Origin of the sequence: Stappia stellulata, from assembly GCF_020176715.1 — a bacterium.
GTDB lineage: Bacteria > Pseudomonadota > Alphaproteobacteria > Rhizobiales > Stappiaceae > Stappia.
The window spans coordinates 1-192101 of sequence record NZ_JAIVMF010000008.1 but is presented as its reverse complement, the minus strand read 5'-3'; the positions used below and the strand labels follow the sequence as shown (position 1 = coordinate 192101).

At 66.8% G+C, this 192101-nt stretch carries 190 protein-coding genes and 2 tRNA genes; 91 read left to right on the top strand and 101 right to left on the bottom strand.

The annotated features are described in order from the left end of the window. Nucleotides 1-168 precede the first annotated feature (168 nt). The 3 genes from rpmF to LC092_RS12065 all read right to left on the bottom strand — a co-directional run bounded on the left by rpmF (nucleotide 169) and on the right by LC092_RS12065 (nucleotide 2172). On the bottom strand, nucleotides 169-354 hold the full coding sequence (gene rpmF, locus LC092_RS12075; RefSeq protein WP_224806778.1) for a 50S ribosomal protein L32: 186 nt from the start codon (nucleotides 352-354) through the stop codon (nucleotides 169-171). Nucleotides 355-514: 160 nt separating this feature from the next. After that, the gene (mtgA, locus tag LC092_RS12070) at nucleotides 515-1246 is read right to left on the bottom strand and encodes a monofunctional biosynthetic peptidoglycan transglycosylase (RefSeq protein ID WP_224806777.1); all 732 of its coding nucleotides are present in this window, start codon (nucleotides 1244-1246) and stop codon (nucleotides 515-517) included. Further along, complete coding sequence (locus LC092_RS12065; RefSeq protein ID WP_224806776.1) at nucleotides 1243-2172, bottom strand: hydrogen peroxide-inducible genes activator; 930 nt, start codon at nucleotides 2170-2172, stop codon at nucleotides 1243-1245. The genes mtgA and LC092_RS12065 overlap by 4 nt, the downstream gene beginning before the upstream one ends. A 249-nt stretch (nucleotides 2173-2421) precedes the next feature. Between LC092_RS12065 and LC092_RS12060 the strand changes: the two genes are divergently transcribed. The 4 genes from LC092_RS12060 (at nucleotide 2422) to LC092_RS12045 (ending at nucleotide 5294) form a co-directional block, all read left to right on the top strand. Then, the gene (locus LC092_RS12060) at nucleotides 2422-2973 is read left to right on the top strand and encodes a peroxiredoxin (protein ID WP_224806775.1); all 552 of its coding nucleotides are present in this window, start codon (nucleotides 2422-2424) and stop codon (nucleotides 2971-2973) included. A gap of 71 nt (nucleotides 2974-3044) precedes the next feature. Beyond that, nucleotides 3045-3572, top strand: coding sequence for a carboxymuconolactone decarboxylase family protein (locus tag LC092_RS12055; RefSeq protein WP_224806774.1), 528 nt, complete (start codon nucleotides 3045-3047; stop codon nucleotides 3570-3572). A gap of 120 nt (nucleotides 3573-3692) precedes the next feature. After that, complete coding sequence (locus LC092_RS12050; protein ID WP_224806773.1) at nucleotides 3693-4598, top strand: polyprenyl synthetase family protein; 906 nt, start codon at nucleotides 3693-3695, stop codon at nucleotides 4596-4598. An 18-nt stretch (nucleotides 4599-4616) separates the two neighbouring features. Next, entirely contained in the window at nucleotides 4617-5294 is a 678-nt protein-coding gene (locus LC092_RS12045; protein WP_224806772.1) for an AraC family transcriptional regulator, read from the top strand. Here LC092_RS12045 and LC092_RS12040 read toward each other — a convergent pair. The 5 genes from LC092_RS12040 to gloB form a co-directional block, all read right to left on the bottom strand. Then, on the bottom strand, nucleotides 5243-5641 hold the full coding sequence (locus LC092_RS12040) for a VOC family protein (RefSeq protein ID WP_224806771.1): 399 nt from the start codon (nucleotides 5639-5641) through the stop codon (nucleotides 5243-5245). The two genes, LC092_RS12045 and LC092_RS12040, sit on opposite strands and share 52 nt — an antisense overlap. Nucleotides 5642-5723: 82 nt before the next feature. Further along, entirely contained in the window at nucleotides 5724-6422 is a 699-nt protein-coding gene (locus LC092_RS12035) for a hypothetical protein (RefSeq protein WP_224806770.1), read from the bottom strand. A gap of 2 nt (nucleotides 6423-6424) precedes the next feature. Beyond that, a complete protein-coding gene (locus tag LC092_RS12030; RefSeq protein WP_224806769.1) occupies nucleotides 6425-7645 on the bottom strand; it encodes an argininosuccinate synthase in 1221 nt (406 codons plus the stop codon). 141 nt (nucleotides 7646-7786) lie between these two features. Then, entirely contained in the window at nucleotides 7787-8233 is a 447-nt protein-coding gene (locus LC092_RS12025) for a cupin domain-containing protein (protein ID WP_224806768.1), read from the bottom strand. A gap of 48 nt (nucleotides 8234-8281) precedes the next feature. After that, a complete protein-coding gene (gloB, locus tag LC092_RS12020) occupies nucleotides 8282-9073 on the bottom strand; it encodes a hydroxyacylglutathione hydrolase (protein WP_224806767.1) in 792 nt (263 codons plus the stop codon). Between the two features lie 219 nt (nucleotides 9074-9292). Here gloB and LC092_RS12015 point away from each other — a divergent pair, with 219 nt between their 5' ends. Beyond that, on the top strand, nucleotides 9293-10114 hold the full coding sequence (locus tag LC092_RS12015; protein ID WP_224806766.1) for a class I SAM-dependent methyltransferase: 822 nt from the start codon (nucleotides 9293-9295) through the stop codon (nucleotides 10112-10114). On the opposite strand, the gene metW is transcribed toward LC092_RS12015, so the two are convergent. Beyond that, nucleotides 10050-10664: a methionine biosynthesis protein MetW gene (gene metW, locus LC092_RS12010; RefSeq protein ID WP_224806765.1), complete on the bottom strand. Its 615-nt coding sequence runs from the start codon at nucleotides 10662-10664 to the stop codon at nucleotides 10050-10052. The two genes, LC092_RS12015 and metW, sit on opposite strands and share 65 nt — an antisense overlap. Beyond that, a complete protein-coding gene (metX, locus tag LC092_RS12005) occupies nucleotides 10661-11911 on the bottom strand; it encodes a homoserine O-acetyltransferase MetX (RefSeq protein ID WP_412103575.1) in 1251 nt (416 codons plus the stop codon). The genes metW and metX overlap by 4 nt, the downstream gene beginning before the upstream one ends. 280 nt (nucleotides 11912-12191) lie before the next feature. Here metX and hisC point away from each other — a divergent pair, with 280 nt between their 5' ends. Together hisC and LC092_RS11995 are read left to right on the top strand one after the other, a co-directional pair. Continuing rightward, nucleotides 12192-13295, top strand: coding sequence for a histidinol-phosphate transaminase (gene hisC, locus LC092_RS12000; protein ID WP_224806764.1), 1104 nt, complete (start codon nucleotides 12192-12194; stop codon nucleotides 13293-13295). A gap of 52 nt (nucleotides 13296-13347) precedes the next feature. Next, the gene (locus LC092_RS11995) at nucleotides 13348-14289 is read left to right on the top strand and encodes a prephenate/arogenate dehydrogenase family protein (protein WP_224806763.1); all 942 of its coding nucleotides are present in this window, start codon (nucleotides 13348-13350) and stop codon (nucleotides 14287-14289) included. A gap of 23 nt (nucleotides 14290-14312) precedes the next feature. Here LC092_RS11995 and folK read toward each other — a convergent pair whose 3' ends face one another. Then, a complete protein-coding gene (gene folK / locus LC092_RS11990; protein WP_224806762.1) occupies nucleotides 14313-14825 on the bottom strand; it encodes a 2-amino-4-hydroxy-6-hydroxymethyldihydropteridine diphosphokinase in 513 nt (170 codons plus the stop codon). After that, nucleotides 14822-15661 (bottom strand): dihydropteroate synthase, encoded by an 840-nt coding sequence (gene folP, locus LC092_RS11985; RefSeq protein ID WP_224806761.1) that lies wholly within the window; start codon nucleotides 15659-15661, stop codon nucleotides 14822-14824. Before folP ends, folK begins: the two co-directional genes overlap by 4 nt. A 388-nt stretch (nucleotides 15662-16049) precedes the next feature. On the opposite strand from folP, the gene LC092_RS11980 reads away from it, so the two are divergent. Beyond that, on the top strand, nucleotides 16050-17624 hold the full coding sequence (locus LC092_RS11980; protein WP_224806760.1) for an alkaline phosphatase D family protein: 1575 nt from the start codon (nucleotides 16050-16052) through the stop codon (nucleotides 17622-17624). A 45-nt stretch (nucleotides 17625-17669) separates the two neighbouring features. Here the strand turns inward: LC092_RS11980 and LC092_RS11975 are convergent, their stop codons facing one another. Beyond that, on the bottom strand, nucleotides 17670-18929 hold the full coding sequence (locus tag LC092_RS11975; RefSeq protein WP_224806759.1) for a multidrug effflux MFS transporter: 1260 nt from the start codon (nucleotides 18927-18929) through the stop codon (nucleotides 17670-17672). After that, nucleotides 18929-19384 carry a MarR family winged helix-turn-helix transcriptional regulator gene (locus tag LC092_RS11970; RefSeq protein WP_224806758.1) on the bottom strand — a complete coding sequence of 152 codons (456 nt, stop codon included), beginning with the start codon at nucleotides 19382-19384 and terminating at the stop codon, nucleotides 18929-18931. Before LC092_RS11970 ends, LC092_RS11975 begins: the two co-directional genes overlap by 1 nt. Nucleotides 19385-19554: 170 nt before the next feature. Here LC092_RS11970 and typA point away from each other — a divergent pair, with 170 nt between their 5' ends. Next, nucleotides 19555-21378, top strand: coding sequence for a translational GTPase TypA (typA, locus tag LC092_RS11965; RefSeq protein ID WP_224806757.1), 1824 nt, complete (start codon nucleotides 19555-19557; stop codon nucleotides 21376-21378). Nucleotides 21379-21406: 28 nt separating this feature from the next. Here typA and LC092_RS11960 read toward each other — a convergent pair whose 3' ends face one another. Together LC092_RS11960 and LC092_RS11955 are read right to left on the bottom strand one after the other, a co-directional pair. Continuing rightward, a complete protein-coding gene (locus LC092_RS11960; RefSeq protein WP_224806756.1) occupies nucleotides 21407-22834 on the bottom strand; it encodes an MFS transporter in 1428 nt (475 codons plus the stop codon). Then, complete coding sequence (locus tag LC092_RS11955; RefSeq protein ID WP_224806755.1) at nucleotides 22831-27627, bottom strand: NAD-glutamate dehydrogenase; 4797 nt, start codon at nucleotides 27625-27627, stop codon at nucleotides 22831-22833. Before LC092_RS11955 ends, LC092_RS11960 begins: the two co-directional genes overlap by 4 nt. A gap of 223 nt (nucleotides 27628-27850) precedes the next feature. Between LC092_RS11955 and LC092_RS11950 the strand changes: the two genes are divergently transcribed. The 3 genes from LC092_RS11950 (at nucleotide 27851) to leuD (ending at nucleotide 30165) form a co-directional block, all read left to right on the top strand. Next, on the top strand, nucleotides 27851-28423 hold the full coding sequence (locus tag LC092_RS11950; RefSeq protein ID WP_224806754.1) for a peroxidase-related enzyme: 573 nt from the start codon (nucleotides 27851-27853) through the stop codon (nucleotides 28421-28423). A gap of 132 nt (nucleotides 28424-28555) precedes the next feature. Continuing rightward, on the top strand, nucleotides 28556-29506 hold the full coding sequence (gene argC, locus LC092_RS11945; protein WP_224806753.1) for an N-acetyl-gamma-glutamyl-phosphate reductase: 951 nt from the start codon (nucleotides 28556-28558) through the stop codon (nucleotides 29504-29506). Nucleotides 29507-29559: 53 nt separating this feature from the next. Next, the gene (leuD, locus tag LC092_RS11940; protein WP_224806752.1) at nucleotides 29560-30165 is read left to right on the top strand and encodes a 3-isopropylmalate dehydratase small subunit; all 606 of its coding nucleotides are present in this window, start codon (nucleotides 29560-29562) and stop codon (nucleotides 30163-30165) included. A 61-nt stretch (nucleotides 30166-30226) separates the two neighbouring features. On the opposite strand, the gene LC092_RS11935 is transcribed toward leuD, so the two are convergent. Further along, nucleotides 30227-30742: a MarR family winged helix-turn-helix transcriptional regulator gene (locus LC092_RS11935; RefSeq protein WP_224806751.1), complete on the bottom strand. Its 516-nt coding sequence runs from the start codon at nucleotides 30740-30742 to the stop codon at nucleotides 30227-30229. Between the two features lie 143 nt (nucleotides 30743-30885). On the opposite strand from LC092_RS11935, the gene LC092_RS11930 reads away from it, so the two are divergent. Then, entirely contained in the window at nucleotides 30886-31308 is a 423-nt protein-coding gene (locus tag LC092_RS11930) for an organic hydroperoxide resistance protein (RefSeq protein ID WP_224806750.1), read from the top strand. An 8-nt stretch (nucleotides 31309-31316) separates the two neighbouring features. Here LC092_RS11930 and LC092_RS11925 read toward each other — a convergent pair whose 3' ends face one another. Beyond that, nucleotides 31317-31823, bottom strand: coding sequence for a cyclic nucleotide-binding domain-containing protein (locus LC092_RS11925; RefSeq protein WP_224806749.1), 507 nt, complete (start codon nucleotides 31821-31823; stop codon nucleotides 31317-31319). A gap of 119 nt (nucleotides 31824-31942) precedes the next feature. Next, entirely contained in the window at nucleotides 31943-32626 is a 684-nt protein-coding gene (locus LC092_RS11920) for a response regulator transcription factor (RefSeq protein ID WP_224806748.1), read from the bottom strand. Nucleotides 32627-32860: 234 nt separating this feature from the next. Between LC092_RS11920 and LC092_RS11915 the strand changes: the two genes are divergently transcribed. The 6 genes from LC092_RS11915 (at nucleotide 32861) to LC092_RS11890 (ending at nucleotide 38587) form a co-directional block, all read left to right on the top strand. Continuing rightward, on the top strand, nucleotides 32861-33361 hold the full coding sequence (locus tag LC092_RS11915) for a L,D-transpeptidase family protein (protein ID WP_318245923.1): 501 nt from the start codon (nucleotides 32861-32863) through the stop codon (nucleotides 33359-33361). 131 nt (nucleotides 33362-33492) lie between these two features. Further along, nucleotides 33493-34410, top strand: a complete 918-nt coding sequence (locus LC092_RS11910) for a pirin family protein (protein ID WP_224806747.1) — start codon at nucleotides 33493-33495, stop codon at nucleotides 34408-34410. Nucleotides 34411-34549: 139 nt separating this feature from the next. Continuing rightward, a complete protein-coding gene (gene dapF / locus LC092_RS11905) occupies nucleotides 34550-35458 on the top strand; it encodes a diaminopimelate epimerase (protein WP_224806746.1) in 909 nt (302 codons plus the stop codon). Next, nucleotides 35455-36741, top strand: coding sequence for a tRNA (N(6)-L-threonylcarbamoyladenosine(37)-C(2))-methylthiotransferase MtaB (gene mtaB, locus LC092_RS11900; RefSeq protein ID WP_224806745.1), 1287 nt, complete (start codon nucleotides 35455-35457; stop codon nucleotides 36739-36741). The genes dapF and mtaB overlap by 4 nt, the downstream gene beginning before the upstream one ends. Nucleotides 36742-36745: 4 nt before the next feature. After that, the gene (ftsY, locus tag LC092_RS11895) at nucleotides 36746-37942 is read left to right on the top strand and encodes a signal recognition particle-docking protein FtsY (protein ID WP_224806744.1); all 1197 of its coding nucleotides are present in this window, start codon (nucleotides 36746-36748) and stop codon (nucleotides 37940-37942) included. Nucleotides 37943-37948: 6 nt separating this feature from the next. Beyond that, nucleotides 37949-38587 carry a septation protein A gene (locus tag LC092_RS11890; protein WP_224806743.1) on the top strand — a complete coding sequence of 213 codons (639 nt, stop codon included), beginning with the start codon at nucleotides 37949-37951 and terminating at the stop codon, nucleotides 38585-38587. A gap of 31 nt (nucleotides 38588-38618) precedes the next feature. Here LC092_RS11890 and LC092_RS11885 read toward each other — a convergent pair whose 3' ends face one another. From LC092_RS11885 to LC092_RS11875, 3 genes are all read right to left on the bottom strand, one after another. Next, nucleotides 38619-38825, bottom strand: a complete 207-nt coding sequence (locus tag LC092_RS11885; protein WP_029057974.1) for a DUF1737 domain-containing protein — start codon at nucleotides 38823-38825, stop codon at nucleotides 38619-38621. 27 nt (nucleotides 38826-38852) lie between these two features. After that, entirely contained in the window at nucleotides 38853-39746 is an 894-nt protein-coding gene (locus LC092_RS11880) for an HpcH/HpaI aldolase/citrate lyase family protein (RefSeq protein ID WP_412103574.1), read from the bottom strand. Between the two features lie 76 nt (nucleotides 39747-39822). Then, on the bottom strand, nucleotides 39823-40761 hold the full coding sequence (locus LC092_RS11875; protein WP_224806742.1) for a DMT family transporter: 939 nt from the start codon (nucleotides 40759-40761) through the stop codon (nucleotides 39823-39825). A gap of 184 nt (nucleotides 40762-40945) precedes the next feature. Between LC092_RS11875 and LC092_RS11870 the strand changes: the two genes are divergently transcribed. Together LC092_RS11870 and LC092_RS11865 are read left to right on the top strand one after the other, a co-directional pair. After that, nucleotides 40946-42331 (top strand): HD-GYP domain-containing protein, encoded by a 1386-nt coding sequence (locus tag LC092_RS11870; protein WP_224806741.1) that lies wholly within the window; start codon nucleotides 40946-40948, stop codon nucleotides 42329-42331. A gap of 87 nt (nucleotides 42332-42418) precedes the next feature. After that, nucleotides 42419-42880: a GNAT family N-acetyltransferase gene (locus LC092_RS11865; protein ID WP_224806740.1), complete on the top strand. Its 462-nt coding sequence runs from the start codon at nucleotides 42419-42421 to the stop codon at nucleotides 42878-42880. A 49-nt stretch (nucleotides 42881-42929) separates the two neighbouring features. Here LC092_RS11865 and LC092_RS11860 read toward each other — a convergent pair whose 3' ends face one another. After that, on the bottom strand, nucleotides 42930-43970 hold the full coding sequence (locus tag LC092_RS11860) for a DUF2125 domain-containing protein (protein ID WP_224806739.1): 1041 nt from the start codon (nucleotides 43968-43970) through the stop codon (nucleotides 42930-42932). 173 nt (nucleotides 43971-44143) lie between these two features. Here LC092_RS11860 and LC092_RS11855 point away from each other — a divergent pair, with 173 nt between their 5' ends. Further along, nucleotides 44144-44686: a gamma-glutamylcyclotransferase gene (locus tag LC092_RS11855; RefSeq protein ID WP_224806738.1), complete on the top strand. Its 543-nt coding sequence runs from the start codon at nucleotides 44144-44146 to the stop codon at nucleotides 44684-44686. 23 nt (nucleotides 44687-44709) lie between these two features. Here LC092_RS11855 and LC092_RS11850 read toward each other — a convergent pair whose 3' ends face one another. From LC092_RS11850 to LC092_RS11835, 4 genes are all read right to left on the bottom strand, one after another. Continuing rightward, nucleotides 44710-45099, bottom strand: a complete 390-nt coding sequence (locus tag LC092_RS11850; RefSeq protein ID WP_224806737.1) for a hypothetical protein — start codon at nucleotides 45097-45099, stop codon at nucleotides 44710-44712. A gap of 74 nt (nucleotides 45100-45173) precedes the next feature. Next, nucleotides 45174-45959: a lysophospholipid acyltransferase family protein gene (locus LC092_RS11845; RefSeq protein WP_224806736.1), complete on the bottom strand. Its 786-nt coding sequence runs from the start codon at nucleotides 45957-45959 to the stop codon at nucleotides 45174-45176. 94 nt (nucleotides 45960-46053) lie between these two features. After that, nucleotides 46054-46737, bottom strand: a complete 684-nt coding sequence (locus LC092_RS11840; protein WP_224806735.1) for a YdcF family protein — start codon at nucleotides 46735-46737, stop codon at nucleotides 46054-46056. A gap of 166 nt (nucleotides 46738-46903) precedes the next feature. Further along, complete coding sequence (locus LC092_RS11835; RefSeq protein WP_224806734.1) at nucleotides 46904-47743, bottom strand: phosphatase PAP2 family protein; 840 nt, start codon at nucleotides 47741-47743, stop codon at nucleotides 46904-46906. A gap of 132 nt (nucleotides 47744-47875) precedes the next feature. On the opposite strand from LC092_RS11835, the gene LC092_RS11830 reads away from it, so the two are divergent. From LC092_RS11830 to LC092_RS11810, 5 genes are read left to right on the top strand one after another with little or no spacing between them, the layout of a single operon-like run. Next, entirely contained in the window at nucleotides 47876-48487 is a 612-nt protein-coding gene (locus tag LC092_RS11830; protein WP_224806733.1) for a 2-hydroxychromene-2-carboxylate isomerase, read from the top strand. Nucleotides 48488-48527: 40 nt separating this feature from the next. Next, nucleotides 48528-49172 (top strand): LysE family translocator, encoded by a 645-nt coding sequence (locus tag LC092_RS11825; RefSeq protein WP_224806732.1) that lies wholly within the window; start codon nucleotides 48528-48530, stop codon nucleotides 49170-49172. Between the two features lie 58 nt (nucleotides 49173-49230). Further along, nucleotides 49231-50556, top strand: a complete 1326-nt coding sequence (locus tag LC092_RS11820; protein ID WP_224806731.1) for an aspartate aminotransferase family protein — start codon at nucleotides 49231-49233, stop codon at nucleotides 50554-50556. Between the two features lie 14 nt (nucleotides 50557-50570). Continuing rightward, a complete protein-coding gene (locus LC092_RS11815; protein ID WP_224806730.1) occupies nucleotides 50571-51374 on the top strand; it encodes a hypothetical protein in 804 nt (267 codons plus the stop codon). Between the two features lie 35 nt (nucleotides 51375-51409). After that, on the top strand, nucleotides 51410-52849 hold the full coding sequence (locus LC092_RS11810) for a M48 family metalloprotease (protein WP_224806787.1): 1440 nt from the start codon (nucleotides 51410-51412) through the stop codon (nucleotides 52847-52849). An 18-nt stretch (nucleotides 52850-52867) separates the two neighbouring features. Here the strand turns inward: LC092_RS11810 and LC092_RS11805 are convergent, their stop codons facing one another. Beyond that, nucleotides 52868-53809 carry a glycosyltransferase family 2 protein gene (locus LC092_RS11805; RefSeq protein ID WP_224806729.1) on the bottom strand — a complete coding sequence of 314 codons (942 nt, stop codon included), beginning with the start codon at nucleotides 53807-53809 and terminating at the stop codon, nucleotides 52868-52870. 61 nt (nucleotides 53810-53870) lie between these two features. Beyond that, a complete protein-coding gene (locus LC092_RS11800; RefSeq protein WP_224806728.1) occupies nucleotides 53871-54908 on the bottom strand; it encodes an alpha-1,2-fucosyltransferase in 1038 nt (345 codons plus the stop codon). Between the two features lie 65 nt (nucleotides 54909-54973). Between LC092_RS11800 and LC092_RS11795 the strand changes: the two genes are divergently transcribed. Further along, entirely contained in the window at nucleotides 54974-56062 is a 1089-nt protein-coding gene (locus LC092_RS11795) for a YeeE/YedE family protein (RefSeq protein WP_224806727.1), read from the top strand. Between the two features lie 15 nt (nucleotides 56063-56077). On the opposite strand, the gene LC092_RS11790 is transcribed toward LC092_RS11795, so the two are convergent. From LC092_RS11790 to LC092_RS11780, 3 genes are all read right to left on the bottom strand, one after another. Beyond that, nucleotides 56078-56776 carry an SDR family oxidoreductase gene (locus LC092_RS11790; protein WP_224806726.1) on the bottom strand — a complete coding sequence of 233 codons (699 nt, stop codon included), beginning with the start codon at nucleotides 56774-56776 and terminating at the stop codon, nucleotides 56078-56080. 81 nt (nucleotides 56777-56857) lie between these two features. Next, on the bottom strand, nucleotides 56858-59023 hold the full coding sequence (locus LC092_RS11785) for a 3'-5' exonuclease (protein ID WP_224806725.1): 2166 nt from the start codon (nucleotides 59021-59023) through the stop codon (nucleotides 56858-56860). A 4-nt stretch (nucleotides 59024-59027) separates the two neighbouring features. Next, a complete protein-coding gene (locus LC092_RS11780) occupies nucleotides 59028-59414 on the bottom strand; it encodes a response regulator transcription factor (protein ID WP_224806724.1) in 387 nt (128 codons plus the stop codon). A gap of 172 nt (nucleotides 59415-59586) precedes the next feature. Here LC092_RS11780 and LC092_RS11775 point away from each other — a divergent pair, with 172 nt between their 5' ends. Further along, complete coding sequence (locus tag LC092_RS11775; protein ID WP_224806723.1) at nucleotides 59587-60003, top strand: hypothetical protein; 417 nt, start codon at nucleotides 59587-59589, stop codon at nucleotides 60001-60003. Between the two features lie 7 nt (nucleotides 60004-60010). Here LC092_RS11775 and LC092_RS11770 read toward each other — a convergent pair whose 3' ends face one another. After that, entirely contained in the window at nucleotides 60011-60505 is a 495-nt protein-coding gene (locus tag LC092_RS11770; protein WP_224806722.1) for a hypothetical protein, read from the bottom strand. 175 nt (nucleotides 60506-60680) lie between these two features. Between LC092_RS11770 and LC092_RS11765 the strand changes: the two genes are divergently transcribed. Both LC092_RS11765 and LC092_RS11760 read left to right on the top strand, forming a co-directional pair. Further along, nucleotides 60681-61322 carry a GNAT family N-acetyltransferase gene (locus LC092_RS11765; RefSeq protein WP_224806721.1) on the top strand — a complete coding sequence of 214 codons (642 nt, stop codon included), beginning with the start codon at nucleotides 60681-60683 and terminating at the stop codon, nucleotides 61320-61322. Continuing rightward, nucleotides 61309-62493 (top strand): MFS transporter, encoded by a 1185-nt coding sequence (locus LC092_RS11760; RefSeq protein ID WP_224806720.1) that lies wholly within the window; start codon nucleotides 61309-61311, stop codon nucleotides 62491-62493. The genes LC092_RS11765 and LC092_RS11760 overlap by 14 nt, the downstream gene beginning before the upstream one ends. 10 nt (nucleotides 62494-62503) lie before the next feature. Here LC092_RS11760 and ggt read toward each other — a convergent pair whose 3' ends face one another. Further along, nucleotides 62504-64264 carry a gamma-glutamyltransferase gene (ggt, locus tag LC092_RS11755; protein WP_224806719.1) on the bottom strand — a complete coding sequence of 587 codons (1761 nt, stop codon included), beginning with the start codon at nucleotides 64262-64264 and terminating at the stop codon, nucleotides 62504-62506. Between the two features lie 169 nt (nucleotides 64265-64433). Here ggt and LC092_RS11750 point away from each other — a divergent pair, with 169 nt between their 5' ends. Beyond that, a complete protein-coding gene (locus LC092_RS11750; protein ID WP_224806718.1) occupies nucleotides 64434-64721 on the top strand; it encodes a c-type cytochrome in 288 nt (95 codons plus the stop codon). Nucleotides 64722-64805: 84 nt separating this feature from the next. On the opposite strand, the gene LC092_RS11745 is transcribed toward LC092_RS11750, so the two are convergent. The 5 genes from LC092_RS11745 to LC092_RS11725 all read right to left on the bottom strand — a co-directional run bounded on the left by LC092_RS11745 (nucleotide 64806) and on the right by LC092_RS11725 (nucleotide 71094). Next, nucleotides 64806-65840: an aspartate-semialdehyde dehydrogenase gene (locus LC092_RS11745; protein WP_224806786.1), complete on the bottom strand. Its 1035-nt coding sequence runs from the start codon at nucleotides 65838-65840 to the stop codon at nucleotides 64806-64808. A 359-nt stretch (nucleotides 65841-66199) separates the two neighbouring features. Beyond that, complete coding sequence (locus tag LC092_RS11740; protein ID WP_224806717.1) at nucleotides 66200-67243, bottom strand: esterase-like activity of phytase family protein; 1044 nt, start codon at nucleotides 67241-67243, stop codon at nucleotides 66200-66202. Between the two features lie 3 nt (nucleotides 67244-67246). Next, nucleotides 67247-69142 carry a cobaltochelatase subunit CobT gene (cobT, locus tag LC092_RS11735; RefSeq protein ID WP_224806716.1) on the bottom strand — a complete coding sequence of 632 codons (1896 nt, stop codon included), beginning with the start codon at nucleotides 69140-69142 and terminating at the stop codon, nucleotides 67247-67249. A 13-nt stretch (nucleotides 69143-69155) separates the two neighbouring features. Further along, entirely contained in the window at nucleotides 69156-70142 is a 987-nt protein-coding gene (gene cobS, locus LC092_RS11730; RefSeq protein ID WP_224806715.1) for a cobaltochelatase subunit CobS, read from the bottom strand. 313 nt (nucleotides 70143-70455) lie between these two features. Further along, nucleotides 70456-71094, bottom strand: coding sequence for a DnaJ domain-containing protein (locus LC092_RS11725; protein ID WP_224806714.1), 639 nt, complete (start codon nucleotides 71092-71094; stop codon nucleotides 70456-70458). Nucleotides 71095-71287: 193 nt separating this feature from the next. Here LC092_RS11725 and LC092_RS11720 point away from each other — a divergent pair, with 193 nt between their 5' ends. Next, nucleotides 71288-71593 carry a BolA family protein gene (locus LC092_RS11720; protein ID WP_224806713.1) on the top strand — a complete coding sequence of 102 codons (306 nt, stop codon included), beginning with the start codon at nucleotides 71288-71290 and terminating at the stop codon, nucleotides 71591-71593. Between the two features lie 42 nt (nucleotides 71594-71635). Here LC092_RS11720 and LC092_RS11715 read toward each other — a convergent pair whose 3' ends face one another. Genes LC092_RS11715 through LC092_RS11705 form a run of 3 tightly spaced genes read right to left on the bottom strand, consistent with a single transcriptional unit; the run spans nucleotide 71636 to nucleotide 74782 of the window. Next, nucleotides 71636-72976, bottom strand: coding sequence for an HlyC/CorC family transporter (locus LC092_RS11715; RefSeq protein ID WP_224806712.1), 1341 nt, complete (start codon nucleotides 72974-72976; stop codon nucleotides 71636-71638). Then, nucleotides 72969-74153: a 3-dehydroquinate synthase gene (gene aroB / locus LC092_RS11710; RefSeq protein WP_224806711.1), complete on the bottom strand. Its 1185-nt coding sequence runs from the start codon at nucleotides 74151-74153 to the stop codon at nucleotides 72969-72971. Before aroB ends, LC092_RS11715 begins: the two co-directional genes overlap by 8 nt. Nucleotides 74154-74158: 5 nt before the next feature. Then, nucleotides 74159-74782 (bottom strand): shikimate kinase, encoded by a 624-nt coding sequence (locus tag LC092_RS11705; protein WP_412103572.1) that lies wholly within the window; start codon nucleotides 74780-74782, stop codon nucleotides 74159-74161. A gap of 196 nt (nucleotides 74783-74978) precedes the next feature. On the opposite strand from LC092_RS11705, the gene LC092_RS11700 reads away from it, so the two are divergent. Both LC092_RS11700 and xerD read left to right on the top strand, forming a co-directional pair. Then, nucleotides 74979-75122 (top strand): hypothetical protein, encoded by a 144-nt coding sequence (locus tag LC092_RS11700; protein WP_224806710.1) that lies wholly within the window; start codon nucleotides 74979-74981, stop codon nucleotides 75120-75122. A 37-nt stretch (nucleotides 75123-75159) separates the two neighbouring features. Beyond that, nucleotides 75160-76092: a site-specific tyrosine recombinase XerD gene (gene xerD, locus LC092_RS11695; protein WP_224806709.1), complete on the top strand. Its 933-nt coding sequence runs from the start codon at nucleotides 75160-75162 to the stop codon at nucleotides 76090-76092. Between the two features lie 10 nt (nucleotides 76093-76102). Here xerD and LC092_RS11690 read toward each other — a convergent pair whose 3' ends face one another. Then, nucleotides 76103-77155 carry a MaoC family dehydratase gene (locus LC092_RS11690; protein WP_224806708.1) on the bottom strand — a complete coding sequence of 351 codons (1053 nt, stop codon included), beginning with the start codon at nucleotides 77153-77155 and terminating at the stop codon, nucleotides 76103-76105. A 203-nt stretch (nucleotides 77156-77358) separates the two neighbouring features. Here LC092_RS11690 and LC092_RS11685 point away from each other — a divergent pair, with 203 nt between their 5' ends. The 3 genes from LC092_RS11685 to LC092_RS11675 all read left to right on the top strand — a co-directional run bounded on the left by LC092_RS11685 (nucleotide 77359) and on the right by LC092_RS11675 (nucleotide 79509). Continuing rightward, on the top strand, nucleotides 77359-78087 hold the full coding sequence (locus LC092_RS11685; protein ID WP_224806707.1) for a carbonic anhydrase: 729 nt from the start codon (nucleotides 77359-77361) through the stop codon (nucleotides 78085-78087). A 110-nt stretch (nucleotides 78088-78197) separates the two neighbouring features. Further along, nucleotides 78198-79184 (top strand): sodium-dependent bicarbonate transport family permease, encoded by a 987-nt coding sequence (locus LC092_RS11680; RefSeq protein WP_224806706.1) that lies wholly within the window; start codon nucleotides 78198-78200, stop codon nucleotides 79182-79184. A 13-nt stretch (nucleotides 79185-79197) separates the two neighbouring features. Beyond that, the gene (locus LC092_RS11675; RefSeq protein ID WP_224806705.1) at nucleotides 79198-79509 is read left to right on the top strand and encodes a DUF190 domain-containing protein; all 312 of its coding nucleotides are present in this window, start codon (nucleotides 79198-79200) and stop codon (nucleotides 79507-79509) included. Nucleotides 79510-79538: 29 nt separating this feature from the next. On the opposite strand, the gene LC092_RS11670 is transcribed toward LC092_RS11675, so the two are convergent. Genes LC092_RS11670 through LC092_RS11660 form a run of 3 tightly spaced genes read right to left on the bottom strand, consistent with a single transcriptional unit; the run spans nucleotide 79539 to nucleotide 85319 of the window. After that, the gene (locus tag LC092_RS11670) at nucleotides 79539-82910 is read right to left on the bottom strand and encodes an error-prone DNA polymerase (protein ID WP_224806704.1); all 3372 of its coding nucleotides are present in this window, start codon (nucleotides 82908-82910) and stop codon (nucleotides 79539-79541) included. Then, nucleotides 82907-84571 carry a Y-family DNA polymerase gene (locus LC092_RS11665; protein WP_224806703.1) on the bottom strand — a complete coding sequence of 555 codons (1665 nt, stop codon included), beginning with the start codon at nucleotides 84569-84571 and terminating at the stop codon, nucleotides 82907-82909. Before LC092_RS11665 ends, LC092_RS11670 begins: the two co-directional genes overlap by 4 nt. After that, the gene (locus LC092_RS11660; protein WP_224806702.1) at nucleotides 84456-85319 is read right to left on the bottom strand and encodes an ImuA family protein; all 864 of its coding nucleotides are present in this window, start codon (nucleotides 85317-85319) and stop codon (nucleotides 84456-84458) included. The genes LC092_RS11665 and LC092_RS11660 overlap by 116 nt, the downstream gene beginning before the upstream one ends. A gap of 218 nt (nucleotides 85320-85537) precedes the next feature. Here LC092_RS11660 and LC092_RS11655 point away from each other — a divergent pair, with 218 nt between their 5' ends. Together LC092_RS11655 and LC092_RS11650 are read left to right on the top strand one after the other, a co-directional pair. Continuing rightward, nucleotides 85538-86935 carry a lipopolysaccharide biosynthesis protein gene (locus tag LC092_RS11655; RefSeq protein ID WP_224806701.1) on the top strand — a complete coding sequence of 466 codons (1398 nt, stop codon included), beginning with the start codon at nucleotides 85538-85540 and terminating at the stop codon, nucleotides 86933-86935. A 292-nt stretch (nucleotides 86936-87227) separates the two neighbouring features. After that, nucleotides 87228-88361, top strand: coding sequence for a GNAT family N-acetyltransferase (locus LC092_RS11650; protein WP_224806784.1), 1134 nt, complete (start codon nucleotides 87228-87230; stop codon nucleotides 88359-88361). Nucleotides 88362-88422: 61 nt separating this feature from the next. On the opposite strand, the gene LC092_RS11645 is transcribed toward LC092_RS11650, so the two are convergent. From LC092_RS11645 to ccrA, 3 genes are all read right to left on the bottom strand, one after another. Further along, nucleotides 88423-90063 (bottom strand): AMP-binding protein, encoded by a 1641-nt coding sequence (locus LC092_RS11645; protein WP_224806700.1) that lies wholly within the window; start codon nucleotides 90061-90063, stop codon nucleotides 88423-88425. 82 nt (nucleotides 90064-90145) lie between these two features. Next, the gene (locus LC092_RS11640) at nucleotides 90146-90658 is read right to left on the bottom strand and encodes a CAP domain-containing protein (RefSeq protein ID WP_224806699.1); all 513 of its coding nucleotides are present in this window, start codon (nucleotides 90656-90658) and stop codon (nucleotides 90146-90148) included. Nucleotides 90659-90750: 92 nt separating this feature from the next. Continuing rightward, nucleotides 90751-92049 carry a crotonyl-CoA carboxylase/reductase gene (ccrA, locus tag LC092_RS11635; protein WP_224806698.1) on the bottom strand — a complete coding sequence of 433 codons (1299 nt, stop codon included), beginning with the start codon at nucleotides 92047-92049 and terminating at the stop codon, nucleotides 90751-90753. Between the two features lie 385 nt (nucleotides 92050-92434). On the opposite strand from ccrA, the gene LC092_RS11630 reads away from it, so the two are divergent. Next, the gene (locus LC092_RS11630) at nucleotides 92435-94462 is read left to right on the top strand and encodes a protein meaA (protein ID WP_224806697.1); all 2028 of its coding nucleotides are present in this window, start codon (nucleotides 92435-92437) and stop codon (nucleotides 94460-94462) included. Between the two features lie 9 nt (nucleotides 94463-94471). On the opposite strand, the gene LC092_RS11625 is transcribed toward LC092_RS11630, so the two are convergent. Together LC092_RS11625 and LC092_RS11620 are read right to left on the bottom strand one after the other, a co-directional pair. Then, nucleotides 94472-95173, bottom strand: a complete 702-nt coding sequence (locus LC092_RS11625) for an MOSC domain-containing protein (RefSeq protein WP_224806696.1) — start codon at nucleotides 95171-95173, stop codon at nucleotides 94472-94474. After that, nucleotides 95170-95709, bottom strand: a complete 540-nt coding sequence (locus LC092_RS11620; RefSeq protein ID WP_224806695.1) for a MarR family winged helix-turn-helix transcriptional regulator — start codon at nucleotides 95707-95709, stop codon at nucleotides 95170-95172. The genes LC092_RS11625 and LC092_RS11620 overlap by 4 nt, the downstream gene beginning before the upstream one ends. A 91-nt stretch (nucleotides 95710-95800) precedes the next feature. On the opposite strand from LC092_RS11620, the gene LC092_RS11615 reads away from it, so the two are divergent. Next, on the top strand, nucleotides 95801-96553 hold the full coding sequence (locus LC092_RS11615) for a hypothetical protein (protein WP_224806694.1): 753 nt from the start codon (nucleotides 95801-95803) through the stop codon (nucleotides 96551-96553). A gap of 93 nt (nucleotides 96554-96646) precedes the next feature. Here the strand turns inward: LC092_RS11615 and LC092_RS11610 are convergent, their stop codons facing one another. Both LC092_RS11610 and lysM read right to left on the bottom strand, forming a co-directional pair. Beyond that, entirely contained in the window at nucleotides 96647-97369 is a 723-nt protein-coding gene (locus LC092_RS11610; protein ID WP_224806693.1) for a GH25 family lysozyme, read from the bottom strand. A 187-nt stretch (nucleotides 97370-97556) separates the two neighbouring features. Next, nucleotides 97557-97994 carry a peptidoglycan-binding protein LysM gene (lysM, locus tag LC092_RS11605; RefSeq protein ID WP_224806692.1) on the bottom strand — a complete coding sequence of 146 codons (438 nt, stop codon included), beginning with the start codon at nucleotides 97992-97994 and terminating at the stop codon, nucleotides 97557-97559. A 235-nt stretch (nucleotides 97995-98229) separates the two neighbouring features. On the opposite strand from lysM, the gene LC092_RS11600 reads away from it, so the two are divergent. After that, on the top strand, nucleotides 98230-99033 hold the full coding sequence (locus LC092_RS11600) for an exodeoxyribonuclease III (protein WP_224806691.1): 804 nt from the start codon (nucleotides 98230-98232) through the stop codon (nucleotides 99031-99033). A gap of 13 nt (nucleotides 99034-99046) precedes the next feature. Here LC092_RS11600 and LC092_RS11595 read toward each other — a convergent pair whose 3' ends face one another. Further along, entirely contained in the window at nucleotides 99047-100021 is a 975-nt protein-coding gene (locus LC092_RS11595) for an NADPH:quinone oxidoreductase family protein (RefSeq protein WP_224806690.1), read from the bottom strand. Between the two features lie 167 nt (nucleotides 100022-100188). Between LC092_RS11595 and LC092_RS11590 the strand changes: the two genes are divergently transcribed. Next, complete coding sequence (locus LC092_RS11590) at nucleotides 100189-100737, top strand: RNA methyltransferase (RefSeq protein ID WP_224806689.1); 549 nt, start codon at nucleotides 100189-100191, stop codon at nucleotides 100735-100737. Nucleotides 100738-100746: 9 nt separating this feature from the next. Here the strand turns inward: LC092_RS11590 and holA are convergent, their stop codons facing one another. The 3 genes from holA to leuS are packed head-to-tail and all read right to left on the bottom strand — an operon-like array spanning nucleotide 100747 to nucleotide 104962. Beyond that, nucleotides 100747-101787 carry a DNA polymerase III subunit delta gene (holA, locus tag LC092_RS11585; RefSeq protein WP_224806688.1) on the bottom strand — a complete coding sequence of 347 codons (1041 nt, stop codon included), beginning with the start codon at nucleotides 101785-101787 and terminating at the stop codon, nucleotides 100747-100749. Nucleotides 101788-101793: 6 nt separating this feature from the next. Next, nucleotides 101794-102366, bottom strand: a complete 573-nt coding sequence (lptE, locus tag LC092_RS11580; protein ID WP_224806687.1) for an LPS assembly lipoprotein LptE — start codon at nucleotides 102364-102366, stop codon at nucleotides 101794-101796. Continuing rightward, the gene (leuS, locus tag LC092_RS11575; RefSeq protein WP_224806783.1) at nucleotides 102353-104962 is read right to left on the bottom strand and encodes a leucine--tRNA ligase; all 2610 of its coding nucleotides are present in this window, start codon (nucleotides 104960-104962) and stop codon (nucleotides 102353-102355) included. Before leuS ends, lptE begins: the two co-directional genes overlap by 14 nt. Before the next feature lie 204 nt (nucleotides 104963-105166). Here leuS and LC092_RS11570 point away from each other — a divergent pair, with 204 nt between their 5' ends. Then, entirely contained in the window at nucleotides 105167-105853 is a 687-nt protein-coding gene (locus LC092_RS11570) for a YggS family pyridoxal phosphate-dependent enzyme (RefSeq protein WP_224806686.1), read from the top strand. Nucleotides 105854-105877: 24 nt separating this feature from the next. On the opposite strand, the gene LC092_RS11565 is transcribed toward LC092_RS11570, so the two are convergent. Beyond that, the gene (locus LC092_RS11565; RefSeq protein WP_224806685.1) at nucleotides 105878-107320 is read right to left on the bottom strand and encodes a TrkH family potassium uptake protein; all 1443 of its coding nucleotides are present in this window, start codon (nucleotides 107318-107320) and stop codon (nucleotides 105878-105880) included. Between the two features lie 421 nt (nucleotides 107321-107741). On the opposite strand from LC092_RS11565, the gene ffh reads away from it, so the two are divergent. The 4 genes from ffh to rimM all read left to right on the top strand — a co-directional run bounded on the left by ffh (nucleotide 107742) and on the right by rimM (nucleotide 110659). Further along, nucleotides 107742-109289, top strand: a complete 1548-nt coding sequence (ffh, locus tag LC092_RS11560) for a signal recognition particle protein (RefSeq protein WP_224806684.1) — start codon at nucleotides 107742-107744, stop codon at nucleotides 109287-109289. Further along, nucleotides 109286-109603 (top strand): chorismate mutase, encoded by a 318-nt coding sequence (locus LC092_RS11555; protein WP_412103571.1) that lies wholly within the window; start codon nucleotides 109286-109288, stop codon nucleotides 109601-109603. Before ffh ends, LC092_RS11555 begins: the two co-directional genes overlap by 4 nt. 34 nt (nucleotides 109604-109637) lie before the next feature. After that, nucleotides 109638-110024 (top strand): 30S ribosomal protein S16, encoded by a 387-nt coding sequence (gene rpsP, locus LC092_RS11550; RefSeq protein ID WP_224806683.1) that lies wholly within the window; start codon nucleotides 109638-109640, stop codon nucleotides 110022-110024. An 89-nt stretch (nucleotides 110025-110113) separates the two neighbouring features. Next, nucleotides 110114-110659, top strand: coding sequence for a ribosome maturation factor RimM (gene rimM, locus LC092_RS11545; protein ID WP_318245922.1), 546 nt, complete (start codon nucleotides 110114-110116; stop codon nucleotides 110657-110659). On the opposite strand, the gene LC092_RS11540 is transcribed toward rimM, so the two are convergent. Further along, entirely contained in the window at nucleotides 110611-111120 is a 510-nt protein-coding gene (locus LC092_RS11540) for an antibiotic resistance protein VanZ (protein WP_224806682.1), read from the bottom strand. The two genes, rimM and LC092_RS11540, sit on opposite strands and share 49 nt — an antisense overlap. A 101-nt stretch (nucleotides 111121-111221) precedes the next feature. Between LC092_RS11540 and trmD the strand changes: the two genes are divergently transcribed. Continuing rightward, the gene (trmD, locus tag LC092_RS11535; RefSeq protein WP_224806681.1) at nucleotides 111222-111944 is read left to right on the top strand and encodes a tRNA (guanosine(37)-N1)-methyltransferase TrmD; all 723 of its coding nucleotides are present in this window, start codon (nucleotides 111222-111224) and stop codon (nucleotides 111942-111944) included. A 234-nt stretch (nucleotides 111945-112178) separates the two neighbouring features. After that, nucleotides 112179-112664, top strand: a complete 486-nt coding sequence (gene rplS / locus LC092_RS11530) for a 50S ribosomal protein L19 (RefSeq protein ID WP_224806680.1) — start codon at nucleotides 112179-112181, stop codon at nucleotides 112662-112664. 343 nt (nucleotides 112665-113007) lie between these two features. On the opposite strand, the gene LC092_RS11525 is transcribed toward rplS, so the two are convergent. Both LC092_RS11525 and ftsE read right to left on the bottom strand, forming a co-directional pair. After that, the gene (locus tag LC092_RS11525) at nucleotides 113008-113985 is read right to left on the bottom strand and encodes a cell division protein FtsX (RefSeq protein ID WP_224806679.1); all 978 of its coding nucleotides are present in this window, start codon (nucleotides 113983-113985) and stop codon (nucleotides 113008-113010) included. A gap of 100 nt (nucleotides 113986-114085) precedes the next feature. Continuing rightward, entirely contained in the window at nucleotides 114086-114745 is a 660-nt protein-coding gene (ftsE, locus tag LC092_RS11520) for a cell division ATP-binding protein FtsE (protein WP_029058027.1), read from the bottom strand. 218 nt (nucleotides 114746-114963) lie between these two features. Between ftsE and LC092_RS11515 the strand changes: the two genes are divergently transcribed. From LC092_RS11515 to LC092_RS11505, 3 genes are read left to right on the top strand one after another with little or no spacing between them, the layout of a single operon-like run. Further along, a complete protein-coding gene (locus LC092_RS11515) occupies nucleotides 114964-115983 on the top strand; it encodes a zinc-ribbon domain-containing protein (protein WP_224806678.1) in 1020 nt (339 codons plus the stop codon). Then, the gene (gene hpt / locus LC092_RS11510) at nucleotides 115980-116534 is read left to right on the top strand and encodes a hypoxanthine phosphoribosyltransferase (RefSeq protein WP_224806677.1); all 555 of its coding nucleotides are present in this window, start codon (nucleotides 115980-115982) and stop codon (nucleotides 116532-116534) included. Before LC092_RS11515 ends, hpt begins: the two co-directional genes overlap by 4 nt. 15 nt (nucleotides 116535-116549) lie before the next feature. Further along, nucleotides 116550-116951 (top strand): response regulator, encoded by a 402-nt coding sequence (locus LC092_RS11505; RefSeq protein WP_224806676.1) that lies wholly within the window; start codon nucleotides 116550-116552, stop codon nucleotides 116949-116951. 234 nt (nucleotides 116952-117185) lie between these two features. Here the strand turns inward: LC092_RS11505 and LC092_RS11500 are convergent, their stop codons facing one another. The 4 genes from LC092_RS11500 to argH all read right to left on the bottom strand — a co-directional run bounded on the left by LC092_RS11500 (nucleotide 117186) and on the right by argH (nucleotide 123012). Continuing rightward, complete coding sequence (locus LC092_RS11500; RefSeq protein WP_224806675.1) at nucleotides 117186-119747, bottom strand: TIGR02302 family protein; 2562 nt, start codon at nucleotides 119745-119747, stop codon at nucleotides 117186-117188. Between the two features lie 118 nt (nucleotides 119748-119865). Beyond that, on the bottom strand, nucleotides 119866-121140 hold the full coding sequence (lysA, locus tag LC092_RS11495) for a diaminopimelate decarboxylase (protein ID WP_224806674.1): 1275 nt from the start codon (nucleotides 121138-121140) through the stop codon (nucleotides 119866-119868). A gap of 121 nt (nucleotides 121141-121261) precedes the next feature. Further along, complete coding sequence (lptM, locus tag LC092_RS11490) at nucleotides 121262-121474, bottom strand: LPS translocon maturation chaperone LptM (RefSeq protein ID WP_224806673.1); 213 nt, start codon at nucleotides 121472-121474, stop codon at nucleotides 121262-121264. A gap of 137 nt (nucleotides 121475-121611) precedes the next feature. After that, entirely contained in the window at nucleotides 121612-123012 is a 1401-nt protein-coding gene (gene argH / locus LC092_RS11485) for an argininosuccinate lyase (RefSeq protein WP_224806672.1), read from the bottom strand. 43 nt (nucleotides 123013-123055) lie between these two features. Here argH and tlpA point away from each other — a divergent pair, with 43 nt between their 5' ends. After that, nucleotides 123056-123718 carry a thiol:disulfide interchange protein TlpA gene (gene tlpA, locus LC092_RS11480; RefSeq protein WP_224806671.1) on the top strand — a complete coding sequence of 221 codons (663 nt, stop codon included), beginning with the start codon at nucleotides 123056-123058 and terminating at the stop codon, nucleotides 123716-123718. Between the two features lie 7 nt (nucleotides 123719-123725). On the opposite strand, the gene LC092_RS11475 is transcribed toward tlpA, so the two are convergent. The 10 genes from LC092_RS11475 to LC092_RS11430 all read right to left on the bottom strand — a co-directional run bounded on the left by LC092_RS11475 (nucleotide 123726) and on the right by LC092_RS11430 (nucleotide 132312). Then, entirely contained in the window at nucleotides 123726-123926 is a 201-nt protein-coding gene (locus LC092_RS11475; protein WP_224806670.1) for a hypothetical protein, read from the bottom strand. Between the two features lie 78 nt (nucleotides 123927-124004). Continuing rightward, nucleotides 124005-125513 carry a class I adenylate-forming enzyme family protein gene (locus LC092_RS11470; protein WP_224806669.1) on the bottom strand — a complete coding sequence of 503 codons (1509 nt, stop codon included), beginning with the start codon at nucleotides 125511-125513 and terminating at the stop codon, nucleotides 124005-124007. A gap of 28 nt (nucleotides 125514-125541) precedes the next feature. Further along, nucleotides 125542-126423 (bottom strand): 3-hydroxybutyryl-CoA dehydrogenase, encoded by an 882-nt coding sequence (locus LC092_RS11465; protein WP_224806668.1) that lies wholly within the window; start codon nucleotides 126421-126423, stop codon nucleotides 125542-125544. Between the two features lie 237 nt (nucleotides 126424-126660). Then, entirely contained in the window at nucleotides 126661-127602 is a 942-nt protein-coding gene (locus LC092_RS11460) for an electron transfer flavoprotein subunit alpha/FixB family protein (protein ID WP_224806667.1), read from the bottom strand. A gap of 26 nt (nucleotides 127603-127628) precedes the next feature. Beyond that, nucleotides 127629-128378 carry an electron transfer flavoprotein subunit beta/FixA family protein gene (locus tag LC092_RS11455; RefSeq protein WP_224806666.1) on the bottom strand — a complete coding sequence of 250 codons (750 nt, stop codon included), beginning with the start codon at nucleotides 128376-128378 and terminating at the stop codon, nucleotides 127629-127631. Between the two features lie 210 nt (nucleotides 128379-128588). Further along, a complete protein-coding gene (locus LC092_RS11450) occupies nucleotides 128589-129281 on the bottom strand; it encodes a rhomboid family intramembrane serine protease (protein ID WP_224806665.1) in 693 nt (230 codons plus the stop codon). Between the two features lie 27 nt (nucleotides 129282-129308). Continuing rightward, nucleotides 129309-129884, bottom strand: coding sequence for a cob(I)yrinic acid a,c-diamide adenosyltransferase (locus tag LC092_RS11445; protein ID WP_224806664.1), 576 nt, complete (start codon nucleotides 129882-129884; stop codon nucleotides 129309-129311). Between the two features lie 42 nt (nucleotides 129885-129926). After that, nucleotides 129927-130124: a twin transmembrane helix small protein gene (locus LC092_RS11440; RefSeq protein WP_224806663.1), complete on the bottom strand. Its 198-nt coding sequence runs from the start codon at nucleotides 130122-130124 to the stop codon at nucleotides 129927-129929. A gap of 43 nt (nucleotides 130125-130167) precedes the next feature. Further along, entirely contained in the window at nucleotides 130168-131046 is an 879-nt protein-coding gene (locus LC092_RS11435; protein WP_224806662.1) for an SDR family oxidoreductase, read from the bottom strand. A gap of 27 nt (nucleotides 131047-131073) precedes the next feature. After that, nucleotides 131074-132312, bottom strand: coding sequence for a ubiquinone biosynthesis hydroxylase (locus LC092_RS11430; protein ID WP_224806661.1), 1239 nt, complete (start codon nucleotides 132310-132312; stop codon nucleotides 131074-131076). A 232-nt stretch (nucleotides 132313-132544) separates the two neighbouring features. On the opposite strand from LC092_RS11430, the gene tesB reads away from it, so the two are divergent. Further along, the gene (gene tesB, locus LC092_RS11425) at nucleotides 132545-133411 is read left to right on the top strand and encodes an acyl-CoA thioesterase II (protein ID WP_224806660.1); all 867 of its coding nucleotides are present in this window, start codon (nucleotides 132545-132547) and stop codon (nucleotides 133409-133411) included. 7 nt (nucleotides 133412-133418) lie between these two features. On the opposite strand, the gene LC092_RS11420 is transcribed toward tesB, so the two are convergent. Together LC092_RS11420 and LC092_RS11415 are read right to left on the bottom strand one after the other, a co-directional pair. Continuing rightward, nucleotides 133419-134651: a CobW family GTP-binding protein gene (locus LC092_RS11420; RefSeq protein WP_224806659.1), complete on the bottom strand. Its 1233-nt coding sequence runs from the start codon at nucleotides 134649-134651 to the stop codon at nucleotides 133419-133421. 112 nt (nucleotides 134652-134763) lie between these two features. Next, nucleotides 134764-136152 (bottom strand): D-alanyl-D-alanine carboxypeptidase family protein, encoded by a 1389-nt coding sequence (locus tag LC092_RS11415; RefSeq protein WP_224806658.1) that lies wholly within the window; start codon nucleotides 136150-136152, stop codon nucleotides 134764-134766. Nucleotides 136153-136510: 358 nt separating this feature from the next. On the opposite strand from LC092_RS11415, the gene LC092_RS11410 reads away from it, so the two are divergent. From LC092_RS11410 to acs, 12 genes are all read left to right on the top strand, one after another. Further along, a complete protein-coding gene (locus tag LC092_RS11410; RefSeq protein WP_224806657.1) occupies nucleotides 136511-137362 on the top strand; it encodes an urease accessory protein UreD in 852 nt (283 codons plus the stop codon). Nucleotides 137363-137423: 61 nt separating this feature from the next. Further along, nucleotides 137424-137726 (top strand): urease subunit gamma, encoded by a 303-nt coding sequence (locus LC092_RS11405; protein ID WP_224806656.1) that lies wholly within the window; start codon nucleotides 137424-137426, stop codon nucleotides 137724-137726. A gap of 10 nt (nucleotides 137727-137736) precedes the next feature. Then, complete coding sequence (locus tag LC092_RS11400; protein ID WP_224806655.1) at nucleotides 137737-138042, top strand: urease subunit beta; 306 nt, start codon at nucleotides 137737-137739, stop codon at nucleotides 138040-138042. Between the two features lie 5 nt (nucleotides 138043-138047). Further along, complete coding sequence (locus LC092_RS11395) at nucleotides 138048-138464, top strand: lysozyme inhibitor LprI family protein (protein ID WP_412103576.1); 417 nt, start codon at nucleotides 138048-138050, stop codon at nucleotides 138462-138464. Nucleotides 138465-138503: 39 nt separating this feature from the next. Further along, nucleotides 138504-140216 carry an urease subunit alpha gene (ureC, locus tag LC092_RS11390; RefSeq protein ID WP_224806653.1) on the top strand — a complete coding sequence of 571 codons (1713 nt, stop codon included), beginning with the start codon at nucleotides 138504-138506 and terminating at the stop codon, nucleotides 140214-140216. A 39-nt stretch (nucleotides 140217-140255) separates the two neighbouring features. Beyond that, a complete protein-coding gene (locus LC092_RS11385; protein WP_224806652.1) occupies nucleotides 140256-140864 on the top strand; it encodes a glutathione S-transferase family protein in 609 nt (202 codons plus the stop codon). Next, on the top strand, nucleotides 140861-141388 hold the full coding sequence (locus tag LC092_RS11380) for an urease accessory protein UreE (RefSeq protein WP_224806651.1): 528 nt from the start codon (nucleotides 140861-140863) through the stop codon (nucleotides 141386-141388). The genes LC092_RS11385 and LC092_RS11380 overlap by 4 nt, the downstream gene beginning before the upstream one ends. Continuing rightward, nucleotides 141378-142109 (top strand): urease accessory protein UreF, encoded by a 732-nt coding sequence (locus LC092_RS11375; protein ID WP_224806780.1) that lies wholly within the window; start codon nucleotides 141378-141380, stop codon nucleotides 142107-142109. The genes LC092_RS11380 and LC092_RS11375 overlap by 11 nt, the downstream gene beginning before the upstream one ends. Beyond that, nucleotides 142106-142543, top strand: a complete 438-nt coding sequence (locus tag LC092_RS11370; RefSeq protein WP_224806650.1) for a DUF3995 domain-containing protein — start codon at nucleotides 142106-142108, stop codon at nucleotides 142541-142543. Before LC092_RS11375 ends, LC092_RS11370 begins: the two co-directional genes overlap by 4 nt. Next, nucleotides 142544-143176 carry an urease accessory protein UreG gene (ureG, locus tag LC092_RS11365; RefSeq protein ID WP_224806649.1) on the top strand — a complete coding sequence of 211 codons (633 nt, stop codon included), beginning with the start codon at nucleotides 142544-142546 and terminating at the stop codon, nucleotides 143174-143176. Between the two features lie 394 nt (nucleotides 143177-143570). Then, the gene (locus tag LC092_RS11360) at nucleotides 143571-143990 is read left to right on the top strand and encodes a DUF1761 domain-containing protein (RefSeq protein WP_224806648.1); all 420 of its coding nucleotides are present in this window, start codon (nucleotides 143571-143573) and stop codon (nucleotides 143988-143990) included. A 170-nt stretch (nucleotides 143991-144160) separates the two neighbouring features. Then, a complete protein-coding gene (gene acs / locus LC092_RS11355) occupies nucleotides 144161-146101 on the top strand; it encodes an acetate--CoA ligase (RefSeq protein ID WP_224806647.1) in 1941 nt (646 codons plus the stop codon). 415 nt (nucleotides 146102-146516) lie between these two features. Here acs and LC092_RS11350 read toward each other — a convergent pair whose 3' ends face one another. From LC092_RS11350 to leuC, 3 genes are all read right to left on the bottom strand, one after another. Further along, complete coding sequence (locus tag LC092_RS11350; RefSeq protein ID WP_224806646.1) at nucleotides 146517-147902, bottom strand: TadE/TadG family type IV pilus assembly protein; 1386 nt, start codon at nucleotides 147900-147902, stop codon at nucleotides 146517-146519. Nucleotides 147903-148063: 161 nt separating this feature from the next. Continuing rightward, nucleotides 148064-148621: an HNH endonuclease gene (locus tag LC092_RS11345; RefSeq protein ID WP_224806645.1), complete on the bottom strand. Its 558-nt coding sequence runs from the start codon at nucleotides 148619-148621 to the stop codon at nucleotides 148064-148066. 143 nt (nucleotides 148622-148764) lie between these two features. Next, complete coding sequence (gene leuC / locus LC092_RS11340) at nucleotides 148765-150177, bottom strand: 3-isopropylmalate dehydratase large subunit (RefSeq protein ID WP_224806644.1); 1413 nt, start codon at nucleotides 150175-150177, stop codon at nucleotides 148765-148767. Between leuC and LC092_RS11335 the strand changes: the two genes are divergently transcribed. Then, on the top strand, nucleotides 150170-150418 hold the full coding sequence (locus LC092_RS11335) for a hypothetical protein (protein ID WP_224806643.1): 249 nt from the start codon (nucleotides 150170-150172) through the stop codon (nucleotides 150416-150418). The genes leuC and LC092_RS11335 overlap by 8 nt on opposite strands. Nucleotides 150419-150553: 135 nt before the next feature. Here LC092_RS11335 and LC092_RS11330 read toward each other — a convergent pair whose 3' ends face one another. The 8 genes from LC092_RS11330 to LC092_RS11295 all read right to left on the bottom strand — a co-directional run bounded on the left by LC092_RS11330 (nucleotide 150554) and on the right by LC092_RS11295 (nucleotide 159347). After that, nucleotides 150554-151618 (bottom strand): DUF2336 domain-containing protein, encoded by a 1065-nt coding sequence (locus LC092_RS11330; protein WP_224806642.1) that lies wholly within the window; start codon nucleotides 151616-151618, stop codon nucleotides 150554-150556. A gap of 134 nt (nucleotides 151619-151752) precedes the next feature. Next, nucleotides 151753-153045 (bottom strand): TRAP transporter large permease, encoded by a 1293-nt coding sequence (locus tag LC092_RS11325; protein ID WP_224806641.1) that lies wholly within the window; start codon nucleotides 153043-153045, stop codon nucleotides 151753-151755. Nucleotides 153046-153139: 94 nt separating this feature from the next. Beyond that, entirely contained in the window at nucleotides 153140-153640 is a 501-nt protein-coding gene (locus LC092_RS11320) for a TRAP transporter small permease (RefSeq protein WP_224806640.1), read from the bottom strand. Beyond that, nucleotides 153637-154665 (bottom strand): TRAP transporter substrate-binding protein, encoded by a 1029-nt coding sequence (locus LC092_RS11315; RefSeq protein WP_224806639.1) that lies wholly within the window; start codon nucleotides 154663-154665, stop codon nucleotides 153637-153639. The genes LC092_RS11320 and LC092_RS11315 overlap by 4 nt, the downstream gene beginning before the upstream one ends. Before the next feature lie 29 nt (nucleotides 154666-154694). Next, nucleotides 154695-156233 carry a class I adenylate-forming enzyme family protein gene (locus LC092_RS11310; protein ID WP_224806638.1) on the bottom strand — a complete coding sequence of 513 codons (1539 nt, stop codon included), beginning with the start codon at nucleotides 156231-156233 and terminating at the stop codon, nucleotides 154695-154697. After that, entirely contained in the window at nucleotides 156230-157501 is a 1272-nt protein-coding gene (locus LC092_RS11305) for an acyl-CoA dehydrogenase family protein (RefSeq protein WP_224806637.1), read from the bottom strand. The genes LC092_RS11310 and LC092_RS11305 overlap by 4 nt, the downstream gene beginning before the upstream one ends. A gap of 26 nt (nucleotides 157502-157527) precedes the next feature. Next, nucleotides 157528-158304 carry an alpha/beta fold hydrolase gene (locus LC092_RS11300; protein ID WP_224806636.1) on the bottom strand — a complete coding sequence of 259 codons (777 nt, stop codon included), beginning with the start codon at nucleotides 158302-158304 and terminating at the stop codon, nucleotides 157528-157530. Continuing rightward, nucleotides 158301-159347, bottom strand: a complete 1047-nt coding sequence (locus LC092_RS11295; protein ID WP_224806635.1) for a peptidase M29 — start codon at nucleotides 159345-159347, stop codon at nucleotides 158301-158303. Before LC092_RS11295 ends, LC092_RS11300 begins: the two co-directional genes overlap by 4 nt. Before the next feature lie 161 nt (nucleotides 159348-159508). Here LC092_RS11295 and LC092_RS11290 point away from each other — a divergent pair, with 161 nt between their 5' ends. From LC092_RS11290 to LC092_RS11265, 6 genes are all read left to right on the top strand, one after another. Continuing rightward, on the top strand, nucleotides 159509-160000 hold the full coding sequence (locus LC092_RS11290) for a flavin reductase family protein (RefSeq protein ID WP_224806634.1): 492 nt from the start codon (nucleotides 159509-159511) through the stop codon (nucleotides 159998-160000). After that, nucleotides 159997-160434 carry a MarR family winged helix-turn-helix transcriptional regulator gene (locus LC092_RS11285; RefSeq protein WP_224806633.1) on the top strand — a complete coding sequence of 146 codons (438 nt, stop codon included), beginning with the start codon at nucleotides 159997-159999 and terminating at the stop codon, nucleotides 160432-160434. The genes LC092_RS11290 and LC092_RS11285 overlap by 4 nt, the downstream gene beginning before the upstream one ends. A 344-nt stretch (nucleotides 160435-160778) precedes the next feature. Next, nucleotides 160779-161045, top strand: coding sequence for a DUF4212 domain-containing protein (locus LC092_RS11280; protein ID WP_224806632.1), 267 nt, complete (start codon nucleotides 160779-160781; stop codon nucleotides 161043-161045). Nucleotides 161046-161063: 18 nt separating this feature from the next. Continuing rightward, nucleotides 161064-162839 (top strand): sodium:solute symporter family protein, encoded by a 1776-nt coding sequence (locus tag LC092_RS11275; protein WP_224806631.1) that lies wholly within the window; start codon nucleotides 161064-161066, stop codon nucleotides 162837-162839. A 94-nt stretch (nucleotides 162840-162933) separates the two neighbouring features. Then, complete coding sequence (locus tag LC092_RS11270; RefSeq protein WP_224806630.1) at nucleotides 162934-164781, top strand: DUF294 nucleotidyltransferase-like domain-containing protein; 1848 nt, start codon at nucleotides 162934-162936, stop codon at nucleotides 164779-164781. Nucleotides 164782-164880: 99 nt separating this feature from the next. Continuing rightward, nucleotides 164881-165393 carry a hypothetical protein gene (locus tag LC092_RS11265; RefSeq protein ID WP_224806629.1) on the top strand — a complete coding sequence of 171 codons (513 nt, stop codon included), beginning with the start codon at nucleotides 164881-164883 and terminating at the stop codon, nucleotides 165391-165393. A gap of 14 nt (nucleotides 165394-165407) precedes the next feature. On the opposite strand, the gene LC092_RS11260 is transcribed toward LC092_RS11265, so the two are convergent. Further along, on the bottom strand, nucleotides 165408-165707 hold the full coding sequence (locus LC092_RS11260) for a hypothetical protein (RefSeq protein ID WP_224806628.1): 300 nt from the start codon (nucleotides 165705-165707) through the stop codon (nucleotides 165408-165410). A gap of 49 nt (nucleotides 165708-165756) precedes the next feature. On the opposite strand from LC092_RS11260, the gene LC092_RS11255 reads away from it, so the two are divergent. Together LC092_RS11255 and LC092_RS11250 are read left to right on the top strand one after the other, a co-directional pair. Further along, the gene (locus LC092_RS11255) at nucleotides 165757-165999 is read left to right on the top strand and encodes a helix-turn-helix transcriptional regulator (protein ID WP_318245921.1); all 243 of its coding nucleotides are present in this window, start codon (nucleotides 165757-165759) and stop codon (nucleotides 165997-165999) included. Nucleotides 166000-166042: 43 nt separating this feature from the next. Continuing rightward, nucleotides 166043-166960, top strand: coding sequence for a helix-turn-helix domain-containing protein (locus tag LC092_RS11250; RefSeq protein WP_224806627.1), 918 nt, complete (start codon nucleotides 166043-166045; stop codon nucleotides 166958-166960). A 5-nt stretch (nucleotides 166961-166965) separates the two neighbouring features. On the opposite strand, the gene LC092_RS11245 is transcribed toward LC092_RS11250, so the two are convergent. From LC092_RS11245 to hemC, 5 genes are all read right to left on the bottom strand, one after another. Beyond that, nucleotides 166966-167041: transfer RNA gene (locus LC092_RS11245), tRNA-Thr, on the bottom strand. Between the two features lie 419 nt (nucleotides 167042-167460). After that, nucleotides 167461-169332: a heme biosynthesis protein HemY gene (locus tag LC092_RS11240; protein WP_224806626.1), complete on the bottom strand. Its 1872-nt coding sequence runs from the start codon at nucleotides 169330-169332 to the stop codon at nucleotides 167461-167463. Nucleotides 169333-169423: 91 nt separating this feature from the next. Continuing rightward, nucleotides 169424-170725, bottom strand: a complete 1302-nt coding sequence (locus tag LC092_RS11235) for a COG4223 family protein (RefSeq protein ID WP_224806625.1) — start codon at nucleotides 170723-170725, stop codon at nucleotides 169424-169426. An 844-nt stretch (nucleotides 170726-171569) separates the two neighbouring features. After that, on the bottom strand, nucleotides 171570-172280 hold the full coding sequence (locus LC092_RS11230) for a uroporphyrinogen-III synthase (protein WP_224806624.1): 711 nt from the start codon (nucleotides 172278-172280) through the stop codon (nucleotides 171570-171572). 4 nt (nucleotides 172281-172284) lie between these two features. Then, the gene (gene hemC / locus LC092_RS11225; protein ID WP_224806623.1) at nucleotides 172285-173220 is read right to left on the bottom strand and encodes a hydroxymethylbilane synthase; all 936 of its coding nucleotides are present in this window, start codon (nucleotides 173218-173220) and stop codon (nucleotides 172285-172287) included. Between the two features lie 51 nt (nucleotides 173221-173271). On the opposite strand from hemC, the gene tsaD reads away from it, so the two are divergent. The 11 genes from tsaD to leuB all read left to right on the top strand — a co-directional run bounded on the left by tsaD (nucleotide 173272) and on the right by leuB (nucleotide 182643). Then, a complete protein-coding gene (tsaD, locus tag LC092_RS11220) occupies nucleotides 173272-174438 on the top strand; it encodes a tRNA (adenosine(37)-N6)-threonylcarbamoyltransferase complex transferase subunit TsaD (protein WP_224806622.1) in 1167 nt (388 codons plus the stop codon). After that, complete coding sequence (locus LC092_RS11215) at nucleotides 174435-174962, top strand: NUDIX hydrolase (protein WP_224806621.1); 528 nt, start codon at nucleotides 174435-174437, stop codon at nucleotides 174960-174962. Before tsaD ends, LC092_RS11215 begins: the two co-directional genes overlap by 4 nt. Continuing rightward, nucleotides 174959-175975: an NAD(P)H-dependent glycerol-3-phosphate dehydrogenase gene (locus tag LC092_RS11210; protein WP_224806620.1), complete on the top strand. Its 1017-nt coding sequence runs from the start codon at nucleotides 174959-174961 to the stop codon at nucleotides 175973-175975. The genes LC092_RS11215 and LC092_RS11210 overlap by 4 nt, the downstream gene beginning before the upstream one ends. A 97-nt stretch (nucleotides 175976-176072) precedes the next feature. Beyond that, nucleotides 176073-176360, top strand: coding sequence for a YciI family protein (locus tag LC092_RS11205; protein WP_224806619.1), 288 nt, complete (start codon nucleotides 176073-176075; stop codon nucleotides 176358-176360). A gap of 3 nt (nucleotides 176361-176363) precedes the next feature. Beyond that, complete coding sequence (locus LC092_RS11200) at nucleotides 176364-176801, top strand: EVE domain-containing protein (RefSeq protein ID WP_224806618.1); 438 nt, start codon at nucleotides 176364-176366, stop codon at nucleotides 176799-176801. After that, nucleotides 176798-177469: a class I SAM-dependent methyltransferase gene (locus LC092_RS11195; RefSeq protein WP_224806617.1), complete on the top strand. Its 672-nt coding sequence runs from the start codon at nucleotides 176798-176800 to the stop codon at nucleotides 177467-177469. The genes LC092_RS11200 and LC092_RS11195 overlap by 4 nt, the downstream gene beginning before the upstream one ends. A gap of 167 nt (nucleotides 177470-177636) precedes the next feature. Next, nucleotides 177637-178806 carry a M20 aminoacylase family protein gene (locus LC092_RS11190; protein ID WP_224806616.1) on the top strand — a complete coding sequence of 390 codons (1170 nt, stop codon included), beginning with the start codon at nucleotides 177637-177639 and terminating at the stop codon, nucleotides 178804-178806. Between the two features lie 65 nt (nucleotides 178807-178871). Beyond that, the gene (locus LC092_RS11185) at nucleotides 178872-179666 is read left to right on the top strand and encodes a helix-turn-helix domain-containing protein (protein ID WP_224806615.1); all 795 of its coding nucleotides are present in this window, start codon (nucleotides 178872-178874) and stop codon (nucleotides 179664-179666) included. Nucleotides 179667-179672: 6 nt separating this feature from the next. Beyond that, entirely contained in the window at nucleotides 179673-180452 is a 780-nt protein-coding gene (locus tag LC092_RS11180) for a sulfite exporter TauE/SafE family protein (RefSeq protein WP_224806614.1), read from the top strand. A gap of 34 nt (nucleotides 180453-180486) precedes the next feature. Continuing rightward, entirely contained in the window at nucleotides 180487-181425 is a 939-nt protein-coding gene (locus LC092_RS11175; RefSeq protein ID WP_224806613.1) for a threonine/serine dehydratase, read from the top strand. Between the two features lie 105 nt (nucleotides 181426-181530). Then, complete coding sequence (leuB, locus tag LC092_RS11170; RefSeq protein WP_224806612.1) at nucleotides 181531-182643, top strand: 3-isopropylmalate dehydrogenase; 1113 nt, start codon at nucleotides 181531-181533, stop codon at nucleotides 182641-182643. 1193 nt (nucleotides 182644-183836) lie between these two features. Here the strand turns inward: leuB and LC092_RS11165 are convergent. From LC092_RS11165 to LC092_RS11150, 4 genes are all read right to left on the bottom strand, one after another. Further along, nucleotides 183837-184046 (bottom strand): Trm112 family protein, encoded by a 210-nt coding sequence (locus LC092_RS11165; RefSeq protein WP_224806611.1) that lies wholly within the window; start codon nucleotides 184044-184046, stop codon nucleotides 183837-183839. Nucleotides 184047-184090: 44 nt separating this feature from the next. Beyond that, the gene (locus LC092_RS11160) at nucleotides 184091-184768 is read right to left on the bottom strand and encodes an LON peptidase substrate-binding domain-containing protein (protein ID WP_224806610.1); all 678 of its coding nucleotides are present in this window, start codon (nucleotides 184766-184768) and stop codon (nucleotides 184091-184093) included. Between the two features lie 99 nt (nucleotides 184769-184867). Continuing rightward, nucleotides 184868-185908 (bottom strand): thioredoxin, encoded by a 1041-nt coding sequence (gene trxA / locus LC092_RS11155; RefSeq protein ID WP_224806609.1) that lies wholly within the window; start codon nucleotides 185906-185908, stop codon nucleotides 184868-184870. A gap of 93 nt (nucleotides 185909-186001) precedes the next feature. After that, nucleotides 186002-186529 carry a prolyl-tRNA synthetase associated domain-containing protein gene (locus LC092_RS11150; protein WP_224806608.1) on the bottom strand — a complete coding sequence of 176 codons (528 nt, stop codon included), beginning with the start codon at nucleotides 186527-186529 and terminating at the stop codon, nucleotides 186002-186004. Nucleotides 186530-186816: 287 nt separating this feature from the next. Here LC092_RS11150 and LC092_RS11145 point away from each other — a divergent pair. Next, nucleotides 186817-186891, top strand: a tRNA-Gly gene (locus tag LC092_RS11145). A gap of 95 nt (nucleotides 186892-186986) precedes the next feature. Here the strand turns inward: LC092_RS11145 and LC092_RS11140 are convergent. Next, nucleotides 186987-187628 carry a DNA-3-methyladenine glycosylase family protein gene (locus LC092_RS11140; protein ID WP_224806607.1) on the bottom strand — a complete coding sequence of 214 codons (642 nt, stop codon included), beginning with the start codon at nucleotides 187626-187628 and terminating at the stop codon, nucleotides 186987-186989. A 104-nt stretch (nucleotides 187629-187732) separates the two neighbouring features. Between LC092_RS11140 and gluQRS the strand changes: the two genes are divergently transcribed. Further along, nucleotides 187733-188626 carry a tRNA glutamyl-Q(34) synthetase GluQRS gene (gene gluQRS / locus LC092_RS11135; protein ID WP_224806606.1) on the top strand — a complete coding sequence of 298 codons (894 nt, stop codon included), beginning with the start codon at nucleotides 187733-187735 and terminating at the stop codon, nucleotides 188624-188626. A 12-nt stretch (nucleotides 188627-188638) separates the two neighbouring features. On the opposite strand, the gene LC092_RS11130 is transcribed toward gluQRS, so the two are convergent. Beyond that, entirely contained in the window at nucleotides 188639-189592 is a 954-nt protein-coding gene (locus tag LC092_RS11130) for an AEC family transporter (protein WP_224806605.1), read from the bottom strand. 154 nt (nucleotides 189593-189746) lie between these two features. Between LC092_RS11130 and LC092_RS11125 the strand changes: the two genes are divergently transcribed. After that, nucleotides 189747-190919, top strand: coding sequence for an ATP-binding protein (locus LC092_RS11125; protein ID WP_224806604.1), 1173 nt, complete (start codon nucleotides 189747-189749; stop codon nucleotides 190917-190919). Nucleotides 190920-190954: 35 nt separating this feature from the next. Here the strand turns inward: LC092_RS11125 and LC092_RS11120 are convergent, their stop codons facing one another. Further along, nucleotides 190955-191842 carry a cation diffusion facilitator family transporter gene (locus tag LC092_RS11120; RefSeq protein ID WP_318245920.1) on the bottom strand — a complete coding sequence of 296 codons (888 nt, stop codon included), beginning with the start codon at nucleotides 191840-191842 and terminating at the stop codon, nucleotides 190955-190957. Nucleotides 191843-192101: the final 259 nt, after the last annotated feature.

Below are 192101 nucleotides of genomic sequence, written 5' to 3'. Positions count from 1 at the left end.
AAGCCCCAGCCTGAGGTGGCTGGACCAACCTAACCCTGAACAAAAACCGCTCAAAACCTCAGAACCAAAACTGAAAAAAACAAACCCGCCGAAATCGACGGGTTTGTCAGCAGTCTGAGCCGGCGCGAAAACGCCGGCTCTTTAACGCGTCAAAGCGGTCCGCTTCGATCAGGCGTCGTTCTTCGGCGCCAGGATCTGACGTCCCCGGTACATGCCGGTCTTGAGATCGACGTGATGCGGGCGGCGCAATTCGCCCGAATCCTTGTCCTCGACATAGGTCGGCTGCGCCAGGGCGTCCGCGGAGCGCCGTGCGCCGCGCTTCATGCGCGATGTTTTTCTCTTCGGAACGGCCATTCTTGTTCTCTCCGTCGTGCAATATCCAGCGAACCCGGACCGGGTCAGCCCGGGGCGTGGGTCCACACGGTGTGCAGGAATGGCGGGCTTATACAGAACCTTTGGCCGCTTTGCCAGCCCGAAACGGGAATTTTTTGACGAATTCGCATCCTCACGGCGCTCAAAATCCGGGCAGGCAGCCGAGATGCGGGCCGATATCGGCGGCCCGCGCCCGGTTCACCCGCGCCAGGCGCGCGTGTCCGGGACCGGGGCTCGCCGGATTGCGGGCAAGCGGCGCCGGCAAGGCCGTCGCAAGCCGGGACGCTTCCCGGCGCCCGAGCGCAAGCGCCGTCTTGCCGAACCAGGCCTGGGCGGCGGCCTCCGCGCCGAAGATCCCCTCACCCCATTCCGCGACATTGAGATAGATTTCGAGTATCCGCTTCTTGCTCAGCATCGCGTCGATGAGCAGCGCGAGCGGCAACTCCAGCGCCTTGCGCACATAGCTGCGGTCGGTCCACAGGAACAGGTTCTTGGCGACCTGCATCGTGATCGTCGAGGCGCCGCGCACGTCCTCGCCCTCGCCGAGCGCCTCGATCTGGCTGCCGAGCGCCTCCCAGTCGATGCCGTCGTGTTCGCAGAACTTCGCATCCTCCGAGGCGACGACGGAGCGGATCAGATGCGGCGAGATCGCCTCCAGCGGCACATAGCTGCGCTCGACCCACAGGAACCGCACGTAGCGATCAAGCATCAAGGTGCTCACCGGCGGCACCACCGCATAGATGACGATCAGCACCGGCGGCAGCAGGAGCACGACGGCAAGTCCCCAGAGCAGCCAGCGCCGGATCCGGCGCCAGAGCGAGCGCCGCTTGCCGCGCGCCGCGTCGCCACCCCCGGACCCGCGATCCCGCGTCATGCCGCAGCCTCTGCCGCATTGTCGCGACAGGCGAGCAGATAGCGGCGCAGGAAGGCCGCAAGCGCCCTGGCATCGGCGGCATGCACGGACCGCCGGCGCCAGACCACGCCGAGCTGACGCGTCGCGTCGGTGCCGGCAAGCGGCAGGATGGCGAGGCGCGTGCCGCGGGCAATGCCGGCGTCGGCCGCGATCTGGGGCACGAGCGTGATCCCGAGACCATTGTCGACCATCTGCACCAGGGTCGTCATCGACGAGGCGCGAATATCATCGGCTTCCGGCGGCGCCGCGCCGGCAAAGGCCTGCAGCACATGCTCGCGCAGGCAATGGCCGTCCTCAAGCAACAGCAAGGGCTCGTTGCGCAGGCGCAGCAGCTCGACCGGCTGCGTGCCCGCGGCAAGGGCGTGATCGCCCGGCAGGGCCAGCAGCAGCCGGTCGTCGCCGATCACCTCGCTGTCGCAGTCGCCGACGTTCTGGGGAAAGGCGATCAGCGCCGCATCGAGGCGCCCCTCGCGCAGGGAGGCCATCAGCGACGCCGTGAGATCCTCGCGCAGGTGCAGGCGCAGCTCCGGATGCGCCTTGCGCAGGCCCGGCAGGGCGCGCGGCAACAGAAACGGTGCGATGGAGGGAATGACCCCGAGCCGCAGGCGGCCGGACAGCGGCTGATGCGCGACCCGCGCATGGCCGACGAGATCCTCGGCATCGCGCAGGATCGAGATCGCACGGTCGAGCACGCTCTGCCCCGCCTCCGTCAGCGCCAGCCTGCGGCCGGAACGATCGATCAGATCCGCACCGAGACAGGCTTCGAACTGCCGGATGCCCGCCGACAGGGTCGATTGCGTGACATGGCAGGCCGCCGCCGCCCGGACAAAGCTGCGCTGCTCCGCGAGGGCGACGAAATACTGCATCTGACGAAGCGTCGGGAGCATCGGTCCATCCGGTTGGATACCCGCCGGCGGCATCCTGGCCGGACGGGAAGGCGACTTCGAAATTGACGTAAGGTCATGGACCGAAAACGGAAATTCCGATTGGAGAGATCGTTTTTATCGGTTTGACCGAACGGCGGTTGTTTGCATAACCGGTCTCATTGCACCGCACAACACGCGGTGTCTCCCCTCCTTCCCACCTGTCCGCGCCGTCGATCGCGACCGCGCGGCATTTCCCATCAGGAGACCCAGATGATCGGCATTGGCGACACCCTTCCCGAGTTCGAGATCGTCGGCGTGAAGCCCGGCTTCAACCATCATGAGGAAAACGGCGAAAGCGCATTCGAAACGCTGACCGAGAACAGCTTCGAAGGCAAGTGGAAGGTCATCTTCTTCTATCCCAAGGACTTCACCTTCGTCTGCCCGACCGAGATCGCGGAATTCGCCCGCCTTGCAGGCGATTTCGAGGACCGTGACTGCGTCGTGCTCGGCGGCTCCAGCGACAATGAGTTCTGCAAGCTCGCATGGCGTCGCGACCACCCGGATCTCGACAAGCTCGCGATCTGGTCCTTTGCCGACACCAACGGCTCGCTCATCGACGGTCTCGGCGTGCGCTCGCCGGACGGCGTCGCCTATCGCTACACCTTCATCGTCGACAACGAGAACACCATCCAGCACATCTATGCGACCAATCTCAACGTCGGCCGTAACCCGAAGGACACGCTGCGCGTTCTCGATGCCCTGCAGACGGACGAGCTGTGCCCGTGCAACCGCGAAGTCGGCGGCGACACGCTGGCCGCCTGAGCCGCGACACACATCCACCGGAGCGGCACTTGGTGCCGCTCCGGCCTTTCCTACGCTAGGGAGCGAACCTGATGTCGATTGATGCCCTCAAGGCTGCCGTGCCGGACTTCGCCAAGGACACGCGCCTGAACCTGTCGTCGCTGGCCAGCGACGAGACCTTCACCGACCAGCAGAAATACGGCCTGATGGTCGCCTGCGGCATTGCCAGCCGCAATCCGACGGTGCGCAAGGAACTGCTCGACGAGGCAGCAAAGCATCTCGCGCCGGAAGCCCTTGCCGCGGCCAAGGCGGCAGCAACGATCATGGCGCAGAACAATATCTACTATCGCTTCGTGCATCTCGCCTCCAACGCCCAGTACAAGACGATGCCGGCGAAACTTCGCATGAACGTCATCGGCAAGCCCGGCGTCGACAAGGCCGACTTCGAGCTGTGGTCGCTCGCCGTCTCCGCGATCAACGGCTGCGGCATGTGCATCGATGCCCATGAGGACGTGCTGCGCAAGGCCGGGATGTCGAGCGAGCAGATCCAGACCGCGATCCGCTATGCCGCGATCATCCAGTCGGCCGCGGTGGCGCTCGAGGCCGACCTCGCGGCGTGATGCCTCACCGGGACGCCGCCCCGGTTGACCTTTTCGCGGTTTCGCGACACTGAGGACCGGCGACACGAACGCGGGCGGCGCACCGATGCGCCGTCCGCGCCCCGACACGCGGAGGCTCTCTTGACCGTCGATCCCGCAGGCCGTCTGGCCGACAGCGCCACGCGCGTCGAAGCCGCCCTTGAGCAGGCGCTGGGCACCGCCCCCCTTGACGGCGAGACCGCCCGCCCGGAGCGGCTGACGGCCGCCATGCGCCATGCCTGCCTCGGTGGCGGCAAGCGGCTGCGTCCCGGCCTGCTGATCGCCGCCGGCCGCCTGTTCGGCCGCGACGACGAGGGACTTGTGCTGGCCGGCGCCGCGCTCGAATGCATCCACTGCTATTCGCTCGTTCACGACGACCTGCCCGCCATGGACGACGACGACATGCGCCGGGGCCGGCCGACGGTGCACAAGGCCTACGACGAGGCCACCGCCATTCTTGCCGGCGATGCGCTGCTGACGCTCGCATTCGATCTTGTCGCCGATCCTGCGGTGCATGCCTCCGCCGAGGTCCGCCTGACCGCCAGCCGGGAACTTGCCCGGGCCTCCGGTCTCGGCGGCATGGCCGGCGGCCAGATGCTGGATCTCGCCGCCGAACACCGCCCCACGTCCGAAAGCGACATTCGCCAGTTGCAGGCGATGAAGACCGGCGCGCTGATTCGCTATGCGGCGCGCACCGGCGCGCGGCTGGCCGGTGCCGACCCGGACGGGATCGCGGCGCTCACCCGCTTCGGCGAGATCGTCGGACTTGCGTTCCAGCTCGCCGACGACCTGCTGGATGTGGAAGGCGACAGTGCGGCGCTTGGCAAGGCGGCCGGCAAGGACGCGGACGCGGGAAAGGCGACGCTGGTCGCGCTGAAGGGCGTGGACTGGACCCGCGCCGAACTCGACCGCCAGATCGCCGAGGCGGAAAGCCTGCTGGCGCCCTACGGTACAGGTGCCGCAGACCTGTCGGCGCTTGCCCGCTTCGTCGCCAACCGCGACCGCTGAGCCGCACCGGGAGCCGGAATGTCGCCCCTCCTCGATGTCTGGCACCACACCGTCGCGCGGCCCTGCCGCGACCTCGTGCTCCCCGATGGCTGCCGCGACCTGATCATGGTCGAGGCTCCAGGCGCAAAGCCCTCCGGTTTCGTCAGCGAATTGCACAGCAGCCCCGTGCTGTCCACCGGCTTTGCCCCCGGCACAAGGCTGACCGGCTACCGCCTCGCGCCGGGCACGCGGATCGACGCGGCACGGCTGCTCGCACGCATCGCGGAAGCGGCGGAGGACCTCCTTTCCCCCGAACGCCTGATCGAGGAGCATTGCGCCCGCGCGCCCGCCACCGTGGAGGTTTTCGCCGCCATCGAGGCGCGACCGGACGCAACGACGGCGGAACTGGCACGCCGTCTGGCGGTGACGCCGCGCACCCTGCAAAGGCAGTTTCGCGACAATGCACTGCCCGCACCCGGCTTCTGGCTCGGCCTTGCGCGGGCACGGCGGGCCGCCCTGCGGCTTGGCGAGGCGGCGCCCCTGGCCGAAATCGCCGCTGATGCCGGCTATAGCGACCAGGCGCATATGACCCGCGCGTTCCGCCAGTGGTTCGGAACGACGCCGGCACGGCTCAAGCGCGATGCACCGCGCCTCGCCCTGCTCGCTCAGTCGGGACTGGCGGTGCCAGCGACCGGAGAGCAGATCTCCACGAGATAACCGTCGGGATCCGACACATAGGCCGTCGTCTGGCCCCAGTCCTCCTCGCGCAATTCCTGCAAGACCGACGCCCCGGCCGCGCGCGCCTGCTCAAGCGTGCCCGCGACGTCGTCGGTCTCCAGGGCAATCTCGAAGACCGGGCTCTTCGGCTCGGCGCGCGCCGGCGCCTTGCCAAGCTGCGTCATCAGGGCACGCGAGGAAAAGGCGAGCTTCGTCTCGCCGGTGACAAGCTCGCCGTAATCCCCGCTCTCGTGCAGGAAGCCGGTCTTCAGCCCGAAGGCGCGCTCGTAGAACGCCAGCGTGCGGGCGACATCCTCGACATAGAGGATCGTGTAGCGAAATTTCATGGTCAGTCTCCCGATGGTCGATGGTGCGTTCCTGTACCCGGCCCGGGCAGCGCCGGTCTTGAAGATTTGCGACAGGCGCGCCTCAAAAGGCACCCTTGAAAAAGGCCCGCATATGAAACGCCCCTTCCATCGCCCCTTGCGCATGGGCGCGCCCCACGGGGCAAGCCCGACGGGCAAGGCATCCGGTGTGACACGGAGCTTCGGGATTTTCCGAAAGATAGGCGAGACAGCGCGGCACGTCATAGCCACCGGGCCCGAGCGCCCCGGCAGGACAGGCCGACATGCACGGTCTGTCGGCACAGGATGGACAAGGCCCCTCACCTGGGAAGGGCGCAACCGCCTCCAGCCGCTCAGGCGACAGGAAGGCGGCCCTGAGAGCGAGCCACGGCCCGAAGCGCTCATGGGCCAGCAGGCCCATCGGCGAGGGCGAAACCCCGCCGACGCGCAAAGCCCAGCGCTGGAAGGGATGATAGGGCGGCCCGTCGAAGACGAAGACGGGGACCATGCCCGCGGCCTCGGCAATCGGCGTCAGCACCCGGCGCGTGTAGCGGTCGAGCGGATCGGGTGCGCCGTCACATGCCTCAGGGCTTTTGTCAAAGAGGGGAAAGAGTTCGTTCGACAGACTGCCGACCAGCCTCAGGCCGGCGGTCGGACCGCCCGGAGCGATATCGGGCACGGCGTCTTCGGCCTCCGGCGCGAAACCACCGAGGAGCCGGAACCCGGCGCGGTCGAGGGCGGCGCCGATACCGGCCGTCCGCTCCCCCTCCCGCGCCGGGGCCATCGTTACTTCGACCGGTCGCGCTTGGCGAGCGTGCGCAGGCGCAGGGCGTTCAGCCGGATGAAGCCGGCGGCGTCCTTCTGGTCGTAGGCGCCGTGGTCGTCCTCGAAGGTGACGAGTTCCTCGGAGTAGAGCGAATAGGGCGACTGGCGGCCGACGACGATTACATTGCCCTTGTAGAGCTTGAGGCGAACCTCCCCGGCGACCTTTTCCTGGCTCTTGTCGATGGCCGCCTGCAGCATGTCGCGCTCGGGCGAGAACCAGAAGCCGTTGTAGATCAGCTCCGCATAGCGCGGCATCAGCTCGTCCTTAAGGTGCGCGGCACCCCGGTCGAGCGTGATCGATTCCATCGCGCGGTGGGCGGCAAGCAGGATGGTGCCGCCCGGGGTCTCATAGACGCCGCGCGACTTCATGCCGACGAAGCGGTTCTCGACGAGGTCGATCCGGCCGATGCCGTTGTCGCGGCCATAGTCGTTGAGCTTGGCGAAAAGCGTCGCAGGCGACATCGCCTTGCCGTTCAGCGAGACCGCGTCGCCCTTTTCGAAGCCGATGGTAATCTCGGTGGCGACATCGGGCGCATCCATCGGCGAGACGGTGCGCTGATGCACGTATTCCGGCGCCTCTTCCCACGGATCCTCGAGCACTTTGCCCTCGGAGGAGGAGTGCAGCATGTTGGCATCGACCGAGAAGGGCGCCTCGCCGCGCTTGTCCTTCGGCACCGGAATCTGGTGCTTCTCGGCGAAGTCGATCAGGTCGGTGCGCGACTTGAAGGTCCAGTCGCGCCAGGGCGCGATCACCTTGATGTCGGGATCGAGCGCATAGGCGGCCAGCTCGAAGCGGACCTGGTCGTTGCCCTTGCCGGTGGCGCCATGGGCAATCGCATCGGCGCCGGTCTCATGGGCGATCTCGATCAGCCGCTTGGAGATCAGCGGACGCGCGATCGAGGTGCCGAGCAGATAGACGCCTTCGTAAACCGCATTGGCGCGGAACATCGGGAAGACGAAATCGCGGATGAACTCCTCGCGCAGGTCGTCGATGTGGATCTCCTTGATCCCCATCATCTCGGCCTTCTTGCGCGCCGGCTCCAGCTCCTCGCCCTGGCCGAGATCGGCGGTGAAGGTCACCACCTCGCAGCCGTATTCGGTCTGAAGCCATTTCAGGATGATCGAGGTGTCGAGACCGCCCGAATAGGCGAGCACCACCTTCTTGATATCTTTGTGTGCCATGAGATCCATTGTCCAGTCGCAGGAGTGCCGGACGCATCACGCATCCGGCGGAAAGCCGCCGCGCACTGTAACGGCCCGCGTGCGCAACGCAAGACGGGAAACCCCGTGCAAAAGGCCACACCCGGCATCGGCGGCGCCGCGTCAGCCGCGCGGCACCGGCCGCCAGTCCTTCGGTGCCATCTCGAAGCCGGAGAACTCGAAGCCGGGCGCCACGGTGCACCCCACCAGCGTCCAGCGGCCGAGGCTTTCCGCCGTCTGCCAGGCCCCGGCCGGCACCACGCCCTGCGGCCGCTGGTTCGCGGCGAGATCGACGCCGAGGTGGAGCGCACGCGCGTCATGGCCATTTTCGGAGATGGTCAGGGCCAGCGGACCGCCCGCGTACCAGTGCCACACCTCCACCGCATCCACCCGGTGCCACGCCGAAACGTCGCCGGCCTCAAGCAGATAATAGATCGCCGTCGACCGCGCCCGACCGGAGGCATCCGTCGCGGGATCCCGATAGGTCTCCCGGTAGTAACCGCCCTCGGGATGGGGCGCGAGGTCGAGGATGCGGATGACATCCCGGGCGGAGAGCGAAGGATCGAGCATCGAAAGTCCTTTGGCTGAAACCAGTGTCGACGGCGTGCGCCTGCCGGGTCAGAAACTGTCCTTGCGCCGGCGGATCTCGGCAAAGACCTCCGCGTCGCTCGCATCCATCATGCCGAGCGTCTTGCGGATGCCGGGATCGCCCGCGCGCAGGAAGGGGTTGGTGGCAAGCTCGTCTTCCATGGTGGTCGGCAGCGTCGGCTGGTTGCGCTCGCGCAGGCCCTCCACGGTCTTCGCCCGTTTCGCCAGCGCCGCATTGTCCGGGTCGACCGTCACCGCGAAACGCGCGTTCGCCAATGTGTACTCATGACCGCAGTAGATCCGCGTGTCACCCGGCAGCAGCCGCGCGAGCTTGTCCATCGAGGCCCACATCATCGCCATGTCGCCCTCGAACACCCGGCCGCAGCCGAGCGCGAACAGCGTGTCGCCGGTATGGGCGAAATGCGCCTCCGGCGCCCACCAGGAAATCTGGTCGAGCGTGTGCCCCGGTGTTCCCAGAGCCTGAAACGCAAGCCCGCCGGCGGTGATCGTGTCGCCGTCGGCGACGACGGCATCCATTTCCGCGATTTTGTCGCGCGACAGCGCCGGGCCGGTGACGCGCGCGCCGGTCGCGGCCTTCAGCGCGCCCAGTCCCTGGACATGGTCCCAGTGATGGTGGGTGATCAGTATATCGGTGAGCGTCCAGCCCGCGCGCTCCAGTTCCGCCAGATACGGCTCGGCGTCGGGCACGTCGAAGGCGATGGTGCCGCCCGTCGCGGGCACGTGGACCAGCACGCCGAAATTGTCGTCGAGGCAGGGAAACTGCCGGATCTCGACCTGTTTCGTCGCTTCGCTCATCGCCATCGTCTCCTGTCGTTTCGCTTCGCCCCGGCCACAACGCAGCCCGGTTTCCGGCACCCGCCATCGACCCGGGGCGCCGGCGCGCCCACCCTGCCCCGACCCGGCGCCGGGGACAAGGGGCGGGCGCGGGCAAGGTGCGACACGCGAGACGGTTGCATCGCGGCGCGGGGAAGGGTTCAATCGGCCTCCCAGCCCGCCACCGGGCCGTCGCTGCAGGTCTTCATGTATCTCGACGTCGTCCATCAGCGCACCTTTTACGACCTACCTCTGGGTCGGATGATGCGGGTGCTTGTCGGGGCGCGGATCCGCAGCTTCTGGCCGGAGCTGCGCGACCGACGCCTGATCGGCATCGGCTACGCCGGCCCCTATATGCGCCCCTATCTGGACGAGGCGGAACGCTGCGTCGCAGCCATGCCGGCGGCCCAGGGCGTCGTCGCCTGGCCGCGCGGCGGACGAAATTCGGCAACGCTGGTCGACGAGACCGAGCTGCCGTTCTTCGACAACAGTTTCGACAATGCGCTGGTCGTCCACGGTGTCGACCACAGCGGCGATCCCGACGCCATGCTGCGCGAGGTCTGGCGCGTGCTGGCGCCCGGCGGCCGCATGATCGTCGTGCTGCCGAACCGGCGCGGCCTGTGGGCACGTTCGGAAATCTCGCCCTTCGGCTACGGACGCCCGTTCTCGCGCAGCCAGATCGAGGCGCTGCTGCGCTCCTGCCAGTTCAACACGCTGGGCACGGGAGAGGCGCTGTTCCTGCCACCGACGAAATCGCGCATGCTCCTGCGAAGCGCGCGCGCCTGGGAGCGCGTCGGACAGCGCCTGTGGCCGGCCTTCGCGGGGCTCCTGCTCGTGGAGGCGGAAAAGCAGATCTACCGCGGCACGCCGGTCGGCAAGACCCGGCTGATCCGCTCGTTCCGGCCGACCTTCATTCCCGACGGCGCGGCGACGGGCCTGTCGCCCCCGCCCGCAGCCGCCGGTATCACCGCTTCAGCAGGAACAATGCCTGTTCGCCGATCAGGTTCCACACCCACCAGGGCGCCGTGAAGCCGACCGGCTCGCCACGGGCGTTGAGCGCCATCGCCTTGACCATATGCGCGTCCGTCTCCTCGCACATGGAGACGAAGTCGCGGATGGTGCAGAAGTGGATGTTGGGCGTGTCGTACCAGGAATAGGGCAGATAGTCGGTCACCGGCATGCGCCCGAGGAACATCAGCTGCAGCCGGTTGCGCCAGACCCCGAAGTTGGGGAAGGACACGATCACATTCGATCCGATGCGCAGCAACTGGTCCAGCACGACGCGCGGTGCACGCGTCGCCTGCAGGGTCTGGCTGAGGATGACGAAATCGAAGGCGTCGTCGGGATAATCCGCAAGATCGCTGTCGGCATCGCCCTGGACCACGGACAGCCCGCGCGCGACGCAGGCGTTGACGCCGGCCTGGGAGATCTCGATGCCGCGCCCGTCGACCTGTTTCTCGCGCACCAGAAGATCGAGCAACTCGCCGTCGCCGCAACCGATGTCGAGCACGCGGGAGCCAGGTTCCACCAGATCGGCGACCAGCCGGTGATCGCCGCGAACGCTGGTTTTTCCGCTCATGCCGCCCCCCCGTTCGGAGCCGCGATGCCGCGTGCGTGGGCCGCGCCGGTCAAGAAGCCAACCACGGTGCGGAACATTTCCGGCTCGTCCAGCAGGAAGGCATCATGGCCGCGGTCGCTCTCCACCTCGACGAAGGAGACATTGGCGGCAGCCGCATTGAGCGCGCGCACGATCGCCTTGCTCTCGGATGTCGGAAACAGCCAGTCGGAGGTGAAGGACATGACACAGAACCGGGTCGCGGAATGCAGGAAGGCGCGGGCCAGCGTGCCGCCGAAGTCGGCGCCGAGATCGAAATAGTCCATGGCGCGCGTGAGATAGAGATAGGCGTTCGGGTCGAACCGGTCGACAAAGGTCATCCCCTGGTGGCGCAGATAGCTCTCGATCTGGAAATCCGCGTCGAAGCCGAAGGTGACGGCGTCGCGGTCCTGCAGGTTGCGGCCGAACTTGCGGTGCAGCGCCGGATCCGAGAGATAGGTGATATGGGCGGCCATGCGCGCCACGGCGAGCCCCTTGGACGGACGCACGCCCTTTTCGAAATAGCGCCCGCCGCACCAGTTGGGATCGGCCATCACCGCCTGGCGCCCCACCTCGTGGAAGGCGATGTTCTGCGAGGAATGGCGCGCGGCGGTGGCGATCGGCAGCGCTGCGAACACGCGCTCGGGATAGCTCGACGCCCATTGCAGCACCTGCATGCCGCCCATGGACCCGCCGATGACCGCAAACAGCGTCTCGATCCCCAGATGGTCGAGCAGGATCGCCTGCGCGTGCACCATGTCCTTGATGGTAACGAGTGGCAGGTCGAGACCCCAGCGCTTGCCCGTGGCGGGATTGGTCGAGGCCGGCCCCGTGGTGCCGAGGCAGCCGCCCAGCACATTGGCGCAGATCACATAATAGAGATTGGTGTCCACCGGTCGGCCGGGGCCGACGAGCATCGACCACCAGCCGGGCTTGGAGGTGATCGGATTGCTGGAGGCGACATATTGGTCGCCCGTCAGCGCATGGCAGATCAGCACCGCATTGCTGCGCTCGGCGTTCAGCGTGCCATAGGTTTCATAGGCAATCTGCCAGGGATCGAGCAGCGCACCGGAATCGAGCCTGAGCGCGGTGTCGCCGCCAAAGGCGCGAACCTGGCTCGACGGCGCGTCCATCTCGCTCAAGGGGGCCGGCGACGCGCTGGCCTGCGTCCCGCCCGTCTCGCCCTTCGCCGCGCTGTTCGGCGCCGCCTCCGGTGAAGTCTCCTGCGTCATGGCAGACCGACCGTCCTTTTCATCGTCTGTGTGCAGGCATGCCGACCGCGCACCGCGTCGAGAGTGCCGCCGCGAGAGGCAGTTTCCGCCCCAATTCAGGGCTTCGAGACGTAGGAGCGCGCCTGCCCGAGGTCAATGATTTCTTTTGCCATCCCAAGGCACTCTGCCTATGACTATGCGCGCAAACGCGCCTTGTCGTCACCGTCGCGCCGTCCGTGCGCGCAGGATCCGACGGATGTGAGGCCGCAATATACACTTAATGCGTGAATCGGCGAAAAAAATGCAACCAGTCATCTCGCACCCGCAGCCCCGTCCCGGCATTCTGGACATTGCGCCCTATGTTCCCGGCCGCACGAAGTCGACCGGCGGCAGCAAGCTGCACAAGCTTTCGTCCAACGAGACGCCGCTTGGCGCCAGCCCCGAGGCCATCGAGGCCTTCAAGGCCCAGGCCGCGCATCTGGAGCTTTATCCCGACGGCGGCTCTTCGGCGCTGCGCGACGCGATCGCGGAGGTCTACGGGCTGAACGCCCAGCGCATCATCTGCGGCAACGGCTCCGACGAGATCCTGGAACTGGTCGCGCGCGCCTACATCGGGCCGGGCGACGAGGGCATTTTCACCGAGCATGGCTTCCTAGTCTACAAGATCGCCATTCTCGCCGCCGGCGGAACGCCGGTCATCGCGCCGGAAAAGGATCTCGCGACCGATGTGGACGCGATCCTGGCGCGCGTCACCGACCGCACCAAGGTGGTCTTCCTCGCCAATCCGAACAATCCGACCGGCACCTATATTCCCTTCGAGGAGATCCGGCGCCTGCATGCCGGTCTGCCGCCGCATGTGCTTCTGGTGCTCGATGCCGCCTATGCGGAATATGTGCGCCGCAACGACTACGAGGCCGGCATGGAGCTGGCCGCAACGGCCGAGAACGTGCTGATGACCCGCACCTTCTCCAAGATCTACGGCCTTGCCGCCCTGCGGCTCGGCTGGGCCTACGGCCCGGCGCATCTGATCGACGTGCTGAACCGCATCCGCGGTCCCTTCAACGTCTCCGCCGCCGCCCAGGCCGCCGGCATCGCCTCGGTGCGCGACCGCGCCTTCGTCGAGACGGCGGTTGCCCACAACGAGACCTGGCTTCCCTGGGTGACCTCGGAGCTGGAAGCGCTCGGCCTGACGGTGACACCCAGCGTCGGCAATTTCGTGCTGATCCACTTCCCCGACACGCCGGGCAAGACGGCGGCGGAGGCCGACGCCTATCTCAGCGACCGGGGATGCGTTCTCCGGTCAGTCGCAGCCTACGGCCTTCCCGATGCGCTGCGCATGTCGATTGGCACGGAAGAGGCGAACCGCGCGGTCATCGCGGAGCTCAAGGCCTTCCTCGCCGCCTGATCACGGCACGGGCGCCGCCGAGACGCGGCGCCCCCAAACCACAAGCAGTCTCATGTCCTTCACACCCTTTTCCCGCGTCGCCCTGATCGGCATCGGCCTGATCGGGTCCTCGCTCGCCCACGTCATCCGGCGCAACGGCCTTGCCTCGGAAATCGTCGTTTCCACCCGCTCGGAGCATACGCTTCGCCGCGCGGAGGAACTGGGCCTTGGCGACCGATATTGCCTCGACGCGGGCGAGGCGGTGACGGATGCGGATCTGGTGATCCTCTGCGTGCCCGTCGGCGCGAGCGAGGCTGTGGCAAAATGGATCGCGCCCGCGCTTGCGCCGGGCGCCATCGTCACCGACGTGGGATCGACCAAGGCGTCGGTTATCCGCCAGATGGCCCCGCATCTGCCCGGGACCGTGCATTTCATTCCCGGCCATCCGATCGCGGGAACCGAGGAATCCGGCCCGGATGCGGGGTTTGCGGAGCTCTTCCGCGACCGCTGGTGCATCCTGACGCCCCCGGACGACGCCGATGCGGATGCCGTCGCCCGGCTGACGGCCTTCTGGGAGGCCTGCGGCTCGACCGTCGAGACCATGGATGCCGACCACCACGACCTGGTGCTGGCCATCGTCTCGCATCTTCCGCATATCATCGCCTACAACATCGTCGGCACGGCGGACGATCTGGAAGCCGTGACAAAGTCGGAAGTGATCAAATACTCCGCCTCGGGCTTTCGCGACTTCACCCGGCTGGCGGCCTCCGATCCGACCATGTGGCGCGACGTGTGCCTGCACAACAAGGACGCGATCCTGGAGATGCTGGCGCGGTTTTCGGAGGATCTCGCGGCCCTGCAGCGCGCGGTGCGCTGGGGCGACGGCGATGCGCTGTTCGACCTCTTCACCCGCACGCGCAGCATCCGCCGCTCCATCGTCGAAGCGGGTCAGGACACCGACATTCCGAACTTCGGCCGCGATGCCGTGACCAAGAGCGCGCCCGGAAACGACTGACCGCCGGTCGCCGGCGCGCCGCCTCAGGCGTCGTCGAGCCGGCGGATCTCGTCCTGTCCCGGACAGCTCGCAAGCGCTTCGGCGGCCGTGCGGCCGTCGCCGATCGGCGCGTCGGGCCAGATCTCGGCCAGCGGCACCAGCACGAAGGCGCGTTCCGCCATGCGCGGATGCGGGATCGACAGCCCGTCTTCCTCGACCTTTTCCTCGCCGTAGACGAGCACGTCGATATCGATCAGCCGCGGCCCCCAGCGCACGTCGCGCACGCGCCCCAGCGCCCGCTCCACCGACAGGCAGAGGTCGAGCAGCGCCCGCGGAGACAGCGTCGTTTCCACCAGCGCGCAGGCATTGCGATAATCGTCCTGCGGCACCGGTCCCCAGGGGGGCGTGCGATAGTCGCTGGACCGCGCGACGACCCGCACCCGGCCGCTGTCGCTCAAGCCGGCGAGCGCCGCATCGAGATTGGCGCGCGTATCGCCGATGTTGGAGCCGAGCCCCAGCGCGGCACGCACCGGCTTCGACGTGGATGCGTCGCTCACGCCACGCCCTCTGCTGCAATTGCCCTGACGATGCGCGCGGCATCCGCATGGGGCTGGACATTGTGCACGCGGATCATGGCCGCTCCCTTCATCATGGCGACGGTGTGAATGGCCAGCGATCCATAGAGCCGGTCATCGGTATCGACGCTGAGCACCGCACCGATCAGGCGCTTGCGCGACGCGCCGACCATCAGCGGCCGACCGTGTTTGGCGAGCGTCTCGAGCCGGTTGAGGACGAGGTAATTCTGGTCAAGCGTCTTGCCGAAGCCGATGCCCGGATCGAGCATCTGCTTTTCCGGCGCGATCCCGGCCCGTTCGGCGATGTCCAGCGAGCGCTCGAAGAACCGGTCGATATCGTCGAGAATGTCGATCTCGGCATCGGCGGCGGTGCGGTTGTGCATCATGATCACCGCGGCGCCGGCCTCGGCGACGACATCGGCCATGCCGGGATCCTTCTGCAGGCCCCACACGTCGTTGACGATTACGGCTCCGGCGCGGCAGGCATCGCGCGCGATCGGCGCCTTGTAGGTGTCGATGGAGACAGGCGTGCCCATTGCCACGACCTCGGACAGCACCGGCGACAGCCGCCGCCACTCCTCTTCCGGCGGCACCGGCACGGCGCCGGGGCGAGTGCTCTCCGCGCCGATGTCGATCACGTCGGCACCGTGAGCGATCATCTTGCGGGCGTTGGCAAGCGCGTCCTCGCGGGCCAGAAAGCGCCCGCCGTCAGAAAAGGAATCCGGCGTGACATTGAGGATGCCCATCACCCGGGGCCGGTCGAGGGCAAGCCCACCGCCGGGAAAGGCGAGATGCGCGGGATCTTTCAGGGGTGTCATTTCTCGTCTTCCGCTCTCGGCATCCTCGTCGACACGATAGCGACGCCGCCTCCGCGCGCCGGACCGTTTTTCCTACCGCGACTGTGGGTCTTGCGCCGTGCGGGCTTGCGCGTCAAGGCCGCTTTGCGGGCAGCATCGTCACCAAACCGTATGCTGTTTGTCATCGGCATGAGAACGTAGTGTCAAGAAGCGATGCCATGGTGCCGGAAGGCCGGGCGGGCTTGGCGAACAATCAGCGGGAGAGGCCGCTCCTTCGCACAGGCCCGCATGCCGGCCTTCACCCTCCTGCGGCCATCCAGGGAGGTCCGGATCCGGATCTCGGTGGAACACGGCCGGTTTTCCTCGCTTCAGGTGCGTTTGACCACGCACTTACCCGGAGTTTGCGCTTATGACGTCCACCTTGTCACGCCGCCGTTTTCTCAAGTCGACCGCTGTCGGCGGAATGGCGGTCACCGCATCGCTCGCCATACCCGGATTGTCACGTGCGTCGTCGCGGCCGATCATCACCCACGGCCTGCAATCGGGCGATGTCGACACGCAGTCCGCGATGATCTGGGCCCGCACCGACCGGCCGTCGCGAATGCTGGTGGAGGTCGACACGACCGACAGCTTCGCCAATCCGCGCCGCCTGGCCGCCATCGACGCCCTTCCCGAAAGCGATTTCGCCGTCAAGCGGCTGCTCGAGGGCCTGCCGTCGGATCAGGAGATCTTCTACCGCGTCGCCTTCCAGGACCTCAATGACGTGAAGGCCGTGTCCGTACCCATGGTCGGACGCCTGCGCACGGCACCGGCCTCGCGCCGCGACATCCGCTTCGCCTGGTCGGGCGACACCGCCGGACAGGGCTGGGGCATCGACGAGGCCCGTGGCGGCATGAAGATCTATGCGACCATGCTGAAGCACCGCCCCGACTTCTTCCTGCATTCCGGCGACACGGTCTATTCCGACGGCCCGCTGAAGGAGAGCGTGGAACTGGCCGACGGCACGACGTGGAAGAACATCGTCACGCCGGAAAAATCCAAGGTCGCCGAGACGCTTAACGAATACCGCGGCCAGTGGAAGTACAACCTGCTCGACGCCAACCTGCGCGCCATGAACGCGGAAGTCCCGACCTTCTTCCAGTGGGACGACCACGAAGTCGTCAACAACTGGTCGGCGTCGAAGGACCTCACCGCCGACGACCGCTACACCGAGAAGAACGTCGCGCTGCTTGCCGCCCGCGCGGGCCGTGCCTTCCACGAAATGACGCCGATCCGCTACCAGCCGGCGGAACCCGGCCGCGTCTATCGCAAGATCGCCTATGGCCCGCTGCTCGACGTCTTCTTCCTCGATCTGCGCAGCTACCGCGGGCCGAATGGCGCGTCCATGGAAACCGAAATGAGCGATGCCTCGCGCGTCCTCGGCGCGGAACAGCTCGCCTGGCTGAAGCGCGAACTTGCCACCTCGCGCGCGACCTGGAAGGTGATTGCCTGCGACATGCCGATCGGCGTGATCGTCTGGGACGACTGGAAGGCGCAGGCGGGCGCGGAAGCGGTCGCGAACGGCGACGACGGCGCGCCGAAGGGCCGCGAGCTCGAATTCGCCGACCTTCTGCGGTTCATCCGCGCCGCCGACATCGACAACATCGTCTGGCTGACGGCGGACGTGCATTACACCGCCGCGCACCACTACAGCCCCGACCGCGCGCAGATCCAGGACTTCAAGCCGTTCTGGGAGTTCGTCTCCGGTCCGCTGCATGCCGGCACCTTCGGTCCGAACGCGCTCGACAAGACCTTCGGCCCGGACGTGAAATACGTGAAGGCCCCGGACGAAAGCCAGGGCGCGAACCTGCCGCCCTCCATGGGGCTTCAGTTCTTCGGTCTCGTCGACATTGATGGCGCCAGCGAACAGATGACCGTCCGCCTGATGGACGTCGCCGACCAGGAGCTCTATTCGGTGACGCTCGATCCCGTGCGCAAGGGATAATCAACCCCGCCGACCAAAGGCTCTCGCGCGACGCCGCGCGGGAGCCTATCCGGCGACCGCCCGCCGGCGGCGATTGTAGCGGCCAAGCCCGACGTAGGAGCCGACCGCAAGAAACAGCATCGTCGGCGGCACCACGGTCAAGCCGACAAGCGGATCGCCGAGACCGGCCGCGACCAGACTGCCCGCAAGGCCTGCACCGAACTGCATGAACCCCATCATGGACGAGGCCGATCCCGCAAGACGCGGGAAGCCCTGCAGCGCGGCGGTGGAGGCCGACGGCAGCGACATCGCCAGACTGAAAGCGAAAGCGCCTACCGGCAGCATCACCGTCAGGAACCGCGGCTCGGCAAGCGAAAGCAGCAGGATCATCGCGAGACCCGACAGCACCATGCAGCTCAGGCTGAAGGGCAACAACGCCTCCGCATCCATCCGCTTCAGCAACCGCGACGTGACGATGGCGCCGGTGATGAAGGAGCCGGACTGGATCATCATGCCGAAGCCGAATTGCGTCGGCGTCAGCCCGACCTGCTCGATCAGCACGAAGGGAAGGATGGTCGCAAGCGTGTAGATCGTGCCGATTCCGAGGCCGACGAGAAGGCTCGGCTGCAGGAAGCGCGGGTCGATCAGAAGCATGAGGTAGTTGCGCAGGAGCACGCCGGGCTTGAGGTTCGACGGATCGATATAGGCGTTGGTCTCGCGCAGGAAGACCAGGATGCCGAACACCAGCACCACGCCATAGATCAGCATCGCCCAGAAGATCTCGCGCCATCCGAACAGTTCGAGCGTGACGCCGCCGATGGAGGGCGCAAGCGCCGGGCCGATGGCGAGCATCATCGCAATGGCGTTCATGATGCGGGCCGAGGTCTGCCCGGTGAACTGGTCGCGCACGATCGCCCGCGACACCGCCACGCCGACAGAAGCGCCAATGCCCTGCATGGTACGCGCCACCAGCATCCACTCGATTGTCGGGGCGAAGGCCGCCATCATCGTCGAGGCGAGATAGAGCATCAGGAAGACAAGCGTCACGGACTTGCGGCCGAAGGCGTCCGTCAGCGGGCCGCAGACAAGCTGCGTCAGCGCGAAGCCGGTGAAATAGGCCGTGAGCGTCAGCTTCACCATCGACGAGGATGTGGAAAACACCTCGGCAAGCACCGGCATCGCCGGCGTGTAAAGCGCCATGGTGATGGGGCCGATGGCGACAAGAGCCGCGCCCAGGATGGCGGTGCGTCGCTCGCTCATTGGCGGAAGCGGCGTCTGCGTGGCGTGGTGGTCCGGCTTCAGGGTGCCGGCATCTGTCGTTGTCATCACGTCTCCGGGGGGCCGCAGTCGGCCAGATTTTCATGCATGCGTTCCAGCAGGTCGTAGACGGCATCGACATCGGCGGGCGAAAACCCCTCCACCGCCTCCATCCGCAGCCGGATCGCGACATCGTGGATGCGCTCCAGCACCGGCGTGGCGTTCGGATCAATTTCGATCAGCTTGGCCCGCCGGTCCTGAGGATCCGGCAAGCGGCGCAAAAGGCCGGCGGCCTCCAGCCGGTCGAGAAGCGCGCTGAGCGTCATCGGCTCCACGCCAAGGCGCTCGGCAAGCGCCGCCTGCCGCTGACCCGGATAGTGCTCGACATAGGCCAGCACCCGGGCCTCGGCCGCGGTGACGCCGGTATCGGCGGCGGCGAGCGCGCGCACGAAGCGCCGGCGCATCAGCCGCGCGATATCGGCGACCAGATAGCCGATCGGGCGAGGTGGGACGACCGAAGTCATAAGCACTCCATATTATATGCTTACCTTAGTAATTGGTCCGGTCCGAAGAAACTGTCAAGGCGACGTTGCGGTTTGCTGCATTGCAAGAAACCGCCCCCCGGTTTATAGAGGGGCGCGAAAATCCGCGGGTCCGAGGGGCCCGCGGTATCTTTTTTGGAGCACGACACCACATGAACCTGCGTAACATCGCCATCATTGCGCACGTCGATCATGGCAAGACGACGCTGATTGACGTGCTCTTGAAGCAATCCGGCTCCTTCCGCGACAACCAGAAGACGGAAGAGCGGATGATGGATTCCAACGATCTCGAGCGCGAGCGTGGCATCACCATTCTGGCCAAGGTCACCTCGCTGACCCATGGCGACACGCGCATCAACATCGTCGATACGCCGGGCCACGCCGACTTCGGCGGCGAGGTCGAGCGCATCCTGCACATGGTCGACGGCGTCGTCCTGCTGGTGGATGCGGCGGAAGGCCCCATGCCGCAGACCAAATTCGTGCTCGGCAAGGCGCTGAAGCTCGGCCTGCGCCCGATCGTTGCGATCAACAAGATCGACAAGCCGGACCAGCGCGCCGAAGAAGTGCTCGACGAGGTGTTCGACCTTTTCGCCGCCCTCGACGCCGACGAGAACCAGCTCGACTTCCCGGTGCTCTATGGCTCCGCCAAGCAGGGCTGGATGGCAACGGACCCTTCCGGTCCGATGGATTCCATGGATCCCCTGTTCGAACTCGTCGAACAGCACATTCCCGCTCCGAGCGCCGAAGAGGGCGCCTTCCGCATGCTGGCGACCACCGTGCAGCCGAACCCCTTCCTCGGGCGCATTCTGACCGGGCGCATCATCTCGGGCGAGGTCGTTCCGAACATGGCCGTCAAGGCGCTGTCGCGCGACGGCAAGACGGTCGAAACCGGCCGCATCTCGAAGGTTCTGGCGTTTCGCGGGCTTGAGCGCCAGCCGATCGACAAGGCGGTTGCCGGCGACATCATCTCCATCGCCGGCCTGTCCGAGGCAACCGTTTCCGACACGATCTGCGCGCCTGAGGTTTCCGAACCCGTTCCCGCGCAGCCGATCGATCCGCCGACCCTGTCGATGACCTTCTTCGTCAACGACGGCCCGCTTGCCGGCACCGAAGGCGACAAGGTGCAGTCGCGCGTCATCCGCAAGCGGCTGATGGACGAGGCGGAAGGCAACGTTGCGCTGCAGATCGAGGATTCGCCCGAGGCGGACGCCTTCATCGTCTCCGGGCGCGGCGAACTGCAGCTGGCGATCCTGATCGAGAACATGCGCCGCGAGGGCTTCGAGCTCTGCGTCGGCCGCCCGCGCGTCGTGTTCCAGACCGGCGAGAACGGCGAGCGCCTGGAGCCGATCGAGGAAGTGATCATCGACGTCGACGAGGAACACTCCGGCATCGTCGTGCAGAAGCTCTCCGAGCGCAAAGCCGACCTTCTGGAAATGCGCCCCTCCGGCAGCGGCCGCAGCCGGCTCGTCTTCCACGCCCCGACGCGCGGCCTGATCGGCTATCAGTCGGAGCTCCTGTCGGATACGCGCGGCACCGCGATCTTCAACCGCGTGTTCCACGCCTATGCCCCGTTCAAGGGCGAGATCCCGGGCCGTCACACCGGCGTCCTGATCTCCAACGGCGACGGCGAGGCGGTCGCCTATGCGCTGTTCAACCTGGAAGATCGCGGCCCGATGCTGATCGATCCGGGCGTCAAGGTCTATCGCGGCATGCTGGTCGGCGAGCACACCCGCGGCAACGACCTCGAGGTCAATGTTCTGAAGGGCAAACAGCTCTCCAACGTGCGTTCGTCGGGCAAGGACGAGGCGGTCCGCCTCACCACCCCGATCCGCCTGTCGCTGGAAGCCGCGCTCTCCTACATCACCGACGACGAACTGGTCGAGGTGACGCCGCAGAATATCCGTCTGCGCAAGGCGCTGCTCGATCCGCACGACCGCAAGCGCGCGGAACGCGCAGCCGTCAAGGCCGTCGGCTGATCCCGATCCCCCGCGCGGTCCGCTTCGTCTATTGAGCGGACCGCGGATCGCGGACCTTCAAAAGCAACCACAGTCCGAGCGAGAAGAACGCCAGGATCACCGCCATGCCGGCGGCCTGGCTCGCCGTTGCCGCCGTCACCAGGCCGACGGAGAGCGGCGCGAGGAAACTCGTCACCTTGCCCGAAAGCGCGAACAAGCCGAAATACTGGGTCACTCTTTCACGCGGCGCGAGATGGACGAGCAGCGTGCGCGATGCGGCCTGAAGCGGCCCGGCGACGGCGCCGAGCACGCCCCCCAGAACCAGAAACACCTGCTCCGGCAGTGTCGCGAACAGCCCGCCGCCAACGGCCGCCGGCGCGACGTCGATGACGAAGAACACCGTGTCCCGATCGACGGAGACAAGCCCCAGCCCGCACAGGATGAGCACCACGAGCGCGCCCGCGATCACCGGTCGCGGCCCGAGCCGGTCGTCGAGCCGCCCTCCGATCACCGCACCGAACGTGCCTGTGATGGTCAGCAGAATGCCGAATGTGCCGATCTCGACGCTCGACCAGTCGAGCACGCCGGCCGCATAAATGCCGCCGAAGGCGAAGAGCGCGACGAGCCCGTCCTTGTAGATCATGTTGGCCAGAAGGAACGTGAACACCTGACGATTGGCGCGGGCCATGCGCAGGGTACGTGCAAGGTCGGTCAGCCCCTCTCCGACGGCGGCGCCAAGCCCCACGGCACGGCGCGGCACATCCGGCACCAGCAGGAACAGCGGCAGTACGAAGACGAGATACCAGATCGCTGAGAAGGGGCCCGATGCCCGATCGCCTTCGCGAAGGACCGGATCGAGACCGAGGATCGGCTCGAACCCGAGAAGGGTCCGCCCGGTCTCCGGGTTGGCGGCCATCAGCCCCAGCGCAATGACGAGCGAGACGAGGCCGCCGGCATAGCCGGTCGCCCAGCCGCTTCCCGACAGGCGCCCGAGACGCTGGCGCGGCACGAGATCCGGCATCATCGCATTGGTGAAGACGGTGGCGAATTCGACGCCGAGCGTCGCGATGGCAAAGCCCACCAAAGCGATGGCGATGCCGCCCGGAGCCCCCGGCACCGCGAAATAGAGCAGACCGCAGCCGAAAACGAAGGGCACCGAGAAGGCCGCAATCCACGGCTTTCTCGCGCCCGTGCGATCGGCGATCGCGCCGAGCACCGGCGCAAGCACCGCGATCGCCAGTCCCGCCGCCGCCGTCGCATAACCCCACAACGCCTGACCTTCCGCCGGCGTTGCAGCCACTGCAGAGGCGAAATAGGGCGCAAAGACGAAGGTCGTCACCAGGGTGAAAAACGGCTGTGCCGCCCAGTCGAACAGGAGCCAAGCGGGCACCGCGCCGCGCCGGAGCGCAGGCAACGACCCGGAGCGGGGCTCCGGGTCGCCGGAAACGACAGGCGGCGGTGCGCCCGCGTCGCTCATTGCGCCAGTTCGGCGAGCAGGCTGGCTGCGACCGAGAACTTCGACACGGTGAGATCGCCTTCCATGATCTCGTTGGCGGCCCTTGCGGTGCGCACCACCCGTGCCTCGTTTTCCTCAAGCCAGGTTTCGAACCCGCCGGCGGCCAGCGCGTTGCGCGTCACGTCGCGATGGGCGCCGGCAAGCGTGGCGCGCGCCCGGTCAAGCGCGAGCCCGTCGTAATAGTCGAGGATCCGCAGCGCGCGCGCCTTGGCCTCCATTGCGCCCAGGCGGAAGTGTCCGGCCACCTTGAAGAAGACCTCCGCCACCTCCGGCAACGCCCGTGCGCTCTGTTCGGCGACCAGCACGATGTCCGGCACTTCCGCTTCCAGCGGCAGGCGCGCGATCCGCTGTGCGAGTTCCTCCGGCACACCGGCCTCGCCGAGGCGGGCCGCCTCTGCGGAGACTTCCGCACGCATCGCGTCCTGCACCACCTCCGCAAGCGACGGCGCCAGCGCCTCGATCCCGGAGCGGAACCGGACGACCTGCGCCTCCAGTCCGTTTGCGAAATCGACGTTGCGCAGGAACCAGACCGACTGCTCCAGAACCAGGTTCTGGACGGCCGCATAGAGCCGAAGCTGCAGGCCGCCATCCACCTGCGTGTCGAGGGCATCGATCTCGGTATTGAGCGCGGTCAGCCCGTAGGCGTCGCGCACGACCGCGAAGGCCTGTGCGATATGGGCCGGCTCCGCGCCGGTCTGGTCGGCGATGCGGGTCAGATAGGTCGGACCGCCCCGGTTGATCATCGAGTTGGCGAGCATTGTGGCGATGATCTCGCGCCGCAGCCGATGGCCCTCGACCTCCTGCGCATACCGCTCCTGCATCTGGACCGGGAAGTAGCGGAACAGCTCCCTGGCCAGATAGGCATCGTCGGGAACGGTGCTGTCGAGGAGCTTGTCGTAGAGCGTGAGCTTGGCATAGGCGAGCAGCACGCCGGTCTCCGCGCGGGTCAGCCCGGTTTCCGTCGCCTCCAGCTCGTCGAGCGCGACCTCGTCGGGCAGTTCCTCGACAGACCGGTCGAGCAGGCCGGCCTGTTCGAGCTGCCGCATCATCCGGCGCTGGTAGCCGAATTCCTCCATGCCCCGTGTTTCCGACAGGCTGATGGCGAGCGTCTGGAGATAGTTGTTGCGCAGCACGAGGGCCGCGACCTCCTCCGTCATCTCGGCAAGCAACACATTGCGGTCGGCGACCGTCAGCGTGTTGGCCCGCACGGCCGCGCCCAGCGCGATCTTGATGTTCACCTCCATGTCGGAGGAGTTCACCCCGGCGGAATTGTCGATCGCATCGGAGTTGCACCGCCCGCCGCGCCGGTTGAAGGCGATACGCGCGCGCTGGGTCATGCCGAGATTGGCGCCCTCGCCGATCACCTTGGCCCCGACGTCTCCGGCCGTGACGCGGATCGCGTCATTGGCGCGGTCGCCGACATCCGCATCGCTCTCGCCGGCGGCACGGATATAGGTGCCGATGCCGCCGAACCAGAGCAGGTCGACGTTCATCTTGAGGATCGCGTTGATCACTTCCTGCGGCGTCGCCTTGGATTTCGTGACGCCGAGAAGCTCCTGGATTTCCGGCGACAGCGCGATCGACTTCGACTGGCGCGAGAACACCCCGCCGCCCTTTGAAATCAGCGACGTGTCATAGTCCTGCCAGGACGAGCGGCCGAGATCGAAGACCCGCTTGCGCTCCTCCCAGGTGGTCGCCGGGTCGGGATCCGGGTCCAGGAAGATGTCGCGATGGTCGAAGGCCGCGACCAGGCGGATTGCCTTCGACAGCAGCATGCCGTTGCCGAAGACGTCGCCCGACATGTCGCCGACGCCGGCGACCGTGAAAGGCTCCGTCTGGATGTCCCGGTTCATTTCCCGGAAATGGCGCTTGACCGCCTCCCAGGCACCGCGCGCGGTGATCGCCATCTTCTTGTGGTCGTAGCCGGCCGAGCCTCCGGAAGCAAAGGCGTCGCCGAGCCAGAAGTTCCGGCTTTCGGAGATCGCATTGGCCGTATCGGAGAAGGTCGCCGTGCCCTTGTCTGCGGCAACCACGAGATAGGGGTCGTCATCGTCGTGGCGCACCACGCGTTCCGGCGGCCAGATGGTGTCGCCGCTCAGGTTGTCGGTGACGTCGAGCAGCGAGGAAATGAAGATCTTGTAGGCCTTGGTGCCTTCCGCGAAGACCTCGTCGCGGCTGCCGCCGACCGGCAGATGCTTCGGCACGAAGCCGCCCTTGGCGCCGACCGGCACGATCACCGCGTTCTTCACCTGCTGGGCCTTGACCAGGCCGAGCACCTCGGTGCGGAAGTCCTGGGCCCGGTCCGACCAGCGCAAGCCGCCGCGCGCCACCTTGCCGAACCGCAGATGCACGCCCTCCACCCGCGGGCTGTAGACGAAGATCTCGCGGAACGGCCGCGGCAGCGGCAGGTCCTCGATGCGCTGCGGATCGAGCTTGAAGGCGAAGGTCTGCTTCGGCAGACCATGGGCATCGATCTGGAAGAAGTTGGTGCGCAGCATCGCGTTGATGACATTGTCGAAGCGGCGCAGGATCCGGTCGTCGTCGAGACTGTCGACCTGTTCGAGGCTGTCGAGGAGATCGCGCTCCACGCGTTCCGCGCCCAGCGAGCGGTCCTCGCCGTTGGGATCGGGATCGAAGCGCAGATGGAACATTTCGACGAGCTTGCGCGCCACGTCCGAATAGCGGTTGAGCGTGCGCCACATGTAGTCTTCGGAATAGCGGATGCCGGCCTGGCGCAGATAGCGCGACAGGGCGCGCAGCATGGCGATGTCGCGCCAGCCGAGCCCGGCCGAAAGCACCAGCGCATTGTAGCCGTCGGATTCCGTGTCGCCGCGCCAGATCGCCATGAACAGTGCCTCGAGCCGGAGCTTGAGGTCGTCGGTCAGGTCGATCTCGCCGCCGCCGACAGGTTCGAGCGACAATTCGTGCAGATAGGCGAGCGGGCGCTCGTCCGGGGTCAGGCGATAGGTGCGCTCGTTGATGACCCGAAAGCCCATGTTCTCCAGGATCGGCACGCGCGCCGACAGCGGAATCGGGACGAGGTGGTGATAGACCTTCAACACCACCCGGTTCCGCGCATCCTGCGCCCGCCGGGTGAAGGTGAGCGCGGTATCGGCCTCGTCGCTCAGCTTCTCGATGATGCGGATGTCCTCAAGCGCCGTTTCGGCCGAATAGACCTCGCGGTAGCCCGCCTGGAAGGCGTCGGCGTACCGCTGCGCATGCTCCAGCGCCTTGTGACCGCCATAGGCGGCGCGCAAGGCGTCGCGCAGGTCGTCGGTCCAGGTCCGCACGATGCCGGCAACCGCCTGCTCCAGCGTCTCCTGACCCGGATCCGGGGTCTCGCCCTGGTCGCGGCCGACGATGAAATGCACCCGCGCCAGCGGGCCTTCCGGATAGGCGACGTACCAGGCCGACAGACGCCCGTCGAACACCTTGGCGAGATAGGCGCCGATCCGCAGGCGCACCTCGGTGGTGTAGCGGTCGCGCGGGACGTAGCACAGAATCGACACGAAGCGGTCGAAGCGGTCGCGACGCGCCAGCACGCGAATGCGCGGTCGTTCGTCGAGCTGCAGGATCGCGGTCGCGAATTCATACAGGAGCTGCGGGTCGATCTGAAACAGCTCGTCGCGCGGGTAGCTTTCCAGCACGTTGAGCAGCGCGCGGCCGGAATGGCTGTCGGGATCGTAGCCGGCGCGGCTCAGCACGCTGTCGATCTTGCGCCGGAGGAAGGGAATGTTCTTGGTGGAGAGCGTATAGGCGGTCGCGGTCAGGAGGCCGACCACGCGCAGTTCGCCGACGAGTTCACCGCCCTCGTCGAAGAGCTTCACCCCGACGTAATCCATATGCACCCGGCGGTGCACCCGGCTCTTTACATTCGCCTTGGAGATGATCAGCGGCTCCGGCTTCATCAGGAAGTCGCGGATTTCCGGCGTGATCACGACGAATTCGGAGCCGCGACGCAGCACGCGCACCTCCGGATCGGCCAGAAGCCCGAGCCCCGAGCCCTTCTTGTGCGACAGATCGCCCTTGGAGACGCCACCCTCGAAGTAATATTCGCGCATGCCGAGCAGCGTGAAATTGTCGGCCGCGATCCACTCCAGGAACTGGATCGCTTCCGCCAGTTCGTCGACCGGCACGGGCGGGGGGTTTTCCTTGTAGGTCGCAATCGCCGCCGCCAGGCGGTCGCGCATGGCGGACCAGTCGCGCACGGCGGCGCGCACGTCGGTCATCACCGCTTCGAGGCGCTCCGCCAGTTGCGTGCGCTCCTGCGCGGTATCGATCCGCGCGACGTGAATATGGATGAGGCTTTCACGGCGGCAGCCCTCGCCCCCGGCCTTTCCGGCGCCGGCATAGCGGACCAGCTCGCCGCTGTCGCTGCGTTCCACCGACAGGATCGGGTGCAGCACGAGGCGCACCTCGAAGCCGCTTGCCTGAAGCTCGCCCATGACCGAATCGACGAGGAACGGCATGTTGTCATTGAGGATTTCGACGATGGTCACATCGGCGGCCCGACTTTTGTCGCCGGACGACTCGGGATTGTAGATGTGAATCCGATGGGTTCCGAGCGGATGGGTCGCCATCTCTTCCCAGGCGACGCGCGCCACGGCGACAAGATCCGTGGCCGTATAGGCAACGACATCTTCCGCCGCGCCGCGCGCGAAGAGGTCCCGCGCAAACGCACCGACTTGCGGCTCGAGTTCCGCCACCACGGCGTCAATCAACGTGGCCTTCGCCTGATCTCGTACTTCGGGCATTGTTCCCCACCATCCGGCGCCGTCATCTGCATCGCCGGTGTTTCATGAATGTCATCGCAGACCGGGTTAAAGACCACGCAAGTGATTCGCCCCGCTGGCGCCCCCGGTCCAGCGCATGCTAGGCCGAGACTGCCGACGATGGAATGACTTCTCCAAAAGTCGAACGTAAAGTCGTGGACCGACCGCAGCCGGGCGCACGCAGCAGGGAGAAAAAGGCAAAACCATGAGCAATCACAAAAAGCCCGTCGCACTCGACTTGCCGCAGGAGACGCCGCTGTCCGGAGAAACCGAGGCCTATTTCGCGAAGTGCCAGGAAAAGCTCGGCCTCGTCCCCAATGTCCTGACCGCCTATTCCTTCAATCAGGACAAGTTCGACGCTTTCACCGCGATGTACAACGACCTGATGCTGGCAAACAGCGGGCTGAGCAAACTCGAACGCGAGATGATCGCCGTCGCCGTCTCTGCGGTAAACCGCTGCTTCTATTGCCTGACCGCCCATGGCGCGGCGGTGCGCCAGCTCTCCGGCGATCCGGAGCTCGGCGAATTGATGGTGATGAACTATCGCGTCGCCGATCTGAGCCCGCGCCAGCGCGCCATGCTCGATTTCGCCGTCAAGCTCACCAAACACCCGGCCGAGATCCTGGAAGCCGACCGCCAGGCACTGCGTGATGCGGGCTTCAGCGACCGCGACATCTGGGACATCGCCTCGGTGACCGCCTTCTTCAACATGTCGAACCGCGTCGCGGCGGCAACCGACATGCGCCCGAACCCGGAGTATCATGGCATGGCGCGCTGACGGACGGGCAGCACCGACGCAGCGGCGGGAAAGCCGGCGCGAATGCATGACAAACCGGCCGGCCGTGGTGTAGAACACGCTCCGCACGCAGGCGCACTCCGCGCCGCGGCAGAATTTTATTGGAGAAGGGCAATGGTCGCGAAAGTGTTCATCGACGGTGAAGCCGGCACGACGGGTCTGCAGATCCGCGAGCGGCTGTCGCGTCGCCGCGACCTGGAGCTGATCTCGATCCCGGCCGACAAGCGCAAGGACCTCTCCGCCCGCGCCGACTGCCTGAACGGCGCCGATATCGCGATCCTGTGCCTGCCGGACGACGCCGCGCGCGAGAGCGTGTCGCTGATCGACAACGACACCACGCGGGTGATCGACGCCTCGACGGCGTATCGCACCGCGGACGGCTGGGACTACGGCTTTGCGGAAATGACGAAGACGCAAGGTGCGGCGATTGCCGCGTCGAAGCGGGTGTCCAATCCCGGCTGCTATCCGCAGGGCGTGATCGCCTGCCTGCGGCCGCTGATCGAGGCCGGCCTGCTGCCGGCCGACTATCCCGTCACGATCAATGCGATCTCCGGCTATTCCGGCGGCGGACGCCAGATGATCGAGACCTATGAGGCGCCGGGGGCGAACAAGCCGCCGTATCTGCCCTACGGCCTCGGCTTTCGCCACAAGCACCTGCCGGAGCTGACGCATTATGCGACGCTCGCCTCGACGCCGATTTTCATTCCCTCGGTCGGGAATTACGCGCAAGGCATGGTCACGGCGGTGCCGCTCAGGCTCGAAGCCCTGACGAAGGTGCCGACCGGCGCCGAGCTGCACGCAGCGCTCGAGGCGCATTTTGCAAGCCTTGACGGCAGCTTCGTCGATGTCGCGCCGCTTGCCGACGTCGATCGCACGCCGGAACTCGACCCGGAAACCTTCAACGGCACCAATCGCATGCGCCTGCATGTCTTTGCCGACGACAGCCGCGCGCAAGCCGTGCTGATGGCCGTTTACGACAACCTGGGCAAGGGTGCCTCCGGCGCCGCCGTCCAGAACCTCAACCTGATGCTCGGTGTCGACGCGGCCACAAGCCTCGCAGCCTGATCATCGCCTGCACGCAGGTTCCCTTCTTTCGATCCCGAGGAGATCCCGGAAAAATGGAAAAATTCGACAAGCTGACGGGCGTCGCCGCGCCGCTGCCGATCATCAACATCGACACGGACATGATCATCCCCAAGCAGTTCCTCAAGACGATCAAGCGCACCGGGCTCGGCAGCGCGCTGTTTCACGAGATGCGCACCAATGACGACGGTTCGGAAAACCCGGATTTCGTGCTCAACCAGCCGGCCTACAAGGGCGCCAAGATCCTGGTCGCGGGCGACAATTTCGGCTGCGGATCGAGCCGCGAGCATGCTCCCTGGGCACTGCTCGACTACGGCATTCGGTGCGTGATCTCGACGAGCTTTGCCGACATTTTCTACAACAACTGCTTCAAGAACGGGATCCTGCCGATCGTCGTCACCGAGGACGAGCTGGAAAAGCTGATGGACGACGCCAAGCGCGGCGCCAATGCGACGCTGTCCATCGATCTGGAAGCCCAGGAAATCCGCGGCCCGGACGGCGGTGTCATCACCTTCGAGATCGACCCGTTCCGCAAGCATTGCATGATGAACGGCCTCGACGACATCGGCCTGACCATGGAAAAGGCGCCGGCGATCGACCGCTACGAGCAGGCCACCGCGGAAACGCGCCCCTGGGCCTGAGCCCGTCGCGCCCGGGGCAACCCGGCCCGCGGAGGCGGCAACCGCCTCCAACGTCAGATCCTCAAACGCCCGGCCCGGTGCCGGGCGTTTTTGCATCCGCCGGCGGATGCGCGGTCTCCGGCGCCCCGCCAAGGGCTGCGCGCAGCGCCTCGAGATCCGCCTTCAGCGCCTGAAGGTCGAGGCCCGACGCCTTGCAGACCTCGGCAATTTGCAGCGGCACATCGCGGGCCGGCTGCTTGAGCGCGGTGCCGGCCTGCGTCAACGTCACAAGCACCCGGCGCTCGTCATCGGGATCGCGCCGCCGCGCCACGAGACCGGCCGCCTCCATCCGCTTCAACAGCGGCGTCAGCGTGCCGGAATCCAGCAACAGACGCTCGCCAAGCCGCTTCACCGAGATCTCGCCCGTCTCCCACAGAACCATCAGGGCGAGGTATTGCGTATAGGTGAGGCCGAGCGGCGCCAGCACCCGGGCATAGACACGCCCGAGCGCGAGCGTGGTGGAATGCAGCGCGAAACACAGCTGTCGCGACAGCAGGAGATTGGCGTCCGGGTCTGGGTCAGCGGGGCTCAGGGGCATGACAAGTTGCTCTTCTTCGGAGTCTGTGGCTGTTCAATCGGGCAGGTCGCCCCATCTGTCAAGATTTGCAAAATTAAATTGCACACAATTTTATTGTCCGCTATTAAATCCCATTCGCGACATATCGCAAGGGAGTTTCAACAATGAGCGTTCTCTACACAGCACATGCGCAGGCCTCCGGCGGCCGCACCGGCACCGCGCACAGCGACGATGGCCGGCTCGAGGTCACCCTGTCCACGCCGAAGGAACTCGGCGGCGACGGCGGCAAGGGCACCAATCCCGAACAGCTCTTTGCCGCCGGCTATTCGGCCTGCTTTCTGGGCGCGATGAAATTCGTGGCGGGTCAGGAAAAGGTAAAGCTGCCCGAGGACCTCTCTGTTGCCGCCGACGTCGGCATCGGCCCGCGCGAGGATGGCGGCGGCTTCGGGATCGAGGTCGCGCTGACGATCACCGCACCGGGCATGGACAAGGCTCAGGCACAGACGATCGTCGACAAGGCACATGTGGTGTGCCCCTATTCGCACGCAACGCGGGGCAACATTCCGGTGACGCTTACCGTCGCCTGAGCGAAGACCTACTGCTGATCGTCGTCGCGCGCCTGGGCCGCGCGGCGGCGCTCGGCGCGAAACTCGGTGTTTTCGCGCTCGATCTGCTCCAGCACCGCACCGACCCGGGACAAGGCGCCGGACGTTGCCACGAAGGCGTTCGCCCGCGCCTCGAACAGACGGCGCGCGATGTCGGGAAATTCCTGCAGCATGCGCTTGAACAGCGCGCGGCGAATGCGGATCACCTCGGTCGCCCCATTCGCCACCGCCCGTGCCGGACGCCGCGTTTCCACGAGAAGCGCCGTTTCACCAAGCAGGCTTCCGGGACCGAAGGTGTCGAGCACGTCGTCGGAGCCGCCCTCGCCTTCGAGCGAGACAGACCCCGTAGCAATGACCAGACCGCCGTCGGCCCGCTCTCCGGAAATGAACAGCACCTCGCCATCGCGGTAATTCACGTTTTCCGCCGAAAACGCGAGCAGACGCAACTGCTCGTCCGGAAATTCGGAGAGCAGCGGCACCTGACGCAAAAGGTCCATATCCCGGGCGAGACTCATGCCAAGAGAATTACGCTGAAGGCTGCGGCCTGCACAAGGGCCGAATGTCGCTCGCCTGCCGCGCGCAGCCCGTCCTCACCGTCGAAACCGCGAAGGGCCTCTTACGGCACCAGCTTGTAGCCGCCCGCTTCGGTCACCAGAAGTTCCGCATTGGAAGGATCACGCTCGACCTTCTGGCGCAGCCGGTAGATATGGGTTTCCAGCGTATGGGTGGTGACGCCCGAATTGTATCCCCAGACCTGGGTCAGCAGCACATCGCGGGTGACCGGCTTCTCGCCGGCACGGTAGAGAAACTTCAGGATCGAGGTTTCCTTCTCCGTCAGCCGGATCTTGCCGCCGGATTCGTCGGTCATCAGCTTTTGCGCCGGGCGGAAGGAAAAGCGGCCGATCGCGAAAACCGCGTCTTCGCTCTGCTCGTGCTGGCGCAGATGGGCGCGCACCCGCGCGAGCAGCACCGCGAACTTGAACGGCTTGGCGACATAATCGTTGGCACCGGCTTCAAGCCCCAGGATCGTGTCGGAATCGGTGTCATGGCCGGTCAGCATGATGATCGGCGCCTTGAACCCCTTCTTGCGCAGGAGTTTCACCGCCTCGCGCCCGTCAATATCGGGCAGGCCGACATCCATCAGCAGCAGGTCGACATGCGCCCCTTCCGCGGCCGCAATCCCCTTGGCCGCCGTTTCCGCCTCGAGCGTTTCGAACTCTTCATAAAGCGAGAGCTGTTCGACCAGGGCCTCGCGCAGATCATTGTCGTCGTCGACAATCAGGATCTTGCGTGCGCTCATGGGCTGTCCTTCCGTCACAGGGTCTTGCGAAATCAAACCAATCTTCATTCACTTAAGCAAGTCCGCGCGATTTCGCGAGCCGCGATCGATCAAAAAGGGCGGCGTGGCCAACACATTTGGATCACGCCGGTTTGACCGGCAGGTGATGACGGGTCCACAAAGAGCGTCGAGACAACCAGCAAGCGGGCCCCGAACGTGTCGTCTTCCCCTCCTCCCCGCCGCCGCGACCTGACCGTGCAACGCCTGTCCGCCGAAGCGACGCGCGGACGCCTCGTCTCGGGATCGCTCGACGTGCCATGTGCCCTTGGGCGCGGCGGCATCACCCGCGACAAGCGCGAGGGCGACGGCGCCACGCCGGCCGGCCGGTTCGAGCTGCTGAGCGTCTACTACCGGCCGGACCGGGTGCAGCGCCCCCGCACCCGGCTCCCGGTCACGCCGCTTCGCCCGTGGATGGGCTGGTGCGACGACCCCGGTCATCCGCGCTACAACCGCCTCGTCCGGCGGCCTTTCGCCGCCTCGCATGAGGCGATGTGGCGCGACGACCCGCTCTACAACATCGTCGTGGTGCTCGACTGCAACCTCCGCCCAGCCGTTCCCGGACGCGGCAGCGCGATCTTCTTCCACCTGGCGCGCCCCGGCTACACGCCGACGGAAGGCTGCGTCGCCGTCAAGGAACGGGACATGCGCCTCTTGCTCGCAGGCTGTGGACCGGGATCGGCGATTTGCATCGATTGATGCGGCAGGCATGAACGGTGCGTCCAAAGGTTGGCCACTGGTTCCCCCGCCGTGAACGCCTATGTCTCGGTGAGGAAAAGACGTGCCGCGCTCCCGCTTCGCGCGCCCGCGGCCGAAGGAAAGGGACACCCATGTCGGTCAGACCCGTCACCCATGTTTCCGCCGCCCAGCCGACGCTGGAAGGCGCCGGCGTCAAGCTGCACCGGGCCTTCGGTTTCGGCGAGCCCACGGCGCATGACCCCTTCCTGCTGTTCGACGACTTCCGCAACGAACGCCCGCAGGACTATCAGGCCGGCTTTCCCTGGCACCCGCACCGCGGGATCGAGACGATCACCTATGTGCTTGCCGGAACCGTCGATCACGGCGACAGCCTCGGCAACCGGGGAACGCTGGGTGCCGGCGACATCCAGTGGATGACCGCCGGCAGCGGCATCATGCATCAGGAGATGCCGCATGGCGACGCGCGCGGACGCATGCACGGCTTCCAGCTCTGGGCGAACCTGCCCTCGGCGCTGAAGATGACCTCGCCGCGCTATCAGGACGTGCCCTCCAGCGAGATCGCCGAAATCATCGACGACGACGGCACAATCGTTCGGGTGATCTGCGGCGAGTTCTGGGGCAAGCGCGGCCCGGTCGACGGCATCGCCGCCGATCCCTGCTATCTCGACATCTCGGTTCCCGCCGGACGCACGAAACGCTTTCCGGTCGACACCTACCGCCAGGCCTTCGCCTATATCTTCGAAGGCTCGGGCACGTTCCGCGACGCCTCCGCGCCCTCTGGCATCCTGCTGGAGAAGGAAGTCGACGGCCGCGAGATCCATGTGCGCGACGAAAGCGGCGACCGCACGCTGGTGCGCTTCGGCACGGGCGACGAGGTGACCGTGACGGCCGGTGAACAGGGCATCCGCTTCCTGCTCGTCTCGGGCGCGCCGATCCGCGAGCCGGTCGCCTGGCACGGGCCGATCGTCATGAACACCCGGCAGGAACTGATCGAGGCGGTCAACGATCTGAAACGCGGCACCTTCATCCGCGAGGAAGCCCGGCGCTGAGCTGACCGGGTCGACCTGCAACACGGCGAGAGCGCGCGCGGCACTGGAACCGCGCGCGCTTTTCCGCCATATAGGCGCTGTATACGGTTTCGCGGACACATTCGGCGCGTGAGGCGCGCCACGACAGGCATCTTCGACGATGAACGCGCGCAGCATACCCTTTTTGAAGATGAACGGGCTCGGCAATGATTTTGTTGTCTGGGACGCCCGCGACGAACCCCTGCGCCTGCCGGTCGAGACGATCCGGACAATCGGCGACCGCGCGACCGGCATCGGCTTCGACCAGATGATCACCGTCGAGACGAGCCCCGCCGGGGCGGACGCCTTCATGCGCATCCACAATCGCGACGGCAGCGAGGTCGACGCCTGCGGCAACGCCACGCGCTGCGTCGGACGGCTGCTGATGGAAGAAAGCGGCCGCGACAGCGCGACCATCGAGACCAATGCCGGCCTTCTGATCGCCACCGCGACCGACGATCCGACACGGGTCAGCGTCGACATGGGCGTTCCGAGGTTTGCCTGGAACGAGATCCCTCTGGCGGAGGAATTCCACGACACCCGCGCCATCGAGCTTCAGGTCGGACCGATCGACGCGCCCGTGCTGCACACGCCGAGCGTGGTCAACGTCGGCAATCCGCATGCCGTGTTCTGGGTCGCGGACCTCGATGCATACGATCTGGAAGGCGTCGGGCCGCTGCTGGAAAACCACCCGATCTTTCCCGAGCGCGCCAATATTTCGCTCGCCCATGTGCTGTCGGACGACGCAATCGAGATCCGCGTCTGGGAACGCGGCGTCGGACTGACCCAGGCTTGCGGCACGGCGGCCTGCGCTGTCGCGGTTGCCGCCGCACGCGACCGGCGCACCGGCCGCAGCGTCACGGTGCATCTGCCGGGCGGGCCGCTTCATATCGAATGGCGGGCAAGCGACGACCACATCATCATGACCGGCGCGACCGAAATCGAATATGAAGGCGCCCTCGACATGTCCGACCTGAGCCACCGCAGGACCGCGCCCGGCGACCGCCCGCACCTGGAGGTGGTGTCGTGAGCGTCGATGTCGTGACTTTCGGCTGCCGGCTCAATTCCTACGAGTCGGAGGTGATGAAGCGCGAGGCGGAGGCCGCCGGCCTCTCCGACGCGATCCTGATCAACACCTGCGCGGTGACGGCGGAAGCCGTGCGCCAGGCACGCCAGTCGATCCGCAAGGCCAGGCGGGAAAACCCCAACGCGCGGATCATCGTCACCGGCTGCGCCGCGCAGACGGAAACCGAGACCTTCTCCACCATGGAGGAGGTCGATCTTGTGCTTGGCAATTCCGAAAAGCTGGAGCGCGCCTCCTACGGGCGCGTCGCGCAATTCGGCATCGACGACAGCGAGAAGGTCCGCGTCAACGAAATCATGAGCGTGCGCGAGACCGCCTCGCATCTGATCGACGGGCTGGAAGGGCGCGCCCGCGCCTTCGTCCAGGTCCAGAACGGCTGCGACCACCGCTGCACCTTCTGCATCATCCCCTTCGGGCGCGGCAACTCGCGCTCCGTGCCGATGGGCGCGGTGGTCGACCAGATCGCCCGCCTCGTCGACAACGGCCATCGCGAGATCGTGCTGACCGGCGTCGACATCACCAGCTACGGCGGCGATCTTCCCGGCACGCCGACGCTGGGGGACTTGTCGCAGAAGATCCTGAAGCATGTCCCCGGCCTCGACCGGCTGCGGCTTTCCTCCATCGATTCCATCGAGGCCGACCCGGCGCTGATGGAGCTGATCGCGCACGAGCCGCGGCTGATGCCGCATCTGCACCTGTCGCTGCAGTCCGGCGACGACATGATCCTCAAGCGCATGAAGCGGCGGCACCTGCGCGCCGACACCATCCGCTTCTGCCAGGAGGTGCGCGCGGCCCGTCCCGACGTCGTCTTCGGCGCCGACATCATCGCCGGCTTTCCGACCGAAACCGAGGCGATGTTTGAAAACACGCTCGCCATCGTCGACGACTGCGGGCTGACGCATCTGCATGTGTTTCCCTTTTCCGCCCGCCCGGGCACCCCGGCGGCGCGCATGCCACAGCTCGAACGCGCCGTCGTCAAGGAGCGCGCCGCCAGGCTGCGCCAGAAGGGCGAGATTGCACTCACCGCCCATCTTGAGGACGAGGTCGGCAAGACCCGCGAAATCCTCGTCGAACGAGAGGGGCTTGGCCGCAGCGCGCAGTTCACCCAGGTCGAGTTCCAGCAGACGGACGTGCCGGACGTGCAGGCCGGCGACCTTGTAACCTTGCGCATCAGCGGGCATACCGGGCGTCACCTTCTTGCGACCCCACTCGACACACAGGCAGCCTGATCGCATGAGCGAAGCAAAACGCGGCCTCTTCGGACGCCTGTTCGGCGCCAAAACCACGGATTCGCCACCGACCGAACCAGACGACGCCACGGCAGCGCCCGAGGCGACGCCTGCGGACACCCCGCTCGAAGAGGCCCCTGCGCCGGCAACGACGCCGGAGCCCGGGCCAGGGCCGGAAACGGCCGAGGCCGAAGCCCCGGCAGACGACACCGCTGCGACACCGGTCCCCGACATCGCACCGCCCGCGATGGCGCCGGCCGAAGCCGCCCCGGCGGAAAAGCCGAAGTCCTGGCTGGCGCGGCTGAAGGCCGGCCTGTCGCGCTCCTCCTCCTCGCTGACCGGCGGCATCACCGCGCTTTTCACCAAGCGCAAGCTCGACGCCGCCACCCTGGAGGAGCTGGAAGACCTGCTGATCCAGGCCGACCTCGGCGTCGACACGGCGATGGCCATCACCGAGCGGATCGGCGACGGGCGTTTCGACAAGGAGGTCAGCGCCGAGGAGGTCCGCCGGATCCTTGCCGAGGAAGTCGCCAAGGTTCTGGACCCGGTCGCAACGCCGCTGACGATTGACGCCAGCCAAGCGCCGCATGTCATCCTGGTGGTCGGCGTCAACGGCACCGGCAAGACGACGACCATCGGCAAGCTTGCCGCGAAGCTCCGGGCCGAGGGCAAATCCGTGATGCTCGCCGCCGGCGACACCTTCCGCGCCGCCGCCGTCGAGCAGCTCAAGATCTGGGGCGAGCGCACCGGCGCGCCGGTCGTCGCCCGCGATACGGGGGCGGATGCCGCCGGTCTGGTCTTCGACGCGATGCGCGAAGCCCGCGCGGCCGCCTGCGACGTGCTGCTGATCGACACGGCCGGACGCCTGCAGAACCGCGCGGAACTGATGGCGGAGCTGGAAAAGGTCGTCCGCGTCATCCGCAAGCACGATCCGTCGGCGCCGCACAGCGTGCTTTTGACGCTGGATGCGACAACCGGCCAGAATGCCATGAGCCAGGTCGAGATCTTCGGCCGGACGGCCGGGGTGACCGGACTGGTGATGACCAAGCTCGACGGCACCGCGCGCGGCGGCATCCTTGTCGCCATCGCCGCCAAGCACAAGCTGCCGGTGCATTTCATCGGCGTTGGCGAGGGCGTCGACGATCTGGAAGCCTTCCGCGCACAGGATTTCGCCGCAGCAATCGCCGGACAGGAGATCTGACAAGGCATGGAATTCGAACATCAGCCCAATGCTTCAGACCGCAAGGAACTGGCCCCCCTGCTCAAGCTTGCTCTCGAGCTCGGCCCGCTGGTGCTGTTCTTTTTCGCCAACGCGCGTGGCGAGGCGATTATCGAAGCGTTCCCGGTGCTGGCGTCGCTCGGCGATCCGATTTTCCTGGCAACCGCCGTCTTCATGGTGGCGATCACGATTTCCCTTGCCGTGTCCTACGCGCTGACGCGCCGTCTTCCGGTGATGCCGGTCGTCTCGGGGGTGGTGGTTCTGGTCTTCGGCGCCCTGACGCTGTGGCTGCACGACGAGCTCTTCATCAAGCTCAAGCCGACCATCGTCAACGCGCTGTTCGGCACCATCCTGCTCGGCGGCCTCGTCTTCGGCCGCTCGCTGCTCGGCTATGTCTTCGACAGCGTGTTCAAGATGGACGACGCGGGCTGGCGCAAGCTCACGTTCCGCTGGGGCGTGTTCTTCTTTTTCCTGGCAGCGCTCAACGAAGTCGTCTGGCGCAGCTTCTCGACCGATTTCTGGGTGTCGTTCAAGGTCTTCGGCGTCATGCCGATCACCATCGCCTTCACCCTGGCGCAGCTGCCGATGATCAACCGGCACACGCTGGAAGACGACGCCGACGCGTGAGCCGCGCCGGCCGTCTCAGGTCCGCGAACCGTCAGTAGTCCGACAGCTTCATATCGGGCGAATAGGTCATGCCGCCGACATCCTTGGTCACCGCCTGCCCGCAGACCACGATGCCCTTGCCCGCGTCATAGGTCATGCTCGGCGGACCGTGCAGGTCCCATCCGCTGTTGAGCGCGGCGGTCACCCGGTGGCAGAAGGCGCTTTCGTCGGGGCCGGTGAGGTAGCGATAGAGTTTCATGTCAAAATCCCGTTTTGGTTGAAGCTGTTACGACGTGCGGGCGGAAATCGCATCGAAGATCGCGACGAGGCGGGCGCCCATCTCCGCATGCAGGCGTTCGACCATGCGCCCCTCCACCTGGATCGCGCCCTTGTCGGCATTCTCTTCCTTTTCGAATTCCGCGATGATGCGGCGCGCCCAGTCGACCTCCGCCGGCGCGGGCGAGAAGGCCGTGTTGCAGGGATCGATCTGCTTGGGGTGGATCAGCGTCTTGCCGGTCATGCCCATCTCCGCGCCTTGCGCGCATTCGGCCTCAAAGCCTGCGGCATCATCGAGACCGTTAAAAACGCCGTCGACGATATCAATGCCATAGGCCCTGGCCGCCGCGACACAGGTCATCAGCCAAGGCAACATCGGCGCGCGACCAGGCACCAGACGGGCGCCGGTTTCCTTGGCAAGATCATTGGTGCCCATGACGAAACAGCCGAGCCGGGTCTCGGGGTTCGAAGCGGCCGAGGCGATCTCGCGCGCATTGAGCATGGCAAGCGGGGTTTCCATCATCGCCCAGATCTCGACGCGCGCGGGAACGCGCGCCCCGTTCAGGCGATGCGCGACCCGCTCCAGATCCGCCGAGGTGGAGACCTTGGGAACCAGAATGGCGTCGGGAGCGGCCGCAACCGCCATGGCAAGGTCATCCGCGCCCCAGGGCGTGCCGAGGCCGTTGATGCGGATCACCACCTCGCGATGCCCGTATCCGCCGGCGGCGACCGCATCGCGCACCTGGGCGCGTGCCGTCTCCTTGGCGTCGGGCGCAACCGCATCCTCCAGATCGAGGATCAACGCATCCACATCGAGCGTCTTCGCCTTTTCCAGCGCCCGGGCATTGGAGCCCGGCATGTAGAGAACACTGCGGCGGGGACGAATGGCGGTTTGCGTCATCATGGGTCGTGGCATCCTCTGTCGACATCGGTCCAGTCTTTCAGCCTCTGCGCCCGAACCGGTCGGGCGGCTGAAGCCTTCATTCCTCTACGCGCTCGCCTGCGGCCACGCCAGCCGTCTTTTCGGTGAAGCGCCCCAACAAAATGTCCTTGGCCGCGACGAAGGCTCCGACCGTAACCAGCACGCAGGCCACCGCCACCGTTGGCGTGAAACTGCCAAACCCGAAGGCGATCAGCAGCAGCGTGGACGAGACCGGCGCCGTATAGGCAAAAGCGCCGAGCACCTGGATATCGCCGCGCTTGACGCCAATGTCCCAGACGAAGAACGCAAGCCCGACCGGAAAGGCGGCAAGCCCGAGCACCGCGCCCCACTCGCCCGCGCCCTGCGGCCAGACGGTCGTCTCGAACCCCAGATGCGCGAAAACGGCCAGCAGGGATGTGCCGAGGCAAAACCCCGCGACCGCCTCCGTCGGAACACGCCCGAGCCGGCGCGACAGCACCGAATAGCCCGACCAGAACAGCGCGGAGGCCACCGCGGCGAGATAGCCAGGCGTGGCATCGCCGTCGAGCGCAAGCCCGTCGCCGCGCAGGATCAGGAGTGCTGCCCCGCCGAGGCCGAGCAACGTGCCGACGACATGCTGAAGCTTCAAGCGCTCGCCCGGCAGAAGCGCCGAGAACACCACGATCAACAGCGGCCAGGTGTAGTTGATCAGGTTGGCATCGACCGGCGGCGCGTTGCGGATCGCCGTGAAATAGAAGAAGTGGAACCCGAACAGCCCGAGGATCCCGAAGGCATAGACCCTCACCGGCTGACGCATCAGCACGAGACGACCGCGCAGCGCCAGCCAGGCCGTGGCGACAAGGCCGGCGAGGCCGAAACACAGGGCGTTGAGCAGGAACGGCGGCACCGACCCCGACGCCGCGCCGAATAGCCCGAGCGTCGACCACATCAAGACGGCAGTTCCGCCGATCATCGTGGCGCGCAGGCGCGTTTTAGGGCCGGGGGCTTCATCTGGCATGGTGGACGCGGGTCCGGTTTGGGGCGCGGAAGGAACGCGGGGCAGGCGCCACGATGCTAGCGCCTTGCGCGGCACCGTCAACCGGCGCCGATCGCGAGCGCCTCCGGTGAGACGACTTCTTAAGGGCTCGGCCGGTAAATTTGCCGAAAAGCCGGGATTTCATCAGGCCAGAGGAAGGGATGGCATGGTCCGCAGCCACTATGAGGACAGTCGGGCGCATGCGCCTTCGGCGAGCCTGAACCCCGCCGAACTGCTCGGCTCGCTCAGTTACGCGCTCGACATGACCGAGGGCCAGCCGGAAGGCCATTGCATCCGCTGCTGCTTCATCGGCACGGCCGTCGGCACCGAACTCGGGCTTGGCGAGGCGGAGCTGGCGGACCTCTACTACACGCTTCTGCTCAAGGACCTCGGCTGCAGCAGCAACGCCGCGCGGATACGCGATCTCTATCTGACCGACGACATCGCCTTCAAACATGATTTCAAGACCATCGACGGCTCGCTGAGCGCTGCCCTGCGCTTCGTGTTCAAGAAGACCGGCCTGAAATCCGGCCTGAGCGAGCGCATCCGCGCCCTGGTCCATGTGGTGCAGAACGGCGGCGAGATCGCCCGCGAACTGATCGAGACGCGCTGCCATCGCGGCGCCGACATTGCCGCCAAGATGCGCTTTTCCGAGGAGGTCCAGGCGGGCATCCGGGCCCTTGACGAACATTGGGACGGATCGGGGAAGCCGGAAGGGCTGACCGGCTCGGCCATTCCCGTTTCCGCCAATATCGCCCTGCTGGCGCAGGTCGCCGATGTCTTCTTTCAGGAGCACGGCGCCAAGGAAGCGGAAACGGAAATCGCAAACCGCGCCAGAAGCTGGTTCGCGCCCCGGCTGGTCGAGGCCTTCCTGGCGGTCTCGCGCCGTCCGGGCTTCTGGCACCGTCTGGCCGCCGGCGACCTGGCACGGGAGGTCTTTGCCAGGGCCCCGCAAGCGGCCCATGCGGTCGACGAGGACTACCTCGACGCGGTCGCGGAGGCCTTTTCCGACGTGGTCGACGCCAAGAGCCCCTATACCGCCGATCACTCCGACCGGGTCACCCTCTACACCGACCTGATCGCGGAGGAACTCGGGCTCTTGCAAGCGCACCGCCGCTGGCTACGCCGCGCCGCCCTGCTGCACGACCTTGGCAAACTCGGCGTCAGCAACCAGGTGCTCGACAAGCCGGGCAAGCTCGACGAGACCGAATGGGCCTCCATCCGCAGCCACTCCCGGCACAGCGAACGCATTCTCGAGCGCGTCTCCGCCTTCGCCGACATCGCGCCGGTCGCCGGCGCCCACCACGAGCGGCTGGACGGCAAGGGCTATCCCAACGGGCTGAAGGGTGCGGAAATCTGCCTGGAAGCGCGGATCCTCACCGTCGCCGATGTCTTCGACGCCCTGTCGGCGGAACGGCCCTATCGGGCCGCGATGCCGATCCCCCAGGCGCTGGCCATTCTCGACAAGGACACCGGCAGCGCCTTCGACGCCTCCTGCGTCGCGGCGCTCAAGGCCGGTCTCGCCCGCCTCGATGCGTCAATTGCCGCATGATCAGACAGTTGAAATAGCCGCGTTTTTAAGGGCAAGGTGGCCTCCCGGTCGATTTGTCCGGCGGACTGTCCTTTTTGCGGAGTTTTCATGAGCAAGATTACCATCAAATCGCTCGGCCCGGACGATGCGCACGCCCTCGCACCGCTGATCGCGGAATATGCGCAGGCGCTGAAGCGCGGCGCGCCCCGCCGGCCCGACCAGTTCTATGCCGAACGCATTCTCGGCGACCGCGCCGCCGAGGTGATCGGCGCGGAGGTCGATGGAAAGCTTGTCGGCTTCGCGATCTTCTTCGACCTCCCCGAGATCATCACCGGCCTTCGCTCCGGACAGCTCGACGAGATCTACGTGCACCCGGACGCGCGCAACAAGGGCGTTGCCCGGCGCATGATCGAGACGCTGGTCAGCGAAGGCGCCAAGCGGTCCTGGACCGAGCTGCGCTGGATCGTGCCGGGCAAGAACGCGCCGGCCGTCGCGCTCTACGACCGCATTGCCGAACCCGCCAACTGGAAGGGCTACGTGCTGCCGATCGACCGGACCGCGTCCGAATAGGCGCACGCCGACGGCGCGGCCGGCGCTTCACTTCAGGCCGGCGCGCTTGTCAAAACATCGGCGGAAGCGACGCGATCGGGATCAGCCCGACGCGGGCCACCCCCGCCTCGAACCGCAACGGCACCGTGACCGCCGGCGCTCCGTCGAGCGTCGTCGGCGCACCGAAGCCGATGACGGCACCCGCAAGCGATGTCGGGACGGACGACCCTTCCGGAAAGAAGGGGGCGAGCAGCGCGGGCAGCTTGTCGGCCCCCGACACCGTGAGCGGCAGCGTTCCGGCCAGCCGGCCCTTGGCATCGAGGAACAGCGTTCCCGTGGCGCGCAGGTTCACGCCGGAGGCACTGGCCCTCAGCTCGCTGACCCGCACGGCCTCGTCCTGGCGGAGCAGGGACATCCAGTCGCCGCGGCCGGCCAGCGCCGCCGCGCCGCCGGCAAGAGTGGCATCGGCCGAAATCTCGGCCGCCCCCTCCAGCGCCGGGACCGCAAGCCCGGCAAGGCGCAGCGCGAAATCGGCATCCTCCGGGACGGACGGGCTGCGGCGCGCATGGACGGTGGCACGCGACGCGGTGAGCGACACGGCGGCGTCCGCCGAAATCCCGGAAATCTTCGGTTCCTCGACAAAGAGATCGGCATCGCGCAAACCGGCCTCGACGAGCCGAGCGCTGGCACGGGCCGACGTCCAGTCGGCCGAGAGACGGTCGAACGGGTGCGGATCATCGAACCGCAGGGTTGCGGGTCCGTCCGCCTCCACGATCACATGGCGGGGATTATAGGCGAGCGCGATGACCCGCAGGCCGGCGAGGGCGCCGGCGCGCCCCTGTGCGTCACCGGCCTCGAAGGGCTGGCACTCGAGCTCGAAACGGAAGGGATAGCCGCCAAGCCGCTGCGCCCCGCAGACCAGCGCCCCTCCTTCGGTCTCCGCCACCTCATAGGTGTTGCGCAGAATGTCCACCGCCATGCCGCGCGCCACCGTCCAATAGGCGGACCACAGACCGATCACCAGCACGACAAGCGAGATCAGGATCCAGAAGCGGCGACGCGACCGCGGAGGCGAGGTTGGGGAAGGCGACGGGGCCGGCGTTTCGGTCATGGGATCCTCATTGGGGAAACAATGCCGCCTGAAAGCACGCTCTCATGTCCGTTTCAAGGCCCATGACGCCGCAGCCGCGCCCGATCATCCGCCGCACTGCGGATTTCCGGTGCGGCAACGGTTGCCAGCCGCGCCGGCCATTGCTACCTCCAGCCGGCAACAAGGAAAGCGCGATGGACGATCTTTGGGTGTTCGGCTACGGCTCGCTGATGTGGCGGCCGGGCTTTGTCTTTGAGGAAGCGGTTCCGGGCGTGCTGCACGGCGCGCACCGCTCGCTTTGCATCTACTCCTGGGTCCATCGCGGCACGCAGGACCGGCCCGGCCTCGTTCTCGGTCTCGACCGGGGCGGCGCCTGCCGCGGCATCGCCTTCCGCGTGGCCGCGCATCGGCGCGAGGAGGTGATCACCTATCTGCGCGCCCGCGAGCAGGCAACGCTGGTCTATCTGGAGGCCGAGCGCCGGGTGAGGCTCGCCGACGAGGCCCGGCGTCTGGTCCCGGCCGTGACCTATCTGGTCGACCGCACCCACGAGCAATACGCCGGCGTGCTGCCGCTCGAGCGCCAGGTCGACATCGTCAGGGGCGCCGTCGGGCAATCGGGCGCCAATCCCGACTACGTGCTGAACACGGTATCGCATCTCAGGGAGCTGAGCATTCACGACGCGGGTCTCGAAGCCTTGTGCGCGCGTCTTGAACAGACAGCGGCAACGACCGGCTGACCTCTCGCGGCGACAGACGCCGGTCAGCCTTCGCATTCCGGCTCGAACAGGCCGTCCAGATCGTCGAGCACGGTGCGGCGCTGCGCCGCGTCGCCGGCCAGAAGATGCACCAACGCCATGCGGCCGGAAAGGTCGCGACTGGCAAGGCGTGCGCCGCGCCGCTTGCCGTCGCGGTCGATTTCCCCGATCCAGGCCTTCTTCGGCCGTCCGCCGCGTCCGATGGTCGGCTCCAGAACGACAATCGCGCAAGGGTATTCGCCAAGGCGCTCAACCGGCACGGTCGAAAACAGGTAGCGCTTGCCGGATCGACCCAGCAGGTAGCGATACCGGTCCGTCAGCCCAAGCTCCGTCGCCGCTCGCGGGGCGTCCGCGCGCGATTTATCCAGAAACGATGGACTGGGACGCCTGATCATTCCTGATAAATAGAACGGAGCAAGAACGAATTCCAGACCCCGACGGCGAGAAAACGCGTTTTTGCGAGTGTCGGTCAGTCGAGGGACTTGCCCCGGGCCGCCCAGCGCGCCCGCACGCGGTCCAGAACGGGAAGCGCGCGCCCGCTGTGCGCGGCCTCAAGGATCAGCCGGTCGGAAGCGGTTTCGATCTCGTCCACCAGCTTCTTGTGGGCCGTTTCGAGCGGCTGTCCGGGCGCGATCACCGGCAGGAATTCGGCCACGACCGTGCCGGGATAGATCTTCCAGCCACGGCGCGGCCAGTAGACGCCCGAATTCAGCGCGACCGGCAACAGCGGGCAGGCCAGCGACTTGTAGAGATGGGAAACGCCGAATTTGTAGCGCGGCTCCTCGCCGGCGCCGCGCCGGGTTCCTTCCGGGAAGATCAGGATCTGGCGGCCTTCCGCGATCGCGGTTCGCGCGCTGTCGGTCAGCTTGGCGAGCGCGACGGAGCGCTTGCCGCGATCGACCGGAATCTGACGGAACTTCGCCGTATACCAGCCGAACAGCGGAATGTAGCGCAGCTCCCGCTTGAGCACATAGGTCGGCGAGCTGAACAGCGGCAGCAGGGCGAAGGTTTCCCAGGCCGACTGATGCTTGGCGGCGACGATGCAGCCGCCTTGCGGAATGTTCTCCAGTCCCCGGAACTCGACCTTGACGCCCGCGACCCAGCGCAGCAGCCAGAGACTGACCCGCGCCCACAACGGCACCACCGGCCAGCCCCACCGCGCCGGCAGCACAAAGACCGGCAGCGACAGGACCATCAGGAGCAGGGTCGACGTGTAAAACAGCGCCTGGAACACGAGGGAGCGGATAAGGATCATGACACGGATACCGTCTGGCAATGCGAAGTGCGCAAGGACAGCGTCCAGCGCCGCCTGACATGGAGAGCCCCGGCTCGGGCATCGTCCGGCGGGGTCATGGCGCGGGACTGCCCATGGCCGAGATCCGGACCCAGGCGAACATGTACTTCATGTATTCGCGCAAGAGAAGCAGCGACACCCCGGCATGGCGGAACCAGCTGTTGAGCTCCAGATCGGTCCCCTGCACCGCAACGGCGACGAGGGTCGTCTCCGGCATGACCGACCTCAGCTCCAGCAACGCCCGGGGCATGTGATAGGCGCTCGTTACCACGATCACGCTCGAAAACCCGTTGGAGCGGACCCATTTCGCCGTTTCGGCCGCGTTCTCCAGCGTGTTGTTGGCGTTGCGGTCGAGGTCGATGCAGCAGGCGAACAGCGCCAGATCGCTTTCCGTGCGGCGCACGATCTGCTTCGGTGTCGTCTCGGGATGCACGCCGGAAATCAACAGCCGCCCGGCCCGGCCCTCGTCGAGCAGGCTCAGCGCCTTCTTCACCCGTTCGCTCCCGCCGGTAAGCACGACGATGGCATCCGCGCTGGGCGATGCCGCCTCGGTGTATTGCGTCACCGCGCTGGCGAACCGCAGGAAACCTCCGGCCAGAAACCCGAAGCAGACAACGGCGAGGATCCCCGCGACGACGAGCGCGACCCGACGCCTTTTGCGCGCCGGCGACGAGGGCGCCGCCGCCAAAGCGGCATCGCCTTGTGCATCCTGCGGAGCGGCGGGGTCGGGCTGATCCATCGTACCAGGTCGTTTCATAGTCGCATTACAGTATCAGACTTTCCCGCCGCGTCCGGCCGTCGAAGCCCGAGACCGCCCCAAGGAGTATCCCGACGCGACGGTTTTCCACCACCAAGTTTCCACCCGCGCGCCGGAACCCGCCCGCCAGACCCCGCCCCAGCGATCCCTAGCGAAACATTGCGGCAAAGCGCCGACCGGCGATCAGGCTTCGTTGCCATGCGCCGGCACACGCACGGCGCAGGGCGACGGCGACAGCGGAAAACCCGCGCCGCAGCGCCGCTTCCGTGAGAAAGCCCGGCGGCGAGCGGTAGAACAGCTGATAAAGCCCCAGGATCACAAGCAGGGTAATGCCCCAGGACAGCAGCGTGTCGGAGAGAAAATGGCCTCCGAAGGCCACCCGATTGGCCGACAGCGCCAGGCAGAGCGGCAAAACGACGCAGAGGATGCCCATGCGCCAGCGCGGCGGGGCAAGAAACGCCAGCGTCACCAGCCACAGGCCCGAGGATGCCTCGCCGGAGACGAACGAACAGTTGCGCTCGCAGTAATCGGAGATGCGCCAGACCTCGACATAGGGCGCGTCGCCGCCGAAGAGATCGACCGCGTTCGGGCGCGGACGCCCCCAGTTGTTCTTGAAGACCGCGTTGACCACGACGCCGGGACCGAGCGCGAGCGTCGACAGCAGGAACAGCGGCGCGCGCAGGGACAGCCAGTCTGGCAGGCGCGGAACGGCCGCCGCCACGACCAGCACGCCGAGCGCGGCCACGGCCACCAGCTTGACGAGAAAGGGACCAAGTTCCCTGAGCCGCATGAACAGCGGATCCGACGCCGCCCAAAATCCCGCACCCGCGTCATAGAAGAGGCCGCTCGCGGCCTGGTCGACCTGCGGAAAGGCAAGAAAAAAAGCCGAGACCACGGCGATATAGACAATCGCGCCAATCACCAGCCGGCGAAACACGGCGGGCGAGACGAGGGGGAGGCTTGTGTCGGTCGGCGACGAGGCGGACATTGACGTTTCCGATTTCCCTGGCAAGGTTTCGCCCGGTTATACCTGTCGACTGGAGACTGTCCACCGGGCGTATTCCCGATCATCGGCCGATAGGGTTGCCCCGCGCGCGGTCCCGCACCCGGAAAGGTGAGCATGACCCGGCCCCGCCTCGATTTCTGGTACGAATTCGCCTCGACCTACAGCTATCTCACGGCCATGCGCATCGATGAAGCCGCCGCGCACCGCGGCGTCGCCGTGCGCTGGCGTCCCTTCCTTCTCGGTCCGCTCTTCGCGAAGGCCGGCTGGCCGACCTCGCCCTTCAATATCTATCCGGCCAAAGGGGCCTACATGTGGCGCGAGATGGAACGGCTGACGCGCGCCATGGAGCTGCCGCTGACCCGTCCGGACCCCTTCCCGGCAAACGGCCTGCTCGCCGCACGCGTGGCGCTGGCGATCGAGCGCGAGGAAGACCGGGCACGTTTTTCCCGCGCAGTCTATCTGGCGCAATTCGGCAGGGGCGAGCGGATCGACGCGCCCGAGACGCTGGCGGCCTGCCTGTCCGCCCTCGCCCTGCCGGCCGGCCCGCTTCTGGACAAGGCGAGGGCGGCCGACATCAAGGCAGCCCTTCGCGCCAATACGGAGACGGCGGAGCGGGCAGGGATCTTCGGCGCGCCGAGTTTCCTCTGCGCGGACGGGGAACTGTTCTGGGGCAACGACCGCCTTGAAAGCGCCATCGACCACGCCGCAAGCTGCGTGATAGTCTGAGCGCCGACGCGCATGAAACCGGCGCGTCCAGGAGTTTGAGATGGCTTTCTTGCCCGATCCCGCCACGATGGTCACCTTCACGCTGGCCTGTCTCGTTCTCGTGCTCACGCCGGGGCCGGACATGACGCTGTTTGTCGGCCGGTCGCTGTCGGAAGGTCGCGCGTCCGGCATGGCCTCGATGCTGGGCGCCCTCACCGGCAACGTGATCCACACGCTGCTGATCGCCTTCGGCCTCTCGGCGCTGATCGCCGCCTCGGCGCAGGCCTTCTTCGTCGTCAAGATCGCCGGTGCGGTCTATCTGTTGTGGCTTGCTGTCCAGAGCATCCGCCACGGATCGGCCCTGTCAGTCACCCCCGACAAGGCCGCCCGGCGCCGGCCGCTGTCGCGCGTCTTTGCAACCGGGGTTCTGGTCAACCTGCTCAATCCGAAGATCATCCTGTTCTTCCTGACGTTCCTGCCGCAATTCGTCGCCGCAAGCGATCCGGACGCGGCAGCCAAGATGCTGTTCCTCGGCCTCTATATGGTTCTCTTCTCCCTGCCGTTTTGCGCCGGCATGGTGCTGATGGCCGAGGGCTTTTCCAAATCCCTGCGCCGCTCGCCGCGCATCATGCGCGCCATCGACTGGCTTTTCGCCGGCATCATCGGCGGTTTCGCCATGAAGATCCTGCTGACCAGCCGGACCTGACGGCGCCTCCGTTCCAGCCCTTTCCCGCAACCAGAAAATCCTGCGAAATCAAAGCATCATGACCCATATCTTTCCGCGCCACACCGCCATGCGTCCGCCCCGCGCCGTTGCCGGCGACGGCTGCTACATCATCGACAGCACCGGAAAACGCTATCTCGACGCCTCCGGCGGCGCGGCCGTGTCCTGTCTCGGCCATTCCGACAGGACGGTGACGGAAGCGGTGAAGCGCCAGCTCGACACGCTCGCCTTCGCCCACACCGGCTTCTTCACCACCGATATTGCGGAAGATCTCGCGGATCTTCTGATCGAAAACGCACCGGAGGGACTGGACCGTGTCTATCTGGTCTCCGGTGGATCGGAGGCGACGGAGGCGGCGATCAAGCTTGCCCGCCAATACCACCTGGAACGCGGCGACGCGTCGCGCGCGCGCATCATCGCGCGGCGCCAGAGCTATCACGGCAACACGTTGGGCGCACTGTCGGCCGGCGGCAACATGTGGCGGCGCGAGCCCTTCAAGCCGCTTCTGGTCGACATGTCGCATATTGCGCCCTGCTACGCCTATCGCGGCCAGGCCGATGGCGAGAGCGAGGCCGACTACGGCCGCCGCGTCGCCGACGAGCTGGAAGCCGAGATCCTGCGGCTCGGCCCGGAAACGGTCGCCGCCTTCATTGCCGAGCCGGTCGTCGGCGCAACGCTTGGCGCGGTGCCCGCCGTCGAAGGCTATTTCAAGCGCATCCGCGAGATCTGCGACCGCCACGGCGTCCTGCTGATCCTCGACGAGGTCATGTGCGGCATGGGGCGGACCGGCCATCTCTTCGCCTGCGAGGCGGACGGCGTGTCGCCGGACATCCTGTGCATCGCCAAGGGCCTCGGCGCCGGCTACCAGCCGATCGGCGCGATGCTGTGCAGCGGCGAAATCTACCGCGCCATCGAGGAGGGCTCCGGCTTCTTCCAGCACGGCCATACCTATATCGGGCACCCGGCGGCGGCTGCGGCCGGTCATGCCGTCGTCTCGTCGCTGCTCGAGCGCGATCTCGTCACCCGCGCCCGCACGATGGGCGAGACGGTGAAATCCGCGCTGGTCGAGCGCTTCGGCCAGCACCCCCACGTCGGCGATATCCGGGGGCGCGGCATGTTCCTCGGGCTGGAGCTGGTCGAGGACCGCGAGACCAAGGCCCCCTTCGACCCGGCCCGCAAGCTTCATGCGGCGATCAAGAAGGCCGCCTTCGCGCGCGGTCTCGTCTGCTATCCGATGGGCGGCACGCTCGACGGGCGCTCCGGCGATCACGTGCTGCTGGCGCCGCCCTTCATCCTGGAAGACGCGCAGGTCGAGGAGCTCGTCGACAAGCTGTCCGGCGCCATATCGGACGCCCTTGCCCATTGAGCCGGCGACACCACATGGTGCAGCGCCGCAGTCCCGCCAAGATTTTGGCAAGACTGAAGGCGGCGTGCTGTGCCGCACCGTTCCTGGTCTCGGTTGCGCTGGCGGACCAGCCCCGGCCCACCTTGCCCGACGGCTGCCTGCCGGAGGCCGGCGCGGTCGGTCAGGCGCTTGAAGGAACGCTCCGGGCGGCGGAGCTGCGTACAAGGGACGGTGTCGTGTATCGCCAGATCGATCTTCATATGCCGGAGGAGGCGGCGCTGCCCGGGGACGGCGTGCGGCAAATGCGCTTCTGGGCGGTCAGCGAGAAGCCCGACCGCTGGCAGCGCCGGCGCGGGCATCTTGTCGATGCCGCGACCGGGGCCTGGACCGCGCGAGATCTCGTCGGCACGGGCATGGCAATCGTCGCCCCGGCGCTTGCGCGACCGGCCTGCTTTCCGGCACTCATGCAGGCGGAACGCGACGCCCGCGGCCGAGAGCTCGGCATCTGGAAAACGGAGCGGGTGCGGTCCGCCCATCGCCCGCGCGCCCTTGCAAGCCGGATCGGGCGGTACACGCTGGTCGCCGGTCGGGTGCTTTCGCTGGGCGAGACCCGCTCGACGCTCTATCTCAATTTCGGGCGCCGCTGGAGCCGCGACTTTACCGCAACCATCGCGATAAAAGAATTGGATGCATTCACGGCCGCCGGGGTTGACGCGAGGTCCCTTGAAGGGGCAGCTATTCGGGTGCGCGGAGTGCTCTTGCAGTCCGGCGGACCCCTCGTGGAGATCTCTCACCCCGCACAGATCGAGCGGCTCGAAACGGATGGCACGCGCCGGTGAACCTCTTTCCGTCCCTTGACGCCCTGAGCGGGCAGATGCGCCGCTGGCTCGCCGCCGGCGCGGCACTGCTGTTGCTGTCCGGCTGCCAGATCTCCGGATCCTCCCCGATCGAGATCGGAACACCGGCGCCGGGATCGCTGCGTCCGGGCCTCTCGGCCGACCTCGGCGCGCGCGAGCACCCGCGCGTGGTCGCCACCTATGGCGGCGTCTACGAGAACCGGGGCGCGGAACGGGCCGTCGCCCAGGTCGTGGGCCGGCTGGTGGAAGCCTCCGACGACCCGTCGCAGACCTATCGCATCACCATCCTGAACTCTCCGGCGGTCAATGCCTTCGCCCTTCCCGGCGGCTATCTCTATGTCACCCGCGGCCTGCTGGCGCTTGCCACCGACACCTCGGAAGTCGCCGCCGTGCTTGCCCATGAAATGGCCCATGTGACCGCCAGCCACGCGATCAAGCGCCAGGAGCGCGCCGAGGCAACCGAACTGGCCGGCCGCGTGCTCGGCAATGTGGTGCGCGACCCCGACCAGGCGCGCGCCGCGATCATGTCGTCGCAGCTTTCCTTCGCGCGCTTCTCGCAGATCCAGGAACTGGAGGCCGATGCGGTCGGCGTGCGCACCCTAGCGCGGGCGCGCTACGACCCCTTCGCCTCAGCGCGTTTCCTGACGTCGATGGGCAAATTCGCCGCCTATCAAAGCGCCCAGGGCGACCAGAGCAGCGCGCCGGATTTCCTGTCCTCGCATCCGACGACGCCGGAGCGGGTGCAGACGGCCGTGCGCGCGGCGCGCCAGGTCGGCGCCCCCGGTCTCGGCGAGCGCGACCGCGACGCCTATCTGACCAAGATCGACGGGATGCTCTATGGCGACGATCCGCTCGAGGGCTTCATTCGCGGGCGCTCGTTCCTGCACAAGTCGCTCGGCATCAGCTTCACCGTGCCCCAGGGCTTCGTGCTGGAAAACTCGCCGGAAGCGGTGCTTGCCAGCAATTCCGCCGGCACGGCACTGCGCTTCGACGGCGCGGACCTGACCGACTTCGCCTCGCTTTCCGCCTATATGACCAGCGGATGGATCAACGGTCTGGTGCGCGACAGCGTGCGCGAGGACACGATCAACGGACTTCCCGCCGTCACCGCCTCCGCCGTGACGGACGGCTGGTCGTTCCGCATTGCGGTCGTACGCATCGGGCGCACCGGATACCGCTTCATCTTTGCCTCGCGCTCCGGCGGCTCCGACTTCACCCGCGACTATCAGCAGACGGTGGAAAGCTTCCGCCAGCTTACGCCAACGGAACGCGCCCGGCTGCGCCCCTTGCGCATCAAGGTGATCCGCGCCGATGCCGGCGACACCCCGGAACGGCTCGCCGTCGGCATGAGTGGTGTGGAAGCCTCGCGCCGGCTGACGCTGTTCTCGATCCTCAACCAGACCCCGCCGGGCGAGGCCATCCCGGCGGGAACGCCGCTGAAGCTGGTGGTGGACTGAACGGCTCCGGAAGACGGCTCAGCCGCCATCGACCTTGCGATAGGGCTGCGCCTGATAGCCGGTGAGATAGGCCAGCGATCCGAGACCGGAAGCGATCTGCTTGGCCGCGTGAAACGCCTGGCGGCGTCCGCGCTCGGGCGAGACCACGAACACGAGACTGGCCGGAAGCTGGACGAAGATCCCGTTGAAGAGCCGGCCGAGGCCCTTGAAGAAGCTGCGCGACAGCGCCGCTCCGCGCCCCGAGCGCTTCTCGTGAAGACGCGAGATGTTTCCCGCCACCCGGAAGGTGCGGTGCAACTGCCAGCCGAGCCGCACCCGGTTGACCGGAACGAGCTCCTCCACCAGCGCCTCGGGCACCCAGACGATCTTTCCGCCGGCGTCATGCACCCGCGAGAAAAAATCCGTGTCGCTGCCGCCGGTAAAGCGCATCGAGCCATCGAAATGCAAACCGTATCCGTCGTCGCGGAACACCCTTGTATCGACCAGTGTGTTGTGGCCCTCCGCCTTTTTCAGGACGGTCCCGGTCGGGCGCTTGTTCACCTGCGGCGCGATCATCCAGGACGGCGTTTCGGGCGGATAGGTGTAGAGCACGCGGCCGTAGTGCACCTCCGCCGGATAGCGGCTCACCGCCTCGACCATGGTGGCCAGCCAGTCGGGATGCGCGACCTCGTCGTCGTCGATATAGAGCACGCGGTCATAGCCGTTTTCGGCGGCAAACACGCCGCAGCGGTCGCGGGCGAAGGGAATGCCCAGCTCCGGCTCGAGCACATAGTGGATGGTCCAGCCGGTTTGCGCGGCGACCTCGACGGTGATCGGTCGCGAGACCTCAATGTCGTGGTTCTCGACGACGACGATCTCGACCGCGACGCCATCCGGCACGCGTTGCTCGCAGACCGACATCAGGCAGCTGCGCAGCAGCTTCGGCCGTTCCCGTGTGCAGATCGCAACGCAAAGCTTCATCGTCATCTCCGGTCCCGCACCTCGGAAGCGTTAGAAAGGGCGCTTCCGCAGTAGCCGGTTCTCATAGCAGAATCCAGCCGCGCGGGAACATCTCGTCGACATAGGTGCGCCTGAGTTCCGCGCGCGCAAACCACTGGCGCGGCACGATCACCTGCCGCTCGGGATTGCGCCCGAGCCAGGCGCCCCACCAGCTGAAGCTGCTGTTTGCCGTGATGTGATGCGCGCACAGGCTCATCAGGCGCAGGTCCTGTTCGCGCGACTGGCCCTCGACCAGCGTGCGGTTCGGCCAGGCGGCGGTCAACTCCGCGGCCGCCGCGATATCGTCGGAAAACACCAGCCAGCGGGCATCGGGAACGATCCGCGCCATGAGCGCGGCGGCGGCCTCGTAATAGTCCGCTCCCAGCAACCCGTGGGTCGCCGCCGTCCGGGCATTGGCGGCATAATCACCGCGGCGCACATGCACCGACACGCTCGCCGGATGCCGCGCCGCCTCCAGCAGCTTGGGCGTCATCGTCGCGTCGACGCTCTGAAGCGCAAAGAGCGCCCGGATCTCGTCCGCGCAATCGGCGAAAAACTGCTCGGATTGGAAATAGCCGGCGACATAGGTGCCGGGCTCGACCGACCAGAAATCGTCGGCATGGCACATCGCCTGCTGGAAGAAGCTGTTGCCGGGCCAGAGCTTGTAGCGCTTCTTGCCCCGTGTCGCGCCGCGATCGCGCAGGCCGGCGAAGCGGGCCCGCAAGCCGGACATATCCGGACGCCAGATTTCCGGCGCGAGACCGAACAGGCCAAGGCCCAGCTCGGCATGGTCGAAATCCATCTCGAGCGGGTCGATCAGAAGCCGCGTGTCGAGCCGGCGCGCCAGCGCATGTCCAGCGGCATATTGGAACATCTGGTTGCCCAATCCGCCCCAGATGCGCATGCACACCGGCATCCGCCCCGCCGTGTCCTTCGTGGAACTCTCGTGTGTGTCCGTCGCCGTCACCGTGCCGGGCCCCTCGATCTGCGTCGCCTCGTCCCGCTCCTTGTTAGTCGCCCGCGCCGCGCGCGACAAGCACGAGGGCGCGCCGCCCGCTTGAGCGAGATCAAGGCGGTCCATGCGGTTTTGTCATTCATTGTTTCGAATATGCGGAGAGGCGAATTCTAGAGAGGGCTGGGCGCGCCATGGACCTGACCGGATTGTTCGATGTCTTCGGGGAGCCGGGAACCTCCGCGCTCGGGGGACTGGCGATCGGCATCGCCTTCGGCATTTTCGCACAGCGCAGCCGGTTCTGCCTGCGGGCCGCTGTCATCGAGTTCGCCCGCGGCAGCATCGGGATCAAGGTCGCCGTCTGGCTTGTCGCCTTCACCTCCGCCGTCCTCATCACCCAGGCAATGCTGCAGCTTGACCTGATCGACGTTTCCGAGGCCCGGCAGTTCGCCGCGCGCGGCTCGCTTTCCGGCGCGCTGATCGGCGGCGCGCTCTTCGGCATCGGCATGGTGCTCGCACGCGGCTGCGCAAGCCGCCTCCTCGTGCTCTCGGCCACCGGCAATCTGCGCGCTCTTCTCTCCGGGCTGATTTTCGCCGTCGCCGCCGAGGCCTCGATCCATGGCATCCTCTCGCCCTTGCGCGAGAAACTCGCCGGCCTGTGGACGGTGGGAGGACGCGACAATCTGGATCTGCTGCAGACGCTGGGCCTCGGAGCTGAGGCGGGGCTGGTGATCGGGCTCCTCTTCGTCTGCGGCGCGGTTTTCTTCGCGGTGCGCGCCGGTCTCGGCCCCTGGGGCTGGCTCGGCGCCGCCGGCGTCGGCGCCACCGTCGCCGCCGGCTGGTGGTTCACCTACCAGATGTCCATCCAGGCCTTCGAGCCGATGACCGTCAAAAGCATGACCTTCACCGGCCCCTCCGCCGATACGCTGATGAGCGTGCTCACTCTTCCCGGAACCAACATCGACTTCGACATCGGTCTGGTTCCCGGCGTCTTCATCGGCGCCGCCCTTGCCGCGCTTGTCGCGCGGGAGTGGACGTTGCAGGGGTTCGAGGGCGGCCGCTCGATGCGCCGCTACATGGCCGGCGCGGTGCTGATGGGCTTCGGCGGCATGCTCGCCGGCGGCTGCGCCGTCGGGGCCGGCGTCACCGGCGGCTCGATCTTCGCCCTGACGGCCTGGCTGACCCTTGCGGCGATGTGGGCGGCAGCCGGCCTCACCGACCTTGTCGTCGACCGCCTGCCGAACGCGCGGGCAACCCAGATGCAGGCGCCGCAGGCGTTTTGACGCGCACGCGCACGCTCACCACGGGTGATCCTCGCCCCGATAGGTGAGGAAGCGTCCGCTGTCGGCAAGCGTGAGATCCCGCGTCAGCCGGTAGATGCCCGCGGCACTCTCCTCGACCGAAATATCCGCCGCCCCGCCGCCCATGTCGGTGCGCACCCAGCCCGGATGCACCACGACAACACAGATGCCCTCGTCGGCAAGATCGAGGGCGAGCCCCTGCATCGCCTTGTTCACCGCCGCCTTGGACGAGCGATAGGCATAGCTGCCGCCGCGTGGGCGCGCCATCGAGCCCATCTGGCTGGAGATCGTCACGATGCGCGGATTTTTCGACAGGGCGAGATTGGACCGCAGGGCAAGCGCAAGCCGCATCGGACCCAGCGTATTGACGTTGACCTCGGCAAGCCAGCCGTCGAAATCGAGATCCTCAAGCGACTGATGCGCGCCCATGACGCCGGCGTTGTTGAGAAGCACATCGACCGGCCGCCCCGCCAGCACCTCCGCGAGCCGGGCGACCGCATCGCCGTCGCCGACATCGAGCGCATGAAGCTCAAGCCGCGTGCCATGGCGCGCCTGCAGCGCACGCAGGTCGCTCGCCGCGCCCGGGTCCCGGCAGGTGGCGATCACCTGCCAGTCGGGATCGTCGAGAAACCGGCGAACGGTCTCAAGCCCGATGCCGCGACTTGCGCCGGTGATCAAAAGGGTCGGCTGGCTCATCTGGACTTGTCTCCGCACGCTTCGAAGGCCCCATTCGCATCGCTGCGTCCGACCTTGTCAAGCCGGCGGAGCGGCGGCGCGTCAGTAGCCCGACTGGCGACGGCGCAGGGCGACCTGCCGATTGGAGACCTCTATCGCCTGCGCCAAAGTCTCAACGCCAAGCGGCACGAGCAGCTTTAAAAGCCGGCTTAAGACTTCGGCGGTGGCAAGCGCATCTCCCAGCGCCGTATGCCGGGTTTCAGGCGGAAGCGACACCTGAAAGCGCTCCGCAAGCGCATCCAGCGTGAGGCTTTCCTGCGTGCCGAAAACATGGGCAGCGAGAAGAACGGTGTCCAGCACCGGCTGATCGAAGCGCACGCCGGTCCGGTCGCCGTATTTCGCCAGGAAGGTCATGTCGAAGGCCGCGTTGTGGGCAACGAGCACACTGCCTTGCGCAAAGTCATGGAACGCGGGCAGGACGGTTTCGACGCCCGGCGCCTCCGCGACCATCTCGGCGGTGATCCCATGCACCCGGGTGGACGCGGCCGGGATCGACCGTCCCGGATTCACGAAAGAATTGAAGGTTTCCCCGCGCAGAACGCGGCCGTTGACGATACGCACGCCGGCCACCGACAGCATCTCGTCGCCGCGCGAGGGCTCCAGGCCCGTCGTCTCCGTATCGAAGACGACATAGGAGAGCGAGGCCAGCGGGGCGTCCTCGATGGCAATCGGCAGGGTCCGCGCGAAGAGATCGAAATCGTAGAATTCCGGGCGCTCCGAAACGGGAGAAAGCGCCGCGCCGGGACGGCGAAGCGCCTCCGGGGGCTTGGCGAGCGGCAGGCGGATCCGGGCGCGGCCGCCCGTGCTCGGGTCGCTCCACATCTCGGTCTTGTGCCGGCTAAGGACATCGCGTCCCGTGAGGGCCGTCGCCCCGCCGCCCTCCTCCAGCGGCTCGTCGAGCCAGCTGTCCAGCACCGATGCCGGCACCGGCGCGCCGGCGAAGACGATGTCGAGGCAGGCGCGCGCGCCCTCGTCCCTCAGCGACAGCGTCAGGCTGTCGAGCCTCGCATGCACGGCGATCCGGTTCACCATCCGGTCGGCCAGTTCGACGATCGACGCGCTGTCGCACAGGACCCAGCAGGCATCCCCCGCCGTCGCGACCTCAAGGTCGCGGCCTTCCGAGCGCCTCGCGGCGATACAATCCGTGAGCGTCGGCGAATAGACCTCCGCCATCGGCCAGGCGCCGGCAAGCAGATCGCCGGCCACCTGGTCGAGCCGGTCGAGCCGGCCGGCAAGCTCGCGGGTCTCGCCGCAGACGATCCCGTCGAAGCGAGCGCGGTCCTCCGGCGCCAGATCGACCCGCCGCAAGAGCACCTCGCAGGCGGCGGCGAGGGCTGCGATCCGCTGGCGCATGTCCCGGGTGACATCATGCAGCAACCGGTCGCGCCAGATCCCGGCGGCAAGTTCGTCGGTCACAGCGTCGAAGCTCGCGACATATCCGATCGGCGATGCGCCATCCGCATCGAGGATCAGCGTCATGCGCCCGCGCAGGCTGTCGCGCCCGTCGAGGGTCGCGGTAAGAAACGGCGTCGACAGGCCATCGGGATGCGCGACGTGGCGTCCGGAGCGGACCCGCCGCATCAGCCGTTCAAGCGTGTGGTGCAGCGGCTGGGCGCGAACCAGACCCGTCAGCTTGCGCTCCAGGCCGAGCCCTTTTCCCTGAACATCGTGATCGAGCAACGCCTGGGCATGGCGGTTGTAAAGCAGCACATTGTGATCCGGCGTGCAGATCACCACGCCCTGCCGCAGGTCCCGGAGCACGGCTTCCAGACGGCTTTTCTCCCGCTCCGCATCCGCGACCGCGCGCGACACCGATGCATCGGTGTCCCGCCGCGCCTCGGCAAGCGCCTGCGCCGCCTCCTGCATCGCCGGTGCGAGCAGCCCGAGATAGCGACCCGTCCCGGTCGCGACCACGGGCGCGGCATCGGCATGAACGCTGGCCCGCAACTGCGCCCCCAGGCGCATTAGCGGACGCGCGACATGATCGTCGAACTTGAGCCAGACCCAGAGCGCCAGGCCGCTGATCGCGAACGTCGAGACGAGGCCGGCGAGCACGATCCGGTCGAGCGCGATGCCGCCGGGTTCCGCCGAAAGGAACAGGAACGCCAGCGCTGCGCCGACCGTGGCCGAGCCGCCGAGCGCGATCAGCGCGAAAAAAAGAAAAACGCGCAGCCTGAGGCTCCAGTTTTCCACGCCCCGCCTAGCCATCGGCTCAGCCCCCTCCCGTGCGCAAAGGTGCAATCATGCCCTGGATCGCATCCAGCAGGTCGCCGCAGCAAAACGGCTTGCCGAGATAGGCGTCGGCGCCGAGCGCCAGCCCCTTTTCGGCATCGATATCGCGGCCGCAGTCGCTGGTCATCACCAGCGGCGTCGCGCGGGTCTGTGCGCGCGCGCGGATTTCCTGGCACAGGGCATGGCCGGTCGCATCGGGCAGGGCCGTGTCGAGCACGATCAGATCGGGCGTTTCGCGCGCCAGATGCGCCCGCGCGGCTCGCGCATCCGGCGCAAGCGCCACCTGAAACCCCGCGCCCGCGATCAGCTCGGCCCAAAGGCCGGCGAGCGTCGTCTCGTCCTCGATGATCAGCACCCGCGGTGTCACTGGCCTCTCCTCCCCGGCGCCATAGTGCCTGCTGGTTGCATGACGTTCCAGAACGCCGTTCGTCTATACGTGGCAGCCCGCAGGCGCACGACACGTCTTGCAGGCCATGACAAGGACGGCGCGGTCCTCTATGACGGCGCGAGACGACAAAGGCACAAGGACGATTTTCCCCATGATCGACCAGATCGCGCCGTTCCTCGGGACCTGGATCCTGGATCTCGACGAAAGCGAGTTCGACCAGAGCGACCTGCCGAAGGCAGGGCGCTGCACGATCGAGGAGGAATTCGGCCTGGTGTGCATTCGCATGACGCTGATCACGGCGGACGGCGAAACGCTGGAAGGCGAGATCACCGGGGTTCCGGGCGGCGCCGGGCAGCGCCTCACCGAAAGCGGCCTGGCCGACAGGCTATACCTGTTCTTCGAGGACGACCGGACCCTCACCTCCCAGGCCAAGCGGGGCGAGCAGGTGCTGATGACGGCACGGCGCCTGCTTTCCGAAGACGGCCGCAGCATGGAGATCGAACAGACGGTGGAAGTGCCGGGCGAAGGTCCGGTGGTGAACACCGGCATCTATCGCCGCGCCCACTAACGCGGGCTCAAAAGAGACCCGGCCAGCGCGCCAGCGCCAGCACGCCGAACCAGCAGACCAGCGAAATGAGACCGGCGGTTCGAAAGCGGGAAATCGTTCCGCGCGAATCGACCTGGTCGAGCAGGCGCCAGGCCGGCACGAGACGCAGGGCGAGCGCATTCACGCCGGCAAGCGCGATCAGCGCCATCTTGGCCTGAAACGCCGGGACGGCGACTATGGCGAAGGGCCGCTGCGACAAAAGCGCAAGCCCGCTGAGCACGGCGATGATGAGGCCCGCAAAGGCAACCGGCGACAACACCCGCCGGACGTCGCCGAGGGCCGCCGCCTTCCAGAAACCGAGCAGCCGGAGGTTCATCGGCACGAGCGCGCCGACCAGCAGCATCGCGCCGAACAGATGCAGCGTCACCGCCGCGCCTTGCGCGAAGGGCGAGGCGGCCAGCATCCGTGCCGCCGGCAGGGCGCTCAGCCATTCCAGAAAAGGCGCGATGATGTCTGTCGGCATGAAAGCTCCCGCGAGCACACGTCTGACCTCTCATAGACTGATTCCCGCGCCCGTGGCGAGGCGACCGCCACTCGCGTGCAAGGATTTCGCTTGCAACCTGCGGCAGGATGATTACCTCAGTATGGTTCAACAATCCCGCCCGCTTTCCTCCGTGACAGAAAGGACCGCAGCCCCGATGGACATCCTTCCCTTCGTGCCGGCCCGCCACGCGCGCGACGCGGTCGGGATCTATGTGCAGGCGCTGTTTCAGAAACTTCGGCCCTTTTTCGGCACGGCGGAACAAGCCATCGACTTTCTGGCGCCGCATCTGCGCTCCGACCGGGCGATCGTTGCGGTGGACGGGGGACGACTGCTCGGCGTCGCCGGCTTCAGGATGGACGGCACGGGTCTGTTCGAGCCCGGATGGTCCGACTTTCGCAGGTCCTACGGCTTCTTCGGCGCCGCAGTGCGCGTGGCGGGTCTCTCCCTTCTGGAGAAGCCGGAGGATGACAGGACGCTGGCGATGGATGGCATCGCCGTCACAGGCGCGGCACGTGGCCGGGGCGCCGGAACGGCGCTGCTGGCGGAGATCTGCCGGATCGCCCGGACCAGCGGACGGCACGCGGTGCGGCTCGACGTGATCGACACCAACCCCCGGGCGCGCGCGCTCTATGAGCGAAACGGCTTCGTGGCCGGAAAGGTCACGCAGCTTGGCCCGTTCTCGCGGCTGTTCGGATTTTCCACCGCAACCGCAATGGTGAAGCGACTGGCCCCGTGCGACCCCGGCCCCGTCGCGGCCAGTGAGATCCGGCACGAGGGGCAGAATGGCGCGGATTGAATCGGGCATCTCGGAAAATCTCGACCGTGGCGCGCTTGCCGTCGTCTTTCTCATGGTGGCGGTCTTCGGTCTGGCGCAGGGGCTCACCTACCCCTTGCTGTCGTTCATCCTGGAACGCCAGGGCACGCCGGCCTGGCTGATCGGCGCCAACGCAGCGACAATGGCCGTCGGCCTGATCGTCTCCGCCCCGCTGATCCCGGGCCTTGCCATTCGCTTCGGCGCGGCGCGTCTCGCCCTTGCCTGCGCGCTTGCGCTTGCGGTGCTCTTCGCGGTGATCGCGACCTGGCAGTCGCTCTCGGTCTGGTTTCCGGCCCGCTTCCTGCTCGGCGTGGCGATCAACGGCCTTTATATCTCGAGCGAGACCTGGGTGAACCAGATGGCGCCGGACCGCATTCGCGGACGGCTGCTCGGCTTCTATGCCACCTCGCTTGCCGGCGGTTTCGCGCTCGGCCCCGCGATCCTCGCGATAACGGGTACGCAGACCCTCACGCCCTTCCTGCTGTGCATCGGCGTGGCCTTCGTCTGCGCCGGCCTGATCTGGTCGATCCGCGAGCGCCTGCCGCGCTTTGCCTCAGGCGACAGCGGCTCGATCCGCCAGGTGGCGCCGCTGATCCCCTTCCTGCTCGCCGTGACCGGCATCGCGGCCGCCTTCGATCAGGCGATCCTGACGATGTTTCCCGTCTACGGCCTCAGCAACGGGTTGGACGAGCCGGCGATTGCAACGGCTCTGGCCGTGCTGATCGTCGGCAACATCCTGTTTCAGGTGCCCATCGGCACGCTGGCAGACCGCTGGGGCACCGGGCGCATGATGGCGCTTCTCTGCCTGCTCACCATCGCCGGCGCGGCCCTGCTGCCGCTCCTGATCACGCAGCCTGTCGCGCTGTGGGCGATGCTCTTCGTCTGGGGATCGGCCGCCTACGGCATTTATACCATCGCGCTGATGGAACTCGGCCGCCGCTTCACCGGCGCGATGCTGATCTCGGGCAACGCCGGTTTCGCGGTAATGTGGGGCGTCGGCGGCTTCGCCGGCCCGATGGCCTCGGGCATGGCGATCGACATCGCCGGGCCGCATGGCCTGCCGCTTCTTCTCGGCGCCGCCTATGTGGCGTTGCTCGTCGTGACCTTGTTGCGGCGGACACCGGCCCGCGCCGGAGCCCGCCTGACGTCGTGACCCCGGACGATCAGTGACCGGCGGCAAGCGCGCCCTGGCGCCGGGGATCAGCCGCGCCGGCAAGCCCGCCCTCGACCGCCATGATCGACTGCGTCGACCCCATCACAGGCTTCAGCGCGATGCTGTGGCCCTTTTCCGCCAGAAGCTTCAGCGTATCGGGCGAAAACCCCTCCTCGACCCGCAACTCATCGGGGAGCCACTGGTGATGCATGCGCGGCGCAGCACTCGCCTCAGCGATATTCATCCCGTGATCGACCACATTGAGGATGATCTGCAGGACCGTGGTGATGATCCGGCTGCCCCCCGGCGACCCCGTGGCCAGCACGAACTTTCCGTCGCGAAACACCAGCGTCGGGCTCATCGACGACAACGGCCGCTTGCGCGGAGCAACCGCATTGGCCTCTCCGCCGATCAGCCCGTAGGCGTTCGGCACGCCGGGTTTTGCCGAGAAATCGTCGAGCTCGTTGTTAAGCAGGATGCCCGTCCCTGTCGCCATCATGCCGACGCCATAGGAAAAGTTCAGCGTATAGGTGTTGGACACGGCATTGCCGGCGGCATCGACCACGGAAAAATGCGTCGTCTCGTTGCTCTCGTAGGACTGGGGACCACCGGGCGCGATCTCCGATGCAAGCGCCGCACGCTCGGGGTCGAAATCGGCCATGCGCTCCAGGGCATAGGCCTTCGATGTCAGCCCCTTGACCGGTACGTCGACGAAATCCGGATCGCCGAGAAATTTCGAACGGTCGGCATAGGCGCGCTTCATCGCTTCCGCCATGACATGCAGTGTCGCCGCCGAGCCCGCGCCCGAGTCCGACACCGCATGCGGCTCCAGCATGTTGAGGATTTCCACGATATGCACCCCGCCGGAGGAGGGCGGCGGCATCGAGGCGATCTCATATCCGCGATAGGTGCCGGTGACGGGCTCCCGCCAGATTGACCGATAGGCCTTCAGGTCCGCAACCGTCATCGACCCCCCGGCCTCCTGGACCCGCGCGGCAATCGCCTCGGCGACCGCCCCCTCGTAAAAGCCGGAAGGACCGGTCTCGGCGATCGCTTCCAGCGAGACGGCAAGCGCGGGCTGGCGCAGGAGGTCGCCCGGCTCAAAAAACCCGCCATCGGCCTTGTAGAAGACCGCCCTTGCATCCGGGTCCTTGGACAGGCGCGGGAACGAGCGCTTCAACGACTGCGAGAGGTCGTCGGAAACCGGAAAGCCGTTGCGGGCAAGCGCGATTGCCGGTGCCACCAGCTGCGCGAAGGAAAAGGTCCCGCTGCCGAAGCGCTCATGCGCCGCCGCAAGGCCCGCGACCGTGCCGGGCACGCCGACGGCAAGGCCGGAAAAGCGCGACTTCTTGCTGTCGGCATTGCCGTCGGCGTCGAGGAACATGTCCTGGAAGGCGCCGGCCGGCGCGGTCTCGCGGTAGTCGAGCGCCAAGGTCTCGCCGCTTTCGGCCATGTGAACCATCATGAAGCCGCCGCCGCCGAGGTTGCCGGCGCGCGGCAGGGTGACGGCAAGCGCAAAGCCCGTGGCGACCGCCGCATCGACCGCATTGCCGCCGGCCGCGAGGATGTCGCGCCCGACACCCGTGGCGATCGCCTCCTGGCTGGACACCATGCCCGAGCGCGCGATCACCGGATGAAACCGGTCGTCGCCCGAGAGGATGGGCGTCGCCGCCGGTTCGGCCGTCTGCGTCCATCCTGTTCCGGCGCCTGCGATCTGGCCGGCAATGGCCAGACCGAGGACCGCCAATGTCTTCACCATCCGAAAGGTCATCTCGAAACATCCTTCAACAAACCGAAATTGCACGTCACAGTCTGTTCCCGATCGCCGCCTGCCGCTACCCTTGTTTCTCGTCACCCGAACAGAAAGGCCCGTCATGACACTGCAGCGACGTTCACAGCGAGCCACCCTCCGGCGCCGTGCGATCATGGGGAGTGCCCTGATGGCGCTGTCGGCAGCGCTCCCGGCGTCGCCGGTCCGGGCCGGCGACGCGGCGGCCGGGCTGGAGATCGCCCGCACCTGGTGCGCCGCCTGCCATATCGTGGACGAGACCCAGCAAAGCGGGAGCGCGGCGGTGCCGACCTTCGCCGAAATCGCCGGCCGGCCGGATTTCGACGAAAAGACGCTCGGCGAATTCCTCGCCGACCCGCATCCCAAGATGCCGGACATGGCGCTGACGCGCGGCGAGATCGACAACCTCGGCGCCTATATCGCGCAGCTTGCGCCCTGACGCGTCACAAACGAAAACGGCCGGGCACAGGGCCCGGCCGTTGATCCTTGATGCCCGCGGGACGACCCGCAGCGATGAGACCGATCAGGCAGCCGCCTTCTTGGGCTGGATCAGGCCGCGATTGACCAAGAGCTCGGCGATCTGGACGGTGTTCAGCGCGGCGCCCTTGCGCAGGTTGTCGGCGACGACCCAAAGGTTCAGGCCGTTTTCCACCGTCGCGTCCTCGCGGATGCGGCTGACATAGGTCGCATCCTCGCCGGCGCTCTCATACGGGGTCATGTAGCCGCCGTCCTCGGTCTTGTCGATGACCAGCACGCCCGGCGCCTCGCGCAGGATATCGCGCGCCTCGTCGGCGCCAAGCGGCTTCTCGAACTCGATGTTGACGGATTCCGCGTGGCCGATGAACACCGGAACGCGCACCGCCGTGCAGGTGACCTTGATCGACGGATCGATCATCTTCTTGGTCTCGGCCAGCACCTTCCATTCTTCCTTGGTGTAGCCGTCTTCCATGAAGACATCGATATGCGGAATGACGTTGAAGGCGATCCGCTTGGTGAATTTTTCCGGCGTGATCGGGTCGTTCACGAAGACGGCGCGGGTCTGGTTGAACAGCTCGTCCATCGCGTCCTTGCCGCCGCCGGAGACCGACTGATAGGTCGAGACGACGATGCGCTTGATCCTGGCGGCGTCATGCAGCGGCTTCAGCGCCACGACCAGCTGTGCCGTCGAACAGTTCGGGTTGGCAATGATGTTCTTCTTGCGAAAGCCCTCGACCGCGTCGGCATTCACTTCCGGCACGATCAGCGGAACGTCGGAATCGTAGCGCCAGGCCGAGGAGTTATCGATGACGACGCAGCCCTGCGCCGCGATCTTCGGCGACCATTCCTTGGACACGGTGCCGCCGGCGGACATCAGGCAGATGTCGACGTCGGAGAAATCGAAATGATCGATCGCCTGGCACTTCAGGGTCTTGTCGCCGAAGGACACATCGACACCCTGCGAGCGACGCGACGCGACCGCGACGACTTCGCTGGCGGGAAAGCCGCGCTCCTCGAGAATGTCGAGCATTTCACGGCCCACGTTGCCGGTGGCTCCTACGACGGCGATCTTGTAAGACATTTTCTTCATGTTCCTTTGTTGCGGCTCCCCGGTCCGGGAATGCGCGCGACATGCGCGCATCCTCTCGGTCTCACGTCCCCCGGAGACCCCGGGAAGCGCGGGTCACGAGGGCCGTTAGACGGTCGTTTTGCGGGATGTCGTCGTGCGCGTGTCGCGCGGCATGCGAACCGTGAGCGTTCGAGCGGCATCCGCGCGCAACATCGCGGCCGCGACAGGTGTCGCGGAGCGGAGCGAGGCGGACATTGAGCAGCGGTCGAACATCGGATCCCGGCATTGAGCGGTTGCGCGAAGTGGCTTTTACATGACGTTCCCGCCCCGAAATGTCAAGCTGACGCGCAAATCCCGGAGGCCGCGGCGCCTCAGTCGAGACGAAACCGCAGCAGCAATGTGCGCTGAAGGATGGAGCGGTTGTCGTCCGATATCACGGTCAGGATCGTCGCGCCGTCGACCGCCTCATGCACCGCCAGACCTTCCATATTGTCGATCTGGTCCGTGTATCCGGCCTCAAGCAGCACCTCTCCGACCGCGCGCCGGCCGGGCCGGAGCTCGTCCGCGGAAAACAGCCGCAGCCGCATGCCGAGACCGTGGCGCAGCGTGAAGCGGCGTTCCAGCAGCAGCAGGTTGCCATCGGGAAGAAAGGCGGCGTCGGTCGCGTCATAGGCGTCCTGACGCGCGACGGTGAACTCGCCCGGCGTCGGACCGCCAATCAGAAAGCCCGGAAGATCGTCGGCAAAGGTCGCCCCGCGTTCGCCGACAACCACGAGGGTTCCGGCGAGCGGTCCCGAATTCGCCGCCGCGATCGCTTCCATCCCCTTGTTGTGCCGCAGCTTGCGGATACCGGCAGGCAAGGGAATATCGCGCCCGGAGGTACCAAGGTCTGGGGGAAAGGGATAGGCATAGATATGCGGGGTGCGTTCCGTCGAAACGAGCAGCTCCGCGCCGTCCGCGGTCCGGCGCAGGGTCAGCCCCTCGCTGTCGCCGCGCCCCGTATCGGCGAGCGGGCGGCCGTCCGGCCCGCGCATCGGCGCGACCCGCGCCTCCTCGACCGCAATCGGACGCCCCGACGGATCGCTGACGATGCGCGCCTGGAACCACAGGCCGTTGTCGGCCACCGCGAGAAGATCCCCGCCGTCGCCCGTCACGACAAGACCGGACAGCCCACCCATGTCGCGATTGCCCGACAGGAGCTCCAGTCCGCCGAGAAAGGTCAGCCGGTCCCCGGCGGTTTCATCGCCAGCACCGATGCGGAACCGCTCGATCCGCTTGCTTTGAACCGTGACCGGCGTGACGCCGGCCTGCGGGCGGGCGGAAGCCGCATCCGCATCAGGCAGCGCCAGGCCGGAGGCGAGCAGAAAGAACAGCGGAGCAAGGCACCGCAGCAGGCAGCGTCCCGCCGGCGCCATCGCCTAACGCACCCTGCGGCGGCGGCGGTCGCGACGCGAGCGCACCGCTTGCGTCTGATCGTCGAAGAGGTCGGCGAGCTGGTCGGTCATCGCGCCGGCAAGTTCCTCGGCATCGACGATGGTGACCGCGCGGCTGTAGTAGCGGGTGACATCGTGGCCAATGCCGATGGCGATCAGTTCGACCGGAGACCGGTTCTCGATCTCCGCGATGACATGGCGCAGGTGGCGCTCCAGATAATTGCCCGGATTGACCGACAGCGTGCAGTCGTCGACCGGCGCGCCATCGGAAATCATCATCAGGATCTTGCGCTGTTCGGGACGCCCGAGCAGGCGCTTGTGCGCCCAGTCGAGCGCCTCGCCGTCGATGTTTTCCTTCAAGAGGCCTTCGCGCATCATCAGGCCGAGATTGCGGCGCGCGCGCCGCCAGGGGGCATCGGCCGACTTGTAGATGATGTGGCGCAGGTCATTGAGCCGGCCGGGCTGGGCCGGCTTTCCGGCGGCGAGCCAGGCTTCGCGCGACTGCCCGCCCTTCCAGGCGCGCGTCGTGAAGCCGAGGATCTCGACCTTGACGCCGCAGCGCTCCAGCGTGCGCGCCAGAATATCGGCGCAGGTCGCCGCGACCGTGATCGGGCGGCCGCGCATGGAACCGGAATTGTCGAGCAGCAGCGTGACGACCGTGTCGCGGAAATTGGTGTCGCTTTCCTGCTTGAACGCGAGCGGCTGCATCGGATCGATGACGACGCGCATCAGCCGCGCGGTGTCGAGCAGCCCCTCCTCCAGATCGAAGCTCCACGACCGGTTCTGCTGGGCGAGCAGCTTGCGCTGCAGCCGGTTGGCGAGCCGGGCAACCGCGCCCTGCAGGTTGACGAGCTGCTTGTCGAGGTGACCGCGCAGCCGGTCGAGCTCCGCCGTGTCGCAGAGTTCCTCGGCCGGGATCGTCTCGTCGAACTTCTCGGTGAACACCTTGTAGTCGGAGGCCGGCGGCTGGTTGGAAAACGGCTGCTCGCGCCGCGGGCTTTCGCCGGGCTCTTCCGCCTGATCCGCGCCGTCTTCCTCGATCATGTCGTCGAGTTCGCCGTCGAGGCCCTCGGTCTCGCCGGTTTCGGTTTCCTCGCCGGAGAGCTCCATCTCCTGGGGGGCGCCCTCTTCCTCGCCGGCGTTTTCCTCGCCATCGGAGGAGGTCTCGCCGCGCTCGTCGCGTCCCTGGGCGTCGTCTTCCTCGCCGCCGTCGTCGTCATCGCCCTCCTGGCCGAGGTCTTCCTCCATCTCCAGCGAGGACAGCAGCTTGCGGACGTGTTTGGCGAAATCCTGCTGGCTCTCCAGCCGCTCTGCAAGCTCGTCGAGCGCCGCGCCCGCCTTGTCCTCGACCCAGTCCCGCCACTGCGAGATCATCGGCTCGGCGCTCTTCGGCGCCGCCCGTCCCGTCAGCCGTTCGCGCACCATATAGGCGATCGCCTCTTCCAGCGGCGCGTCGTCGCGGCTGCCGACATCGGCATAGGACGCCTTGCGGCACTTGTCCTCCAGCATCGCCTCCAGGTTGTCGGCGACGCCGGGCATCCGGTTGGCGCCCACCGCCTCGCAGCGGGCCTGCTCGACCGCGTCGTAGATCGCGCGCGCGGTCTCGCTTTGCGGCCCGAACTTGCGATGCAGCGCCGGATCGTGACAGGCGAGCTTGAGCGCCATCGCATCGCCGATGCCGCGCGCAATCGCGATTTCCGCCTCGCTCGGCCGGCGCGACGGCTCGGGAAGACGCGCCGTATGGCCGGAGAGCGACGGGCGGTCGGAGGAAAACAGCACCTCAAGCTCCGGATCGGCGGCGATCGCGCGCATGGTGTCGCCGATCGCGCGCTTCAGCGGTCCGGTGTCCGGCTGTTTCTGTTCTGACGGCGGATTGCGCATGAAACGACCCGGGTTAGCTCATCACCACATTGGCGGCGGATTCGGACAATTCCTCGCCGAAACAGCGCTGATAGAACTCGGCGACGAGCGTCTGTTCCATCTCGTCGCACTTGTTCAGGAAGGTGACGCGGAAGGCAAAGCCGACATCGTCGAAGATCTGCGCGTTTTCCGCCCAGGTGATCACCGTACGCGGGCTCATCACCGTGGAAAGATCGCCGTTGATGAAGGCGTTGCGCGTCATGTCGGCGAGCCGCACCATCCGCGAGACGATCTTGCGCCCCTCCTCGGTCTGGTAGTGCTTCGCCTTGGCGAGCACGATTTCCACCTCGTTGTCGTGCGGCAGATAGTTCAGCGTCGTGACGATCGACCAGCGGTCCATCTGGCCCTGGTTGATCTGCTGCGTGCCGTGATAGAGGCCGGAGGTGTCGCCGAGGCCGACGGTGTTGGCCGTGGCGAACAGGCGGAAGGCGGGGTGCGGGCGAATGACGCGGTTCTGGTCGAGCAGCGTCAGGCGGCCGGAGACCTCGAGCACGCGCTGGATGACGAACATCACGTCCGGACGCCCGGCGTCATATTCGTCGAACACCAGCGCGACATTGTTCTGCAGCGCCCAGGGCAGGATACCGTCCCGAAACTCGGTGATCTGCTGGCCGTCGCGCAGGACGATGGCGTCCTTGCCGACCAGATCGATGCGCGAGATGTGGCTGTCGAGGTTGACGCGCACGCAGGGCCAGTTGAGGCGGGCGGCGACCTGCTCGATATGGGTCGACTTGCCAGTGCCGTGGTAGCCCGTCACCATCACACGACGGTTGTGGGCGAAACCGGCGAGGATCGCCAACGTCGTCGGGCGGTCGAACAGATAGTCCGGATCGAGATCCGGCGTGTATTCATTCGGCTTGCTGTAGGCGGGAACCGTCAGGTCGCTGTCGATGCCGAACACGTCGCGCACGGAAACGGTCGTGTCGGGCAGGTTTTCGACGGGCTGCGTCATGTCAGTCATATATCCTCCGCTGGCCCGCGCAATCACGGGTGAGGGCATGTCGATGCGGATCCGCGAGGGTGCGGACGAAAGGCGGTCTGGACCCTAGAACAAAGTCCAACCGAGTGAAATCGGTTTGTCGCCCTGGCGGGCGACGTGCCCCGCGACCCGATGTCCCGCAAGACGGTACGGGCGGGACAGAGCGTCGCGAGCGGCCCAAAGCTTGCGGCAAGGGCCGGAGGCGAAGTCCTCACGGTCATAGCGCACTGGCGCGATCCTGCAAGGGAGCGACCCGGGCCGATTTGCTCCCCCGCCAACGTGCCGGGATGCCTGTCTAGCAGAAACCTGCCTTCTTGAGCAGGGAATAGGCGTTGATGATCTCGCGCAACCGCTCCTCCGACGAGCGGTCTCCGCCATTGGCGTCGGGATGGTGGCGCTTGACCAGGTTCTTGTAGCGGGTCTTGACCTCTGCTCCACGGGCGCTGTGCGGAAGCCCCAGCGTGTCGAAGGCGCGCGCCTCGAGCTGCTTCAGCTTCGGCGCGCGCGCACGCGCTTCCCCGCCGCGACCACGTCCGCGCATCCGGGCTTCGGCGCGTGCGCGCGCCGCCTGCCGTGGGTCAATATCCGACCAGGCGGTTCCCTCCGGCGCCGCCTTGGCATTGACGCCCATCTTCCAGGTCGGCCGGTGACCGGTCAGCGCGTCGCGCTGATAGGCGCGGGTCTCGTTGTCGTCCATCCCGGAAAAATAATTGTAGGACTTGTTGTAGAGCCGCACGTGGTCGAGGCAGAAATGATGATACTGCCCGTCGTTGTTGCGGCCCTTCGGCGCACGGTGGGTGCCGGCCTGATCGCATCCCTCCCACTCGCAGGCGCGATCGGCCACGAACTCCTCGGCCCTTGCGCGAGCGCGCGGGCGGTTCGGACTGATGCGTATGCGGTCGAAGATATCCGAGGTCACGGGTTGCTTGTCCATTCTCCGTCGAGATCACAGTCGAGCGACCGCAGCATGGTCACAGCAGGCGGCGCAACGGCGCGACAGCACGGTATCGCATCCGTCGAAACGACGTGTCGCAGATACCGGCGACGCGGCGATCTGCATAAATAGGGGGAGCCGCACCTGTTCGGCAAGATCTTGACGCGGGCGAAAATCCTGTCACATGAGTCGCATGACCATCAAATCCCATATCGAACAGCGTTTGAGCGACAACTTCGCCCCCGAGATCCTCGAGGTGATCGACGAATCCGAGAAGCACCGCGGCCACGGCGGCTGGCGGGAAGGCGGGGAAACCCACTTCCGCGTCCGGATCGTATCCGCCACATTCGAGGGTATGAACCGGGTCGCGCGGCACCGCGCGGTCAACGGCTGCCTGAAGGATGCGCTTGAGCAGGGCGTGCATGCGCTCGCCATCGAGGCGCGCGCCCCCGGCGAGGCGGACCCGCGCGGCGGCGGCCGGGCCACCGCGCCCGCCTGACGCGCGACGCATTCAACGCCGGACCGAGCCTGTCGTGCCGCCTTATCCCGGCTGCACGGTCGGCGCATGCGGAACCGGCCCGACCGCGGCGGTCTTCACCGTTCCAGCCGCCACCTTCGAAAGCGGCGTCATGCGCAGGCGGGTGATCCGGTTCTTCTCCCGTCGCAGCACGGTGAACCGGTAGTCGTGGAACGTGAAGGCCTGGCGCTCCTCCGGGATCATCCGCGCCTCGTGGATGACCAGACCCGCGATCGTCGTCGCCTCGTCGTCCGGCAGGCGCCAGTCGAACGCCCGATTGAGATCGCGGATCGGCACGCCGCCGTCGACGATGATCGAGCCGTCCGGCTGCGGACGCACGCCGGGCAGTTCGATATCGTGCTCGTCGGAAATCTCGCCGACGATCTCCTCCAGAATATCCTCCAGCGTCACCAGCCCCATGACCTCGCCGTATTCGTCGATGACGAGCGCGAAATGCGCCTTGCGCTTGAGGAAGGCGTTGAGCTGGTCCTGCAGGCTGGTCGTGTCAGGCACGAACCAGGGCGGCGACACCAGTTGCTCGACGTCGATCTGACCCACATCGCCCCCGGCCTTCGCCAGCGCGCGAAGCAGATCCTTGGCATGCAGCACGCCGATGTAATTGTCGGTCTCGCCGCGCCACAGCGGCAGGCGCGTGTGGGGGCTGTCGAGCGCGGCGGTAATCAGGGTCTGCGGATCGTCATCGGCGTTCAGCGCATTCATCTTGGTGCGATGAACCATCACGTCGGAGACTTCCAGGTCGGCCAGATCGAGCAGACCGCCAATGCGGTCGCGCTCGGCCTTTACAAGCCCACCTTCCAGGTGCTGCAGGTCGACGGTGCCGCGCAACTCCTCATGCGCCGACAGCACGTTGCGGTTTTCGGAGACATCGACGCCGAAGGTCTTGAGTATCGCCCGCACGATCACCTCGACGCCCATCACCACCGGCGCGAACAGGATGACCACCGGCCGCACGACCGGCGACACGGCAACGGCGAAGCGGTCCGGGTTGGAGATCGCCCATGTCTTTGGCAGGACCTCGGAGAAGATCAGCACCAGCATGGTCATCACCAGGGTCGCATAGACGACACCGGCATCGCCGAAGAAGCCGAGCAGCACGTTGGTGGCAAGCGCGGAGGCAAGAATGTTGACGAGATTGTTGCCCAGAAGCAGCGCGCCGATCAGGCGCTCGCGCGCGGAGATCAGCCGGCTGACCACGGCCGCGCGTTTCTCGCCGTTGCGCTCCATCTGCAGCATGCGCGCGCGCGACGCCGCCGTCAGCGCCGTCTCCGAGCCGGAGAAGAACCCGGACAGGGCAAGCAGCACAACGATTGCGATCACAGACAGCCAGAGACTTGCGTCACCCATGCATAACCTCGTCCGTGTTGAGTTCGGCTTCCAGAAACGCGCGCAGGACAGCCGGATCGACGCCGCGCTCGACGAAGGCCCGACCGATGCCGCGCGTCAGGATGAAGGTCAGCGCACCACGGCTCACCTTCTTGTCCTGCGCCATGATATCGAGAAATGTCCCGGCCGGCGGCATCTGACCGGGCACCTGCCGGATATGGGTGGGCAGGCCGACATCGGCAAGATGGCGCGCCGCACGCCTGGCGTCCTCGGGCGGGCACAGGCCAAGCCGGACGGAGAAATCGAAGGCGAGCCGCATGCCGATGGCAACGCCCTCGCCATGCACCAGCCGGGTGCCGTCATAGGCCACAACCGCCTCCAGCGCATGGCCGAAGGTATGGCCGAGGTTGAGGAGCGCGCGCGCGCCGCCCTCGCGTTCGTCCGCGGCAACGATCGCGGCCTTGGCCCGGCAGGACGCGGCAATCGCCTCAGCCCGTTCCGGCCCGCCGGCGAAGATCGCGGCGTGATTGGCCTCCAGCCAGTCGAAGAAGGCCGCATCGCCCAGAAGGCCGTATTTGACGACTTCGGCATAGCCTGCGCGAAACTCGCGCGCCGGCAGCGTGTCGAGCACATCCGTATCGGCGAGGACGAGTGCAGGCTGATGAAAGGCGCCGATCAGGTTCTTGCCCTGGCGCACGTTGATGCCGGTCTTGCCGCCGACGGAGCTGTCCACCTGGGCCAGCAGGCTTGTCGGGACCTGCACGAAGGGCATGCCCCGGCGCACGCTGGCCGCGACGTAGCCGGCAAGGTCCCCGACGACGCCGCCGCCCAGCGCGACAATGGCGTCGCCGCGCTCGAGCCGTGCTTCCAGCACCCGGTCGCAGACGGTCTCGAACACGTCGAACCGCTTGCTCGCCTCGCCGGGCGGCAGCAGGATCGCGGAATGTCCGATGCCGGCCGCATCCAGCGAGGCCTGCAAGGCCGACAGATGCAGCTCCGCCACGTTTTCGTCGCTGACGATGGCGACCCGTGCGCCTGGAAGAACCGCACCGATGTGCCGGCCGGCATCGGCGATCAATCCGCCGCCGATCAGGATGTCGTAGCTGCGGGATCCGAGATCGACGCCGACACGGGCGTTCTGCCGCTCGCTGGGCGGGTCGGACCGCTCGGGCGATGGCGCTCTTGGCGAATCGGACATTCCTGTCAGGCTCCTTGTTCGGACGGGCGAACGGTCGTTTCCGGCGCCGCTTCCAGTCCCAGATAGGTCTCGAGCGCCGATACCACATCGAGCACGACAGTCTCATGCGAGACGTCGCGAGACCACACCGTTACATCGGATTGTGCATAGACCGGATACCGCTCGTCCATGAGCCGGCGCATCACGCCTTCCGGATCGGGATCGTTGAGAAGCGGTCGCGTCGGCTTGCGGCGAACCCGGCTCATCACGACGGGCAGATCCGCCTTCAGCCAGACCGACAGGCCCGAGGCCGCGATCTCCGAGCGCGTCTCGGCATTCATGAAGGCACCGCCGCCGGTCGCCAGCACCTGGGCGCCGTTCTTGAGAAGCCGCGAGATCACCCGTTGCTCGCCGGCACGAAAATACGGCTCGCCATGCTGGGCGAAGATCTCGGCGATCGTCAGATTGGCCGCCGCCTCGATTTCGGTGTCGGCATCCACGAAGGGCAACCCCAGCGCATGGGCCAGCCGGCGTCCGACGCTGGACTTGCCGCATCCCATGATGCCGACCAGCACCAGGGGCCGTCCGTCGAGGGCGGCCACCAGACGGCGGGCTCGATCCGCTTCGACAAGCTTTTGCATCGCGGACATGTTAAGACCCACCCTCCCTCGCGTTTCCTTCGCTTTGCCCTTCCCGCCCCCGGGTCGTCAAGCCTTCCCGCGAAGAGGCTTGCCCTTTCCCGGCGCGGGCGATGCGCAAAACCCGCCGTTTTTCTTGCAAGCAGGCACCGGATTGGTCAAAACAGGAAAGATCTCTCCGTCGTTTTGACGAGTTCGCGGAGTTGGAATGCCCACTTTGACCCGTCTTCTGGTCGCGCTCGTGGTCCTTGCCGGGCTGGGCGCGGCGGCTGTCTATTCGCTCGGCACCTTCGTGGAGCCGTCGCCGCGCGAGATCACGGTCCGCCTCAGGGTCGACGGATTCGGACGCTAGACCACGAGACCGGAAAGACGAAAAAGGCGGACCCGTGATGGCCTCCGACGGCATCCTGATCGAGGGCTTTCTCGAGATGCTCTCCGCGGAACGCGGCGCAGCGCTCAACACGCTTGAAAACTACCGCCGCGACCTGGAAGGCTTCAGCGACTTCGTCGCCGCCATGGGCGGAACCCTGCAGACGGCGGACAAGGACGCCGTGACCGGCTATCTCCGCGACCTCGCCACCCGCGGCTTCGCGGCGAGCACCCAGGCCCGCCACCTGTCGGCATTGCGCCAGTTCTACCGGCACCTGTTTTCCGACGGCCTGCGCGGCGACGATCCGACCCGCAGCGTGTCCTCCCCCAAGACCCGCCCGTCCCTGCCCCGGGTCCTCAGCATCGAGGACGTCGACCGGCTGCTTGGCACAGCGCGCGACGAAGCGCTTGTCGGCGAGACAAGCCAGGCGGCGAGATTGCGCGCCTTGCGCCTGCATGCGTTGCTGGAGGTGCTCTACGCCACCGGCCTGCGCGTGTCGGAACTGGTGTCGCTTCCGCTCACCGCCGCACTGCGCGACGAGCGGCTGATCTCGGTGCGCGGCAAGGGCAACAAGGAGCGCGCCGTCCCGTTGAACGATGCCGCCCGCGACGCCATGCGCCGCCATGTGGAGGCGCGAAAGGCTGCCGGAGCGGACGCCGGATCCAGATGGCTATTCCCCTCCCACGGCGAAAGCGGCCATCTGACCCGCCAGGCCTTCGCTCGCGACCTCAAGGCGCTGGCCGTGCGGGCCGGGCTGGACACGCAGGCGCTTTCGCCGCACGTCCTGCGCCATGCCTTCGCCTCGCACCTGCTGCAGAACGGCGCGGACCTGCGCGTGGTCCAGCAGCTGCTCGGCCATGCCGACATTTCGACGACGCAGATCTACACCCATGTGCTCGACGCCCGCCTGAAGGCGCTTGTCGAGGCGCATCATCCGCTCGCCGGATCCTGAGTCATGAGGTCTAACGCGGAATCAGCACCCAGCAATCGAAGTCGAGAATGACGGACGGGTCGTATCGCCCCTCGGCATCGACCAGCGGGAAATCGGCGCAGGCCCGGTCCTTGGTCGCGATCATGCGAAGCCGCAGCGCGCCGACATCCTCGCGTCCCTCCAGCGTCGCCTTTTCGATCACCTCCGACCAGGCATGGACCGTGTCGCCCGCAAACAGCGGCGCCACGTGCCGGCCGGCATTGATGCCGGCGATATGGAAGGCGTTGCCCAGCCCGTTGAACGACAGCGAGCGGGCGAGCGAAATCACGTGCCCGCCATAGATCAGCCGCCGGCCGAACCTACCCTGGCCTTCCGAATGCTGGTTGAAATGCACCTTGGCGGTGTTCTGGTAAAGTCGGGTGGCGATCTGGTGCTCCGCTTCCTCCACCGTCATGCCGTCGACATGGTCGATGCGCTCGCCGACCGCATAGTCGTCGAAGCGGAACGGCGCGCCGGAGAGATCGAAATCCCAGGCGCCGACGTTGATCATCGGACAGGCATCGCCCAGCCCTTCCGGCGCGATCGCCTCGGGAAGCTCGGGCACCACCGGCTCCGGCGCGGGCGAGGCGGCGTCGCGCTTGCGCACCATTACCCAGCGCACATAGTCGAGCACTTCCGTGCCGTCCTGCTTGTAGCCGGTGGAACGGACATAGACGACGCCGGTCTTGCCGTTGGAGTTTTCCTTGACGCCAATGACTTCGGACACCGCCGACAACGTGTCGCCCGGATAGACCGGCGCCAGAAAGCGCCCGCCCGCATAGCCGAGGTTCGCCACCGCGTTGAGGGAAATATCCGGAACCGTCTTGCCGAAGACGATGTGAAACACGAGCAAATCGTCGACCGGCGCATGGGGATAGTGGATCGCGCGTGCGAAGGCGTCGGAGGACTGCACGGCGAAGCGCGATCCGTAAAGGGCGGTATAGAGCGCCACGTCACCGCTGGTGACCGTGCGCGGCGTTGCATGGCGCATCACCTGACCGACGCGAAAATCCTCGAAAAAATTGCCCGGATTGGTCTTGCTCACGGTTCATCCCTTCTGCATGTCGCACGTGTTCGGCCGGCCGGGGCATATGACAGCGCGGGCGGGCCGCTTGCAAGTCGGACCTATGACGGAGCGCCCGCCGCAGCGACCTCATACGCAATTTCGCGTACTGGCCCTGTCGCGGGGCAATGCCCTAGGGTTATTTGCTGCGCGCGGGCCGTTTCGCGCGAGCGCGAGGATCTGCCATGCCCTGGAGACGCACTGCTTCCGACCCCAAGCCGTTCTCGGATCTGCGTCCGAAAGGCGACGACACGGCGGCTTTCCCGCCGAGCCTCCTCGACGGCTACCGGAAATACCGCGAACGCTCCCACACACCGCATCGCCCCGATTACGAGCGGCTTGCCGTCTACGGCCAGGAGCCGCAGGTGATGGTGATCTCCTGCTGCGACAGCCGGGTCACGCCGGAAGGAATCTTCGGCGCCGGGCCGGGCGAGCTGTTCGTGGTGCGCAATGTCGCCAATCTCGTGCCGCCGCACGGCCCCGACGGCGACTACCATTCGACCAGCGCGGCGCTTGAATTCGCCGTTCAGGCGCTCAAGGTGCGCCACATCGTGGTGCTCGGCCATTGCCGCTGCGGCGGCGTGAAAGCCTTTCTCAACGGCGATGCAGGCCCGCTTTCGCCGGGCGATTTCATCGGCAAGTGGATGAGCCTGCTGGAACCGGCAGCCGAGTTCCGCTGCCTGCCCGCGGAACGGGCCGAGGACCCCCAGCTCGCGCTCGAATACGCCGGCGTGCGCCAGTCGCTCGCCAATCTGCGGACCTTCCCCTGCGTGCGCCTGCTCGAGGAGCGCGGCCGCCTGTCGCTTCACGGCGCCTGGTTCGATATCGGCTCCGGCGAGTTGCGGGTGCTGGACGCCGCCACCGGCCGGTTCGAGTTGTGCACCCACCGCCCGGGCATCCCGGCCAATCCGTGAAGGTCGCCTCCCGGACGCAATAATGTTGCGCAAGGCGCGTCACTCGACTAAACCGCCTGCCGATACGTAGGAATGCGGGCATTTTCGTTCGCGGACGCTCGGGGGCGCTTATGGGCGACACGCTGGCCATTGCCTTGACCAATCTGACGTCGCCGATGGTGCTGTTCTTCGCACTGGGGCTTGCCGCCGCACTCGCGCGTTCCGACCTGGCCCTGCCCGAGGCGGTCGCCAAGGCGCTGGCGCTCTATCTCATGCTTGCGATCGGCTTCAAGGGCGGCGTCGGCGTGGCGGCACATGGCGTCGACGCCAAGCTGATCGCCGCGCTTGCCGCCGGTGCGGTGCTCTCCGCGCTGATCCCGCTCGTAGCCTTCGGCATTCTTTCGCTCGTCTCGGATCTGCCGCGCGCCGACCGGGCGGCGGTCGCGGGCCACTATGGCTCCATCTCCATCGTCACGCTGGTCGCTGCCACCGAGACCATGAAATCGCTCGGCCTCGACTACGAAGGCTATCTGGTGGCGGTTGCCGCGGTGATGGAAACGCCGGCGATCCTGACCGCGCTGTGGCTGGCCGCGCGCGGGCGAAAGCGCGATGCCGCCCAGGAGGAAGAAAACGGCTCGCTGTTTCGCGAAATCGCCCTCAACGGCTCGATCGTCGTTCTGGTCGGCGCCTTCGCCATCGGCCTGATCACCGGCGAGAAGGGGCTTGCCGACATCGCCCCCTTCATCGTCGATCCGTTCAAGGGCATCCTCTGCCTGTTCCTGCTCGACATGGGCGTGATCGCCGGCCGCGGCTTGCGCGCCGGATACCGCAGCCTGACGCCTGCGGTGATCGTCTTCGGGCTGACCATGCCGCTGATCGGCGCGGTAATCGCCGCTCCTGCCGCCTGGGCCATCGGCCTGTCGGCTGGCGGCGCGGCACTGCTGTTGACGCTGGCGGCCTCCGCCTCCTACATCGCCGTACCGGCGGCGATGCGTGTCGCCCTGCCGGAGGCGCGCCCGGCGATCTATCTGACCCTGTCGCTCGGCGTGACCTTTCCGTTTAACCTGACCGTCGGCATTCCGCTTTACGCGGCGATCGGACAGTATCTGACCGGCTGAGGAGGGCGGCGCGATGCAGACCTATGCGAAGAAACGGCTCGAGATCATCGTCGAGGCGCCGATCCAAGAGCGCCTGACGGCCCTGCTCGACCGCCTCGCGGTCACCGGCTACACGGTGCTGCCGGCATTGGCCGGACGCGGACACAGCGGCGAATGGAGCCGGGAGGGTCTCGTCGGCGGTGCGGGGCGCATGATCGTCATCGTCTGCCTGCTCGATGCCGAGCGCGTCGACAGCGTTCTGGAAGCCGTGTTTTCGATGGTCTCGCGCCGCACCGGCATCGTCTCCATCTGCGACGTGCAGGTGGTGCGCCCGGAACACTTCTGAGGCGCAGCCCTCGATCCCTCCGTCGCGGTTCAGTGAAAATTCCGCCCCCTGGGCATCGCGGCCCTGACCTTGTCTCCGGCCCGATCCTGACGCGAGCGCGTGTGCACGTCGCGGGTCCGGGACAGTTCCGGCACCTCGCGCACAAGCTCGGCAAGCCCGCTGCCCGGCTGCAGCTTGTGCCGCTGGTCCGGCACCGGCCGCCTGACCTCGTCGGCACGGGCAAGGCCGGCATCCGCGATACTGTCGTCGGAGAGATCGGCCAGCATCGGCGTCGCATCCTCCAGCGTGTCGGCGATCAGATGCACCACGCCCTGGTCCGACTGCACCTTGCCGCGCACCCGCAAAAGCCGCGCGCCGAGAACGATGGCGCGATGGCGCTCGAACACCTTGGGCCAGACCACGATGTTGGCAACACCCGTCTCGTCTTCCAGCGTCATGAAGATCACCCCGCTTGCCGTGCCGGGCCGCTGCCGCACCAGAACGAGGCCGGCCACCTCGCGGCGCACCCCGTTGCGCGTGCGTGACAGCGCATCGCAGGGCACGATCGACAGCCGGTCGAGGCGCTTGCGCAGGAAGACGACCGGATGCGCCTTGAGGGACAGCGACAGGGCGCGGTAGTCCGCCACGACATGAGCGCCCGGCGGCATCGGCGGCAGATCCGCATCCGGTTCAAGGCGCAACTCGCCAAGGGCCGCCGTGTCGAACAGCGGCAACCGCGTCGGCTCGCCGCCCGCGTCCAGCCCCTGCGCCACCCAGAGCGCCGCCCGCCGGTCGAGCCCGATGGAGCGAAAGGCGTCGGCCTCCGCAAGCCGGGCGATGGCGCGTTTCGACAGGCCGGAGCGCAGCCAGAGATCGCGCACGGAATCGTAGCCCTCCCCCCGCCGCGCGATCAGCGTCTTCATGTCCTCCTCCCGCAAACCCTTGGCACTGCGCAGCCCGAGCCGCACCGCCCGCCGGCTCAGGACCGTGCCGCGCATCTCGGCGTGGCGCGGATGCAGCCGACCAGCCGCCGGCGCTCCCGCCTCCAGCGTCGCGTCCCAGTCGGAGAGGTTGATGTCGACATCGCGCACCTCCACGCCGTGTTCGCGCGCGTCGCGCACCAACTGCGCCGGCGCGTAGAAGCCGAGCGGCTGCGCATTTAGCATGCCGGCCAGGAACACGTCCGGATAGCGCGCCTTGAGCCAGGCGGAGGCATAGACAAGAAGCGCGAAACTCGCCGCATGGCTTTCGGGAAAGCCGTATTCGCCAAAACCCTCGATCTGGCGGAAACAGCGTTCGGCGAACTCCGCCTCATAGCCGCGCGCCACCATGCCGTCGATCATCTTGCGCTGGAAGGTGCCGATGGTGCCGACCCGGCGAAAGGTCGCCATCGCCCGCCGCAGCCGGTCGGCCTCGCCCGGCGAGAACCCGGCAGCGACGATGGCGATCCGCATCGCCTGTTCCTGGAACAGCGGCACGCCGAGCGTCTTGCCGAGCACCTCCTCCAGTTCCTTTTTCGGATAGACCACCTTCTCCAGCCGCTGCCGGCGGCGCAGATAGGGATGCACCATGTCGCCCTGGATCGGCCCGGGGCGCACGATCGCCACCTCGATCACCAGGTCGTAGAAATTGCGCGGCTTCAAACGCGGCAGCATCGTCATCTGCGCCCGGCTTTCCACCTGGAACACCCCGAGCGAATCCGCCCGGCAGAGCATGTCGTAGACCTCCGGTTCCTCGGGGGGAATGGAGGCCAGCGTTTCCGACCGGCCGTAGTCCTCGCGCAGCAGGTCGAGGCTCTTGCGGATCGCCGTCAGCATGCCGAGCGCCAGGATGTCGATCTTCAGCATGCCGAGCGATTCCAGATCGTCCTTGTCCCATTCGATGACGGTGCGCCCCTCCATGGCGGCGTTCTGGATCGGCACCACCGAATCGAGCCGCCCCCGGGTGATGACGAACCCGCCGACATGCTGGGAGAGATGACGCGGAAAGCCGATGATCTCGCGCGACAGCCGCGCCACCAGCGCGAGACGCGGGTCGGCGGGATCGAGCCCCGCCTCGCGCAGCATGCGCTGGTCGATCCCCTTGGACGACCAGCCCCAGATGGTGCCGGCAAGACGGTTGAGCGTGTCCTGCGACAGCCCGAAAACCTTGCCCACCTCGCGCACGGCCGAGCGGGTGCGATAGGTGATCACGGTGGCGGCCAGCCCCGCGCGCTCACGGCCGTATTTCTCGTAGATATACTGGATCACCTCCTCGCGCCGCTCGTGCTCGAAGTCGACGTCGATATCCGGCGGTTCGCGCCGCTCGGGCGAGATGAACCGCTCGAACAGCAAATCCCCGCGCGCCGGATCCACCTCGGTGATGCCGAGGCAGAAACACACGGCCGAATTGGCTGCCGAGCCGCGCCCCTGCGCCAGGATCCCGCGCGCACGCGCGAAGCGGACGATGTCCTGCACGGTGAGAAAATAGGGCGCATAGGCGAGCTCCTCGATCAGCGCGAGCTCGCCCCGGATCGTCGTCTCGACCCTGGGCGGAACGCCCTGCGGATAGCGGCGCTCCGCTCCCAGCCAGGTCAGCCGCTCCAGCTCCTGCTGCGGCGTGGCGCTCAGGCCGGTCGCCTCCTCCGGATACTCATAGGCGAGATCGTCGAGCGAAAACGTCAGGCTCTCCAGCACGGCGACGGTCTCGGCCAGCGCCTCGGGGGCCGCGCGAAAGACATGCGCCATCGCTTCCGCGCCTTTCAGGTGGCGCTCCGCATTGGCTTGCAGCCGGCGCCCCGCACTCTCCAGCGTCTCATGCAGGCGAATGCAGCTCAAAACGTCCTGCAAGGGCCGGCGTTCGGCGACGTGATAGAGCACGTCGTTGGTGGCAAGCAGCAAAACGCCGGCCTTGCGCGCGATCTCGGCGAGTCGCTCCAGCCGGCGACGGTCGTCCGCGCCATAGCCCAGCGCCACCGCCAGGCGGGGGCGGTCCGCAAAGACCTCGCGCAAACGGACAAGCAGCGCTTTCAGGCCGGCCTCTTCCTCGGGAGCCGGGATCGGGGCAAGCACCAGCCCCTCGCCCCAGGCGACGAGATCCTCCACGGTGAGGTGGCACTCTCCCTTCGGCGCGCGCCGGTTGCCGATGGTCAAAAGCCGCGTCAGCCGGCCGTAGGCCTGCCGGTCGCGCGGCCAGGCCAGGATATCCGGCGTGCCGTCGCAAAACGCCAGCCGGCAGCCGACCGCGAGCCGCAGGCCGACCTCCTTCGCCGCCATATGAGCGCGCACCACGCCGGCGAGCGAGTTGCGGTCGCAGATCCCCAGAGCCGCCAGCCCCAGTTCGCCGGCACGGCGCACCAGTTCCTCCGGATGCGACGCGCCGCGCAGGAAGGAGAAATTCGTCGCCGCGCAGAGTTCGGCATATGTCGGAGCAGGTCCGCTCATGCATATAGCCCCTGCAGGAACCAGCGCGGCGCGCGCAGTTCAACACCCGCATCCGCCTCATAAAAACCTTCCCGATAGAGCCAGAAACGCCGTCCCTCGCCATCCTCCACCCGGTAATAGTCGCGCGCCTGCGGCGGTTGCGGGCTCTGCCACCAGGGCGGCACCAGCCGTTCCGGCCCCTCGCAGGCGCGCACCTCATAAAGCGCCCGCCGCCAGCGGAAGCGAAGCGGCGGCCCCTCGGGCACCATCGCCACCGCCTCGACCGGTTCGGGCGGATCGATCAGCCGCAAGGGACGTAGCTGCGGCGTGTCGGGCGCAACCGGCGTCTCGGAGCACCAGACAAGCGCGGTCGTGTCGACGAGTGCTGCCGGCACCAGTTTCTGGCGCGCCTCCGGCAGATGGCTGTCGCACGGCAGGAACCGCGCGACGCGGGCGATGCCGAGGCGTGCGCCGAGACGGTCGATCAACGCATCAAGCGCTTCCGTCTGCTCGCCCGCTTGCGTGAAATCGGACTGAACCGCCTCGAAACGCTGCGCTTCCAGCACGCACAGGCGCACCAGATCGAAGCCGAAGCCCGCGTCGAAATCGTCGCCAAGGGCGGCGAGCCTTTCCGCGAACAGGCCGAGCACCCTTGCCGGCTCGCGCAAGGCACGGCTGGTCCCCACCGTCACGCGGTTGACCACGCCGTCGACCCGGAACAGCGCCAGTTCGAAGGCCCGCCCGCCCTCGCCGCGTCGCTCCAGATCGCGCGACAACCGCTCGGCCAACGCCAGGATCACGCCGCGCACATCCTCCTCGCGGGAGATCGGCTCGAAGAACCGCCGGTCCGCGGCCAAAAGCGGCACGGCCAGACGCGGCGAGATCGGCTCCGCCTCGTCGCCCCGCAGCCGGTCGATGCGGCGCACCAGCTCCCGTCCGAACCGGGAGGCGAGCGGTCCCCGCGGCCGGTCGACCACATCGGCGATCCGCGTCAGCCCGACACGGGCAAGCGCATCGACCGTGGCCTCCTCCAGCCGCAGGGCGGCGATCGGCAGGGCGACAAGCGCGTCACGCCAGGCGCCGGGTGCAATGCCTGCGCCCGCCGCCGCGCCGGCCAGGCCGTCCGGCTCGGGCGCATGCCGCGCCAGTGCCCAGGCCGCCGCTGGCGTATCGGCAACGGCCGCGCGCGCCGCAAAACCCTGATCGCCCAGCCGGCGCAGGCAATCGTCCATCAGCGCGCGCTCGCCGGCCGGAAGCCCGTCGTCCTGGGTCGCGCCGGCGCCGTCGCGGGCGAAGAGATGGGCACAGCCGGTGATGTCGAGCAACAGGCCGTCGTCGCTATCCAGCGCAACCAGCGGCGTATAGCGGTCGCACCAGTCGGCAAGCGCGGCCAGCAAGGCCGCTTCCTCGGCGGGCGCCTGCGCATCGCTCGCCAGACCCGGATGCCGGGCGCGGGCATCGGCCAGCGGTTCGCCCGCCAGGATCCCGAGCGCGCGGGCCGCCGCGTTCAGCGCCACGATGCGCTCCGTTCCCTTGCGGGTGGCGATCACCGCGCGCGGGAGGGCCTCAGCGCCGCGCGAACGCCACGACGCGCCCCGTTCCAGGCGCTCCAGCCGGTCCGTCGCCAGTTCGGGGAACCACAGGCTCACGATCCGCTGGCGCGGCGAAACTTCGCATCGCATGATCCCACTCCAGCTCCACGGTGCCGGGACGCCCGTCCCGATTGCGTTGCAGCTCCACCCGCCAGCCGGGCCGGCCAAGGGGGGCAAGTCGACGGTCCTCCCGTCCTCCACTCGGTCGCGCGGCGATGCGAAACCGCGTGACCGCGGCCGTCGGCGCCGCGCCGCCGGCATGCCGCAGCAAAAAGGCAGTCGCGCCGCCCGCTTCCGCGCGCAGCAAAAGCCGCCGCGATGCGGTAAGATCGAGCGCCCGGGGCGCGCCCCGCATCTCCGCGACGACCGCGCAGACCCCCTTCGCCTGAACCCCCTCCTCCACCGCCCACAGCATCTCCGCGACACAGCGCGCGCGCACTAGAACAACCCGCGCGGGATCGAGCCCGAAGCGCGCCAGCCCTTCCGCATTGGGAGACCCGGTCTCCCGTCCGCCATCGGGTTCCATGACCCAGAGCACCGCCCCAGTGCGCCGGGCTGCGAGACAGGACAGCAGCGCGGCGGCAAACCCGGTCAACGCGCCGCCGGACCGGCTTTCCGCGCTTGTCGCCTCATGCAGCGTGCCGCAAGGCATGCCGGCGGCGGCGAACAGCCCGTCGAAACCGGCAACGCCGGTGAGAAGGCGGGCCGGACCCTGCCCGTTTGCGGCGGAGGCAGGGTCCGGCTGGAGCTGCGCCTCGCTGGAGAGGCGTCCCTCGAGTGCCGCAATGCGGCTGCGCAGCTCGACGAGGCGCGTTCGGTCCGGATCGGGTCGGGGCACGGCAACCACTTTTGTTCCTGTTATGTTCTGATAGATTCCGAAACACGCGGTCAGAGTCAAGCGCCTCGTCATCGGCATACGGCCGAAGACGCCATGACCTCGCAGCAATCACATTCGCGTGATCGCCGGGCAATGCCGCCACAAGTTGTCGCGTGTAAGGAAAATTAAGCCTCAAGGTCCTATGCTGGCGCCAACCGATCGCGAAGGAGCCTGTTTCGTTGCGCCTCTCCCCATCCAAATGGGCCGAACGCATTCTGCCGACTTCCGCCTTCCTGCGCGTTGAACCTGCGCTGGTGCGGCTGGATGCGTTTTTCAACGGCGAACCGGACACCTCCCAGGCACAACGCATGGCGATGGTCGTGTTTCTCGTGCGCGTTCTCGGCGCAGCCCTTGCCTATGTCTCCCAGGTGATTCTCGCCCGCATGATGGGAAGCCACGAATACGGCATCTATGTCGTGGTGTGGACGCTCGTCGTGGTGCTTGGCATTTTCGCCCCCCTCGGCTTCTCGTCCTCCGTTCTGAGGCTCATTCCGGAATACCGGACCCTCGCCCGGCCGGACCGGCTGAACGCCTTGCTGCTGGGCAGCCGACTGGCCGGCGGGCTCTCGGCCACAGCAATCGCGCTCATCGGCATTCTTGCGGTGTGGCTGTTTCAGGACTGGATTACCTCCTACTACATCCTCCCGCTGTTCCTGGCCGCCGTCTGTCTGCCGCTCTACACGATCGGCAGCATCCAGGACGGGATCGCCCGCGCCTACGACTGGCCGTTGCTGGCGATGCTTCCGCCCTTCATCTGGCGCCCGATCGTGCTTCTCGGCGGGCTCGTGCTTGCCATTCGCCTTGGCGCGCCGGCAACCGCGGCAACCGCCTGTACCGTCGCCATTGTCGCAACCTGGTCGGTCACGCTCGCACAGATGCTGGTGCTTTCGCGTTCGCTGAAGGCCGACCCCCCGCGCCTGCCGCCGCGCGAAAACTGGACCTTCTCGATCTGGCTCAAAATCTCGCTGCCGATCCTGCTGGTCGAGGGCTTCTTCCAGCTCATCACCAGCGCCGACGTCATCCTCGTCAGCTTCTGGCGCCCGCCCGACGAGGTCGCGATCTATTTCGCCGCCTCCAAGACCCCGGCGCTGGCCCATTTCGTCTATTTCGCCGTGCGCTCCGCCACCGCGCACCGCTATTCGCGGCTGTTCCACAGCGGTGCCCATGCCGAACTGGCGGCCCTCGTCGGCGACACCGCGCGCTGGACCTTCTGGCCCACCCTGGCGCTGTCGCTGGTCCTCGTGCTGGTCGGCCCATTCCTGCTTTCCCTGTTCGGCCCCGGGTTCGAAAGCGGCTATCCGGTGATGCTGATCCTGCTGTTCGGCGTACTTGCCAGGGCCTCCGTCGGTCCCGTCGACGCGCTTCTCACGATGGCCGACCAGCAAAACCGCTGCGCCCTCGTCTATGCCCTGACATTCGCGCTGAACATCGCCTTGAACGTCACGCTGATCCCGATCTTCGGCATTCTGGGCGCCGCGATCGCAACCGCCATCGCGATGATGTTCGAGGCCACCGCCCTGTGTCACCAGGCCCGCACCCGACTGGGCCTCAATCCGTTCGTTCTGGCCAAGACATGAGGCTTGGGCACGCCCGAATCATAGAATGCACGACCCGAAATTAACCACCGCTTAAGGAAGTTCCCCGCTCAAACGCAGGTTGTGGCAAATTTTACAGGGATGATGTCGCGCGAGCGGATCCGCAGGAACCGGAGCCCGTGCCCGCGCGCTGGAAAGAGACCCTGCAATGGCGCTTGCGAGAGAACAGTTACCCCCTGCATTGTCGGTCCCGGCATCACGGGAGCCGCATCGCACAAACGGCGCAGGCAAACAGCGAACGGCTCCCGATCACGGGAGACCATGTGTGAGCGGCATGACGGCAGTCACCTTCAGCGCAGAGCAGGCCGGCGAGCACCGGGCAGCCTGGGAGGCGCTGGCGGATGCGGCGGTCGAGCCGAACCCGTTCTTCCGCCCCGATTTCCTGTTGCCCTATCTGCAGCACATGGAACGCCGCAAGGTCGCGATCTGCGCCGTCAGGAACAATCGGGACGGCACCTTCGTGGCCCTCGCGCCCGTGGCGCGCCGGCGGCTCGGCCTGCTGGTGCCCGGCGCGACCGTGCACGCCGGCGAATACGGCCCGCTCGGAACCCCGCTGATCGCCCCGGGCGCCGATTCACACACGCTCGCGCTCCTGCTCGACACAGCGGTTGCACACGCCGGCACCGGTCTTGTCGCCCTGCCCTATCAGCGCACCGACGGACCGGTCTACGACATGCTGCTCGATATCGGCGCGACCGGGTCCTGGCGGGTGGCCCGCGAAACGATCAGCCTGCGCGCCGGCCATGCGACCGGGCAGACGGGACAGGAGCAATACGGGCTTTTGGGCACCCGTCGGCGAAAAGAAATCGGCCGGCAACTGCGCCGGCTTTCCGAAACCGGCACCACGGCATTCGATAGCCTGAACGCAGCGGACGACGTCTGTGCGGCCTTCGAGAGCTTTCTGACGCTGGAGGCGCAGGGCTGGAAGGGACGACGCGGCACCGCGCTTACCTGCGATCCAGGGCGTCAGGCCTTCGCCCGCGCCTTTATCCGGGACATGGCGGAGACCGGACGCGTCAGGATCGACCAGCTCACCGTCGACGAGATCCCGGTCGCCATGATGATCATGCTGCGCGACGGCCACCGCGCTTGGTCCTGGAAGATCGCCTATGACGAAAAACTGTCCCGTTTCTCGCCGGGCGCCCAGGTCACGCGCTACACAATGCGTCAGGACTTGGAGGAACCCGAGCTTGCGGAGGCCGATTCCCTGGCCGTTCCCGATCATCCGATGATCACGCCGCTGTGGCGCGGCCAGGTGCCCTATACCACCGTCGTGCTGACGCGCGGAGGTTTCGCCGGCGCGCGGCTGTCATTGGCACAGGCCGATCACGCGGTGACACGCGGGCTTCGCATGCTCGCGAAATCCGCCTTGCGTCGGGCACGCGCCAACCGGGAAGACCCGGCCTGAAGCGGCGCCAGACATTTTCAACGCGATCGTCTTCAACGCGACCGTCCGTCCCTGCCGCCGCCTATTCCTCAAGCACGACGGCCGCTCCGGCATCGGCACGCAACAGCCGGCGCACGACCTTGCCCGTCGTCGTCATCGGCAAGGCATCGACAAAGGCGATTTCCCGCGGATATTCATGCGCGGACAACCGGGTGCGGACATGGGCGCGGATACTCTCTTCCAGCTCCGCGCTCGGTTTCACGTTGGGGCTCAACACCACGAAGGCCTTGACGATTTCCGTGCGCACCGGGTCGGGCTTTCCAACCGCCGCCGCCAGCGCCACCGCCGGATGCGACAGCAGGCAGTCCTCGATCTCGCCCGGACCGATCCGGTACCCCGAGGAGGTGATGATATCGTCCGTCCGCCCGACGAAATGCACATAGCCGTCAGCGTCGCGCTCGCCACGGTCGCCCGTCAGCATCCAGTCGCCGACGAATTTGGCCTCCGTCGCGGCGTCCTCGCCCCAGTAGCGCAGGAACATCACCGGATCCGGCCTGCGGATCGCGATCTGCCCCTGCGTGCCGAGTGCGCAGACCTCGCCATCGTCGTCGACCACCGCAACGTCATGGCCCGGCACCGGCTTGCCAATGGCGCCGGCGCGCGACACGCCGAGCGCACCGCAGGAGGCGAGCACGGCGTTGCATTCGGTCTGTCCGTAGAACTCGTTGACGGTGAGACGGAGGTCCTGGCGGGCCCAGTCGTAGGTCTCGCGCCCGAGCGCCTCGCCGGCCGATCCGATGCTGCGCAGCGCCAGGTCGTAGCGCGCACGCGGGCGGGAAACGGTGCGCAGCATCTTCAAAGCCGTCGGCGGAATGAAGGCGTTGCGCACGCGCTGATCGGCCAGAAGCTGGAACGCCCGTTCGGGATCGAATTTCTCGAAACGATGCGACACCACCGGAACGCCCAGCGCGAGCGCGGGCAGCAGCGCGTTCAGCAGGCCACCCGCCCAGGCCCAGTCCGCCGGCGTCCAGAACAGGTCGCCCGGCTGCGGCAGAAACTCATGCGCCATCTGGATGCCCGGCAGATGCCCGGCCAGCACCCTGTGGCCATGCAACGCCCCCTTGGGCGGGCCGGTGGTGCCGGAAGTGTAGATCATCATCGCCGGATCGTCGGGGCCGGTTGCCACAGGCACGAAGACGTCGCGCCCGCCGGCCAGCAGCGCCTCGAAGGACAGCACGTCGCCGGGCGTATCCTGGGTGGAGACCACAAGCCTCAGATCCGGAAGGGCCTCGCGGATCTCGGAGAGCTTTGCGATGCCGGACGCATCGGTGATTGCCGCCGAGGCACCGGAGTTCGCCAGCCGGTACTGAAGCGCATCGACACCGAAGAGATTGGCAAGCGGCACGACGATGGCGCCAAGCTTGTAGAGGGCGAGATGGGAGACCAGCGTCTGCGGCGACTGCGGCAGCAGCAGCGCAACGCGGGCGCCGCGTGAGACCCCTTTTTCCGCAAGCGCATTCGCCAGCCGGTTGGACAGGGCCGCGAGCCGGCCGTAGCTCCAGCGCGTTTCGGCACCGTCCTCGTCGAGATGGATGAGGGCCAGCCGGTCGGCTGCGCGCACCGCCCAGGCATCGCAGGTTTCCACCGCGATGTTGTAGCGGTCCGGGATCCGCCAGCGGAACCGCCGCAGCAGATCGTCATAGGAAGATGCGGGTTGCAGCATCGAAGCGACCTTCGTCGGTCAGGGAAGCGGGACACTAGTCCTCATTGCGCTGCAGCGCAACAATCCGCCGCCCTCGCGCGCATCACTGCGGCGGCGCGGCCAGCACCAGAGACCAGAACACCCGGTACTTGGAGCCGGGCGAATACGCCGTGGCGATGCCCATGCGCGTCGCGCGACCGTCCAGCATGACCGCATTGTGCTTCGGCGAATCGCGCCAGCCCGAAAACGCCTCCGCCAGCGTGCGATAACCGGCGCTCGCGTTTTCCACCGCATAGGTCTGGGTCTCGCCGGCAGCCGACAGGCGCGCCGCCAGCCTGTTTTGCGGATCGAGGGAGGCACGCACGTTGTTGGCCTGCGCCATGGCGTCCGCCTGCTGGCGCGCCGCGCGCATCAACTCCGGATCGATTGTGAGCCCGCCAAGCCCGTTGTTCTGGCGGTAGCTGGAGATCATCTGCTGCGCCGAGGCGGCGTCGACGACCGCATCGACCCGGGCCAGATCCTTGTAATAGGGCGGCACGGACTCACCTGCCGGCAGGCAGCCGGCAACAATGAGGGACGCAACGAAAACGACGAGGAGCCGGCTGAATGTCATCATGTCGCCCTCATACCGCGCCGGCACGACCGAGGCGAGCGAATTCGCCGGTGGCGCCACGCGGGGCGCCACCGGCAATCGTTTTTTGCGCAGGCTCAGTCCGAGCCGGCAGCCAGCACGTCATCCAGAGTGCGCAGGCCCGTCGTCGGCGCGTTGACCAGAACCGCCATATTGCCGGGCGCATGCTGGTTCTTCCACATCTTGGTGTGGGCGTTCGGGATCTCCTCCCAGGGGAAGACCTCGCTCATGCACGGATCGATGCGGCGATCCATCACCGCCTTGTTGGCTTCCGACGCCTGCTTGAGATGCGCGAAATGCGATCCCTGGATGCGCTTCTGACGCATCCAGACATAGCGCGCGTCGAAGGTCAGGTTGAAGCCGGTCGTACCGGCACAGAAAACCACCATGCCGCCGCGCTTGGCCACCAGACAGGAGACCGGAAACGTCGATTCGCCCGGATGCTCGAACACCATGTCGACATCGTTGCCCTTGCCGGTGATCTCCCAGATCGCCTTGCCGAAGCGCCGCGCTTCCTTGAGCCAGGTGTTGTACTCGGGCGAGTTGACGGTCGGCATCTGGCCCCAGCAATCGAAATCCTTGCGGTTGATCACGCCCTTGGCGCCAAGCGACAGCACGTAGTCGCGCTTGTCTTCATCCGAGATGATGCCGATCGCATTTGCGCCGGCGGCGGCCGCGAGCTGGATGCCGAAGACGCCGAGACCGCCCGACGCGCCCCACACGAGAACGTTCTGGCCCGGACGCAACTGGTGCGGCGCATGGCCGAACAGCATGCGGTAGGCGGTGGCGAGCGTCAGCGTGTAGCAGGCGCTTTCCTCCCAGGTCAGATGCTTCGGCCGCGGCATCAGCTGCTGCGACTGCACCCGGCAGAACTGCGAGAACGACCCGTCCGGGGTCTCATAGCCCCAGATCCGCTGCGTCGGCGAGAACATCGGGTCGCCGCCGTTGCACTCCTCGTCGTCGCCGTCGTCCTGATTGCAATGGATGACGACCTCGTCGCCGACCTTCCAGCGCTTCACCTTCGATCCGACCGCCCAGACAATGCCGGAGGCGTCGGAGCCCGCGATATGGAAGGGTTCGTCATGCACCTTGAACACCGAGATCGGCTCGCCGAGGGCGGCCCAGATCCCGTTGTAGTTGACGCCGGCCGCCATCACGAGAACGAGAACCTCGTTGCTGTCCAGTTCCCAGGTCGGCACGACCTCGAGCTTCATCGCCTCTTCCGGGGGACCGTGCCGTTCGGCGCGGATCGTCCAGGCGTACATGTTCTTGGGAACATGCCCGAGCGGCGGGATCTCGCCAATCTCGTAAAGGTCCTTCACCGGCCGGCTCTCCTCAGCCTCGAGGTTGTCGTTTGCTTGCGCAACGGTGCTCATGGTTGTCGTGTCCTCCCGTATTATGCATTTTTGCCGAAGCACGGCCACCGCCGCGCCACCGCGTGTCCCGACACACTTCCGGCGACCCCGGAGAGCCCCCGCCAAAGGCGCCTTTTGCTGCGGCGCGTCATTCAAAAACCCGTCCCGCGTGCCCTATCACGAAACTATCGTGCGAAAAAGGGGCGTCACGCTATTGGACTATTGCTTAATTTACCCGTTTGCCCAAGACTGTTTTTGCATTGCACATAGAATTTCTGCGCGCGCGCAGTGTTCCACGCGCGTGAGGCAGGCCATACGGACGCATTGCGACGGACGTATCGGAGATAAAACAGGAAGATGCCGGGCCGGTGCGAGCGGCCACCGGCGCGATTGCGAGGAGATGTCCATGAGCGAGCCGACACAGAGCCAGCCGACCACCAGCAACGCGGAGCGCAGGCAAGCCGTCCGGGACCGGCCATGGATCTTTCGCACCTACGCCGGGCATTCCACGGCGCGGGAGTCCAACAGGCTCTATCGCAGCAACCTCGCCAAGGGGCAGACCGGCCTGTCGGTCGCCTTCGATCTTCCCACGCAGACCGGCTACGACCCGGACCACGCGCTGTCGCGCGGCGAGGTCGGCAAGGTCGGCGTGCCGGTCGCCCATCTCGGCGACATGCGGGCGCTCTTCGACGAGATCCCGCTGGAGAAGATGAACACCTCCATGACGATCAACGCGACGGCGCCCTGGCTTCTGGCGCTTTATGTCGCCGCCGCCGATGAGCAGGGCGCCGACCGCGCGCTTCTGACCGGCACGACGCAGAACGACATCGTCAAGGAGTATCTGTCGCGCGGAACCTATGTGTTTCCGCCCGCGCCCTCGCTGCGGCTGACCCGCGACGTCATTGCCTGGACCTATGAGGCGATGCCGAAGTGGAACCCGATGAACGTCTGCTCCTATCACCTGCAGGAAGCCGGCGCGACGCCGGTGCAGGAGCTCTCCTTCGCACTCGCCACCGCCATCGCCATCCTCGACGAGGTCAGGGACAGCGGCGCGATCCCGCCGGCGGATTTTCCCAAGGCGGTCGGGCGCATTTCCTTCTTCGTCAACGCCGGCATGCGCTTCATCACCGAGATCTGCAAGATGCGCGCCTTCGCCGAACTGTGGGACGAGATCTGCCGCAGCCGCTACGGCGTGGAGGACGAGCGCTACCGCCGCTTCCGCTACGGCGTGCAGGTCAACTCGCTCGGTCTGACCGAGCAGCAGCCGGAGAACAACGTCTACCGCATCCTGATCGAGGCACTCGCCGTGGTGCTGTCGAAGAACGCCCGCGCCCGCGCCGTGCAGCTTCCCGCCTGGAACGAGGCGCTCGGCCTGCCGCGCCCCTTCGACCAGCAGTGGTCGCTCAGGATCCAGCAGATCCTCGCCTATGAAACCGACCTCCTGGAACATGCCGACATCTTCGACGGCTCGGAGGTGATCACCGAGAAGGTCGAGGCGCTCAAACAGGAGGCCCGCGCGGAGCTTGCCCGGATCGACGAGATGGGCGGCGCCATCGCGGCGGTGGAATCGAGCTACATGAAACAGGCGCTCGTCGCCTCCAACGCGGAGCGGCTCGCGGCGATTGAATCCGGCGATCAGGTCGTCGTCGGCGTCAACAAGTTCACCGAAAGCGAGCCCTCGCCGCTGGCGAGCGGGGAGGACGGCGGCATTCTCACCGTGCCGGAACATGTGGAAGCCGAAGCCATCGAGGCGCTGACGGCGTGGCGCGAGGCGCGCGACGATGCCGCCGTCGCACAGGCCATCGCAGCCCTGAAACAGGCCGCAAGCGAGGGCGGCAACATCATGGAACCGTCGATTGCCGCGGCCAAGGCCGGCGTCACCACCGGCGAATGGGGGGCGGCGCTGCGCGAGGTCTTCGGCGAGTACCGCGCGCCCACCGGCGTCGGCAAGGCGGCGCGGGCCGATGCCGACGATCTCGCCGACGTGCGCTCCGCCGTCGACACGGTGTCCGCGAAACTCGGGCGCCGGCTCAAGTTCCTGGTCGGCAAACCCGGTCTCGACGGACATTCCAACGGTGCGGAACAGATCGCCGTGCGCGCCCGTGACTGCGGCATGGAGGTCGTCTACGAGGGCATTCGCCTGACGCCGGCCCAGATCGTCAACGCCGCCCTGGAAGAAGACGTCCACGTCATCGGTCTGTCGATCCTCTCCGGCTCGCATCTGGCGCTGGTGCGCGACGTGATGGAGCGGCTGCGCAGCGAAGGCATCGACGACATTCCGCTCATCGTCGGCGGCATCATTCCGGACGAGGACGCGGCCCAGCTGAAAGCCATGGGCGTCGCCGCCGTCTACACGCCGAAAAACTTCCAGCTCACCGACATCATGCGGGAACTGGTGGAGATCGTCGGAACGCGGGCGGAGGCGGCCGCGTAATCCGGCCCGTCAGTCGGCGGTGCCGAGAAGCCGCGCCGAAGTGTCCTCGGCCGGCGCATTCGCGGAAATCTTCGCGAATGCCTGGCGCCAGCCGTCCGCGAGTTCCGGCAGGGCCGACAATTGCGCCGCCCGTGCCGGATCGATCCGCCTGGTGAGCCGCGCGCGCGTAACCTCAAGCACCGTCCATTGCGGGCAAGGCCGCTCGAGCAACTCGAACGGATCCCCAAGCGAGACAAGACCGGGCTCGAGCACCCGGTAATACCAGCCGGTGCGCCCCGTCTTCTGGAACGCCGCCGCCATGTCGTCGCGCCCGCGATGGGCATTCAGCTTCCAGCAGGGCTGGCGCCCCTGGGACACCTGCACCCGAGCGGTCCCGAGGCGAAACACGTCGCCGATGCAGATCTGCTCCTCCGTGACGCGCAGGGTCGAGAGGTTCTCGCCAAAGGCGGCAGGACGCGTTCCGCCGGGCAGATACCCCTCCGCAATCCAGGCCGCATAGTGATCGGCCGCATAGTGGTGCAGCGCCTTCTCCGCCCCGCCATGCACCGTGCGGTCGGCCTGCGCATCCACGAGAAGCCCCTCGAAGCCAATCTCGACAGGCCCCGCGACCGGCGTCTTGGCGATGGCCGACGCGGGACGCCCTTCCCAGCGGTCGGCAACGGCGCCGGCGAACAGGCCATCGACTGTTGTTTTGAAAGTGTCGGTGCTCATGCGGGCTCCTGCTCGTGACAGATGCGATGGGTTTCGTCTGGTTCCAGCGCCACGGACAGCAGCGCACAAAAGCCCCCCTCCTCCCTGGGCCGGAAGTGCAGGCAATTGCGGCAGATGCCGAACGGCTTGTTGCCGCCGGCCCGCACCGCGCGGCGAAGCAGGCCTTCAAGGTCGTTGGCGAGCGCCAGAAGATCCGGCTCGCCGATCCCGGCCAAGGCCTCGGCAAGCGGGCCGGTCCGGGCGGCCTCGCGCAGGCCCGCCTCGGTGACACGATAGGAAATCGACCGCTTGTCGGCGCTTGAGCGTTCTTCGACGAGATAGCCCTTGCGGGCCAGGCTCTTGAGCGTCTGGGAGACCGTTCCTCTCGTGCTGCCGAGGTAGTCCGCCACGACGGAGGGCGAGCGCGAGAAGCGGTTCGCCCGAACGAGATAGTCGAGGGCCGCGCGTTGGGCCGGATTGAGGTCGGCCTCCCAGTCGGCACCGGCATCGAGGCGCGACAGGCGGTTGATGAGGCTGCGGATCCGGTCGGTGGTCATAGGGCTTTTATATCGAGTCGAAATTATATTTGCAATAATATCGACTCGATACTATTCACGGAGGGTCGAAACACTCTCCGAGGACAGACCCATGATCAGACCTGCATTCATCGCGGCACTCGCGGCCCTGCTTCCCGCCACCCCGTCGCTGGCCGACACACTGCATGCGGCCGACAGGAAGGACGCTATCCAGGCGCGCGAAGGTGCGACCCCGGTCGCGGCCTTCGACATTCTGGCAGCACATGCGCATCGCAGCGGCCGCATCGTCACCTTCCACATGACCACGGCCGGAGCCGCCGGCTCGGTCACGCCCGAGCCGGCGGGCGCGCTTGGCGGTGCGCCGGTGCTGAGCTATGTCTGGCCGACATCGCTCGATCCGGCCGTCGTCGGCTTCGAGGCGAAAAGCGGCATTCTGGCGCTGGCGGCGACCAGCCATCCGGACTTCGACGACACGCCGCTGTTCGATGAAAACCGCGATGGCGATCCCGCCAACGACGGCGGCGACTGGCACAGTCACTGGGTCGTCCTGACGGCCGATGAAGGCTGCCCGGAAGGCGCGCTCGGCGTGCGCAACATTCCCGAGGGCGCAACGCCCAGGTTGCCGGCGACCTGGCCCGGCCTGCCGCTCTATATCGACAGCCCCGGCTTCACGCCGTTGTTCGACGGGCCGGAAATCTCGGTGAGCGTCGGCTTTGCCGATGAAACCGGCCTGCCGGAAACCGCTTACGACGGCGTCACCGCGGCCCTCAGGGTCAATGCCAGCGTGCATGCGCCGCTGTTGTGCGTGGAGGATGTCTTCGACGTCGCCTCCGGCGATCTCAGCCTGCCGGGACGGCTGAAGTAGAGACCGGTTCGGCCCCGAAAACAAAAACGGCGGACCCTCGGGCCCGCCGCCTTCATGCCGGGGCAGTCCAACGCCGGCGAAGCGGATCGCGCCTCAGTCTTCCAACTCGCCCTTCAGCCACTTGCGCCACTGCGAGCGCGTTCCGAAGAAGACGTTGCGGTCGACATTGCCCTCGACGCCGTCGACCCTGCCGGTCGCCGTATACTGCCAGAACACCCAGTCCTCGCGGTTCTCGTATTTGCGGTCGGGATGGCTTGCGACCGAGCGCAGCCAGAAATCGTATTTGTGCTTGGCGTCGACCAGGCGGTCGCGATGGAAGTCGACGGAGGAATAGATCACCGGGCGCTTGCCGTAATGCGCCTCGACCGCTTCCAGGAACTTGCGCATGTCGCGAATGACGACATCGCGCGGCGGACGGTCGCGACAGGTCTTGGAGTAGGCGTTCCACTCCATGTCGAGCACGGGCGGAAGTGCGTCCGGCTCGTTCGGCACATTCTCGATGAACCAGGCGATCTGGTCCTCGACCGGGCGGCAAAAGTAATAGAAGTGGTAAGCGCCGCGCGGCACGCCGGCGGCCTTGGCCGCATACCAGTTTTCCAAGAACTTCGGGTCGAGATAATCGCCGCCCTCGGTCGCCTTGATGAAGGCGAATTCGGTGCCGGCCCGCTTGACCCGGTTCCAGTCGATATCGCCCTGATAGCGGGCGACATCGATGCCGTGGATCGCGAAATCCTCCGGCGTCGGGTCCGGAAAATCGAACGCCGCGCAGGCGGCGAGGGACAGGGCACAAATCAGGGAAATCACGCGCGCAAGCATCGCTCTCTCTTCGGTCCACGAGAGCCGGGCATACGGGCACCGGCTCTTCCCCTCCAACCAGGGGCGACCGTATGGTGAAACCGTTAAGGAACGGCTTACCAGCCGGCAGGAGCGAAATTGCGGAGGACCGCGCTTTCGCGCGTGTCCTCACGCGATTGTGATTGCGAAACCCTCGCGACGGACCGCCTTATCCCTTCGCCGGAATGCGCAGCACCTGGCCGGGATAGATCTTGTCCGGGTCGGACAGCATCGGCTTGTTGGCCTCGAAGATCGCCATGTACTTCGAGCCGTCGCCATAGGCCTTGCTTGCCACCGCCCAGAGCGTGTCGCCCTTGGCGACCGTGTGGAACGTCGCCGGAGCGGCATCGTCCGCCACCGAGATTTCCTCTTCCACCTTGGCCACGCCGAGCACGTTTCCGGCCGCCAGAATGAGCTTCTCGCGCGCTTCCTGGGTGGGGGCAGCGCCGGCAATCTTCACCGTGTCGCCCGACACCTCGACCTTGACGTCGCCGTCGAGACCAAGGGCCGCCACTTCCTTCTCGATCGCCTCGGCGGCCGTTGCCTCCGGCTCGTCGCTGCCGAACAGCGACTTTCCAGCGTCCTTCACAAAATCGAAAAAGCCCATTTCAGTTCCCCTTCCGCAGCCGGCGGGTCATCCGCCGGACTATCCTCGCGTCGCGCCGCGCACGACAGACACGCAAGCAGTCCTTTATCGCGGCACGCGCCGGTGCCGGCAAGTCAATAGCACCGCCGCGATACGGCCACGCCGCCGCCCGCTTCGCGCTTGCATAGCCGCGCCCGGACTGGCATGTCGGCGGGGAACCCTTCGTCTCCACGACCCGCGCGCGAGCGTCTTCCTCATGACCGATCACCTGACCGTCGCCACCTGGAACATCAACTCGGTGCGCCTGCGCATGCCGATCGTGGAGAAGCTGATCCTGGACCACGGGCCGGACATCATCTGCCTGCAGGAAACCAAGTGTCCGGACGGCAATTTTCCCTTCGCCCCGCTGCGCAAGCTCGGCTACGAGCACATCGCCATCAACGGGCAGAAGGGCTACCACGGCGTCGCCACGATCTCGCGCCGGCCGTTCCTTGCGGAAGAAAAGATCGACTATTGCGCCAAGGGCGACAGCCGCCATGTCCGCGTCGATGTCGAGTTTGCCGGCTCGCGGGTCTCGCTGCACAATTTCTACGTCCCCGCCGGCGGCGACGAGCCGGATCCGGAGATCAACGACAAATTCGCGCACAAACTCGCCTTCCTCGACGAGATGGGCGAACGCTTCGCGTCGCTCCAGGGCGCGCAGATGGTCGTCGGCGATCTCAACATCGCGCCCTATGAGCACGATGTCTGGTCGCACAAGAAGCTCTTGAAGGTGGTCAGCCACACCCCGCAGGAATGCGATCTGCTGGAAGCGGTGCGCGCAGCTGGCGGCCTCACCGACGTCATGCGCAATTTCGTGCCGATGGAGGAAAAGCTCTACACCTGGTGGAGCTACCGCGCGAAGGACTGGTCGGCCGCCGACAAGGGCCGCCGTCTCGACCACGTGTGGACGTCGCCCGACGTCGCCGGCACGGCGACGCACATGGAGGTGCTGCGCGACGCACGCGGCTGGGACAAACCCTCCGATCACGCCCCCGTGCTGACCCGGCTTCAGGCCTGAGCCGCATCCGCTCTCACGGGCGGATGATCACCTTGCCCTGAACCTTGCGATCGGCCAGTTGCCGGAGCGCGGAGACCGTCTCGGCAAGCGGAAACACCCCGTGAATATGCGGGCGGATGCGGCCCTCGCCGATCCAGGCGAGCAATTGCGCCATATTGTCGCGATGCGCGTCGGGTTCGCGCACGATCGCCTCGCCCCAGAACACGCCGAGCACGTCGCAGCCCTTGAGAAGCACGAGATTGAGCGGCAGTTTCGGGATCTCGCCGGCGGCAAAGCCGATCACCAGATAGCGCCCGCGCCAGCCCGTCGCGCGCAGTGCGGCTTCCGTATAGGCGCCGCCGACCGGATCGTAGACCACGTCGACGCCGCAACCGTCGGTCAGCGCCTTCAGCCGCGTCTTGAGGTCTTCCTCAGCATAATTGATGAATTCGTCGGCACCATGGGCGCGGGCGAGCTCCAGCTTGTCCGCGCTCGAGGCGCAGGCGATCACCCGCGCGCCCATCGCCTTGGCGATCTCGACGGCAGCGAGCCCGACACCGCCCGACGCACCCAGAACGGCCACCGTCTCGCCCGCCTGCAGGTTCGCGCGATCGCGAAAGGCATGCAGCGTCGTGCCATAGGTGACGGTCAGGCCGGCCGCATCCTCTTCGCCAACCGCGTCGGGCAGCGCCACGAGATCGTCCTCGGTCGCAATGACCGCCTCGCGCACGGCGCCCCATTTGACGTAACCCATCACCCGGTCGCCCGGTTCGAACAGCTCGACGCCCTCGCCGACCGCCTTGACAGTTCCCGCGAACTCCGCGCCCGGCGAAAACGGGGGTTCGGGGCGAAACTGGTATTTGCCCTCGATGATCAGCGTGTCGAAGAAATTGAGCGCGGCGGCGGCAACCTGCACCAGAACCTCGCCCGGTCCGGGCACCGGTTCCGCGATCTCCGCGAGCACCAGATCCTCAGGCGGTCCGAGCCGCTCGCACACAACAGCCTTCATGTTCTCTCCCCACTTCTGCGCAAAGGATGCGTCTCGCGCATCTGCAGTCCCCGAAAGTCGCCTAGCATGGGCGCACTCTCGTTAAAAGATACAAGACCCCGGATGCTTGCCTTCGCGGGTTCCGGCAGGTATGCCCGGGCACCGGTTTCAATCCACAGGCAGGTCACATGCGCGGTTACTTCGCCGTCGGCGCGGAAGGCATTTCCAAGCCGATGAACCTTGGCAATCTCATGCGCTCGGCGCATGCCTTCGGCGCGAATTTCTTCTTCACCGTCGACGCAGACAAGAAGATTCGCAAGGCACCTCCCTCCGACACGTCAAAGAGCACGGGCCACCTGCCGCTGTTTCACTGGGACAGCATGGACGATATCGACCTGCCGCAGGGGTGTCAGCTTGTCGGCGTCGAGCTCACCGACGAGTCCATCGACCTGCCAAGCTTCATGCATCCGCTCCAGGCCGCCTACATCCTGGGCCCGGAACGCGGCTCGCTATCGCCCGAGATGCAGGCGCGCTGTTCGCACCTGATCAAGATCCCGACGAAATTCTGCCTGAACATCGCGGTCGCCGGTGCCATCGTTCTCTACGACCGCCACCGCGTCCACGGCCACTATGCCGACCGGCCGCTGACCGCCGGCGGCCCGAAGACGCCCCGCGCCGCCCACAAGCATGGCGGCCCGATCATGCGCACCGACCGGAAGGTTCCGGGCTGGGAGTAAGGGCGCCGTTCAGCGCCGCGCCCGGACCCTTGCAACGCGCGCCAGGGTCAGCAGGACGTCGCTGACGAGGGCGGTCGCGAGCGTTTGCGACTTGCGCGCATCCGCCACGGCGCGGGCGAGCCGTTCGCCCGCCTTGCCGAGATCCGCCTGCGACCAGATCGAAATCTGCCGCTGGACAGCGGACTTGCGCTTGAAAAAGACGGGCGGCCGGATCTGGTCCACCGCGCGCGCCGCCGGCAACCCGCGGTCGACATCGGCACGCGCGCGCGACAGGGTCTGGAAATGGCGGAGCGCCATCCCGGCGATCACATCGGCGCGCTGGCCGGTCGCCTCCAGACGCTCCAGACCATGGTCGAGCGTGGCGAGATCGCCGAGCGCTGCCGCGTCGATCAGCACGTCGACGGCAAAGGCCGAGGCATCGCCGATCACCGCCTCCACGTCGGCGGTCTCCACCCGGCCGCGTCCATGGGCATAGAGGCACAATTTGCGTACCTCGCCGCGGCTTGCCAGACGATCGGCGCCAAGCAAGCTCATCAATGCCTGACGGGCCTCGCGGGAGATCGTCAGCGCCGCCTCGCGCAGTTCCGTATCGATCACCCGTTCGAGATCGCGTTCCGCATCCGCATAGCAGGCGATGGCGACGGCGGTCTTGTCGCTTTCGATCTTGCGCCGGAGACCGACGCCCTTTTTCAGATCACCCGCCTCGATCACCACGAAGGCGTTGGCCGGGTCGATCTGCCCGAGCAACGGTTCGACGGCGGCGGCAATGTTCTTGCCCGCCCCGTCGCGCACCCAGACGACGCGGCGTCCGCCGAACATGGAAATCGTCATCGCCTCGTCGATCAGGCGCGCGGGATCGGAGACAATATCGGCGGCATCGAGCTTGACGAGGGAAAAGGGATCGTCGACGCCGCCGGAGGCATGCGTGACCAGCGCCTGCGCGCGTTCCGACACCAGCCCGACATCCGGGCCGAAGACCAGAACCAGCGGCACGGTGTCCGGCGGCCTTGCGATGAAGCGGTCGATGTCGCCGGCCTTGAGCGCGACCATCGCCGGTCAGCCGCGCGTTGCGAAGAAGCTGGCAAGCCGCGTCTGGATATCCCGCGCAACGGTCTTTGCCGCACGGTCTTCCGCGTCGCGCTCGGCGCGCAGGTTGGCGAACCGCTGGCTGGAGAAGTCGAAGGACGCCGTGCCGAAGGCACGCCCGGTCTCGAGCGTGCGGCCGGTCGCAATGTCGCTGAGCACATAGGTCGCATTCACCGTCACCGTATAGGCGGACGGAACGTCGGCGAGCCGCTCGACACCGACCTCGTTGAGCGGCCGGTCGATCAGGATCTTCAGCCGATAGCTCGATTCAGGAGCCTCGCGGCCGCGGCGGAAGCCGAAGATCAACTCGTTGCGCAGCACCTGGCCGACCCGGTCGAGATCGCGGCTCGACGCCGTCTGCACGGGATCGATATCGATGCGGGCCAGCTCCTCGCTGAGGGCGGGAGACCCGCCCGGCATACCCACCGTGCCGTAGAGCGGACGCACCTGGCACCCGGCCGCGAACAGGGTGGCGCCAAGGGCCAGCGCAAGCGCGGCGCGGCGGGTCGGGCTTGCGCCCCTCAAGCGATCAGACGACGACATTCACGATCCTCTGCGGCACGACGATGATCTTGCGCGCCGGCTTGCCGTCAAGCGCCTTCAGCACCGCCTCGAGCTGCAGCGTAGCCGCTTCGACCTCCTCTTTGGAAGCCTCTCTTGAGATCGTGAGATCCGCACGCTTCTTGCCGTTGACCTGCACGGGAAGCGTCACCGTCGCCTCGACGAGCAGCTCTTCCTCGATGTCCGGCCACGGCGTGGTTGCCAGCAGTTCGGCGTGGCCGAAGACGCTCCAGCATTCCTCCGCCAGATGCGGCGCCATCGGCGCCATCATCTGCACCAGATAGCTGGCCGCCTCGCGGATCGCGAAGCGCATGTCATTGGTCTCATAGCCCGCCTGATAGGCCTTGCTCAGCGTGTTGACGAGCTCGTAGAGCCGGGCGACGGCCCGGTTGAAGGACAGCGCCTCGATGTCGGCGGACACCGCCGCGCAGGTCTTGTGCGTGGCGCGGCGCAGCGCGGTCGCCGCCTCGCCGACCTCGGCCGGACGCACCCGGGCGGGCACATTCTCGACGATGTCGTTCACCAGACGCCAGACGCGCTGCATGAAGCGCCAGGAGCCTTGCACGCCGGCTTCCGTCCACTGGACGTCGCGCTCGGGCGGGCTGTCCGACAGCATGAACCAGCGCGCGGTATCCGCGCCGTAGGTCTCGATGATGTCGGTCGGGTCGACGGTGTTCTTCTTCGACTTCGACATCTTCTCAATCGAGCCGATGGTGACCGCGCCGCCGCCGTCGATCAGGACGGCGCGCCGCGCGTCGCCTTCGCCCTCGATGCGCACGTCGCCAGGCGCAACCCAGGCGCCGTCGGCGGTGCGATAGGTCTCATGCGTGACCATGCCCTGCGTGAAGAGGCCCTTGAACGGCTCCTTGACGTTCAGGTGGCCGGTCTCGCACATCGCCCGGGCAAAGAAGCGCGAATAGAGAAGATGCAGGATCGCATGCTCGATGCCGCCGATATACTGGTCGACCGGCAGCCAGGCGTTGGCCGCGTCCGGGTCCGTCGGCGTCTCCGCCTTCGGATCGGCGAAACGGGCGAAATACCAGGACGAGTCCACGAAGGTGTCCATCGTGTCGGTCTCGCGCCGCGCCGGCCCCGCGCAGGACGGGCACTCCACATGCCGCCAGGTCGGGTGGCGGTCGAGCGGATTGCCCGGCTTGTCGAAGTCGATGTCCTCGGGCAGCTCGACCGGCAGGTCCTTGACCGGAACCGGCACCACGCCGCAATCGTCGCAATGGATGACCGGGATCGGGCAGCCCCAGTAGCGCTGGCGCGAGATGCCCCAGTCGCGCAGGCGATAGTTCACCTGACGTTCGGCCTGCGAAATGCCGCCGACGGTCTGCAGTTCCAGCTTCACCGAAACCGCGTGCTTGGCCTCGTCGATGCCCAGACCGTTGAGGAAATCGGAATTGTAGATCGTGCCCTCGTCGGTGAAGGCTTCCGTGGTGATCTCGAAGGTCTCCGGGTCGGCACCGAACGGCAACACCACCGGCTTGACCGGAAGGCGGTACTTGCGCGCGAAATCGAGGTCGCGCTGGTCGTGCGCGGGACAGGCGAAGATCGCCCCCGTGCCGTAGTCCATCAGGATGAAGTTGGCGATATAGACCGGCAGCGTCACATCCGGATCGAGCGGATGCTTCACGCTGAGGCCCGTGTCGATGCCGATCTTTTCCGCCGTCTCGATCGCTTCCGCCGAGGTGCCGATGTGATGGCACTCGTCGATGAATTCCGCGATCTTGGGATTGTCAGCGGCCAGCGTCTGCGAAATCGGATGATCGGGCGACAGGCCCATGAACGATGCGCCGTAAAGCGTATCGGGACGGGTGGTGAAGATCTCCAGCGTCGTATCGCCCGTCGGCGCCGGCTCGGTGAATTCGAAGCGCACGCGCAGGCCTTCCGAGCGGCCGATCCAGTTCTTCTGCATCAGCCGGACCTTTTCCGGCCAGCGGTCGAGCGTCTCGATCGACGTCAGCAGGTCTTCCGACCAGTCGGAGATCTTGAAGAACCACTGGGTCAGCTCGCGCTGTTCGACCAGCGCACCGGAGCGCCAGCCGCGTCCGTCGATCACCTGCTCGTTGGCGAGCACGGTCATGTCGACCGGATCCCAGTTGACCTTGGAATTCTTGCGGTAGGCGAGGCCCGCCTTCAGGAAATCCAGGAATAGGCGCTGCTGCTGGGTGTAATACTCCACATCGCAGGTTGCGAACTCGCGCGCCCAGTCGAGCGACAGACCCATGATCTGGAGCTGGCCCCGCATCGTCTCGATGTTCTGGTAGGTCCAGTCGCGCGGATGCACCTTGTTCTGCATCGCCGCGTTTTCGGCAGGCATGCCGAAGGCGTCCCAGCCCATCGGATGCAGGACGTTGAACCCCTTCGCCCGCTTGTAGCGCGCCACAACGTCGCCCATGGCGTAGTTGCGCACATGGCCCATGTGGATGCGGCCTGACGGATAGGGGAACATCTCAAGGACATAATACTTGGGACGCGGGTCGTCGTTCACCGTCGCGAACACCTGCGTCTCGTCCCAGACCCTTTGCCAGCGGCTTTCCGCATCGCGGGCGTTATAGCGCTCGGTCGCCATGATCTTGAATGTGTATCCCGTGGCTGTGATGAAATCGCTTGGCGCGACAGTCACCAGAAATCGGGCGTGGGGTCAACCTGCATCGCACCGCCCGCCGCCCTTGCAATCGCCGCCGCAAGACGGCATGTCCCTCCGGCGGGACGGCGCTCTGCTGCGCCTGCCGCAGCGAAACCATGACCGGATCAACCAACGACGGGAGCGATCATGTCCGCCTCTTCCAACAAGGATGCAACCGCGCGGCTGGCAGAGGTGCGGGCCGCGATCGCCACCGCCGAGCGCGAGGCCGGACGCACCGACAACGGCTGCCGCCTCATCGCTGTGTCCAAGACCTTCGACGCCGATGCGATCCGCCCTGTCCTGGAAAGCGGCCAGCGCATCTTCGGCGAAAACCGCGTCCAGGAAGCCCAGGGCAAATGGCCGGAGCTGCGCGCCGACTATGATGACGTCGAGCTGCATCTGATCGGCCCGCTGCAGTCAAACAAGGCGCGCGATGCGGTCGCGCTCTTCGACGTCATCCACACGGTGGACCGCGAGAAGATCGCCCGTGCCCTGAAGGCGGAATGCGAGGCCCAGGGGCGGGCCTTGCGCTTCTTCATTCAGGTCAACACCGGCGAGGAACCGCAAAAGGCCGGGATCGCGCCGCAGGAGGCCGATGCCTTCATCGCGTTGTGCCGCGACGACCTCAAGCTCGATGTCGCCGGCCTGATGTGCATTCCCCCGGTGGAGGACATGCCCGGACCGCATTTCGCGCTGCTGCAGAAGATCGCCGCCCGCAACGGCCTGTCGGAGCTTTCGATGGGCATGTCGGCGGATTTCGAGACGGCCATCCGCTTCGGCGCGACCTATGTGCGGGTCGGCTCGGCGATTTTCGGCACCCGCGACACCCACTGACGCCGCGACGGAGCGCTGGCGCAGTCAGCGCTCCTGCCAGAAGTCCGGGGTCAGGATGATGATGCCGGACACGATCTCCAGCCGACCGAGGATCATCTGGAAGGCGAGCAGCCATTTCACCACATCCGGCAGAGACTGGAATGTGCCCGACGGGCCGATGGTCGATCCGACGCCCGGCCCCACATTCGCCAGCGCCGTGATCGAGGCGCTGAGCGCGGTTTCCACATCGAGACCGGCCGCGGCATAAAAAAGCGCGAAGAGCGCGAAGGTCACCACATAGAGCAGGGCGAAGATCAGCACGCCCTCGATCACGTTCGGGCTGAGGCGCTTGCCGGCGAAATAGGGCTCGGCGATCCGGTGCGGACGGCACATGCCGCTCACCAGCGAGCGGATCAGATGGATCAGAACCAGCATGCGGAATGCCTTGAACCCGCCGGAGGTCGAGCCGCTGCAGCCGCCCAGAAACGTCACCAGGAAGAACAGCGCCGTGGCGAAGGCGCCCCATTGCAGATAGTCGCTGGCCGCATATCCGGTCGTGGTGATGATCGACACCACGTGGAAGACGGAGAGGGTCAACTCGCGAAACGGCGTGTCGGTCGCGCCCAGATGCAGGACGACAAAGGCGGCCAGGCTCGCCGCCGCCGCCAGTCCGACGAAAAACACCACCTGCTCGTGGTCGCGGAAATCGCGCCACTCCACCACCCGGATCATGAACAGGAAGGGAAAGCCGGACAAAAGCATGAAGACGATCGCGATCCAGAAGATCGCCAGGTTGTCGAATTGCCCCATCGACTGGTCGGAGGTGGAAAATCCGCCGGATGAAACCGTGGTCAGCGCGTGGTTGAGCGCCTGGAACCCGGTCATTCCGGCGATGCGGTAGAGCACCATGCAGGTGACCGTCAGCCCACCGTAAAGCAGCAGCAGGCGGATCAGGAACGGCTCGATGCGGCCATAGGGCTTGGAGGAGGTTTCCGACGATTCGATCGCGAACAGCTGCGAGCCACCGACCCGCAGGCCCGGCAACAGCCAGATCCCGAGCACGACGATGCCGATCCCGCCGACCCATTGCAGCAGAGAGCGCCAGAGCAGGATCCCGGGCGGCAGGTGATCGAGACCGGTGAGCACGGTGGCGCCCGTCGTGGTCAGCCCGGAGGCGGCCTCGAACACGGCATCGGTGAGCGAGAGGTCGAGGCCGCTGAGGTAGAGCGGGAGCGCCCCGGCAAGGCTGAAGGCCAGCCATGCGCCATTGACCAGCACCAGCGTTTCGCGAATGCCGAGCCGGTGATCCTTCTCAAGGAAGGCGAGGGTCGCGACACTGCCAAAACAGCCGACGATCAGGGCCGACACGGCGAACCCGACCCAGTCCGGATTGCCGACCATGAGATCGGCGGCGGCCGGCACCAGCATGAAAAGCGAGAGGAGAACCATCAGCCGCCCGACAGGCAGCGCAACCGCACGGTAATCCATACAAGAGGACCCTCGACATTTCGGATGCGCGCCACGAGGCGTTCTGGCCCGGTTCGCACGGCCGCGTCGCGAGACCCCTACTCCCATTCGACCGGGTCCCGCAATCGAAAGATTGCGCAAGACGAGCGGGTCGCGGAGCGCAAAATGAACCCTTTTTCTTGACTCTTCGGGCGTTATCGGGCACCAGCTTGCCAACTCCGCAAGAGTGACGAAATTTCAGGCAACCGACCGGGACCCGCGAAGGTCTAAAGAGATCCCGGAGGTCAACACCCGACAGCGCGATGCGCCCTCGGGTGGCGCGACGCTTTGCATGGCGCGCATCGGCCTTTGAGTTTGTCGCCTTGTGGATCTCGACGCCGGCATCCGGGACACCGACAGGTCCCGCATCCGGCGAAAACGGCAACCCCGGAAGGGCCGAAGCATGTTCGAAAGTCTGTCCGATCGCCTGAGTGGCATCCTCGACAAGCTGACGCGACGCGGCGCGCTGTCGGAGGCTGACGTCGGCGAGGCGCTGCGCGAGGTCCGCCGCGCGCTGATCGAGGCCGACGTGGCGCTTCCGGTGGTGAAGTCCTTCACCGACAAGGTGCGCAACCGCGCCGTCGGCCAGGAAGTCCTCAAGTCGGTGACGCCCGGCCAGCAGGTCGTCAAGATCGTCCATGACCAGCTCGTCGAGATGCTGGGCTCCCAGGCCGAGCCGATCGACCTCAACGCGCCGGCGCCGGTCGCGATCATGATGGTCGGCCTGCAGGGCTCGGGCAAGACGACCTCCACCGCCAAGATCGCCCTGCGCCTGACCCGCGACGACAAGCGCAAGGTCCTGATGGCCTCGCTCGACACCCGCCGTCCGGCCGCGCAGGAACAGCTCAAGGTTCTCGGCGAACAGAACGGCATCGACACGCTGCCGATCATCGCCGGCCAGTCGCCGGTGCAGATCGCCTCGCGCGCCGCAACCGCGGCAAAGCTCGGCGGCTACGACGTGGTGCTGCTCGACACCGCCGGCCGCACCCATATCGACGAACCGCTGATGGCGGAGATGGCCGAGATCAAGGCGGCGACCGATCCGCACGAGATCCTGCTTGTCGCCGACTCGCTGACCGGTCAGGACGCGGTCAACCTCGGCCAGTCCTTCAACGAACGCGTCGGCATCACCGGCATCGTGCTGACCCGCATGGACGGCGACGGCCGCGGCGGCGCGGCGCTTTCCATGCGCGCGGTGACGGGCAAGCCGGTCAAGCTGATCGGCACGGGCGAGAAGGCCGACGCGCTGGAGGAGTTCCACCCCTCGCGCATCGCCGACCGGATCCTCGGCATGGGCGACATCGTCTCGCTCGTCGAGAAGGCCTCGCGCGAACTCGACCAGGAACAGACGGCCAAGATGGCCGCGAAGATGCAAAAGGGCACCTTCGACCTGGAAGACCTCGGCGAACAGCTCAAGCAGATGGAAAAGCTCGGCGGCATGTCCGGCATCATGGGCATGATGCCCGGTGTCGGAAAGCTGAAGAAGCAGATCGGCGAAGCCAATCTCGACGACAAGGTGATCAAGCGCCAGGTCGCCATCATCCAGTCGATGACGCCGCAGGAACGGCGCAAGCCCGACCTGCTCAAGGCCAGCCGCAAGAAGCGCATTGCCGCCGGTTCGGGTGTCGATGTCGCCGCCGTCAACAAGCTTTTGAAGATGCACCGCCAGATGGCGGACATGATGAAGCAGATGGGCAAGGGCAAGGGCGGCCTGTTCTCCAAGATGATGGGCGGCATGGGGCTGCCCGGCGGCGGCATGCCGTCGATGGACCCCAAGGAGCTGGAAAAGCTCGCCAAGTCCGGCCAGATGCCGGGACAGATGCCCGGTGGCGGCCTTCCGCCCGGCATGCCGGGTCTTCCCGGCGGCATGGGCGGTCTCGGGGGCCTGGGCGGACCGAAGCTGCCGGGTCTCGGCGGCATGCCCGGCATGGGGCGGGGAAAGAAGAAATGACGAACAGCGCAGAAGACATTCTGGGCCCGTCCTCGGAGACGATGGAAGAGCTGGCGCGGCTGCGCGGCTCCATCGACAACATCGACGCGGCACTGATCCACATGCTCGCGGAACGCTTCAAATGCACCCAGAAGGTCGGCGTTTTGAAAGCGACACACAATCTTCCGCCCGCCGATCCGGCGCGCGAGGACCGGCAGATCGCGCGGCTGCGATCCCTTGCCAGGGACGCCAATCTCGATCCCGATTTCGCGGAAACCTTCCTGAACTTCATCGTCAAGGAAGTCATCCGCCACCACGAAGCCATTCGCGGCTGATGCCGCGAACACCAATCAAACAGGAGATACCCCGATGGCTTTGAAAATTCGTCTCGCCCGTGGCGGCGCCAAGAAGCGTCCGTTCTACCGCATCGTGATCGCCGACGTGCGTTCGCCGCGCGACGGCCGCTTCCTGGAGAAGGTCGGCAGCTACGATCCGATGCTGCCGAAGGACAATGAGAACCGCGTCACCCTCGACGCCGAGCGCATCCAGCATTGGCTGAGCCACGGCGCGAAGCCGACCGACCGCGTGCACCGCTTCCTGGATGCCGCCGGCCTGCTGAAGCGCGATGCGCGCAACAACCCGAAGAAGGCCGAGCCGGGCCAGAAGGCCAAGGAGCGCGTCGAGGCGCGCAAGCAGGCCGCCGAGGATGCAGCCGCTGCGGCTGCCGCCGAGACCGAAGAAGCCGCCGCCGAGTAATCGACGGGACGTCGAAGGCCCGCGCCGCGCCCGGCGGCGCCGCGCGGGCCTTTTTGTTTGCCCCAGCCGTTTGAAGGAGCCGCACGGTCTTGGCCGAGGAACGTATCTTGATGGCCCGCATCGGTGCCGCCCATGGCATTCGCGGCGAGGTCCGGGTCAAGCCCTTCGGCGACGACCCGCTGTCCTTCACCGACTACGGACCGCTGGAGACGGCGGACGGAAAACGCCGGCTGACGGTCTCCGCCGCGCGCGTGCAAAAGAACATGGTGATCACCCGCTTCGAGGGGATCGACGACCGCAACGCCGCCGAAGCCCTCAACGGGCTCGACCTCTACATCCCGAGAGATGCCCTGCCGGAGTTGGACGAGGACGACGACTTCTATCACGCCGACCTTCTCGGCCTGCGCGCCCTGTCTGCGGATGGCGAAGCGCTTGGAAAAGTGGTCGCCGTGCCGGATTTCGGCGCCGGCACATTGCTTGAAATCCGCCCGGACATCGGGGCGTCCTTCTTCGTTCCCTTCACCCGCGATGCCGTCCCGGAGGTCGACCTGGCCGAAGGGCGGGTAACGATCGTGCGTCCGCCCGATTACGAGGACGAGGACGGAGACCGGGGCGAGGACGGCGAAGACGCCTGAACCGGCAACGCCGCCGTCTCGGGCAGATCGACCTCCAGGACGGGGTCCCTTGTCCGGTCCGCGAGAGCCGCCCTGGTTTCGGAGCGGATCAGGACAACAATCGCGACAACGAGCGCGACGCCGACGCTGTTGGCGGCAATATCGAGCAGCGAGGCATGATGATGCGGGGTCATGGCCTGAACGCCCTCGCCGGCGATCCCCATCAGCATCGCCGCGCCGGCCGAAAGCCGCAGCCGGCAGCAGAAAAATGCGTGGATCGACAGCGTGAGCAGGGCGAAGAAGACGAGATGCTGGACCTTGTCCCAGGGATGGTCGAGACCGGTGTTGAACACCAGGCCGACGATCACGCCATAGGCGATCAACACGCACAGGGGCAGCACCCGTCCGAGCGAAAGGTCGATATAGTCGCGCTCGGCATGACGCCGGACCCAGCGCGGCAGGAGAATGCTGATACTTGGCATGCAGACCTCGCGAGAATTGACGCGAGTCTAGACCGCCAATCTTTAACCAAGCGTTCCCGCCCGAAAGGGCAGGGGAACGCAAACCCGGAGCCGGCGAGCGGATGAGCTTCAACGCAACCGTCCTGACACTCTATCCGGAGATGTTTCCCGGCCCGCTCGGCGCCTCGCTCGCCGGCAAGGCGCTGTCGCGCGGCGACTGGAGCCTGAACGCCCGCCAGATCCGCGACCATGCGACCGACAAGCATCGCTCCGTCGACGACACGCCGGCCGGCGGCGGCGCGGGAATGGTGTTGCGGCCCGACATTCTGGCGCAGGCCATCGATGCCGCCTCCCCGGCGGACGACCCGCGCCCGCGCCTGCTGATGAGCCCGCGCGGTCGCCCGCTCGACCAGGCCCGGGTGCGCGACCTTGCCGCCGGACCGGGTGCGGTCATCGTCTGCGGCCGCTTCGAGGGCGTCGACCAGCGCGTGATCGACAGCCGCGGCCTTCAGGAGGTCTCCATCGGCGACTACATCCTGTCCGGCGGCGAAATTGCCGCCATGGTCCTGCTCGACGCCGTGGTGCGCCTCCTTCCCGGCGTCATGGGAAACGCGGAAAGCGGCGCGACGGAGAGTTTCGAGACCGGCCTGCTGGAACACCCGCATTACACGCGACCGCGCGAGTTCGAGGGCCTGCCGATCCCCGAGGTCCTCACTTCCGGCGACCACGCCCGCATCGAGGCCTGGCGTCAGGCCGAGGCGGAGCGGCTGACCCGCGACCGCCGGCCCGATCTCTGGGAGGCCCATTGCGCCGCAAACAGCGCGAATGCGGCAAAAAACACATGACAAACCGGCCCTCATGCGCTAGGAACCGGCCCACTCGGGTGTCGTTTCGGTGCCGCGTGCGGATTTTGGCGTGCATGATTGCCATCTCTGCGCATCGGTGACCGGGCAACGATCAACCCAAATCCATTCCATCGCCGGACACAGCGTCCGGTTTGGCCAAAACGCGGTGAATTCGCCCCGGCGTCTGGAACGCTTGAGGACGCTCTGACCGAGCAAGACCCAAAAGGCAGTGCCATGAACATCATCGAGGAAATCAACGCCGAGGAAATGACAAGGATCGAAGCCGTCCGCACGCTTCCGACCTTCTCCGCAGGCGACACCATCCGCGTCAACGTGCGCGTGACGGAAGGAACCCGCACCCGTACCCAGGCCTATGAAGGCGTGTGCATCGCCCGCTCCGGCGGCGGCATCAACGAGAACTTCACGGTGCGCAAGATTTCCTACGGTGAAGGCGTGGAGCGTGTGTTCCCGGTGTTCTCGCCGATGCTCGAGGGTGTCGAAGTCATCCGTCGCGGCAAGGTGCGTCGCGCCAAGCTCTATTACCTGCGCGGCCTGCGCGGCAAGTCGGCCCGTATCGTCGAGGCGACCAACACCCGTGCCCGTCGCCTGAACGACGAGACCAAGGCAGAGCTGGCCGCCGTGAAGTCGGCGAAGGAAGCCGAGCGCGCCGCGGCCCAGGCAGCCGCAGCCGCAGCAGCCGCCGAGACCGCCTCGGAATAAGGCGCTGGCGCCCCGGCGCAAGACACCCTGCTAAAACACGAAAAGCGGCCCCCGGGCCGCTTCAGACCGCTGACAAAGGGTGTGACTGCTCTCCAACGTCATACCGGGCAAGCGGAAGCGCGACCCGGTATCGGAGAGCCAAAAACCTGTCCGTTTTATGGAGTTGCCAGCCGCAAGGCCCTGCCTCTCCGATCCCGGATCGCAGCGAACGCCGCGTCCGGGAGGACGCCTACTCGAGGCTTTGTCATCATCCTCAAGCGGCCCCCGGGCCGCTTTTTTTGTAGCCGGATCTGGATGTCCGGTTCGAAAACCCGTTTCGCCAGCTCCACGGTCGCGCCGACGGTCAGTCGATGCGGCGCAGATGCGCCCGCACCGCCACCCGCGAGGTCGCCGCCGTCAGGATCGTCACCAGGAAGATGATGGCCAGCACGCCGAGATAGCCGGCCGCACCCACCGACACGCCGCCGAAGAGAACCATCGCCTGTTCCATCGCGGCAAAGCCCGTGTTCCCGTCCGCAAACAAACCGAGCACGACAAACACCGCCGACGCGCTCAGGCCCCCGGCCAGTCCGCCCTTGAGCCCGAGCAGGAGAAAATGCCGCTGGAACTCGCGGGCGACGAAACTGTCCTCCGCGCCGACGAAATGCAGCACTTCGACCACATCCTTGTTGCCCGCCATGGCCGCGCGCGTGGCAAAGACCACCGACAGCACCATGGAGGCGAGCACCAGCGCGAGGATCGCCAGTCCGGCGAGCACGACGGCATTGGCCATGGAGGCGAGACGCCCGGTCCACAGCGAATGATCGTCGACGCTCGCGCCGTTCACCCCGTCGGAGATGCCGACCCGCAGGCCGGTCAGGTCGAAGCGCGTGCCGTCCTCGATTTCCACCTGGATGAGCCGGGGAACGGGCAGCGTGTCCAGATCGAGCCCGGTTCCGAGCCACGGCTGCAGCAACTCGCGCGTCTGCGCGTCGGAAAGCGCCCGCACCGCGCCAACGCCCGGCCGTGCCTCGGCGATGGAAATCGCCTTTTCGATCTCGCGCAGCATGTCCACCCCCTGGGCCGGGCGGATCTGGATCGTCACCTCGCGCAAGAGGTCGTTCGACCAGGCATTGGCCGCATCGTGAATGACCGTGACCATGCCGATCGTCAGGCAGGCGAGAAAGCTCATGATGGCGACGACCAGCGTCAGCGCCCGCCCGGCAACCGCCTGCGGCGGCACGATGGGCGCGGAGGGGCGCAACTGCGCGTCCGGATCCGCCCGGCGCGGCTTGGGGGGTTTCTTGGCGGGACGCTTGAGGCGCGGCAGCCGCGGCGCCATCGATTTTCCGGCGGACGCAGGACGTTGACCGGGACGCGGAGCCGCACCCGGGCGTCGCTCTGCCTGTCCCGCGGACGGCGTGTCGGGCGTGTTCGGATCGTCAGTCATGGATTTGCAACCGTCCGTCGGCCAGTTCCATCCGCCGCGCATGCACCTGATCCATCAGCGCGAGATCGTGGGTGGCGATCACCACGGAGGTGCCCAGCCGGTTCAGCTCGATGAACAGCCGCAGCAAACGCCGTGCAAGTGGCGGGTCGACGTTGCCCGTCGGCTCGTCGGCCAGGAGCAGTTCCGGACGGGTGATCAGCGCGCGTGCAATCGCCGCGCGCTGCTTTTCCCCGCCCGACAGCACCGGCGGCAGCACATGCATGCGCTCGCCAAGGCCCACCCATTTCAGCAGCTCGACCACATCCGAACGATACTGGCCCTCCTCCTGCCCGGCCACCCGCAACGGCAACGCGACATTCTCGTAGGTGGTCAGATGCTGCAGCAGGCGAAAGTCCTGGAACACGATGCCGATGCGCCGGCGCAGGGCCGGGATCTGGCTTTTCTGCAGCGCGGATGTGTCCTTTCCGAACGCGCGAACCAGGCCGCGCGTCGGGGTGAGCGACAGGAACAGCAGGCGCATCAAAGAAGTCTTGCCCGCCCCCGACGGGCCGGTCAGGAACTGGAAGGACTGCGGCTTTATCTCAAAGGTCAGGTCACGCAGCACCTCCGGCCCCATGCCGTAGCGCAGCCCAACATTTTCGAATCGGATCACGGCATCCTCATTTTCGCTCGATTGCGGCGACCCTACGCCTCGCTCATTAACGCTTCATTAACGATATGGGGGCGTGATGGGCTTTCGGCGAGCCGTTCATCGGTCGCAATGCGTCCGGCGTTTGCCCGGTGTTTACGCTCCGCAGGTGAGACTGCGTCGGACAGGCCGTGAATGAACGCGGCGCCACCCGATCGGTCAAGACGAGGCCTCTTCCGGAAATGAAGATCACCTGCCCGGACTGTTCGACATCTTATGAGGTCAGCGCCGCAGCGCTCGGGCCAGGCGGACGCAGCGTGAAATGCGCGCGCTGCGGCACCCGCTGGCATGCTGATGGCGCGGACCCCGACACGGTGTCCGTGGAAACGGATCTTCCCGCCGATGCCGATGCGCAGGCCGATGCCGACACGGCTGCCGGCAAAATGGACGACGACACGAACGCGGATCCCGCCGACGACTGGGCCGCGGCCCTTTCCGGCGCGGACGAAACGTCTGGCGACGACGACATCTCCGGCAACGACGACGCCACCGGAGAGCCGGACGGCGACGGGTCGGCGGACGAGTCCGACAACGCCTTCACGGACACATTCGACGACGACGAGCTGGATGAGGCGGACACATTCGCCGAGCCGGTGCCCGTCGCCTCTGCCGACGGCGAGCTCCCGCCCCCGGCCCAGCCGGTCGACATCGAGACCCTGGCGAAAAAACCGAAGATCCAGGTCAAGATGAAGCCGCCCGAACCGGTGGTGCGGCGCGTTGCCGGCGCCGTCCTCAAGCGCGCCCGGCGGGTGAAGCCGAGACGGGTGGTCGGCGCCATGGTTTTCCTGGCTGCAATCGCGGTCTGCGGCCTGGCGGTCGGTCTGCGCAACCCGATCGTGGCGCGCATGCCCGACCTTGCCGGGCTTTTCTCGCTCGCCGGCTTTGATGTCAATCTGCGCGGGCTGGAGTTCCGGGACCTCAGAACCTTTCGCGAGCTGGAAAACGGGACGATCGTGCTCGTCATCGAGGGCACGATCGAGAATGTGGACCGCAAGCCCACGTTTGTCCCGGCCGTTCGTTTCGCATTGCGAAGCGAGGATGCGCAGGAGATATATGCCTGGGTGATGGAGCCCCGTCTGCGCCGCCTCGACGCGGGGAACGCCACCCGATTTCGCACCCGCCTGTCCTCTCCCCCGGAGTTGGCCGCGGATATCCAGGTACGCTTCGTCGAGCGCGGACAGCAACAGGCCAGACTTCAATGACCGACACTCCCGACATCCGCACGCTTTACGACGCCGACGAGATTGCCGCGCGGGTCGATGCGATCGCGGGCGAAATCGCCGCCTCGCGCCCGACCCACCTGCTGGTTGTGGCCGTTCTCAAGGGCAGCTTCATGTTCGCCGCCGACCTTGTGCGCGCGATGCACAAGGCCGGACTGCAGCCGGAAATGGAGTTCATTCATCTGTCGAGTTACGGCGCCGGAACCGAGTCAAGGGAAATCCGCGTTTTGCGCGATGTGGAGAGCGATGTGGCCGGTCGGGATGTGATTCTCGTGGATGACATACTGGAAAGTGGCCGAACCCTCTCCTTCGCCCGGGACCGACTCACCGAGCGGGGAGCAAGATCGGTTCACATCGCCGCGCTGCTCGACAAACCGATGCGCCGCAAATCCGCCATTTCTGCGGATTATGTCGGATTCGAGTGTCCGGACCGATTCGTTGTCGGCTACGGGATGGATATGGGCCACAAATGGCGCCAGCTCCCGTACATCGGATATGTGGTTCAGGATGGTGCGGCAACCGCGGGTGGTTGAGAACGGGAGAGGGACATGGCCCATATTCTAGTTGCCGAGGACGACGAGGCGGTTCGCAGCTTCGTCAAGCGGGCACTCGAGCTGGACGGCCATAGCGTGGTCGCCGAGGAAGATGGCGCGGCCGCAGCCGAGACGCTCGCCCGCGAAAAGGGCGGGTTCGACCTGATCCTGTCGGACATCAAGATGCCGGTCATGGACGGCATCGCCTTCGCGCTGGTCGCCGCGCGCGATCACCCGGAAATCCCGATCCTGCTCATGACAGGCTTCGCCGATCAGCGCGAACGCGCCAACGGATTGGACGCCCTGATCCACGATGTGGTGACCAAGCCGTTCTCGCTTGCGGATATCCGCAGGGCCGTGGTCGACGCGCTGAATGGCATCTCCCGCGAAGACACCAGCCTGCGTCGCTACGCCTAAGGCTTCTTTCGCAGTAGCAGACCAGACGACAGCAGACCGGAACGCCGCACCCGCTCGCGGGCTGTGCGGCCGGCCGCGGAGCTCGCCTCCATGGCAAGGCCTGCCCGCTTCCGCGCCGGTCTCAACAGCGTCGGTCTCGACGGGGACAGTCTCCATGGTGGGGATGCGAAGCGCGGCGCGTGCGTCGCACCGCCGCGCGCCAGAGGGATCGGGGCCGGTCGATAGCGCCGCCGATCAATACCGCCGCAGCAGACGCTCCAGATAATCGAGCTCGATCATCGGCCGGCCCGGCTCGGAAAAGCGCTTGCGCAGCTCTTCCAGAATGCGCCGGGCGCGCTGCACGTCGATCTCGTCGGGGACGCGAACGCGCTCGCCGAAATCCGGGCCTTCGCTGCGGCGCGGACGCCCGAGCGGGTCCTCGTCCTGCGGATTGCCCTGCCGCCCCGCCATGCCGGGTCCCTGACCCTGGCCGAGCATCTGTTCCGCCAGCCCCTGCGCACCCTGGCGCAGCGCATCCAGCGCATTGCCCTGCTGGCCGAGCGCCTGTCCCGATTCGCCCTCGCCCAAACTGTCGCGGGCATTGCCCATTTCCTCGCCCGCCCGGCCCAGTTCGCCGTTCTGCGGCATGCCGTTCTCGGCCATCTGGTCGAGAAGCTGCTGCAACCGCTCCCCCAGTTCGCCCTGCCCCTGCTGCAGCTGCCGCAGCGCTTCGGCAAGCTGTTCGGGCGTCATCTGCCCCTGCTGGCCCTGTTGCCCTTGCTGGCCGGGGCGTTGCTCACCGGCGCCATTTTGCTGCTGCTGGTCGAACCGGTGGGTCTGATCCATCAGTTCCTGCTGGCGCTGGATCATCTGGCCGAGCTCGTTCAGCGCCTCCATCATTTCCTGCGTCATGCCGTCCTGCATCATTTGCGGACGCCCGGCCTGCATGTTCTCCATCATGCGCTGCATTTCGGCGAGTAGCTCGCGCGCGGCATCTCGGGAACCGGTCCTGGCCAGTTCCTCGATGCGCGACAGCATCTCGTCGAGATCCTGCGGACGCATCGACTGCATGTTCGGATCCATCGGCTGCATCGCCTGCGGATTCTGCCGCATCTGTTCGGCGAGCGCCTGGAAATACTCGTTCATCGCCTCGCGCAATTCCTGGGTCAGGCGCGCGATCTCCTCATCGGAGGCGCCTTCTTCCAGCGCGCGGCGCAAGGCTTCCTGTGCATCGCGCAGGGCCCGCTCCGCCAGCGACAGGTCGCCGTCCTCGATGGTCAGCGCCAGATCCCAGAGCAGGTCGACCACCTCGCGGAGCTCCTCGTCCGTCGTGGCGGCGATCAGCCGCGTGCGGGCGAAATCCATGCCGAGATAGGTCTTGGCATCGTCGATGAATTTCTCCGGCGCGAGCATCAGCGCATCGAAGGCATCGACGACACGCAATTGTGCATTCGCGTCAAGCGCCAGATCGCGGCGCTGTTCGACGATTGCCCGCGCCAGCGGCTTGGAAAACCGGCGTTGCGGCAGCGTGAAGCGATGCGGCGTCGAATAGCCGGCCTGTCCGGCGTGGTCGCGGGCAGAGAGGACAAGGTCCACCTCCGAACCGGCCCAGGGATGGCTGGTCAGGTCGCGGATCGTCTCGGCCGCGCCGCTCTTGCGCTCGCCGCCGGCCAGCGACAGCGGAAACTCCGGTGCTGCCACCAGCGGCCGGGTCTCCCGCCCGCTGTCGAGGCCGCGCACGCGCACCGGCCGGATTTCGGCGGCGGCCGAGACAAGGCCATGATCGTCGTCGGCGAGATAGCTGAGCTTCAGCGCGCCGCTGAACTGTTCCTGCGGATCGTCGAGAAGGCGGATCGTCGGCGCGGCATCCGGCTCGATGGCGATCCGCCAGGCAGTCACCAGCTCGCCGCCATTGCGGATCTCCAGATCGGCGGAGGCCTCCAGCACCTGACGCAGGTTCACCGCGCTCGCGGCCCCACCCGCGGCCCCGGTCTCGGGCGCCGGCTCGAGCGGCGCGGGCCCCTCCGCGCCGACCAGCCGCACGTCGAGATCGGAGACGCCTTGCGCCCGCACGATCAGCTCACTGCCCTCCGGCACGCTGATCGGCTGGTCCGCATCGCGCAGATCGGCGGAGGCACCGGTGAGAAACACCGGCGCGCGTCCCGTATAGACCGGCGGCGTCACCCAGGCATCGATGCGCAGCGGTTCCGCCGGCGCGGCACCGGCCTGCGGCGCCATCGGCACCAGCCGCTGCCAATGCGCTCCGTTCGCCGTGAAGAAGCCGACCACCAGCAGCATCGCCGCCAGCGCGCGCAGCGCGTAAGGGTCCCGGCGAAAGGCTTCCGGACGGGGCGCGCCGGCCTTCAGCGCCGCAAGGGCCGCCCGCGCCCGGCGCTGGTGCAGCGCCCACATCGCGCGGGTTTGCGGCGTTTCGCCGCCGTCAAACAGCCGGTCGTCAAGAGCGGTGAGGGGGCGGTGGGAAAAGCCGGAAACGCGCTCGACGCGCGCCAGCGCCTCCGCCCGCCCGGGCCACCTGACGGCAACCAGCGGCCGCGCGACCCAAAGGACGACCGCCAGAAAACCGAGGGCTGCGAGAACGGAAAGCCAACCGGGAAGAAGCGTCCATACCCCGAGCCAGGACAGGCCCACATAAAGCGCCAAGACGATGAGGACGCCCTGCAGCGTCGGCCAGACGCGCTCCCACCACAGCGCGGCGGAGGCCTGCAGCAGCGCACGCTCCAGCCGCCCGGATGTCTCCGGCAGGCCCGCGCGGGGGGCGACGTCGTCGTTCAAGTCCGGCGGTAAAGCTTCGCTCAAGTGCCCTGCCTCCACGGCCCGATCAACCCGGCCAGAAATCCCCCGAACTCAGCCCGACACCTAAGGGTGGGGCGTTTTGCTCCGCTTGGCAAGGGACCGACGCGAGCGCGGGGCGAGATCAGGGCTTTGCCAGCCACTCCGGCAGCACGTCGAGCGCCAGCATGTCCTCATAGGTCGGACGCGGCCGCACCACGGCAAAGCGGTCGCCGTCGACCAGAACCTCGGGGATCAGCAGCCGGCTGTTGTAGGTGCAGGCCTGCACCGCGCCATAGGCGCCGGCCGACAGGACGGCGAGGAGATCCCCGGCCGCGACCTGCTCCATCTCCCGGTCGTGGGCGAGATAGTCGCCGGTTTCGCACACCGGCCCGACGATATCGGCGCGCATGCGCGGGTGTTCGGGATCATGACGCACCACCGGCTTGATGGCGTGATAGGCGTCATAGAGCGTCGGCCGGATCAGGTCGTTCATCGCCGCATCGACGATCACGAAGGCCTTGTTGGCCCCCTCCTTGACGTAGATCACCTCGGTGACAAGGATGCCGGCATTGCCGGCGATCATCCGGCCGGGTTCGAAAATCACCTTGCAATCAAGATGTTCCACATGCTTGCGCACCACCTGCGCATAGGCATCGGGATGCGGCGGCGGTTCGTTGTTGTCGTGATAGGGAATGCCAAGCCCGCCGCCCAGGTCGACATGGTCGATGACATGACCGGCTCCGCGAAGATCCGCGATCAGCCCGCCGAGGCGCGAGAAGGCGGCATCGAACGGTTCCAGTTCGGTGATCTGCGAGCCGATGTGCATGTCGATGCCCGACACCTGGATGCCGGGAAGCTCGGCCGCCTGCGCATAGACCGCGCCGGCCCGCCCCCAGGGAATGCCGAACTTGTTTTCCGCCTTGCCGGTCGCAATCTTGGCATGGGTGCGCGCATCGACATCCGGATTGATCCGCATCGACACGCGAGCGGTCTTGCCCTTCTCGCTTGCGACCCGCGAAAGCTGCACAAGTTCCGGCTCGCTTTCAACGTTGAAGCACAGGATGTCCTCGTCCAGCGCCAGCGCCTGTTCCCGCTCGGTCTTGCCGACGCCGGAGAACATGATGCGGTCGGCCGGAACGCCGGCGGCGCGCGCGCGGCGCAATTCGCCCTCCGAGACCACGTCCATGCCGGCCCCCAGCCGTGCCAGCGTGGTCAGCACCGCCTGGTTGGAATTGGCCTTCATCGCGTAGCACACAAGCGTCGGAATGCCGGCGAAGGCATCCCGGAAAACCTGATAGTGGCGGGTCAGCGTCGCCGTCGAATAGCAATAGAACGGTGTTCCCACCCGGGCCGCGATCTCCTCCAGCGGCACGTCTTCGGCATGCAGCCGGTCATTCACATAGTCGAAGTGATGCACGGGTCGTTGTCCTGCCTGTGATCTGCGCGCCGTGGCCGGTTTGTTGGCCGGCTCTGCGGGTCAGCTTGTTGGGAATGCCGGTCCTGAGGCACTGCGCGGCGCGCGCCGGCCCGGTGCCCCGTCAGATGATGGAGTCGAGTATAAAGCGTCGGTCGTCGCGGTCGGACGGCTGGACGGCTTGCGGTTGACCGATGACGCCGCCCGGCATCGCCGGGTCGGCGCTTGCCGGCGTATCGAGCGCGCCGCGTCGGCCGCAGCCGGCCAATGTCAGCGCCAGAACGGCCACGATCAGCACGCCGCCCTTCACCGAGCCGAAGACCCTACCCCTGCCCATGATCCGCTGCACTCCCGTCTCGCCGCGCGGCGTTCGCGCGCTGTCCTGCCTGCGTTTCCTCGCATGCGGCGCGGCGCCCCGCAACCCTTTCGCGTTGCCGGATGCCGCACCGATGAAGAAACGCATGGGCCCGTTCGTCAGGCGCGCGTGCGCGCCTCGCGTTCCAGTGTCTTCAGCCAGCGCCGCGCCTGCTTGCGCACGTTGGCCGGCGCCGTTCCGCCGTAGCTGGTGCGCGAGCGCACCGACTTGTCGACGGTCAGCACGGAGAAGAGATCGGCGGTGATGCGCGGTTCGATGGCCTGCAGGTCGGCGAGCGGGATCTTGTGCAGCGCCACGCCGCGCTCCACGCCAAGCGCCACGATCCGCCCCGTGACATGATGGGCGTCGCGGAACGGCATGCCGAGGACGCGCACGAGCCAGTCGGCAAGATCCGTCGCGGTCGAATAGCCGGAGCCGGCCGCCTGTTTCATCGCCTTGGTGTTGGGCTGCAGGTCGGCGACCATGCCGGTCATCGCGGCAAGCGCCAGCGACAGGCTGGGCAGACCGTCGAAAGCCTGTTCCTTGTCTTCCTGCATGTCCTTGGAATAGGCGAGCGGCAGGCCCTTCATCATCACGAGAAGGGCGGTGAGCGACCCGTAGATCCGGCCCGTCTTGGCGCGTACCAGCTCGGCCGCGTCCGGGTTCTTCTTCTGCGGCATGATCGAGGACCCGGTCGAGAACTTGTCCGACAGGGTGACGAAACCGAACTGCGCGGAACACCAGATCACGATCTCTTCGGCGAGGCGCGACAGGTGCATCGAGCAGATCGAGGCCGCACCGAGCGCCTCGATGATGAAATCGCGGTCGGACACCGCATCGAGCGAATTCGCCGTCGGACGGTCGAAGCCGAGGCTCTTCGCCGTCATCTCCCGGTCGATCGGAAAGGAGGTTCCGGCAAGGGCGGCGGAGCCGAGCGGGCATTCGTTCATGCGCGCGCGCGCATCGCGCATTCGGCTGCGGTCACGGGAAAACATCTCGACATAGGCCAGAAGATGATGGCCGAAGGTCACCGGCTGGGCCGACTGCAAATGCGTGAAACCCGGCATAACGTCGCCGGCGTGCTCCAGCGCGCGCTCCGCCAGCCCCTGGATCAGGGCGGTCAGCTGGGCGTCGAGCGTGTCCAGCGTGTCGCGGACCCACATGCGGAAATCGGTCGCGACCTGGTCGTTGCGCGAGCGCGCCGTGTGCAGGCGTCCGGCCGTCGGCCCGATCAGCTCTGCGAGCCGCGCCTCGATGTTCATGTGAATGTCTTCCAGCGAGCGCTGGAAGGTGAAGGCGCCGGACTCGATTTCTGACCGGATCGTGTCTAGACCGTGAGCGATCTTCTCAGCATCGTCGGCGGCGACAATTTCGCGCGCCGCCAGCATGCGGACATGAGCCTTCGAACCCTCTATATCCTGGGAGTAGAGCTTGCGATCGTAATCGATGGAGGCGTTGATCTCCTCCATGATGGCGTCCGGGCCTTCCGCGAACCGGCCTCCCCACATGCGATTGCTCATGAACTTGCCCTTCTGGCGCCCTTGACGGACGGATAATGGATAGATGACCAACGGACCTAAGACCCGACGACCCCGCCCGATCGTCTTCGCTGCTGTCGCAGCTCTCGTTCTTCTGGCGGGACTGGCGGCGGTATACGTGATCGGCGGGCCAGATGGCAACCGACAGCAGGCCGGGACCTGCACCGGCGCCCTGCAACTGGCCGAGGCCGTTGCCCCGAAGGCAACCGGCGAGGTCGCCGCGTTCCTGCCGGCCAGCAAGCCGCTGTCGCTCGCCGACCTCGCCTTCAAGGACGACACGGGCGCCGATCTGACGATCGGCGATTTCGCCGGCCGCACGGTGCTTTTGAACCTATGGGCGACATGGTGCGCGCCCTGCCGCAAGGAAATGCCGGCGCTCGACGAACTGCAGGCCGAGCTCGGCAGCGAGGCTTTCGAGGTGGTGACGGTGAGCGTGGATCGCGGGTCGGATGAAAAGCCGAAGGCCTTCCTGAAGGACATCGGCGTGTCGCGACTCGCGTTTTATGCCGATCCGACGATGCAGATCTTCCAGACCGCGCGCTCGCGCGGGCGGGCCCCCGGCCTGCCGTCCACCATGCTGATCGACAGGAACGGATGCGAGATCGGCACGCTGATGGGTCCGGCGGAATGGGCAAGCGAAGACGCCAAGGCGCTCATCCGGGCAGCCCTTGGCGAAAGCGGAACCTGAGGGAAGATCAGACGGAGACGTCGAGCCGCGCGCCCATGCCGCCCGCAGGCGGGGCCTTGGCGGCGGCGGCGGCCATTTCGGCGTTTTGTTCCAGCACGGCGACAAGCCCGGCTTCCGCGCTCGCGTTCTGCTTGAGGAACGTGGCGGCAAGCGTGGTCTGCATCTGGGCCTGTGAGGCGGCAACCATGGCGCCGGCAACGCTGGACATGAAACACTCCTGAGGCGTGATCCCCATGCCTAGCCCGGCAGGCGTTAAGCTTGGGTTAAGCCTGTCGCATTCTCGCACCTACCCGCGCGAAGGCGTGCCGGACTTCAGGTCCTTGCGCCGGAGCTTCCCCGACGGCGTCCGCGGCAGGCTCTCGACGAAGCGATAAGCCTTCGGTCGCTTGTATTCCGCCAGATGCCGCGCGGCATGACCGGCGAGGGCCGTTTCGTCGGCCCGCGCGCCCTCGCTCAGGATGACGAAGGCAGTGATCAGGCTGACGCCCGAGGAGGCTTCCACATCGGTCACAGCGACATCCTGGACATCGGGATGGGTGAGCAGGGCGTGTTCCACTTCCTGCGGCGCCACCCGGTAGCCGAAGGCATTCATCACGTCGTCGGTCCGCCCGCCGTACCAGACGTAGCCCTCCTCATCGATGGAGGCGCGGTCGCCGGTCAGGAACCAGTCCCCGCGAAACGCCGCTGCCGTGTCTTCCGGCCGCTCCCAGTAGCGCAGCATCAGCCCCGAATCGCCGCGATGAACGCCCAAAAGCCCGGTTTCCCCGGCCGGCAACGGGGTCGTGTCCGCGCTGTCGGGATCGAGGATCGCGATCCGCCGCCCGGGCTGCGCCCGCCCCGGACTGCCCGGCCGCGTCGGCGTCTCCGGGCCGCTGGAGACATAGGTGGAGATCTCGCTCATGCCGAGCGCCTCATAGAGCGGCCGCCCGGTCGCCGCGCACCACTCGGCATGCAGATCCGGGGCGAGCGCCTCGCCCGCCGTCAGCCCGTGGCGCAGCGCCGGAAAGCTGTCCGGCCGGACCTCGCCATATTTCAGGATGCGCCGATAGAGGCTCGGCACGGCGGCGAACAACGTCGCTCCGCTCGCCTCGATCAGTTCCGGCCAGACCTGCGGATCGCGCGGACCGTCATAGACCAGACTGGTCGCGCCGTTGGCCCAGGGGTCCATCAGCCCGACCCCGAGCGTATAGGTCCAGTTGAAGGCACCCGCATGCAGCAGCCGGTCGTGCGGGCCGAGGCCGGTCCAGCCGCGGGCCATCGGCGCGCGTCCGCGCGCGGAGCGCTGCGCGTGCAAAACGCCCTTTGCCCGTCCGCTGGTGCCGGAGGTATAGACCAAAAAAGCCGGCGCATCCTCGTCGAGATCGACAAACGGAGCCGGCACGGCCTGCTTCAGCGCCCGGAGAACGTCCGGTCCCAGCAACCGTGCTGGCCCCGGATCGGACGGCAGCGTCGTGTGGCCGTCATGCAGGACAAGCGCCGCCCCGCTATCGGCGAGAAGCGCGTCGCACTCGCCGGCGGTCAGCATCGCCGAGGTCGGCACCGGCACGAGGCCGGCGCCGATCGCACCGAAGAACATCAAGGGAAAATCACTGGAATGGCCGAGCCGCAGCAGAACGCGCGCACCGGGCTCAAGACCGAGTGCGCCAAGACCGCCGGCCACCGCGTGAACGGCGGCGCTCAGATCGCCATAGGTCCAGCGCTCCTGCACGACGGCCCCGGGGCCGAGAACCAGAAGCGCCTCGCGCGCGGGATCCGGATCCGCCTGCGTGAGGCAATACTGCGCGAGATTGGCCATGACGGACGCGGGCTCCGTCCCGTCCGCGTCAGCGCGTCGGGACCGGGGTCTCGCCGCGGTAGTCGTAGAAGCCGCGCTGGGTCTTGCGCCCGAGCCATCCGGCCTCGACGTATTTCACCAGCAGCGGGCAGGGACGATACTTGCTGTCGGCCAGCCCCTCGTAGAGCACCTGCATGATCGACAGGCAGGTGTCGAGACCGATGAAATCGGCGAGCTGCAGCGGCCCCATCGGATGGTTCGCGCCAAGCTTCATCGCCGTATCGATCGCCTCGACGGACCCGACGCCCTCATAGAGCGTGTAGATCGCCTCGTTGATCATCGGCAGCAGGATGCGGTTGACCATGAAGGCCGGGAAGTCTTCGGCGACCGCGATGGTCTTGCCGAGCTTCCGGGTGAACACCTTGGACGCTTCGAAGGTCTCGTCTTCGGTCGCGATGCCACGCACCAGCTCGACCAGCTCCATCAGCGGGACCGGATTCATGAAGTGAATGCCGATGAAGCGCTCGGGGCGGTCGGTCGTTGCGGCCAGCCGGGTAATGGAGATCGACGAGGTGTTGGTGGCGAGGATCGCCTCGGGCTTCAAGAGCGGACAGAGCTGCGCGAAGATCTTGCGCTTGATCTGCTCGTTCTCGACGGCCGATTCAATCACCAGATCGACATCGGCGAGTTCGTCCATGCTTTCGGCCGGTTTCAGCCGGTCAAGCGCCGCCGTGCGTTCGTCCTCGGTGATCAGGCCCTTGGCGACCTGGCGCGCCATGTTGCCGTTGATCGATGCAAGGCCCGACTGGACCCGGTCGACGGAAATATCGTTGAGCCACACATCGAACCCGGCCACGGCGCAGACATGCGCGATGCCGTTGCCCATCTGGCCCGCGCCGATCACACCGACCTTCTTGATCTCGACCACCATTTTTCGTTCCGATTTGGGTTCAGCGCGACTGTTCGCGCTCTTGGAAAACTGAGGGGCTATTCATCGCAACTTCCCGCCCCGACCGCAAGAACCCCCCTCCGTTTTTCGCACATGGTGCGGGCGGTCATCGGGCCTTGCAACACCCGTCCGTCCGGCGGCTCAACGAAAAGAGCCCGCCGGACGGGCGGGCTCTTGCGTGTCTCACTGCCGTCCGACGCCGTTGGCCGAACGGGAAGCTCACTTCTTGGCGGCTTCCACGGCGGCCTTGAACTCCGGCAGCACCTCGAACAGGTCGGCGACCAGACCGTAGTCTGCAACCTGGAAGATCGGCGCTTCCTCGTCCTTGTTGATCGCCACGATCACCTTGGAATCCTTCATGCCGGCCAGATGCTGGATGGCGCCGGAAATGCCGCAGGCGATGTAGAGATCAGGCGCAACGACCTTGCCGGTCTGCCCGACCTGCCAGTCGTTCGGCGCATAGCCGGCATCGACGGCGGCACGCGAGGCGCCGACAGCCGCGCCCAGCGCGTCGGCGACCGGGAGCATGACCTCCTCGAACTTCTCCTTGGAGCCGAGCGCGCGGCCGCCGGAGATGATCACCTTTGCAGAGGCAAGTTCCGGACGGTCGGACTTCGACAGCTCCTGGCCGACGAAGCTGGACAGCTCCGAGCTCGTCGCGGCCACGTCCTCGATCGGCGCCGATCCGCCTTCCTCGGCGGCCGCGAAGCTCGCGGTGCGCACCGTGACGACCTTCTTGGCATCGTTCGACTTCACGGTCTGAAGCGCGTTGCCGGCATAGATCGGGCGCTCGAAGGTCGAGGCGTCGATCACGTCGGTCACGTCGGAGAGCTGCATCACGTCGAGCAGCGCTGCGACGCGCGGCAGGATGTTCTTGCCGTTCGCGGTCGCCGGCGCGACGATCGCGTCGTAATCCCCGGCGAGCGACATGACCAGGTCGGCCATCGGCTCGGCAAGCTGTTCGGCCAGGCCGTCGCCGTCGGCGACAAGCACCTTGGCGGCACCGGAAATCTTCGCGGCCGCTTCCGCGGCGGCGCGGCAATCCTTGCCCGCCACCAGCACATGGACGTCGCCGCCCAGGGCAAGGGCCGCGGTCATCGCCTTATGCGTGGCTTCGTTGAGAGCGCTGTTGCTGTGCTCGGCAACAAGAAGTGTGGTCATGGTCCTGTTCTCCCTGTCGTGAGCGCTCAGATGACGCCGGCTTCGGATTTGAGCTTCTCGACCAGTTCGGCGACGCTGCCGACCTTGACGCCTGCCTCGCGGGCGGGCGGCTCCGTGGTCTTGAGAACCTCGAGGCGCGGCGCGATATCGACGCCGCAGTCTTCCGGGGTCTTCTCCGCGATCGGCTTCTTCTTCGCCTTCATGATGTTGGGAAGCGAGGCGTAGCGCGGCTCGTTGAGGCGCAGGTCCGTGGTCACCACGGCCGGCATCGTCAGCTTGATCGTCTGCAGGCCGCCATCGACCTCGCGGGTCACATCGACCGTGCCCTCGCCGAGATCGACGTTGGAGGCGAAGGTACCCTGCGACCAGCCAAGCAGGGCCGCCAGCATCTGACCCGTCTGATTGCAGTCGTCGTCGATCGCCTGCTTGCCGAGGATGACGAGGCCGGGTGCCTCCTCATCGACGATGGCCTTGAGGATCTTGGCGACAGCGAGCGGCTCGGTCGTCTGGTCGGTCTTGACCAGGATGCCGCGATCTGCGCCCATGGCCAGTCCCGTGCGCAGGGTTTCCTGCGCCTGCTGCGGACCGACCGACACGACGATGATCTCCTCCGCCTTGCCGGCCTCGCGCAGGCGAATCGCCTCTTCGACGGCGATCTCGTCGAAGGGGTTCATCGACATCTTGACGTTGGCCAGGTCGACGCCCGACCCGTCCGCCTTCACCCGCACTTTGACGTTGTAGTCAATCACCCGCTTGACGGGGACAAGGATCTTCATGGGGTTTTCAACCTCCCGCTAGCGCGGCTGCCTGCAAGCCGCCGGTCTTGTGCCGAAGTCAGATGCCGTTAGGGCAGCTTCATCGGCTGAATTCTGCCATTTGGACTGTCGGGCGGCGACCGTACTGACGCGCCACCGCACTGTCAACGCTGCGCAGGCCGCCCGGCTGTCGCGAAACCCGCGGCTCGGCGCGGCGCCGCAGAATCCTGCCTACAGTCCGCGGTCGAAAAGCACGACGCCGGGACGCCGCATGACCACGATCAGCGCGGCACCCGCAGCCGCCCCGGCGACATGCGCCCACCAGGCGACCTGCTCGTCGCCGCCGCCGAAAGCCATCATCAGCTGAAATCCGATCCAGGCCAGCAGGACCCATGCGGCGGGCAGGCGCAGCGGCACCCGCCCGAAGGCCAGCACCCAGACATTGACCTTCGGATGCAGCACCAGATAGGCGCCGATCACCCCGGCGACGGCCCCGGACGCACCGATCAGCGGCGCGACCGAGTTCGGGTCGATCACCGCATGGGCCAAACCGGCTGCGGCCGCGCACAGGAGATAGAAAACGAAATAGCGGAAATGCCCCAGCGCATCCTCGACGTTGTCGCCGAACACCCAGAGGAACAGCATGTTGCCGCCGAGATGCATCCAGTCGCCGTGCAGGAAGGCATAGGTGACCAGCGAAGCGCCCTCGGGCAGCACGGCCAGTTCGGGCGCGAGATCGCGAATGTCGAAGAGCACCGCCGGCACCAGCCCGTAGGAGAGGCTTGCCGCTTGCGCCATCGGACCGGAAAGCCCGCCACCCTGCACGATCACGAAGACCGCCACATTCGCCAGGATCAGGCCCCATGTGACATATTGCCGCTGCACGTGCCGCAGGGGGTTGGTGTCATGCAGCGGAATGAACATCGCGTCTCTCCCTGCCCGCGCCGGGGGCTAGCGGTTCTTGCCGGGCACCCACAACACGTCCTGCGCGCCCTTGTCGTTCGCCCAGCGCGAGGCCACGAAAAAGAAATCCGACAGGCGATTCATATACACCATCGCGTTCCGGTTGACCGTTTCCGCTTCGGCAAGCGCCGTCATCAGCCGTTCCGCGCGCCGCGACACCGTGCGCGCCATGTGCAGATGCGCCGCCGCCGCCGATCCGCCTGGCAGCACGAAGGAGCGCAAGGGCTCGAGATCGGCGTTCAGCCGGTCAATCTCCGTCTCGATGGCGGTGACCTGCGCTTCGGTGATCCTGAGCGGCGGATAGGCCGGCGGCTCCTCCGTCTCCGGGGTTGCAAGGTCGGCGCCGAGGTCGAAGAGGTCGTTCTGGATCCGTCCGAGCACGGCATCGAGCTGCGGATGGGCGTCTGCCGTCACCTGGCGCACGAGCCCGAGCACAGCATTGGTCTCGTCGACGGTTCCATAGGCCTCCACCCTGAGATCGTGCTTGGGCCGACGCTCGCCGGACGCCAGCGCCGTCGTCCCGGCGTCGCCGGTCTTCGTGTAGATCTTGTTGAGGACAACCATGGCCGCTCCCTTGCAGGTTGGATGTTGGCCACCCCGTGGGGATCACGGCGTGGATGTTGTCAGATAGAGCAGGGCCATGACGATGACCACGGCCAGGAACTGCAGCCCGACCCGCCAGCGCATCAAGGTCTGCGAGCGCGACGACGAGCCGCCGCGCATCATGTTCCACAAGCCCATCATCAGGACCACGGCAACCGCTCCCACAGCCACCGGGATGAGCATCCGCAGCACGTCCGTCATCTTGAAATCCTTCTGTCCCGGCGGGTTTTGCCCGGCCGGTCTGTCATTCTTCTGAGCGCGCCGCGCGGGTCAGCACCCGGTCGAGCGCGCGTGTCGGCAGGAGCCGTTTCGCCACCGCCATTGCGACCGTGGGCACGGTGATCCAGTATCTCGCCTTCGGTCGCGGCGCCTCCACCGCATGGACCACCTGTTTCACGACGGCGCGCGCCGGAAGCTTGAACAGCGACTTTTCGCCTGCCTGCATGCGCGCGACCCGCTTTTCATAGGCCTCGCGATGCACCGAGGCGGCGATGCCGTCCTGTCCGATGATCCTGAGGAAGTTCTCCAGCGCGTTTTCGGTGAAGCGCGTGGCGATCGGCCCCGGCTCGATCAGCGATACATGGATCCCGCTGCCTCCAAGTTCCAGCCGCAATGTGTCGCTGTAGCCCTCGAGCGCGAATTTCGACGCATTATAGGCCCCGCGATAGGGCATGCCGATGAAGCCCAGAATGGAGGAACACTGCACGATGCGGCCCGCGCCTTGGCGGCGCATGGCCGGCAGCACCGCCCGCGTGAGCGTGTGCCAGCCGAGGAAATTCGCCTCGAACAACTGGCGCAACGCCGCCGTCGGCATGTCCTCCAGCGCGCCGGGGATCGCATAGGCGCCATTGTTGAACAGCGCGTCGAGCCGCCCGCCCGTGCGCTCCAGCACGGCGGCCGCCGCCTCTTCGATGCTTGCCGCATCCTCATAGTCCAGCAGAAGGCTCTCGAAACCGGCGGCCCGCAGCCGCTCGACGTCCTCGGCGCGCCGCGCCGTGGCAAACACCCGCCAGTCGCGCCCGCGCAGGGTGCGCGCCGCGGCCGCGCCGATCCCCGACGAGCAGCCCGTGATCAGGATAATGCGCTGCGGCCGGTCCTGTTCGGCTGCCTTTTGCCCGGGCATCGATACGGTGTTCCTCTCCGTCGCGCCTCAGATCGGTTCCCCGGCCAGCAGGCGTGGGGCCGACCCTTCCAGCCCTGCCGCCTGACGGATGAAGAACCGTTTCAGCGAAGGCAGCCGGTCGACCAGTCCCAGCCCGATATCCCGTACCGCGCGCACTCCATCCATATCGTTGGAAAACAGGCGGTTCAAGACATCGGTCGCCACGCCCATCTGGAACGTGTCGAACCGGCGCCAGCGTTCGTAGCGCTCCAGCACGTCGAGCGCCCCGATATCCTGACCGAGCCGGCGCGCCTCGACGAGCACCTCCGCAAGGGCCGCGACATCCTTGAAGCCGAGGTTGAGACCCTGTCCGGCGATCGGATGAATGCCGTGCGCCGCATCCCCGGCAAGCGCGAAGCGCGGCTTGACGAAGCCGCGCGCCAGCGTCAGTCCCAGCGGATAGGCGTTGCGCGGACCGTCGAGATCGATCTTGCCGAGGTGATGGCCGAACCGCCGTTCCAGCTCCAGTTCGAAGGTGAAATCGTCACCCTTCACCAGCCGGTCCGCTTCCGCCCGCCGCTCCGACCACACCAGCGAGGAGCGGTTGCCGGTCAGCGGCAGGATGGCGAAAGGCCCGGAGGGCAGGAAATGCTCTTCCGCCCGCCCGTTGTGCGGCCGCTCGTGGCGAATGGTGGTGACAATGCCCGACTGGTCGTAGTCCCATTTCACCGTCTGGATGCCCGCCAGATCGCGAAGCCGCGAGCGCACGCCGTCGGCGGCGACCAAGAGCCGCGCGCGACGCGTCTTCCCTGATCCCAGGGCAATCGCTACATCCGCTTCACCGACGGAAAAATCGCTCACGCTTTCCGGCGCAATCAGCTCGACGCCCAGCGCCTCGGCCCGGTTTGCCAGGGCCGCGACCATCTTTCCGTTCGGTACCATATGGGCGAAGGGCTCGCCGGGTTCGACCTCGCCGTCGAAGGTCAGGAACACCGGCCGCACGGCATCGCGAAGCTTGCTGTCGGTGACGATCATCTCCGTCATCGGCTGCGCATGCGGCGCGATGTCCTGCCAGACACCGAGTTGGTCGAGCATCCGGCTCGCCGCAGCCGCGATCGCGGACGCGCGCGGGTCGCCGGCCATCGCTTCGCGCGGCCGCATGTCGACAACGGCGACAGACAGCGCCGGGTCGGCCTGTTTCAGCGCAACGCCGAGCGAGAGGCCGACATATCCGCCGCCGCCGACCAGAACGTCGAGCACGGGATCGGCATCGGGCTTGCGGGTCATGATGATCGGTCCTCTTCCTGCGGCGCGGCGCGGCCGCACCCGTTCCATTTATCGGCGACGACGCGCCGCAACGCCAGTCTTGCGCCCCGGTCGGGCCCGGAACCGGCACACCGGGGGTGCCCTTGGGACAGCCTTGACTTTTGCCCCCTGCAAATCACACGGTCACGGAAACAACTCCCCGGACCGGTGTCCCAAACGCCTGCCACAGATCCTGCGAAAAGGTAATTCCCGCATGCGCTCAGCCGTCGACGACCTTCTCTCGATACTCGATTTGGAGCCGCTGGAACACAATCTCTTCCGCGGCATGAGCCCGCAGGTCGGATGGCAGCGGGTTTTCGGCGGCCAGGTCATCGGCCAGTCGCTGGTTGCCGCCTCGCGCACGGTACCGGAGGAGCGCGGCGTCCATTCGCTGCACGCCTATTTCCTGCGTCCCGGCGACCCGGCGGTGCCGATCATCTACGAGGTCGACAGGATCCGCGACGGCGGCAGCTTCACCACCCGCCGCGTCGTGGCGATCCAGCACGGTCACGCGATCTTTTCCATGTCCGCCTCCTTCCAGAAGCACGAGGAGGGACTGGAACACCAGATGACCATGCCCGAGGTCACCGCGCCGGAGGAGCTGCCGAGCGAGGCGGAGCTGAAGGAGAAATTCCTGGCGCATGCGCCGGAGCCGGTGCGCCGCTACTGGGAGCGCGACCGGCCGATCGAGCTTCGCCCCGTCGACTTGACCCATTATTTCAGCCGCAAGAAGCTGACGCCGGCGCAAAACGTCTGGGTCCGGGCGAGCGCCTCGCTCCCCGACGATCCACGCATCCACTCCTGCGTGCTGGCCTATGCCTCCGACATGACGCTGCTCGACACCGCGCTCTTCGCCCATGGCACCAGCGTGTTCGATCCCAAGCTCCAGATCGCGAGCCTCGACCACGCGATGTGGTTTCACCGCCCCTTCCGCGCCGACGAGTGGCTGCTTTACTCGGAAGACAGTCCGTCCGCCTCCGGCGGGCGCGGCTTCACGCGCGGCGCGCTTTACGACCGGGCCGGCCACCTGGTGGCGTCGGTCGCGCAGGAAGGACTGATCCGCATGCGCAAGGCGCCCTGACGCCGGCTCAGGAGAACCGGCCGCTGAAGCCGGTGATCGCCAGCGGATTGTCGGACATGGCGACCTTGTCCGGCGTATCAGCCGAAACGCCGCCGGTAAAGGCGTCGAACATGCGCTGGACGAAGCCCTCCGGCAGGTCGCGAGTGATGAAGACCAGCCGCGTGCGGTGGTCCTCGTCCGGCCATTTCGGCAGGGTCGCCGGCGGGTGAAACACATGCTGCACCCCGTGCAGCACCACCGGCCGGTCCGGATCCTCGGCAAGCTTCACGATGCCCTTCATGCGCAAGAGCTTCGGCCCGTGGGCGGAGCGCAAAAGGTCGAGGAACATGTCCAGCGCACCGGCGGAAATCGCCTTGTCGCTGGTCAGCGAAAACGCCCGGATCCCGTCGCCATGCCGGTTCACGTCATGCGCATGCCCATGGTGGTCATGCCCATGGTCGTGGTCGTGGTCGTGGTCGTGATTGTGCCCGTGGTCATGGTGATGGTCGTGGTCGTGGTCGTGATGCGCGTGATCGCCGCCATAGGCCTCCGCGTTGAGCCAGCGCGCCACGTCGGCGGTCTTGGTGGCCGGATCGTAGAGCCCGGTCCCGATCAGATGCGCCGCGGCCGCCTCGCCCTCGGCAGCGATGAGGACCGGAGCGGCCGGATTGAGCGCCGCGATCCGCCGGCGCAAGGGCGAGGCCGGATCGAGGGCGACGGCACCGTCGTCCAGGTCGGTCTTGGTCAACACGATGCGGTCGGCGACGGCGATCTGTTTCACCGCCTCTTCCTGGGTTTCGAGCGTTCCCAGCCCGTTGACCGCATCGACCAGCGTCACCACGCCGTCGAGCTGATAGCGCATCACCAGATAGGGATGCTGCATCACCGTGTGCAGCACGGGCGCGGGATCGGCGAGCCCCGTGGTCTCGATCACGACGCGCGACAGGCGCTCGGTGTGACCGTTGTCGAGCCGGCGCAGCAGGTTTTCCAGCGTCGTCACCAGATCGCCGCGAATGGTGCAGCACAGGCACCCGGACGACAGTTCGATGATGCCTTCCTCCCCGCCTTCGACGAAGAGATGGTCGAGCCCGACCTCGCCGAACTCGTTGATGATCACCGCCGCATCCGACAGCGCCGGATCGACCAGCAGCCGGTTGAGCAGCGTCGTCTTGCCGGCGCCCAGGAAGCCGGTGATGACGGTCAGCGGGATCGGCGGCTTGGGGCCGCGCGCGGGCTTTTGCGCAGACGTGGTTTCGCTCACGAGGACCCTCTATCGAAAACTGGCGGGATGATAACGGCGACGACCGTCCGGGCAAAGCGACATGCCCGATCGCACGTCCCCGGTCAATCGCCGACGTGGAGCCTGTGCCCCGCTAGGGGCGGGGGTTTTGCGGCGGGATCGGCGCGATCAGCAGCGGCTCGCCGCGGAAGATCGCGCCCGGTTTCGCCGGCTGTTGCGCCACCGGCGCCGCCACGGCCGGCACGCTCGCCAGACCTGCGGCCGCCGCAAGCGGCTTGGCGACCGGCTTCGGCGTTCCGGGCACCGGGACCGGTGTGCCATCGACCACCTGCGGCGCGATCGCGGCACTCGGCGCGGACGTGGAGACGGGAACCGCTTGATAGTCGCGCAGGCGCGGACCGATCACCGTATCCATCACCTTGGCCCAGTCGGTCTTGCCGTCGGCACGCAGGGGGACCGTCAGCGATCCGACCTGCCCGCTCGGAGCGGGCGCTGCGACGATGCTGCGACGAATGCCGCCGCTGTTCAGATCGCCACGCGCGAAGGACAGGATGGAGGAGGAGCGGGTCTTCTTGGCGAAGGCCGCCATCAGCTCTTCGGCTTCCGGCCGGCTGTTGCGCTTGCAGTAGCCATCGGCCGGCGGCTTGCCGGCGACGCCGGTAAGCTGGTCGACCGACCGGCCGCCACGCGCCTTGAAACCGTCGTCGATCAGCACCCGTGCCTTGGCCGCGCGCTCCACGCCGGAGGCAGCACCCAGAATGACCGCCATCACCGTGCGCCCGCCGCGGGTCGCGGACACCACCACATTCAGGCCGGAATTGCAGATATAGCCGGTCTTCATGCCGTTGGCGCCCTGAACGCGAAGCAGGAACTCCCGGTTGGCCGAGCGCAACGCCTTCTTGCCGACGCGAATGCCGACAAGGTTGAAATAGGAGCGATACTCCGGGAACTCGCGCCAGACCGCGCGCGCCAGGACCGCAAGGTCGCGGGCCGACGATACCTGCCGGTTGTCCGGCAGGCCGTGCGGATTGACGAAGCGCGTGGCGCTCATGCCGAGCCGGCGGGCTTCGGCGTTCATCATCTGGATGAAAGCGGGCTCCGAGCCGCCGATCGATTCCGCGACCGCGACGGCGACATCATTCGCCGACTTCACGATCAGCATCTTCAGCGCGCTTTCCAGCGAGATCCGCGTGCCCGGCTTGAAGCCCATTTTGCTGGGCGGTTCGGCATGGGCATTCGCGCTGATCGTCACCGCCGACTGCGGCGTCGCCCGCCCGTCGCGGATCGCCTTGAAGGTGAGATAGGCGGTCATCAGCTTGGTGATGGAGGCGGGGTACCACTGGCGCAGCGCCTGCTTCTGGTCGAGCACCGCGCCGCTCTCCATGTCGACGACGATCCAGGCGCCGATGTCGGCGCGCGCCGGAGCCGCGGGAAGCGCAAGCATCGCAAGCCCCGCCCACAAGGCGAATGACCGCACCGGCCGAACCGGCGCGAGCAGCGCAGCAACAACTGATCGAAACATGTCGTGCCTTCCGTCTTCGATAGGCCGTCGACCCTCCAGGGCGGTATCTAACCGAACGCGCCGCCCAAATGCAAAGACCACATGCCTTGGCCCGCCATGCACCCCGCCGAAATCGACCTCAAACAGGGCAATTGCCCAAAATTACGGCAATCGGGAGGCATGCGCCGCGCTCACGGCCCCGAACTTGCCGCATCGAGCGGATCGCCCCGCACCGGGATCATGCCTGCTCGAGGCCCTCGCCGCCGCGCGCGATCCGATTGGCCCCTGTCTTGCTTCGCTTCCGGAAAACGGCAGCGGGATGGCACGCCATGTGTTCTGCCCGACACCGCAGGTTCCCAGGACGACGGACACCCCATCGATGACGATTGACCCCGCCTTTTCCGCCCCCGCACCCTCCCTCGGCCTGCAACGGGTCACCGGCCGGGCCCGGGTGCGGTTCGAGCGGGCGGGCGAGACGGTGCGGCTGCGCGATCTCGACCAGAGCGGCTCGGCCAAGGTGCGCCTCCCCAAGGTCCACGGCGAGGCTCCCGTGGCGGTGTTTCTCAACACAGCAGGCGGCCTCACCGGCGGCGACCGGCTGGAGTATGAGGCGCAAGCCGGCGAAGACGCCCACGCCGTGATCACGACACAGGCGGCTGAGCGCATCTATCGCAGCCAGGAGGGCCCGGCCGATGTCCAGGGCGCGATCCGGGTGGATGCCGGCGGCCTGGTCGAATGGCTGCCGCAGGAAACGATCCTTTTCGACGAGGCGGCCCTGACCCGCGCGCTCACCGTCGATCTTGAGGGAAACGCCCGCCTTCTGGCGGTTGAAAGCGTCGTGCTCGGCCGCGAGGCCATGGGCGAGGATGTCCACGCCGTCTCCTTCCGCGACCGCTGGCGCATCCGCCGCAACGGGCAGCTGGTCTTCGCCGACGAGACCCGCATCAGCGGCGATGCGACGGATATCCTGTCCGGCTCGGCGACGGCGGCGGGCGGCCGCGCCTTCGCAACGCTGGTGGACTGCCGCGAGGATGCGGAAGGCGACATCGACGCGGCCAGGACCGCGGTCGGCGACATTCGCCGCGACGGCCTCAGCGCCGGCGTCAGCGCGCGCAGCGGCTTGCTCATCTTCCGCCTTGTCGCCGAAAACGGACAGATCCTGCGGGCCGGGCTGATGGGGTTGCTGGAGGCCTGGCGGGGCGCGCGGCTGCCGCGCACATGGTATTGCTAGACAGTGCAGGACACGCCGTTTCGCCGGCTTCACGACAGGACAAGGGTTTGGGGACCGCCACATGAAACTGACACCGCGGGAAAAGGACAAGCTGCTGGTGGCGATGGCCGCCGAGGTGGCGCGCAAGCGGCTGCAACGGGGCGTCAAGCTCAACCACCCCGAGGCCATCGCCCTGATCACCGACTTCGTCGTCGAGGGCGCGCGCGACGGGCGCAGCGTCGCGGAGATGATGAGCGCCGGCGCCTCGGTGCTGACGCGCGACCAGGTGATGGAGGGCGTCGCCGAGATGATCCACGACGTCCAGGTCGAGGCGACCTTTCCCGACGGCACCAAGCTCGTCACCGTCCACCAACCGATCCGCTGAGGGCGCCGCCATGATCCCCGGAGAAATCTTCCCCGCCGACGGCGAGATCGAGCTGAACGCCGGACGGCCCACGCTTGAAATCGACGTCGCCAACACCGGCGACCGGCCGGTGCAGGTCGGCTCGCACTATCATTTCGCCGAGACCAATCCGGCGCTTGCCTTCGACCGGGCGGCCGCGCGCGGGTTGCGCCTCGATATTCCGGCGGGAACCGCCATCCGCTTCGAGCCGGGCCAGACGCGCTCCGTCACGCTCATTCCCTTCGTCGGAGACCGGACGGTCTACGGCTTCAACGCCAGGGTGATGGGGCCGCTATGACACGCATGATCCGCCGGATTTCCCATGCCGTTTGCCTGCTCGCGCTCCTCGCTCCCGTCAGCGGACTGGCGCAGGACGTGGATTGCTCCGATCCCGTCACGCAGATGGAAATGACCTATTGCGCGGAACAGGACTGGCAGGCGGCGGACGCGGAGCTGAACGCCGCCTATGGCCGGGCGATGGCGGCAATGAAACAGATGGACGCGGATCTTGCCGACAGTCCGGCGCTTGCCGGCGCGGCAAAGGCCCTGCGCGACGCCCAGCGCGCCTGGATCCCCTACCGCGACGCCGCCTGTGCCGCCTATGGCTTCCAGGCCCGTGGCGGGTCGATGGAACCCATGCTGATCTACCAGTGCCGCGCCGATCTCACCGGTCAACGCACCCGCGAACTCGATGATCTGGCGAGCGGGCTCGGCAACTGAGCCTTGCCCTGACCCGCGCCGCACCGTCTGGAGACCCCGATGCCCTATAAATTGTCGCGCGCCGCCTATGCCGACATGTTCGGCCCCACAACCGGCGACAGGATCCGCCTTGCCGACACCGACCTGATCATCGAGGTGGAGAAGGATTTCACCGTCTATGGCGACGAGGTGAAATTCGGCGGCGGCAAGGTGATCCGGGACGGCATGGGCCAGTCGCAGCGCACCCGCGCGCAAGGCGCGGTCGACACGGTGATCACCAATGCGCTGATCGTCGATCACACCGGCATCTACAAGGCCGACATCGGGCTGAAGGACGGCCGCATCGCCGCCATCGGCAAGGCCGGCAACCCGGACGTCCAGCCGGGCGTGGACATCGTCATCGGACCGGGCACGGAGGCGATCGCCGCCGAAGGCAAGATCGTCACCGCCGGCGCGCTCGACGTGCACATCCACTTCATCTGCCCGCAGCAGATCGAGGAAGCGCTCACCTCCGGCGTCACCACCATGCTCGGCGGCGGCACGGGGCCGGCGACCGGCACCAACGCCACGACCTGCACACCCGGCCCCTGGCATATCGAGCGCATGCTGCAGGCGGCCGAGGCCTTCCCGATGAACCTCGCCTTCGCCGGCAAGGGCAACGCGGCCCTTCCCGCCGCCCTTGAGGAACAGGTGCTCGCCGGCGCCTGCGCGCTGAAACTGCACGAGGACTGGGGCACGACGCCGGCCGCGATCGACTGCTGCCTGTCGGTCGCCGATGCCTATGACATCCAGGTGATGATCCACACCGACACGCTGAACGAATCCGGCTTCGTGGAAAACACCACCGCCGCCTTCAAGGGCCGCACCATCCACGCCTTCCACACCGAGGGTGCCGGCGGCGGCCATGCGCCCGACATCATCAAGCTGTGCGGCGAGGCGAACGTCATCCCCTCCTCCACCAATCCGACGCGGCCCTATACGGTCAACACCATCGACGAGCATCTCGACATGCTGATGGTGTGCCACCATCTCGACAGCTCGATCCCCGAGGACGTCGCCTTTGCCGAAAGCCGGATCCGGCGCGAGACCATCGCGGCGGAGGACATTCTCCACGACATGGGCGCCTTCTCGATCATCGCCTCGGACAGCCAGGCAATGGGCCGCGTCGGCGAGGTGATCATCCGCACCTTCCAGACCGCCCACAAGATGAAGGTCCAGCGCGGACGTCTCGCCGGCGAGACCGGCGCCAACGACAATCTGCGGGTGCGCCGCTACATCTCCAAGGTGACGATCAATCCGGCCATCGCCCATGGCCTCGCCGACCACATCGGTTCGGTCGAGGTGGGCAAGCTTGCCGACCTGGTGCTCTGGGACCCGGCCTTCTTCGGCGTCAAGCCGGATCTGGTCTTGAAACTCGGCACCATCGCCGCCGCCCCGATGGGCGACCCCAATGCCTCGATCCCCACGCCCCAGCCGGTACACTACCGGCCGATGTTCGGCGCCTACGGGCGCGCGATGACCGCCTCCTCGGTAACCTTCGTGTCGCAGGCAGCCTTCGACAATGGCATCAAGAGCAAGCTCGGGCTCGACCGGCTGGTGCTTCCCGTCGCCAACACGCGCGGCAGCATTTCAAAGGCCTCGATGGTGCTCAACGACGCCGTGCCGCATATCGAGGTCGATCCGGAAACCTACGAGGTCCGCGCCGACGGCGAACTCCTCACCTGCGAGCCGGCGGAAACGCTTCCCATGGCCCAGCGCTATTTCCTGTTTTAAGATCCGCGCGACACAACCGGGGATCGGGAGGGAGACGACATGTACACGGTGATCGGCTTTCCGCGCACACGCGCGATGCGGGTGATGTGGACGCTCGAGGAGCTTGGCCAGGACTACGAGCTGGTGCCGGCCATGCCGCAAAGTCCGGAGGTCCTCGCCCTCAATCCGCTCGGCAAGGTGCCGGTGCTGAAGGACGGGGACCATGTGCTCACCGATTCCGTCGCGATCTGCCAGTATCTCGCCGACAAGCACGGCGCGTTGACCTATCCCGCCGGCACGCCGGAGCGCGCGCATCAGGACGCCGTCACGCAATTCACCGTCGACGAGGTGGAAGGCGCGCTGTGGACCGCGGCCAAGAACAGCTTCATCCACCCCGAAGAGCTGCGCGTGCCGGAGATCAAGCGCGTCTGCGCGGCGGAATTCGCAACCGCAATGCAGCGGCTCGAGGTCACGATCGGCGACGGGCCCTTTGTCATGGGCGAGACATTCACCGTTCCCGACATCCTGCTCGGCCATGCCGCCGGCTGGGCCCGGGCGGCCAAGTTCGACGTGCCGGAGAGCGGACCCGTCGCCGGATATTTCGACCGCGTGACGGCGCGTCCGGCCTTCAAGGCCGCCCTTCTGCGCGGCAAGGATGCCGAAACATGATCCCTGTCACCGAAATCCTGCCGGCCGGAAGCTGGGAGGGCGCGCCCGACGACAGCGTCGTGCTCGACCGGGAAGACCGCCACCGGCGCCGCGCGGTGCTTGATGGCGCGCGCGGAACCCAGGTGCTGCTCGACCTGCCGAAGGCCGTCCAGCTGCGCCATGGCGATGGCTTGAAGCTGGAGGACGGGCGCATCGTCGCGATCCTCGCCGCCGCCGAGGAGCTGGTGGAGATCGAGGCGGAGACGACCGACGCGCTCATCCGGATCGCCTGGCATCTGGGCAACCGCCACCTGCCGACACAGCTCGTGCCCGGCGCGCTGCGCATCCGCCGCGATCACGTCATAGAGGACCTCGTGACCCGCCTCGGCGGCCGCATGAGCGTTTTGAGCGCACCCTTCGACCCGGAAGGCGGCGCCTATGGCCACGGCACGGTGCGCGGCCATGACCATTCCCACGATCACGGCCACGACCACGCGCATGACCACGGGCACGCGCACGGGCATCCCCATCTTCATGACCACTAACGCCGCCCTGTCGCCGGACGCGCTGCATGCGCTGCTCGCGTGGATGTCGCCGGCCTTTCCGGTCGGTGCCTATACCTACAGCCACGGGCTGGAATGGGCCGTTGAGGACGGTACCGTGACGGATGCGGCAAGCCTCACGGCCTGGCTCGCGGATATCCTGCACCATGGCGCCGGTCGCTCGGATGCCATCCTGCTCGCCCGTGCCATGGATGCCGCGACCGCCGGCGACAAACGCGCCTTTCTTGACCTGCTCGAACTCTCGCTCGCCCTGCAGCCCTCCGCCGAACGGTTCCTGGAGGCAAGCGCCCAGGGCGGCGCCTTCATCGCGGCCGTGCGCGATGCCTGGCAGCCGGCGAACGGATCTGCGGCGGCGCTCCTCTTTCGCGACCTGACCGACGCCCCCGAGGCGATCGCGCGCGGCGGCTGGAGCTATCCGCTCGCCGTGGCGCTTGCCGCAAGCGCCCATGCGATGCCCGCCGCCCCGATGGTCGGCGCCTATCTGCATGCCTTTACCGCCAATCTGGTGTCGGCGGCCGTGCGCGCGGTGCCGCTTGGCCAGACCGACGGCCAGCGCGTGATCCAGGCGCTCGGCCCGGCCATCGCCGCCCTAGCCGAAGGCGCGCTGGACAGCGGACTCGACGACATCGGCGGCTGCGCTTTTCTCGCCGACATCGCCTCGATGAACCACGAAACCCAGTACACGCGGCTGTTTCGCTCATGAGCATTCTTGCCGTCGCCCTGTCCGTCATCCTTTTGGGCATCGCCCTGCTGCATGCCTTGTGGGGGCTGCGGGTATGGTGGCCGATAGCGGACGAGGTCCGCCTTGCCAGAACGGTCGTCGGTGAGCGCGACATTTCGCACATGCCCGCGCCCGCCGCCTGTTTCGCCGTTGCCGGCGCCGTTCTCGCAGGCGCCGCGCTGCCATGGCTGTTGACCCACCGGGCGCTCCTGCCTGACCGGATCGCAACGCTCGCCCTGTTCGCCGCCGCAACCTTCGCGCTCGTGTTTCTGCTGCGCGGTCTTGCAGGCTTCACACAGCGCTTCGCCAGCGTTTTCCCCGAAGAGCCGTTTCGCGGCCTCGACCGCAAATATTTTTCACCGCTCTGCCTCCTTCTTGGCGGCGGGTTTTCGCTTCTCGTGATCTGGAGTTTCTAGATGACATCCCCGAACGGACCCTTGCGCGTCGGCATCGGCGGCCCCGTCGGCTCTGGCAAGACGGCGCTGATGGATGCGCTGTGCAAGCTGCTGCGCGACGATTTCGAGATCGCGGCGATCACCAACGACATTTACACCAAGGAAGACGCGGAGTTCCTGACCCGTTCCGGCGCGCTCGACGCCGCCCGCATCCGCGGCGTCGAGACCGGCGGCTGCCCGCACACCGCGATCCGCGAGGATGCCTCGATCAACCTCGCCGCGGTCGCCGATCTGGAAGCGGCCTTTCCCGCGCTCGACCTGATCCTGATTGAATCCGGCGGCGACAATCTCTCCGCGACCTTCTCGCCCGAGCTTGCGGATCTGACGATCTACGTGATCGACGTCTCCGCCGGCGACAAGATCCCGCGAAAAGGCGGCCCCGGCATCACCCGCTCCGACCTTCTGGTCATCAACAAGACCGATCTCGCGCCGCTGGTCGGCGCCTCGCTCGAGGTGATGGACCGCGATGCCCGCATGATGCGCCGCGAGCGTCCCTTCGTCTTCACCAACGTCAAGACCGGCAGCGGCGTCGACGCGGTGCTGGCTTTCCTGCTTGCGCGCGGCGGACTGCAAAAAACCAAAGCCACCGGCTGAGACCGCGCGGGCATGCTTGCACCCGGCGGACTGCGAAAAACCGAAGCCGCCGGCTGAGACCGCGCGGGCATGCTTGCACCCGGTGGACTGCGAAAAACCGAAACCACCGGCTGAGACCGCGCGGGCATGCTTGCACCCGGCGGACTGCAAAAAACCGAAACCGCCGGCTGAGGCCGCACGGGCATGCTTGCACGCGGCGGACTACGAAAAACCGAAGCCGCCGGCTGAGACCGCGCGGGCATGCTTGCGCGCGGCGGACTGCGAAAAATCGAAGCCGCCGGCTGAGACCGCGCGGGCATGCTTGCACCCGGCGGCCTTGTCCAACGGGAAATGGCGGGCTGAGGCTGACTGCGACCTTCCCCGGCGGGCGGTTTGCGCTATAGGTTGCACACGGATGAGCGAGGGGAGACGCGCCATGATGTTCGACGGGATCAACCTGCTGGCGGTGCTTGCTGCGGGCGTCGCCTCCTTCGTCGCCGGCGCGGCCTGGTACGGGGTGCTCGGCAAGCTGTGGATGCGCGCGGCCGGGCTGACCAAGGAGCAGACGCGCCCCTCAGCGCTGCTCTTCGCCGGCACCTTTCTCTGTCAGCTGCTGATGGCCTTCGTCTTCGCCGGCCTGATCTATCACGCCGGTCCGGTGACGGTCGCCAACGGCCTGCTGTCGGCAAGCCTCGTCTGGGTTGGACTGATCGCCACCAGCCTGATCGTCAATCACCGCTTTCAGGGGCAGCCCTGGTCGCTGACCCTGATCGACGGGGGCCACTGGCTGGCGGTTCTCCTCGTCCAGGGTGCGGTGATCGGCGCCATCGGCTGAACCCGGTTTTCCGCGCTTTTCGTTCCAAAGGCTTACGGGTTCCTCCCGAGCCTACGAAAGAACGACTGCAGCCCAGTGGACGGCCCGGCCCCTCATCCCCATAATGCGCGGCATTCGCAAGCACCGCATGTGCGCAAGTGCGGGACAAATGTCATTTTGGGAGGGTCCGTATGTCCGAAAATCTCTATCCGGTTCCGGCGGACATCGCCGCCACGGCGCTTGTCGACAACGCCAAGTACCAGGAAATGTACAAGGCCTCGGTGAGCGATCCGGAGGGCTTCTGGGCCGAGCACGGCAAGCGCATCGACTGGATCAAGCCCTACTCCAAGGTCAAGAACACCTCCTACGATCCGCACAACGTGTCGATCAAATGGTTCGAGGACGGCACGCTCAACGTCTCCGCCAACTGCGTCGACCGCCATGTGGCGACGCGCGGCGACAAGCCGGCGATCATCTGGGAAGGCGACGATCCGTCCGAACACAAGATCATCACCTACAAGGAACTGCATCACGAGGTGAACAAATTCGCCAATGTGCTGCATGCCATGGGCGTGAAGAAGGGCGACCGCGTCACCCTCTATCTGCCGATGATCCCGGAAGCAGCCTATGCGATGCTCGCCTGCGCCCGCGTCGGCGCGGTGCATTCCATCGTCTTCGGCGGCTTCTCGCCCGACAGCCTCGCCCAGCGCATCACCGGCTGCGACAGCAAGGTGGTGATCACCGCCGACGAAGGCCTGCGCGGCGGCCGCAAGGTGGCGCTCAAGGCCAATGTCGACAAGGCGGTCGAGGGCCTCGACGTCGACAAGGTCATCGTCGTCAAGCGTACCGGCGGCAACGTCTCGATGAAGGACGGCCGCGACGTCTGGTACCACGAGGAAGCCGACCGGGTCTCCGACCATTGCGCGCCGGTGGAAATGAACGCGGAAGATCCGCTGTTCATCCTCTACACCTCAGGCTCCACGGGCCAGCCCAAGGGCGTGCTGCACACCTCCGGCGGCTATCTCGTCTATGCCTCGATGACGCATCAATATGTCTTCGACTGCAAGGACGACGACGTCTACTGGTGCACGGCGGATGTGGGCTGGGTGACCGGTCACTCCTACATCGTCTACGGCCCGCTCGCTAATGGCGCGACCACGCTGATGTTCGAGGGCGTGCCGACCTATCCCTCGCCGGCCCGGTTCTGGGAGGTGGTCGACAAGCACAAGGTGTCGATCTTCTACACCGCGCCGACCGCGATCCGCTCGCTGATGGGCGCGGGTCCGGACCATGTCACCAAGACCTCGCGCAAGTCGCTTCGCATTCTCGGATCGGTCGGCGAGCCGATCAATCCGGAAGCCTGGCAGTGGTATTACGACATCGTCGGCGAGGGCCGCTGCCCCATCGTCGACACATGGTGGCAGACGGAAACCGGCGGCATCCTGATCACGCCGCTTCCCGGCGCCACCGACCTCAAGCCGGGCTCCGCGACGCGGCCCTTCTTCGGCGTCCAGCCGGCGCTGGTCGACGCGGAAGGCAAGATCCTGGAGGGCGCCACGGAAGGAAACCTGGTGCTGCTCGACAGCTGGCCGGGCCAGATGCGCACGGTCTACGGCGACCACGAGCGCTTCGTGCAGACCTATTTCTCCGCCTACAAGGGGATGTATTTCACCGGTGACGGCTGCCGCCGCGACGCGGACGGCTACTACTGGATCACCGGCCGTGTCGACGACGTGATCAACGTCTCGGGCCACCGCATGGGCACGGCGGAAGTCGAATCCGCGCTCGTCGCCCATCCCAAGGTCTCCGAGGCCGCCGTGGTCGGCTATCCGCATGATCTCAAGGGCCAGGGCATCTACGTCTATGTGACGCTGATGGCCGGCGAGGAGCCGAGCGAGGAGCTTGCCAAGGAACTGCGCACCTGGGTGCGCAATGAAATCGGCCCGATCGCCTCGCCGGACCTCATCCAGTTCGCACCGGGCCTGCCCAAGACCCGCTCGGGCAAGATCATGCGCCGCATCCTGCGCAAGATCGCCGAGGACAGCTTCGAGAACCTGGGCGACACCTCGACGCTCGCCGACCCCGCCGTGGTCGACGACCTGATCGAGAACCGTCAGAACCGCCCGTCCTGACGGCGGCTGACGGACCAAGTCGAACCGAACAGCAAACGCCGGGACCGCAAGGCCCCGGCGCTGAAGATGATCGCAGAGATTGCTGAAGACCGGTCATCCTTCAAAGCCGCTGCTGTTGTGCGGGCCGCTGTCTCCCTCGCAGTCGTCATCCCCGCCCCCGAGCGGGGATCCATTGGCACCCCCGGCAGGGGCGAGGCGCTCCACCAGTCGCCACAGGGCCGCCACGCAGCCGCAGCACTCCTATAGCCGCCGCTCTGGGAACGAATAGGCCCCGGGTCGCGGCTTCGCCTTGCCCGGGGTGACGGCCTGAGACCAGGACGGCAGTGCACCGCTTCGCCACACACCCGCTTTTTTCGGGTGAGGTGGAATTTTCCTGACAGAAGACCGAGAGACAACAACGCTCGCCGGCGCAAGCTCAGCGCGCCAGATAGGTCGTCTTGATCTGGTTGGCGATGGCCGAAAAACGCTCGATCAGCTCGTCGTCGTCATCGGCGAGATAATAGTCCGACGGCGTCGAGGCACACTTTTCCATGACCTTCTTGGCATTCGAATTGCCGCCGATCTGGAAGCCCACGGTGATGATCTTGATGCCGCTGTCCTTTGCTTCCTCACACAAGCGGATCGCGCGATTGGTGGATTCCGACCCGCCCGTATGTGCCAGCCAGTCATAGTCCACGCCGCGAACGCGCGCGGGCTGGAAGTAGGTGTTGAATTCGCCGTCCGTCATCAGGAGCATGTATTTCAACACGCGCTCGTCGGATTCAGGCGCCGGACGGCTTTCGTTCGGCCAAAGTCCCGACCAGCGGCTGGAGAGCGTGTACCACCCCCAGGCAACGCCGGTCTGGCCGGCAGTGTTTCCCGACGCATTCAGGTTTGCGATCGTGTGAAGAGGCGTCCCGCTTTTCGAGGACGACCCCGGGTCGAGCGTCAGCGGAACGAGCTTCGCGTTTGGGCACACAAATCCGGAACTGCTGCGAACCCTGTTGCCGCTCTTGTAGTAGCCGCGCTTGTTGCCGCTGCGAACGGTACCGGGTCCAACAACCGCCGTTGTATAGCTGTCATCCGTATAGGCCTGCGCGCCGCCGCGCTCGGTCACGCAATACTCGAATGACCTGCGCGATCTATTCCATCCACCGGTCGCCTTGGTTGCCCGCGTGGAGCCGATATTCACCCCCGAGGCATAGGGAATGACGGCGATGCGGACCTTTTCGTTGGCGTCGGCGGAATCCGGCGGCACCAGCGTGTTGACGAAGGCAGCCGCCGCATCGCGCAGCGCCCGGATCTTGGAGCCGCCCATCGATCCGGTCACATCGAGCACCAGCGCCGCCTCCACGCTCTTGGGATAGACCGCCTGCGCATTGACGGACACGTCGAGCTTTTCCGGCCCAAGGCCCCCCAATCCGATGAAAAAGGTCGGGACGCTGGCGCTTGCCGCCACCGCGATCTGGCGGGTCTGCGTGTTGATCTGCGGCTCCTCGATCGTCACGGTGGCGCCGGCGACACTGGAACCCTCACCGTTCGCGCCGAAATAGGCGGCGTAATTCTCGTCGAGAAAGGTCCGGATCTCGCCTTCCGACATGTTGCGGATCGACAATTCGCGGGCGACAGCCAGCATCGCCGCGTCGAGGCCGCGCGCCAGAGACTGGCGCTGGTTGACGGCGCGGGCGAAATCGATCCCGGCCCCGGCGGCCACGATCACGAAGACCAGCACCATGGCGAAAAGCGGCAGGATCGCGCCCGCACGATCCTCTGCAAAGGCACGCAACCGCGCGGTTTTCGCGTTGAACTTCCAGCCTGTCATCTCACGCACTCCAGCGGCGCCGTCGTTCGACGTCCTTTTGCGACAAGATTGCGCGAGAAAAGGCTTTGGCCCGGTTAACGCGGCCGTGCAGGCAGCGGGGTATCTGCCCACAGGATAAACGGACCGTTAACCCGACCTGCGAAACCCGGACGGATTGTCGCTCACGGTTCCAGTTCGGTGTCCCAGTAGAGAAAGTCGAGCCAACTGTCGTGGAGATAGTTCGGCGGAAACTGCCGGCCGTTGTTGTGCAGGTCCTGCACGCTCGGCGCGAACGGCATGTGAAACGGCCACATGCCGATGTCCTCGCAGGACTTGTTGGCCTTGCGCAGATTGCAGGGCGAGCAGGCGGTTATCACATTCTGCCAGGTGGTCTGGCCACCGCTCGACCGGGGCACGAGATGGTCGAAGGTCAGTTCCTCTCGGGCGCCGCAATACTGGCACTGGAACCGGTCGCGCAGGAAAACATTGAAACGGGTAAAGGCGGGATAGCGGTTTGGTTTGATGTAGCTTTTCAGGGAGACGACGCTGGGAAGCCGGAATTCGCTGCTCGGACTTCGAACGATGACATCATATTCGGAGACAATGTTCACCCGATCGAGAAACACGGCTTTCACCGCGTCCTGCCACCCCCAGAGCGACAGCGGATAATAGGCAAGTGGCCGGTAGTCCGCATTCAAAACAAGGGCCGGATGAGCCCCTGGAGAGATAGCGACGTTCACACCTTCGCTCCTCGTGCCGTTCAAGAACGGGAGCAGCGCCTCGGCGCGCCCCGATGCCGGCATAGTGTAGAGCGACAGTGACAGTCTTGTGAAGCAGATAACCGCGCGCGAACGGGCGTCGCGCGCGGTTTTTTGACGCTACGTCAGCCTTTCGGCCAGTCGCGGATGTCGACGAAGTGACCGGCGATCGCCGCGGCCGCCGCCATCGCCGGCGACACCAGATGGGTGCGGCCCTTGAAGCCCTGACGGCCCTCGAAGTTGCGGTTCGAGGTGGAGGCGCAGCGTTCGCCCGGCGCCAGCTTGTCGGCGTTCATGGCAAGACACATCGAACAGCCGGGCTCGCGCCATTCGAAGCCGGCTTCCTTGAAGATCGCATCAAGGCCCTCGGCCTCGGCCTGCGCCTTCACCAGGCCGGATCCGGGAACCACCATGGCGCTGACCGTGTCCGCCACCTTGTGGCCGCGCACGACCTCGGCGGCGGCGCGCAGATCCTCGATGCGACCGTTGGTGCAGGAGCCAATGAACACGCGGTCGAGCGTGATGTCCGTGATCGGCGTTCCCGCTTCCAGGCCCATGTACTGCAGCGCGCGCTTCTTGGAGGACTTGCGGTTCTCGTCGGCGATCTCGTCCGGGTCCGGCACGCTGCCGGTCACCGACACCACGTCCTCGGGGCTGGAGCCCCAGGTGACGATCGGCGGGAGGTTGGCCGCGTCGAGACGGATTTCCTTGTCGAAATGCGCGCCTTCGTCGGTGAACAGCGTCTTCCAGTAGGCGACCGCCTGATCCCAGGCCGCACCCTTCGGCGCCTTGGGGCGATCCTTGATGTAGGCGAAGGTCTTCTCGTCCGGCGCGATCAGGCCGGCGCGCGCGCCCGCCTCGATCGACATGTTGCAGACGGTCATCCGCCCTTCGACCGACAGCGCGCGAATGGCCTCGCCCGCGTATTCGATCACATGGCCGGTGCCGCCGGCGGTGCCGATCTCGCCGATGATGGCGAGAATGATGTCCTTGGCCGTCACGCCGTCCGGCAGCTCGCCGTCGACGGTGACCCGCATGTTCTTGGCCTTCTTCTGGATCAGCGTCTGGGTGGCGAGCACATGCTCGACCTCCGAGGTGCCGATGCCATGCGCCAGCGCGCCGAAGGCGCCATGGGTCGAGGTGTGGCTGTCGCCGCACACGATGGTCATGCCCGGCAGGGTGAAGCCCTGCTCGGGACCGACGATATGCACGATGCCCTGGCGGTTGTCCGTCTCGCTGTAATACTCGATGCCGAAGGCGCCGGCATTCTTCGCGAGCGTGTCGACCTGCAGCGCCGATTCCGGGTCGTCGATGCCGTGGCTGCGGTCGGTCGTCGGCACATTGTGATCGACAACCGCGAGCGTCTTGCCCGGCTGGCGCACCTGACGGCCGGTCATGCGCAGGCCCTCGAAGGCCTGCGGGCTGGTCACCTCATGCACGAGATGGCGATCGATATAGAGCAGGCTGGTACCGTCTTCCTGCGTATCGACCACATGGTCGTCCCAGATCTTGTCGTAGAGGGTTCTCGACGTGCTCATCCGTCTCTCCTTGAAAAACTTGCGGGGGGCCGGCGCGTCGGCGCGCGGCGAACTCGGGGCCGTGTCAGCCGAGATCGTCCAGTCCGATGACGGCGCTCAGCCGGGCATGGAAACGGGAGGGCAGGCGCCGACGATCGCACATGATGACGCGGCGCCAGGGCATTGTCCGCCCGGCGACATCGTGTCCGCATGTGTCGGCATTCGACATTTGAAAAAGGCCCTGCCGCTGAAGGATCCCTGATGATCCGTCTGCCCTGGACCCGAGGCCGTCCCGGGACGGGCAGCGGGCGGTTCGCCAGGCAAGACGGCTCCGCGTCCTTCAATGGCGCAGAACCCCCGTTCGGGTCAAGGTCGGATCGTTCGCGCGCGCCGCCGGTCAGCGCATCTTCAGCAGGCGGATGGCGCGGCTGGCTTCCATCTGGCTGAGGGCGGAGAATTCCTGGAGCGCCGCCGCCTCGCTTTCCGGCGGCAGCGACAGCACCTGTCGACGCGCGGTCGCGACCAGCTGGAAGGTCCTCTCGCTCACCCCCAGCGCCCGGCCGAGAATGACGGCGGTATCGACGGCGACCGCATTGAAGGCCCCCTGGGCGATCGTCTCAGGGATCTGCAGGATCTGCGCCGCGAGCCAGCCGAGATCGTCGATCCGCTTCTCGCGCGACAGTTGGGTGACCGCCTCGTCCACCTGCATCTTGCCGGCGTTGATCTCGTCGAGCATCAGCTTGCGTGCCATACGCGCGCGGCGCGCCACGCCCTTTTCGGCCATATAGGCCTGCTGGGCGATCTCCACCGCGTGATCCATTTCCTCCGCCGGCAGTTGCGTGACGAAGTCGCCGAGCTTCTTGCGCAGGCCTTCGGTGAGGGCATTGCGGATCTTGCCGGCCATGCTTCCGTCGTCGCGCGAGCGCGCCAGAAGGTTCTGCTGCACGGTGGCGTCCTCGCCCCCGCGCTCAAGCAGCACGCCGACGCCCTTTTGCGAAAAGGCGGCGCCGCGGTTCCCCGAAATCGCCTGGAGAACCTCGCGCCCGCTCTTCTCGACGATCACATCCGTCACCGCCTCCGAAACGCTCTCGCGCTTGGCAATCGCCATGCGATAACTGTCGTCGCGATTTTCCGCGATCTCGACAAGTTGCGCGTCGGTGAGCTTGGTCGACTGTTCGAGCACCGGACCGGCAACGGCGATGGACTCGTCGCTGGCCATCTTGAAGGCGAGCGCTTCCGGCGTTCGCTCCATCGGCGCCAGCTTCTGCGCCACTTCCGCGCGCACGCTCTCCGTGAGCTGGTCGAGAATGCGTCCGACCACCTCGCAAAAAAGGGCGTTTTCATCGTCGGACGGAGCTTTTTGAACGGCGTCGAACGCCTGCGTGATGGCAAGCACCAGGGTGCGGCGATCGTCGGGAGTGGCGGCAAGGCTGAGTGCCTTGATGCTGGCGAGGGTTTGCACAGTCGACCTCGTTGGATCTTGATTGCGTTTTGTTATCGGTCGATTTGAGATGGCAAAGACGAGGATTCAGTTAACCGGCGTAAAAATACAAACCCGACGCAACGGTAAGGTAAATACTCGTGTAAGACTTCTGCCTAGCGCATCAGGTCGGGCAGGAAGAGCACCAGCCCGGGCACCACGACGATGAGCGCCAGCCGGACGATATCCGCCGCCACGAACGGCAGCACGCCGCGAAAGATCGTCGAAAGCGGCACATCCGGCAGAACGGATTTCAGCACGAAGACATTCAACCCCACCGGCGGTGTGATCAGGCTGATTTCGGTGACCACGACGACGACGATGCCGAACCACACCAGGTCGTAGCCGAGCGCTGCCATCACCGGCGCGAAGATCGGCACGGTCAGGAGCACCATGGACAGGCTTTCCAGCACCATGCCGAGACAGAGATAGACCAGCAGGATGCATCCGAGGATCACCGGTGCGGGAAGCTCGGAGGCGCGCGCGAAGCCGGCAAGCGCCGACGGCAGGCCGGCGATATTGACGAAATTGGAAAAGATCAGCGCGCCAATCAACACCATGAACATCATGGTCGTCGTGGCGGCGGTATCGGCGAGCGTTTCCAGCAGGCTGCGCAGCGTCAGCCGACCGCGGAAAAGGGCGATGACGAAGGCGCCGCTGGCGCCGATGCCGGCCGCCTCGGTCGCGGTGAAGGCGCCGGTGTAGATGCCCCCGATCACCAGAACGAACAGTCCGACGATCCCGGACACGCCCCAAAGCGCCTTGAAACGGGCGGCATAGGGCATGCGCTCGGCCGGCGGTCCGGCGGCCGGATTGCGCCAGCAGGTGATGCGCACCGCCGCCATATATCCCAGGATGCCGAGAATGCCGGGCACGATGCCGGCGATGAAGAGCCGCGCGATGTCCTGCTGCGCCGTGACCCCGTAAAGAACGAGAATGACGCTCGGCGGAATGAGAATGCCAAGCGTGCCGCCGGCAGCGATGACGCCGCTCGCCAGCCCGTCGTCGTAGCGGTAGCGGCGCATCTGCGGCAGCGCCACCTTGCCCATGGTGGCGGCGGTGGCAAGCGACGAGCCGCAAACGGCCGAAAAGCCGCCGCAGGCGACCGCCGTCGCCATCGCCAGCCCGCCCCGGCGGTGGCCGAGCCAGGCATGGCAGGCGGCATAGAGTTCGTCCGACAGGCCCGCCCGCGTCACCAGATTTCCCATCAGCACGAAGAGCGGCACCACGGAGAGCGAATAGGACAGGCCGGTGTCGAAGGTCGTCTGGCCGACGATGGCAAGCGCCGGGCCGATGCCGAGCATCGCGGCGAGGCCGAGACCGCCGACCGCCGCCATCGCCATGGCGATGGGAACGCCGGCGAACATCACCACGATAAGGATCAGGAGGCCGGGCAACCAGGTTTCCATGACGCCAGTTTCCAAGTCGCAGACACACCGCAAGCCGGTGCGGGAGGGGCAGGGTCCGGCGGCGGCGCCGGAGACGGGACGGGACGGGCCGCGCTCAGTCGCGCCGGAAGACGACGACGACGGCGACCACCGCGGCGATCGCCGTGAACCCCGCCATGGCCGCGGCCACCGGGCCGAGCGGAACGCCGAGATAGACCGTCGCATCGCCATAGGCCGTGAAGTCGCTGGCGCTGACGGACAGACGCCACGCCAGCACCATGAGAACCAGCGCCGTAATCACCGCCGCAAGCACCGCGAACCCGCGCCGCAGCGGGCCCGGCAGGCGGGCGACCAGCAGGTCGACCGAGACGTGCTCGCGCCGCGCCGTGGCGATCGGAAGCCCGACGAAGATCACCAGCGCGAGAAGCACCTCGGTCAATTCATAGGCTCCCGGCAGGGGCGCGGAGAAGACCTCGCGCCCCAGCACGTCGACGAAGGTGACGATCATCATGGTCAACAGCAGCAGGGAGGCGGCAAGGCGCAGCACAAGGCCCGCCGCCCCGACGAGGCGACGCAGGCCGCCGCCCGCGCCGTCGCTGGAACGCAGTCCCGTCATTGCGCCTTGGCGATCTCGGCCCTGAGCATTTCCAGCGCGGCCGCGCCGTCGACGCCGCTCTTGGCGGCGGCGTCGAGGAAGCCCTGCTCGATGCCGGCCAGCTCTTCCTCAAGTTCGGCGGTCATCGCCGCATCGGCCTGCGAAAGGGCAACGCCCTTGTCGCTCATCACCTTGGTGCCGGCCGCATCCGCCGCATCCCAGGCCTGGCCCGCGAGCCGCGCCATGGCTTCGCCCGAAACGCTGTCGATGGCGGCCTTGTCTTCCTCCGACAGCCCGTCCCAGGTGCGCCGGTTCATGACCACGAAGAAGGAGGTGTTGTAGAGCCCGCCCGGCACGGAAACGCCATTGCGCACCACCTCGTCGATGCGGAAGAAGGGAACGGATTCGGCCGGAAACAGGATGCCGTCGGCAACGCCGTTGGCGAGGATCTCATAGACCTGCGGCGAGGGCGCCTGCACGCCGACCATGCCGAGCCGCTCGGCGATCTTGGCAACCACGCCGCCGCCGATGCGCATCTTCAGGCCCGCGAGATCGGAGACCGAGGAGACCGGCGTGTCGGTGGTGTAGATCATGCCCGGGCCGTGGGTGAAGACGGTCAGCAGCTTGACGCCATTGTGCTCGTCGGCCGCCTCGAGCATGGCCTCCTGCACCCGCCAGTAGGCGACCGAGAGCGCTTCGGCGCTGTCGGAGAGGAACGGCCCCTCGACGATCGGCGTCAGCTTGAACCGGCCCGGCGTATAGCCGTGAACGCCATAGCCGACATCGGCGGCGCCGGAGCGGATCAGGTCGAACTGGGCCGGCGGCTTGCCGATCGGCGAGGTCATGATCTCCACCGTCACCCGGCCGTCGGTGGCCTCGCTCACCTGCTCGCCCCAGGGGGCCAAGATATCGCGCACGATCGGATGCGACGGCGGCAGCCAGTTGGAAACGCGCAAGGTGGTTTCCGCCGAGGCCGGCAGGGCCGTGCCGACAACCGCCCCCCCGATGGTGGCCAGGGTTGCCAGGACGCCGAAAAGCTTTCTCATGAGTAATCCCCTCTGCTTGCCTGGATTTGTCAGGCTTTTTTTTGTGCGGTCTCGCGTGTAAGGGCATCCTCCGCCATTTTGCGGACCTTATCCAGTTGGATCTTGCCGAGCGCATTGCGCGGAAGTGCCGTTGCGAAAACAAGGGCTTTCGGATGCTTGTAGCGGGCAAGTCGCCCGTCGAATTGTCCAAGCAGCGCGCGCGGATCGCAACCGCCGTCCGACAGCGGCACGACCACCGCGACCGGCGTTTCGCCCCACTGTGCATCGTCGACTCCCACGACGGCGGCTTCCCGCACCTCCGGGAATTCGCGCAGGACCCGCTCGATCTCCGCCGGATAGATGTTCTCGCCGCCGGAAATGATCACGTTCTTCAACCTGTCGCGAAACCAGTAGACGCCGTTGTCGTCGACTTCGGCCAGATCGCCGGTCCGGAACCAGCCGTCGCGAAAACACGCGCGCGTCGCCTCGGGACGGTTCCAGTAGCCGGCGGTCACATTCGGCCCCTTGAGCTCGATCTCGCCGACCTCGCCGACGCCTGCTTCCCGTCCGTCGATGGTGATGCGCGCGGATGTGTGCAGACCGGCGCGTCCGATCGCACCGAATTCTGCGTCCGCGTCGTCGAGCCGCTGGTAGATCGAGACCGGGCCGGTTTCCGTCGCGCCATAGACCTGGAGAACCGGCACCCCGCGCTCGATGAACCCGCGCATCAAGGGATGCGGCACATCCGACGATCCGGTCGCGACAAGCCGCAGACTTGAGAGATCCGCCTCCGGCCAGCCGGGATGGGCCAGCAGCGCGGCCAGCGTCGCCGGAACCAGAACGGTCAGGCTCGGCCGGTCGGCGGCAAGGCTCTTCAGCACCTTGTCCGGGTGAAACCGGTCATGCAGCACGACGCTCGCCCCGACGTAGAGCGCCGGGGTGGTCTGGATGTTCAGCCCGCCGACGTGGAACATCGGCAGCACCGTCAAGACGGAGTCCTCGCTCGTCAGCCCCTGCATGTGGATGGCATTGAGCGCATTGGCCTGAACCGCCGCCTGCGTCAGCACCGCCCCCTTGGGACGGCCGGTCGTGCCCGAGGTATAGACCAGAAGCAACGCATCCCTGGCACTTCCAGCGGTTGCCTCGGGCCGGATCGGCGCATGCTCCGCGGCCATGCGGATCAGACCGCCGTCGCCCGGATCGGCGGAAATGGCAGACGGCAGCGCGCCGTCTTGCGCCATCGCGGCGACCGCCGCGGCGAACGCCGGCTGATGGATCAGCAGGCGCGCGCCGCTGTCGGTTACCGCATGGGCAAGCTCCGGCGGCGCGAGACGCCAGTTGAGCGGAACCAGAATGGCTCCGAGCCGGGCGGCGGCGAACAGAAGCGCCAGCGTGTCCGGCGCATTGGTGCCGAGATAGGCGAACCGGTCGCCGCGACCGATCCCGTGCTCGGACCGCAGGTAGCCGGCCAGCCTGCCGACCGCCCCCGCCATCTCGCGATAGGTCAGGACCTCGCCGTCGAAGAGCACCGCCGGCTTGTCGGGGGTGAAGCGGGCATGCGCTTCGATCCAGCTGTCGATGGAGGTCACGCGTCGCTTTCTCCCGGCAGATACAGGCTTTCGCGGCCAATTCTGTCGAGACAGATCTCCGCCGTCCAGGGCAGCATCAGCGAGCCACAGCGGCTGTCGCGGTAAAGCCGCTCCAGGGGCAGGGTCTTCAGCATCGACTGTCCTCCGCAGGTGCGCACGGCAAGCTGGCAGATCTCGTTGGCGTTTTCCATCACGGTATAATGCGCCGCCCAGGCGCGCATCATCTGCTCGCGCGAGGGATCGGGACCGGCTTCGGTGATCGCCTGGAACCACAGCGCCTTGGTCTGTTCCAGCATCAGCTGCATCTGGGCGACGCCCATCTGCTTCGTCGGGAACATCCGCCGCTTGACCGGGGGCAGGCCGGGCCATTCGCCGCGCAGATACTTGATGGTGAAATCATAGGCCGCCTGGGCGATGCCCATGTAGGTCGGCGACAGCGTCATGAACATGTGCGGCCAGCGGCTTGCCGCTTGGTAGTAGACCCCGCGCGGCATCAGCTGCTCGTCGTCCGGCACGAAGACGTCCTTGAAGATCAGCGTGCGCGACACCGTCCCGCGCATGCCGAGCGGATCCCAGTCGCCGACCACCTCCACGCCCTCGGCCCGGGCCGGCACGGCGATATACATCGTGTCGCGGCGCGAGGGCTTCTCGCCTTCCTTCATCTCGCCGCAGAGAATGCCGTAATAGTCCGCATGACCGGACAGCGAGGCGAAGATCTTCTTGCCGTTGATCAGCCAGCCGCCGTCGACCTGTTTCGCGCTGGTGGAAAAGGGGGCAGCGCCCGCCGCCGCCGCGCCGCCTTCGGAAAACGGCTGCGAGTAGATCGCCCCGTCGTCGAGAATACGCGCATAGTGACGCGCCCTGCGCTCCAGGTGGAGCTCGCGCTCGGCCGCGCTCATGTCGAGATCGTCGGTCAGCGCGCCGGTCCACAGGCAGGAGCAGACATGCATGTTCCAGGTCAGCGCGGTGGCGCCGCAATAGCGCCCGATCTCCGCCGCCGTCATCATGTAGGCGCGAAACGGCGCGCCGTGGCCGCCGTTTTCCTTCGGCACGCAGATGCCGAGCAGACCGGCCTCATGCATGTCGCGATAATTCTGCGTCGGAAAGGTCGCCTCGCGGTCGTATTGCTCCGCCCGCGGCGCGAACCGCGTCCGGGCGACCCGGCGCGCCAGGCTCGTCAATTCGGCTTCCTGTTCGGTGAGACGGAACGCCGCCGGATCGAAGATCGGCCGGTCGATGTCCGTTGCATCAAGGTCGGCGATGGTCATGAAGCGGGTCCTCTCTGGCGGTTTTCTTATCTGGGCGTGTCTTTCAGGAAGCTGCGGATCTCTCCGGTGAATTCGTCCGGGCATTCCAGCGGCGCGAGATGTCCGATGCCCGCAAGCTCGACGAAACGCGCGGCCGGGATCTTCTCCGCCATCCGCCGCATGGTGGGTGCGGGCGCATTGCGGTCCTCGCCGCCGGCGATCAGGAGAACCGGCACCGGGATTCTGGAAAGCGCCTCGCGCTCGTCGAAGGTGGCAAGACAGCGGATCGCGGCGCGATAGGTCGCCTCGGGCACCCCGGACATTGCCGCGCGCGCCTGATCGGCGGCCTCCGGCACTGCCCGCGACCCGACGAGACCCGGCACGAATTCCGCCGCGAGCTCAGGCATGCGGCGCCCGGCGTCGAGCGGCGCGAGCCGCTCGGCGACGAACTGCTTCTGGAAGCTGCCGTCGCGGCTGCCGAAGGCGGCGGTCGTTGCCGACAGCACCAGCGTGCGCACGCGCTCGGGATGACGGGCGACGAAGGCCTGCGCCAACATGCCGCCGATGGAATGGCCGACCAGATCGACCCGGGCGAGATGCAGCCGGTCGAGGAAGGCGAGAAGCGCGGCGCTCAGCCCCTCGAAGGTCATTTCGCCGTCAAGGTCGTGGCCGCCGTAACCGGGCAGGTTCCAGCCGATCACGTCGCAGCTGCGGCCGAGCGCGGCAATCTGCGGCGCGAACATCTCCGCCCCCGCGCCGATCCCGTGCAGGAACACGACAGCGCGCGCGCCCCCCGTCGCGCGCAGGTGATCGCCGCCGCTCACCGCAGCGCCTCGATCAGCTCGCCGTCGACGACAACCGCCTCGCCGTCGAGCGAGATGGTGCAGCCGCGCACCGGAATGTCGAAGTGTCCCTTGGTGAACCGCCCGGCGAACTCGTTGGCACCGGTGGAGAACAGGAAGTTGCCGGAATAGGCCCGGACTTCCGTGCCGTTGGTCTCGCGCTGGTCGTACATGGCGAGCGCCTCGTAGCGCGCCGCCTCGTTCATGCCGAAGCCGACGTGGCTGACCGCATAGGCCTCGCGTTCGCCCCAGGCCGCCAGGTAGCGCCGGGTCAGCTCGACATCCGTTCCGTGACCGTCGATCGCGGTGACATAGTCATCGACGATGGTCAGCCGGACCGGGCTTTCCAGATAGCGCTTGAAGGTGAGGTTTACATCGCCCGCATCGAGGACCAGCGTGCCGTTGACGCTGCCGGCCTTCGGGAAACTGACGACAAGGCCCGCCGGCCAGTGGGCAACGCTGCCGGGCCGGTCGCACCAGCCCCAGATCCCGACGGTGGAGGCGCCCTCCATCGCCACGGAAAGATCGGTTCCCGCTTTCGAGGTTACCGTCATCGCCGACGCGCCGCGGATACGGGCGACCGCGTCGCGCACCCGATCCTTGTCGCGCTCCTGCGGCAACAGCCGTTCAAGGGCATCCGGATGCTCGTTGGAAATCATCAGCACCCGCGCGCCATCGGCGATGATGCGCGGGAGTTCGGGCGCATGCAAAAGGCCCTCGACGGTGAGATCGACCACCAGCCCGCTCGCGGCAAGTGCCTTGACCGCGGCGTCCTGGCCGCCGAGCGCAGCGGAGGCGCCGGTGGAGCGCACCGGCACGGGCGCATCCTGCGGCGGCGTCGGCACCACGATATGGAACACCGTCGCCCCGAGGCGCTGCAGCGCAAGCTCCGCGATATGGACGTTGAGAGGGCGGGACTGGGTTTCCGACAGGAGCGCGACCGTCTCGCCCTTCGTCACCCTGCAAAGAGCGAACACCCGCTCGAAGGCGACGATCCATTTGCCCTCGATCCGATCGGCAAGCATGCACACCCTCCCGAATGTTGTTCCTGGCCATGCTTTTGCGCAGGAACCGAAAAGAACTTGGAGGATCGTAGCAATATCGTTATTGTATGAAAAGGAATATTTTTACAGTTGAACCGACACCCGCCATCAGACGGAACCGCGACCAGACAGGGGGCCAGGCCATGATGACCCACCACCGAGATTTTCGGGCAGCGCTCGGCCGCTTCGCAACCGGGGTGACCATCGTCACCACGCTCGACGGCGACGGCCGTCCGGTCGGGCTGACGGCGAATTCCTTCAATTCCGTTTCCCTCGATCCGCCGATGGTGCTGTGGAGCCTGGCGCGGACCTCGCGCAATCTCGCGATCTTCGAACGCGCGACCCACTACGCGATCAACGTGCTCGCCTCCGACCAGCGCGCCCTGTCCGACCGCTTCGCCCGGCCGGTGGAGAACCGCTTCGCAGGCGTCGACTGGCGCGCCGGCCTCGGCGGCGTTCCGATCCTGGACGGCGTGACCGCGGTCTTTGAATGCAGCCACGCGACACGGGTCCCGGGCGGCGACCACATCGTCTTTCTGGGACAGGTGGAAGCCTTCGACGCCCGCGACCGCGAGCCGCTTCTCTACCACGGCGGACGCTATGCAACGCCGTGCTACGCGCCGGCCCTGCCATGAGCGGGTCGGGGCGCTTCGTCGATGGCTATCTGCTCTACCTGCTGGCCCGCGCCTCCAGCGTCGCCAGCGCGGAGTTTCACCAGCAGGTGCGCGCGCAGGGCGTGTCCATCGCCGTCTGGCGGGTTCTTGCGTCGCTGAAGGGGACCGACCAGGGCCTGACCGTCGGAGAACTGGCGCGCAGTTGCCTCGCCAACCAGCCGGCGATCTCCAAGACCGTCGACAAGCTCGTCGAGCAAGGGCTGCTCGAGCGCCACGCCGACACGGACGACCGGCGCCGGGTCTGGGTCCGCCTGACGCCTGCGGGCGAGCAGCGCGTCGATTCCTTGATTGCCCGCGCGATGGACCACCAGACGCGCCTGCTCGACGCGCTGGGGCCGGAGAACGCGGACATCCTGAAAGCCGCGCTCACGCAGTTGATCGACCGCGCGCCCTGATCGGCACATTCCGCCAGGACCGGCTCCTCCGCAGTAACCCGCATTAACCGAATGTCTCGGTTCGCCTGCGTTTCGCTTGGTTGTATGGTCCGGCCAAGATGGCAGCGCACGAATAACCTGTGGCCGTCATTGGCCGGGGCGGCGGATTGCGCCGCGCCGGAACGCATCGGACAAGATCGGCGACACGGGAAAGCCGGACAGACCGGGAGGACCGCGGGACGGCCGACATCGCGTCGGGCGAGCCCTCGGGCGATGCCGCGCGGCACAGGCCGCGCGACACTCGTGGCCGTCTTTCCCCGCTCCGGTCGCGGATGCGGTCGCGACAGAATTGTGGAGGAAATCGCATGAGCAACGAAAACGCTACGGAGGCGGGCAAGGCCTATTGGAAGGCCAACCTCGCCCTGATCCGCAACAGCCTGATCATCTGGGCCCTGTCGTCCTTCGGCATGGGCATCCTGTTCCGCCCGCTGCTATCGGGCATCAAGGTCGGCGGAACCGACCTGGGCTTCTGGTTCGCCCAGCAGGGATCGATCCTGGTCTTTCTGGTTCTGATCTTCTTTTACGCTTGGCGCATGAACAAGCTCGACCGCCAGTTCGGCGTCGAGGAATAAGCCCGGGAGGCCTGATCGATGGATCAAACAACACTCAATTACATCGTCGTGGGGCTGTCCTTTGCGCTCTACTTCGGTATCGCCATCTGGGCACGCGCCGGGTCGACCGGCGAGTTCTACGCGGCCGGCCGCGGCGTTCCGCCGGTCATGAACGGCATGGCCACGGCAGCCGACTGGATGTCGGCGGCGTCCTTCATCTCCATGGCCGGCCTGATCGCCTTCACCGGCTATGACAACTCGACCTTCCTGATGGGCTGGACCGGCGGCTACGTGCTGCTCGCCATGCTGCTTGCTCCCTATCTGCGCAAGTTCGGCAAATACACGGTGCCGGAGTTCATCGGCGACCGCTTCTACTCGCAGACCGCCCGCATCGTCGCGGTGATCTGCCTGATCGTCGCCTCGATCACCTATGTCATCGGCCAGATGACCGGCGTCGGCGTGACCTTCGCCCGCTTCCTCGAGGTGGATGTGACCACCGGTCTTCTGATCGGCTCGACGGTCGTGTTCTTCTACGCGGTGCTGGGCGGCATGAAGGGCATCACCTACACCCAGGTCGCGCAATATGTCGTTCTGATCACCGCCTATACGATCCCGGCGATCTTCATTTCGCTGGCGCTGACCGGCAATGCGATCCCCTCGCTCGGCCTGTTCTCCGAGCACACGGCAAGCGGCCAGCCGCTTTTGGCCAAGCTCGACCAGATCGTCACCGATCTCGGCTTCGCCAGCTACACCGGCCACCATTCCAACACGCTGAACATGGTGCTCTTCACCATGTCGCTGATGATCGGCACCGCGGGTCTTCCGCATGTCATCATCCGCTTCTTCACCGTGCCGAAGGTCGCCGACGCGCGCTGGTCCGCCGGCTGGGCGCTGGTCTTCATCGCCCTGCTCTATCTGACCGCTCCGGCCGTCGGCGCCATGGCCCGCCTCAACATCATGGACACGATCCAGACGGGCGAAGTCGGGTCGCCGGAAGGCAACCTCGCCTATGAAAATCGCCCCCAGTGGTTCAAGAACTGGGAGTTGACCGGGCTCCTCTCCTTCGAGGACAAGAACGGCGACGGCCGCATCCAGTTCTACAACGACAAGAACGCCGATTTTGCCGCCAAGGCGCAGGAGTTCGGCTGGAATGGCAACGAACTGAACGTCAACCGCGACATCCTCGTGCTGGCCAATCCGGAAATCGCACAGCTTCCCGGCTGGGTGATCGCACTCGTCGCCGCCGGCGGTCTCGCCGCCGCGCTGTCGACCGCTGCCGGCCTGCTGCTCGCCATTTCCTCGGCGATCTCGCACGACCTGATCAAGTCGGTGTTCAACCCGGGTATCTCGGAAAAGGGCGAGCTGCTTGCCGCCCGCCTCGCGATGACCGGCGCGATCATCGTCGCCACCTGGCTCGGCCTCAATCCTCCGGGCTTCGCCGCCCAGACGGTGGCGCTTGCCTTCGGTCTTGCCGCGGCGTCGATCTTCCCGGCGCTGATGATGGGCATCTTCTCCAAGCGGGTGAACTCGACAGGTGCCATCTTCGGCATGCTGACGGGCCTGATCCTCACGGTCGGCTACGTGTTCACCTATCTGGGCATGTTCTTCATCCCCGGCACCAACCTGCTGCCGAACACGCCGGACGCCTGGCTCTTCGGCATCTCCCCGGCCTCCTTCGGCACCATCGGCGCGATCTTCAACTTCGCGGTCGCCTATCTGGTGTCGATGCAGACGGCGGAGCCGCCGCAGGAGATCCAGGACCTGGTGGAATCCGTGCGTATCCCGCGCGGCGCCGGTGCCGCCGTCGACCACTGACGGCAGCGCACTGCGACAAGATCGACCCCCGCCCACGGGCGGGGGTCGTGTTTTCGCCAATCGCCCGAGTGCGATCCTGCGGATAAGGTGAGCCATGACCCTCGACACAGCCTCCCTGACCGCCTTTTTCTCCCGACACCACCCCTTCGATCTGCTGCCGGCGCCGGATCTCGCGACCCTTGCGGAGACCGCAGAGCCGGAAACGCTTGCCCCCGGCGGCACCCTTTTTGCCATCGGCGACAGGCTCACCCGCATCCATGTGGTGGAAAGCGGCGAGGTCGACCTGCTTTCGCCGCAAGGCGATCTCGTGGCGCGCGCCGCCGGCGGCGAGATCCTCGGCGCCAAGACGCTGCTGCGCGACGGCACCGCCAGCCTGCGCGCGGCCAGCGACACGGGCGCGCGGCTGATCGCGGTCCCCGAGGCCGTCTTTCGCGACCTGCTGGCGCGTCATCCGCGCTTCGACGCCTTCTTCGACCGGCTCCGCGACACCCCGAGACGCAAGCCAGCCCCGGCCGGAAACGGCGCGGGTGCCGCCCTCGTCTCCGCCGAGCTGCGCGACATCATGACCGCCGATCCGCTGATGCTCGCCGAGACAACGAGCGCGCGCGAGGCCGCCCGCGCGATGGCGGACAGGAACATCTCCTGCGTGCTCGTCGGCGAGAACGCGGTGCTGTCGGGCATCGTCACCACCGGCGACCTGACCGCGCGCGTTCTGGCGGAGGGGCGCGATCCCGACGTGCCGCTGTCGCAGGTAATGACGCCGGATCCCGCCGCCCTTGCCCCCGGCGCGCTGATGCTCGACGCGTTGATGCTGATGAGCGGCAAGGGGATCGGCCATCTGCCGGTCTGCGAGGACGGCCGCGCGGTCGGCATCGTCACCCGTACCAATCTGGTGCGCCACCAGTCGCTCTCCGCCGTCTCGCTGATCTCCGACATCGCCCGCCACGACACGCTCGACGCACTCGCCGCGACGGTGGCGCAGGTGCCCCAGCTTCTCGCCCAGCTCGTCGGTCTCGGCGTCGAGGCCTATCGCATCGGCCACATGATCAGCAGCATCACCGATGCGCTGACCCGGCGGCTGATCGAACTCGCGCAGGCCGAGCTCGGCCCCGCGCCCGTGCCGTGGCTGTGGCTCGCTTGTGGGTCGCAAGGCCGGCGCGAACAGACCGGCGTATCGGACCAGGACAATTGCCTGATCCTCGACGACGCCTACGACGAGGCGCGCCACGGCAAATGGTTCGCCGAGTTTGCCCGCTACGTCTCCGACGGGTTGCACGCCTGCGGCTACGTCTATTGTCCCGGCGACATGATGGCGACCAATCCGCGCTGGCGGCAACCGGCGAAGGTCTGGAAGAGCTATTTCGAGGGCTGGATCGCAACCCCCGACCCGATGGCACAGATGCTCGCCAGCGTGATGTTCGACCTGCGCCCGATCGACGGCGACGCCGCGCTGTATTCCGGCATGCAGCGCCGCACGCTGGATCTCGCGCGCCGCAACTCGATCTTTCGCGCCCATATGACCGCCAATTCGCTGAAACACACGCCGCCGCTCGGCCTGTTCCGCGGTTTCGCCCTGATCCGCTCGGGCGAGCACAAGGACACGCTCGACCTCAAGCACAGCGGCGTCGTTCCCATCGTCGACCTTGCGCGTCTTTACGCGCTGGAAGGCGGACTGGAGCCGGTCAACACGCGCGAACGGCTGATCGCCGCGCGCGAGGCCGGAACGCTGAGCGCGTCGGGCGGCGGCGATCTGATCGATGCCTACGACCTGATCTCCAACATCCGCCTCGCCCATCAGGCCAGACAGGTGCGCGAGGGGCAAAAACCCGACAACTTCATGGCCCCGGCGACCCTCTCGGCGCTGGAGCGCAACCATCTCAAGGACGCCTTCGGCGTGATCAAGACGCTTCAGTCGGCCATCGGCCACGGCCGCGCGCTGTGAGACAACAGCCCGTCCGAAGGCCGCCCGCCATTTGACACCAAGGCACGCAGGCCCCATCCCTGACCCGCGCCCCCATTTCAGACCGAAAGACGCAGCCTCATGTTTTTCTCGCTGATCAGCACCATCGTCCTCGGCATTGCCGTCGCCGGCTCCATGATGCTGGTGAACCACCTCGCCGGCGGGCGATTGCCGCGCTGGCTCGCCCCCGCCGCCGCCGGGATTGCCATGCTCGTCTACACAATCTGGACGGACTACGACTGGTCCGCGCGCATCGCGCGCGGCCTGCCGGGCGGACTGGAGGTGATCGAGACCTACGAGACCTCGAACCTGCTGCAGCCCTGGACGCTGGTGAAACCGCGCATCAACCGCATGGTCGCGCTCGACCGGCCGAGCATCGAGACCAACGAGAACGCCCCGCGCTACCGCAAGGCCTCGCTCTACCTCTTCGCCCGCTACCAGCCACCGCGCGAATTGCGCCAGATCTACGACTGCGAGACAGGCCGCCGCATCGACCTGCTGCCAAGCGAAACGGTCGACCCGACAGAGATCCCCGAAGCCGCCTGGGAAAAGCTCGTCGACGACCCGATTGCGCGGGAGGTCTGCGGCGGGTGAGGGGGATCTGATCGTCAGCTGCGCGATGACGCCCGCGGCACTCCTGTTTTCAGATTCGAATTGGCATCGTCACACGCCGTGTCGTCATACGCGATGACCTGCAACCGACCGTTTTCCTCGGCGAAAACCGTATAGGCCAAACGGCCTCCGGCGAGACAATCGGTCCGCCGACACGCCAGCCGATAGCGCAGAACCAGCGCCAGACTCCCCAACAGAAACACCGGCGGCACCACCAGCCACGCCAGTTGCAAGCCATCCGACAGCGACTGATAGGTATCGAGGAGATCGGCGAAGGCGGAATAGTCCGTTGGCATCGAGCTAAAATTCCAAGATGAGCAGCCCCTAAAATCTTACTCATAGTCTATGGCAGTCGACAAGGCTTCGTTGCCCATTGGTTGCATGGACTTGGAAAAAGCGTTCGGACAAAAGGTACGGTATTGGCGAAAGCAGCGCGGCCTCTCACAGGAGGAATTCGCGCATCTCGCACAATTGCATCCCACCTACGTGAGCGGCATCGAGAGCGGAAAAAGAAACCCAACTATAAAAATAGTTGCTCGGATTGCTTCTGCATTGCAAATTAAAGCATCAAACCTTTTTCCTGACTAGTAAATTAAGCATTATCTCTAAAATTTGATTCGGTGAGGATATTGTGGCAATTTCGAAGAGCTACAAGACCACTACCAAAATATCGCGAGATCTATTGGAGAGTGGCGAGAACCAATTCGTTGACTATAAGCGCAAGCCCGAAGGTATAAGTTCAGAAGACTTGGCTGCATTCGCAAACACTGAAACTGGCGGGAGCATTCTTGTTGGTGTAGACGAAGAAAAAAGGAATGATGGCTCCCAATATGGCAAAATAATTGGATGCGATTTGAGCGATAGCATCCTTTTACAGATAATGAATAAAGCAATTAGTTGCACACCGCCTGTTTCTTTAGATATTTTTTCTGAAAATACAAATTCAATTCCATTTCTGAGAATATATGTTCCCCCAAGTAAAAACAAGCCACACGCGACAGCAAAGGGCATCTACTGTATTCGCGACGGCAGTCGTAATCGGCCACTTCATCCAAATGAGCTCTTAAAGATATTCCTTGAGGAAGAAGGCCGGGAGTTTTCTGCAAGATTTGAAGAAGCATCAAAGGAAATATCGGAGCATCTTCTCAAATTACAAAGCAATATCAGCTCGAGCATCAAATCTATAGGAGATCAGTTAGGCTGGGCCGAGTTTAAGGTAGATGACACAGGAGATACTATTGAAAGTGTTTTATCTCACGTTAAACACCTGATCGATGAAACCGGCGATATATCCGAAAGGATGAGAGCACTATTCCGCCAAGATTCTCGAAAAGATCCAGTTCGTGACAGAACGAGAAAAAAATTACTTATCGAAGCTATTAAAAACCTGAAAAGTAATCCATCACTTGTTGAATCTATAAAAAGCGGAGCGCACAGCGTGTCTCTTAAAGCCACAGGAAAGGCTGCCAAAGAATTGACGAAAGAGGAACTTAAAGAAATATTGTCAGAAGCTATAGAAACCGCCGAAAAAGAAGGTGACAAAGAATAAGAAAATGGTGCCGGTGAACGGACTCGAACCGCCGACCCCATCATTACGAATGACGTGCTCTACCAACTGAGCTACACCGGCGCACCAAACCGGGACGTGAGCGTCCCGTATGTCTTTTCCGAAGCATAGCGCTTCGGACGTCTTGCCGTCCCGGTCATAGGGGACGGGCAGACCTCGCGTAAATCACGACAGCGACCAAGGCCACTGTCAGGCGTTCGGCGAGGTGGCCGCTTGATACCCGACCGGGCGGCGCGGCGCAAGAGGCTTTGCGTGCCGGCTCGCGCCTTTTGGACAAAGCAGCAAGGCAGCGCGATTTGGCAAGCGAACCGCCCCGACCTGCACGACCGTCGGGACCGTCGAGACGCGGATCGCATCCCGGCCCCACGGCGGGGACACCCCCCGTACGTGAGGCCGTGGCGACGGCCCCCGCGTCCATCGGCGTTTCGGGTCCCTGCCATCGAAACGGCCGGCCTCCCCGGCCGGCGCGTTGCACCGCACCGTCAGTTGAAGAAGCGGAAACCCGGCTTCTTCTGGCGCGCGTCCTCCGGCTCGTCGTCCGGGCCGGGATCGTCCGGCATATGCTTCAGCGGAAACTCGATCGGCCGCGAAAGATCGTCCTTGCGCGTGTCGCCGGCCTTGGCGTCCGCCTTTGCCTCCGGCTTCGCCGCCGGTTTGGGGCTTGCATCCGGCGCGCTCGGCTTGGCGGAAGACGTGGCCCCCGTCTCCGGTCCCGACGCCTTGGCGTCCGCAGTTCCCGAGGCCGAAGCGCCCGCGTCTTGCGCCGCAGGCTTGGCGGCGTCCGTCTTCGCAGCGTCTGCCTTGGGCGCGTCGTCCTTGGCCAGGCCCGTTTGCACCGGTTCGGTCTTGGCCGTCTCGGCTTTCGCTGTGTCGGGAGCTGCCGGATCTTTTGCCGGCGCAGCATCTGTCGCAGGCGCTGAGGCGGCGGGCTGCGGCACGGGCGAGGGGGCGAGGGGCTCGGACGGATCCGGCTTGCGCTCCAGCGGCGCGGCTTCCAGATGCGCGGGAGCGGCCGGCAGCGCCTCCATCAGCGCGTCGTCGAGCGCCTCCAGCGGATCGTCATGATGGTCGAGCGTTGCCGGCGGCGTGGTCCAGACGAAGGCATCCAGCCGTCCGTCGACCGGCGAGACCGGCGACCACGTCTCGCTGACGACGCCATCGGCCACCCAGGCCGGATCGGCGGGCGCACGCACCGCGCGGGCGAGCCATTCGCGCACCCGACCGCGATCGCCATGCTGGCGCTCCTCCAGATCGGCCATCATCAGGAACGCGCGCTGGGTCGGCTCCAGGCGAAGTGCCGCCTTCATCTGCGCGCGCGCCAGATCCCAGTCGTTCGCCTCGATGGCGGCCCGCGCCAGCGCCAGCGCGCCTTCCGCATTGTGGGCGCGAAGCGCGGCGAGCGCTTTTACCCGCTTCAGCCGGTCCTGCGCCGAATCGCCGTTGCGGGCATGGGCGTAGGCGTCGGCAAGCTCGGGATGCGGGGTGAGCTTCCAGGTGGTCTCGACGATCTTCATCGCCTTGCGGATATCGCCGCGCCGTGTGGCGAGACGCGCCGCCAGGATCGCCGCCGGCACCAGCGCGGGCGCCAGACCGTGCGCCTCGTTCGCCTTCTGGCGCGCCGCATCGGGATCGCGATCCTCCAGCTCCTGCGCCTGGGCCGTCAGGAGCACCGCCTTGTGGCGGCGGAAGGTCTTCTTGTCGACGCGCTTGAAGGCGTAGTTCTTCTCCAGCGTCTTGATCGCGTCCGCCCAGTCGCCGCTGACCGCCTGATAGCCGAGCACCGCGCGTCCGGCCCAGTCGAGCCCCGGCATCAGCTTCGCGGCTTCCTCGGCATAGTGGCGCGCGGCCACCGGCTCGTTCAGCCGCTCCGCCTCGATGTAGAGGCCGTGCAGGCCGACGGGACGCAGCGCCGGATCATCCAGCATCGCCTCGAAGCGCGACCGCGCCTCCTCGTGGCGGCCGTCGAGCTGCGCGGATTGCGCAAGCAGGAGCTGGGTCGCCGGTTCCCCGGAGAGAAGCTTCGCAGCTTCCGCCCCGTAGCGCCCGGCGCCGGCGGCGTCGCCCACGCCCAGCGCCAAAAGGCCCTTGGACATGGCGTCATAGCCGCGGTCCTTGCGCCGGCGGCGGAAGAAGCTGCCGACATGATCGGGCGTGCGCAGGATGAAAAGCGCGACGTTCCACACGATGATGCCGAGCGCCAGCAGGCCGATCAGCGCGACCGCGGCGGTCATCACGCCGGTCTCGATCTGATAGCCCTGCCAGTCGAGGGTGATGATGCCCGGCTTGTCGGCAATCCACGCGGAACCGACCGCGACGACGAACACAAGGGCGATGAAGATCAGCAAGCGAATCATGGTCTTTCCCTCCCCACGACCCGGCCGAGCGGGTCATGACGGCATGCGGGGCACGTGGCGGATCCGCCGGAAGCGGTCTTGAGCGCGGCCCTCATTGCGGCGCCGCGCTGAGCGATTTCAACACGTCGCCGGTCACCTGGTCCACCAGGCGGTCGGCGGCGAGCCGCGCCCGCGCGTTTCCCGCCCAGTCACTGCCGGCGGCGCGCACCTCCTCCGGCAGGCTGTCATAGGCCTCGAGCGCCCCGGCGAAATCGCCGGCATCGACACGGGCCTCCATCCGCCCGAGTGCGGCGGAAGGCGTGTTGGCGTCGCTTTCGCCCGGCTGGCGGATCGACACCAGCGAGCGCGCATTGGACCAGAAACTGTCGACCAGATCGCCGTCGGCGGGCGCGTCGATCTTGGCGCTCATCGCCCGCGCGGCGGCGGCAAACTCCGCCTGAAGCGCGTTGCGGGTGGGAACGCCCTCGGCCGCGCGCGCCTGCAGCGGTGCAAGATCCGTATCGGCGGGAAGCGCGGCTGCGACCGCGGCAAGCTCCGTCTCGAACGGCGCACCCCGGTCCATCGCGGATTTCAGCGCCGAGACCGCAACGGCGCGCGCCGCCGTCTCGCGGGCGCCAACGCCGCCGATCTGGGCTTCGACCGGCGCGAGCCGGTCCTCCAGGGCGGCGATTTTCGCCGATACCCCGTCAAGCCCCTCATCGACGCGGGTCGTAAGTGTCGCCTGTCCGCTGGTCAGCTGGGCAAGGGTCTCCGCCTTCGTAGCGGTCTGGCCCTGCAGCGCGGTGACGCTCTCCTGAACGCCTGAAAGCGTCTCGCTGACGCCGGACAGGCCGGCCAGCGTCTTGTCGAGCGTGGCGACGGTCTCCTCAAGCGCGGCGATGCGGGTATCGAGCGCATTGACCGCCTCGCCCGTCTGCGATCCCTCGCCAAGTCGGGTCTGGAGCGCGGCCAGTGTTTCGCCCTGGGTATCGACGGTCTGCTGGAGGGCGGCCTGCCGCTCCTGCAGGCTGGCAAGTCCGGCCGTCTCGCCCGCCCCGCCGGAAGAGACGAACCGGCGCAGCTCGGCGAGCCCGCTTTCCAGCTGCGCCAGCTGCTCTGACGCCGCCTCCGGCAGACCGGCCGCGGATTGCAGGCCGTTTTCCAGAGAGGCCTCAAGCGCCGACAAGCGGGTCCGGACATCGTCAAGCGCGGCAGACGCGGAGGATGCCGCATCCTGCGTATCGGCGAGGCCGGCGATGCGCTCCTCAAGCCCGGCGATGCGGCTTTGCGCGGCGGTCAGCGCCGATTGCACCTCGGAGGCCGCCGGACCTGACGTAACAGGCAGATAGCCGGCGCGATGCGCGCCATAGGCACCGCCGAGCACCAGCGCCGCGCCAACGACGGAGGCAAGCACAAGACCCCCGACCCCGACCCCGCCGGAAGCCTCGGATCCGGGCTTGGCCGAGGGCCGGGAGGCCGGTGCCTCGGAGGGCTTCGACGATGCGGAGGCCGAGGCCGAACCGGGCTTGCCCTTGTCGGCGGACGCCGTGGAGGACGCAGCCGCGGAGGTCGCGGATGCGGACCCGGTAGATGCGGAACCAGTGGATGCGGACCCGGCACCCGACCCGCCGGGCTTCGCCCCGCTCGCGGATGCACCGCTAGGTGAAGTCGCGCTTGCCGGAGCGGATGCCGGGGAAGATGCCGGAGAGGACCCCGGGCTTGCGCCAGAGCCGGAGGTGGCCGGCTTGCCCGGCGATGCCGCGCCGGTGGACGCGGGCCGGGACGCGCCAGACGGGGAGGCACCCGACGTGGAAGCGCCGGCCAGCGCCGATGCGGGTTTCGACGTCGGCGCGGAGGATGCGCCGGGGCGAGCCTCTGCCGGCTTCGTCTCCGCCGGCTTCGTCTCTGGCGCCTTCGCCTCACCCGGCTTCGACGCCGGCGATGCGGCTGACGCCGCCGGCCCGCCGGTCGCCGGCTTTTGCGCGGCGGGTTTGGCGCCGGGAACTTCCCTGGCTTCCAGGTCGATCGTTACCGGCTTGCGGCCCGAGCCGGTCCCCGATGCGGGGCCGGAGCCGGGCTTGGATGAGGTTTTCGCGGAGTCGCTCTTCTGGTCCGGCTTCTTGCTGTCAGCGGCCATGACTGTCCTCTCGCCTGCCGGGCCTGCGCCCGGTGTCTTTCCCTGCAACATGCGGTTCGCGGTGGAACCGGTTGCCCCCATGATTGCCGTTTTCGCGCTGCAAAACAAATATGTCTGTCGATTAGCATGTCTTTTCCAGCAAGGCGATCAGCGCCGCCTCGCTCGGCTCGTCCGCGACATGGCAGGGCCCGAGCCCGCGCAACGGCTGCGCCACCTGCTCCGACAGCGCAAAGAACACGAGCCGTCCGCGAAAATCGAGTTCCGCCAGCCCCGCGATCAATGCCTCGGCCGAGCGCCTGGAGTAGACCAGCACCGCGAGCGGATCCGCAGGATCGCAAGCAGCCAGCGCCGACACCAGCGCGACCGGCGGTTCGGGAACCGCCTCCATGTCGTAGACCTCGTGCGTTTCGCAGGGAATGCCGTTCGTCTGCAGGATGGCGCAGAGGTCGCCGCTGCGTTGCCGGCCGGCGAGATAGATCACCGCTCCGGGCCTTGCGCGCAGCAAATGGTCGCACAGCGATCCAAGGTCCCCGCCGGCGGCCTCCACCTGCGCGGCGCCGGCGTCTCTCGCGGCGGCACCCGTGGCCCCGCCGACGGCGAAGACCGAAAGTCCGCGCAGCCGCTCCCAGCCGGGCGATCCGGCCACCGCCTCGATGGCGCGCGCACTGGTCACGGCGACCGCAGACCCCGCCGGCACCGCCGGCAGGCCGGCAAGACCGATCGCCCGCATCCGCATCATCGGCGCGACAACCGGCAGATATCCGCGCCGGATCAGGTCCCGCGCCGTCCGGCTGGCGGCGGGTTCGGGCCGTGTCAGCAACACGCGCGACATGAGATCAATCCCGGAAGAAGTCAGGGCCGCCGCGTCGTTTCAGCTCAGCGCCCGCATCCTGTCCCAGCACGGCCGCCTCCGAGGCAGGCCCCTCGCGGAACGTCTCATGCGCTTCGGAGCCGTCCGGACGCAGGATCAGCCCGTCGAGACGGATGCGATCGCCATCGAGCTTTGCCAGGCCGCCGATCGGCGTGCGGCAGGAGCCGTCGAGTTCGGCAAGAAAGGCGCGTTCCGCCATCAGGCAGGTCTCGGTCTCGTGGTGGTGAATGGCGGCGAGCAGATCGCGCGTCGCCGTGTCGTCGGCGCGCGCCTCGATGCAGATCGCCCCCTGGCCGACGGCGGGCAGGAACTCCGCGGGCTCGATCACCGAGGTGATGACGTCGCCGAGCCCGAGCCGGCGCAGCCCGGCCGTGGCCAGAAGTGTCGCGTCGACCACCCCGTCGGTGAGCTTTTTCAGCCGCGTCTGCACGTTGCCACGATACATCACCACATCGATGTCGGGCCGCAGCCGCTTGATCATCGCCTGGCGACGCAGGCTGGAGGAGCCGACCACGGCGTTTTGCGGCAGGTCCTGGATCCGCTTCGCCTTGGGCGAGAGGAACGCGTCGCGCACGTCCTCGCGCGGCAGGAAGGCGATCAGCTCCAGCCCCTCGGGCAGCACGGTCGGCATGTCCTTGGCGGAATGGACGGCGATGTCGATGTCGCCATCCATCATTGCCTGCTCGATTTCCTTGGTGAACAGGCCCTTGCCCCCGACCTCCGACAGCGGCCGGTCCTGGATCTGGTCCCCCGACGTCTTGATCACGATGATCTCGAACGCGCTTTCCGGCAGGCCATGCGCGGCGATCAGCCGGTCCCGGGTCTCATGGGCCTGGGCGAGCGCGAGCGCGCTGCCGCGCGTGCCGATGCGGAGTTGGGGGGCGGAAGGTTTTGTTTGCAAGGAGGTTATTCCTGGTGCTAGGCGGGTGTCGTGCGATAGGCGATTGGATCGATGATAAGCCCTCAAGCCGCTCCGGCCAATGCGGTCGACCCTGAAAATCGCCCCGCACCCGGCGCGGCGGCGTCGCTGACGGTGTTGGGCATCGAGACGAGCTGCGACGAAACCGCGGCCGCCGTGGTGCGGCTCGACGCCGACGGCACGCCGCATATTCTCTCCGACATCATCCGCTCGCAGGTCGACGAACACGCAGCCTTCGGCGGCGTTGTGCCGGAAATCGCCGCCCGCGCCCATATCTCCGTGCTCGACACGATCATTGCCGCCGCGATGGAAGAGGCCGGCGTCTCTTTCAACGACATCGATGCGATTGCCGCGACCGCCGGTCCCGGCCTGATCGGCGGCGTGATCGTCGGGCTGATGACCGCCAAGGCAGCCGCCCTTGCCGCCGGCAAGCCGCTGATCGCCGTCAATCATCTGGAAGGTCATGCCCTGACGGCGCGGCTGACCGACGATGTCGCCTTTCCCTATCTGTTGCTTCTGGTCTCCGGCGGCCACACACAGTTCCTGCTGGTGGAAGGCGTCGGCGTCTACCGCCGGCTCGGCTCCACCATCGACGACGCGGTGGGCGAGGCCTTCGACAAGACCGCGAAGCTCCTCGGCCTGTCCTATCCCGGCGGTCCGGCGGTGGAAGCTGCCGCCGCCAGCGGAGACGCGACCCGCTTTCCCCTGCCGCGCCCGATGCTCGACCGGCCGGGGATCGATCTGTCCTTCGCCGGACTGAAGACGGCGGTGCGCACCGCCGCCCACCGGGCAGCCCCTCTGGATGCTCAGGCTGTTTCGGACCTTTGCGCATCCTTCCAGGAGGCGGTGAGCGACGTGATCGGCGAAAAGAGCCGGCGCGCGCTGGAGGTTTTCGCCAGGGCCCACCCGGATGTCGCGCCCGTTCTGGTGGTCGCCGGCGGCGTCGCCGCCAATTCCGCGATCCGCGCCCGGCTGGACGACGTGACGCGCGCCGCCGGGGCGCGCCTCGTCGCACCGCCGCACCGGCTGTGCACGGACAATGCGGCCATGATCGCCTGGGCCGGCATCGAGCGGCTGCGGGCGGCGGCAACAACGGGCGAGACGGTGGACGACCAGAGCGTGTCGCCGCGGCCGCGCTGGCCGCTGGATGCAAATGCCGCCGGACTGGTCGGTTCGGGACGCAAGGGAGCCAAGGCGTGAGCGATCCGAGATTCTACGAGGGCGAGGTCTGCGCGGCGCTGCCGGCCCGCTACGACCGGCTGAAGCACAAGGCCTATATCTATCTCACCGCCGGACGCGACCTTCTGGTCTTCCGCCAGCCGGACCAGCCCTATGTCGGCCTGCAGATCCCCGGCGGTACGGTCGATCCCGGCGAAAGCCACCTGGGTGCGGCCCTTCGCGAGTTTCACGAGGAAACCGGCCTTGCGGTCTCCCATGCGCTCGACACACTCACCGAACAACTCGTGCTGTTCGACAACGAGCTCGGGCGCGATATCCATTCGCGCCGGCTCTATCACGCCGCCATGCCGCTCGACGCTCCGGCCCGCGAACGCGAGCGCTGGGAACACTACGAGATGACGCCGTCGGCCGGCGGCGACCCGATCCGCTTCGAGCTGTTCTGGATCGATATCGACACGGCGATCGAACAGGGCGCGGGCCGCTTCTTCACCGGCTTTCACGCCCCGCTCGCCGATCTGCGCGGGCGGCTGGAGGCGCGCCGATGACACCGGCGGAAGGTCGAAGCATCGAGCGGATCGCGGTTCTGGGCGGCGGCGCCTGGGGCACCGCCCTTGCGCTCGTCGCGGCCCGCGCCGGCCGCGAGGTGCGCCTGTGGGCGCGCGATGCCGACACGGTGCGCAAGCTGAACGAGGACCATGCGAACCCGCGCTATCTGCCGGGGGTAACCATCGACCCGCCGCTCTTTGCAACGACCGACCTAGATACCGCCCTTGAGGGTGCCGAGGCCGTGCTGCTGGTGACGCCGGCGCAGACCACCCGCGCCATGGCCGAGGCTCTTGCCCCGCGCCTTGCGCCGGGAACGCCGGTGATCCTCTGCGCCAAGGGCATCGAACGCGACACGGGGCTGCTGCTTGGCGACGTGCTGCGCGAGGCCGCGCCCGGCGTCATGCCAGCCGTGCTGTCGGGTCCGAGTTTCGCCGGCGACGTGGCGCGCGGCCTGCCGACCGCGGTAACCATCGCCGCCACCGAAGGCGCGGTCGCCGACCGGCTGTCTGCGGCACTCGCTTCCCCGCAGTTTCGCCCCTATGCAGCGACCGATCTCATCGGCGTGCAGATCGGCGGCGCGTTAAAGAACGTGCTGGCGATCGCCTGCGGCGCGGTCGCCGGCAAGAAATGGGGCGCCAGCGCGCTCGCCGCCCTGACTGCGCGCGGCTTTGCCGAACTGACAAGGCTCGGCCTTGCGCTCGGCGCAAGCCGCGAGACCCTCGCCGGCCTGTCGGGCCTCGGCGATCTCGTGCTGACCTGCGGCTCGGCGCAATCGCGCAATTTCGCCTTCGGTCAGGCATTGGGCGAAGGGGCGAGCGTCGCCGCGCTGATGGCGGAGGGACAAAAGCTCGCCGAGGGCGTGCATTCCGCCGCCGTTGCCGAAACGCTCGCCGCCCGCCATGGCGTCGAGCTTCCGATCTGCCGCGCGGTCTCCGCCGTGCTGGAAAGCCGTCTGTCCATCGACGACGCCCTCACCACCCTGATGACGCGGCCTTTGAAGCGCGAGGCGTGAGGCGGCGGCGCCTCGCGCCCAAGCAACACCTTGCGGGCGCGTGCCCGTCGGTTATGTAATGCGGCAACTTTCCGGACACCGACACAGGGGACACTCCATGCTGTATGCGCTGATTTGCACCGACAAGCCGGGCGCGCTTGAGGTGCGCAAGGCCAACCGCGAGGACCATCTCGCGTTTCTCGCCGCCATGGGCGACAAGCTGAAGGCCGCAGGCCCCTTTCTTGACGACGACGGCGGCATGACCGGCTCGCTGGTCGTGATCGAGGCGGCAAGCCGCGACGAGGCGCTGGCGATCTCGCAGGAAGACCCTTACGCCCGCGCCGGCCTGTTCGAGAGCGTCGAGATCCGGCCCTGGAACTGGGTCCTCAAGAACCCGGAGGCCTGAGGCATGCGTTACTGGCTGTTCAAGTCCGAGCCCGACAAATGGTCCTGGGAGATGCAGAAGGCCAAGGGCGACGCCGGTGAGGAGTGGGACGGGATCCGCAACTATCAGGCGCGCAACAACATGCGCGAGATGAAGATCGGCGACCGCGGCTTCTTCTACCATTCCAACATCGGCAAGGAGGTCGTCGGCATCGTCGAGGTCTGCGCCGAGATCCATCCGGATTCGACCATCGACGATCCGCGCTGGGAATGCGTCGACGTCAAGGCCGTCTGCGACATGCCCAAGCCCGTGACCCTCGCCGACGTCAAGGCGGAGCCGCGTCTGTCCCGGATGTCGCTCGTCACCTCCATGCGGCTTTCCGTGCAGCCCGTCACGGAGGAGGAATGGAAGATCGTCTGCGAGATGGGCGGGCTGGACGCCAGCAAAATCGCCCCGAAATGACGCCGCGCGCGGATCCGGCGGGCTTCATTCGCGCCAACACGCGGATCCACGCCGTGCCGCATGCGCCGGAGATCCGGCTTTACCTCGCCGACGAGGCGATGGACCTGTGGCAAAAGACCGAGGACGATCTCGGCGCGCTCGGCCTGCCGCCGCCGTTCTGGGCCTTCGCCTGGGCCGGCGGCCAGGCGCTGGCGCGCTACATCCTCGACACGCCGGAGCTGGTCGCCGGCCGGCCGGTGCTCGATTTCGCCACCGGCTCCGGCCTTGTCGGCATCGCCTGTGCCAGGGCGGGGGCGGCGCATGTGCTTGCCTGCGACATCGATCCCTTCGCGCTCACGGCTGCCCGCCTCAACGCCGCGCTCAACGAGGTCGATCTGGAGATTGCCACCGCCGATCTTCTCGCGACCGATCCGCCGCAGGTCGATGTGCTCTTCGCCGGCGATGTCTTTTATGAAAAGCCGATGGCCGACCGGATCCTGCCGTGGCTGGACCGGGCGCGGGCACAAGGCGCCGACGTTCTCGTCGGCGATCCGGGCCGCAGCTATCTGCCGAAGGAGCGTCTCGCCCGGCTCGCGACCTACGACGTGCCGGTGAACCGCTCACTGGAGGACAACGCCGTCAAGCGCTCCAGCGTGTTTCGGCTCAAGACGGCCGGCGCACCGGGCTGACGCAGCGTAAGTTCTCCAACCTGTCGCCATGCGGGCGGTCTTTGCGGCGAGGGGGCTTGCGCGAAAGGCGGTTTCTGGCGTCAGATACGCGCCTCTTCACGGACGCGCCAGCGATTGCAGGGCCGCTCCGCCAAGCCTTACACTCCGTCACGCAAGCCGAGGTCACCATGCCGATCATCAACCGTTTTGCCGATCTCTCCGAGGAAATCACCGAATGGCGCCGGGATATCCACGCCCATCCGGAACTCCTCTACGACACCCACCGCACGGCGGAACTGGTCGCCGACAAGCTCAAGGCCTTCGGCGTGGACGAGATCGCCACCGGCATCGGCCAGACCGGCGTGGTCGGCGTGATCCGCGGCAAGACCAACAATTCCGGCAAGGTCATCGGCCTGCGCGCCGACATGGACGCGCTGCCGCTTGAGGAGATCACCGGCAAGCCCTACGCCTCGACGATCCCCGGCAAGATGCATGCCTGCGGCCATGACGGCCACACCGCGATGCTGCTCGGCGCGGCGAAATATCTCGCCGAGACCCGCAATTTCGACGGCACCGCGGTCGTCATCTTCCAGCCGGCGGAAGAGGGCGGAGCCGGCGCCAAGGCGATGATCGAGGACGGCCTGATGGACCGCTTCGGCATCCAGGAAGTCTACGGCATGCACAACCTGCCGGGCGCTCCGGTCGGCACCTTCCACATCCGCCCGGGCAGCATCATGGCCGCCGCCGACCGCCTGCGCATCGAGATCGAGGGCACCGGCTGCCACGCCGCCAAGCCGCATGAGGGCGTCGACACCATCCTGGTCGGCGCGCATATCGTCCAGGCGGTGCAGTCGATCGCCAGCCGCAACACCGATCCGCTGAAGTCGGTGGTCGTGTCGCTGACGACCTTCAACGCCGGCTTCACCGACAACGTCATCCCGCAGACCGCCGTGCTGCGCGGCACGGTTCGCACGCTCGATCCGGAAATCCGCGACCTGGCGGAAGCACGGCTGAAGCAGATCGTGCCGACCATCGCCGAGGCCTTCGGCGCCAAGGCGACGATCCACTACAAGCGCGACTATCCGATCACCTCCAACCACGAGGCGCAGACGGAGTTCGCCGCCGGTATCGCCCGCGAGATCGCCGGCGCCGACAATGTCGACACCGACGTGCCGCCGACCATGGGCGGCGAGGACTTCTCCTTCATGCTGCAGGAGCGTCCCGGCGCCTTCATCTTCGCCGGCAACGGCGACACGGCGATGCTTCACCACCCGGCCTATGACTTCAACGACGAGCTGATTCCGGTCGGCTGCTCCTACTGGGTGAAGCTCGTCGAAACCGCCATGAAGGCGGACTGATCCCGCAAGGGCGGACGGCGACCTCGGCGCCGTCCGCCGATCTTTCAAAGGCTCTTCAACGCATCATGCGTTTCCTTGCATCCCGCGTTTCCCTGCTGATCGCCTATCTGCTCGCCGGCGCGCTGGTCGGCGTGGTGCTGATCCATCCGGCCGTTCTCGTCATCGTCTGGGTGGAGGTCAGCCGGCTGTCGCCCGAGGCCCCGGCGCTTGGCGACTTCCTGAGCGACCGGCTCCTGCTGCTCGTCGTGCCGCGCCACCTCCACATGACGCTGGCCTTCGCCGCCATCGGCGCGGTCGTCGGTCTCGGTTTCGGCATTGCCACCCGCTCCTATCTGGAGGCAACGCGGGGCCTGCGCTTCTTTCGCGAGATCCACGGCGAGGAAATTCCCGCCCTGATCGCCGGCGGCGAAACGGCGGATGTCGAATTCAAGTCGACCATGCGCTGGGACCTCAAGGAAGACCGCGTCAACAAGGCGCTGGAAACGGTGATCGCCAAGACCATCGCCGGCTTCTTCAACGCCCGCGGCGGCCGGCTGCTCATCGGCGTCGCCGACGACGGGTCGATCGTCGGGCTGGAGAAGGATTACACCACGCTGCGCAATCCCGGCCGCGACGCCTTCGAACAGACCGTCGTCGGCATCATCACCAAGTTTCTCGGCGGCGACCTCTGCCCCGGAATCCAGACCACCTTCGCCGAGATCGACGGCCATGACGTGTGCATGATCCTGGTGCAGCCGGCGCCGCGCGCGGTCTATCTCAACGACGGCGGCAAGCTGCGGTTTCATGTGCGAAGCGGCAATTCCACCCGCCAGCTCGACCTGCGCGAGGCGATGGACTACGCCCGCACCCGCTGGCCGTGAGCGCGCATGGTGCCTGATCCCGCGCTTGCATGGCTGCTGCCCCCGGATATCGCCGGCCCGACCGCCGCGATCCTGATCGCCCTCAGCTTCGCGACCTCGGCCGTCTCCGCCGCCTTCGGCCTCGGCGGCGGAATGCTGCTGATCGCGGCGATGGCGCAGGTCCTTCCCGCCGCCGCCATCGTGCCCGTGCATGGCGCGGTCCAGACCGGCTCGAACGCCGGGCGCGCACTCGTCCTCTCGCGCCATGTCGACTGGCCGGTGGCGCTGTGGTTCCTGGCCGGCGCGCTTGTCGGAGCGCTTGCCGGCGGTGCGCTGGCAATCCGGCTGCCGGCGGAAGCCTTGCGCATCGGCATCGGCCTCTTCGTGCTGTGGTTCGTCTGGGGATTGACGCCGAAGTTTCAGAAGATGCGCAAGCGCGCCATGACCGTGGCCGGCCTCATCGCCACCTTTCTCAGCATGATCTTCGGCGCCAGCGGGCCGATCGGCGGCGCGGTGCTGTCCACCCTCGGCCTCACCCGCCAGACCTTCGTCGCAACGCAAGCCGTCACCGCGCTGATGTCGCATGTGCTGAAACTGCTGGTCTTCGGCCTGCTCGGCTTCGCCTTCGCGCCCTGGCTCGGCCTCGTCGCCCTGATGATCGCCAGCGGCTTCCTCGGTACGCTCGCCGGCGCGCGCCTTCTCGGGCGCATGCCGGAGGAGACCTTTCGCACCGGGTTCCGCATTGTTATGACGGCGCTTGCCGTCAGTCTCATCCTGCGCGGCGCCACATCCCTGCTGGCCCCCTGACCGCGCCCCCCTGAACGTCAAAAGGATCTCGTCCATGTCCGTCACACGCTCCGACATCGCGGCCGCCCACGCGCGCATCGCCGGCCATATCCGCCGCACGCCGGTGATCGAGAGCGGCGCCGGCAGCTTCTCCCTCGATGCCTCGATCAACCTGAAACTCGAGCTGTTGCAGCATTCCGGCTCGTTCAAGGCGCGCGGCGCCTTCAACACGCTGCTGTCCAGCGACGTACCCGCAGGCGGCGTCGCGGCCGCATCGGGCGGCAATCACGGCGCGGCCGTTGCCTATGCCGCCCGCGCCCTCGGCCACCCGGCCGATATCTTCGTTCCCGAAACCTCCGCCCCGGCCAAGATCGCGCGCATTCGCAGCTACGGCGCCACGCTCCATGTCGGCGGCGCGCGCTATGCCGACGCGGCGGAGGCCTGCGCCCGCCACCACGCGCAAACCGGCGCGATGGACATTCACGCCTATGACGCGCCGGGCACCATCGCCGGGCAGGGCACGGTCGCGCTTGAGTGGCTGGAGCAGGTGCCGGATCTCGACACGGTGCTGATCGCGGTTGGCGGCGGCGGGCTGATTTCCGGCTGCGCGGTGTGGCTGCACGAGAAGGTCAAGGTGGTGGCGGTCGAACCGGATGGTGCCTGCGCCCTTCATGCGGCCCTTGAGGCGGGTCACCCGGTCGATGTCACGGTCGAGAGCCTTGCCGCCGACAGCCTCGGCGCCAAGCGCTGCGGCGATCTGGTCCATGAGCTCTGCGCGCCGCGCGTCACGGAGAGCGTCACGGTCACGGACGACGCCATTCGCGATGCCCAGACCCGGCTCTGGTCGGAGCTTCAGGTCGCCGCCGAGCCCGGCGGAGCGGCAGCGCTTGCAGCCCTCACCGGCGGTGCCTATCGCGCCAGCCCCGGCGAGCGCGTCGGCGTTCTGGTCTGCGGCGGCAATGTCGCGCTCGATACCATCCAGGCGCCTGCCTGACGCGACTCCGGCACCGGCGGTGCCGGCGCATCCCGCTTGCCAAGACTGACGCGACGATTTAGCAAATTCGCAACAACCCAACCACGAACCGAGGAAACGCATCCCATGTCCACGCACAAGCTCCTGCTCCTGCCCGGCGACGGCATCGGTCCGGAAATCATGGAGGAGGTGAAAAAGATCCTCGCATGGTTCAACGCCCGCGGCGGCACGCAGTTCGAGACCGAGACCGATCTCGTCGGCGGTGCGGCCTATGATGCCCACGGCCAGGCGATTTCGGACGCGGCGATGGACAAGGCGATGGCGGCCGACGCGGTTCTGTTCGGCGCAGTCGGTGGACCGAAGTGGGACGGCGTTGCCTATGACGTGCGGCCCGAGGCCGGTCTGCTGCGCCTGCGCAAGGACATGCAGCTCTTCGCCAACCTGCGTCCGGCGATCTGCTATCCCGCACTGGCCGATGCCTCCTCGCTGAAGCGCGACGTCATCGAGGGCCTCGACATCCTGATCGTGCGCGAACTCACCGGCGGCGTCTATTTCGGCGAGCCGAAGGAGATCACCGACCTCGGCAACGGCCAGAAGCGCGCCGTCGACACCCAGGTCTACGAGAGTTACGAGATCGACCGCATCGCCCGCGCCGCCTTTGAGCTGGCCCGCACCCGCCAGGGCAAGGTCACCTCGATGGAAAAGCGCAACGTGATGAAGTCCGGCGTGCTCTGGAACGAGGTCGTGACCCAGACCCATGCCGACGGCTACGAGGACGTGACGCTGGAACACATGCTCGCCGATGCCGGCGGCATGCAGCTGGTGCGCTGGCCCAAGCAGTTCGACGTGATCGTCACCGACAACCTGTTCGGCGACATGCTGTCGGATGTGGCCGCCATGCTCACCGGCTCGCTCGGCATGCTGCCGTCGGCATCGCTCGGCGCCACCGATCCCGCCACCGGCAAGCGCAAGGCGCTCTATGAGCCGGTCCACGGCTCCGCGCCCGACATCGCCGGCACGGGCAAGGCCAATCCGATCGCCATGATCGCGAGCTTCGGCATGGCGCTGCGCTACTCCTTCGAGCGCATCGAGGACGCCGACCTGCTCGACAAGGCCATCGCCGCGACCCTCGACAAGGGCCTGCGCACCGCCGACATCGCAGCCGCCGGCGCCAAGACCATCGGCACCGGCGACATGGGCGACGCCATCGTCGCCGAACTCAACGCGCTCAGCGCCTGATCAAGGCCGGTCCGGACATCCCGGGCCGCTGAAACGACGCCTCCCGAGACCGAAGGCCGGCTGCACCCCCGCAGCCGGCCTTTTCCATGGATGGCACCCGCATCGGGATCGTCCTCCCGGCCGACTGCAATGAGAGCCGGGATCGGAAAGGCGCTGCCTGTTCGCTTCTTTTTGCGTGAAAAATTCAGGCTTCCGGCTCTCCGATACCGGGTCGCGCTGACGCTTGCCCGGTAGGACGCGGGAAAGCGGTCCTATCCGTCGCCATCAGTCTGAGGCCGACTTCCGGCTGCATCGGGATCCCGAATGGCTGACCGTCACCCAAGCCCGCGAGCCGGTAGAGCCCCCGACACTTGCAGCAAGGCCCCGTCGCCATCGCCATCGCCGATGTGATCGGGGTTCAATTCACACTTGGGACATGAGCAAGCTCCTGACGACTGCGTCTCGACCGCCAGCACTCCGCGTCCCGCACATGCTGAGGGCGCCAATAGGCCCCAGGCCGCGCTTCGCTTGTCCGGAGTGAAGTCCGAGACGGATTGAAATGTCACCGCAAGGCCCCACGCCCGGCCGTCCCTCCGGTGCCCGAGCCAATAAGCCCCAATGCCTGACGGCAACGCACCGTAGTCATCGCCGGCGCGATCGGGGATCAAGCCACATTGCAGCAGGGTTAGGCGCCTAACGGCAGCGTCTCGACCGCCAGCGCTCCGCGTCCCGCACATGCTGAGGGCGCCAATAGGCCCCAGGCCGCGCTTCGCTTGTCCGGAGTGAAGTCCGAGACGGATTGAAATGTCACCGCAAGGCCCCACACCCGGCCGTCCCTCCGGTGCCCGAGCCAACAAGCCCCAATGCCTGACGGCAACGCACCGTAATCATCGCCGGCGCGATCGGGGATCAAGCCACATTGCAGCAGGGTTAGGCGCCTAACGGCAGCGTCTCGACCGCAAGGACTCCGCGGTCCGCACATGCTGAGGGCGCCAATAGGCCCCGGATCGCGCTTCGCTTGCCCGGGGTGACGTCCGAAGCTTGTTGCGATGTCATGGCAGTGGCCCACGCCCCGCCGTTACCCCGGACTTGATCCGGGGTCCATTGGCAACCGAACCGGTCGAATAGACGCAAAGGCTTGCGTTGAAAGCCAAACGGCGGCCACGTCGACGACCCGTCACACAGCGGCCCGACAGATCCTCAGACAGCGACGGTCAGTCCTGCGACGCCGGCGCGTCGTCGATGGGGCGGGCCTCGTCGGGCAGCATGATCGGGATGCCGTCGCGGATCGGATAGGCGAGCTTGGCGGCGCGCGAGATCAGTTCCTGGTTGGCCGCGTCATATTCCAGGGTCGTCTTGGTCAGCGGACAGACCAGAAGCTCCAGGAGCTTGCGGTCCAGGGCATGAACGGTCTCGGTCGCCATAATCTCAAAGTCTCCACGGATGACACCAAAGGCACCGCGCCAGCTTACTGCAGCGTGACGCCGTCGTCCTGCTTCTTGGCGAGGTCCACTTCCGTCAGCGCCACCAGCGTGTCGGCGCGCGTCCGAAGATCGGGCGCCTCCAGCAGCGCCTGCTTTTCCGCCGGGCCATAGGGGCTCATCATCGACAGGGCGTTGACCAGAACCTCGGTGGAGGCCCGGTCGATGCTGTCCCAGTCGGCCTCCAGATCATTGGCCTCGAGATAGCTTCGAAGCGCCGACACCAGTCCGGCCCGGTCGACGTCGTCCTCGCCCTCGCCGGTTTCGAAATCGACGGCGAAATCCTCGACCGAAATGCGCCCGATGCGATAGGGGGTGACGGTTTCAAGCTCTTCCGACAGCGTGAACCGCGTGACGCCGGTCAGCGTGACCAGACAGCGCCCGTCGCCGGTTTCCTGATAGGCGACGATCCGCCCGAGGCAGCCGACGCCGACCAGCGGCGGCTTTTCCGCCCGGTCGACGCCGGGAACGGAGAAATCCGGCTGGATCATGCCGATCAGCCGGTCGCCGCGCAGCGCGGCATCGATCATCGCGAGATAGCGCGGTTCGAAAATATTGAGCGGCATCTGTGCCTTGGGAAGCAGCACGGCGCCGGTCAGCGGAAACAGCGGAACGGTCTGAGGCAGATTCTCAGGCCCGGAATAGGTTGCGTTGCCTGCAAGCATGCACATCACTCTCGTTTGCGGCGGTATCCCCTATATGGGCAGCAACCGGGACGAGGACCACCCGTCCCGGCGGCCGCGCCGCTCTCGAGGGTCTTACGATCAGCGGAACAAAACGGACGACAGGCGGCGGCGCCCGTAGCCGGTCGCCGGATCCTTGTGTCCCCAGGCCTCGAAGAACTGGAGAAGCTGCAGTCGCGCTCCGTCCTCGTTCCACTCGCGGTCGCGGCGCACGATCTCGATCAGGTGATCGACCGCCTTTTCCTTGTCGGGTCCCGAGCCCAGCGCCACGGCGAGATCGAAGCGGGCCTGATGGTCGCCCGGATCGGCCTCGATGCGCGCTTCCAGCTCGGCGAGATCGCCGAGCGAGCCGGCCTGTTCGGCAAGGTCGATGGCCGCTTTCGCCGCCGCGATCGCCGGGTCGCCGGCAATGCCTTCGGGCGCGGCCGCAAGCACTTCCCTAGCGCGCGCGACGTCGCCCGTGGCGACCATGCACTGCGCCAGACCGCCGAAGGCCTTGGCGTTGTCGGCTTCCATCGACAGCACGCCGGCATAGAGTTCCGCCGCGCGGGCGAAGTCGCCGGCCTCATGCGCCGTGTCGGCCTCGGCCAGCACCTGCTCCGCCGGGCTCGGCCCGATCGGACCGGCGACACGCTCGATGAAGGCCTTGATCTGGCTTTCCGGCTGCACGCCCATGAACCCGTCGAGCGGCTGGCCGTTCTTGAAGGCGATCACCGCCGGGATCGACTGGATCCCGAGCTGGCTCGCGACTTCCGGGTTCTCGTCGATGTTCATCTTCGCCAGCACCACGGCGCCGCGCGCGCTCTCGACCGCCTTTTCCAGGATCGGCGTCAGCTGCTTGCACGGCCCGCACCACGGCGCCCAGAAGTCGACCAGAACCGGACGGTCGCGCGACGCCTCGATCACGTCGGACATGAAGGTCTGCGTCGTGACGTCGATGATCACCTCGCCGCTCGCCGCGCCGCCGGCCGGGGCCGGCCGGGCAAGATCGCCGACGAGGCCGGAGGGGCCCGCCGGAGCCGAGGGCGCCGCCGGGGCTGCGGGCTGACCCGCACCCTGCGCCGGTCCGCCGCCAAAGCTGCCGCCGAAACTGCCGCCGACCGAAAACCCGTCATTGCTCATGGTTCGTATCCCCAATCCCGCGCCTGCGCCTCATCGGCGCGCGCCCTGTGTCGCTCGTCGTTGTGCCTAACATGGTCGCCTCGCGGCGAAAATTCAAACGTCGCCCGCCGCGTCCATCGACTGCGCGCTGACCGGCAGCACCCGCAGCTCGTGGCCGCAGGCCTCCACGAACCGTTTCAGGTCGTCGGCCGAGATCGTCGTCGTCGCCGTATTCTGCAGCGGATGATAGTTGAGCGGATCCACCGCCATCATCGCCGCGTCGAGCACCGGCGTGACGCGCCGCGCCGCGCGGTCGTTGATCAGCGCGAAAGGCGTCACCGACCCGGGTTCGACGCCGAAAACCTCCATCAGGAGATCGGCCTTGCCGAAGGACACCCGACCCTGCGCGCCGATTTTCTGATGGATCGACTTCAGGTCGATCTCCGCATCATGCAGCGCGACAACCAGGAAGAGGTTTCCCTTTTTGTCCTTCAAAAACAGGTTCTTGGTGTGCCCGCCCGGGATCGCGTCGTGAATGCCTTCCGACTCGGCAACGGTGAAGACGGCCCGGTGGTCCTGCGTCGTGGTCTCGATGCCGAGGCTGTCGAGAAAGGCGAAAAGATCGGATCGCGTCGCCGGCATGGGACCTCGCAGTGGTGACGGTTCGCTCGTGACGATGTCCGCCCGCGCGGACCGGTGCCGCAGGGCGCAAGGCCTGCTGTAACCGAGCCGCCCCCGCCGACACAAGCGGTTCGAAACCCGAGGCCCTCGATTCCCGTTTCCGGCACCGCCCGCGTCGAGAAATCCACCATCAATCCACAGGTCGGACGTTGCGCGACAAGAAGCAAAAAAGGCTGTTGCAATCCCCGCTTTGTTGGTTCATATACAGCCCACCTCAGGCCCCGGCGCGATCCGGTGGCCACATGGATGCGGGCGTAGCTCAGGGGTAGAGCACAACCTTGCCAAGGTTGGGGTCGTGAGTTCGAATCTCATCGCCCGCTCCAAACTCTCTCTCAAAATCATCAAGTCTTGAGACGAATTTCAGCAAAATTGACGCTGAAATTGCGTTTATTGCGTCCAGTCGATGCGAATTTGCGCGTCACGCCGGCAGCCCGGCTCCGCGTCCGGTGACGCTTCGATAATAGCCCCAGAAGAGCCGCGCGGCGATGCCGCGAACCGGACGCCAGGCCTCCGCCCGTCGCATGGTTTCGCGCTGGTCGGGCCGTGCCTCGAGCGAAAACGCGTGACGCACCGCCTCGCGCAGCGCCAGGTCGCCGGCGGGGAAAACATCCGGATGGCCGAGACAAAAGAGCAGGAAGACCTCCGCGCTCCACGGGCCGATTCCCTTGATCGCTTCAAGCCGCGCCTGCGCGTCCTCGCCCGGCAGATCGCCGAGCGCGGCGAGATCCAGCCCGTCGCCGAGCGCGCCCTCGACCGCACGCAGGGTCGCGATCTTCGGCCGCGACAGGCCCGCCGCCGCAAGCTCCGCATCTTGCGTGCGCGACAGCGTGTCCGGGTCGAACGGATCGAGCAGCGCCTCGAGCCTGGAAAAAATCGCCGCAGCACTTGCCAGCGACACCTGCTGCGCGGTGACGATCCGTGCCAGCCCCTTCAGGTCCGGCGAACTGCGCCTCAAAGGCAGGGGACCGGCGCGCTCGGCCACGTGCCGAAGCTCCGGCGCGATCTCCAGAAGCTTCGCGAGGCCTGCGGCGAGATCCGCCTGTGTGTCTATGCGCCGCATCCCACGTTCCTTCGGCAGAGTCAGCCCGGCGCGCAGGAAACCCCGTCCGGCGCGGCGGCGCAAGATGCGTTGACGGCCCGGCCGTTTCTTGGGATGGACGATCCATGACCCGCCCCGTCTATCGCTTCGCGCCCTCGCCGAACGGCCGCCTGCATCTGGGACATGCGCTCTCGGCGCTGATCAATTTCGACGCCGCGCGCGCCTGCGACGGCCGTTTCCTGCTGCGCATCGAGGACATCGACACCACCCGCTGCACAGCCGAACTGGAGGCGGCGATCCACGAGGATCTCGCCTGGCTGGGACTGTCGTGGGAAACCCCGGTTCGCCGCCAGTCGGCGCATTTCTCCGACTATCGCAAGGCGCTTGAAACGCTGGAAGGCGATGGTCTCGTCTACCGTGGCTATCTGACGCGGCGCGAGATCCGCGATGCGGTCGACCGGGCCGAGAAGCGGGACGGCCTGCCCTGGCCGCGCGATCCCGACGGCACGCCGCTTTTTCCGGGCGACCGGGCCGTGCTGACGCCGCAGGAGATCGCCGCCCGCAAGGCCGGCGATGCGCCTTATGCGCTGAGGCTCGACATGAAAAAGGCCGTCGCCCGGCTTTCCGCACCGCTCACCTGGCAGGAGATGCCCGCACCGCAGGCCGGTGCGGAAAACGACGCAGCAACGCGCGTCGCCGATCCGGCCCTTTGGGGTGACGTGGTGCTGGCCCGCAAGGACACGCCGACGAGCTATCATCTCTCCGTCGTGGTGGACGATGCGCTGCAGGGGGTGACCCATGTGGTGCGCGGGCGCGATCTGTTCGAGGCGACTGCGGTTCACCGGTTGCTGCAGGAGCTGCTCGGCCTGCCGCAGCCGCACTACCACCACCACCGGCTGGTTCTGGACGAGACGGGCCGCAAGCTCTCCAAGTCGAAGGGCGACACGGCGCTTTCGGCGCTGAGAACGGCGGGCGAGAGCCCCGCCGGCATTCGTCGCAGCATCGGCCTCGACGCTTAGGGATCCGCGTTCCTAGCCGCCGAGAAACACCATCCAGGCACCCGTGGTGACCACGGCGGCGGCCGTGGTCAGCGTGATCGAATTTGCCGACATGGCGTGACCGGTGCCGTAATGGGTGGCGAAGAGGAACGCGTTGATGCCGGTCGGGCAGGCGGCCGTCAGCGTTGCCACCGCCACCCAGAGCGGCGGCAGCTGCACCACATGGGCGGCCATCACATAGACGATAGCCGGCATGACGGCGACCTTGAGCAGGCTGAGCACCAGTCCGGGACCGATATTGCCGCGAATGCCGTAGGCGACCATGCTCATGCCGAGCGAAAACAGCGCGACGGGAATGGCGGCTCCGGCGATCCGGCCGAGCACATCGGCGAAGACCCCGCTGACCGGAAGCCCGGTGATGCGCCACAGGCCGCCGGCCAGAATGCCGATGACGATCGGGTTGGTCACCAGATTGCGCGCGACGCCTGCAAGAACGCCGGAAAGCGGCTTGGCTTCCTGCGTGCCGTCGACCACGGCCGCGCGTTCCATCACCACGGAACAGACGACCGTCATCACCGGCAGATGGATCGAGATCAGCACGAACAGGGGCACGAGGCCCGCCTCGCCGTAGATCGAGGTGATCAGCGGAATGCCGACCAGCACAGTATTAGCGAAACCGGCGCTGATGCCGCCGATCACACCGGCGCGCGCGTCCCGCCCGAAGCCGCGACGCACGACGAGCGTGCCGAGGGCCCAAGTGATCGCGACGCCGGTGAAATAGGCGATCCAGAACCCCCAGGGCGACACGCCGTCGAGCGAGCTGGTGGCGAGCGTGCGAAAGATCAGGACGGGAATGGCGATCACGAAGACGAACTGGCCGAGCGCATCGCCAATGCGCGCATCGAGCAGACCGATGCGGGCTGCGGCATAGCCGATGCCGATGAGCGCGAACACCGGAAGAACGATGGTGAGGATCTGGTCTGCCATAATCGCTCTTTCGCATGGCGCCCGCGCAATCACAAGCGCGCGAGTGGCGCCGCCGCCCCGCATCCGGCGCGAAACCCGCCCCTTGATTTGCGCGGCCGGACTGTCAAAGTGCGGGCACCCGCCCGGCACGGCACAGCCGGCGAAAAGGCCACCGATGAGCGATACACCGACACCGCCGCATGACCCGGACCCGCAGGAGCGCGCGGAGCTCACCGCGGATCTGGCCGGACTGCTGCACGACCTGCGCACGCCGCTCTCCGCCATGCGCACGGCCGTGGAACTGATCGATCTCGACCCGACGACCCAGCGCCAGGCCTCCGCGATCCGCACCCTGGAAATGGCGATCGACGCGCTTCTGGCGATGACCCAGGACCTGCTGGACCCGGACGGTCTGCCGTCGCCGCGGGCAAACACGCCGGAGACCGCCGCGGACGCGATTTCCGCCGTCACCGACCTCTTTGCCGCCGATGCAAGGACCCGCGGCCTGCGGCTCGACTGCGAGATCGCGGCCGATCTCGAGGGCTATGGCATCGCCGACCCGCTCTCGCTGCGCCGGATCCTGTCGGTTCTTCTCGACAATGCGCTGAAATACACCGGCGAGGGACGCATCACGGTGACCGCCCGCGCGACCCATGGCGGCGCCCGTCCGTCGCTGGAGGTCGACGTCGCGGACACCGGGATCGGCATTCCGGAAGCCGAGCGAAATGACCTGTTTCGTCCGCGCAAACGCGGCGAACGGGCAAGCGCGTCGGCCTCGGGAAGCGGTCTCGGACTTTGGAGCGCCGCACGGCTTGCCGCCTCCATCGGCGGGCGGCTTGCCCTGGTCGAGAGCTCGGCGATGGGAACGACCTTCACCGTGCGACTGCCCCTGGTCGCACCCGCGCCGGACCCGGCACGAGCCGTTGCGGGCGGCGCGAACATCCGCGTGCTGCCGCGCCGCAGGGTTCTGGTCGTCGACGACAATGAAACCAACCGGCGGATGATCGAGGCGATGCTCGGCGCCTTCGGTGTGGACGCGGTTCTGGCCGACGGCGGCCGGGACGCGCTCGCCCGCCTTGGCAAAGAGGCGGTGAATGCGGTTCTGCTCGACATCAACATGCCGGACATGAGCGGTCTGGAAACGCTGGCGGCGATCCGGGCGCTGCCCGGAGAGGCGGCCGCCCTGCCGGTGATCGGCATCACCGCCGCGATCATTCCCAACCACCGCAAGCTGGAAGACGCCGGCTTTCACGCGATCCTCGACAAGCCCGTCTCGCCGGCGGTTCTCTTCGCCGCCCTCGACCGGGCGATGACGGATTGCCGCAAGGCCGGATCCACCGGCGACTGACGTCAGGAAGGCGAAAAAACCCGCAGAATGCGAGGCTAGAGGACGACGATGCCGGTGTGCTTGGCCTTGTGCTCCGGCTCGACATGGATCGTCGTGCGCGCGCCCGGAACGCCCCTGGCGATGCCTTCCTCGACCCGGTCGCAGATCTCATGCGCCCGGTCGACGGTCATGTCGCCCGGCACCACCAGATGGAAATCGATGAAGATCACATGGCCGGCGGAGCGGGTCCTGAGGTCATGCGCCTCCAGCGCGCCGGCCCCGGCCTCGGAGATCGCCTCGCGGATCTTGTCCTGAAGCGCCGGGGAGACCGCCTCGTCCATCAGCCCGCCAATGGATTCCTTCACCAATCCCCAGCCCGACCACAGGATGTTGATCGCGACCAGTCCGGCAAGCACGGAATCAAGCGCCTGGACGCCGGTTGCAAACACCAGCAGGACGCCGACGAGGACGCCGAGCGAAGACACCACATCAGTGACCAGATGCTTGCCGTCGGCCACCAACGCCAGCGAGCGGTGCTGGCGCCCGACGCGGATCAGGACAAAAGCCCAGACCCCGTTGAGCACCGAGGCGAGACCGTTGACGGCGAGGCCCTGGACCGAAAACTCCACCGGCTGCGGATCGACATAGGCCATCCAGGCCGCCCGAATGATCGACAGCGCCGCGAGCACGATCATCACGCCGACCAGCACGGCGGCGAAATACTCGACCTTGTGATGACCGTAGGGATGATTGCTGTCGGCCGGCTTGGCGGCGAACCACACGGCGAGAAAGGCGGCAATCGCCGAGGCGACATTGACCACCGATTCCAGCGCATCGGAATAGAGCGCGACCGAGCCGGTCCACCAGTAGGCGACGAGCTTCAGGCCCAGAACGAGCAGCCCGACAAGAATGCTGGAAAAGGCGATGCGCAAGCGCAGGGACATGTCAGGCGGCCCACTCAAGAACGATCATAGCGCCGGCGCGCCGCCCGGCGGTTGCCGTTCGCCCGCCGGCGCCAAAGCCCTACCCTGTTTTCTGCGCGAAGACAAACATCGCGACCGGTGGCGGTTTTCGCGCGCCTAGCTGTGAAGTCTCAGGAGGTTGTTCACCCGGTTCGGGGTTAGGCTGCAATCGCCAAACTCCAGCCGAGGATCCCGAAGGATGAACAACCCGCACCAAGGTGCCCGCCTTACCGTCTATAGT

Bases quoted from the DNA above. Each gene is read 5' to 3' on its own strand.
- rpmF (WP_224806778.1), bottom strand. From the start codon at position 354: ATGGCCGTTCCGAAGAGAAAAACATCGCGCATGAAGCGCGGCGCACGG.
- mtgA (WP_224806777.1), bottom strand. From the start codon at position 1,246: ATGACGCGGGATCGCGGGTCCGGGGGTGGCGACGCGGCGCGCGGCAAG.
- LC092_RS12065 (WP_224806776.1), bottom strand. From the start codon at position 2,172: ATGCTCCCGACGCTTCGTCAGATGCAGTATTTCGTCGCCCTCGCGGAG.
- LC092_RS12060 (WP_224806775.1), top strand. From the start codon at position 2,422: ATGATCGGCATTGGCGACACCCTTCCCGAGTTCGAGATCGTCGGCGTG.
- LC092_RS12055 (WP_224806774.1), top strand. From the start codon at position 3,045: ATGTCGATTGATGCCCTCAAGGCTGCCGTGCCGGACTTCGCCAAGGAC.
- LC092_RS12045 (WP_224806772.1), top strand. From the start codon at position 4,617: ATGTCGCCCCTCCTCGATGTCTGGCACCACACCGTCGCGCGGCCCTGC.
- LC092_RS12040 (WP_224806771.1), bottom strand. From the start codon at position 5,641: ATGAAATTTCGCTACACGATCCTCTATGTCGAGGATGTCGCCCGCACG.
- LC092_RS12035 (WP_224806770.1), bottom strand. From the start codon at position 6,422: ATGGCCCCGGCGCGGGAGGGGGAGCGGACGGCCGGTATCGGCGCCGCC.
- LC092_RS12030 (WP_224806769.1), bottom strand. From the start codon at position 7,645: ATGGCACACAAAGATATCAAGAAGGTGGTGCTCGCCTATTCGGGCGGT.
- LC092_RS12025 (WP_224806768.1), bottom strand. From the start codon at position 8,233: ATGCTCGATCCTTCGCTCTCCGCCCGGGATGTCATCCGCATCCTCGAC.
- gloB (WP_224806767.1), bottom strand. From the start codon at position 9,073: ATGGCGATGAGCGAAGCGACGAAACAGGTCGAGATCCGGCAGTTTCCC.
- LC092_RS12015 (WP_224806766.1), top strand. From the start codon at position 9,293: ATGTATCTCGACGTCGTCCATCAGCGCACCTTTTACGACCTACCTCTG.
- metW (WP_224806765.1), bottom strand. From the start codon at position 10,664: ATGAGCGGAAAAACCAGCGTTCGCGGCGATCACCGGCTGGTCGCCGAT.
- metX (WP_412103575.1), bottom strand. From the start codon at position 11,911: ATGACGCAGGAGACTTCACCGGAGGCGGCGCCGAACAGCGCGGCGAAG.
- hisC (WP_224806764.1), top strand. From the start codon at position 12,192: ATGCAACCAGTCATCTCGCACCCGCAGCCCCGTCCCGGCATTCTGGAC.
- LC092_RS11995 (WP_224806763.1), top strand. From the start codon at position 13,348: ATGTCCTTCACACCCTTTTCCCGCGTCGCCCTGATCGGCATCGGCCTG.
- folP (WP_224806761.1), bottom strand. From the start codon at position 15,661: ATGACACCCCTGAAAGATCCCGCGCATCTCGCCTTTCCCGGCGGTGGG.
- LC092_RS11980 (WP_224806760.1), top strand. From the start codon at position 16,050: ATGACGTCCACCTTGTCACGCCGCCGTTTTCTCAAGTCGACCGCTGTC.
- LC092_RS11975 (WP_224806759.1), bottom strand. From the start codon at position 18,929: ATGACAACGACAGATGCCGGCACCCTGAAGCCGGACCACCACGCCACG.
- LC092_RS11970 (WP_224806758.1), bottom strand. From the start codon at position 19,384: ATGACTTCGGTCGTCCCACCTCGCCCGATCGGCTATCTGGTCGCCGAT.
- typA (WP_224806757.1), top strand. From the start codon at position 19,555: ATGAACCTGCGTAACATCGCCATCATTGCGCACGTCGATCATGGCAAG.
- LC092_RS11960 (WP_224806756.1), bottom strand. From the start codon at position 22,834: ATGAGCGACGCGGGCGCACCGCCGCCTGTCGTTTCCGGCGACCCGGAG.
- LC092_RS11955 (WP_224806755.1), bottom strand. From the start codon at position 27,627: ATGCCCGAAGTACGAGATCAGGCGAAGGCCACGTTGATTGACGCCGTG.
- LC092_RS11950 (WP_224806754.1), top strand. From the start codon at position 27,851: ATGAGCAATCACAAAAAGCCCGTCGCACTCGACTTGCCGCAGGAGACG.
- argC (WP_224806753.1), top strand. From the start codon at position 28,556: ATGGTCGCGAAAGTGTTCATCGACGGTGAAGCCGGCACGACGGGTCTG.
- leuD (WP_224806752.1), top strand. From the start codon at position 29,560: ATGGAAAAATTCGACAAGCTGACGGGCGTCGCCGCGCCGCTGCCGATC.
- LC092_RS11935 (WP_224806751.1), bottom strand. From the start codon at position 30,742: ATGCCCCTGAGCCCCGCTGACCCAGACCCGGACGCCAATCTCCTGCTG.
- LC092_RS11930 (WP_224806750.1), top strand. From the start codon at position 30,886: ATGAGCGTTCTCTACACAGCACATGCGCAGGCCTCCGGCGGCCGCACC.
- LC092_RS11925 (WP_224806749.1), bottom strand. From the start codon at position 31,823: ATGGACCTTTTGCGTCAGGTGCCGCTGCTCTCCGAATTTCCGGACGAG.
- LC092_RS11920 (WP_224806748.1), bottom strand. From the start codon at position 32,626: ATGAGCGCACGCAAGATCCTGATTGTCGACGACGACAATGATCTGCGC.
- LC092_RS11910 (WP_224806747.1), top strand. From the start codon at position 33,493: ATGTCGGTCAGACCCGTCACCCATGTTTCCGCCGCCCAGCCGACGCTG.
- dapF (WP_224806746.1), top strand. From the start codon at position 34,550: ATGAACGCGCGCAGCATACCCTTTTTGAAGATGAACGGGCTCGGCAAT.
- ftsY (WP_224806744.1), top strand. From the start codon at position 36,746: ATGAGCGAAGCAAAACGCGGCCTCTTCGGACGCCTGTTCGGCGCCAAA.
- LC092_RS11890 (WP_224806743.1), top strand. From the start codon at position 37,949: ATGGAATTCGAACATCAGCCCAATGCTTCAGACCGCAAGGAACTGGCC.
- LC092_RS11885 (WP_029057974.1), bottom strand. From the start codon at position 38,825: ATGAAACTCTATCGCTACCTCACCGGCCCCGACGAAAGCGCCTTCTGC.
- LC092_RS11880 (WP_412103574.1), bottom strand. From the start codon at position 39,746: ATGATGACGCAAACCGCCATTCGTCCCCGCCGCAGTGTTCTCTACATG.
- LC092_RS11875 (WP_224806742.1), bottom strand. From the start codon at position 40,761: ATGCCAGATGAAGCCCCCGGCCCTAAAACGCGCCTGCGCGCCACGATG.
- LC092_RS11870 (WP_224806741.1), top strand. From the start codon at position 40,946: ATGGTCCGCAGCCACTATGAGGACAGTCGGGCGCATGCGCCTTCGGCG.
- LC092_RS11865 (WP_224806740.1), top strand. From the start codon at position 42,419: ATGAGCAAGATTACCATCAAATCGCTCGGCCCGGACGATGCGCACGCC.
- LC092_RS11860 (WP_224806739.1), bottom strand. From the start codon at position 43,970: ATGACCGAAACGCCGGCCCCGTCGCCTTCCCCAACCTCGCCTCCGCGG.
- LC092_RS11855 (WP_224806738.1), top strand. From the start codon at position 44,144: ATGGACGATCTTTGGGTGTTCGGCTACGGCTCGCTGATGTGGCGGCCG.
- LC092_RS11850 (WP_224806737.1), bottom strand. From the start codon at position 45,099: ATGATCAGGCGTCCCAGTCCATCGTTTCTGGATAAATCGCGCGCGGAC.
- LC092_RS11845 (WP_224806736.1), bottom strand. From the start codon at position 45,959: ATGATCCTTATCCGCTCCCTCGTGTTCCAGGCGCTGTTTTACACGTCG.
- LC092_RS11840 (WP_224806735.1), bottom strand. From the start codon at position 46,737: ATGGATCAGCCCGACCCCGCCGCTCCGCAGGATGCACAAGGCGATGCC.
- LC092_RS11835 (WP_224806734.1), bottom strand. From the start codon at position 47,743: ATGTCCGCCTCGTCGCCGACCGACACAAGCCTCCCCCTCGTCTCGCCC.
- LC092_RS11830 (WP_224806733.1), top strand. From the start codon at position 47,876: ATGACCCGGCCCCGCCTCGATTTCTGGTACGAATTCGCCTCGACCTAC.
- LC092_RS11825 (WP_224806732.1), top strand. From the start codon at position 48,528: ATGGCTTTCTTGCCCGATCCCGCCACGATGGTCACCTTCACGCTGGCC.
- LC092_RS11820 (WP_224806731.1), top strand. From the start codon at position 49,231: ATGACCCATATCTTTCCGCGCCACACCGCCATGCGTCCGCCCCGCGCC.
- LC092_RS11815 (WP_224806730.1), top strand. From the start codon at position 50,571: ATGGTGCAGCGCCGCAGTCCCGCCAAGATTTTGGCAAGACTGAAGGCG.
- LC092_RS11810 (WP_224806787.1), top strand. From the start codon at position 51,410: ATGCGCCGCTGGCTCGCCGCCGGCGCGGCACTGCTGTTGCTGTCCGGC.
- LC092_RS11805 (WP_224806729.1), bottom strand. From the start codon at position 53,809: ATGAAGCTTTGCGTTGCGATCTGCACACGGGAACGGCCGAAGCTGCTG.
- LC092_RS11800 (WP_224806728.1), bottom strand. From the start codon at position 54,908: ATGGACCGCCTTGATCTCGCTCAAGCGGGCGGCGCGCCCTCGTGCTTG.
- LC092_RS11795 (WP_224806727.1), top strand. From the start codon at position 54,974: ATGGACCTGACCGGATTGTTCGATGTCTTCGGGGAGCCGGGAACCTCC.
- LC092_RS11790 (WP_224806726.1), bottom strand. From the start codon at position 56,776: ATGAGCCAGCCGACCCTTTTGATCACCGGCGCAAGTCGCGGCATCGGG.
- LC092_RS11785 (WP_224806725.1), bottom strand. From the start codon at position 59,023: ATGGCTAGGCGGGGCGTGGAAAACTGGAGCCTCAGGCTGCGCGTTTTT.
- LC092_RS11775 (WP_224806723.1), top strand. From the start codon at position 59,587: ATGATCGACCAGATCGCGCCGTTCCTCGGGACCTGGATCCTGGATCTC.
- LC092_RS11770 (WP_224806722.1), bottom strand. From the start codon at position 60,505: ATGCCGACAGACATCATCGCGCCTTTTCTGGAATGGCTGAGCGCCCTG.
- LC092_RS11765 (WP_224806721.1), top strand. From the start codon at position 60,681: ATGGACATCCTTCCCTTCGTGCCGGCCCGCCACGCGCGCGACGCGGTC.
- LC092_RS11760 (WP_224806720.1), top strand. From the start codon at position 61,309: ATGGCGCGGATTGAATCGGGCATCTCGGAAAATCTCGACCGTGGCGCG.
- ggt (WP_224806719.1), bottom strand. From the start codon at position 64,264: ATGACCTTTCGGATGGTGAAGACATTGGCGGTCCTCGGTCTGGCCATT.
- LC092_RS11750 (WP_224806718.1), top strand. From the start codon at position 64,434: ATGGCGCTGTCGGCAGCGCTCCCGGCGTCGCCGGTCCGGGCCGGCGAC.
- LC092_RS11745 (WP_224806786.1), bottom strand. From the start codon at position 65,840: ATGTCTTACAAGATCGCCGTCGTAGGAGCCACCGGCAACGTGGGCCGT.
- LC092_RS11740 (WP_224806717.1), bottom strand. From the start codon at position 67,243: ATGGCGCCGGCGGGACGCTGCCTGCTGCGGTGCCTTGCTCCGCTGTTC.
- cobT (WP_224806716.1), bottom strand. From the start codon at position 69,142: ATGCGCAATCCGCCGTCAGAACAGAAACAGCCGGACACCGGACCGCTG.
- cobS (WP_224806715.1), bottom strand. From the start codon at position 70,142: ATGACTGACATGACGCAGCCCGTCGAAAACCTGCCCGACACGACCGTT.
- LC092_RS11725 (WP_224806714.1), bottom strand. From the start codon at position 71,094: ATGGACAAGCAACCCGTGACCTCGGATATCTTCGACCGCATACGCATC.
- LC092_RS11720 (WP_224806713.1), top strand. From the start codon at position 71,288: ATGACCATCAAATCCCATATCGAACAGCGTTTGAGCGACAACTTCGCC.
- LC092_RS11715 (WP_224806712.1), bottom strand. From the start codon at position 72,976: ATGGGTGACGCAAGTCTCTGGCTGTCTGTGATCGCAATCGTTGTGCTG.
- aroB (WP_224806711.1), bottom strand. From the start codon at position 74,153: ATGTCCGATTCGCCAAGAGCGCCATCGCCCGAGCGGTCCGACCCGCCC.
- LC092_RS11705 (WP_412103572.1), bottom strand. From the start codon at position 74,782: ATGTCCGCGATGCAAAAGCTTGTCGAAGCGGATCGAGCCCGCCGTCTG.
- LC092_RS11700 (WP_224806710.1), top strand. From the start codon at position 74,979: ATGCCCACTTTGACCCGTCTTCTGGTCGCGCTCGTGGTCCTTGCCGGG.
- xerD (WP_224806709.1), top strand. From the start codon at position 75,160: ATGGCCTCCGACGGCATCCTGATCGAGGGCTTTCTCGAGATGCTCTCC.
- LC092_RS11685 (WP_224806707.1), top strand. From the start codon at position 77,359: ATGCCCTGGAGACGCACTGCTTCCGACCCCAAGCCGTTCTCGGATCTG.
- LC092_RS11680 (WP_224806706.1), top strand. From the start codon at position 78,198: ATGGGCGACACGCTGGCCATTGCCTTGACCAATCTGACGTCGCCGATG.
- LC092_RS11675 (WP_224806705.1), top strand. From the start codon at position 79,198: ATGCAGACCTATGCGAAGAAACGGCTCGAGATCATCGTCGAGGCGCCG.
- LC092_RS11670 (WP_224806704.1), bottom strand. From the start codon at position 82,910: ATGAGCGGACCTGCTCCGACATATGCCGAACTCTGCGCGGCGACGAAT.
- LC092_RS11665 (WP_224806703.1), bottom strand. From the start codon at position 84,571: ATGCGATGCGAAGTTTCGCCGCGCCAGCGGATCGTGAGCCTGTGGTTC.
- LC092_RS11650 (WP_224806784.1), top strand. From the start codon at position 87,228: ATGACGGCAGTCACCTTCAGCGCAGAGCAGGCCGGCGAGCACCGGGCA.
- LC092_RS11645 (WP_224806700.1), bottom strand. From the start codon at position 90,063: ATGCTGCAACCCGCATCTTCCTATGACGATCTGCTGCGGCGGTTCCGC.
- LC092_RS11640 (WP_224806699.1), bottom strand. From the start codon at position 90,658: ATGATGACATTCAGCCGGCTCCTCGTCGTTTTCGTTGCGTCCCTCATT.
- ccrA (WP_224806698.1), bottom strand. From the start codon at position 92,049: ATGAGCACCGTTGCGCAAGCAAACGACAACCTCGAGGCTGAGGAGAGC.
- LC092_RS11630 (WP_224806697.1), top strand. From the start codon at position 92,435: ATGAGCGAGCCGACACAGAGCCAGCCGACCACCAGCAACGCGGAGCGC.
- LC092_RS11625 (WP_224806696.1), bottom strand. From the start codon at position 95,173: ATGAGCACCGACACTTTCAAAACAACAGTCGATGGCCTGTTCGCCGGC.
- LC092_RS11620 (WP_224806695.1), bottom strand. From the start codon at position 95,709: ATGACCACCGACCGGATCCGCAGCCTCATCAACCGCCTGTCGCGCCTC.
- LC092_RS11615 (WP_224806694.1), top strand. From the start codon at position 95,801: ATGATCAGACCTGCATTCATCGCGGCACTCGCGGCCCTGCTTCCCGCC.
- LC092_RS11610 (WP_224806693.1), bottom strand. From the start codon at position 97,369: ATGCTTGCGCGCGTGATTTCCCTGATTTGTGCCCTGTCCCTCGCCGCC.
- lysM (WP_224806692.1), bottom strand. From the start codon at position 97,994: ATGGGCTTTTTCGATTTTGTGAAGGACGCTGGAAAGTCGCTGTTCGGC.
- LC092_RS11600 (WP_224806691.1), top strand. From the start codon at position 98,230: ATGACCGATCACCTGACCGTCGCCACCTGGAACATCAACTCGGTGCGC.
- LC092_RS11595 (WP_224806690.1), bottom strand. From the start codon at position 100,021: ATGAAGGCTGTTGTGTGCGAGCGGCTCGGACCGCCTGAGGATCTGGTG.
- LC092_RS11590 (WP_224806689.1), top strand. From the start codon at position 100,189: ATGCGCGGTTACTTCGCCGTCGGCGCGGAAGGCATTTCCAAGCCGATG.
- holA (WP_224806688.1), bottom strand. From the start codon at position 101,787: ATGGTCGCGCTCAAGGCCGGCGACATCGACCGCTTCATCGCAAGGCCG.
- lptE (WP_224806687.1), bottom strand. From the start codon at position 102,366: ATGTCGTCGTCTGATCGCTTGAGGGGCGCAAGCCCGACCCGCCGCGCC.
- leuS (WP_224806783.1), bottom strand. From the start codon at position 104,962: ATGGCGACCGAGCGCTATAACGCCCGCGATGCGGAAAGCCGCTGGCAA.
- LC092_RS11570 (WP_224806686.1), top strand. From the start codon at position 105,167: ATGTCCGCCTCTTCCAACAAGGATGCAACCGCGCGGCTGGCAGAGGTG.
- LC092_RS11565 (WP_224806685.1), bottom strand. From the start codon at position 107,320: ATGGATTACCGTGCGGTTGCGCTGCCTGTCGGGCGGCTGATGGTTCTC.
- ffh (WP_224806684.1), top strand. From the start codon at position 107,742: ATGTTCGAAAGTCTGTCCGATCGCCTGAGTGGCATCCTCGACAAGCTG.
- LC092_RS11555 (WP_412103571.1), top strand. From the start codon at position 109,286: ATGACGAACAGCGCAGAAGACATTCTGGGCCCGTCCTCGGAGACGATG.
- rpsP (WP_224806683.1), top strand. From the start codon at position 109,638: ATGGCTTTGAAAATTCGTCTCGCCCGTGGCGGCGCCAAGAAGCGTCCG.
- LC092_RS11540 (WP_224806682.1), bottom strand. From the start codon at position 111,120: ATGCCAAGTATCAGCATTCTCCTGCCGCGCTGGGTCCGGCGTCATGCC.
- trmD (WP_224806681.1), top strand. From the start codon at position 111,222: ATGAGCTTCAACGCAACCGTCCTGACACTCTATCCGGAGATGTTTCCC.
- rplS (WP_224806680.1), top strand. From the start codon at position 112,179: ATGAACATCATCGAGGAAATCAACGCCGAGGAAATGACAAGGATCGAA.
- LC092_RS11525 (WP_224806679.1), bottom strand. From the start codon at position 113,985: ATGGCGCCGCGGCTGCCGCGCCTCAAGCGTCCCGCCAAGAAACCCCCC.
- LC092_RS11515 (WP_224806678.1), top strand. From the start codon at position 114,964: ATGAAGATCACCTGCCCGGACTGTTCGACATCTTATGAGGTCAGCGCC.
- hpt (WP_224806677.1), top strand. From the start codon at position 115,980: ATGACCGACACTCCCGACATCCGCACGCTTTACGACGCCGACGAGATT.
- LC092_RS11505 (WP_224806676.1), top strand. From the start codon at position 116,550: ATGGCCCATATTCTAGTTGCCGAGGACGACGAGGCGGTTCGCAGCTTC.
- lptM (WP_224806673.1), bottom strand. From the start codon at position 121,474: ATGGGCAGGGGTAGGGTCTTCGGCTCGGTGAAGGGCGGCGTGCTGATC.
- argH (WP_224806672.1), bottom strand. From the start codon at position 123,012: ATGAGCAATCGCATGTGGGGAGGCCGGTTCGCGGAAGGCCCGGACGCC.
- tlpA (WP_224806671.1), top strand. From the start codon at position 123,056: ATGACCAACGGACCTAAGACCCGACGACCCCGCCCGATCGTCTTCGCT.
- LC092_RS11475 (WP_224806670.1), bottom strand. From the start codon at position 123,926: ATGTCCAGCGTTGCCGGCGCCATGGTTGCCGCCTCACAGGCCCAGATG.
- LC092_RS11470 (WP_224806669.1), bottom strand. From the start codon at position 125,513: ATGGCCAATCTCGCGCAGTATTGCCTCACGCAGGCGGATCCGGATCCC.
- LC092_RS11465 (WP_224806668.1), bottom strand. From the start codon at position 126,423: ATGGTGGTCGAGATCAAGAAGGTCGGTGTGATCGGCGCGGGCCAGATG.
- LC092_RS11460 (WP_224806667.1), bottom strand. From the start codon at position 127,602: ATGACCACACTTCTTGTTGCCGAGCACAGCAACAGCGCTCTCAACGAA.
- LC092_RS11455 (WP_224806666.1), bottom strand. From the start codon at position 128,378: ATGAAGATCCTTGTCCCCGTCAAGCGGGTGATTGACTACAACGTCAAA.
- LC092_RS11450 (WP_224806665.1), bottom strand. From the start codon at position 129,281: ATGTTCATTCCGCTGCATGACACCAACCCCCTGCGGCACGTGCAGCGG.
- LC092_RS11445 (WP_224806664.1), bottom strand. From the start codon at position 129,884: ATGGTTGTCCTCAACAAGATCTACACGAAGACCGGCGACGCCGGGACG.
- LC092_RS11440 (WP_224806663.1), bottom strand. From the start codon at position 130,124: ATGACGGACGTGCTGCGGATGCTCATCCCGGTGGCTGTGGGAGCGGTT.
- LC092_RS11435 (WP_224806662.1), bottom strand. From the start codon at position 131,046: ATGCCCGGGCAAAAGGCAGCCGAACAGGACCGGCCGCAGCGCATTATC.
- LC092_RS11430 (WP_224806661.1), bottom strand. From the start codon at position 132,312: ATGACCCGCAAGCCCGATGCCGATCCCGTGCTCGACGTTCTGGTCGGC.
- tesB (WP_224806660.1), top strand. From the start codon at position 132,545: ATGCGCTCAGCCGTCGACGACCTTCTCTCGATACTCGATTTGGAGCCG.
- LC092_RS11415 (WP_224806658.1), bottom strand. From the start codon at position 136,152: ATGTTTCGATCAGTTGTTGCTGCGCTGCTCGCGCCGGTTCGGCCGGTG.
- LC092_RS11410 (WP_224806657.1), top strand. From the start codon at position 136,511: ATGACGATTGACCCCGCCTTTTCCGCCCCCGCACCCTCCCTCGGCCTG.
- LC092_RS11405 (WP_224806656.1), top strand. From the start codon at position 137,424: ATGAAACTGACACCGCGGGAAAAGGACAAGCTGCTGGTGGCGATGGCC.
- LC092_RS11400 (WP_224806655.1), top strand. From the start codon at position 137,737: ATGATCCCCGGAGAAATCTTCCCCGCCGACGGCGAGATCGAGCTGAAC.
- LC092_RS11395 (WP_412103576.1), top strand. From the start codon at position 138,048: ATGATCCGCCGGATTTCCCATGCCGTTTGCCTGCTCGCGCTCCTCGCT.
- ureC (WP_224806653.1), top strand. From the start codon at position 138,504: ATGCCCTATAAATTGTCGCGCGCCGCCTATGCCGACATGTTCGGCCCC.
- LC092_RS11385 (WP_224806652.1), top strand. From the start codon at position 140,256: ATGTACACGGTGATCGGCTTTCCGCGCACACGCGCGATGCGGGTGATG.
- LC092_RS11380 (WP_224806651.1), top strand. From the start codon at position 140,861: ATGATCCCTGTCACCGAAATCCTGCCGGCCGGAAGCTGGGAGGGCGCG.
- LC092_RS11375 (WP_224806780.1), top strand. From the start codon at position 141,378: ATGACCACTAACGCCGCCCTGTCGCCGGACGCGCTGCATGCGCTGCTC.
- LC092_RS11370 (WP_224806650.1), top strand. From the start codon at position 142,106: ATGAGCATTCTTGCCGTCGCCCTGTCCGTCATCCTTTTGGGCATCGCC.
- ureG (WP_224806649.1), top strand. From the start codon at position 142,544: ATGACATCCCCGAACGGACCCTTGCGCGTCGGCATCGGCGGCCCCGTC.
- LC092_RS11360 (WP_224806648.1), top strand. From the start codon at position 143,571: ATGAGCGAGGGGAGACGCGCCATGATGTTCGACGGGATCAACCTGCTG.
- acs (WP_224806647.1), top strand. From the start codon at position 144,161: ATGTCCGAAAATCTCTATCCGGTTCCGGCGGACATCGCCGCCACGGCG.
- LC092_RS11350 (WP_224806646.1), bottom strand. From the start codon at position 147,902: ATGACAGGCTGGAAGTTCAACGCGAAAACCGCGCGGTTGCGTGCCTTT.
- leuC (WP_224806644.1), bottom strand. From the start codon at position 150,177: ATGAGCACGTCGAGAACCCTCTACGACAAGATCTGGGACGACCATGTG.
- LC092_RS11325 (WP_224806641.1), bottom strand. From the start codon at position 153,045: ATGGAAACCTGGTTGCCCGGCCTCCTGATCCTTATCGTGGTGATGTTC.
- LC092_RS11320 (WP_224806640.1), bottom strand. From the start codon at position 153,640: ATGACGGGACTGCGTTCCAGCGACGGCGCGGGCGGCGGCCTGCGTCGC.
- LC092_RS11315 (WP_224806639.1), bottom strand. From the start codon at position 154,665: ATGAGAAAGCTTTTCGGCGTCCTGGCAACCCTGGCCACCATCGGGGGG.
- LC092_RS11305 (WP_224806637.1), bottom strand. From the start codon at position 157,501: ATGACCATCGCCGACCTTGATGCAACGGACATCGACCGGCCGATCTTC.
- LC092_RS11295 (WP_224806635.1), bottom strand. From the start codon at position 159,347: ATGCTTGCCGATCGGATCGAGGGCAAATGGATCGTCGCCTTCGAGCGG.
- LC092_RS11290 (WP_224806634.1), top strand. From the start codon at position 159,509: ATGATGACCCACCACCGAGATTTTCGGGCAGCGCTCGGCCGCTTCGCA.
- LC092_RS11285 (WP_224806633.1), top strand. From the start codon at position 159,997: ATGAGCGGGTCGGGGCGCTTCGTCGATGGCTATCTGCTCTACCTGCTG.
- LC092_RS11280 (WP_224806632.1), top strand. From the start codon at position 160,779: ATGAGCAACGAAAACGCTACGGAGGCGGGCAAGGCCTATTGGAAGGCC.
- LC092_RS11275 (WP_224806631.1), top strand. From the start codon at position 161,064: ATGGATCAAACAACACTCAATTACATCGTCGTGGGGCTGTCCTTTGCG.
- LC092_RS11270 (WP_224806630.1), top strand. From the start codon at position 162,934: ATGACCCTCGACACAGCCTCCCTGACCGCCTTTTTCTCCCGACACCAC.
- LC092_RS11265 (WP_224806629.1), top strand. From the start codon at position 164,881: ATGTTTTTCTCGCTGATCAGCACCATCGTCCTCGGCATTGCCGTCGCC.
- LC092_RS11260 (WP_224806628.1), bottom strand. From the start codon at position 165,707: ATGCCAACGGACTATTCCGCCTTCGCCGATCTCCTCGATACCTATCAG.
- LC092_RS11255 (WP_318245921.1), top strand. From the start codon at position 165,757: ATGGCAGTCGACAAGGCTTCGTTGCCCATTGGTTGCATGGACTTGGAA.
- LC092_RS11240 (WP_224806626.1), bottom strand. From the start codon at position 169,332: ATGATTCGCTTGCTGATCTTCATCGCCCTTGTGTTCGTCGTCGCGGTC.
- LC092_RS11230 (WP_224806624.1), bottom strand. From the start codon at position 172,280: ATGTCGCGCGTGTTGCTGACACGGCCCGAACCCGCCGCCAGCCGGACG.
- tsaD (WP_224806622.1), top strand. From the start codon at position 173,272: ATGATAAGCCCTCAAGCCGCTCCGGCCAATGCGGTCGACCCTGAAAAT.
- LC092_RS11210 (WP_224806620.1), top strand. From the start codon at position 174,959: ATGACACCGGCGGAAGGTCGAAGCATCGAGCGGATCGCGGTTCTGGGC.
- LC092_RS11205 (WP_224806619.1), top strand. From the start codon at position 176,073: ATGCTGTATGCGCTGATTTGCACCGACAAGCCGGGCGCGCTTGAGGTG.
- LC092_RS11200 (WP_224806618.1), top strand. From the start codon at position 176,364: ATGCGTTACTGGCTGTTCAAGTCCGAGCCCGACAAATGGTCCTGGGAG.
- LC092_RS11195 (WP_224806617.1), top strand. From the start codon at position 176,798: ATGACGCCGCGCGCGGATCCGGCGGGCTTCATTCGCGCCAACACGCGG.
- LC092_RS11190 (WP_224806616.1), top strand. From the start codon at position 177,637: ATGCCGATCATCAACCGTTTTGCCGATCTCTCCGAGGAAATCACCGAA.
- LC092_RS11185 (WP_224806615.1), top strand. From the start codon at position 178,872: ATGCGTTTCCTTGCATCCCGCGTTTCCCTGCTGATCGCCTATCTGCTC.
- LC092_RS11180 (WP_224806614.1), top strand. From the start codon at position 179,673: ATGGTGCCTGATCCCGCGCTTGCATGGCTGCTGCCCCCGGATATCGCC.
- LC092_RS11175 (WP_224806613.1), top strand. From the start codon at position 180,487: ATGTCCGTCACACGCTCCGACATCGCGGCCGCCCACGCGCGCATCGCC.
- leuB (WP_224806612.1), top strand. From the start codon at position 181,531: ATGTCCACGCACAAGCTCCTGCTCCTGCCCGGCGACGGCATCGGTCCG.
- LC092_RS11165 (WP_224806611.1), bottom strand. From the start codon at position 184,046: ATGGCGACCGAGACCGTTCATGCCCTGGACCGCAAGCTCCTGGAGCTT.
- LC092_RS11160 (WP_224806610.1), bottom strand. From the start codon at position 184,768: ATGCTTGCAGGCAACGCAACCTATTCCGGGCCTGAGAATCTGCCTCAG.
- trxA (WP_224806609.1), bottom strand. From the start codon at position 185,908: ATGAGCAATGACGGGTTTTCGGTCGGCGGCAGTTTCGGCGGCAGCTTT.
- LC092_RS11150 (WP_224806608.1), bottom strand. From the start codon at position 186,529: ATGCCGGCGACGCGATCCGATCTTTTCGCCTTTCTCGACAGCCTCGGC.
- LC092_RS11140 (WP_224806607.1), bottom strand. From the start codon at position 187,628: ATGCGGCGCATAGACACACAGGCGGATCTCGCCGCAGGCCTCGCGAAG.
- gluQRS (WP_224806606.1), top strand. From the start codon at position 187,733: ATGACCCGCCCCGTCTATCGCTTCGCGCCCTCGCCGAACGGCCGCCTG.
- LC092_RS11130 (WP_224806605.1), bottom strand. From the start codon at position 189,592: ATGGCAGACCAGATCCTCACCATCGTTCTTCCGGTGTTCGCGCTCATC.
- LC092_RS11125 (WP_224806604.1), top strand. From the start codon at position 189,747: ATGAGCGATACACCGACACCGCCGCATGACCCGGACCCGCAGGAGCGC.
- LC092_RS11120 (WP_318245920.1), bottom strand. From the start codon at position 191,842: ATGTCCCTGCGCTTGCGCATCGCCTTTTCCAGCATTCTTGTCGGGCTG.